Raw genomic sequence first — 230,686 nt, forward strand, 5'->3', positions numbered from 1 at the left:
TTCGGCATCGCCGAACTCGGCGCCCGCATCCGCGTCGCACTCCGCCATCGCCTGCAGCAGCAGGGCGAGAAGGCGATCTTCCAGACCGGCGGCCTGTCGATCGACATCGTCAAGCGGATCGTCAAGGTTGACGGCAGGGAGATCAAGCTGTCGCCGAAGGAATATGACATCCTGCGCGTGCTTGCGCAGCATGCGGGAAAGGTGCTCACCCACCAGTTTCTGCTGAAGCAGGTCTGGGGACCGGCAGCCGATGTGCAGTATCTCAGGGTCTATGTCCGGCAGCTGCGTCAAAAGGTCGAGCAGGTTCCCGATCAGCCGCACTATATAACCACGGAGACCGGGGTCGGTTACCGTCTTCGCGAGCCCGACTGAGCGGCCGCAGGCCTTCTTCGAAGACAAATGGAAATCACATGAATCTTGCAGACATCATCTTGCCGGAACACACCTTCATCGGCGTTTCGGTCTCGACGAAATGGCGCGCGCTCCAGAATATGGCGGAAAAGGCCGGAAAGGCTTTCGGCGTCGAGGAGCAGGCGATCATCAGGGCGCTCGAAACCCGCGAAAACCTGGGTTCGACAGGCATCGGCAACGGTATCGCCGTTCCGCACGCATCTATCCCCGGCATGACCAGCCCCCGTGGCCTTCTGGTCCGCTTCGCCCAACCGCTCGATTTCGAAGCGATCGACGATGTGCCCACCGATATCGCCTTCATGCTGCTTTTCGGCGAGAACAATCGCGGCGAATATCTGAACGTGCTGGCGGCGATCGCCCGGCGCCTGCAGTCCGAAGGGGTGCTGGCATCGATGCGGAAGGCGCGAAGCGCCGACGAGCTCTATTCCGATTTCATCGCCGACTCCCGGAGCTGACAGGCCTTGAACTACCATCCCTGCGATCTATTCTGCAATTGAATTGGCAGAGGTTCAAAGGCTTGTCCGGTAAGTCCGTTTCAGAAACCTCTTGCAAATGAAATGACATTCCAGAAAGCGACGTTCCAACCGGAAGAACTTTCGTTTCATTATACGACTAAGTTGATAGAGTTTACGGCAGAAACGAAGGAGGTTTTTCATGCAGTCAACTCGGATCACAAGGCTTCTCGCCGCCGCGGTCTTCGCCGGTAGCGTTGCCATCGGCGCCGTTGCTCCGGCTTTTGCCGATCAGCAGCTTCTCAACGTGTCCTACGACCCGACGCGCGAATTGTATAAGGACTTCAATGCCGCCTTCGCTGCCAAGTGGCAGAAGGATACCGGTGAAGCGGTCACGATCCAGGCCTCCCATGGCGGCTCCGGCGCACAGGCCCGCTCGGTTATCGACGGCCTCGAAGCCGACGTTGTGACGCTGGCGCTTGAAGGCGACATCGACGCGATCGCCAAGGCGACCGGCAAGATCCCGACCGACTGGAAAACCAAGTTCCCGAACAACTCCACCCCCTACACCTCGACGATCGTCTTCCTGGTCCGCAAGGGCAACCCGAAGGGCATCAAGGACTGGGCCGATCTCGTCAAGGACGACGTCCAGGTCATCACCCCGAACCCGAAGACCTCCGGCGGCGCCCGCTGGAACTTCCTGGCAGCCTGGGCATGGGCCAAGCAGGCAAATGGCGGCGACGAAGCCAAGGCACAGGACTATGTGACCAAGCTTCTGCAGCATGTACCGGTTCTCGATACCGGCGCACGCGGCGCGACCACCACCTTCGTCCAGCGCGGTCTCGGCGACGTTCTGCTCGCCTGGGAAAACGAAGCCTATCTCTCGCTAGAAGAGCTCGGTCCTGACCAGTTCGAAATCGTGACCCCGGCCTTCTCCATCCGTGCCGATCCGCCGGTTGCGATCGTCGACGGCAATGTCGACAAGAAGGGCACCCGCAAGGTTGCCGAAGCCTATCTGAACTACCTCTATTCGGACGAAGGCCAGAAGATCGCTGCCAAGCACTTCTACCGCCCGATCAAGCCTGAAGCTGCCGATCCGGCAGATATCGCCCGCTTCCCGAAGTTGACGCTTGCCACCATCGATGATTTCGGTGGATGGAAGGAAGCCCAGCCGAAATTCTTCGGCGACGGCGGGGTATTTGACCAGATCTACAAGCCGGCCCAATAATAGAGTTCATGAACGCACATAGCCCCTCACGGTGGCGGTTGAAGCGGCCGAGTGTCATTCCGGGTTTCGGATTGGCGCTCGGCTTAACCTTGACCTGGCTCACCCTTCTGATCCTGATCCCCTTGTCGGGGCTCGCATGGCGTTCGAGCGAACTCGGCTGGGAGAAGTTCCTGTCGATTGCGCTCGATCCGCGCACTGTGAATGCCCTGCGCATCAGCTTCGGCGGCGCCTTCATTGCCGCCTGCATTAATGCCGTCTTCGGTGTCATCCTCGCCTGGGTGCTGGTCCGCTACCGCTTCCCCGGCAAGCGCATCATCGACGCCATGGTCGATCTCCCCTTCGCACTGCCGACGGCCGTCGCCGGTATCGCGCTGACGACGCTCTACGCGCCGAACGGCTGGGTCGGCCAGTTTCTGGCGCCGCTCGGCATCAAGATCGCCTTCACCCCGGCCGGTATCGTCGTCGCCCTCATCTTCGTGGGCCTGCCTTTCGTGGTTCGCACGGTTCAGCCCGTGATGGAAGAGATCGACAAGGAAGTGGAGGAGGCCGCGGCGACGCTCGGCGCCAACCGCTTCCAGACGATCACCCGCGTGCTGCTGCCTGGCCTTGCGCCCGCCGTGCTGACGGGCTTTGCACTCGCCTTCGCCCGCGGGGTCGGCGAATACGGATCGGTCATCTTCATTGCCGGCAACCTGCCGTTCAAATCGGAGATCGCGCCGCTGCTGATCGTCATCAAGCTCGAAGAGTATAATTACGCCGCCGCCACCGGCATTGCGGCCCTCATGCTCATCATCTCGTTCATCATGCTGCTGGTCATCAATCTCATTCAGAGCTGGCGCAGACGGAGGTACGGACATGGCGCTTGATACTGTCTCCGCCTCTCCGAAGGTTGCTTCCGTCGTGACGGAAAGCAGGCTGGCGCGCTGGGCGCTGATCCTGTTGTCGCTGGTCTTCCTGCTGCTGATCCTGTTTCTGCCGCTGGCCGCCGTCTTCGTCGAAGCCTTCCGCAAGGGCGTTCCGCCGTTCTTCCAGGCGCTGCAGGATGCAGAAACCTTCTCAGCGATCCGGCTGACCCTGATCGTCGCAGGCATCAGCGTGCCGCTGAACGTTGTCTTCGGCGTCGCCGCGGCCTGGGCGATCGCCAAGTTCGAGTTCAAGGGCAAGGCGTTTCTGACGACGCTGATCGACCTGCCCTTCTCGGTGTCGCCCGTTATCTCGGGTCTCGTCTTCGTACTCCTGTTCGGCGCCAATACCTATCTCGGGAAATGGCTCGATGCGCATAGCATCAAGATCCTGTTCGCCGTGCCGGGGCTTATCCTGGCCACGATGTTCGTGACCTTCCCCTTCGTCGCCCGCGAACTGATCCCGCTGATGCAGGAACAGGGAACGGCCGATGAAGAAGCAGCACTGTCGCTCGGTGCCAGCGGCTGGCAGACCTTCTGGTACGTGACGTTGCCGAACATCAAGTGGGGCCTGCTCTACGGCGTGCTGCTCTGCAACGCTCGCGCCATGGGTGAGTTCGGCGCCGTCTCCGTTGTCTCCGGCCATATCCGCGGCCAGACCAACACGATGCCGCTGCAGGTGGAAATCCTCTACAACGAGTATAATTTTACCGGCGCCTTTGCCGTCGCGACACTGCTTGCCCTGCTTGCCCTCGTGACCCTTGTTTTGAAAACGCTGCTCGAAATGCGATACAGCGCGGAAATCGCCGCCAGCCGGCGGCACTGAAGGATTGAGAATGGAAGTACGCGTTCAAAACATACGCAAGGAATTCGACCGGTTTCCGGCCCTGCACGACGTTTCGCTCGATATCCGCTCGGGCGAGCTGATCGCGCTGCTCGGCCCTTCCGGTTCCGGCAAGACGACACTCCTTCGCCTGATCGCCGGCCTCGAAAGCCCGACCGAGGGCAAGGTTTTCTTCGGCGACGAGGATGCTTCGAAGAAGACGGTGCAGGAACGAAATATCGGTTTCGTGTTCCAGCACTATGCCTTGTTCCGCCACATGACGGTGCTCGACAACGTCGCCTTCGGCCTCAAGGTGCGTGACGGCGCCCGCCGTCCGCCGAAGGCCGAAATCCGCAAGCGGGCGCTCGAATTGCTGGATCTCGTCCAGCTCTCAGGCCTCGAAAAGCGCTATCCCGCTCAGCTTTCCGGTGGCCAGCGTCAGCGCGTGGCGCTCGCACGCGCCATGGCGGTCGAACCGAACGTGCTTTTGCTCGACGAGCCTTTCGGCGCGCTCGACGCCCAGGTGCGCAAGGACCTGCGCAAATGGCTGCGCGAAATCCACGACCGCACCGGCCACACCACGGTCTTCGTCACCCACGACCAGGACGAAGCAATGGAGCTGGCAGACCGCGTCGTCGTCATGAGCCAGGGTGCGATCGAACAGGTCGGCACGCCGGACGAAGTCTACGATCGTCCGAACTCACCCTTCGTCTTCGGTTTCGTCGGCCAGTCGAACTGTTTGAACGTCAAGATCGTCGGCGGCGACATCCTGTTCGAGGGCCGGACGCTCGGTCTGAAGGCCGATGGCGAGCCGGACGGCGAGGCGCAGCTCTATTTCCGCCCGCACGATATCGAATTGCTGGATGCAAACCGTGGCGGCATCCCCGGCACGCTCGCCTCCAGCCGCCGCGTTGCGGGAACAAGGCATATCGAAATCGATATCGGCAGGGGGCACCAGCATATCGAGCTGGAAGTTCCGCCATCACAGACCGAAGTCCTCGACAGCAAGCATATCGCCTTCCGGCCGACGCGCTGGAAGCTGTTCAGGAAGGGCTGACCGTCACTTCGTCAGGCTCGGGCTTGTCCCGAGCATCTGCAACCGCGACGTAGGGTATCGTTAGATCCTCGGCACAGCGCCGAGGATGACGGCTGCGGGCGGTGCGACCGCCCGCGCAGGCACATTCAGTAGATTTCCGGCACGTACATCTCAGGCGGAACCGGTATGCGCGAATAGTCGTCGTGGCGCACGCGCGGCGGCAGGACGATATTGTCCTTCGGCACATCCGCGTAGGGGATATGCTGCAGAAGATGGGCGATCATGTTGAGGCGCGCGCGCTTCTTGTCGACGGCCTGGACCACCCACCATGGTGCTTCCGGAATATGGGTCCGGTCGAGCATCTCTTCCTTGGCCTTGGTGTATTCTTCCCAGTGCACGCGGCTTTCAAGATCCATCGGCGACAGCTTCCACTGCTTCAGCGGATCCTGGATACGCATGCGGAAACGGAATTCCTGCTCCTCGTCGGTGATCGAGAACCAGTATTTGACGAGGATGATGCCGGAACGAACAAGCATGCGCTCAAATTCCGGTACCGAGCGGAAGAATTCTTCGAGCTCGTCCTTGGTGCAGAAACCCATCACGCGCTCGACGCCGGCGCGGTTGTACCAGCTGCGGTCGAACAGAACCATTTCGCCAGCTGAAGGAAGGTGCGGCGTGTAGCGCTGGAAATACCACTGATTCCGCTCGCGCTCGGTCGGCGCCGGAAGGGCGACGACGCGGCAGACGCGCGGATTGAGGCGCTGCGTGACGCGCTTGATCGCCCCGCCCTTGCCGGCGGAATCGCGGCCTTCGAACAGCACGACGACTTTCAGCTTCTTGTGTTGCACCCAGTCCTGCAGCTTCACCAGCTCATGCTGAAGGCGGAAAAGCTCGCGGAAATAGGTTTTCCGCTCCAGTACGTCCTCGATGCCGCCTGGAAGGTTCTCGGCGACGAGATCGTCGAGACGGTCCTCCTCCATCTGCATTTCCAGTTCCTCATCGAAACTGTCTGCGATCTCGTCCTTGATGCGGCGGAGCTGGTCGATTTCTTCCTGAGTCATGGTCCTGTCCCTTTGATCGGCGCCACATCAACAGGGTTTGACGACAGTAATGTGACAATTGCAGATGCGCGAGAACGCAGGGCCGCATTACCGAAAAGTTGTGTCACGCAAGGTTCATGGGCGGGACGTAGTTTTGGATGCTTTTCCATGAAAGGACAAGGACATGGCTGATATCGCCCCCGATCACCCAATGCCTCAGTCCGGTAGCCATCCGCTGCACTCGTCGAGTGCGGGCAAATGGTTCATACCGGTCTTTCTGCTCATTCTTCTCGTCGGCCTCGGATACGTGGCCTATGCGCTCGGCCGCGACCTGACGGAAGCCGCCGCCGCCGTTCCGTGGATACTCCTCGGACTGGCCCTGCTGATCGCGCTCGGCTTTGAGTTCGTCAACGGCTTTCACGATACGGCAAACGCCGTGGCGACCGTGATCTACACCCGCTCCATGCCCGCCGAACTGGCGGTCATCTGGTCCGGCTTCTTCAATTTCCTCGGCGTTCTGACATCGTCGGGCGCCGTCGCCTTCGGGATTCTGGCGCTGCTCCCAGTGGAACTGATACTGCAGGTCGGCTCCGGCTCCGGTCTGGCAATGGTCTTCGCCCTGCTCATCGCCGCCATCGTCTGGAACCTCGGCACCTGGTATCTCGGTCCGCCGTCGTCGAGTTCGCACACGCTGGTCGGCTCGATCATCGGCGTCGGCCTTGCCAACCAGTTCCTGGCCCCGGCAGGCAGCGCCACCAGCGGTGTCGACTGGTCGCAGGCGACCAATATCGGCCTCTCGCTGCTGATCTCGCCGCTGATCGGCTTCGGCCTCTCGGCGATCCTGCTCGTCATCATGAAATTTCTCGTTCGCAAGAAAGAGCTTTATGAGGAACCGAAGGGCAACCAGCCACCGCCGCTCTGGATCCGCGCCATCCTGATCTTCACCTGCACCGGCGTCAGCTTCGCGCACGGATCGAACGATGGCCAGAAGGGCATGGGTCTCATCATGCTGATCCTGATCGGCCTCGTGCCGACGGCCTTCGCGCTGAACCGCACGCCCGATGTCAACTACCTGGAAGCCTACAAGCAGGCCTCCGCACAGGTGGAACGGCACTCGGCAAATATGTGAAGCCCGGCGTCACCGTCACCGACTACAAGGCAGAAGTCAGCAATGCGGTGAAGACCAAGACCTGGACGGATACGACAACGCCTGCCCTGCAGCAATATATCCACCAGACGAGTGCCGAAGTCGCCGCCTTCCCGACGCTGGAAGCGGTGCCGACCAATCTCGTCGGCAACGTACGCAACGACATCTATCTGATCGGTGAAGCGCTGAAGCTGATCGACAAGCAGAAGCTGCTGCCGATGGATGACGCTGACCTGCAGGCAGTGACCGGCTATCACAAGGCGGTCGACAACGCGACGAAGTTCATCCCACTCTGGGTGAAGATCGCCGTTGCCATCGCGCTCGGGCTCGGCACCATGGTCGGCTGGAAGCGCATCGTCGTCACCGTCGGCGAGAAGATCGGCAAGACGCACCTGACCTATGGACAGGGTGCGGCCGCCGAAGTCGTGGCCATGGTGACGATCGGCGCCGCCGATCATTTCGGTCTGCCCGTCTCGACGACGCATGTGCTGTCGTCGGGCGTTGCCGGAACCATGGCGGCGAACGGCTCGGGCCTTCAGTGGTCGACCGTACGCAACATGCTGATGGCCTGGGTGCTCACCCTGCCCGCCTCGATCGCCATCGCCTTCGTGCTCTTCGTCATCCTCCGCCAGGTCTTCTGAGACCCCGACGGAAGGAAAATCGCGACAAATGCTGCGGCGCATGATAAGCGCGCCGCAACAACTTTTCAGGTACCCGCTCCTCCATGATCCGCATCGAAAATATCAGCAAGCAGAACAGCCACCGTATTCTCTACATCGAGGCGTCAGCCGCCCTGAACAAGGGCGAGAAGATCGGTCTCGTCGGCCCGAACGGCGCCGGCAAGACGACGCTGTTTCGTATGATCACCGGCGAGGAAATCCCCGACGAAGGGCAGATCTCTGTCGAAAAGGGCATGACCGTTGGTTATTTCAACCAGGATGTCGGCGAGATGTCAGGCCGCAGCGCCGTGGCCGAAGTCATGGAAGGTGCCGGCCCGGTCAGCGAAGTCGCCGCCGAGTTGCGCGATCTCGAGGCGGCGATGTCCGACCCCGACCGCATGGACGAGATGGACGCCATCATCGAGCGCTATGGCGAAGTGCAGGCCCGCTACGAGGAACTCGACGGCTACGCGCTGGAGGGCCGTGCCCGCGAAGTGCTCGATGGCCTGAGCTTCACCCAGGAAATGATGGACGGCGATGTCGGCGCGCTTTCGGGCGGCTGGAAGATGCGCGTGGCGCTCGGCCGCATCCTCCTGATGCGCCCCGACGTGATGCTGCTCGACGAACCATCGAACCATCTCGATCTCGAAAGCCTGATCTGGCTCGAGGCCTTTCTGAAGAATTACGACGGCGCGCTGCTGATGACCTCGCACGACCGCGAATTCCTCAACCGCATCGTCACCAAGATCATCGAGATCGATGCCGGTTCGCTGAACACCTATTCCGGCGACTACGGTTTCTATGAGAACCAGCGGGCGCAGAACGAAAAGCAGCAGTTGGCGCAGTTCGAACGCCAGCAGGCGATGCTTGCCAAGGAAATCAAGTTCATCGAGCGCTTCAAGGCCCGCGCTTCGCATGCCGCACAGGTGCAGAGCCGCGTGAAGAAGCTCGACAAGATCGAACGCGTCGAGCCGCCGCGCCGCCGCCAGACCGTCGCCTTCGAATTCCTGCCGGCGCCGCGTTCTGGCGAAGATGTCATCAACATCAAGAACGTGCATAAGAAATACGGCAGCCGCAGCATCTATGAAGGCTTGGACTTCATGGTCCGCCGCAAGGAGCGCTGGTGCATCATGGGCGTCAACGGCGCCGGAAAATCGACGCTACTGAAGCTGGTCACCGGCTCAACCGAACCGGACCAGGGCAGCGTGGCGCTCGGCGCCAGCGTCAAACTCGGCTATTTCGCGCAGCACGCCATGGACATTCTGGACGGCGAGCGCACGGTTCTCGAATGGCTGGAAGATTCCTTCCCGCTCGCAGGCCAGGCGCCGCTGCGCGCGCTCGCCGGCTGCTTCGGTTTCTCGGGCGACGATGTGGAGAAGAAGTGCCGCGTTCTGTCCGGCGGCGAAAAGGCGCGTCTGGTCATGGCCAAGATGCTGTTCGACCCGCCGAACCTCCTGGTTCTCGACGAGCCGACCAACCACCTCGACCTCGACACCAAGGAAATGCTGATCAAGGCGCTCGCCGATTACGAAGGCACCATGCTCTTCGTCTCGCACGACCGTCACTTCCTGGCAGCGCTCTCCAACCGCGTGCTGGAACTGACGCCGGATGGCATCCACCAGTATGGCGGCGGCTATACCGAATATGTCGAGCGCACCGGCCAGGAAGCGCCGGGTCTGCGGAGCTGATCCTCTCGCCGGGCGGCTTTAGCTCGCCCGGTTACCCGCCTCGTCAAAGATATGCAGATGCTCTGCCGGGAAGGTCACGTTGACCTTCGGTCCGGCTGTCAGCGATTCGCGGTTGAGCGTGAAGACCTTAAACGGCAGGCCGTGCAGCGACAGGTGCAGGATGATACCGAAGCCTGTCGGTTCGATGAGTTCGACATCGGCGCTCATGCCGGCGCCGCCTGAGGACATGACGACGTGTTCCGGGCGGATGCCGAGGGTGATCTTCGAGCCATTGGCAAGCGACAGGGGCGAAAGCAGCGGGACGACCGTGCCATCCTTCAGCTTTGCGCCACCGTTCTCATAGATCGCCTCAAGGAAATTCATGCCCGGCGAGCCGATGAAACCGGCGACGAAAAGATTGGCCGGACGGTCGTAGAGTTCGAGCGGGCTGCCGACCTGCTGCACCACGCCGCCATGCATGGCAACGATGCGGTCCGCAAGCGTCATCGCCTCGATCTGGTCGTGGGTGACGTAGATCGAGGTCGCCTTCAGATCGCCGTGCAGCTTCTTGATTTCGGCGCGCATCTGTTCGCGCAGGCGGGCATCGAGGTTCGACAACGGCTCGTCGAACAGGAAGGCCTTCGGCTGGCGGACGATGGCGCGGCCCATGGCAACGCGCTGGCGCTGGCCGCCCGAGAGAGCCTTCGGACGGCGTTCCAGCAATGGGTCGAGGCCGAGCTTGGAGGCGGCCGAACCCACGGCGCTAGCAATCTTTTCCTTCGCCGTCTTCCGGAGCTTCAGGCTGTAGCTCATGTTGCCCGCGACATTCATGTGCGGATAAAGCGCGTAGGACTGGAACACCATGGCGATGTCGCGGTCCTTCGGATGCAGTTCGTTGACGCGATTTCCGGCAATGCGGATCTCGCCGCCGGTAACCTCTTCCAGGCCGGCGATCATGCGCAGCAGCGTGGACTTGCCGCAGCCGGACGGGCCGACGAGGACGACGAATTCGCCGTCTTTGATCTCCAGGTCGACGTCGTGCAGCACCTGCACATGGCCATAAGCTTTTTTGACGTTCTTGATATCGATCGATGCCATGTGACTAACCCTTGACCGCGCCGGCCGTCAGGCCCTGCACGAGATAACGTTGGATGAGCAGGAAGAAGAGGCCGGCCGGAATGAGCGCCATGACGCCCGCCGCCATCATCTGCCCGAAATCCACGGAGAATTTCGAGACGAAGGTGAGAAGCCCGACCGGGAAGGTCGCCGCGTCGTTGCCGTTGATCAGCATCAGCGCGAAGAGCAACTCGCTCCAGGCCGCGGTGAAGACGAAGCCGAGCGTCGCCGCGATCCCCGGCAGCGTCAGCGGCAGGATGATCTGCCGGAATGCCGTGAACTGGGTAGCGCCATCGATCATCGCCGCCTCTTCGAGATCCTTCGGAATGCCGTCGAAGAAGGACTGCATCAGGAAGGTGGCGAAGGGCACGTTGAAGGCGGTGTAGACGATGACGAGGCCGGTCAGGCTGTTGGTCAGATGCAGCGGTGTCAGGATCTTGAAGATCGGCGCCACCAGCATGACGAGCGGGAACATCTGGGTCAAAAGCATCAGCGCCACGATCCAGTATTTGGCGCGGAAATTGAAGCGCGACAGGGCATAGCCCGACAACGACGCGCAGATTGTCACGGTAATCGCCGTCGAACCCGAGACGATCAGGCTGTTCTTGAAGAAGGTCGGGAAGGCACTGTGCTGCAGCACAAAGGAATAATGCTCCCATGTCGTGCGCGACGGCCACATGCGCACGCCTTCCGAATAGAGAAGATCGTTCGGCGTTACCGACACCTTCAGCAGCCAGTAGAGCGGGAACAGCGCGAAGGCGATGTAGCAGAGGATCGCCAGGCGATGCGCGATGGTGGGGATGATGGATCGCTTCATGGTCTCAATCCTTGTTCAGCAGCGTCTGCCGCAGCAGGATGATCAGCATGGAATAGGCAAGCAGCAAAGCCAGCAGCACCAGCGCGATCGCCGAGGCATAGCCGAAATCCAGCCGCTTGAAGGCCTGGGTGAAGATATAGCTGGCGACGATCTGCGTGCGGTCGGCCGGGCCGCCGCCGGTCATGACGACGATCAGATCGGCGAAATTGGAAATCCAGACGGTGCGCAGAAGCACGGTGATCGCGATGGTCGGTGCCAGGAACGGCAGGGTGATCGAACCAAAACGCTGGAACCAGCCGGCGCCGTCGATCGAGGCCGCCTCGTAGAGGTCGCGCGGGATCGCCTGCAGCGCGGCAAGCAGCGTGATCGCAAAGAACGGAATGCCCCACCAGACATTGGCGATAATCGGGCCCCACATCGCATATTGCGGATCGGACAGAATATTCCCCGGCTCGCTCATCAGACCCATCGCGTAGAGCCAATGCGGGATCGGGCCGATGACCGGATTGAAGAGCCAAGCCCAGTTGAGACCGGCGAGGAAGGACGGAACGGCCCAGGGCAGGAAGACCAGCGCCTGAACGATGCCCCTGCCCCAGAACGGCTTGTCGAGTAGCAGCGCCAGGATAAGGCCGAAGGCAAATTGCAGGATGACGGAAGCGCCGGTCCACCACAGGGTATTCTTCAGCGCGCCATAGAAGGCGGCATCCTTGGAGAGTTCGCGGAAATGCTCGATGCCGATGAAGCCGCCGGAGAACGGGTTCAGCAGCTGGATATCGCGAAACGCATAGGAGATGCCGATCACGAGCGGCACCATCATGACCCCGATGATGAGGATCAGCGAAGGCGCGCTGTAAAGATATGGCTCGGAGGCATCGGCGAGACGCTTCCGCAACGGCCTGCGGTCGCGGCGCCTGTGCGTATCGGCGGTCATGGTCATCGGTGGTCGGCTTTCCGTATTAAACTGTAGGGACCCAAAGCGGGTGCCGCCCCCTCATCCGCCTGCCGGCACCTTCTCCCCGCTGGGGAGAAGGTGGCCCGAAGGGCCGGATGAGGGGGCTGCTTGTTCAGTTCTGGCTTACTTTTTCGCCAGGAACTTCTGCTGAGCCTTGGTCAGGTAATCAGCCCACTGGTCGGCCAGATCCTTCGGCGTGATGTCGCCGAGGAGGGCCTGCTGAGAGGTCTTGATCGCCAGAGAATCCTTGAAGAAGGCGAATTCTTCGAGGTAGGTCGGCATCACGGTCGGGACCGTGTCCTTGTCCGCGAGTTCCTGGAACCAGCCCTTGAACTGGTCACCGGCGTAGAACGGGTCCTTCTCGGCTGCCGTATAGGCCGGCAGAGCGCCGATCTTCTTGTTCCACTCGATGTTGCCATCCGGGCTTTCGAGGGTTTCGATCAGCTTCCAGGAAAGGTCCTTGTTCTGGCTCGTCGTGAACATCGACCAGCCGGCATAGCCGATGGTCGGGAACGACTTGCCATCGGGGCCTTTCGGCAGCGGCATGACGCCGAAGTCTTCGGCCTTCATGCGCTCGGCAATGGCGATCAGAGCGTCCGGATCCTGGTCGAGGAAGGCGCAGGTGCCAGAGTAGAAGCCGGCGACGACTTCGTTGAAGCCCCAGTTGACGCTATCCTTAGGCGCATAGCCCTTCTTGTAGAAATCGACCATCCATTCCAGACCCTTTGCCCAGCCTTCGCTGTTCATGGTCGAGGTGCCGTCTTCGTTGAAATACTTGTTGGATCCGGCCATCGATGCGGCGAAGATCATCCAGCCGTTCAGACCGCCCGGGCCGCCGCGCATGCAGTAGCCGTACTTGCCCGAAATCTTGGAGACGGCTTCGGAAGCCTTGGTGAACTCCTCCATCGTCTTCGGCGGTTCTTTCACGCCGGCTTCGGCAAGCAGCTTCTTGTTATAGAACATGGCGCGCAGATAGAAGCCGTAGGGCAGCATGTACGCGGTCTTCTTGACGTCGCGGCCGAGTTCAAGCGCGCGCGGCGTCAGGTCCTTGGTGTGCTCCCACTTGGCAAGATAGGGCTCGAGGCTTTCGAGCATGCCATTATTGCCATAGAGCGACAGCCAGGTATCCGGCATTTCCATGACGTCAGGCGTATCGCCTGCCGATACCATGGTCGCGAATTTCTGGAACGCTTCATTCCAGGGCAGCGAGATGATCTCGACCTTGGTGCCCGGATTGGCGGCTTCGAACTTGCCGACGATCGACTTCAGCGTCTCGGTGCGTTCCGGGCTGGTGATGACCTCGACGAGTTTCAGCGTCGTGTCGGCGAAGGCCGTTCCTGCCATCATGGTGGCGAAGAGCGTTGCGGTTATCAGTCTTTTCATGCTCAGTTCCCCTTTTGTTGAAGGTGTTTCTCTCACTATTGTCGTCACGAAGCGGCGGCGAGCGCCTCCTCGATGTCTCTCCACAGCGCCTCGGTCCCTTCGAGGCCGACATGGAGACGTACGGACCGCGCATGAATGCCAAAGGTATGCGCGGAGTTCGGTTGCGCCTTCTGCTGAAGCACCACCTCGCCCGGTACGATCAGGCTTTCGTGTCCACCCCAGCTCACGCCCAGTTTGAAGAGCTTGAGGTGATCGGCGAAGGCGCGGATATCGACGCCTTCGCGGAAGATGAAGGAGAACAGGCCCGACGTGCCGTTGAGTCCAGCTGGCAGGCGGTTGGCGAGGCCCGGATGGCAGACCTGCTCGACCACGTCGAGCGCCTGCAGCCGCTGAGCAATGGTCATCGCCGCAGTCTCGTGCGCTTTCATGCGGATCGGCAGAGTGCGCAGACCGCGGATCAAGAGCCAGGCGTCGAAGGGTGAGAGCTTGCCGCCGAGATAGGGATAGGCTTCCGCCTTGATACGGGCGATCATGTCCTTGGAGCCCGCGACGACCCCGGCGACCACGTCGCTGTGACCGCCGAGATATTTTGAGGCCGAATGGATGACGAGATCGACGCCCAGCGTGATCGGCCGCTGGAAGATCGGGCTCGCCCAGCTGTTGTCGATCATGGTGACGACGCCATGCTTCTTCGCAAGCGCCGCCAGCGCGCCGACATCATGGGCTTCCATCACCCAGCTGGTCGGGCTTTCCATGTAGAAGACCTTGGCGCCCGGAAGCGCCTTGGCGACTTCTTCCTCGTCCCGGCCATCGACATAGGTCACCTCGACCTTCATGCGCTTCAAGATGGTGCCGAACAGGCGGAAGGCATCGGGATAGACATGCTTGACGGCGACGATGCGATCACCTGGCTCGACGAAGGAAAGCACGGCAGACGAGATCGCCGCCATGCCACTTGCAAAACCGAGCGCATCTTCCGCGCCCTCAAGCTTGGCCAGCATCTCCTCGAACATGCGCACCGTCGGGTTGAGGCCGCGCGTATAGATCGGCCGTACCTTCTCGCCGCGATAGGAGGCGATCATGTCGTCGTAATCGGAGAAGGTGAAAAGCGATGTCTGAAAAATCGGCGGCACCACCGCTTCGGCAAAATTGCCTTCATCATGGGCGGTGATCAGCGAAGCGAGTTCGATGGGATCGAGCGAGTTGCTCATTTGGACATTTCCTTGATGTCTTCCTCGACAACGTCGAGAATCTTCAGTGTTTCCTCACGCGCCGCCTGGGGATCCTTGGCGGCGATCGCGTTGAAAAGCGTACGGTGGAACGGGAAGGATCGGCGGGCAAAATCCTGGCGGTCGAACGGGTGGGTCCAGAAACGGACGAAGGTCTCGCGCATCTGCTCCAGAAGCTGGCCGAACATCGGATTATGCGTCGCGTCATAGACCGCCATATGGAACGCCAGATCCTCCGGACCCGACGTGCCCTTGGCGATGTGGACGCGCTCCATCTCGTTCAGTTTCTCTTCGATATTCACGAGGTCACTGGCCGTGCGCTTGCGGGCTGCCACCATCGCCGCCTCGCATTCGATGCCGCGGCGAACCTCAAGCGTCTGCAGCAGCGCATCGCGCAGATTGGCGCCTTCGAAGGAGAGCGGCACATGAATGGTCGCCTTCGAAACCGGTTTCAGCAGGTAGGTACCGCTGCCCTTGCGGGTTTCGATGACGCCGAGCGCCTGGAAGTGGCGGATGGCTTCGCGGATGGTGGAACGGCCAACGGCCAGGGCAGACATAAGCTCGCGCTCTGCCGGCAAGCGGTCGCCCGCCTTCAGCTTCGCATCCTCGACGTAATGCGCCAGCGCCTCAGTCACCTGACGCGCCCGGTCGATCGCCGGAAGCGGCCGGATCACCGGCCTGTCGCTCACATTTGCCTTCATGGTTCCCCATTTTTCTTGTCAGGCAGTCGACCTTAAATTGGTCTGACATCTTAGCATTTCCCAAGAAACTTTCGCCGTCAAGGGCAGAAGCTCGTCGCCGCGATGTCTGCTACGAAATTGGCTGCGGCGGGGAACCCGCTGAACCGCCGAAAGAAAATTATGCAAATGATTTTACTGGATTTTTCCAATGTGGTTTTTTCCACAAGGAGATCACCGGCTTGCGAGCAGCCAAGATCGGGGCGCAACTAGGCCGTTTAAAGACGCCTAGAAACCGGGGCTTCAGAGGTAAAAGCGGGCGGACCATTGGCCCGCCCGCATCATGCTTAGTACTGGGCGACACCGCCATCGACGTCGAGTTGGACGCCGGTGATGAACGCGCTGTCGTCGGATGCGAGGAACACGGCCGTCTTGCCCATATCGTCGGGCGTGCCCATGCGACCGAGCGGGATCGTCGCGGTGATTCCCTCGTAAGCCTCGGCCGGGATCAACCCAGAAAGACCAGGCGTCACGGTATGACCCGGGCTCAAGACGTTGATGCGGAAACCGCGCTCCTTCGTGTCGATGATCCAGCCGCGAACGAGACTGCGGATGGCCGCCTTGGTCGAAGAATAGACCGACATGTTCGGGATGCCCTTCGATGCCGCAATGGATCCCGTCAGGATTACGGACGCACCGTCGCGCAAGACCGGCAAGGCCTTCTGGAAAGCGAAAAGAAGCCCGCGCACGTTGGTATTGTAGGTCTTGTCGAAATGCTCTTCGGTGATGTCGCCGAACTTCATGAACTCGTAGAAGCCGGCATTGAGGACGAGAGTGTCGATATGGCCGCTATTCTTCTTCACGATCTCGTAGAGCTTATCGAGATCGCCGAGCTTCGACGCGTCGGCCTGCACCGCGATGGCGCCGTGGCCGATTACGGCGACGGCCTTGTCGAGTTCGCTTTGACGGCGGCCGGTAATGTAGACAAGTGCACCTTCTACGGCGAACTGCTTTGCGATGCCCAGCCCGATGCCGGCGCTGCCGCCGGTCACAACGGCAACCTTGCCATCCAACTTCTTGCTCATGGAATTATCCTTCGAATTGATCTGCTGGACCCGCGCTTGCCGACTGTTCAGTCTTTCACGCGGGATGGCACCCGGCGGGTGCCTGCCAATCAGATAAATTCAGCAAAAGCTGCGTTGTAGACGCCAAACCCGACTATAGATTATTCCATAATGGAATACGTCAGAACTCTCTCCCCTTTGCGGGACGATCTCTCAGTGCGCCAAAGGCGCGCGCCGTCGCCAGGCACGCGCCTTGTGTTTCTTTGATTGCAAGCCGTCAGTTGAGGACGATCCTGACTAGGAAAGACCGGCCCGATCTGCTTTCGAAGCGGTCATGTCGCAGGAACCAATGCCGTGACTTTCTCGATCGCGCGTTTGACCGCAGGACGCGCATCGATCTCGCCATACCAGCGCGCAATGTTTGGCGTCTTCTCGAAGTCTATGCCTGCAAATTCGCGACGCCACAGCCACCCGAAATGCACGATGTCGGCGATCGTGAACTGGTCTCCGGCAACAAATTTGCGCTCCTGAAGCACGCCTTCGAGCACGGCGAGGACGCGTTCAGCCTCGGCCTGGAATCTTGCGATCGCCAATGGGATCTGCTCGGCCGCCTGCCGCTTGAAGAAGCCGAGTTGCCCAAAGGCTGGGCCAATTCCGGTCAGGTGGAAGAACATCTGTTCGAAGACACGGGCGCGGCCTGTGCCGTCGCCCGGAATCAGCTTTCCGGTCTTTTCAGCGAGATAGACAAGGATCGCCCCGGATTCACTGATGGTAATGGGCTCCCCATCGGGGCCGTTGCTATCGATCAGCAGAGGAACCTTGCCATTGGGGTTGATGGCCAGGTAGTCCGGCAGTTTCTGCTCGCCCTTGCGGACGTTGATAGGCTTGAGCTCATAAGCAAGCCTGAGCTCTTCAAGGGCGATAGGCACGCGAACACTGTTGGGCGTCGCAAAGGCATAGACTTCGATCATCGTGGTTTCCACTCTGGAGAATTGATGGGGATGCTGCCGCATCGAGCACCGCGCATTATTTGCGCGCGTGGACTTGACGGGGGAAGCCGCGATGGAGACATATGCATCATTCCAAGGAGGAATACCCCATGAACCGGCTCGCTGCCATGGACGCCTTTGTGCGCGTCGTCGATACCGGATCATTCACCGGTGCCGCGCGACAGTTGCGTGTCGGACAACCTGCAATTTCCAAGATGATCGCCCAACTGGAAGAACGCGTCGGCACCAGGCTGCTGTTGCGGACGACGCAAGGCCTGATGCCCACGGAGGCGGGCGAGAATTTTTACGAGCACGCCAAGCGCGCTGTCGAAGAGGCCGACGAGGCCGAGGCCAAGGCGCGGGGCTCAGGTGCCGCTCTCAACGGCCGGCTGCGGATCAGCGGCGCGGTGACATTCATGCGGCTCCACGTGGTTCCCCACTTGCCAAAATTCCTGGCCATGCACCCCGATCTCGATATCGAAGTATTCATGGACGATCGCAACGTCGATCTTGTCGAAGCCGGTATCGACATCGCTTTGCGAATGGGAGATCTGCAGGATTCATCGCTGACCGCCCGCAAGGTCGGACAGAGCCCGCGCGTCGTGGTCGCCTCACCGGAGTATTTTGAAAGCCACGGTGAGCCCACCTCTCCTGCGGACCTGGGGGCACATCAAGCCGTCGTCTACGATCTGCGCAGCGGCGGCACTGTCTGGAACTTCAGCCAGGGGCTGGTTCAAAGCGCCGTGACCATCAAGGGGCGCATCCGGTTGACCGCAGCCGAGGGTGTTCGCGAAGCGGTCTTTGCCGGAATGGGACTGGCCGTCGCCTCTGAATGGATGTTCGCGCCCGAACTGGCCTCCGGCAAGGTCCGGCGCGTCCTCCAGGACTGGGATCTTCCGCCCATCGATCTCTGGGCGGTCTTCCCGAGCGGACGCACGGCGAGTAGCAAAGCGAGAACCTTCGCCGACTTTATCAGGCGCGAACTCGCTTCCGAATTCAGCACCGATGACGACGGCGGAGCGGATTGACGATGCCTGCGCCGAGCTCCATGCGATAGCATAGGCCAAGGCGCATCGCCGTTATTGAGGCAGGAGACTCAATGACTCCCGGTAGAGCCCTTACCACCACTCATTGACGATCCGCGCCGGTCTTAGCATATTGCAGCCATGGCGAAGCTGTCGAACCGCGAAAAAATTCTGAGGGAAGGCCTTAAGGTCGTCGACGAGGTCGGTTTCTCGTCCGCCTCGGTGCGCAGCATTGTCAGCGCAGCTGGCGTGCCCCTGGGCTCCTTCACCAATCATTTCGTTTCCAAGGAAGCGTTCGGGCTCGAGATCGTCGAACTCTATTTCGCCAACAGCCAGAATGTCGTGCTCGATACGCTGCGCAACGACGCGAAGCCGCCATTGATGCGGCTTCGGGAATATATTGCCGGCAGCCGTTCGAAGGGAAGCTGCGGCGGCCCTCTCGGAGGCCTGCTCGGCAACTTCATTGCCGAAACCGGCGTGGCTGGCGACGCCATACGTCAGCGCGTCAACGAGATCGTCGCTGGCCTCACCGATGCAGTCGCCTATTGCATAGAGGCGGCCGTCAAGGCCGGAGAAGTGGCCCCGGATATCGATTGCCGGCAGGTCGCCGGGTTCATCGTCTCCTCGCATCAGGGAGCGGTGCTGCTCAGCAAATCTCAGCGCAGCCCGGAGCCGATCGAACGGCTTGAAACGGTGCTCTTCTCGATCGTACTCCGCCCGCTCCACTGACCATCTCCGCACAGAAGCATAGTGTACGATCGTACATTTTTGTTGACACCTACAAATGTACGTACGTACATATTATTCACCTTGCGCGATTTCCGCCGAGGCTTGAAAGGGTTTTCCGATGTCTGCTCCTGTTGTTTTGATCACCGGTGCGCTTACCGGTATAGGCCGCGCGACGGCGATTGCTTTTGGCCGCGATGGCGCCCGCCTTGTGGTCTCCGGCCGCCGCGACGAACTTGGCCGCGAGCTTGTCGAGCAACTCCGCGCCATGGGCGCCGAGGCCGAATTTGTTCGTGCCGATGTCCGCCATGATCAGGAAGTCGAGTCGCTCATCGACCAAACCGTGGCCCGCTTCGGCCGTCTCGACGTCGCCGTCAACAACGCCGGCACCGAAGGTGCGTTCGGGCCGGTAACGGCGCAGACTGCCGAAACTTACGCGGCGACTTTCGACACCAATGTGCTAGGCACCCTGCTCAGCATGAAGCATGAATTGCGTGTGATGAAGGAGCAGGGAACCGGCAGCATCATCAATGTATCCTCTGTGCTGGGCAAGGTTGGAACACCGAACGGATCCGTCTATGTCGCCAGCAAGCACGCGGTGGAAGGCCTGACGAAATCGGCGGCCCTCGAGGTCGCAACCACGGCCATTCGCGTCAATGCCGTGGCCCCCGGCCCTATCCAGACCGGATTCCTTGACCGCCTGACGGGCGGATCGAATGACCGTCTCGATTACCTGAAGTCATATGTGCCGATGCGTCGTCTCGGCCATTCGGAAGAAGTGGCGGCGGCGATTGTCTTCCTGGCGTCGCCGCAGGCGTCTTTTCTGACCGGTCACTCGCTTGCCGTCGATGGCGGCAAGCTTGCGGGCTGATGCTCAGCGCGCTCTTCAGTAGCTGGAGAAGGGCGGCAGCATCCTCGCCGCTCTTCCCGTCACTTGCCGACCCCTTGGCTCAGGCCCCGAACGAATTGTCGTGAGAACACTACGTAGAGAACGACGAGAGGCAGAATCCCGAGTGTGAGCGCAGCAAGCAGTGCCGGATAGTCGCTGAGGAATTGCCCGACGAACTGCTGGACGCCAAGCGTCACGGTCTGGTTGCTGCGGCCGGGCGACAGAATCAGCGGGAACCAGAGGTCGTTCCAGACGGGCAGCATCGTCAGCGTGGCAACAGCTGCAAGGCCGGGCTTCACCACCGGCAGGACGATCAGGAATGTCCGGAATTCCCCTGCCCCGTCCATGCGTGCCGCCTCCTTTATCTCGGTCGGCACCGTGCGGAAATACGCCATCATCAGCGTCACCGCGATCGGCACGCTCATTGCGGTATAGACCAGGACCAGTGCCGTCAGCGTATCGACCAGCCGCCATGCGATCATGATCTCGAGGATCGGAACGGTGCCGAGGCGGATCGGCAGCATGATGCCGACCACGAAAAGTCCGGCGATCACGGGCGTGATCTTCAGGCGGTATTCCACCAGGCCGTAGGCAGCCAGCGCCGAGAAAACCACCGTCAGTACGATCGTCGAGACGGTGACGACAAGGCTGTTACGGTAGTTCAGGAAAAAATTGCCGCGGGTGAAGACCCGGATATAGCCATCGACGCTGAAAGTCTTGACGGTCGGCAGGTCGAACGGGCCGCCGAAGATCGCCGGTGTCGTCTTGAAGGAATTCAGGATGACGATGAAGATCGGCCCGAGGGCCAGCAGCACGAAGAAGATCAGCAATCCGTGGACGACGATGCGATCGAGCACCATGCGCTGGCGGCTGGAGCCGTAGAAGCTGGCACTGAGTTTGGCTGACGATGACATCTCTGCTGTTCCTCAGACTTGGTGCGCTTGCAGCCGTCGCTGGACCAGCCAGAAATAGGCGGCAGTGACGAGAAGAATGATGACGAAGATCACCGTTGCGACGGTCGCTCCGAGATCCAGATCGGCCACCTGGCCACTGGACCCGAAAAAGGTGCGGTAGAACAGCGTCCCGAGAATATCCGTGCTGTAGTTCGGGCCTGGTGCTGCGCCATTCAGCGCGAAGACCAGATCGAAGCCGTTGAAAGTCCAGATATAGGTGAGGATGACGATCAGACCGAATTGCGGCGCAATCAGCGGGAACTTGATCGCCCAGAAGATTCGCCAGTTTCCGGCACCATCGATCCGCGCCGCCTCGACGACATCCTCCGGAACAGCAAGCAGCGCGCTGTAGAGGAACAGCATCGGAATGCCGACATATTGCCAGACCGACATCAGAGAGATCGTCGGCAGTGCCGTCAGTTCGTTGCCGAGTAGCGGAAAGCCGACCAGTCCCCAAAGCGGATTGATGATCAGGCGCCAGATGAAGCCGACGATGACGACGGAGAGCGTCGCGGGGATAAAGAGCAGCGTGCGGTAGACGCCTTCGGAACGGTTCAGCAGACCGGAGGTGAGCAAACCCGCCATCAAAAGGCCGATCGGCACTTCGACCATCAGATGGATGATGAAATATTCGAAATTGTTCAGCAGCGCGTTCCAGAAACGCGCGCTCGTGACCGGATGGGTGAAGAGGTAATAATAGTTTTCCAGCCCGACGAAGACGCGCCCGGCCGGACCATCCGTATCGAAGAAGCTCATGACGATCGAGGCGATGAGCGGCAGGACGGCGAAAGCGAGATAGATTGCGAGCGCTGGCAGCACAAAAAGGAAAAGGCTCCAGCGAGCCGTCGCAGGACGTGTCACCCGGTATCTCCGTAGTCTGGTCGCCAGCTGATGCCGGCGGGCATCGGGAGCCTCGCGCACCGGTGTGGTGCGCGGGGCGCTCTTGTTACTTTTTCTGCGGTGCGTACCAGGATGCAAGACCGGCCTGGAGTTCTGCAGTCGCCTTTTCAGGGGTGACATCGTCTCCGATCATCATCGTCTGCAGCACGCGCCAGATTTCGTCGTCGAGCGGCGGATTGCCGGCGCTCAGCCGGTCCAGCGCCAGGCGCGGCGTCAGCTTGGCGTCCTTCTTCAGGTCGGCGAATTTCTGCGCCAGCGCGTTGTTATAGGTTACCGGCGTGCTGCTCATGGCGAAGAAGCCTGGGGCGGCATTGACGTAAAGTTCCTGGAATTCCGGGGATGCAAGCCAGGTGAGGAAGGTCTTTGCCGCATCCTTGTTCTTGCTTGCGGCATTGATGCCGATCGCCATGTCAGGCATTTCCTGCAGGTAGCGCTGACCGCCCTCCTTGGCAGCAGGCGGGCCGAAGACGCCGACGTTGAGACCCGTCGAGGTCACCTGATTGATATCCCAGGAGCCATCAGGAAGAATTGCCGCGCGGCCGATGGTGAAAAGCTGGGTCATGTCGGCATATTGCAGGCTTGCCTGCCCATTAGGCAGGAACGGCTTCCAGGCTGCGAAGGCTTTGAAGGCCTCGACGAATTCCGGATCCGTGAGCTTCTTGGTGCCGTCGATCAAGCCCTGGCGGCCCTCTTCGCCGTTCCAATAGGACGGACCGATATTGTAAAGGCCGTTATAGGCGAGCTGCCAGGATTCTGCCGACCCATAGGCAAGCGGCTCGTATTTGCCGCTATCCTTGATCTTCTGCAGCACCTTGACGAACTCGTCAGCAGTCTTCGGAACGTCGAGCCCGAGCTCCTTGAAGATATCGACATTGTAATAGAAGCCGGCAAGCACGGCGGCGATCGGCAAGCAATAGGGCGTGCCTTTGGCGTCGGTCCAGGCGGCCTTCGACGTATCGTCGAAATTCTTGATGGCGCCAAAGTCCGCCAGGGAGTCGAAATATTTGCGGCTGATCCACTCCCGATTGACGTCGAAGGGGCGGCAGGTCAGGAGATCGGGTCCCGCGCCGGCTTCAATTTGGGATTGCATTGCTGCATTATATTCATTGGTATTGACGGGGGAGAATTCCACCTTGATGCCGGGGTTCTTGGCTTCGAAGGCAGGGATGATCTTGTCCTGCCACACTGCGATATCTTCGGTCCGCCAGCTTCCGAGCTTGATGGTGACATCTTCGGCGAAAGCGCTGCCGGCAGCGACCATCGCAACCAGCGAGACAACGGCACCGTTCAGCAATGCGTGCTTTGAAAGCATTTCATAATCTCCCATTCTTGTGACTCAAAACTGCTCCCATGCCGGTTCTTTTAATCTCAGTCCGGCGATTGTTGAGGCGACGATACCTCTAAATACCAGTTGTGACAAGTTATATTTTTTGTTTCCCATTTTTGTCTTATGTGGTATTCGATTGAAAGGAATAAGGGCTGTTGCCACAGAGCTTGGAGGGGTGAAAATGATCGGCGTCGGGTTGCTGGGATCGGGTTTCATTGGCGAATGCTATGCCGATGCACTGCTTGACGTTCGCAATGCGGAGTTGCGCAGCTGCTATTCCCGCGACGGCAAACGGGCCGACGAATTTGCGGCCAAGTGGCGGCTCAAGGCCCATGCCACGATGGATGCCCTTTGCGCCGACCCTTCCGTTGATCTTGTCATCATCGCCCTCCCGAACGAGGTGCATCTCGAGGCGACGAGAATTGCCGCAAAACACAAGAAGGCCGTGGTCTGCACCAAGCCGCTTGCCCGCACCGAAGCCGAGGCCGCAGAGATGCTCAAGCTGGTGATCGAGGCGGGCGTCTGGCACGGATATGCCGAGAGCTCTGTCTTTTCGCCGAATACAGCCAAGGCCTACGAAATGCTGAAGGCTGGCGGTATCGGCAAGCTGCTGACGATGCGCGCTCGCGAGGCCCATTCGGGTCCGCATGCCCCGCACTTCTGGGATGCTGAGACCGCAGGCGGAGGTGCCTTGCTTGACATGGGCTGCCACACTGTAGAATCAGCACGGCATTTCTTCGGAAAGGACAATCCCGTGACCGAGGTGATGGCCTGGGGCTCGACGATGGTGCATGGCGACAAAACGACCGGCGAAGATGCCGCGATCGCACTTCTGAAATTTGCCGGTGGCGAGCTGGCGACCATCGAATCCTCCTGGATCGAAAAGGGCGGCATGCAGCTGCGTCATGAGCTCGTCGGCTCCGAGGGGCGCATCGTCACCGACAGTTCTGTCGGTCCCGTCTGGGGCTTCGTCGGCAAGCCTGTCGGCTATACTGTCGAGAAGGCGGATGCCGAGACCGGCTGGGTCTATCCCGTACCGGAAGAGACGCGCGCCTATGGCTTCTCGCAGCAAATGCGCCATTTCGTCGATTGCTTCGCAGCCGGCAAGGCTCCGTCCGAAACCTACGAGGACGGGGTTATCGTCAACAGGATCATCGATGCATGCTACCGGTCCATGAAAACCAGGCAGTGGGAAAAGGTAGCGGTGAACTGATGATCGGAAATGAAGGCCAGCCGGGACCTTTGCAGTCGGATTCTCCCGAGCCCCTGTGGCAGCAGGCCGCAAAGGCGATCCTGAAAGAGATTGCAGCCGGCAAGTTGGCGTCGGGAAACCGTCTGCCGCCGGAACGCGATCTGCTGACCCGGCTATCGATCAGCCGCGTAACGCTGCGCCGCGCGCTGCAGAGCCTGGTGACTGACGGCGTGCTGGTGTCTTCGCACGGCCGTGGCTGGTACGTGGCAACGGAAGCGCATCAGGAATTTCCCCAGACGCTTGAATCCTTCAGCGAAACCGCCGCCCGCCTCGGCCTCGCGCCATCCTCGGACGTGCTGCGTGCCGAAGGGGCGCCCGCAAGCCTCGATGAGGCAGAAGAGCTCGGCATTGCGCCCGGCGCGCCGGTCTTTCATCTCGACCGCATACGTCGGCTGGATGGCGTGCCGGTTGCCGTCGATACGTCGTTCTTCCCGATGATCCGCGGGCTCGATATGTCGGGTGTCGATTTCAAGACGGCTTCGCTTTTCAAGCTGCTGACCGGTGCCGGCTTTGACCTGGCGCGCGCCGAATCGACGATCGAGGCGCACGCCGCAGACAAGACGCTTGCCCGCCATCTCGGCATCGAGCAGGGCATGCCGATCCTCGCCATGCGCCAGCTTGTCGAAGACAGCAGCGGGCGGCCGGTCATGGCATCGACGATCCGCTACGCAGGCGACCGCTACCGCCTGCGGACATCTTTTTCACGCACTGCGAAGACCGGCGGGTGACGCCGTCCGTCCATCCGGCACGCGCTGGCCAAAGCCGCGGCCGCACATCATTTCAGGACCAAGGAGAAGACCGCAATGGTCAAAGGTTATATTTCGCTGGCTGACGCGCGCGCCTCCCAGGCCAATGCGCTGGAAACCGCGATTGCTGCAATCGGCAGCGAGGTTCGCAATGCTTCCAGCGCGTTGAAGGGTGCGGGGCCGATCTTCATGGGTATCGGCGCAAGCTTTGCAGCGAGTTCGGCTGCCGTCTGGGCTTTGCGGTCCCGCGGTGTGCATTCGTGGCGCCTCAATGGCGGCGAGTATCCGATCCCCTTCCCCGCATCCAGCCATCCGGTGATCGCCGTCTCGCAAAGCGGAAAGAGCACCGAGACGCTTGCCGTGCTGAACTCAATCGACCGCAGCCTGCGCATATCCGTGGTCAACGCCAAAAATTCCCCTGTTGCGGCCGCCTCGTCGGCCAATGTCTCGCTCGGCGCGATCCCCGACAGCTACGCATCGACGATTGGCTATACGGCAACGATCGCAGCTCTTGGCATGATCGCCGAGGCCTGGGATGGCGGCGCAATCGAGACGTCCTGGTCTGATCTCCCCACTGCCTTCCGCACCGTCGAGCAGCAGCTCAAGACGCAGACCGGCGAGATTCTCGCACGCATGACGGACGCGGTATATGTCGATTGCGCCGGGATTGCCCCTTCGGCCGGTTCAGCCGAAGTCGGCGCGCTGCTGCTGCGCGAGATCGCCCGCATCCCTTCGACCGGCATGTCGACCAGGCAATATCTGCATGGCGCGATGGAATCGGCCGGCAAGGGCGTGCATATTCTCTTTGGCGACGAGCGGGAGGCGGAATTGGCATCGACCCTGGCAAAAGCCGGTCATCACACGATCCTTGCCGGCCCAGTGCAAGCCGCTGCCAGCGATTGGCTGACCTATATACCGCTACCGCGCGTCAGCATCACCCAGCGGCCAATCCTCGAGGCCGTCATCATGCAGACCATTGCGGTTGAAACGGCGCTTGCCCGCGGGCTCGATCCCGATGCCTTCGTCTTCCACCACAACGACACCAAGGTAGCCTGACGATGGATAGCAGTGAATGTCTTGTGGCGCTTGATGTCGGCGGGACGAAGACGCATCTGGTCGTCGAAACGCTGGCCGGTGCGCGTATTCTCGACACGGTCATCTCCAGTCAGGATTGGGACGCGGAGCCCGCGTCTCACGGCGCCGATTGGCTGGCTTCGCGCCTGCGCGCCACCCTGCCCGCCAGTCTTTCGATCGCCTCCATCGCCTTCGGTGCGCAGGGAATCAACAATCCCTCGATCGGGCGGGATCTTGAAGCGGCGTTGCTCGATCGGGGATATCGCGTTCGAGCCGTCAATGATGCGGCGCTCATCGTGCCTGCTGCCGGGCTCCGTCAGGGTATCGGCGTCATAGCGGGTACCGGTGCCATCGCCGTTGGAACGGATGGATCGGGACAACCGATTTCGGCGGGCGGCTGGGGATGCGTTATCGGCGACGAAGGTGGTGCAGCGGCGTTGGTGCGCGAGGCAACCCGGGCCGCGCTGAGGGCAAATGACGAAGGCAAGCCGGATGACGGATTGCTGTCGGCGTTGATTGCCGATTTCGGAGTCGAGGATGCCGAGCGGCTGACGCGCAAGGTCAACGACGATCCGACGGCCGAGAACTGGGCGCCGCATTGCACTGCCATTTTCGATGCCGCAGACGGCGGGTCGCAACTGGCGGTGAACGTCATCTCGGAGGGCGCCGGCTATCTTGCGGCGCTTGTCGCCCAGCTCAAAAATCGGGGGGCGACAGGCGATGACGTCGTCGTTGCAGGCAGCGTGATCGTCAAACAGGCGCGGCTGCTCGACGCGTTCAAGCGCGCACTCGGCAAGCAGCATCCGCAGCTTGCTGTGCATGTGCTCGACGTCTCACCGGTCGAGGGTGCAGTCTTTCTGGCCCGCGCGGCGATTGGATAATCGGAGATTGGGAGCCGGTCCATGAGGCGGCAGGGGCGTCGCCTTGTAAAATCGGCACTCGCGGGAACCTTGCACGCGGCCCAGCATCAAATAAGCTTCCACAAGGAGAAGCCAGATGCAGGCGTTCGAGAATTCACCGCGACTACCCTTCGCCACCGACGAAGCAATACTTGTCCGCCGGGCGTCCACAGGCGACGCGCAGGCGATCCGCGAGATCATCCGGTTTCACAATCAGCGGCTCTACCGGCTTGTCCGGGCGGTTCTTCACAGCAATGCGGAAGCAGAGGAAGCGCTGCAGGACACCTATCTCCAGGCCTTTTCAAAGCTTGCCGATTTCAACGGCGCCGCGTCGCTCTCGACCTGGCTTTCGCGTATCGCACTGAACACTGCGTTCATGCGGTTGCGCGCCGAAAAGCGGCTCAAACGCTCGATCCCTCCGACTGGCCAGCCGCAAGCCGAGATCATCGCGCTGCACCCTTCATCGTCCACCATCGATCCGGAGCGCGGCATGGCGCAGCGACAGCTTCTTCACCTCGTCGAGCAGGCAACCGATGCCCTTCCGGAGGACTTTCGCATCGTATTCGTTGCCCGCGTCATCGAGGGGCTGGATATCGGGGAGACGGCCACGCTGCTCGATATTCCCGCGGCAACGGTCAAGACGCGGCTTCACCGCGCCCGCAAACTCATTCGCAAGCAGCTGGAAGAGCAGATCGGACCGATCCTTATGGACGCCTTCCCCTTCGCCGGCCGGCGCTGCGAGCGGCTGACCGAAGCCGTGATCGCCAAACTCGGGCTGAAGAACTGACGGGAACCTCTCCGGCGGCGCGGCATCCAATGCTGCGTACGTTGAAACAGGCGCCGGCAATCTCGCCGCGCCAAGGAGATCCCGATGAAAACCTTCATTTCCGCCATCGCTACGAGCTGCCTTCTCCTCGCCGCCGGCCAATCGCTTGCAGCCGACAAGCCGACCGATCCGCAGATCGCCCATATCGCCTATACGGCAGGCGCGATCGACGTGGACGCCGCCAAGCTCGCCCTTTCGAAAACCAAGAACAAGGATGTCGAGGCATTCGCGCAATCGATGAAAAAGGACCATGAAGCGGTCAACGAAAAGGCGCTTGCGCTCATCAAGAAGCTGAAGGTCACGCCTGAAGACAACCCGACGAGCCAGGCGCTTGCAAAGGCCGCCAAGGACAAGCAGACCGAACTCAGCAAGCTGGACGGCGCCGCCTTCGACAAGGCCTACATCGACAACGAGGTTGCCTATCACAAGCAGGTCAACGGCGCTCTGGAAACCGTCCTCATCCCATCGGCAGAGAACAAGGACCTCAGAAGCCTGCTCGAAACCGGGCTGAAGCTGTTCCAGGGGCATGAGCAGCATGCCGAGCATGTTGCCATGGAGCTGAAATGATCTCGGCGCCGATGAAGCGCAGAAGCTTCCTGCTGACGGGAGTAGTGGTTGCGGCCGGCGCATCGCTGGCGCGCGCCCATAACGGCAAGATACATGTGGTGGTCGAAAATCTCGCCTTCGCGCCTGCGGACATCGAGGCGAAAGTCGGCGAGACCGTCGAATGGACGAACAAGGATCCATTCGATCATACCGCCAGCGTCAACGGCGGCTGGGAGGTGACCATCCCCGCCGGCCAGAAAGCGACGCACCTCGTCACGGCCGGTGACACGGTAGAATATTACTGCCGCTTCCATCCCAACATGAAGGGGCATATCAAGGTCGTGTCCTAGAGAAAAGCACGCCGCCAGGGACGTCTCTGGCAGCGTGGCCTTCGGCGAGTGACCATCGCCGTAGCGCGCGCTTGACCGATAGCCGGCATTCGTGTTGATGCAAGGGTTCGAATATCAGAGCCGAGCGAACGGACCGGGCCGAAAAGAGCCGCGCCCCGTGGGGACACTTCTCGCATGTCGAAATCCAATCTGAGGCGGGACGCCGACCTTCTGCTGCATCGTGGTTCGCGGGTCGAAGGCGCCTACCCAGTCAGCCGCTCCCGCAGGCCGGTCGAGGTTCAGCGTCTCATCGGTGCGATCGGCAATCTGATGCTTTCGGGCGATACGCCGATGATGGAGAAATTCGTTGCCGGCAAGATCTTTCATCAGCTGCAGTATCCCGGCGCTGTTTCCAGCCGGCCCGCCTCGCATCTGCGGCTTGGGCCGCAGCTGCAGTTCGCCCTGCGCCAGCTGACGCAGAAAGGCCGGGCTTTCGCGGAAGTTGCCGCCGCGATCAACGATCTGGCCAAGAGCCTCGATTGGTCCTCGAGCTCGACCGGCCCCTTCGCCAGCATGAATATCGAAAAGGCACACGCCCATGCCGTCATCGCCGGAGCGGCGGGCCTCGAAGAGCGCGACGATGTCACGCTCGGGCTGACGATCATGGAGCCCTACAGCCGCTTCCCCGATCATGTCCAATACCGAGCCCGGGTTTTCCTGGCGCTGTCGGACTGCGAATTCCTCTGCGACGAAAAAGGCTGGCAGCAGGCTTCGCCGGGGTCGGCCTTCTACAACGAGGCCGGACACACCGTCGCGATGCGCTGCACCTCGCGGCCTCTGCTGGCCGCCTGGTGCCAGATGGAGCGGTAGAGCCCGGCCAGGATTGCCCGGCCGGGTCCGGCGCAGTTTATACAGCCGCCGGAGTCGGCTCGCCGAGCGACAGCATCAGACGGTTCGCCCAGTTGAAAAAGGCTGCGCCGTGAATGGCGTCGGCAATCTCCAGATCATCGAAGCCCTCTTCACGCAGGCGGGCAATCTCCGCCGGGCCAAAGCGCGAAGGCGTGGCCGTCAAGGCCGCCGAAACCTCGGCGACGGCGTTCCAGCGGCGGCTGCCGAGCTCGGCCTCGACGCCTTCGTCAAGCAGTCGCTGAACGTCGGCCGTGCGTTTCGAATGATGGGACGCGAACCGCGAATGCACCGAGGCGCAGAAGATGCAGCCGTTGCTGCGGGATGCGGCGGCGGCCGAAAGCTCCCGATCGGCCCGCGGCAAGCCGGCGCGCGTATTGTAGAAGATATCCTTATCGGTCTTCGTCCTCGCTTCGAGAATTTCCGGATCGCGGGCCAGCAGCATGAAATAGGGAGACTTGGAGCGCGAGGCATCGACGAGACCCGCCCAGTGCCGCTCGGTGAGTTCGCTTTCTTCCAGCGGCGTCAGCCACGGTGTCCAGCCAATCTCGGATTGGGTAAATGCGTTGGGGCGATTGTCGATCTCAGGATGATTGACGGTATCGGTCATGACGTTTCTCCTTATTCCGCTGCCGCACGCGTGACGCTGCCCTCGCCCGCCGCGCCGAGCGCGGAAAGGCCGGCAGCAACGCGAATCTGAAACGACAGGAACGCGACGATCTGCGACAGGGTGACGATACCGGTCGTGGTCCAGCCTGCATCAATCAGCTTCTGCAGCGCATCCGGGCTTGCTTCGCGCGGACGGAAGACCAGCAGATGCGTGTGTTCGAGAGCCGCCGACAGCTTGGCGCCGATCACGGCGCGGCTGAAATCCGAGACGGCATAGGTCAGGCCTGGAGCATCTTCCGCCAACAGCGGACCGGCCGGATAGCGGCCGTAAGGGCCATCTGCCGCGCCTTTTTCAATCTCCGTCTGGATCGCAGCTGCGAGCGACGCGCCGCCCTGCAGCTCGGACAAACCGCCGGCGTAGAAGGCCGACGCCGTCCCGGAGCGGTGCAGGCCGCTGACGAATGCGGCGATCGCGAGCCGCTCGGCACGCGTTACGTGATCGTCGGACACCGGCTCGAAGAGCGCGAGATAGCTTTTCTGCGCATTCAGCCGCGTCTCCGGACGTTCGGCACGGAGACGGTCGAGAAAAGACCCCGGCTTGATACCGGCTAGCAGATCAATGATATCGGGTGTGGAAGAACTCATGGATTCATACCTTTTCTGGCGGTGATTATGCTGTAGCGAGGCGCCGCTCGTGGGCGGCGGGTCCGCGTCGAACCCAGCCGAGCGCGGGAGCGACCTCGCTGACTATCAATTCCAGCGAGCGCAGGATGTAGGCGTGTGGCGGATCGACCGAATGGACCTGGAAGACGAGGTCAGTGACGCGTTCCAACGCGGTGTCAGCCTTCAACGACGCGATCACATCGTCGGGCGTACCGACATGCACGTCGAAGGCCCTGATGAGATCCTCTGTCCTGGTGCTTGCGATCTTATGACCGCTGGCAATGAAGCGCTCGACGCTGCGCTGCAGGCCGATTTCCGCCAGATGCAAAGCCTCCTTGCGATCGTCGGCAACGAACAGGCTGCGCGAACCGAGAATGCGCGGCTGCCGTTCCTTCGGCAGCGCCTTAAGATAGGCGTCGATGATCGGATTCTGCAGCTCCCAGAGCGTTGCATCCGGCGCCTCTGCCGGCCGGGGCTGGGTGCGCGACAGCATCAATCCGTCACCATCCTGGCCGGCCCGGATTCCGCCGCCAACCGAGAACGTTGCCTGCCACACGCGCTCGAGAAGATGCGGGGCTGCCGGATAAAGATGATTGCCGCCCGTCAGCTCCCGCCCGGCCCAAGCATCTCGCACCGTTGCGAGGCTTTTCGCATAGACGGCGGCGCGATCGCCCGTTTCCAGCCCGAAGGGGAGGAAGGCAGCTGGAGTTCCGCCAGTACCGAAGCCGACTTCGAGGCGGCCGTTCGAGAGTATATCAAGCACTGCCGTGTCCTCCGCGACGCGGACGGCACTTTCCATCGGCAATGTGATCACACCGGTTCCAAGCCGGATGCGCGAGGTTCGGGCGGAGAGTTCCGCCAGAAAGATCAATGGCGCAGGAAGACCGCCCTCATCTCCATTGAAATGATGCTGTGCCACCCATGCCGTATCGAACCCGAATTTCTCGGCATGAATGACCTGCTCGGCGGCCAGCCGGTAGCGGGTCGCAGCATCGGCCTGATCGAGGATACGGCTGAAGAAACCCAGGCGTTTCGGTGCGGTTGATGGCGTCATTGCTGTGTTCCTGTGCTGATCAGGGGAAATGGCTTTGCTGGCAGCCGGTGCTTCTTTCCGGGGATCGCCTCGATGAGTTCGCGGGTATAGGCGCTCGCCGGGTTGCCGAAGACATCGCCGACCGCGCCGCTGTCCACGAGCTTGCCGCCGCTCAAGACCGAGACGGTATCGGCGATCTGCCGCACGACAGCCAGATCATGCGATACGAAGAGATAGGTCAGGCCGAGCTCGCGCTGCAGTTTGCTGAGAAGCGCCAGAATCTGCGCCTGCACGGTGACATCGAGCGCCGACACGGCCTCATCGAGCACCAGGATCTGCGGGTTCAGAATGAGCGCGCGGGCAATGGCGACACGCTGTCTTTGCCCGCCCGACAGGGCATGCGGGCGGCGGCCGAGGACATCCGGCGGAAGGCCGACTTTCCCGATGATTGCAGCAACGCGCTCTGTCCGCTCGGCGCGCGGCACCGGCTCGAAATTCAGCAATGGCTCTTCGACGATCCCAGCGATCGTCTGGCGCGGATCGAGCGAACCGAACGGGTTCTGGTAGACGAGCTGGATCTTCTTGCGAAACAGCCGCAGCGTTTCCCCGCGCAAGGTAGAAAGGTCGAGCCCATCGACGATGACCCTGCCCGAGCTCGGCTTTTCAAAGGCCGAGACGATGCGGATGCTCGTCGTCTTGCCGGAACCGGATTCGCCGACCAGCGCATGCGTCGTTCCGCGCCGGACGCGGAAGGAAACATCGTCGACGGCGCAAAAGCGCGAATAGCCGCCAAGGCCGAAGTCCTTGACGAGGTTTTCGACGACGATGATGTCGTCGCTTTCCGTCGCGGGAGCTTCCTTTGCCACGGTGGCCGGACGCTGCCGGATATTCAGCGACGGCGCATCCGATAACAGCTGGCGCGTATAGGCATTCTGAGGATTGCCGATGACATCCTGGGTGCGGCCCTGTTCCTGGATGCGGCCATGCTTGAGGACGATCAGCCGGTCGGAACGATCGGTGGCGACACCGAGATCGTGGGTAACGAGAAGCACTGCCGTGCCATACTCGCGGCGAAGCTCGTCGATCAGATCAAGGATGTGCTTCTGTACCGTGACATCAAGCGCGCTTGTCGGCTCGTCGGCGATGATGAGCGACGGCTTCAACGCGATGGCAATGGCGATCAGCACCCGCTGCTTCATGCCACCGGAAAGTTCGTGTGGATATTGCTGCGCCCTCAGCTTCGGCTCGCTAAGCCCGACGCGTTCGAGAAGCGCAATCGCCTGCGTATAGGCAACAGGGCCGGAGGCTTCGCCGTGAATGGCGAGAATTTCTGCCACCTGCTTGCCGATGGTCTTGACCGGATTGAGCGAATTGCCAGGGTCCTGAGGGATCAGGCTGATCACCGAACCGCGAATACCGTCCAGCCGCCGCTGCGGCCAGCCTGCGATCTCCTGGTCGTTCAGGCGGATGCTGCCGCTCTCAAGTTTCCCGTTCTCCGGCAGCAGCCCGATGATGGCCTGAGCCGTCGAACTCTTGCCCGAACCGGATTCGCCCACCAGCGCGACGACTTCTCCTGGGTTGACGTGGAAATCGATGCCATGGACGGCGGTGCGCGCGCCGTTCCTGTCGCTGTAGCTGACAGTCAGGCCGGAGACGGCGAGGACGGGAGACGGCGGGACAGCGGCTTTCGGCAGGTCGACAGGCTGGATTGTCATCTCTCTATCCTTCCAAATGCCTGACTGATGCGATTGACGGAGAGCACCACCAGAACCACGGCGATGCCAGGGGCAGCCGTCAGCCACCAGGCGGTTGCGATATAATTGCGGCCCTCGGCGATCAGCAGCCCCCATTCCGGCGTCGGCGGCGGTGCGCCGTAACCGAGGAAGCCAAGGGTCGAGAGCTGCAGGATTGCCCAGCCGACCTGCAGTGCCGCGAAGGCGATGACCGAGGTCAGGGAGTTGGGAAGCACGTGGCGGATCAGCACGCTGAGGAAGGTACCGCCGCTGCCGAAGGCCGCTTCGACATATTCGCTGCGGCGAACAGTGATGACTTCGGAACGCACGATACGGGCAAAGCTCGCGACCGAAGTGATACCAACGGCGATCGCCGCGTTGATCGTCCCGAAACCCAAGAGAATAATGATGCTCAGGGAGAGCAGCAGCGCCGGTATCGACAGCAGAACGTCGGCAAGACGCATGATGGCCGTGTCCGTGCGCCCGCCGATCGAGCCTGCGAGAACACCGAGCGCTGTACCGGCGAAAAGCCCGATACCGACGGCTGCAAGCGCGCCCGACAAAGAGTGGACCGCGCCGTACACCAGGCGCGCATAAAGATCGCGGCCAAGTGAATCGGTTCCCAGCAGATGCGCGGCGCTCGGCGGTTTCAGCTGCTGCCCTGGCAGACCTTTGATCGGATCGTAGGCGGTGAACAGCTGGGGTGCGACCGCGACGAGAAGCACGATGACCAGCACCGCGCCCGCTAGCAGAAGGCTGATATCGATCCTCCGGCTGCTTCGGCGCGGCGTGGCATCTTCGACGGTTTGAGTCGGCACCCAATCGTTGGTCTCTGCCATCTCCAGGTCGAGATGGTGTTCTGCGACATCGAGGCTGGTCATCGAGCGGTCTCCGGCCTTGTTTTGAGCCGCGGATCGATGATCGGATAAAGAAGATCGATCGCGAGATTGATGGTGACGAACGCCGCCGCCGAGAGAACGACGATGGCCTGCAGGACGGCGACGTCCTGAAAATTGACCGCTTGTTCGGTGAGACTGCCGAGCCCGTTCAAGCCGAAGACCGTCTCGGTGATGACGGCGCCGGCCAGAAGCTCACCGAACAGAACACCGGCAACGGTCAGAACCGGCAGGAAGGCGTTCTTCGCCACATGCCGCCACAGGACCCATGCATACGAGGCACCCTTTGCGCGGGCGACGGCGACGAAGGGCCGTGTCTGGACATGATCGATATTGCGCAGCAGGATCTGCGCCAGCGGCGCCGAGATCGGAATGGCGACAGTCAGCACCGGCAGAATCAGACCCTCCCAGGGGCCGGGATTGATGACGGGCACCAGACGCAGCCGGAACGAGAATATCTGGATCAGCATGATGCCGAGCCAGAAGGTCGGCACCGACACGAAAAGCGAAGGCACGGATTGGACGACGCTCCGCAATCTGCCGAAGCCCTGGAGGTTGGACAGGATCGCCAGCAGCACCGCGATCAGCGCCGCGACGATGAAGCCGAAGCCGGCCAGCCGGATCGTCGGCGGCAGGCTGGCAGAGAGCTGCGCACTGACGGCAACGCCTGCCTGCAGCGAATAACCGAAGTCACCAATCAGGAATTTTCCGGCTGTGTGCAGATATTGGCTGACCACGCTCCCGTCGGCTGCATAGGCGGCGCGGATATCGGCGATCTGTTCGGGACTGAGGCCGTATTCCGGATTCTGGAATTTGATAAGAACGGCATCGCCGGGCATGGCCTGTAGCAGCACGAAGGAGATCGTGAAGGCCGCCCAGAGAACGAGCAGCGCCTGTCCTATGCGGGATACGATGTAGCGGGTCATGCCGATCCTTTCAGGTGACGGGTGGCCCGGCTTGCGCCGGGCCATGGCCTTCAGTGTTCAGCAAGCCAGGTGTTGTAGAAGCTCGGACGGCCGACAGCTTCGAAACCGACGCCCTGCACATAGGGGGCACCGGCAAAGGCCTGCGGCTCCTCGAAGATCGGGATCGCATAGGCCTGATCGATCACGTAGTTCTGGACCTCGCCGGCGATGGCAAGACGCTTTTCGCGATCGGGTTGCGAGGAAAGCTGCTCGAGAAGACCGTTCAGCTTGTCATCGACGAAGGATTTCACCTTGTCGCTCGGGCCGCCCTTCTGGCGCAGCACGTCGCGGTTCTTCGGGTAATACTGGCTCTTGATGACATCAGGATCGGCCCGGCCAACCATTGCCGGCGACACCGGCGTCTTGGCCGGATCGAGATCGTCGACGGTCTTGCTGCCGGCATCACCCGCCAGCACATTCAGCGTAACGCCGAGCTTTGCCCATTGCTGCGCGACAAGCTGCAGCGTTGCCTTGTTCTGCGGCTGCGGCGGCGATTCATAGGCGGTCAGCACCAGCTGCTTTCCATCCTTCTCGCGGACGCCATTGGCGCCGACCTTCCAGCCAGCTTGATCCAGCAGTTCGGTGGCCTTGGCTGCATCGTAGGTCAGCTTCGACGACAGATCGAGATAGCCCTGCGCCGTCGATGCGATGATCGACTTGGCCTGCGGATAGTTGGCCGAGAACAGCGTCGATATGATTTCCGCGCTGTTGGTACCGTGAAGCAGCGCCTGACGTACGCGGATATCGGACACCAGCGGATTGTCCGGACGGAAGACGACGCTGTTGTTCACGCCGCGCGTCGGTGCCGCATAGATCTTGTAGCCCTGGCTTTCGACCTGTTCTTCGTCATAGGCCTGCACCTGGCGAATGAAATCCGCCTGGCCCGAGAGCAGCGCACCGATGCGCACGCTGTCTTCACCGGTGATGATATATTTGATGCCGTCGAGATAGGCGCGGCCCTGATGCTCCTGCTTTGCCGGACCCCAATCGTAGTCGTCGCGGACCTTGAGGTTCAGCTCCTTGCGGAGGGTCTCGCTGTCAACGACGAACGGGCCGGAACCGACGATCTTCGTCGCGTCACCCAGCTGGTCGAAAGGCAGCGCCAGCGTCTTCAGCGATACCAGGCCGGAGCCGATCACCGACGTACCCTGCAGGAAGCCTGGGGACGGCTTTTTGAAATAGAACTTGACGGTCAGGGGATCAACGACCTCGGAACGGTCGTAATTGTTGATGACTTCCGAGACCGGCTGCTTCAGCTCCTTATTGCCGAGACCGAACGTATCGTAGTTCTTGGCGACTGCGGCCGCGTCGAGCGGCGTGCCGTCAGAGAAGGTAACACCCTTGCGAAGCTTGAACGTATATTCGGTGGCCTCGGCGTTGACGGTCCAGGATTCGGCAATCCACGGCTCGATCTCAAGCGTCTTCGGATTCTGATAGGTGAGCTTGTCGGTGATCTGATTGAGCACGCCACCGTTCGGATAGAAGCCGCCGGCCGGCGGATAGAGATTGGTATGCGGCTGCTGCTCAAGATAGATCAGCGTGCCGCCCTGAACCGGTTTGGCTGCCTCGTCTGCCGCAGCCGCCAGTGCCGTAAACGACACGGACAGGGTGCTCGCAAGAAGCAGGGTTTTAATCGTCGCCGTAAAGCTCATCTGTTGTCCCTCAATAGCTGATGGTGACAACGGTAGCGGCATATAAATTTAGTATATAGAATTAGTATTCTATTTTCGGGACGCACACCGGAAATTCTATGGCGCCCGCCGCGGGCAGCACTTAAAAATTGCTCTGGCAGCTTTGGATCGACCGCAAAGGCGCTGCCTACCCGGCATTACAGGACGCCAAGCTCTTCGCCCGTGGATTTGTTCGAGGCGTTGGCTTCAAAAACTGGCGAAAGCGGATCGGCTATTCGTTCTCACTTGCAAGCTTGCGGATCTCGGCCGCGGTTGCAGGATCGACCGGATTGTAGATCACCAGCCCCAGATCCGGCCTGCCATCGACGGCAAAGGCGGAATATTCGAGATCGATCGTTCCCAATTTCGGATGCTTTAGGCGCTTGACGCCATCGCCGTGCACACGCACGTCGTTTTCCTGCCAGAGCCGCTCGAAATCCGCGCTGACGGCACTCAGTTCCTCGACCAGCTTGCTGACTTCAGACCCGGCGCCGGCCCGCGCGACATCTGCCCGGAAGGCGGCAACCACGAAGCGGGCAAGCGTTTCCCAATCATGCTGCTTGGCGCGGATCGCCGGGTTGGAGAATATCAGTCTGAGGATATTGCGCTTCTCCGGCGCAATCGTGCCGTAGTCGGTCAGCACGACGGCCGCGGCGCGGTTCCACGCGACGACATCCCACATCGCCGTCTTGATCAGCGCCGGGCTCGCGTCGAGTGAATCCAGCAGGCGTTGCAGCCGCGGGGTCACGCCTTCCGCCGGCTTGTAGCGCACTTCCGGTGGCCGCCCCAGCCCGAGCATGAAGAGGTGCTCGCGCTCCGGCTCTGTCAACATCAGCCCGTTGGCGATCCGGTTGAGAACATCCGCAGACGGCGCCCCGCCACGGCCCTGCTCCAGCCAGGTGTACCAGGTCGGGCTGATATTGGCCCGCTGTGCCACTTCTTCACGGCGCAAGCCGGGCGTGCGCCGTCGGCCCGACAGGCCGAAAGCGGACGGATCGAGTTTCACACGGCGGTCTTTCAGGAAGGCTGCAAGCGTGCCCGGCGTGTTGATCGGCATGGAGATCCTGTTAGCTATTATAATAGGATAAGGTCACTACTTTAACAGGATGGACTCTAGCCGATATTCTCTTCGGAGTAAAACACGCAAGGAGACATTGCTGTGCGCATTTTCTTGACTGGAGCAACCGGCTTTATCGGCTCGGCGCTGGTGCCGGAACTCATTGGCGCGGGCCACGAGGTCATCGGCATGACGCGATCGGACGAAGGCGCGCGCGCGCTCGAAGCCGCAGGCGCTAAGGCCTATCGCGGAACGCTCGAGGATCCCGAAAGCCTTCGCAAGGGCGCCCTGGAAGCGGATGGCGTGATCCACACCGCATTCGATCACGATTTCTCGCGGTTCGCCGAAAATTGCCAGAAGGATGCCCGGGCGATCGCTGCGTTGGGTGCGGCACTTGCCGGGTCGGATAGGCCGTTGATCATCACCTCGGGTACCGGCATGGGTAATGCCGAGTTCGGCGAACTGGGAAGCGAGGACGTGTTCAACACCAGCCACCCCAACCCGCGTGTCGCGTCCGAGCTTGCAGGACAGACGCTGCTGGATGAGGGCATCAATGTTTCCGTCGTCCGGCTTCCGCAGGTGCACGACACGTTCAAGCAGGGGCTCATCACCCCGCTGATCGAAATCACCCGCCAGAAAGGCCTCGCAGCCTATGTCGGCGAAGGACGCAATCGCTGGCCGGCCGGGCATCTGTCGGACGTCGCCCGTCTCTACCGTCTGGCGATCGAGAGAGCCGAACGCGGTGCGCGCTACAACGCCGTCGCCGAAGAGGGCGTGGAGGCACGCGAGATCGCCGAGGCGATCGGCCGGGGCCTCAAGCTGCCGGTCAGATCGATCTCCCGCGAGGAAGCCGCAGCGCACTTCGGATGGCTGTCGATCTTCACCACGATCGACTTCCCGGCATCGAGCGCCAAGACGAAGGCCGTGCTGGGATGGCATCCGGCCGGGCCGTCGCTGATCTCCGATCTCAACGCGATGCAGTACTAAGGATACAAGCGGGCGGACGCCATGAATGGCGCCCGCCCGCAGTTTCGATCACAATGCCGCCGCGCGGATTACATGCCCGCGCCGCCAATCGTCCGCGGCTTGCAACGCCGACTGGATCCGCTCGTCGGTAAACGGCTTGCCGACCACAGCAAAGGCGCCATCGAAACCCTGCGAAACCGCCTGCGGAGAGCCGGTCACGAAGATCACGCTGATCCCGAAACGGTCGATCAGCCGCCGGGCGAGTTGCGTTCCGCTTGTCCCGTCCGACAGTCCGACATCGACAAGTGCGGCATCCGCCCGCGGCGCGAAAGCCAATGCCTGCTCGATCGTCGAGGCCGGGCCAAGCGCGCGATGACCAGCCTCGACGGCAATTCTTTCCAGTTCCAGGGCGATGAACCCTTCATCTTCGACAATCAAGACGTTCATGAATCTATCTCCTCGCGTCACGAAGAAATTGCTCTGCCAAAGACGTTTTCAAGCGGGATCACGATGTTTTTCGCCGATCGTGAATGCATCAGGATTTCGATGCAGAAGGCTGCAATCCGGGAGACGAAATCCCATATAAAGGGGATGACGGCTCAGGTTACCAAACGGGAAAAGGAAATTCTCACGCTGATGTGCGCGGGAAAGACGGCGCAGGAAATCGCCCTCATCCTCGGATGTTCGGTGCACACCGTCCGCACCCATATCGAGGCGCTGAAGACGAATTTCGCGGTCTACAAGGACACTGCGCTGGTGGCCGCCGCTTTGCGGCAGGGCGTCATCGACTGACGAGGCCTCGACGTCACTCACACAAATATCTGAAAAATGAGGACTATTCTCGGACGGGCCGCCATCGGCCCTTTTGCGATCAAAGCGCTGCCCCTATGATCTCGCGATCAAATGCTGCGGAGTGTGACATGAAAGCGAAAAGCATAGGCTTCGTCGGTACCGGCGCGATTACGGAGGCGATGGTCAGAGGTCTGCTCAGCGAACCCGCCTATCCCACCGAAGTCCATCTCTCGCCCCGGAACGCAGAGATTGCCGCAAGGCTGTTCAGCGAGTTCGCGGCCGTCAGCGTTGCGCCCGATAATCAGACCGTCGTCGATCGCAGCGACCTCGTGGTTCTCGCGATCCGCCCGCAGGTTGCCGAAGCCGTCATCGGCGAACTGACGTTCAAGCCGGGGCAGTCGGTGGTCAGCATCATCGCCGCCACCGAGCGCGAAGTCCTGCTGAAATGGATCGGCACCGATATCCATCTGGTGCAGGCCATTCCCCTGCCCTTCGTCGCCGAGCGCCAGGGCGTAACCGCCATCTATCCTCCCGACCCCGCCGTCGCTGCCATGTTCGACGCGCTTGGCAAGGCCGTCCAGTGCGAATCCCGCAAGGAATACGATCTGCTCGCTGCGGCAAGCGCGTTGATGTCGACCTATTTCGGCATCATGGAATTCGCCACCGGATGGCTGGCAACCAACGGACTGGAGCGGACGAAGGCCCGCGCCTACCTCGCGCCGCTGTTCGAGAGCTTAGCGCGGCGCGCCAACGGCCCGCATGCCGGCGATTTCAACGCCTTGAGCGAGGAATTTGCCACCAGAGGTGGATTGAATGAACAGGTTCTCCGCGACTTCGACGCCGATGGCGGCAAGACCCCTTTGACTGCAGCACTCGACCGGGTCTTTGCCCGTATCGAGGGCCGGTAACCGGACGTCTGCTCAGAAAGGCTTTTCGCAGCAGATGGCATAGCGATGCTGCAGCCCGCGTGCGGCCGCTTTCAGGATATTCCAGTTGGCGGCCTGCGCCTTGTGTACCTGCCGGAGATCGCGATCAATCTCGATATGCTGAAAGCCGGCGGCCGCGAGTAAGGCCGCGACCTCATCGGCTCTCGCACCGCCTGAGAAATAGACCTGCCGGAGAATCTCTTCGTGCTTTCCGGCGAGCTCCGGCGGCGCGTGCTTCGGGTCGGTCCGCAAGAGCCCCGCCTTCTCCAATATGCCTGCTAGCTTCTTGAGCAGCCGTTCGGCCCTGCCCGTGTTGACGAAATCTCCATCGACGATCAGCAGGCGGCCGCCGGGCTTCAGCACCCGCAGCCACTCGCGGAAACAGCTCTCCGGATCGATCAGCGTCCAGACGAGATGGCGCGTGATGACCACGTCATAGGCGGCATCCGGCTCCATCGTGTGCTCGGCATCGGCGATGCGAAAACGGATGTCGCGGCCGCGCTGCCTGGCCTTGGCGCGCGCCCGCTCCAGCATGGCTTCCGACCAGTCGAGACCCGTTACCTTGTAGCCAGCGTCGTCCATCAGATGCGAGATCACCGCGGTACCGCTGGCAAGGTCGAGCGCGCTGCGGCCGTCGCCGGGACCGAGATGCTTGGCGATCAGATCGCGCCAGGCGCGGCGCTCGTCCTCGGAAAAAATCTCATGCCCGGGAGAGGCATCGAAGGTGGCGGCCCGCGCCGACCAGTAAGCCTTGATCTCCTCTTTCAGGTGATAGTTGGTGCCGTTCACTGCGCTCATTCCGGTTCTGCCGCTCATCCGTTCTCAGTCTTGAATTGCTCTAAAAGATAAAACTTGACTATTGCAATCATAAAATAATAGAGCCCCCTAGATTTTCACGGGGGACCACTCAATGCACATTCAATTCAAAGCCGCAGGCCTCTCTGCAGCATTGCTGCTTGCCACCGTCTGGCCGGCACTTGCCGAAAAGATTTCGTTGAAGGACGTAACCGGCCGCGACGTCGAGGTCGAGGTTCCCGTCAAGCACGTCATTCTCGGCGAAGGACGGCAGATCTACTTCCTGGCGGCGCTCGACAAGACCAATCCATTCGAACACGTCGTCGGCTGGCGCGACGATCTGCCCAAGGCAGATCCGGAGACCTACAGGGCCTATCTTGCCAAGTACCCTGACATCGCCAAGCTGCCGACCTTCGGCGGCATGAAGGACGGCACCTTCGACATCGAACAGGCCGTCACCCTGAAGCCGGATGTCATCCTGATGAACGTCGACGCCAAGACGGCCACCGAGGAAGCGGGCTATATCGAAAAGCTCGCCAAGGTCGGCATTCCGCTCGTCTATGTCGACTTCCGCGAAAAGCCGATGGAAAACACCGAGCCGAGCATGCGCGTCATGGGCAAGCTGATGGGCAAGGAGCAGCTGGCAGAGGATTTCATCAAGTTCCGCGCTGACTCCATCAAGGTCGTGACCGACAAGCTGGAAGCGGCCAAGCCCGCCCGCCCCGTTGTCTTCGTCGAGCGTGCAGGCGGCTACTCCGACGATTGCTGCATGTCGTTCGGAAACGAGAATTTCGGCAAGATGGTCGAGATCGCCGGCGGCACCAACATGGCGAAGGATATCATTCCCGGAACCTTCGGCACGGTAAACCCGGAGCAGATCGTCGCTTCGAACCCAGATCAGATCATCGTCACCGGCGGCATGTGGGAAGCCTTCGTTCCCGGCGGCGCTTGGGTTGGCGTCGGCTACGGCGCCGATCTGACCGAAGCCAAGCGCAAGCTCGAGGCCCTGACCAAGCGCCCGGCCTTTACCGGCGTCAAGGCCGTCGAAGACGGCAATGTCCATGCGATCTGGCACCAGTTCTACAACAACCCCTACCAGTTCGTCGCCATCCAGGAGATCGCGAAGTGGCTGCATCCGGATCTCTTCAAGGACCTCGATCCCAAAGCGACCTTCAAGGAGCTGCATGCGCGCTTCCTGCCGCTCGACTACAAGCCCGGCTACTTCGTCTCTTTGAAGGGCGAATAACCGATGGCCGGTACGGCTCTTACCGCTGACATTGCAGGGCGGGAGCGCTATCGCGCTCTCGCCTTCCGCCGGATCGTCATCCTCGTTCTGCTGACCGCAGCACTCTGCGTCAGCGTTGCCGCCGACATGGCACTCGGCCCGGCAAATTATGAGATCGGTCAGGTTCTTCTGGCTTTGTTCAACCCGGAAGCCGCCGGCAACCAGCTGCGGGTTGTCATCTGGGATATCCGCATGCCGATCGCCTTGATGGCGGTCACCGTGGGTGCGGCCCTTTCCGTTGCCGGCGCGCAGATGCAGACCATCCTGTCAAACCCGCTGGCCAGCCCCTTCACGCTCGGGATTTCCGCGGCGGCAAGCTTCGGCGCAGCACTGGCGCTGGTAACAGGTGTCGCCGTCTTTCCGGCAGCCGTCCAGTATATGGTTCCGATCAACGCATTCCTGATGGCTATGCTGGCATCGCTCTTCATCTATTTCGCATCGACAATGCGCGGCGTCAGCGTCGAAACCATCGTGCTGCTCGGCATCGCGCTGGTATTCTCCTTCAACGCCGCCTTGTCACTGCTGGAATATCTCGCCTCCGAACAGGCGCTAGCAGCGGTGGTCTTCTGGACGATGGGCAGCTTGACGAAAGCGACATGGGCAAAGGTCTATGTCACGGCTGCCGTGCTCGTCGTGACCGTGCCGCTCTTCATGCGCGATGCCTGGGCGCTGACCGCATTGCGGCTCGGCGACGACAAGGCGGCCAGCATGGGCGTCAATGTCCGCCGCCTGCGCCTGCGGACGATGCTGACCGTCAGCCTGCTTGCCGCCATTCCGGTCTCCTTCGTCGGCACGATCGGCTTTATCGGTCTCGTCGGTCCACATATCGCCCGCATGGTCGTCGGCGAAGACCAGCGCTTCTTCCTGCCTGGCTCGGTCATCTGCGGCGCGTTGCTGCTGTCTGCGACATCGGTCGTCAGCAAGATGCTCATTCCGGGAGCGATACTGCCGATCGGCGTGATCACGGCGGTGGTCGGCGTTCCCTTCTTCTTCGCGCTCATCTTCAGCAACAGGAGACGGTCTTGGTAGAGCTGGCACTCAGAGACGTCGGCGCCAACTACGGCCGCGTCACCGTCCTGTCGAGGATCGGCATCGGCACGCTCGAAAGCGGCAGCCTGACGGCCGTCATCGGCCCGAACGCGGCCGGCAAGTCGACGCTGTTCAAGCGTATCGCCGGATTGATATCGGGACCCGGCGTGGTCGAGCTTTCTGGCACCGAACGCGGAGACCGGGCGGTCTGCTACATGCCGCAGGATACCGGCGCGAATGCCGTGCTGACCGTCTACGAGTCAGTGCTGCTGTCGGCGAGGCAAGGAGGCGGATGGCGCGTCCAGGACGGCGAACTCGATGAGATCGACGCGATCCTCAAGGCATTGAGGATCGATGACCTCGCTTTCCGGGGACTAGGCGAGCTTTCCGGCGGCCAGCGCCAGCTGGTATCGCTGGCGCAGGCGCTGGTCCGCAAACCCGAAGTTCTCTTGATGGACGAGCCGACCTCGGCACTCGATCTGCATCGCCAGATCGAGGTTTTGGCTTTCGTCGAAGGTCTGGCAAGCCGGACGGGGATGATCGTGCTGATCGCCCTGCACGATCTCAATCATGCACTGCGCTATTGCCACAACACGATCGTGATCGCCAATGGCGCGATGGCGACGAGCGGTCCGACCCGCGACGTCATAACCTCAGACATGCTGAAGGACGTCTACAAGGTCGAAGCGCGGATCGAGACATGCTCCCGCGGCCACCCCTTCATCCTCGTCGATGGAACGGTTGCCGCAGGCTGATGCTTTCGGCCGGATCCGTTAGTTCCGGATATCGGGCTCGACCAGCCGGGCGAGGTTCTTCAGCGATTCCTGCCAGCCGAGATAGCAGGCTTCAGCCGGGATGAGATCGGGAACGCCCGCCTGGGTGATATCGACCTCGGTACCCACAGAAACCTTTTTAAGGATGACGGTGACTTCCATTTCACCGGGCAGGTTGGGATCGTCGAAAACATCGGTGTAGCGAACACGTTCGCCGGGCACGAGCTCGCGATATTCGCCGCCGAAGGCATGGCTGTCGCCTGTCGTGAAGTTGCGGAATGACATTCTGAACGTACCGCCGACAGACGCTTCCAGATGATGGACCGTGCAGGCGAAGCCGTTCGGCGGCAGCCACTTGGCAAGCGCGTCGGCCTCGATGAAGGCGCGGTAGATCTTGTCGGGGCTGGTCGCCAGGACGCGGTGCAGACGGATGGTGCTCGGCATGGTGTTCTCCTCCTTGCTGATGGAATGGACATCCCAAGGACGAACATGCCTTCAACAATCCGACACGTCACCGGCATTTTTCCGAAAAATTCGGCGTAAGCGTGCTGCCCACGCGCCGGGACGTCAGGAATCCCGCAGTTTGCGCGACAGCGTCTGCAATTCCTTGAAACCGTCATAGCGTTTCAGATGCAGCCCGGCGATGTCGCCACCCGCCGGTGCGAATGTCTGCTCGACGGAGGAGAGGCTGGTCATTGCCTCCGCCACATCGGCAAACTGACCACCGGCCACGGCACCGAGAATGGCCGCGCCAAGCAGCACCGGTTCCTCGGCCTTCGTGGCAACGACCGGTTTGCCGCTCGCGTCGGCCAGTAGCTGGCGAACGAAATCGTGCTGGCCGGCGCCGCCGCTGACGACGATGTTGTCGATGGTGACGCCCGCATCGGCCTGTGTGTCAACGATCTGCCGCAGCCCGTAGCCGATGCCGCAGAGGCCTGCGACGTAGAGAGCAACGAGACTATCGATATCCCGCTCCATGCCGAGACCGGCAATGACGGCACGGGCATGCGGATCGGCGAAGGGCGCGCGATTTCCGAGAAATTCCGGAACGACATGCAGACCATTAGCAAGCGTGACGGCGCTGGAAGCACTGCCCGCCTTTTCGGCTGCCATATCGGCCAGCAGCACCGGCAGCGGAATGTCGGCGCGCTTGGCTAGATCCTTGGCCTCACCGGCAGCCGGATGAAAGGCGAGCAGCTGGTCGATTGCCGCGCCTGCAGCGCTCTGGCCGCCCTCGTTCAACCACAGCCCGGGGACCATCGCAGAATAGTAGGGACCCCAGACACCCGGCACGAAGGCAGGTTCCGATGTCGATGTCATCGTGCAAGAGGATGTGCCGAAGACATAGGCGAGATTGCTCTGCGGGCCGCCGCCGATGCCGACAGTGCCGATCCCGCCAGCATGCGCATCGATGAGACCGGCTGCAACCGGCGTCCCGGCGGGTAGCCCAAGCTCCTCTGCAGCCGCAGCCATCAAGCCTTGACCCAGCGCCGAACCCGGCTCGACGATCGTCTGGCCGATACGCGCAAAGCCTTCCGCGGCCAGCTCGCCAAGACCGATCTGCTCGAAATATCCGGCATCCCAGCGCTGCTCATGCGCCAGATAGGTCCATTTGCAGGTGACCGTGCAGGTCGAGCGCGCGATATCGCCTGTCGACCGCCAGGTCAGGAAATCGGCGAGGTCGAAGAACTGCCATGCCGCGTCGAAGATCTGCGGGCGGTTCTCCTTGAGCCAGAGTAGTTTCGGCGTTTCCATCTCGGGCGAAATGCGCCCGCCGACATAGCGGAGCACATCGTGGCCGAGCGCGTTGATGCGCTCCGCCTGAGGAACGGCGCGGTGATCCATCCAGACGATGATGTTGCGATCCGGATCTTCCGAGGGCCCGACTGGCAGCGGCCTTCCGCCTTCGCCGAGCACCACCAGCGAACAGGTCGCATCGAAGCCGAGACCGGCCACGGTCGCGGCATCGATACCTGCAATGGAAACGGCTTCGCGCACCGCCGCGCAGACTGCGGCCCAGATTTCCGCGCTCGACTGCTCGACGATCGAACCCGGCTCATGGAACAGCGTGATGTCCCGCTTGGCCGATGCCAGCATCCGGCCGGTGAGGTCGAAAATGCCGGCGCGGGCGCTGCCGGTGCCGACATCGACGCCGATGACATGTTTGCCACCCGCTTGCGGCGTGTGAGATGTGTCGCTCATGGTCTCTCGTTTCAGTCTGGCAGGAACAGGGGCAATCGGGACGGCGTCGTCAATCTCAGAGATCGACGCTGTTCGGCAAGATTACCAGATCGCGGATCGTTACGTTGCGCGGACGCGACAGCATGAAGAGCACGGCATCGGCCACTTCCTTCGGCTGCATCAGGCTGCCATTGGCAAGCGCATCGTCGAGCTTCGCCTTTGGCCAGTCGTCGAGCAGAGCGGTGACCACCGGGCCCGGCAGGACGGCGCCGACGCGAACGCCATGCGGCGCCACCTGGCGGCGGGTGGAGTGGACGAAGGCCTGAACGGCGAATTTCGAAGCGGTGTAGATCGGCTCCCAGACGACGGGCACGACACCGGCAATCGAGCTGGTGAACAGGATATCGCCGGATTTCTGGGCAATCATGTGCGGCAGCACGGCATGAACCGAGCGGAAGGCCGCGTTGATGTTGAGGTTCAGCATCCGGTCCCAGGCATCGGGATCACCTTCCGCCACCGGGCCGCCGATATAGGCGCCGGCATTGGCATGGAAGATATCGAGACCTCCGGCGATCTCCAGGATCCGTGGCAGCATGCCGGAGACCTGCTTGCCGTCGAGAAGATCGACGACGAGTGGCAGGGCGCGCGGACCGATCTCCTTGCACAGCGCCTCGAGCTTGTCCGCGGCGCGATCGACGAGCACGACGGTTGCGCCTTCGGCATGGAGCGTGCGGGCACATTCGAGCCCGATGCCCGACGCAGCGCCGGTGATGGCGGCAACCTTGCCCTTCATGAGTTCAGTCATGGAAATACTCCTTCATAAAATACGGATCAGGCGCGTCCATGGCTGACACGGGAGCGGCGGGCGAGCGAATCGACGATGACGGCGATCGCAAGAACGGCCCCTGTTATCATGTAGCGCAGCGACGAGCTGAGATTGAGAAGCGTCAATCCGTTGGAAATCGCCTGGATGACGATGATGCCGAGCAGTGCGGAATAGGCGCTGCCGCGTCCGCCGAAGAGGCTCGTACCGCCGATGACGGCTGCGGCGATGGCATTGAGGTTCACGTCGCCGGTACCGGCCTGCTGGCTGGAGGAAGCGAGCCGTGAGGCCGAAAGAATGCCGCCGATCGTCGCCAGCGTCGAGCAGAGCATGAACGCGCTGAGATAGATGCGGCGGACATTGATGCCGGCGCGGCGCGCCGCTTCGCGGTTGCCGCCGACGGCAAACATCGAGCGTCCCCACTGCGTCCGCGTCAGCGCGTAGTTCAGAACGACCGCAATTAGGACGAAGAGGCCGAACATCCACGGCACGCCGCGGCCGAGATTGAGATAGTAGGCGGCGAATTCGAGAGCCGCGGTCAGAACGGCGGCCTTGATCACCAGCGCACCCAGGGGCTGCTGGGAGAGATTGACCGACTGACGCTGCTGGCGTTTGCGCATACCGTTCACGATCAGCACCAGACCGGGCAGAAGCGCCAGCAGATGCGAGAGCCAGAAGGGCATGACGAGGATCTGGCCGAAGCGGACCAGCGGCGAGGCGAAGGGCAGATTGATACTGCCCGTCGGCCCAAGGATATAGAGCTGCATGCCGAGAAGCGCGAGCAACCCGGCGAGCGTCGCAACGAAGCTTGGCATGCCGAGCCTGTTGTAGAGAACGGCATAGAGAGAGCCGACGACCATGCCGGCGATAATGGCAACGACAATCGCTACGGGCAGCGGCCAGCCGGTATTGACCCAGAGCACGCCGAGGATCGCCGAGGAAAGGCCGCTCATCGATCCCACAGAGAGATCGATTTCGCCGAGCATCAGCACGCAGACGATGCCGAGCGAGATGACGCCGACCGTCGCACAGTCGAACAGCAGATTGACGAGATTGTTCGGCGCCAGGAAGATCGGGTTCAGGATCGAGAACACCGTCGAGATGACGATCAGGCCGACGGCGACAGGCAGCATGCCGAGATCGCCGGAGCGCACGCGGTCGAAGAACGCCTTGATCATCGCACCAATGCTGTCGTCGTGGCGCACGCGCTCGTCGCTGCGATCAAGGGCAGCCGGCGCAAGTGTATTGGATGGTTTCTGGCTCATGCCGGGCTCCCGCTGTTTTCCTGGGCTGTGCTGCTCTTCCGTTCGAGCCGCCGGGATACGGAATTTTCGGTCGCACCCGTGATCGAGGCGACGAGTTCCTGGTTGGAAGCGTCAGGTGTGAAGACGCCGTTGTTGCGCCCGAGGCGAAGCACGACGATCCGGTCGGCAACCGCGCGCACGTCTTCCATATTGTGGCTGATGATGATGACCCCGAGGCCACGTTCGCGGACGCGCTCGATCAGGTTGAGAACCTCGGCCGTCTGTGCGACGCCAAGCGCTGCAGTCGGCTCGTCGAGCATGATGATCTTCGGATCGAGCAGCAGCGAGCGGGCAATCGCCACCGTCTGGCGCTGGCCGCCGGAGAGTGAAGCAATTGGCTCGCGCACAGATGGGATGCGGGCTGCAAGTTCGCGCAGCAGCGTCCAGGCGCGGACTTCCATTGCCACCTCGTCGAGGCTCCACGGAGAAAGCTCGTGGCCGAGGAAGAGATTGGCGACGACATCGAGATTTTCACAGAGCGCCAGATCCTGGAAGACAGTGGCGATACCGAGCTCAAGGGCTCGACCCGGACTGTCCAGCGTCACGGTCTGGCCGCAGAATTCTATGGTTCCGGATGACGGCTGATGTACGCCGGCCAGAACCTTCACCAGCGTCGACTTGCCCGCGCCGTTATCGCCGACCAGCGCCACGACCTCACCGGCCTTGACCTCGAGTTCGATGTCGGTCAGCGCCGAGACCGCGCCGAAATTCTTGGAAACATTGCTCAACCGGAGGATCGTTTGTCCCTTCTCCGGCATGCCCTTATCGGTAACCATGGCTGAAGCCCTTCTTGCCCGGGAAACCTCCGGCCGCAATCAACGCGGCCGGAGAATATAGGCAGATTTAGTTGGTGATGCCGAGCTTCTTGCAGCCGTCGGCATATTCGCCGGTGCAGATCTGCTCAGCAGTCTGGATCTTCTTGTCGAAGATTTCAGCCTTGATGTTCTCGGCTGTGACGACAGCCGGAACAAACAATTCGGACGGCGTCTTGTAGAGCGTCGTCTTGGCTTCAGGCGTTTCACCCTTCAGCATCTGCACGGCAACCTTGGCAGCAGCCGCGGCAACCACTTCCGATGGCTTCGAGATCGTGTTGTACTGGTCACCCGAGATGACGAGCTGCAGCGCTGCGATCGTCGCATCGTTGCCCGTCACCGGCGGAACCGGCTTCACGCCGGCGGCCTTGAAGGCGGCAATCGCGCCGCCGCCGGTGCCATCATTGGCAGCAACGACGCCCTTGATGTCAGCGCCGAAGCGGGTGATCTGGCCTGCAGCCCATTCCTGAGCCTTCGGCGGCGCCCATTCCGGCGTGTCGTATTCTGCAAGCGTCTTGTAGGCAGATTCCTTCAGGCCGCGATGGATGCCGTCACGAATGAGACCGGCTGCAGCGTCGGTCGGCGAACCGTTGATCTGGAGAACGCCGGCGCCATCGGCCACGCCTTCCTTCTTCAGGTGTTCGACCAGCGACTTGGCGATCGCATAGCCGATACCCTCGTTGTCGAAGGAGACGTAGAAATCAGCCGGCTTGTCGGGGATCGGGCGGTCATAGGCGATAACCTTGACGCCCTGCGACTGCGCGATCTCGACGAGACCGGCAGCGGCGGCGGAATCGACCGGATCAAGCACGATCACCTTGGCGCCCTGGGCGATCACCGAATTGAACTGCTGCTGCTGCAGCGAGGCATCGGCATTGGCGTTCTGATAGACAACCGTGCACTTGGCGCAGAGCTTCTCCATCTCGGCCTTGAAGCCTGGGAAGTCGTGCTGCTCGTAGCGCGTGGACGCCTGGTCAGGCATCAGGAAGGCAACCGTCGAGGCTTCCTGGGCAAAGGCCGTACCGGCAAATCCCATCGCGGTGGTCGCCGACGCCATAAGCAAATTGCGATATTTCATTCTCTCCTCCTTGGTGTGTTCAAAGACAGGCCCAGGCATTGCCGCCGGTCACCGCAGCCGCCCTCTCCTCGCCACTGCCCATCGCTGCCATCAAGACGGCAAGCGACGTGCCCCGCAAAGACCGGGCTATCCGCAGATTCTTAGAAAATACCTCCCTGCGCCAGCACGAGGCCAGCTTGTAACATCGATTGCGCAAGCTTGCTCAATCGATGAAGCAAGAATTGCCACTTCTTCAGTTTGATGTCAAGTTAGCGAAAATGGAGAAACCAATTTTGAATCACGTAAAGCAGGCCAAGAGGACAACGATTTACGATCTGGCGGAGCTTGCCGGCACATCCGCCAGCGCCGTCAGCGCCGTCCTCAACGGCAATTGGAAGAAGCGCAGGATCAGCAGCCAGCTCGCCGAAAAGATCATGAAGATAGCCGAGGAACAGGGCTATGCGCTCAATATGCAGGCGAGCCTGCTGAGGCGCGAAAAGTCCCACATCATCGGCATGATCGTTCCGAAATATGACAACCGCTACTTCGGCTCCATCGTCGAGCTTTTCGAGGACATGGCCCGCGCGCGCGGGCTTTTTCCGATCATCACCTGTACCCGCCGCGACCCCGAACTTGAGATCGAGGCCGCCCGCACGATGCTTTCCTACCAGGTCGAATGCCTGATCGCGACGGGCGCCACCGACCCGGACAGGATTACCGAAATGTGCGCCGCAGCCGGCGTCCGCAGCCTCAACCTCGACCTGCCTGGGGCGCTCGCCCCCTCGATCATTTCTGACAATTTCGCTGGCGCCCGCGAACTGACCCGGCGCATTCTGGTGAATTGCGAACGGCGGCTCGGAAAGAAGGGCCCGCTGCTCTTCATCGGCGGCCGCGGCAGCGATCACAATACGGCAGAACGTATCCGGGGCTTTCGTGCTGCCCACTCCGATCTCGGCCTCGCCGTTGCCGAGGAACATATCCTTGCCTGCGGCTACGCACCGGAGAAAGCCGAGAAGGCACTGGACGATCTTGCGCTCAAGGGCGATGCCAATGTCGGCGGCATGTTCGTCAACTCGACCATTTCGCTCGAAGGCGTCATGCGCTGGGTGCGCCGCTCCGGACACCTTAACGACGACAGTCTCGTTCTCGGCTGTTTCGACTGGGATCCCTTCGTCTCACTGCTCGGAAACGAGATAGAGATGGTGCGGCAGGACGTGCCTGAGATGCTGAAAAAGGTGTTCGAAGTCATCGAATCGGGCGTCAGCAAGCCTGTCGTCATTCAGGTGCCGCCGCTCATTCCGCAAATGTAACGGTGCAATCCGTGCGGGGAGGCCGTCCCGCGCTTTGGGCCGCAGGAAAATTTGTCAGCGCCAGCACCCGCATCGGCGTGACTGGCGAGGAACGCGCCGCCCTCAAGGCAAGTCTCTGCTGCCTGCCTCTGCCCAGCGCGGACTAGTCTTCTCCCTTCCTCCGAAAACTTAGAAAATATAATCTATAAAATAAATATACATTGTGGAAATCTGATTTGGACGTCGCCGCTGTGGCCGACGATGAACATTGAGGGTGGCACATGCGCATCAAAACATTGCTTGGAACGATCGGTCTGGTCGCGTCCTTTATGACCGCCGCACATGCGGATGAAGCCAAGAAGGTTGTTATCGCCTATCAGACCGGCGCCGTGCCGTATCTGGTCGGCATCGCCAATGGCGAACTCGCCAAGCAGACCGGCTGGGATATCGAATTCCGCCGCTTCAACTCCGGCGCCGACATCTTCGCGGCCATCGCGTCCGGCGACGTCCAGCTCGGCGACGTCGGCTCGAGCCCCTATGCTGCCTCGGTCAGCAAGGATCTCGACGTCAAGGGCATCTACATCACCGCTGGCGCTGGCGACAGCGAAGCCCTGGTCGTGCGCAACGACATCAAGTCCTCCGCCGATCTGAAGGGCAAGAAGTTTTCCGCAGCCCCGGTTTCGACCGACCACTACCAGCTGCTCGCCTACCTGAAGCAGGAAGGCCTGACCGAGAAGGATGCCCAGGTCATCGCCATGCCGCAGCCGCAGATCGTTGCCGCCTGGAAGCGCGGCGACATTGATGGTGCCTTCGTCTGGGATCCGGCTCTGAGCGAACTGAAGAAGGACGGCAAGGTTCTGGTGACCTCGGGTGAAGTTTCCAAGCGCGGCGCGCCTGTGTTCAGCGCCCTCGTTGTCACCGGCGAGTTTGCCAAGAAGAACCCCGAGTTCCTGACGAAATATGTCGGCCAGCTCGACAAGTACTATGTCGACTTCGCAAAGAACCCGAAAAACTGGGGTCCGTCCTCCGAGAACATCAAGGCGATTGCCAAGCTTCAGGGCGGCACGCCTGAAGAAAATGCCGGCTGGCTGAACACGACCGTGGTCGTCCCCCTCCAGGAACAGGTCACGGCGGCCTGGCTCGGCGAAGGCGACAAGGGCAGCGTCGCCAAGACGCTGAAGGACACCGCGCAGTTCCTCAAGGAGCAGAAGAAGATCACGGCGGTGAAGGACAGCTACGCCGGCTTCGTCGATCCGCAGTTCGCGGCAGCGGCTCTCGCTTCGAACTGAGATCATTCTCAGACACAAATGGCGGCCCGATGGGCCGCCATATCTCCTTGTCAGGACTTTCCCCATGCTCGAAGTCAGAAACGCGACGGTGAAGTTCGACGCAGCCGACGGAACCTCCGTCCATGCGCTCGACAACGTCTCCTTCAATATCCCGCAGGACTCCATCGTTGTCGCGCTCGGCGCATCCGGCTGCGGAAAATCCACCCTGCTGAACGCCATTGCCGGCTTCCAGCCGCTGACGGAAGGCGAGATCCTGATCGATGGCGCGCCCGTGTCGCGCCCAGGCGGCGACCGCGGCGTGGTGTTCCAGAAGGACACCCTGCTTCCCTGGTCGAGCGTGCTCGACAATGTAGCGCTCGGACTGCGTTATCAGGGCGTTGGAAAGAGCGAGCGCCATCAGCGGGCGCGTGAACTTCTCAAGCTGGTCGGTCTCTCGGACTTCGAATCCAAGCCACCTTACGAGCTCTCCGGCGGCATGCGCCAGCGCGTCGGCATCGCCCGGGCACTGGCGACCGATCCGAAGGTGCTTCTGATGGACGAACCGTTTGGCGCGCTCGACAGCCTGACGCGCGAAACCATGCAGCAGTTGCTGGCTTCGGTGTGGTCGGAAACCAGGAAGCAGGTTTTCTTCATCACCCATTCGATCGAAGAGGCCCTGACGCTCGGAACCCATATCCTCGTCATGTCACCGCGCCCCGGCCGCGTCGTGGCACGCTATGAAGCGGGCTTCGTTCGCCAGTTTGCCAGCACCGGTGACATCGGCCCGATCCTCGCCGATCCCCGCTTCGTGGCGCTCCGCGAAGAGATCCGCTCGATCATTCACAAACCCTCGCATGACCGCCGCGCCGCCTGACGGCTGGCGCCATGACAGCGAAGACAGGCACCAAGGAATTACACCATGAGCGTATTGGCAGAGCACTCGACGGCAATAGAAGGTGAAGTCGCCGCACCGCGCAAACCGCGCAGCCGCACTCCCGCGACCGGCACATTCGCCATCAGCGCCGGGACCCTGCTGGCGCTCGTTCTCGGCTGGGTGATCGCCACCCGCTATCATCTCGCCTCGCCGCTCTTCCTGCCGTCTCCAAGCGAAGTCCTCGTGCAGTTTCAGGCAATCGCCTCTGACGGCTATGCGAACGGCACGCTGACGGAACACATTCTGGCGAGCCTTGGACGCATCAGCGTATCGCTCGCTTTCGGCATTGTCCTCGGCGTCCCGATCGGTCTGATCATGGGGCTCAACCGCTGGGCCAAGGGCGTGCTCAGCGTTCCGATCGACATCTACTGGGGCCTGCCGCCGCTTGCCTATCTGCCGCTGCTGATCATCTGGCTCGGTATCGGCGAGTCCTCGAAGATCCTGTTGCTGAGCCTCTCGGCCTTCGCCCCGATCTGTTACGCCGCACAGGCCGGTGTCCGCTCGGTCCCGCAGGAGCGCATCAATGCCGCGCAGTCGCTCGGCGCCAACACCTTCCAGCTGTTCACGACGATCGTGCTGCCCTCTGCCCTTCCGGAAATCCTGACCGGCCTGCGCATCGCGATCGGCGCCACGCTGTCGACGCTGGTTGCGGCCGAACTGATCGCTGCGCAGTCGGGCGTCGGTTACATGATCATGTCGGCTGCCAACTTCCTGGCGACGGATGTCGTCTTCGTGGGCCTGATCGTCATCGCCATCTTCGCCTTCGCCTTCACGGCCGCAATGCGCTTTCTCGAAAAGCAACTTGTGCCCTGGAAGGGCAAACTCTGACATCGGACCGATCGCTATGAGCAAGAATGCAAACCCGCCGCTGAAGATGTTTTGGTACCTGCCGACGCATGGCGACGGCCCCTATCTCGGAAGCGAGGAACGCCACCGTCCGCCGACATTTGGCTACATGCGCGATATCGCCCAGGCCGCAGACCGGCTCGGCTTCGAGGGCGTGCTGCTGCCGACCGGCACCTATTGCGAGGATGCCTGGATCACCGCCGCCGCGCTGGTACCGCTCACCGAGCGCCTGCGCTTTCTGGTCGCGCTTCGCCCGGGTAGCGGGACGCCTGCAATGTTTGCCCGCCATGCAGCTGCGCTCGACCGCATCTCGGGCGGCAGAGCGTTGTTTAACGTCGTGACCGGCGCCGACCCCGCCGATCTGGCGGGCGACGGCAACAAGCTCGGCCATGGCGAACGCTATGAACAGACCGACGAGTTCCTGACGATCTGGCGACGGATCCTGTCCGGTGAGGACGCCGATTTCGAAGGAAAATATCTGTCCTCCCATGGCCGCGGCCTGTCGTTCCCGCCGGTTCAAACGCCGCACCCGCCGATCTGGTTCGGCGGATCGTCAGACGCAGGTATCGCCGTCGCCGCCAAACATGCGGACGTCTATCTGAGCTGGGGAGAGCCCGCCGATCTGCTCGGCGAGAAGATCATCAGGGTCAAGGAGGTGGCACTGGCCGAAGGGCGCAAGATCCGCTTCGGTTTGCGTATCCATTTCATCGTTCGCGAGACCGAGGAGAAGGCCTGGGCGGCAGCCGACGATCTGATCAGCAGGGTGACCGACGAACAGGTCGCCGCCGCGCAGAATGAATTCCTCAACGTCTCGCAGTCCGTCGGCCAGAAGCGCATGTCCGCGCTGCATCAGGGGCGCCGCGACAAGCTTGTCGTTGGACCAAACCTCTGGGCCGGCCACGGGCTGGTGCGTGGCGGTGCGGGCACGGCTCTCGTCGGCAGTCCGGAAAATATTGCAGCACGGCTGCGCGAATATCAGGAGATCGGCATCGAGACGATCATCGGCTCCGGCTATCCGCACCTCGAGGAAGCCTTCAACGTTGCCGAACTGCTGTTTCCACTGATCGGCGTCAAGGGCGAACGGTCCTACGGCGTCGGCGAAGACAACCAGACGTTCGAAAGCGGCCTGCGCTCCAAACGCCCGGCATAGAAGCGGGCATCAAGACAAAGTCGGCGACACTTCCGATAGCAGCCAGTTCTGAAACTGGTCGGCGGCCGGGTGGCTTTGCTTGTTTTCCGGTCGCACGACGTAATAGGCGTTCTCCGTCGGCATGGTGATATCCAGCAACGTGACGAGCGCTCCCGACTTGAGTTCGTCCTCGATCAGGTAGGTCGGCAGAAGCGCGACGCCGAGGCCTGCCGCCACAGCCGTAACGATCATCGAGAACTGGTCGAGACGGAGGCCGAGATAGGCATTCTCAACCGATGCCTGCTGCATCTGGAACCAGTCCGCCCAGAGCTTCGGCCTGGTGGTCAGATGCAGCAATGGCGCTTGCGACAGGTCTTTCGCCGCACTGATCTTCAATTGTCCGGCAAGGCTTCGGCTCGCCACCGGCAACACCGTTTCATGGCACAGGAAGGTGGGAACGCCGCCTGCCCAGACCGGCTGGCCGAAGTGAATCGCGAGATCGAAACTGTCCTCGCTGAAACTAAAGGGCTTCGACCGGGATTCGATGGTCAGCGCCACATCCTGATGATCGGCGAGAAACCGCCCAAGGCGTGGCACCAGCCATCTGGCGCCGAAGGTCGGAAGCGTCGCGATCTTCAACGACGCGCGCATCCGCCCGGCCGCTGCCGCTTCGATCATCAGCCGCTCGGAGCGCAACAGCAGATCCCTCACCTCTGGAAGAAACCGCTGCCCGGCCTCGGAGAGGATGACCCTTTGGCGGACGCGCTCGAAAAGCTTCAATCCGGTCTGCTGCTCCAGATCGGCGATCTGCCGGCTGATGGCGCTTTGCGTCAGGCTGAGCTCTTCGGCCGCGCGCGAGAAATTCTCGTGCCGCGCGGCGCATTCGAAGGCCTGCAGCGTGACGATGTCAGGAACGAGGCTTCGGCGCATGGCTATTCCATTTCCGCATCAAGTTAAACGCATAAGTCACAACATTGACATCAATGGGAGGAGTATATCCCACTTTCAGCATCAAGTGACAAATCCATTTAGGGCCACGCACATGACAAAACACGTCACATCGAGCGACATCCGGTCAGCCTTTTCCGCCGCCATGTCGGCTATGTATCGCAACGAAGTGCCGGCCTATGGCACGTTGATGGACCTCGTTGCTCGCGTCAACGCAGAGGCGCTCGCAAACGAGCCCGATCTCAAGGCACGCCTGGAAGCAACCGACAATCTCGATCGCATTTCCGAAGAGCGCCACGGCGCCATCCGTCTCGGCACTGCCGGCGAACTGGCGATGATGCGGCGCGTCTTTGCCGTCATGGGCATGTATCCGGTCGGCTACTACGATTTGTCGACCGCGGGTGTTCCGGTTCACTCCACCGCCTTCCGCCCGGTCGGCGATGAAGCGCTGAAGCGCAATCCGTTCCGCGTTTTCACCTCGCTGCTGCGCCTCGATCTGATCGCCGATCAGGAACTGCGCAAAGACGCCGCCCGCATCCTCGAAACGCGCCGGATCTTCACGGCGGTCGCGGTCGAACTGACGGAAAAGGCCGAAAAAGACGGCGGCCTGTCGAAGGACGATGCCGATCGCTTCGTCGCCGAAGTGTTGGAAACCTTCCGCTGGCACGACAAGGCGATCGTCGATGGCGAGATGTATCACCGCCTGCACGACGCACACCGGCTCATTGCCGATGTCGTCTCCTTCAAGGGACCGCATATCAACCACCTGACGCCGCGCACGCTCGATATCGACCGTGTCCAGGCTCTGATGCCTGACTACGACATCGCGCCTAAGGCGATCGTCGAAGGTCCGCCGACCCGTAAATGCGCGATCCTGCTGCGCCAGACATCGTTCAAGGCATTGGAGGAACCGGTCGCCTTCGAAGACGGCAAGGGCGGCTGGCAGACCGGATCGCATACGGCGCGCTTCGGCGAGATCGAACAGCGCGGCATAGCGCTGACGCCGAAGGGCCGCGGCCTCTACGACACGCTTCTCGACGCTTCCCGCAAGGTGGTTCGCCCGGCCGCCGACGGATCCAACGCCAAGGCCTACGAGACAGCACTGATCGAAACCTTCCAGGCGTTCCCGGATGACTGGAAGACGATCCGCGCCGAAGGTCTCGGCTATTTCAGCTATTCGCTGACCGAAAAGGGAAGCAAGACGTCCATCCCTGCTGGTTCCGATGTCGATGCGCTCATTGCCGACGGACTGATCCAGTTCGATCCGATCGTGTATGAAGACTTCCTGCCCGTCAGCGCCGCCGGCATCTTCCAGTCGAACCTCGGCGATGGTGCACAGCAGGACTTCGTGGCGAGCCCGAACCAGCAGCGCTTTGAAACCGATCTCGGCGCCAAGGTGCTCAACGAATTCGACCATTACGCAGGCATCGAACAGTCGTCCCTCGACGCCTGCCTCAATGCACTGACCAGACGCCCGGCCGCCGAGTAAATTCCGGCCACCGATCCGAGACGTTTCCGAACTGGAGTTCCATCACATGAATATTGTCGTCAAATCCGTGTCCGTTGCCGAAGAAGCCGTGACCATCCTCGATCGCCTGGGTGTCGCGAACTCCGCCTACACAGGCGGCGACATGGACGCCTTCTCGCCCGTCACCGGCGAGCGCACCGGCCAGCTGAAGACTGTCTCACCAGCGAAGGCTGTAGAGGCCATCGACCGCGCCCATGTGGCATTCCAGAAGTGGCGCCTCGTTCCGGCGTCGAAGCGTGGGGAACTCGTTCGTCTGCTCGGTGAGGAGCTGCGTGCAGCCAAGGCCGATCTCGGCCGTCTGGTTTCGATCGAAGCCGGCAAGATCCCGTCCGAAGGTCTCGGCGAAGTGCAGGAAATGATCGACATCTGCGATTTCGCCGTCGGCCTTTCCCGCCAGCTCTACGGCCTGACCATCGCTACCGAGCGCCCCGGCCACCGGATGATGGAAACCTGGCATCCGCTCGGCGTCATCGGCATCATCTCCGCCTTCAATTTCCCGGTCGCCGTCTGGGCCTGGAATGCTGCGCTGGCTCTCGTCTGCGGCAACAGCATCGTCTGGAAGCCGTCCGAAAAGACGCCGCTGACGGCGCTGGCATCGCAGGCGATCCTGGAACGCGCCCTTAAGCGCTTCGGTGACGCGCCTGAAGGCCTGTCGCAGGTCCTGATCGGCGACCGCACGATCGGCGAAGCGCTGGTCGACCATTCGAAGGTCGCTCTCGTCTCCGCAACCGGCTCGACCCGCATGGGTCGCGAAGTCGGACCGCGCCTTGCCAAGCGCTTCGCGCGCTCCATCCTCGAACTCGGCGGCAACAATGGCGGCATCGTCTGCCCGTCGGCCGATCTCGACATGGCGCTGCGCGCCATCGCCTTCGGCGCCATGGGCACGGCCGGTCAGCGCTGCACCACACTGCGCCGCCTCTTCGTTCACGACAGCGTCTACGATCAGCTCGTGCCGCGCCTGAAGAAGGCTTATGCGAGCGTATCGGTCGGCAATCCGCTGGATGGCGCAGCCCTTGTCGGCCCGCTGGTGGATAAGGCAGCCTTCGACGGCATGCAGAAGGCGCTTGGCGAAGCTGCCAAGCATGGTGGCGCTGTTCATGGCGGTCACCGCGTCGATACCGGCAGCGAGAACGCCTACTACGTGAAGCCGGCGCTGGTCGAAATGCCGAAGCATGAGGGACCAGTCCTCGAGGAAACCTTCGCGCCGATCCTCTACGTAATGAAATACCGCGATCTCGACGCCGTCATCGCCGATCACAACGCTGTGGGCGCAGGTCTTTCCTCGTCGATCTTCACGCTTGACATGCGTGAGGCAGAGCGTTTCCTTTCGGTCGAAGGCTCCGATTGCGGCATCGCCAACGTCAACATCGGCACGTCGGGTGCGGAAATCGGCGGCGCGTTCGGCGGCGAGAAGGAAACCGGCGGCGGGCGCGAGTCCGGGTCGGATGCCTGGAGAGCTTATATGCGCCGCGCCACCAACACGGTGAACTACTCGAAGGCCCTGCCGCTGGCACAGGGCGTCTCCTTCGACATCGAATAGGGCTCTGAGACCATGACCGTCACCACAGAGATCAAGGAGGCTGGGTTCCGCCCAGCCTCGCGCATCGCCACCGTTGGCGTTTCGAAGATCCTGCAGATCGGCGCCAAGGCGGCGGCGATGAAACGCGACGGCCTGCCGGTCATCATTCTCGGCGCCGGCGAGCCGGATTTCGACACGCCAGATAACGTCAAGCAGGCGGCCAAGGCCGCGATCGATGCAGGCAATACGAAATACACCGCGCTTGACGGCACACCCGCCTTGAAAAAGGCCGTCGCCGAAAAATTCCGCCGCGAAAACGGCGTCGATTACGCCGTCGACGAAGTGACGGTGGCCACCGGCGCCAAGCAGATTCTCTTCAATGCCTTCATGGCGACACTCGATCCCGGTGACGAGGTCATCATCCCGACGCCCTACTGGACCTCGTATTCGGATATCGTCGAAGTCTGCGGCGGCGTGCCGGTTCTGGTTCCCTGCGATGCGGCGGCCGGATTCCGCCTTCAGGCGGCGCAGCTGGAAGCGGCGATCACGCCGAAGACCCGCTGGGTGCTGCTGAACTCCCCATCCAATCCCTCGGGCGCGGCCTATGCCGCAGCCGACTATCGGCCGCTGATCGACGTTCTGTTGCGCCATCCGCATGTCTGGCTGATGGTCGACGACATGTACGAACACATCGTCTATGACGGTTTCGACTTCGTCACGCCCGTCGCCCTTGAGCCGCGCCTCAAGGAACGCACGCTGACGATCAACGGCGTGTCGAAAGCCTATGCCATGACCGGTTGGCGCATCGGCTATGCCGGCGGCCCGAAGCCGCTGATCAAGGCCATGGCCGTGATCCAGAGCCAGGCGACCTCATGCCCGAGCTCGGTCAGCCAGGCAGCAGCCGCCGAGGCCCTGAACGGCCCGCAGACATTTCTGAAAGAACGCCAGGAAAGCTTCCAGCGCCGCCGCGATCTGGTCGTCGGCCGGCTGAACAAGATCGATGGCCTGGAATGCCGCACACCGGAAGGCGCCTTCTACACCTTCTCGGGATGTGCAGGCATCCTCGGCAGGACGACGCCGAAAGGCAAGCGGATCGAAGCCGATCACGACTTCACCGACTACCTGCTCGAGGATGCTAATGTCGCAGTCGTGCCGGGTTCCGCCTTCGGTCTGTCGCCGTTCTTCCGGATTTCCTATGCGACATCGGAGGCAGAGCTTGCCGAAGCGCTCGACCGCATCGAACGGGCATGCGCGGCTTTGAAGCCCTGATGGAAGCGGTCTAGCGACCTTGGACCGGCACGCATGATCCCGCGCCTCACATCGCACCTTGCTCCCGCATCTCCAGCCGGCTTCTTCGAGCGTCTCGTCGAGGCCGGTTTCAATGGTGATGCCGCGAGCCGTGCGGGCGCCCGCACCGTCTATGCGACCGACAATTCGATCTACCAGCTGGAACCGGCGGGCATCCTGTTTCCTGGAGGTGCCGATGATCTGAAGATCCTCGCGAAGGTGCTTAGCGAGCCGGCTTTCAGCGGCATGACCATCACCCCGCGCGGCGGCGGCACCGGCACCAATGGTCAGTCGCTTACCTCGGGCCTCGTGGTCGATTGCTCGCGGCACATGAACAAGATCCTGGAGATCGACCCGGTCAGGCGCATCGCACGTGTCCAGTCCGGTGTCGTCAAGGACCAGCTGAACCGCGCCCTGAAGCCTTACGGCCTGTTCTTCGCTCCGGAACTCTCAACCTCCAACCGGGCAACGATCGGCGGCATGGTCTCTACCGATGCCTGCGGACAGGGCTCCTGCCTTTATGGCAAGACCTCCAACCACGTTCTCGGCTTGCGCATCGTGCTGGCCGATGGTTCCGAATGGTGGTCGCGCGCGCTCAGCGAAGCGGCGCTTGCCGAGATTCTTCAACGCCAGGACAGGATCGGCGAGATCCACCGGACCGTCGATGGCATCGCGCGGGAAAAGTGCGAGCGGATCGAGGCGGTCTTTCCGAAGCTCAACCGCTACATGACCGGCTACGATCTGGCCCATATCCGCCAGCCGGATGGCCGCTTCGATCTGAATGCCATTCTTTGCGGGTCCGAAGGCACGCTGGCGATGATCGCAGAGGCGGAGCTCAATCTGCTGCCGCTCCCCGCCCACGCGGCACTGATCAATATCCGCTACAACGATTTCAACGCGGCGCTGGAAGATGCCCGGACGCTGACGGCGCTGAAGGTCGCGTCCATCGAAACCGTCGACGAAAAGGTGCTCGGGCTTGCCAAGACGGATATCGTCTGGAACGACATTGGCCAGTTCTTTCCCAATAACGCAGCGTCCTCTGCGAATGGTATCAACATCGTCGAGATCCTGGCGGATGACGAAGCCGAACTAGAGCGGAAGCTTGGCGAGGTGACCGCCGCGCTCGGCAACGGGAACCCGGATCGCCTCGGCCACACGATCGCACGCCAGCATCGCGACATCGAGGCAATCTGGACGATGCGCAAACGCGCCGTCGGCCTGCTCGGCAATGTCGACGGGCCGGTGCGCCCAGTCCCGTTCGTCGAAGACACCGCCGTTCCGCCGGAAAATCTGGCTGCCTATATCCGCGAATTTCGCGCACTGCTCGACGGCGCCGGGCTATCCTACGGGATGTTCGGCCATGTCGATGCGGGTGTTCTGCATGTACGCCCGGCGCTCGACCTCACACGCGATGATCACGTCCCGCTCGTCCGGGAGATCAGCGATGCCGTTGTCGCCCTGACGAAGAAATATGGCGGCGTTCTCTGGGGCGAGCACGGCAAGGGCGTGCGCTCGGAATATGTCCCCGAATTCTTCGGCGATCTCTATCCCTGCCTGCAGCAGATCAAGCGGGCCTTCGATCCTCAGAACAAGCTGAACCCCGGCAAGATCGCTGCGCCGTCAGTCGAGCCCCTCCTGAAGATCGACGGCGTGCCCCTGCGCGGAGGCGTCGATCGTGCCATTGGCAACGAGATCAGAGCCGCCTTCGACAATGCCGCCTATTGCAACGGGAACGGCGCCTGTTTCGATTTCGACGAAACGAGCCCGATGTGCCCCTCCTACAAGGCAACGCGTGACCGGCGTTTTTCGCCGAAAGGCCGGGCGGCGCTGATGCGCGAGTGGCTGAGGCTGCTGGCGGACAAGGGCATCGACCCGCGCGCCGAGGCAAAGCGTCTGCGCCGCGGCAATTCGCTCGCAGCCCTGCCGAAGCGGATCTTCAACTCGCTCGATCCGCGCAACCGCGACGACTTTTCACACGAAGTCCGCGAAGCCATGGATACCTGCCTCGCCTGCAAGGCCTGCACCGGGCAGTGTCCGGTCAAGGTCAGCGTGCCGGCCTTCCGCTCGAAATTCCTCGAGCTCTATTACAGCAGATATGCGCGCCCGCTGAAGGACCTGCTCGTGGCGGCGATCGAGACGTCACTGCCCTGGATGGCGCGAGCGCGGCCGCTCTACAATCTGATGGCAGGCACCGAAGCAGGCAGACGCGTGATGCGGCTTTCCGGTTTGACGGCGCTGCCGCTGCTGCCGCCCCGGCCGCTCAAAGCCGAAGCCCGAAGGCTCGGCGTAGCCGTTGCCACGAAAGAGCTGATCGAAGGCCTGCCGGAGCAGGAGAAGAAGCGCGTCGTGGTCTTCGTCGCCGACGCCTTCACGGCCCATTTCGATCCGGGCGTTGCGCTTTCGGCAATCAGTTTGGCGCGAAAAATGGGGCTGATCCCCTATGTCGCCGAAGCCAAGCAGAACGGCAAGGCGATGCATGTCCACGGATATCTCGGCCGCTTCGAGACGAGTGCAACAAAGACCGCCCGTTACCTTCAAGGCCTCGCTGGCGCCGGCGCCACACTGGTGGGCCTCGATCCGTCGATGACGCTCGTTTATCGCAGCGAATACAAGGGATTATGGGGCAACGGCGCGGAGGCAACGGTACTGCTGCCGCAGGAATGGCTCGCTGCCAATCTCGGCAGGCTCTCCGCCCAGCCCCAAAAATCGGCATCACCCGTCTACAGCCTGCTCCTCCACTGCACCGAGCGCAGCAACGCACCGTCGGCGACGGCTCAATGGAAGACTGTCTTCAAGGCGCTTGGCATCCCCCTTGAAATTGCCAGTACGGGCTGCTGCGGCATGGCCGGCACATTCGGCCACGAGGTCCGCAACCGCGCCACCTCCGAAGCGCTCTATGCGATGAGCTGGAGCAGCCACATCGCCGGCACGTCTTCCGAAACGGTGAAGATGGCGACCGGATATTCCTGCCGCTCCCAGGTCAAGGCCATCGACAGCAAGTCGATCCCCCATCCCCTGGCGATTATCAACGCTCTCACCGGCTGAACGGCAAAAGGCCGCAATCGCAGGATTGCGGCCTTCAGCATTTCATTCAGATCGACCAGAGAGCGCCACCATCGCAGGCAACCGCCTGGCCGGTGATGTAGCTTGCACGGTCGGAGGCGAGAAAGGTCGCGAGGGCGGCGAACTCTTCCGGGCGGCCGATGCGGCCCATCGGGATCATCTTGCTGACCTTTTCAAGGTCGAGCTTCGCCTCGGCCAGCCGCTCCGTCATCGTGTAGCCCGGCATCAGCGCATTAACGGTGATGCCGCTTGCGGCGAATTCACGGCTCAGCGTCTTCGTCAGACCATGCAACCCGGCGCGCAGCGCGTTCGAGATCGTGAAATTGTTGATCGGCTCCTTTGCAGCGATCGATGTCACCAGAAGGATGCGGCCCCATTGGCGCTCGCGCATGCCCGGCATCGCCGCGGCGATGGCGTCGGTCGCGCTGACGAACAAGCCCTCGAAGGCGTTGCGCCAATCGTCCGAACCGATGTTTTCGAAGGGCATGGTCGGCGGGCCGCCGGTGTTGACCACGAGAATATCGACCTTTCCGAGCTTGGCCGCAGCCTGCTCGACCACCTGCCGTCCGGCCGCGGGCTGCCGCAGATCGGCAGGCAGGGCAACGGCCCCGAGACGCTCTGCTGCGTCATCCAGCCGGGCTGCATCGCGGGCGCAGATGGCAAGCTTTGCACCTTCGGCAACGAGTTCCCTGGCAATCGCAAATCCGAGCCCTTTGGAAGCGCCCATGACGAGGGCAGACTTGCCGCTCAAACCAAAATCCATTTTACAGCCTTCCTATTACGTCATTCAAAATCGAAGCACGGTTGCCGGGGGGTCAGCTGCCGCTGACTTCGACGCTGCCGATACCGGAAATGTCGAACCGGTAGGTGAATGGTCCTGACGGGAAGCGCGTCGTGACGATGCTGCCGGTCATTACCAGATCACCCTTGCGCAAGATCCGGCCGCTGGCGGCAAGATGATTGGCGAGCCACGCCAGGGGCACATAGGGATGTCCGAGAACATCGGCACCCATGCCGCGGGCAATCTCTTCGCCGTTATGATAGGCGATGCCTTCTGCGCCATCGAGACCTTCAGGCGGCGGGGTGAATGCACCAACCACGATCCCGGCGTTCCAGGAATTGTCGGCAATCAGCGTTCCGCAATGCAGCACGCTATAATCGGCATGGCGGTCTTCCACCAGCTCGATCGCGGCCGCAACCGCATCGACCGCCGCACCGGCGCTCTCGGGCGTGAACGGCGTGGCGCCTGGCAACAAGTCCTGGCCGAGCCGGACGCAGATTTCGAACTCAAGGCCGAGATGATGATAGTCGGAAAGCTTCAGCTGCGCTCTCGTCGATCTGACGCGGCTGGAGAAGATGGTGCCCTGGATCGGCTGATCGATACCGCACATCGCCTGCATGCGCTTCGACGTCAGGCCGATCTTGTAGCCCGCAGTCTCTTCGCCACCACGGATCGCCGCGATATAGGCGTCTTGCACCCGATAGGCATCTTCGAGGTCGTTTATCCCGTCGATCCTGTGAAACTTCGTGCTGTTGCGATGTTCGGCAACAAGCTGGCCGGCAATATCGGCGATCGTCTCTGTCAATAGTCATCCTCCCGTTATGAACGGACTGGCAATCATAATTTCCAAGGCCGTCCGCGCGCCGTCCGCGGCACACCGAAAGGAGACCGGCCCAGCTGTCCGTTTCGCTGCGCCGATTCGCCATGGCCCGCAAGCTTAGCGTGCCGGCCCTGATGGTGCCGAGTGAATTCTGAAGCATTCCTGTGCATTCGCCTGGCTGCCGGAGGCCGATGGGCCAGACGATGCCGCCTCTATGCGATGAGCGGTTCAGCAGCCTCGTCCGCAGACAGGGCACTGGCCGAAGCCAGCATCACGGCAGGGGCCGCGCGGACAAACAGCGATGAGTGCGAATTGATAATCCGGCCGCTTTCAAGCTTCAGGAGCGGTCCGTCGATATCAACGACACTATCGGTGAAGCTGAGTTCGCCCCACCCATCAGACGTCCCCTCGATTAGGACGAAGGAATACTTTTCACCGATATTGAACATCTACTCTCCCCAAAGCCGATATCGCTATATTTCCATCCTACTCTAATTGAGCATCAACTCATAATATCGGATTCAGCCAGAACAATTCATCTGCACCCGGCTGCCCGTCTCGGAATGCTGCAGACGTTCCGGAGCAAGACTTCCGTTTCCGCAGCGATACTGAGAAGCAGACATAGCCTGTCTGAGATCCTTACAGTCGGTTCCCGGCGCAATCATGCGGCGCCTCGCGGCTTAACGCCTTGCTGGTCAGTCAAAGCGGCCCTGATCTTGCCCGGCGATCTTCCGGTCGCGTCATCCGCGAAATTGCCGCATCTTCGATACCGAGATTGTGCTCGCGCTGATTGAACCATTCCTCCACCGGATCGAAGGGAAACGACATGATAAACGCGATCAACAACGCCGTCGGCAGACCGCTTGCTTATAGCGGCACCTCCACCGCATGGTTTTCCGCCACCAAATCCGGCCCGGTGCAGACGGGGACTGCCGGAAACGACTCCATGTGGGGCGACAGCGCCGTCAACGTCACGATGAAAGGCGGAACCGGCGACGATGTCTATTATCTCTATTCGAACATCAATCGCGCCGCCGAGGGGGCGAATGCCGGCACCGACACCATCAACACCTGGATGGACTACACACTGCCGGATAATTTCGAGAACCTGACGGTCACCGGCAACGGCCGCTACGCCTTCGGCAACAATCAGGACAACATCATTTCAGGCGCGTCCGGCAGCCAGACGATCAACGGGGGTGCCGGCAACGACGTGCTGACCGGCGGCGGCGGCGCCGACACGTTCGTCATCGATCGCGGCAATGGCAGCGATCTGATCACCGACTTCGGTTCCGACGATGTCGTGCGGCTGGACAGTTTCTCGTCCTTTGCCCAGCTACTGTCGCATGCAAAGCAGGACGGCAGCAATGTCCGGCTCGACATCGGCGGCGGCGAGAGTCTGGTTTTCGCCAATACCCAGATGTCGGCACTGAAGGCGAATCAGTTCCAGCTGACCCTCGATCGATCGCAACTCGCCCTCACCTTCGAGGACAATTTCGACACCCTGTCGCTGCGCAATGGCGATAAGGGAACCTGGGATGCAAAATTCTGGTGGGCGGCTGATCGCGGCAGTCCGCTGACCGGCAATGGCGAGCAACAATGGTACGTCAACCCGTCCTACGGGCCGACAGCATCAGCCAATCCGTTTTCGGTCAAGAATGGGGTGCTGACGATAACGGCCAAGCCGGCGCCGGCAGCGCTTCAGCAGCAGATCGATGGCTACGACTATACGTCGGGCCTGCTCAACACGCATTCGTCCTTCTCCCAGACCTATGGCTACTTCGAGATCCGCGCCGACATGCCCTCGGAACAAGGGGCATGGCCGGCATTCTGGCTATTGCCCGAAGACGGCTCGTGGCCGCCCGAACTCGATGTCGTCGAGATGCGCGGACAGGATCCCAACACCGTCAATGTCACCGTCCACAGCGATCACGGCGGCTCCCATCTGATCGACACCACGCCGGTGAAGGTGGCCAGCACGGAAGGTTTCCACACCTACGGCATGAAATGGGACCAGGATCATATCACCTGGTATTTCGACGACGTTGCCGTTGCCCAGAAAGCAACGCCCGCCGATATGCACAGCCCGATGTACATGCTGACCAATCTTGCCATCGGCGGAGCGGCCGGTTCGCCCAAGGACGGCCTCAAGAACGGATCGCAGATGTCGATCGACTATATCAGAGCCTATCAGCTGGCCGATGCATCGGCTCAGTCAGACGACGACCAAGAGCGGACGATCGACTGGACGTTGTAGCTCTAGACGACCGTCTCGCCGCCATCGACGACGAGGATCTGGCCGGTCATGTAGGATGACCGGTCGGAGACCAGAAAGAGGATCGGTTCGGCGATTTCGGAGACATCCGCCCAGCGGCCGAGCGGCACCTTGTCGGCGATATAGCTTTCGATCGCGCCACGCCCGCCCATCTGGGCGATGAAGGGCTCGTTGAACGGCGTATCGACCCAGCCCGGGCAGAGCGCGTTGACGCGAACGCCCGATCTGGCGTAGTCGCCCGCCATCTGCCGGGTCATCGCGATGACAGCATGTTTCGTGGTTGTGTAGGCGATCATTTCGCGGTCGTAGAGCACGCCCGATGAGGATGAGGTGTTGAGAATCACGCCTTTGCCCGCCTGCTTCATCACGGGCATCACAAAACGCGCCGCCATGAAATGCGCCCGCACGTTGAGGCTCCAGGATTTGTCGAATCCTTCGACAGCAACATCCTCAAGATCGCCCGCCACCTGCGCGCCGGCATGATTGTGGAGAATGTCGATCCGCCCGTGACGGGCGGCGATCGCCGCGATGCCGGTTTCCAGCGCCCGGTCGTCGGTAACGTCGACAACCAGACTTTCGGCGCTTCCACCGGCGTCAGCGATCTGGGTGACGGTCTCTTCGGCGTTGATGAAATCGATGTCGGCGACGACGACATGGGCGCCCTCGCGCGCCATGATCAGCGCTCCCGCCCGGCCGATGCCGGAGCCCGCGCCGGTGACGATTGCAACGCGATCCTTGAGTATCATGGCATTTCCCCGGTCAGTTTGTTGTTGCCTTTTCGCGCATCAGAAAGCGCGCGATCAGGATGAGAATGAGCGAGGCGATCAACACCATCGTCGCGATCGCATTGATTTCAGGCGTCACGCCACGGCGGATCGAGGCGAAAACATAGATCGGCAGCGTCGTGTTCGAGCCGGCGACGAAGAAGGCGATGATGAAATCGTCGAAGGAGAAGGTGAAGGCGAGCAGGAAACCCGCCAGAACCGAGGGCATGATCTGCGGCAGCACGATCTGCCGGAAGGTCGTCAGCGGCGTTGCATAGAGATCGCTGGAGGCCTCGACGATGTCGCGGCCAAGGCTTGCGATACGTGCCTTCACGATCATCGTCACCAGCGCCATGGTGAAAAGCCCGTGCGCGGCGATGATCGAGCCGTAGCCGAGCGCCAGCTTCGGCGGCTGATCCCCCGGCCAGATTGCCGCGATCACCGGATTGATGAAGCCGAAAACCTCGACCAGTGCGACCAGCGTCGCAATGCCGATGACGACGCCGGGGACGACGATCGCCGCGGCGAACAGGCCATCGAAGACTGCGCGCGCCCGCGGCCCGAGCCGCTCCATGCCCATTGCCGCCATCGTCCCGAAAATCGCTGCCAGCGCCGCGCTGGTAAAGGCGATGATCAGGCTGTTCTGCAAAGCTTCCATCAGGAAGGTGTTGGAGAGCGTCCGGCCATACCACTCGGTCGAGAAGCCGACGAACTCGCTGGCATTGCGCCCGGAGTTGAAAGAGAACAGCACGACCAGCGCGATCGGCGTGTAGAGAAACAGATAAACGAAGGTGACGAGCGCGCGCATCAGACGAGATCCACCTGACGGGTGCCGGCGACACGCCAGGCGATGCGCATGGCAACCAGCAGAATGACGACGACGACGGCCACCAGCGTCACGGCGATTGCCGAGCCGAACGGCCAGTTGCGCGATTGCAGGAAGAGATCGACAAGCGCATTGCCGATGAAGAACACCTTGCCACCGCCAAGAAGCTGAGGGATCAGGTATTCGCCAAGCAGCAGGATCGTTACTAGCGCGACACCGGTCATCACACCCGGAAGAGACAGTGGCAGGGTAATGCCGAAGAAGGTCGAGACCGGCTTGGCGCCCAGATCGGCGGAGGCTTCGAGAAGCCGCCGGTCGAGCTTTTCGAGGCTGACATAGATCGGCATGATCATCAGCGGCAGATAGCCATAGACGATGCCGAGCAATACAGCGCCGGGGGTGTTGATCAGCCTGACATTCTCGATGCCGAAGATTTCGAGCAGATGCGGAATACCGCGGGCACCCAGCAGATACATCCAGGCATAGGTGCGCACCAACAGGCTCGTCCAGAAGGGAACGACGACGAGCGAGACCAGCAGCAGCCGGCGTTTCGGGCTGGCCTTGACGGCCAGATAATAGGCAACCGGATAGGCAACCAGCAAGCAGGCAGCGGCACCAATCGGCGCCAGGATCAGCGTGTTGACGAAGGCGGCCGAGCGCGAGCCGAGATTGGCGAACTGCGCGAAGGTGAACGCCGCCTGATAGCCGCCTTCGGGTGCCCGCTCGCCGAAGGCGAAGACGATGATGGCGATGAAGGGCAGCACCAGAAACACGAACAGCCAGATGCTGGCCGGCCCGACAAGGGCGGCAGTGACGAGGCGCCGTTTTGTGGCAAGGGTCAGGGGCATCGAAACGTTCTTTATCCGGCGGTTCTAAGCGCTAGACCGGTCCTGACTGCCGAGGCAGCCGGGACCGGAATTGCATGACGGCAGGTTAGGCAGACTTGAAGCGTGCCATCAGCTCGGCACGGCCCGGATCGGTCAGCGTCACGGCGGCGCCAAATTCGAGCGGCGTCAGTGCCGCTTCATCCGGATAGACGATCTTGTTCGAGGTGACTTCCTTCGGCAGCAGCGCGATAACGCGGCTGTCGGTGGTCGGCGCGCCGTTGGCGATGTGCTCCTTCACCGCATTCTGCGGATCCATCAGGTAGTTCAGCAGCGCGTAGCCGGCTGCCTTGTTCGGCGCATCCTTCGGGATCGCGTAATAGTCGGTCCAGATCTCGCCGCCATCGGTGCCGAGCACATAAGCGAGTTCCGGCATGTCGCGGTTGAGCTGCGCGCCGTCATTCGTCCAGCACATCGTCAGCCACGCATCGGTCGAGCGCATCGACGGCTGGTAGTCGGAATTGATGGCGAAGAGATGCGGCTTGACCTTGATCAGCAGTTCCTCGGCCTTGGCAAGTTCATCAGGCTTGATCGAATTGAAGCCGTAGCCGAGCGAAACGAGCGCGCTGCCGATCGTCGTCAGCTGGTAGTCGTGCACCATGGTGCGGCCGTCGCCTTCGGTCTGGGCGATCTCGAAGAAATCCTTCCAGCTCGAAAGCTTCGTCTTGATCTTCGAGGTGTTCACCGAGAAGCCGGTCGTGCCCCAGTTCTTCGGCACAGCATATGTCTTGCCGTCGATCTGGCCTTCCTTGGTGAAGCGCGGGCTTTCAGTCGCCTGGCTGAAATTCGGGATCTTCGAGAGATCCAGCTCGTCGATCAGGCCGAGCTTGTGATGGGTCGAGATCGTATAGTTGGTCGGCACGAACAGCGACCAGCCGGAAGCACCGGCCTGCAGCTTGGCGAGCATTTCCTCGTTCGAGCCGAAGACGTTGACTTCGACGGCGACGCCGGTCGCGGCCTTGAAGTTTTCGAAGGTCGCCGGATCATGATAATTCGGCCAGGTGGCGATCGACATCTGCGTGCCGAGATCTTCGGCGGCATAGGCAGGCGTCGACAGCGCGCCCGGGAAGCGCGACATCACCGCCGTTGCCAGACCGAGACCGGTAACGCCGAGGAAATGGCGGCGGCTGACGGAGCCTCGCTTCAGGCGCATGAACTCGTCCATGAAGCCTTCGGCGGAGATGGGGAGATTGTCCTTGTAATCCTTGCTCATGATGCTGTTCCCTTGTTTTGGTTTATGCATTCGATGCTGGAAAGACATGTATTGCAGACGGGTCGAAGCAGAGCAAAACCGCTTCGCCGGGCTCGACCAGATCGCTTTCGCTCATGCTGCGGCGGTCGGCGGTGATCAGGAAATCGCCGAGGCCCGGCACATTCACCGCATATTCCGCCGACGACCCCAGGAAGATGCGATGCGTGACCGTGCCCTTGAACGATGAGCCCGAAGCCGGCTGGCTGCGTGTCATGCGGATCGCTTCGGGGCGCAGGGCGGCAATCACCTCTCCCGGTGAAAGCTGCCTGCTGGACGCAACGGCGGAACCATCTGCCAGGCGAAGCGTCACCCCATCGGCTTCCATGGTCGCAGCAATCCGGTTCGTCTTGCCGACGAAATCGGCGACGAAGAGATCGGCCGGGCGGTCATAGACCTCCTGCGGCGTTCCGAGCTGGCGGATACGCCCGGCGCTCATGACGCAGACGGCATCGGCCATCGACAGCGCCTCTTCCTGGTCATGGGTGACGAGCACAAAGGTGATGCCGAGTTCGCGCTGCAGCGTTTGCAGCTCGATCTGCATGGCCGAGCGCAGCTTCTTGTCGAGCGCCGCCAGCGGCTCGTCCAGCAGCAGGACGGACGGGCGGTTGACGATGGCACGCGCCAGCGCCACGCGTTGCTGCTGGCCGCCCGACATTTCATGGATCCGCCGCTTGGCGAAACCATCCAGACGAACCATTTCCAGCGCCTCGGCGGCCCGCCGGTTGATTTCTGCAGCGCCGATTTTCGGACGCATCTGCCGCAGGCCATAGGCGACATTCTGCTCGACGTTGAAATGCGGAAACAGCGCGTAGTGCTGGAACACCATGTTGACGGGGCGGCGATAGGCGGGAACACCGTTCATCTCGCGCCCGTCGATCAGCACCGTGCCCTCGCTCGGCTGCTCGAAGCCGCCGATCATGCGCAGGCATGTGGTCTTGCCACAGCCCGAAGGGCCGAGCAGCGCCAGAAACGCGCCCTTGGGCACATTGAGATTGATGTCCGTCACGGCGGTCACCGCGCCATAATTCTTGGTGACCGAACGGAATTCGATATCGTTCGTCGAAGCGGATGCCACGTCTGTTCCCTGCGGTTGGTTTGGAATTGGCAGTCTATCGCCGCCTTATTGCCACCGTCGTTAAGGAAAGAGTAAGCCTGAGCTTCCCGCACGGTATATACCCCGAGAGAGGTATTTTAGCGCACGATGCTTCGTGGAAGGTGTATATAGGGACACGCGGAATGGCGTGGGGCGGAAGAGGGAGCCCGTCAGATGAGCACCGACCTGGAAGCGCTGTTTGGTGCATTCAACGCCACGATCGGCTGTCCGAAGATGACCGATGCCGAATTCGGCGAGACCTTCCGTCAGATGATGGCGGCGCTGGTGCGCTTCGACTACGTGGTCGTCTTCGCCTATCGCGGCAAGGAACGGCCGATCGACCTCTACAGCACCTTCGACCCGGAAGAGAACGTCGTCTTCGTCACTCTCTACCAGGCGGGGCCATACCTGCTCGACCCGTTCTATCATACCGCCCGCGAGCGCCGCGAAGGCGTGCTCCGAATGCGGGAACTGGCGCCCGACCGGTTCTTCTCCAGCGAATACTACCGCACCTACTACGTTCAGACCGGGCTCGCGGAAGAGGTGGGCTTTTTCATCAATACCGATGAGGAGATCACAGTCGTTCTGTCGCTGATGCGGCGGGAAAAGACCGGACCGTTTCCGGCGGCCGAATTCGCCACGCTGAAGAAGGTCGAGCCGCTGGTGGCCAGCATGGTCCGCCACTATTGGGCCGGGCTGGCGCCGCGTTTCGACGCGCAATTGACCGCCGGCAGCAAAAGCCGCCGGAAGCAGGGCCAGAGCGGCAATCTTCCCGCCGCCGACACTGTCTGGCGGGACCTCAACCTGACGGGCCGCGAAACCGCGATCGTCGATCTGGTGCTGCAGGGCCATTCGTCCGAGTCGATCGGGCTGAAGCTCAACATTTCGACTGGCACCGTGAAGGTCCACCGCCGCAACGTCTACCGCAAGCTCGGCATCTCCTCGCAGACGCAGCTTTTGTCGATCTATTTCAACAACCTGCTATCGTCAGGATAGCGGGCCGCCGTGGCTGATTAGAGACACCGGATGGGATTGAAGCGGCGCCAGGGCCATCCGGGTACAACGGTTCCTTGCCATCCCCCGCCGGGTCGTGCAACCAACCCAGCCGAACGCATGAGACAAGCAGCATAAGGTCGGGGGATCAAAGATGCGCATAGAGCCGCAACAGCGCATTTACATATGCTTCTTTCTATTTGCGGTATCGATGGGCGCGCTGCTGTCGCGGCTTCCCGATCTCCAGGTTTCGCTCGGGATCAACAAATCCGAGCTTGGGCTGACACTGATCGGCGCAGCCGTCGGCGCGCTGATCTCGCTGACCTTCTCGTCGCCGCTGATCATGAAGCTCGGCGCCCGGAATACGGCCTTCGCCACCGTTCTCGGAACCTCACTGATGATCGCGCTCGTTCCCTGGCTCGGCTACGCGCCGCTGGTGTTCTGCGTGCTGTTTTGCGAGGGGCTGCTCGCCGGTGCGCTTGAGATCAACCTGAATGTCGAGATCGACCGTATCGAGGCGCAGCTCGGCCGCGGCGTGATGAATCGCGCTCATGGCTTCTGGAGCCTCGGCTTTTTCGTCACGGCGCTGGCATCGTCATTCATCCGGCAGGCGGGCATCTCAATCCAACTGCATCTGGCCGTAACCTTCGCCATCGTCGTGGTAGCCGGAACGATCGCCATCAGGGGAATGCAGAATGCCTCCGCCCCCGCGCCCTCTCAGACGGAAGGCGCCCATATGGCGTTGCCGACATTGGGGATGCTGCCGCTTTGCGTCATCGGCGTCGGCGCCTTCCTCGTCGAAGGTGCCGGAATCGACTGGTCGGCGATCTATATGCGCGACGTCTTTGCGGTCGAGCCTTTCGTCGGCGGAATGGGTCTCACGCTCTTTGCATTCTTCATGGCGCTGGTCCGGCTTTTCGCCGACCGCTTCGTCGACCGTTATGGCTCGCGGATCGTGGCGCTGGTCTCGCTTGCTCTTGCGGCGATCGGCATCGCCTGCGTCTGGCTGGCGCCGGTCCCGGAGATCGCGCTTGCCGGTTTTGCCATGATGGGCGCAGGATGCAGCGCAGTCTATCCGCTGGCGGTTTCCGCCGCCGCGCAGCGTGATGACCGCAGTGCGCATGTCAACGTGGCCGCCCTCGCCCAGATGTCTTTCGTCGTCTTCTTCCTGGCACCGCCGCTGCTTGGCTTCGTCGCAGAACATGCGGGTATCCGCATGTCCTATCTCGTCTGCCTGCCGATCATCCTTGCGGCTCTCTTCTCCACCCGGGCGCTTGCCCCGAAACGCATCGCCGTGGACGTGGAAAAGCAAAGGGCGGCGGAATAGGACAGGCTTTTAGACGCCGCTTTATCCCCATATTAACCTGACGTCTCGACCACCGGCGGCAATCGCAAACAGGCTTTGCACGCGGCGCATTCATGCGCGCGAAAAAGCCCGTTTTTCCTTCATGGTTGCATAAGAGGTTGCAGATATTGTTCCCGCAAAATGAGCGAGAACACGGCAATGACAGAGCAAGCGGCCCCCTCTCCGGCAGAGATCGTCATCCCCTCCGATGATGCACGCGACCTTCAAAAAATGATCGATCTCCTGCGCGTCCAGCATGCCAATCTCGCCGAACGCTACGAGTGGCTGGAGGCGATGATCAATCATGTGCCCGATTTCATCTACGCGAAGGATCTGCAGGGCCGCTTTCTGTTCGCCAACCGGGCGGTAGTCGCCAACAACGGCTTCGCCAAGGTCGACGACCTGATCGGCCTGACGGATGGCGAAATCCATCTCGAAGCTGATGCGCATGGCATCGACGAAACGGAACAGCGGGTCATGGAAACCGGCCGGCCCGATCTCGGCGTCGAGGAGCCTCGTTTGAAAGGCGAAGGCTGGCTGATGATGTCGCGCGTCGCACTGCGCGACCGGACCGGAGCGGTGATTGGCGTCGTCGGCGCCTCGCGCGACATTACCGCGCGCAAGCGTGCAGAAGAGCTGATGGCAGCGCAGACGAAACTGCTCCACGATGTCGCCCGCGGCGTCGAACTCAACTCGCTTCTGAAGGATGCCGGGCAAATCCTCGAACGGCTTCTGCCGGGCCGCGCCACCGGCTTCGACCTGGACGGCACGGCGCAAAGCCATGTTGAAGCGCCGCGGAAGGACTTTCCGATCAACTGCCGCGACGGCAGCCGGCAAGGCGCGCTTGCCGTGTCGCTGCAGCCGGGCGAGATCGATGCCGGGCTTGCCGAGTTCCTGACGGGCGTGGCGCAGACCATCGGCATCGCGATCGACCGGAACCGCGACATCGCCCGGATTGCCTATCTGGCCGAACACGACGCCCTGACCGGCCTTCCCAACCGGACGCTGCTCGACCGCAAACTTAGTACGCTATTGGCTGGCAAGACCCGCGCGGTGGCGGTTGCCTTTCTCGACCTCGATCATTTCAAGCTCGTCAATGACAGCCTCGGCCATGCCGCCGGCGACGAGCTTCTCAAGGTCGTGGCTTCGCGCATCCTCAGTGAAATCGGCGAAAGCGGCATCGTCTCGCGGATCGGCGGCGATGAGTTCATCATCGTGCTTGAGGCCGGGATCGACGACGCGCTGAACCGTCTGCAGGCAATCTCGGCGCATATCGCCCGCCCCTGCAGTATCGACGGCGTCGACATGCAGGTGACCTGCAGCGTCGGCGTCGCCTCCTCGCAGGCCCATGGTTCGATCGCCGGAGAACTGATCGCCAATGCCGACATGGCGCTCTATCGCGTCAAGGCAGCCGGCCGCAACGGCATACAGATGTTTACCCCGTCGATGGCCGAGGAAGCCCGCCACAAGCTGCTGCGGATCGAGGAGCTGCGCCGGGCGCTGGCACAGGACGAATTCGTGCTGCATTTCCAACCGCAGAAGGACATCGCAACCGGAAGAATTTCGGGCGTCGAGGCTTTGGTCCGATGGCAGCATCCACAGGCGGGCCTGCTTGCCCCGGCGGAGTTCATCCCGCTTGCTGAAGAAACCGGGCTCATCGTCGAACTCGGCGAAGTGGTGCTCGGCAAAGCCTGCAGGCAGATGCGCGCCTGGCTCGACCAGGGCATTCCGGCCATTCGCGTTGCGGTGAATGTCTCGGCGCGGCAGTTCCGCGAGCCGTCGCTCTGCGACAAGGTTTCGGCCGCTCTCTCGACTGCGGGGCTCGACCCCGCGCTGCTCGAACTTGAGGTCACCGAGAGCCTGATCATGGAGGATGTCGAAGGTGCGATATCGCGCATGCTGGAGCTGAAGGCGCTCGGCGTCAGTCTTTCCATCGACGATTTCGGCACCGGCTATTCCAGCCTCAGCACGCTGAAGCTATTCCCGTTGTCCCGGCTGAAAATCGACCGGTCTTTCATCGCCGATATTCCCGGCCAATCGGGCGACATGGCGATCACTGCGGCGATCGTCGCGCTCGGGCAGACGCTCGATCTGGAAGTGATTGCCGAGGGCGTCGAGACCGAAGAGCAGGCGCGCTTCCTGGCGGAGACGGGCTGCGAGATGTTCCAGGGTTACCTTTTCGCCAAGCCGCTACCGGCAGCCGACATCGCCAGCATGCTGCAAGCCAACAGCCTCTCTGCATCAGCATAAGGGACGTGGCATCATTCACCGCTCTGCACGAGGCCCACGATCGGGCCAAACCCGCCGTGCCAGGAGAAGTCGTTCATCCCGAGAGCCGTTTGATAGATGCCGGTGCCATGACCGCCGTCGAGGAACAATGCGTTCGGGCACCCCAACTCGTCGCGGAACAGACGGGCGAAATCGTGGAAATTGACGTCGCCGTCACTGATGGCGAAGCGAACGATCCCGCTGCTGCAGACACCCACCCCGCTCCGGCGCGTCCGGTCCGTCGATCCAGGGATCAATGCGGGATGCAGCTTGTCTTCGATGACCAGCATCGGTCCGGATTGCGTCGCGAATGCGGCCTTGGGGCGACGTTTCAGGAATTCGCCGGTCGTCAGGATCTCTGCGCCTTTATCGCCAAGCAGGAAGACACCATTGGGTTTCTTGTAGAAATTCGGCACCTTGCCCGGAGGGCCCTTGATCTCGGTGGTGTCGGCCGGGTGGAGTTCCGCGCCGTTCTCGATGTAAAGGCCGATCGGCGTGAAATCGTCGCGGTACATGCCGGCATTCATGGCGAAGACAAGGACCTGCCCGTCCTTCTTCAGCGCATCCGCCAGATTCGAGAATGTGCGAAACGGCTGCCCGTCGGCGCCCTTCCAGAAAAGCCTGAGGTCATCTTTTCCCGGCGTGACAGAGCAGACGATATAGCCTGAATTTTCAAAGACCTTCCGCTCGCAAACTTGTGCAGGCGCAGGCTGCGCAGCGGCACTTCCCGCGGCAGAAACCAATGCGGCCCAGAGCAATGCGGCCAAACGATCGACTTTCAAAGCAGCTCCGTGACGTCAGAGAGGAGGGTTAGACCTCCATAGCACACCGTTCCACGATCACCGCATTCAGCAAGAGAATATACCTCGTCTGACCGCTCGATTGGGCTGAAAGCATTTTCAATAATTGCGCGATCGGGCGATTATGGTGTTGCCGATGAACATGAAGGCCAGTCCTCCCGGTCTTTCGTCGGCGGTTCCCCTCTGGAGGTTTTTTGAACTCTCCAAATTTGGGCCATCGGTTGATGGCCCATTTTTTTGGCCACGGCTTGGATGTTACTCCGCTGCAACCGCTGCAACAGCGATCCGCGCCAATTCCAGCGCCGCTTCGCGGGTTGCTGCAGCGGCGATGAAACGGCCTTTGTGGCAGAAGCTTGCGCCCGCCACACCGGAAGCGCGTTCCAGATCGGCGCCGCTCAGGCCCGCCCATTCCAGCGGCAGATCGGCCCGCAGTTCAAATCCTTCATCGCCTCGGCGAATGCCCGTAACGCACCAGTCGTTGTCGCGCGGATGGACGACGAACAGCAGATGCTCGGCCTTCGCCTTCACGATCGCCGGGCGGAACGGCATGCCCATCGGCAGCTCCAGCACCTTGTTATCACCGGCCGCAACGATCGCATCGAGAACCATGGTCTCTGCTCGCAGCTTGGCATCCTGCACGGCGATGCCAGCCTCGACGAAGCGACGGGCGATCGCCAGCGCCGAATGGAACGCCTGATCAGTGGCATCGGCCCCCTTCGCGTCGAACGGCGGCTTCAGCGTTTCCAGCAGTGCCGGAAGCGTCAGCCCGGCCAACTCTCCGGCAACGGACGGGTCGAGCGCGCCGTTATCGACCAGATCCACAGGCAGCACGAACTTCTTGTCGAAGGCCGCATGCACCCGCGCGACGTGCGCCTCCGGCACACCGGCCGCCGCCAGATAATCGGCGCCGTAGTGCTTCCAGATCAGTCCGAAGGAGCTGTAGGGCCGACCGTCTTCACGCACCGGCGCGCCGCGCTGGTGATGGTCGAAGATGGTGTTTTCGGGTTCGTAGAGTCCACCGACGTCATAGATGATGCGGCCCGCAGCCGGCGCTATCCATTCGGCATCCCGCGTCCGGATCACCTTGGCAGCGGGAAATAGCTGCGTTAGCACCACGCTGGACAGCAGCTCATCGGCATGGAAGCCGCCGGAATGGGTCACCAGAAATTCAATTTTCACTTCAAGGTCTTTCTAGACGGGGAGATCGCGATCGAGCGAATAGCCGCGATCGATGAATATCTCAAGACGCAAGCGCCGTTGCGTAGGGGACTATGGCTTTGTGGGCCGCGCTTTCCTACATATTCATCAGCAGCAGGGAGCGGAAACGTGGTCGACAAGATTTCCAGGGTTTCAGCGACGGCAGCGACCGCGGCAACACAGATCCAGCACAGTACTTCCGTCGCGGAGCCCGATGTCGCCTGGGCCGCCGATCGCCAGGCGGCAATCGACGAGGCGCTGCATCGCCGCCATGGATCCGGCGGCCACCGGCCCTCGCCCGCCGAAGAGACGGAAGAGGATGGCGGCAACGCCAGCCGCCACCTGGATCTTCACGCGACAGAGCAAAGCGCCACAGGTGATGAGTCCGATGAGGAACGTCTTTCCGGCGAGAGCGAGCGCATAGGCACCGGCAATCTGGATGAGGATGTGCCCTTCGGCGATCACGCGGGCTATATCTAGCACAGCGCTGGTCAGACCAGCGATTTGCGCCTGAGATAATTGCCCTGGCCCATTTTACCCGTTGTTGCAGCGCCATCGACGATGGTCTTTCCGCGCAGCAGAACGCGCACCGGCCAGCCGGTGACATCAAGCCCCTCATAGGGCGTGTAGTCGGCGCCGTGATGCAGGATGTCGTTGGTGATCGTCATCGTTTTCCGGGGATCCCAGAGCGCGATATCGGCGTCAGAACCAATGGCGATCGTCCCCTTTTGCGGATACAGCCCATATTGCTTGGCGTGATTGGTCGATGACAGCGCGACGAAGCGGTTGATGTCGATCCTGTTCTTGCTGACACCTTCGGAAAACAGGATCGGAAGCCGCGTCTCGACGCCGGGTATCCCGTTCGGGATCCAGCGGAAATTCCGCTTTCCCTTCTCGTTCAGCTTGCCGCTGTCGTCATCATAGCGGAATGGGCAGTGGTCGGAGGAGAACAGCTCGAACGTGCCGTTCTGCAGGCCCTCCCAGCAGGCGATCTGGCTCTCCTTGTCCCTTGGGGGTGGCGAGCAGACGAATTTAGCCCCCTCAAGTTCGGCGGCATCGAGATCGTCGGCTGTCAGCAGCAGGTATTGCGGGCAGGTTTCGCCCGCCACCTTGCTGCCGCGCTTGCGGGCGCGCTCGATCTCTTCCATCGCCTGACGGTTCGAAACGTGGACGATGACGACGGGCGTATCGGTTATTTCGGCAAGCGACAGCGCCCGATGCGTCGCCTCCCGCTCGGCCGCGACCGGCCTGCTCAGCGCATGGAATTTCGGCGCGAGCTCGCCGTTCTCCTCGTGCCTGCCGATCAGGTAGCGGATCGCGTCTTCGTTTTCGCAGTGGACCATGACGATCGCGCCCGAACGCCGGGCGCTGTCGAGCGTATCGAGAATCTGGTCGTCGCGCAGGCGAAGGTTCTCGTAGGTCATGAAGACCTTGATCGACGTGTAGCCGTCCTCGACCAGCGCCGGCAGCTCCTGGCCAAGCACATAGGAGGTCGGGTCGGTGACCACCAGATGGAAGGACACGTCGACATAGCACTCGCCGTCGGCCTTTGCATGGTAGTCCTTCAGGGATTCGCGCAGCGTCGTTCCCTTCTCCTGCATGCAGAAGGTCAGCACGGTCGTGTTGCCGCCAAAGGCTGCCGACAGCGTGCCGCTGGCGAAATCGTCGGCCATGACGATACCGTCGCCGGACGGCTGGGCGAGATGGACATGGCTGTCGATGCCGCCGGGCATGACATAGAGGCCAGTGGCATCGATGATCTCGCCGGCATCACCAAGATCGTCAGCCAGCGCCGCAATCTTGCCATTGCGGATGCCGACATCGCTTCGAAACGTATCGCTGGCTGTGACGACGGTGCCGTTCTTGATGATCGTGTCGAACTGCATCTAGGCGGCACCCCTGTTTTGAAGCGCACCGTTGCTGCCGAGTATCTCGTCGAGCGCGGCGGTCAGGCGATCGACTTCCTCGATCGTGTTGTAATGGACCATCGAGACACGAACGGCGCCGTTATATTGCGGCAGGCCGACATGATCGCCCAACCGGCGCGCATGGAAATCGCCGAAGCGGATGGCGATCTTGTAGGCGTCCATCGCCTTGCAGATATCCTCGGAATTCTGCCCCTCGAAGACGAAGCTGATCGTCGGAATACGGCGGCCGTTGCGGTTCGCCGTCTCGCCGATGATGCGGCAATCATTGCGGCTGCGCAGATAGGAAAGCAGCCGTTCGGTCAGGGCATTTTCCTGGACGGTGATCGCCTCGAACGCCGCAAGGATCAACTCGCGCGGCGAACCTGATCCGCCCGACCTGGTGCCGAGTTCGCAGAGGTAATCGACGATCCCGGTCACCGAATAGGCAAGTTCATAGTTCGGATTGCCGGGCTCGAGCTTTCCCGGAACCTTATCGCGGCCATAGAAGAAATGATAAAGCGGGTCGAGTTCCAGAAGATGATCGTATTTCCCGTACATCATCGCGTAATGCGGGCCGTAGGTCTTGTAGAAGCTGAAGACGTAGTAATCGACATCCATGGCCTGAACATCGACGGCACGGTGCGGCGCATAGGCGACGGCATCGACACAGATGCGTGCGCCATGCGCATGCACGACATCAGCGATCTCGGCGATCGGATTGATAGCGCCCAGAATATTCGACACATGGGTGACGCAGACGAGCTTGGTCTTCTCCGTCAGAAGCGGCTTCAGCTCGGCGATATCGAGTTCATAGGTCGTCTTGTCCAGCGGCCAGAACTTGATGACTATGCCCATGTCCCGCAGACCGTCCCAGGGGCCGATATTGGATTCGTGATCCGAGATCGTCACGATGATCTCGTCGCCAGCCGAAAGCTGGCTGCGCATGGCACGGGCGAGGTTCTGCAGCAGCACGGTCGTCGAGCTGCCGAAGATGATCTCTTCCGGCCGCGCGGCATTGACGAGATGCGTCGCCGCAATGCGGCTGTCCATCAGCGCCCTGGCCGCCTGTTGCGAGACATCATAGCTGCCGCCGATCTGCACGTTCTTATCATAAAGGAACGTGGTGATCCGATCGACCGCGCGCGTCAGGATCTGCGAGCCGCCGGCATTGTCGAAAAACACCCAGCCGTGATGCAGTCCCGGGAATTGGCTCCGGACGAAATCGATGTCGAGTTGGCGTTGCGTTTCCATGGGGTCCTCCGGAACCTTGTCTTTCTTGTCAGTGATTGAGAACGGCGCGCAGGAAGCTCCTGGTGCGTTCTTCCTGCGGGTTGTCGAAAATCTCGGCCGGCGTTCCGGCTTCGACGATGCGGCCGCTGTCCATGAAGATGACGCGGTCGGCGACCTGGCGGGCAAAGCCCATCTCATGGGTGACGACGATCATCGTCACGCCGGTGCCGGCGAGCTTGCGCATGACATCCAGAACTTCGCCGACCATCTCCGGATCGAGCGCCGATGTCGGCTCGTCGAAGAGCAGCACGCGCGGTTCCATGGCCAATGCCCGGGCGATCGCCACGCGCTGCTGCTGGCCGCCGGATAGCTGCTCGGGATATTTTTCTGCCTGCTCGGTAATCCCGACGCGGGCCAGCAATTCCTTCGCCTTGCGGGCAGCCTCGTTCTGCGGCGTGCCGCGCACCCGCATCGGCGCGATCATGATGTTCTTCAGCACGCTCAGATGCGGAAACAGATTGAACGACTGGAACACCATGCCGACTTCGGCCCGCACCTGCGCGAGGTTCCGTCCCCGCTCGACCTTGATGCCATCGACCTCGATACGGCTTTCGCCGGCAAAACTCTCGAGGTGATTGATGCAGCGGATCAGCGTGGATTTGCCGGAACCGGACGGGCCGATGACGCAAACCACTTCGCCCTCGGCGATCGCCAGATCGATGCCGTGCAGCACCTGGAAGTCGCCATAGGACTTGTTGAGATTCTGGATGCTGACGATGGTTTTCATCTGCGCCTCCCCGCACTGAAACGTTTTTCGAGACGGGCAACGATCACGACCATCGGCCACAGGAAGGCGACGTAGATGATGGCAGCGCCGATCAGCGGTGACGGGTTGGCGGTCAGCGCCTGGGCCTGCGTTGCCTGCTTGAGAAGATCGGGCATCGCCACGACGGAGGCGAGCGCCGTATCCTTCATGACGTTGATGCAATTGTTGGTGAGCGGCGGAATGACGATCTTGATCGCCTGCGGCAGGATGATCTCCGCCATCATGTGCCGGTAGGAGAGACCAAGCGCTTCCGAAGCCTCGAACTGCCCGCGCGGAATGGCCTCGATCCCGGCGCGAAAAATCTCGGCCGTATAGGCGGTCGAGACCAGCGTCAGTGCGCTGACAGCCGAAAGGAACGGCGAAAGCCGGATGCCGACGAACGGCAGGGCATAGTAGATGACGATCAAGAGAACGAGCAGCGGGATCGAGCGGAAGATGTCGATATAGATCTTGGCGATCGCCTGCACCACCGGATGGCCGTAGAGCCGCAGCAGCGCAAGGACGAGGCCGCCGATCAGGCCGCCAACGATGCTGACGACGCCGAGTTCAAGCGTGATCCAGAGGCCTGACAGCAGAAGCGGAAACGATCGCTCCAGCACCGCCAGATTAAAGAAGGTCGTGAATATATCCATTGAGGCACCGGTCAGTCGTTACGGGGCGGATGACGGGCGAACCCGCCATCCGTAACCTGGACCATCCGGTCTTATTTTGCGGCAGGCATGTCGGCGACCTTGACGGTCGAGGTCGTGTCCTCGGCCTTGGCGCCGAACCAGGTCTCATGCAGCTTGGCGATGAAGCCTTCGCCCTTCAGCGTGGTGATCACGTCGTTGACCTGCTTGGCAAGCGGATCGCCCTTGTTGAACATGATCGAGTATTTTTCGCCGGTCGGAATGCGCTCGACGACTTTGATTTCCGGCTTGTCCTTGACGTAATACTGCAGCGCCGGGATATCGCTGATATAGCCGTCGATGCGGCCGGCGGCCAGATCGAGCATGGCAGGCTGCAGGCCCTCGAAGCGGCGGATTTCGCCGAGACCGTATTTGGCCGTGTTGTTGGTGGCCCACATGTCGCCGGTCGAGCCGGTATCGACGCCGACGATCTTGCCGCTCATGCCCTTCAGGTCCTTGATGCCACTTGCGGCCATCACGGTCAGCGACTGGTCGCTGTCATAATAGGGCTGGGCGAAGCTCACGGATTCCAGGCGCTTTTCGGTGATGGTGATCGACGAGACGGCCATGTTGATACGGCCGGACTGCACGGCCGAAAACAGCCCGTTGAACGGGATATTGACGAATTCGACTGACTTGTTGAGGCGCTTTGCGACCTCGGTGACGAGATCGACCTCGAAACCGACGGTCTTGCCGGTCTCGTCCTGGAACTCCCACGGGACGTTGCCGATATTGGCGCCGACGGCGAGATCGGCTGCATGGGCCGCCATTCCGGCGAATGCCAGAACGCCGGAGAGCAAAGCTGTCTTCAGAATTGAAAAACGACGCATTTAGGTTCCCCTTGTTTTATGGTGCGCATTTTTGCTATTGGTCTAACCGGTCTGACCAGTCAGGCCAAATCAAGCATGGTCTCTTGTAATTTGCAAGCGACTGATGGATTTAAATGTTACGGGCAATGTAAGCGCCGAACAGGCGCGCCAAGAGAATGGAAGAATGCTGAACAGGACCTTGGTACCGCAATCCGCAGCGCGACTGATACAGGACATGATCCAGAGCGGCGAGCTTGCCGCCGGCCAGAAGATTCCGTCTCAACGCGACTTTTCAACGAAACTCGGCATCTCCAGGGCTTCGCTGCGTGAGGCCCTGCTGACCCTGGAGACGCTGGGCCTCATCAAGACCGAGGCCGGGCGTGGCACCTTCGTCGCCGAGCGCGGCAGCGCCGCAAATACCGGCATGGCGCCATGGCGCTACTCCGACAGCTACTCGGTGTTCGACGTCTTCCAGACGCGCATCATGCTCGAAGGCAATATTGCAGGTCTGGCCGCCGGCCGGCTGACGGGGAACCAGCTGCAGGCAATGGAAGCCGCGACCAAGCAGATGGAGGTTTGCTGGGCGAAGCAGGATCTTCTCGCCAATGTCGAGGCCGATCTCGAATTCCACGGAATCATCGCATCGGCCTGCAGCAACACGATGATGCGGGCGCTCTATCAGGTCGTGCGCGAACAGCTGACCGAGACCCAGCGCCAGCCGATCCCGATCACTGAACCCGCCCGCATGAAAGCCTCGATTTCAGAACACCGCCGCATCATCGCCGCCCTTCGCGACAGCGATGCGGCCCGCGCCCGGCAGGAGATGGAAAACCACGTGCTGAACACCGCGCGCTGCGCGGGGCTCAATCCCTGACATCATCCGTGACGCGATCGGATCGCGTCTTAGCGATTGAATTTGCTGCCCATACCGGCTTACGTTGCGCGCATCGAAGCGCAACCGGTGAGCATCAGATGACAGAGACGGCCGATATCATCATCAGCAACGGACGGGTTTTGACTTTGGACCCGGACGCTCCGCGGGCCGAGGCAGTGGCTCTCTCTGGTGGCAAGGTCATCGCCGCCGGATCGAACGCCGACATCGAGCGCCTGCGCGGCCCGCACACCCGCGTGATCGACGCGAAGAACGGCTCCGTGCTGCCGGGCTTTTCCGAAAATCACATGCATCTCTTTTCGGGGGCTGCGGAACTGGACCATCTGCAGCTGACCGGCGTGAAGGGCCTTGCCGCCCTGACCGAGGCGGTTCGCACCTATGCTGCCAGCCGCAAGGCGCAGAAAGTGCTGTTCGGACAGGGGACCGACTATGAGATCCTCGGCCATGGTGAGGGGCTGACGCGCCGGCATCTCGATGAGATTCTGCCCGATCAGCCACTCGTCGTCTTCGCCCCGGATCATCACACCGCATGGGCCAACACCAGCGCGCTCGAGCTGGTCGGCATCCTGCACGGTGCAAACCTCGGCCCCGGCAACGAGGTGGTGATGGGCGCAGACGGGCTGGCAACCGGCGAGCTCAGGGAAATGGAAGCCTTTAGCCCGTTGCAGGCTGCCGGGGGCTTCGATCGCTATCGTCTCGGCCTTTCGACCGGCGGCGAACCCGATCCCTATCCCGATACAGCGCAGTGGGCGCAGGACATCGCCGTCATGCGCCGCGGCCTCGCCTATTGCGCCAGCCACGGCATCACCACCGTCCAGAACATGGACGGAAACCTCTACCAGCTGCAATTGCTTCAAGCCATCGAACAGGAAGATGGCCACCTGCCCTGCCGCGTGCAGATCCCCTTCCATTTCAAGAACTTCATGCAGCTCGAGATGCTGGAAAAAGCCTCCAGCCTTGCCGCCACGTTCAATAGCGACTGGCTGTCGTCGGGCATCGTCAAGCTCTTCTATGACGGCGTGATCGAGAGCGGCACGGCTGTCATGGTCGAGCCCTATGCCGACAAGCCGGGCGATCGCGGCGAAGGCCTGTTCACGCCCGAGAGCTTTCGCGCAGTCGCCGTCGAGGCAGACCGGCGCGGGCTGCAGATCGCGGTGCATGCAATCGGCGACGGCGCCGTGCGCGCCGTGCTCGACGGATATGAAGCGGCGCAGCGGGAGAACGGCGCCCGCGACAGCCGCCACCGCATCGAGCATATCGAAGTGGTCCACCCTGACGATATCGCCCGCTTTGCCGAACTCGGCGTCATCGCGTCGATGCAGCCACCGCATCCGCCGGGTTGCGCCGGTCTACCGCTGGAGCCGACGATCTCGCGCATCGGCCGCGATCGCTGGCCGGTCAGCTATGCTTGGCGCACGCTGAAGAATGCCGGCGCACATATCTGCTTTGCTTCGGACTGGCCGGTCTCGTCAATCGATCCGCTCGTCGGCCTCAAGGCGGCGGTGACCCGCAAACGCTGGAGCGAAGACGATCCCGACCAGTCCTTCTCGCTGATCGAGTCGCTTTCGGCCTATTGCGTTGAGGGTGCGTTTGCCGAGTTCAAGGAAGACAGGAAAGGCATGCTGAAGCGCGGCTATGTCGCCGACGTCGTCATCCTCGACCGCGATATCGAAACCGTCGATCCCCAGCATCTGGACAGTGTCAGGCCAGTGACGACGATCTGCGGCGGACATATAAGTTTTTCCGTATGATAAATATTTTCCACTTCGGAAAGAGAAAGCGGTTGTCAACGCGCGGGCCGTGTGATCACCTTAACAAAAGCCTAAAAGGCGGGGAACAGCAGCTTTGCAACGGTGAGTGTGCCGCATATGGCGGAATTGAACGCGATTGAAATTCGCAGTGTTTCCAAGGTATTCGGGTTTGGCGAGTTCGCCTTTTCCGCAGTCGACAACGCATCGGTTTCCATCCGGCAGAACGAATTCTTCACGCTTCTCGGTCCCTCGGGTTGCGGAAAGACGACGCTGCTGCGGCTGATCGCCGGCTTCGAATTTCCAACCTCCGGCGAGATCATGCTGAACGGCGAAGACATCGCCGCGATGCCGCCCTTCAAGCGGCCGATCAACACGGTGTTCCAGAGCTACGCCCTCTTTCCGCACATGACTGTCGCCGAGAATATCGGCTTTGGCCTGACCATGCTCGGCAGACCCAAGCAGGAGATCAAGGACCGCGTGTCGGCGATGCTGAAACTGGTGCGCATGGAAGCCCTGGCCGGCCGGCGGACGAGCCAGATATCCGGCGGCCAGCAGCAGCGTGTGGCGCTGGCACGCGCATTGGCGCCACAGCCGAAGGTGCTCCTGCTCGACGAGCCGCTTTCTGCACTCGATTACAAGCTGCGCAAGGACATGCAGATCGAGCTCAAGCGCCTGCAATCGGAAACCGGCATCACCTTCATCTTCGTCACCCATGACCAGGAAGAGGCTCTGACCATGTCTGACCGCATCGCCGTGATGTCGGCGGGCAAGATCTTGCAGGTCGGCGGCCCGCGCGAGATCTACGACGCGCCTGCCGACCGTTTCGTCGCCGACTTTATCGGCGAGACCAATTTCCTGAAGGGGCGGATCCGCTCGGTCACCGCTGGAATAGCCGAGGTCGAGACGCCAGCGGCTGGACGCATCTCGGCAACGATGCCGAAGGATTTCGACGCCGACGGCGATGTGACGCTGGTGCTCAGACCCGAGCACGCCGTGCTCTGCGCCCCTGCCGAACGCCCGGACTGCCAGATGACGGGCACGCTGGAAAACGTCGTCTATTTCGGAACCGACACGCATTACCACGTGCGGCTCTCGGACCACGAGACCGTGTTCACCCTGCGCGAGCAGAACAAACCCTTGCAAGGCACCAGGTTTGCCGAGGGTGACAGGGTGGGCATTGCGATCGAGCCCAACGCAGCCAGGATCTTGAGGAACTGATATGGCAGACGCGGTTGGAACGATCGAAGCGGAAAAGAGCCGGGACATCCGGAAACGCTGGCTTCTCTCGCTCCCAGCCCTGCTGATCATCCTGATCGCCGCCACCGGCCCGCTTCTCATCGTCGTCGTCTATTCCTTCCTGACACCCGGCCCTTACGGCGATGTCGTCTGGACGCCGTCCATCGATGGCTGGATCAATGTGGCGCTGCAGAAGGATATCTTCGACGACACGCTGTCGCTTGCCGATGCGCATATCTCGATCTTTCTGCGCTCTACCGTGCTGTCGCTCGTCACCACCGTCCTGACGCTGCTCGTCGGCTTTCCGACGGCCTATTTCATTGCCACACGGCCGCAGTCGACACGTGAACTCTGGCTGCTGCTGATCACCATTCCCTTCTGGACCAATCTTCTGATCCGCACCTTCGCCATCCTCGAAATCATTCGAAACGACGGCCTGATCAACGGCTTGCTGCTGAAATTCGACCTGATCGCCAAGCCGATCCAGATGCTGTTCACGGATGGGGCCATCCTGACCGGCATGGTCTATGTCTACCTGCCGCTGATGGTTTTGCCGCTGTACGTCAGCATGGAAAAGCTGGACTTCCGGCTGGTCGAAGCCGGCTACGATCTCTATGCGACGCCTTTCAAGGTTCTTCGCCGCATCATCATTCCTCTCGTCAAGCCCGGCATCATCGCCGGCTCGATCCTCGTCTTCATTCCGGCGCTCGGCGCCTATGTGACGCCGAGCATCCTCGGCGGCGGCAAGAACCTTATGCTCGGCAATCTCATCGAACTGCAATTCGGGCAGGGCCGGAACTGGCCGCTCGGCTCCGCCCTGTCGATCTCGCTGATGCTGATCGTCATGATCGCCCTGCTGTTTTACGTCCGCAATGCAGGCTCGCAGGAGACCCGGCATGGCTAGCTTTTCCGTCCGCCGCCAGCGTGGCTTCACGACCATCGCGCTGCTTTGCTTCGCCGCGCTCTATCTGCCGATCGCGGTGCTGGTCTTCTATTCGTTCAACGCGGGTGAATCGCTTGCCTCCTTCGACGGCCTGTCGCTTCGCTGGTTTGCGAAAGCCTTCGAGAACCAGCAGGTCATCGATGCCTCGATACGCTCCCTGCAGATAGCCAGCGTTGCCGCAGTCGTCGCGACGATCGCCGCGACCATGGCGGCATTGGCAACGACCCGGACGGAACCCTATCGCGGCCTGACGATAAAATACGCCTTCATCAACCAGCCGCTGATGATTCCGGAAATCGTCACCGCCGTCGCACTCCTTATTTTCTTCGCGCGCATCAAGATCTGGACCGGCTATTCCGGGCTTGGCTACCTGATCGCCGCCCACACCGCCTTCTGCATTCCCTTCGCCTATCTGCCGATCCGCGCCAGGCTGGAGAACATGGATCTGACGCTGGAGAAAGCCGCGGCGGACCTCTACGCGACGCCCTGGAATGCCTTCAGATATGTGACGCTGCCGCTGCTCTGGCCGGCTATCCTCGCCGGTTTCATGCTGGCTTTCGTCATTTCTCTCGACGATGTCGTGATCACCGAATTCGTCAAATCGGCCGGCCAAGATACGCTGCCGACCTACATGCTCGGGCAGATCCGCCGTTCCATCACCCCCGAAATGAACGCGATTTCGACGCTGTTTCTCGGCCTGTCGATCTGCGTCGTCACCGTGTTCTTCATCGTCAATCGAAATCGTGCCTGAACAACAAGAGAGGGAACATAAGCATGAAACGGATGACTGCGACCATTGCCATGACGGCAGCACTTCTTGCGTCCACCGGCCTTGCCCGGGCGGAAGGGGTGCTGAACATCTACAACTGGGGCAACTATACCAGCCCCGAGATGATCAAGAAGTTCGAGGACAAGTACAAGGTCAAGGTGACCATCACCGATTACGATTCCAACGATACGGCGCTGGCCAAGGTTCGCCAGGGCGGCTCCGGTTTCGACATGGTCGTGCCGTCGCAGAACTACATCCCGATCTGGATCTCCGAAGGCCTCCTGCTGGAAACCGACCCTGGCAAGATGGAAAACTTCAAGAACGTCGCCAAGGAATGGGCCAATCCCGATTTCGACCCCGGCCGCAAATACACCGTGCCGTGGGCGATGGGAATCGTCGGTACGGTGGTCAATACCGATGTCTACAAGGGTGACATCAACACCTGGGGTATCATCTTCGACACGCCGGATGAGCTGAAGGGTAAGGTCAATGTCGTCCCTGAAATGACCGACGTCATCGATGCGGCCGTCCTCTATAACGGCGGCAAGAAATGCACCGGTGACCTGACGATCCTCAAGAAGGTGCGCGACACGCTGTTGAAGGCGAAGCCCAACTGGGTGGCGATGGAGTACGGCACGATCGAGAAGATGGGCTCCGGCGACTTCGCCGCTTCCAGCGACTGGAACGGCTCGGCATTCCGCCAGCGCCTGAAGAACCCGGCCATCAAGTTCGGCTATCCGAAGGAAGGCTTCGTCAACTGGAGCGATAATCTCTCGGTGCTGAAAGACGCCAAGAATGTCGAGAACGCAAAGCTATTCCAGAACTTCATGATGGACCCTGAAAACGCCGGCATGAACTCGGGCTTCCATCGCTATGCGAACGGCATCGCCGGTTCCGACAAATACATGCCTGCCGACATGAAGGGCGCGCCCGAAATCAACATTCCGGCCGAATTCGCCTCGGTCGGCGTGCCCTCGATGACCTGCCCGCCGGAGGTTCAGGCGCTCTACACCAAGATCTGGACCGAACTCCAGAAGTAGGCCCTCCCATCTCATCGCGCCCCGCCCGAAACGGCGGGGCGCTTTTGACCTTCCCGTTGATGGACGCTTTTCATGAAGACCGTTTTTTCGCCCCGCCATCGCGGGCATGCAGAGCAATTAGAACTTGTCGCAGGCGCGATCGTGCCCGGCTTCGAGCTGACCTCGCGCGCCGAATATGTGGCGGCGCGCATCAAGACCGTCGGACTGGGCGAGATCCTCGAGCCAACCGAACATGACCTCACGACGGCGGCCCGCATCCATCGCCAGGATTATCTGGATTTCCTGCCGACGATCTGGGACCGCTGGACCGCCGAAGGCCGCTCCGGCACGGCCTTGCCGTTCACCTGGCCTACCCGGGGGTTGCGCGGCGACGTCAGACCCGAATTCATCGACGGCCTGCTCGGCTATTATTCCTTCGATGCAGGCTGCGGCATCGTCGAGGGCTCGTGGGATGCGATCAAGTCTTCGCACGACACGGCGCTCTCCGCCGCCGCGATGGTGCAAGGCGGCGCGCGCTCCGCCTTCGCGCTCTGCCGTCCGCCCGGCCACCACGCGGGCGCGGGCTTCATGGGCGGCTATTGCTACATCAACAACGCTGCTGTTGCGGCACAGTCGCTGCGCGACGGCGGCGCAAAGCGAGTCTCGATCCTCGATGTCGACTATCACCATGGCAACGGCACGCAGGAGATCTTCTATTCCCGCGCCGACGTGCAGGTGATCAATCTGCATGCCGACCCGATGCAGGAATATCCCTATTTTCTCGGCCATGCCGACGAGCGGGGTACGGGTGATGGCGAGGGTTTCAACCTCAATTACCCCATGCGTTTCGGAACGGCCTGGGACCGCTGGAGCCAATCGCTCGATGACGCCTGCGCCAAGCTGCTCGCCTACGCGCCTGACGTTGTGGTCGTCTCGCTCGGCGTCGATACGTTCGAAAAAGACCCGATCAGCAAATTCAAGCTGAAAACCGAAGACTTTCCGAAGATCGGCGAGAGAATCGCCGCACTCGGCCTGCCAACGCTGTTCGTCATGGAGGGCGGCTATGCGGTCGCTGAAATCGGCGTCAATGCCGTCAGCGTTCTCACCGGTTTCGAAGGCGCCTGATCATGACAACGGCAGGATCGACCATCACGCTCGGCGTCGTCCAGTTCGCCTGCTCGGATGATATTGCGGAGAATATCGCAACGGCCTCGCGGCTGATCCGGGAGGCGGCCGCCGGCGGCGCAAATATCGTGCTGGTGCAGGAGCTGTTCGAGGGCCTGTATTTTTGCCAGACGCAGGATCCGGTTCACTTCGCCCGCGCCCATCCTGTCGAAGAACACCCGGTTATCGAGCCGATGCGCGCGCTTGCCCGCGACCTCGGCATCGTCCTGCCCGTCTCCTTCTTCGAGCGGAAGAACCAAGCCTTCTACAACAGCATGGCGATGATCGACGATAGCGGCGACATTCTCGGCGTCTATCGCAAGTCGCACATTCCGGATGGTCCGGGCTATAGCGAGAAATTCTACTTCCGCCCAGGCGACACCGGCTTCAAGGTCTGGCACACGCGTTTCGGAACCATCGGCGTCGGTATCTGCTGGGACCAATGGTTTCCCGAGGCCGCCCGCGCCATGGCATTGATGGGCGCCGAGCTCATCCTTTATCCGACAGCAATTGGCTCGGAACCAGCAAATCCCGCTCTCGACACCATGGAGCACTGGCGGATGGTGATGCGCGGGCACGCGGCGGCCAATATGGTTCCGGTTGCGGCAGCCAATCGCATCGGCTCGGAAACAATCGCCGGGCTATCTCAATCCTACTACGGTTCCTCTTTCATCTCGGGACCTGACGGCCAGCTCGCCGCCAGCGCGTCACGAGATGAGGAACAAGTGCTGATCGCCAGCTTCGACCGCTCGGCCCTTGCCGCCAACCGCGCCGCCTGGGGTCTGTTTCGCGATCGGCGCCCGGACCTTTACGGCACACTGGCAACAGCCGACGGAACTCAACGCCCATGACCGAATTTTCCCGCGCCGACGTTTCGCTCTCCAACTGGCGAGCCGCACCCTATAGCCGCTGGTCGTTTCAGAATGTTAGCGAGATCGTCCCATCTGCCGTCATTTCCGCCGGAGGTGGCAAGGCACCACAGGATCGCAAGCCCCTCGGCGCGCTCGCAACGCTCGACGTTGCCGCTTCCGACGGGACACGGATACCGCTCGAAAACTTTCTGACGGCGAGCCAGACCGACGAGCTGCTGGTGATGCGCGACGGGCAGATTGTCGCCGAATGGTCGGCACCGCATTCCGATCCGGCACGCCCGCATATCATATTCTCCGTCTCCAAATCGCTGACCGGGCTGCTCGCCGGGATACTGGCCGGTAAGGGTTTCCTTACGCTCGACAGGCCGATCATCGACTACGTTCCCGAGACCGCAGGGTCCGCTTATGCGGATGCAACGGTGCAGCAGCTGTTCGATATGGAGATCAGCGTTGCCTTCATCGAGGACTATCTCGACACGTCGGGTGGCTTCGAGCGCTACAGGCGCGCCACCGGCTGGAATCCAGACAGGCCCGAGGCCCCTGCTCCCGATCTCAGGAGCTTCATCTGCAGCATCGCGAAAGGCGGGCAGGAGCACGGCGAACATCACGCCTACCGCTCGCCGAACACCGATCTCGCCGGCATTGTTCTGGAGCGGGCGGCCGGCGCGCGTTTCGCATCCTTGATGAGTAACCACATCTGGAAACCGCTGAGCGCCGGTGCCGACGCGATGGTGACGGTTGACCGCATCGGTACGGCACGCGCCGCCGGCGGCATCTCGGCGACGGCGCGCGATCTTGCCCTCGTCGGCGAGGTGATCAGGACGCACGGCGCCGGCCTCGCCGCACCGGAATTCGTGGCGGACCTCTGGTCGCGAAAGCGCCGTGGCGCCTGGGAGAGCGGCGATCAGCGGCAGCTGTTTCCGCAAGGCAGTTACCGGAACTACTGGTACGAGACCGGGCACGGTGAACTCGCAGCGATCGGCATCCACGGCCAGTGGATATGGATCCATCCGGAAACGAAAACCGTCGTCGTCAAGCTGTCATCGCAAACCCTGCCTGTCGATCCGCCGCTCGATCAGGCGATCATCGGCGCGCTGCGCAACATCTGCCGGGCGTCCGCGTAGCCAGGATCAGGAAAACCGGTGCTCCTTGGATTGAACCGGAGAGGCGAACTGCGTCTGACCGATCGTCACCGGGCGGTCGCCGTCGGTTCTAACGACAAGCGTCTGCAGTTCCGGCACGTCGAGATGGACGACAGTGTCGGCGCCGAGCCGTTCGATATGGCGCACCTTGCCCTGCCACTTGCCCTCTGTCGGTGACAGCGTGATGTGTTCGGGGCGGATGCCGTAAGTTCGGCAACCCTCGCGGGCGGCAACCTCGCCGTCAAAGAGGTTCATCTTTGGTGAACCGATGAAGCCTGCAACGAAAGGTGTTGCTGGATTGTTGTAGAGCGTCATTGGCGATCCGACCTGCTCGATCTGGCCGCCGTTCAGCACCACGATCTTGTCTGCCATGGTCATCGCCTCGACCTGGTCATGGGTGACGTAGATCATCGTCGCGCCGAGCTTTGCGTGAAGCTCGGTCAGTTCGATGCGCATCTGCGAGCGCAGCGAGGCATCGAGGTTCGACAGCGGTTCATCAAACAGGAAAACCTTCGGGTTGCGGATGATGGCGCGGCCGATCGCGACGCGCTGGCGCTGTCCGCCGGAAAGCGCCTTCGGCTTGCGGCCAAGCAGATGTGACAGCTGGAGGATATCGGCGGTGTGCTTGACCCTTTCGGCAATCTCCGCCTTGGGCCGCCTGGCGAGCGACAGGCCGAAGCCGATATTTTCCTCGACAGTCAGGTGCGGATAGAGAGCGTAGGACTGAAAGACCATAGCTATGCCGCGCTCGGAAGGCTCGGCCTCGGTCACGTCCTTGCCGTCGATATGAACCTTGCCCGATGTCGATGTCTCCAAACCGGAGATAATTCGCAGCAGGGTCGATTTCCCGCAGCCGGACGGGCCGACGAAGACGCAGAACTCACCGGCCTCGACCGTGAGATCCACACCTTTCATCACCTCGAGACTGCCGAAGCTCTTGCGGATGCTTTCGAGGACGACACTTGTCATGACTTATCCCTTGACTGCACCGGCGGTCATGCCTGCGACGATCTGCCGGTTGAAGAAAACGAAGACGATCAGCGGCGGAATGGTCACCAGCAGAATGTTCATGAACAGCAGGTTGAACTGCGTCTGGAACTGCCCCTGAAAATTATAGAGCGTCAGCTGCACGGTGACGTTTTCGCGGCCCGGAAGGTAGTAGAGAGGATTGGTGAAATCGTTGAAGATGGCGATCGACTGCACGACGATAACGGTGACGGTCACCGGCTTCAGCAGCGGAAGGATGACGCGGAAGAAGATCTGAAGCGGTTTAGCCCCATCGATGATCGCGGCCTCGTCGAGATCGCGCGGGATGGTGGCGATGAAGCTTCGAAACAGCAGCACCGTGAAACCGAGCCCATAGGCCACCTGGATCAGGATCATCCCGGAGAGCGTCTTGAACAGGCCGAGCGACTGCAGCACCCAGATCGTTGGCACCACGGCAGGCGGGATCATCAGCCCGGCCAGCACACAGCCGTAGATCACCGTGTTCCAACGCGACGGACGGCGCTGCAACACATAGCCAACCATCGCGCCGCAGAGAACCAGGAGCGTCACGGCAGCCACAGTGATCACTGTCGAGTTGAAATAGGCAAGCAGGAGCATGTAGTTGCGGGCCTGCAGAACCTCGATGAAATTCTGCCACAGCCGCCATTCCACCGGCCAGCTGAAGGAGAGCGACGCCGCATCCTGTTTCGTCTTTGCGGCGGTGATGAAGATGAACAGAAACGGCAGCACGAAGATGATGCCGCAGGCGATGAGCGCCGCAATTCCGGCCTGGACCTGACGCCGGTTCATAGATCGACCTCCTTGCGGTTGAACCACACCGTCAACGGCATGACGATCAAGGCGATCAGCACGAAAAGGATGACATTTCCGGCGGTCGACAGGCCATAGAATCCGGCCTGGTATTGCTTATAGATGACGCTCGCCAGCACATCCGAGGAGAAGCCGGGGCCACCCTTGGTCATCGCCCATATCAGATCGAAGCTGCGCAGACCGCCGATCAGCGACAAGGTGACCACGGTGATGGTGGCGGGGCGCACGAGCGGCACAGTGACGCGGAAGAACATCTGACGGCGCGTCGCGCCGTCGATCTTGGCCGCCTCATAGTAGTCAGCGCTGATCGATGCGAGGCCGGCGATATAGATAACTGTCGCAAGTCCAACACCCTTCCAGAGATCGACGAAGACGATGGAATAGAGCGCCAGTGCCGGGTCGGTCAGCCAGCCCGGACCGTGGATGCCGATTGCGGCAAGCGCGACGTTGATCAGCCCCCGCGTCGGATGCATCAGCATCGAGAAGGTGATCCCGACGCCGATCGTCGAGACGAGAACCGGAAAGAAGATCACGGTTCGAAGCAGGCCCTGCCCCCAGAGACCTGACGTCAGCAGCACCGCCAGCAGCAGACCCAGCACGGTCTTGGTGCCCGAGGTCAGCACGGCATAGATGATCGTGTTGACGAGGCCCTGGATCAGAAAGGGTTCGCGAAAGATCTGCCGGTAGTTTTCAAGCCCGATGAACTCAGTCGTGAAGAGATCCCAGCGCGTCAGGCTGAACCAGAACGAGGCGATGGTCGGCGCCAGGAACAGCACCGTGAAAACCACCGCCGCCGGCAGCACGAACCAGTAGGGATAGGGGGATTTGCGTGTCGTCATCAGCACACCGTGAAGCGTCTCCCGCCCATGCCCTTGGCACGAGCGGGAAATCGGCTGAAAGTTACCAGTTCGGCAGGCCGAGCTGCTTGGCCTGCTTCTGGACGTCCTGGTCGTAAAGTGCCGCCGCGTCCTTGGCCGAGCGTATGCCGGTTCCGACTTCGACGGCAATCTGTTCGAGCGCCGGGCCCTTCACCGGAGACAGGAACTCCAGCGCCGGAGCATTGCGTCCTTCATCCTCGAAATAGGGGAGCATGTCGGCGACAACTGGCGGAATGTCCTTCGGAAGCTCACATCCCTTGATCAGATAGGGGCCCGATGGGACAGCCTTCGCCATCAGATCGCAGGCTTCTTTCGAGCCGACGAAGTCGAGGAACTTCTTCGCTTCTTCAATATTGGCCGACTTGGCCGAAGCGTAGAGCGCCGACGGCATCCAGACGGTAAGACCGTTCTTGGCCGGATCATTGCCGGGCTGAGCGAAGAAACCCAGATCCTTCAGGTTGTCTGGCAGGTTCTGCTGAACGTTGCCGATGCCGAAGGTGAGGTTCGGATAGTGCGCCGCCTCGCCTGTCGCGACCATGCGCATGCCGTCGTCGAACGTCGCCGCGCCGAAATCGGCATTGAAGAGCCCGGCTTTTGCCACTTCCTCGAGATGTTCGAAACCGCGCAGTGCCGCGGGCGTCTCGGCATACTTCACTTTGTTGGCAGTATAGTCGGCTGCGAAATTCGGGATCTCGGCCTGAACGTTGAAGAAATCGGCAAGCACGAAGAGCTGCGAGGTCCAGGTTGCGCCATAGGTCTGCGCAACGGCAACCTTGCCTGCCGCCTTGATCTTCTCGTTGTTGCTCATGAACTCCGCCCATGTCTTCGGCGGCGTTAGCCCCAGGTCGGCGTAGATTTTTCGATTGTAGAAGATGCCGCCGCCCATGGCCGGACCGAAGGGAATGCCGCGCACATGGCCGTCGCCTGCCGTCACCACTTTCTTGAAGCTCTCAAGAATACCGGCTTCCGCCGACAGGCCGGAGAGATCCGCGATCGTCTCCTGCGGCTTCAGAGCCTGGAAAAGCGACCCGCTGTTATACTGAAAGACATCTGCCATCTCGCCGGTGGCAAGCCGCGTCTTGATGATGTTGTCACCCTCGGAGCCGCCTGCGCGCTGCTCGACGTCGAATGTGACGTCGGGATGCTTTTCCATATAGGCTTTCGACACGGCGTCGAACGAGGCGATCGATTCCGGGTTGGTGTCAATCAGCACGCTGAGTGTCACATCGGCATGCGCCACGCTGGCTGTCAGAGCCATAATACTGGCTGCTAGGATGCTGCATTTCGTCATTCGCATAATTATCTCCTCCTCTTAAAGACTGGAATGCGTTGAACTGCTGGCCCGCGAACTGTCTCCAGCGGGCAATCGCATCAGATTGAAAATGTTATCGTATGTTCCCCCGCGCCGAGCTTTAGTTCCCGGCCTGCATCAACAGATACGCCATCGGCTTTGAGCGACTTCCTGCCGCCGCGTCCCGTCAGACGCGCCTGAACGCCCTCGGGCAGCACGAGGCGGCAGGTGACGGTTCCCTCCTCCAGGATCCAACCTGCCTCTATGCGGCCGAAGCGTGTGTCATGCCAGGCCGAGACCGGCGATAGCTCCGGGAGAATCGCTGGATCGAAGGCGATTTCCTCGAAGCCCGGCTTTTCTTCAAGCGGCTTGATGCCCGCTACGTCCTCGAACAGCCACTGGCACACCGCGCCATAGGCGTAGTGATTGTAACTGTTCATATCAGGATCGTAGATCGTCCCGTCCTCGGCCAGCGCATCCCAGCGTTCCCAGATCGAGGTCGCTCCCCGCTCGACCTGGTAGAGCCATCCCGGCACCTTGCGATTGAGGAACATCTTTTCCGCCAGATCGAGCATGCCGAGCTGGGTCAGCGCCGGAAGAAGTGCCGGTGTTCCGATGAAGCCGGTACCGATGACGCCATCGGTCTCTTCCGCCACCCTGCGGAAGTAACCGCGTGCCGCCTCCTCATACTCAGCGGGAACAAGACCATAGAGAAAGGCCAGCGCCCACGAGGTCTGGTCGTTATGCGCGATGCGGCCGGATGGTGAAAAGAATTCGTGCTTGAAGGCGGTCCTGATTTCCTCGACGCGTGCCTTGAGTCGCTCTGCCTGAACACTCTCCCCAAGGATACCGGCAATCTTTGCCGTCAGCTGCGTGGAGATGAAATGATAGAGCGTCGCGGCGCAATCGTCGGCAACTGTCGGACGCGGCTTCCTGTTGTCGCCGACTGGCTGGAGCCAATCGCCGAAGGTGAAACCGTGATCGCCCCAGACGGCCGGTGGCCGGACGATCGGTCCATCGGAAATGCCCCAGAGATAATCCAGCCAGCGCAGCATTGCCGGGAAGCATTCTTCCAGTGCAGCGGTATCGCCGTAATGCAGATAGAGCTGCCACGGAATGATGACGATCGCGTCGCCCCAGCCGGTCGATCCGGCCCAGTCACCGCGCTGATCGATTGGATGAAGACGTGTCGGGTCCGGGGAGAAATGCGGCACCGCGCCGTTGGCACGCTGATCGTGCATCACGTCGCGAAGGTATTTCTTCAGGAACGACTGGCTGTCGGCGAGCCAGCAGGCCGTGCCCGCAAAAACCTGCGCGTCACCTGTCCAGCCAAGCCGCTCGTCGCGCTGCGGGCAATCGGTCGGCACCTCGATGAAGTTGGAGCGCTGGGACCAGATGGTATTCTCGACCAGCCGGTTGACGGCCGCGACACCCGAGCTGAAGCCGGCCGCTGCAGTCGGAACCGAGGTCACGGGGACCATGGCGATCGACAGCAACTCAGCCTTGCCGGTCAGCGTGATGCGCGCATAGCGGAAGCCCATGAAGGTGAAGAGCGGTGCATAGACCTCCTCGCCCTCTCCAGACAGCGTGTAGATCAGTTCCGCGCGGGCGCTGCGATAGTTGCGATTGTCGAAGAAGCGTTCGGGGCCCAGCACCTCGGAATGCTCCACCCGGACCTGCGAACCGGCCTCGCCCTTCAAGCGCAGGCGGATATAGGCACCCGCATTCTGGCCGAAATCGAATACCGTGCGGCCGTCAGCTTCCGTCCAGCTGTCGACAGGCGGACGCTCCTGCAATTCCTTGACGGCCCCGGTCTCGTGCGGGACCAGCAAGGCCCGGTCGAAGACGAGGACGTCGACGCCGTGGCTCTCCTCCGGGCGAATGCGGGCGTCGTAATCCTCACCGAAATAAATGCCGTTGCGGACGACAGGCGTGAAGCCGCTCCTCCAGTTTTCGCTGGTTTTCAGCAGCACTTCACCGCCGGCGCTGAGTTCGGCGATCGTCCCCGTCCGGTCACCCCAGCAATTGAAGATCGGGTTGGAGGCCCACATCATCTGGCTGCGATACCATCCGTCGCCGAGCCAGATCTCGATGCGGTTGCTGCCCGGGCGCAGCAGGGCCGCGACGTCATAGGTCTGGTAGGCAATACGGTCGTCATAGCAGGTCCAGCCAGGCGTCAGGAGATCGCTGCCGACGCGCTCGCCATTGATGAAGGCGCGATAGAGGCCGAGAGCGGAGATCCTCAGCGTTGCCTCGCCGGGAACCGTAGCTACGGCAAATTCCTGCGACACGAAGGTGCCAGCCGTTCCTTGTCCTGCGTCACAGGACGGGCCGATCATTGCGGCGGTGAACTGGAAATGAGAACCAGCAATGCCATGCTCCCCGGCAGCGCCGTGGGCGGAAACCATCTTCATATGCAATCTCCCTAAGGCCGCCAATTCCTCCCGGCGGCCGTCGTGTATAACGTTCTATGTATATCATTCTACACTATCGATTGCCGCGCAAGAGTTTTTGTGCGTATAATTTCGAAGAACCGGGGATGAAACAGTTTAGAATGAAAAATCAGACCGTTAACGCAACGAGCGACCGGATCACCATCCGTCACGTGGCCCATGATGCCGGTGTCTCCGTCGCTGCGGTGTCGAAGGTTTTGCGCAATGCCTACGGCGTCAGCGACGTCCTGCGCGGCAAGGTCGAGGCGTCGATCGAGAAGCTCAACTACCGCCCATCGGTAGCAGCTAGGGCGATGCGCGGCCGCACGAGAACCGTCGGCGTGCTCGTTATCGAACTGTCGAACCCGTTTCTGGCCGGCGTTATCGAGGAGGCGAATGCCACCCTGTCGGAAAACAGCTTCAAGGCGCTGATCGGTATCGGCCGCTCCGCAAGTCCGATCGAGGCTTCGATGATCGAGTCGATGATCGACAACCGGATGGACGGTGTGGTGATCATTGCGCCGCGTATTTCCGGCAAGATCCTGGAACGCTATGCCCGCCAGATCCCGATTGTCGTCATCGCCCACCACGAACTGCATGCGGAGACCTATGACACCGTCAATTCCGACGACCGCAGAGGGGCGGCTCTGGCCGTCGAGGCTGCGTTGAAATCGGGTTACACGGATATCGCCATGCTTGGCTACGATCTGGCCGATTCACCGCAGACCATTGTCGCGCTGCAGCGCGAGAAGGGCTACTGGGACGGCATGAGGAATGCCGGGCTCGAAGGCCGTATCCTGCGTCTGCCGCCTGTTGCGACTGACCGCAAGGCGGCGATCGACGATTTTCTTGCCTTGAAGGACCGCCCCCGCGCCGTCTTCGTCTGGTCGGATCTCGATGCTGTGCCGCTGATCAACGCGGCACGGACGAGCGGTATCCGGGTTCCCGAAGACCTTGCGATCATTGGCTATGACAATTCCCCGATGGCAGCGATACCGCTTGTTGGCCTGACCAGCGTCGATCAGGATGCCCCAAGGCTGGGCCGGACGGCGGCGGAGATGCTGCTGAGCAGGATCGAGGGGCGCCAGGAAGCCCGGCATATCCTCGTCGAGCCGCATGTGGAGATGCGCGGAAGCACCTGACCGGTGGACGAGACATCACACCGCAGCCCGGATGTATATTCTCCGGCCACAAAACATGAGTGCTTTTAACAAGTTTTTTGACACCACGTTTCTTTTCGTCTAACCGGAAGCCGCAGCGCTCGACGGTTCTACAATTTCATCGGTAGTTTTGGATGACGACAGAAGCGGAAATCCGGCATGGCCTGTATATCGAGCACCGGACGGCTTTGATCGATTATGCCGCGCGGATTCTCGGTTCACGGGAGGCGGCCGAAGACATCTTGCAGGACGCTTATCTGCGTTTCACGCCCGGCCAGTCGCCGATCGGCTCACCCCGCCAGACCGTTGCCTATCTCTATCTCGTCGTTCGCAACCTGTCCTTCGACGTGCTCAAGCGCCGCAAGGTGGAGGCGAGACAGCAGGAGGGCGAGCCGCTGCACTGGACGATCCCGGTCGAGACCGAAAATCCGGAACAGGCGCTGATGCTCTGTGACCAGGTGCGCGTCGCCTCCGAGGCGCTGGCGAGCCTGCCCGACGATGCGCGGACGGCGGTGGAAATGTACCGGTTTGGCGGCCACACGCTGGAAGAGGTCGCCCGGCATCTCGACGTCTCGGTTGCCACCGTGCACCGCCACGTCAAAAGCGCGATGATGAAAATTGCGCTCGCCCTTGACGCACCCGTGTCATGACGCACAACTGGCGTGAAAAAATCGGCCCGCTCGATCGTCTATAGGATCGAAAGGGAAAAGCGGATAACGAGCCGGAGAGGCCGTATCCCACTGGGGCGACATTTGACACAGCATAGCAATCGATCCGAAGACATTCTCGAAGAGGCCATGGACTGGTTTCTGCGCCTTCGGGAAAGCAGCGCGGATCCGGCCACCGATGCCGCTTTCCAGCAATGGCTGCACTGTTCGCCGGAACATGCCAAGGCCTGGGATGCCGCCTGCCGCAGCTGGGCTCTGCTCGGGGAAGCGATGCCGCGTCAGCAGGCCGGTGCCACCACACCCGATATCATCGATTTCGCCACTGCGCGCTCGCGGAAGCGCCGTACATCCTTGCGGCTTTGGGCCACCGGCACGCTTCTCGCCGCCGCCTGCATCATCCTGGCGCTGTTCGCGCCCTCGCTGCTGATTCTGTTCACCGCCGACTACACGACCGGCACGGCGCAGACGATGACCCTCACGCTTGACGATGGCAGTATCGTCGAGATGGCGGCGCGCAGCGCCATCAAGACAGAGATGGAGGGCGCCACCCGCCATGTGACGCTTCTCGCGGGCCAGGCGTTCTTCGATGTCGCACATGACGCCAAACGCCCCTTCATCGTCGATGCCGGCGGCATGAAGGTCGGCGTCATCGGCACCGCCTTCGACGTGTCGATGACCAGCGAGCACGCCTCCGTGGCGCTCGCCCGCGGCATTGTCGACGTCTCCGCCACAAGCGGAAAAGCCGACACCGAGCTTTCGCCCGGCCAGATTGCCCGGGCAGACCGCGCCAGCGGCACGCTGACCGTCGATAGCATCGACATCGCCGAAATCGGCGCATGGCGGGACGGAAAGCTCTTCGTCAACGACGCCACCATCGCCTCCGTGGTCGCGACCCTGCAGCGCTATCACCCGGCCTGGATCCGGATACCGAGCGGCACGCTTGCGTCGCAGCGCGTCACCGGTCTCTATGATCTCAAGGATCCAGACCATGCGCTCGAAGCGCTGGTCGAGCCGTTCGGCGGCAAGGTCCACCGCCTCTCTACCTATCTCCGCGTCCTCTCGCTTCTCTAGCCAGATGCAAATGCGATTTATTTTCAAAAATCGTCATCGCTGCTGAAAAAACCCGGAAGGTCGATCGTCTTTGCTGCTGAAACGTAGGCCGGGGGGCTCTGCGTCAGAATGGAGACAGAGTCGAGATGAGCGTAGTGGCGTGCCGTACCGGGCGGGGGCTTAGACTGAATCGTGCAGCATGGCTGCGGGCAACGGTGGCTGTGGTCGCAATCGGCGCGCTGGCACCAGAAATGACCACGCCCGCATTTGCGCAGAACACCGCTGCGGCTGCCGTAAAAGAATTCAACATCCCGTCCCAGCCGCTCTCCGGCGCCCTCAATGTCTTCGGCAGACAAGCCGGCCTGCAGGTGACGCTGGCATCCGAAACGTCGCGCGGCGTCAGCTCAGCAAGCGTGACCGGCGAAATGACGCCGGAGCAGGCGCTCGCCCGCCTGCTGTCCGGCACCGGCATTTCCTACCGCATCCAGAACGGCACCGTCGTTGTAGGCACGTCAACCACGGCAGGAACCGCCGGCGGCGCGGCGGCCGCCGACGGTTCGACCGTGCTGCAACCGATCCAGGTCCAGGGTGTTGCAGGCGGACGCGGCGGCGCAGGTGAGATCATAATCGGCGAGCGGGAGATCGAGCGCAACAACCCGACGAGCCTTGCCGACGTCTTCCGCGGCGAACCCGGCATCCAGGTCGGCAGCTCGCTGCCGATGTCGCAGAAGGTCTATGTCCACGGCGTCGAGGAACCAATCTCGCGGTCACCATCGACGGCGGCCGCCAGGGCAACAAGGTGTTCCATCACAACGCAACGACACTGATCGACCCGGGCCTGCTGAAGCTCGTTGATGTCGACGCCGGTATCGCGCCTGCCGATGCTGGTCCTGGCGCACTTGCCGGCGCGATCGCCTACGAAACCAAGGATGCCCGCGACCTGCTTCAGGGCGATGGCGTCGGCGCCTTCGTCACCTCGTCCTATAATTTCAACAGCAACACCTTCGCCAACGGCGTGTCCGGCTACGGCATGAAGGACGGGCTGGAGTTCCTCGGCTACCTCAACTACGGCCGCGGCGACGAATTCACGGCCGGCAACGGCGACGAGGTGCTCGGCACGAGCACCAACATCATCAGCGGCATCGGCAAGGTCGCCTATGAGTTCGACAGCGGCGATCGCGTCGAGCTCAGCCATGAGCGCGTCAGGGATGATGCGCCCCGGCCGTTCCGCGCGAACATGGAGCTCATCACCAACGCGCGCCCTTGGGAGCCAAAGGTTCGCGACTACACGCTGACCCGCCAGAATACGGTATTCACCTACACGGACGAAACGCCCGAAGGCCTGTGGGATCCGACCTTTGTTCTGGCTTATGCCAAGAACGAGGTCGGCACGCTGGGCTACGCCTGCCCTGGTCGAGGCTGCACGATCCCGACGACCTTCCCGACGATCGGCGAGACCACCAGCTTCAATGGTAAATTCGAAAACCGCTTCGACGTCGGAATTGGCGACATCACTGCCGGTCTCGATTTTTACAATGACAAGGTCGATCTCGACGCCGCCAGCACGTTGCTTGGCTTCTCGGACTCCTCGCGCGAAAAGGCAACCAATGTGGGCCTTTACGCGCAGGCGCGGCTGGAGCCCTGGGATAATACCCGCCTGTCGTTCGGCGGCAGAGCCGACCAGCAATGGTTTACCGGCACCAGCGGCGACAAGTGGGACAATGCAGGCCTGAGCGGCAACGTGTCGCTCGAATACGACCTGACGGATTTCCTCACGGCCAAAACAGGTTTCTCACATGTCTGGGCGGGCATACCGCTGGCCGAGAGCTTCATCATGAATCCGATCTGGAACTATGGCGACGGTCCAGAGCCGGTCACGTCCAACAACTTCACGTTTGGCCTCGAAGTGCGTCACAACGGCTTTACACTCGAAGGCACCATCTTCGGGACCGACATCTACGACGCGCGTGTCGCCAGATACGCGACCGCAACGGGCGCACTGCTGGCGCACGACATGCAATCGCGTGGCTTTGAAATCGGCGCGGGTTACGAGTGGCTCGACGGCTTCATCAAGGTCAAATACGCCCATATCGATGTCGATGTGGACGGCAAGCCAGCCGATTCCGATACCGGCAATTATCTCGCAGCTCCTGTTGGCGATATCATCACGATCACCGCCGCCCACACGTTTAGCGAATGGGGCCTGACAATCGGCGGGGATGTTGAGATTGCGCCGGAATATGACCGGGTGGCGTCCGGAGCTCCTGCCTACAAGGCCTACGAAGTCGTCAATGTCTTCGCCGAGTACAAGCCGCCGAGCCACTCCAATCTGACCTTCCGCGCCGACGTCAAAAATCTCTTCGACGAGACCTATGCCGAAAGGGCGTCTTACGGACAGGAATTCGGCACCGTGAAGCCGCTCTACCAGGAAGGCCGCGCCTTCATGATCACCGCCAAGGCGACGTTCTGAGAACGCCGGCCGATGAACATGCGCAAAGCAGGGAGTTGATCCGATGATCGAGGCGACAGCCAGGTTCGAAACCGGAAACGGCCAGAAATATCTCGAGCAGATGTGCAAGCACTTTGCCCATAAGGTCGAGGTCATCGAGGCGGACGGGCATGCCGAATACCGCTTCTCCTGCGGCATCGGCAAACTGGAGGCGGGGCGGGACGCCCTGCTTCTCAGGGTCAGCGCCGGAAGCGAAGCGGAATTTGCCGAGACCCGGGCGGTGATGGAGGACCATCTCCTTCGCTTCGCCTTCAAGGAGAAACCAGAGCAACTGCTCTGGACGAAGCAGCACCAGGACGCGTGAGCACAGTATTGAGACACGGGAGCGCTGCGCGTTTTCGAGCGGCACTTCCCGCCGTCGATAAAGGTGAACCATGAGCCAGTCTTCCCGTCAGATTGCCGAACGGGCTACGTTCCAGAGCTTTACAAACTGCTATATGCGCGAAATCGATGCCGGTCTGCCTGCAAGACATGGCGGTGTTTCCGGGACCGATTGCATCGAGTGGGCGCTGCCCAGCCAGCATCTCTTCCTGCGCGCTGAAATAACTTCGCGGTCGCTCTGCGGTCCGCACCGCTTCGGCCGCGCCTGGTGCAAGGGCACATCCGAAATCGCCTGGCGGCCGGTCGCGCTCGTCACCGCGCTGCAGTTCCTCGTCCATGAAATGTACAGGCGCGGTCATGACCTGCCTGCCGATACCCTGCAAGGCCTGGAACTCGAGCTCCTTCTGCGCGTGCTGCAGAGCTACCGCCAGACGATGAGCTATCTGGATGCCGGGGGCGAGGCGCGGACGTCGAGCGACCGTTTCATCGATGCCGAGCAATCGCTGGTCTTCGGTCACTGGATGCACCCGACGCCGAAGAGCCTGCAGGGCATGTCCGCCTGGCAGCAGCCAAGCTATGCACCCGAATTCGCCGGCGAGTTCCAGCTGCATTTCTTCGCGGCCCGCACCGATTGTGTCAGGCATGCCTCGGCGCGTGCCGAAAGCGCCGTCGAGATCATCGAGGGCATGGCGAAGGAGGCTACGGGGCTCTTGCGCGACGGCGAGACGCTGATACCCATGCATCCGCTACAGGCCGAGGCTCTCAGGCTCGACGCCGATGTGCAGTCGATGCTGCGCAGCGGCCTGCTCCGCGATCTCGGCGCCTGCGATGCACCGTTCACCGCGACCTCCTCGGTGCGAACGGTCTATAGCCGCAGCCAGCCCTGGATGCTTAAATTCTCGCTGCCGGTGCAGATCACCAACTCGCTGCGCCGCAACAGGCGCCACGAGCTGGATGCCGGGATCGCCATTGCCAAGCTGTTCGACAGAGCAGGCATTTCGGAGCGTTATCCAAATTTCCGGATCATTCACGACCCGGCTTACATTACGCTCGATGTTCCGGGCCTCAGCGAAAGCGGATTCGAAGTCATCCTCCGGGAAAACCCGTTCGTCGAGGGGCACGACGAAGGCATGGTGACGGTCGCCGCACTCACCGCCGATCCGCTTCCCGGGCAGCCCTCCCGGCTCGACCGGATCATCACCGGCCTTGCCACACATAGCAGCAAGGCGCGTTCCTGCGTGGCTCTCACCTGGTTCGAGCGCTATCTCGATCACGCGCTCGTTCCGCTCGTCAAACTCTACGACGAGTTTGGCATCGCGCTCGAGGCGCATCAGCAAAACAGCATTCTCGATATCTCGGCAGGCTATCCCGGCGGCTTCTACTATCGCGACAATCAGGGCTTCTATCTCTCCAATCGCTACCGGCCGCTCTTGATGCGGCATGTGCCGGAGACAGCAGGGATCGCCTCGCTCTATTTCGACGACGCGGAAATCCGCAACCGCTTCGCCTATTATCTTGCGGTCAATCAGATCTTCTCGCTGATCAGCCGCATGGGCCACGACGGGCTGCAGGATGAAAGCGCTCTGCTCCTGGTGTTGCGAAGCCGCCTTGAGCAGCTCTCGGCCACTTTGAGCGGCGCAGGCCGCGACTTTGCGCGACATCTGCTCGACCGGCCTGTCATCGCCACGAAGACGAACCTGATGGCCCGGCTTCTCGACATCGACGAGCTGCAGTCGGAAGGTGGCGTCTCGCTCTATCGCGACCTGCCCAACCCGCTATTCGCGGTCGCGGCCTCGGGCTTCCGGGAGGGCAATCATGCCATTGCCTCTTGAGCTTCCCGGACGGCCCGAAGAGCGCGTTCTGCGCCAGCTAATTGCCGCGCTGCTCTTCGAAGGCATCGTCCCTCACCAGATCGCGGCCTCCGGCCAGACGCTGTGGAGCCTCGGAGCGGTTGAGTTCCGCTGCCGCGCAGCGCGAGGCGCATTTGGCCGGGTGAGGATCGTGCCCGGCTCGATCGAAATGCATTGCGACGGGCGGTGGTGCGAGGCGACGCTCGCCGCAGTGGTGCCGCATCTGCCCGGCAATGCGCGCAACCGCGCCAGACTGCTCAACGAGATGGAGCAGACGGTGAGGCTGTCGCGCTGGAACGCTGCCAACCTTGATCGGCGCTGCCGCCGTTCGTCGGCTTACGCATCGCTGGAAGCGCTGCTGGACGAGGGACATCCCTATCATCCCTGCTACAAGGCCCGCACCGGATTTTCCGAAGCCGATCACGCCAGCTATGGGCCTGAGGCAGGACGCTCCTTCCAGCTCATCTGGCTTGCCGTCTCCCGCTCGCTGATGGAACAGCGGCTGCCCTGCGGCGAAGACGAGTTCTGGCAGCATGAGCTCGGCATCGACGTTTACGACGAGCTGTCGGGGCGCCGGGATGCAGCCGGCTTTGGTGAGGATTTCGCGCTGCTGCCTGTTCATCCCTGGCAATGGCGCACCCTGAGCCAGGATCGCCTGAAAAGCTGGATCGTGGAAGGGCTCATACATTGCCTTGGCACCGCAGGCCCGTTCTATACGGCCAGCCAGTCCGTCCGGACGCTGCTCGACGCGGAAGAACCCTGCCGCGCCCATCTCAAACTGCCGCTGGCGATGGTCAACACCTCGGCCGAGCGGATATTGGAGCCGCATTCTGTCTGCACCGCCCCCATCATCTCGGCGTGGATTGATAGCGTCGTGCGCTCGGACAGCCTGTTTGCCACCCGCTATCCACTGACGATCCTGCGCGAATATGCGGGCATGATCGCCGGCCGGTCGACCGAGCTTTCGGGCCATCTCGGTGCCATCTGGCGGGAGAGCCCTGAAGCCAGCCTTGACTCCGGCGAAGCGGCGATCCCGTTCAACGCCCTGATGATGACCGAGGCGGACGGTGCGCCGTTCATCGATCCTTTCGTTCAGCGCTATGGCCTTGGCGCCTGGCTCGACCGGCTTCTCGACATCGCCGTGCTGCCCGTCTGGCATCTGCTTGTGGCTCATGGCATCGCCGTCGAGGCGCATGGGCAGAACATGGTTCTCGTCCACAAGGACGGCTGGCCGATCAGGATCATGCTGCGCGATTTCCACGAGAGTATCGAATTCTCCCCGGATTTCCTCGCCGACCGCCAAAACGCGCCCGATTTCGCGCAACTGGACGCCGTCTACCGGGATGCCCGGCCGGGCGATTTCTACTCGACGGACTCGCTGGATTCGCTGCGGGAATTGGTGATGGACACGCTGTTCATCTACAATCTCACCGAGGTTTCGCATCTTCTCGAAGAGCACTACGGCTATAGCGAACCCGCCTTCTGGCAGAAGACCGCAGCCTGCCTCGCGGCTTACGCGAAGCGGCATGATCTCGGAGAGAGGCAGGCCGCGCTCGGCCACAGCGCTCCGTCGATCCTCACCGAATCCCTGATGACCCGGAAGCTGCTCGCAGCCCAGCCCGAATACCATCACCTCGTCCCCAACATCTTTGCCGTCACCGGCTGAACAGAGGATAACCCGATGATCACCATAGACGATACCCTTTACGACCGCGCCCATTTCGACAGCGCCACAGAGCGATGCATAAAGGAAGCCGGGCTCGACCGGCGCCAGTCCGCCCGCTATGCGGTTTGCTTTGCCAACACCGTCGACTGGCTGGAGCTGTTCTTCGCCATTCGCTCGATCGGCGCCAGCGTCCTGCCGATTTTTCCGGGCACGCCCTATCCCGCTGCCCGCCGCCTCGCGGTCAGCGCCGGTTGCTGCAGGCTCTTCTACAACAGCTTGCAGGCGGAATTGCTCTCAGAACAGGAAGCCGCTGCCGGCGAAGGGCAGCTGCTGCAGATGAGCTCCGGCACGACGGGAGCGCCGAAATGCATCGCGCGGAACTGGAGCGAGATCGATCGCGAGATTGAAGGCTATGTCACGGCGTTTCGCGCCCCTGAGGCAATGACCCCTGTTGTCGCCTGCCCCACGACCCATTCCTACGGGCTAATCTGCGGCATTCTCGTTGCGCTTCGCCGCGGCCAGACGCCGGTGATCCTCAACACCGCCAATCCGAAATACCTGCTGCGAAAGCTTAAGGAGATCGACCGCCCGTTGCTCTATTCGTCGCCGGCGATTCTCCACACGCTGGCAAGGCTTCTGCCTTCAGGCGAAAAGATCCATGCTGTCATGACATCGGGAACCGTTCTGCCAGAGCCCTGGTTTGCCGATATCCGGACCAGGGCGGAGCACATGTTTCAGCAATATGGCTGCTCCGAGGCCGGATGCATCGCCATCAACCCGGATGTCCGCAGCGCCGCCGATATGGGCTATGTCCTGCCGCACCATCGTGCGGAAGCCGGGCAAGGCGCCACCGCTCCCGGCGAGATCGTCGTCAGCAATGCGGCTACGGCCGTTCGCACCCAGGATCTCGGCTATCTGCGCGAGGACGGCATGCTGGTCTTCGTCTCGCGCATGGACGACACGATCAACGTCTCGGGTCTCAACGTTTATCCGAAGGATGTCGAGGACGCTGTGATGCTGATGCCCGGCATTTCCGATGCGGTCGCGTTTCGCAAGCCGGACCGTTTTGCCGGCGAGCGCGTGACGCTGATTTTCAGCGCCGCAGAGGCGATCAACCCGCTCTCCGTCCGCGAATGGTGCAGCCGCAACCTGGCCAGCCATCAGCTGCCGATGGAGATCCTGCAGGTCGGCGCCGTGCCGCGGCAGGCAAATGGCAAGATCAGCCGGAGACAAGTGGCCGAAATGCACCAGGCCGGTGCCTTCGCAGCCCCGGCCATGGAGGCGGCACAATGAACCGCGGCGAGATCATCTCCGCCATCGGCTCGATCCTGCGCGATACGATGCAGCTTCCGCATGCCGCCGCCTTTGCCCCGACGGCGCGGCTCAACGAGGATCTCTACCTGGATTCCGTGCTGATCCTGCAGATCTTCCTCAACCTCGAACTGGAATACGGGCTTCCCGCCGTCGATGAGATCATCAACCGCCAGGATATCGTCACGGTCGAGGATTTCGCCGGTCTCTTTGCCGATGCGCCGGCAGAACCGCTATCTCCTGCCGCTGCGCCTGAAGGCGATGGCGTGCACGGCGAAGCCTATTACGACATCAAGGTTCACTGCTTCGTCAGCTGCGTCTGCGAGGGCCTGAAGAAGGCGGGGCTCGACCACCGGCCCTTCTATTTCGGCGTATGGGACGCCGATTTCGCTGTCAGCGAGCAGTTCGAACTGCTCTATCACACGCCTGCAATCAGCCAGGAATTCTTCCGCTCGTGGTTCGAAACGCTCTACGGCGCCGAAGTGCGGGAGCGGTACGACCACGGCAGGTCTAAGGAAGAAAACCTTTCGACGATGCTCGATCTGATCGAGCGCCGCGGCGAAACCGGTTATGTCATGGTGATGGTCGATCTTTTTCACCTGCCGGAACGGGAGAACAAGTTCAACCAGAACCCCTTCCCGCACTACCTGATGGTCGAGACGAGCGGCGATCCCGAGATCTGGAATGTTCTCGACCCCGACTACCGCTGGCAGGGCCAGATCGAGCGCGCCAAGATCATCAATGCGATGATGCAACCCAGCGTTGCAGGAGGCTACGTCTTCGACCGATCCGAAGCGCGCGCGCCTGTTGACGAAGACCTGCGCGACTATTTCCACGCCAGCTTCCATCCACGCGGCAATCCGCTCGTCGATGCGGTCCGCAGGATCGTTGCGGCGCATCTCGACGGCCTATCGGGCCGACAGCTCCCGGCGCTGGCTTCGGCGGTGCGCGAACTCCCGGTGATCTCGATCCGCAAATATGCCTATGAGCACGGCTTCGCGTTCTTCTGGCGCGCCCTCAAGCTGCCATCGGCGGAATTCGACATCTGGTGCGACGAGATCGAGGCTTTATTCCAGGAGCTCAAGTCGCTGCATTACGCCTGCATGAAACTCAGCCAGACGCGCGACCACAACTTCGCAGCCGACGTCTTCAAACGCCTCGACAACGCCGAACGCATTGAGGGCAGGATGAAGAACAAGTTGCAGGAGGTCTTCGGCCTCTGGTGCGAAAGCCGCGGCATTGCCGCTTCCGCTGCGCCGTTGGCGAGAGGAGTATCACGATGAAGGTCTCTCTCTGCACCATCACCTTCCGCCACCATCTTCTGTCGATCGAAGACATCGCCAACTGGGCGCGCTGCAACGGCTTTCAGGGGATCGAACTCTGGGGGGCGCATGCGCGCAATCTTGCCGTCAGGCCGGAGCTCGATGGCAGCTGGCTCGCGGGCTTCGGGCTCGGCGTGCCGATGATCAGTCACTATCTGCCGCTTGAAGCGGAAGCCGCCACACTTCGGCGGCTGGCGCTGGAGCTCTGCGGTCACGCGAACCGCTGGGGCGCGCGGAAGATCCGCATTTTTGCAGGCAGTCGTGCTAGTGCCGCGACCTCGATCGAAGACCGGCGCCGGATCATCGCGCGGCTGCGGGAGATCGCGGTGATTGCCGAAGCGCATGGCCTGCTGCTACTGGTAGAAACCCATCCGAATACCCTCGCCGACACCGGCCCTTCGACGCTCCGGCTGATCGACGAAGTTCGCCACCCGGCCTTCAAGATCAACTTCGATGTTCTGCATGTCTGGGAAGGCGGCGACGATCCCGTCGCCATGCACCGCGCTTTGCGCCCGCATATCCGACACTACCACCTGAAGAACGTCGCCTCACGCGATGATCTCGATATTTTCGAACCGGCGAATGTCTATTCAGCCGCCGGCCGGCGCGATGCGATGACGCCGCTTTTTGCCGGTGCCTTCGACTATGATCGCTTCCTGGCGGAGCTTTCCGGCGAGCTTAGCGCCGATGCATCGCTGGAATGGTTCGGCTCCGACTGCTTCGAGGTGTTGAAAAACGACCGCGGACGTCTTGCCGACACACTCGACAACACGGTCCCGCTTCAACGCTCGGCCAATTTCTAACTTCGGATATCGACCATGCATGTGTTCAAGACATTTCTCACCACCCTCTTTCTGCTGGTCCCGGGCGTTGCCGCGCAGGCGCTGGAGATCGAGACGGCGCAAGGCGTCGTGACCATCGATGCGGCGCCGAAAACTGTTGCGGTTTACGACATCGCGGCGGTCGATACGCTCGACAAGCTCGGCGTCAGGATCGACGGCCTGCCGTCGAAACTCTACGTCCCCGAACTCGATCGCCTGAACGGGACGGCCAAGCCGGTCGGCGATATTTTCGAGCCCGATCTTGAAGCGTTGAGTGCGCTTTCCCCCGATCTCATCATCGTCGGCGGCCGTTCCTCGCCAAAGCTCTCTTCCGTCTCGAAGGTCGCTCCGTCGATCGACATGACGATGGATGGCGACGATCTGCTGCTGCAGGCGAAGCAACAGCTCTCGGCTTACGGCGCATTGTTCGGCAAAGTGGCGGAGGCGCAGGCCGCGTCTGCGGAACTCGACCAGGCCGTGGAAAAGGCCCGCCAGGCGATCGCAGGCAAGGGCAAGGCGCTGATCGTCATGACCAATGGCCCGAAGATTTCGGCCTATGGCGCCGGTTCCCGCTTCGGCTGGGTGCATAACGCGCTGGCGCTTCCATCCGCTGTAAAGGACGTCACCGCCGCGACGCATGGCGAGGCTGTTTCCTTCGAATTCATCCGGGAGGCCAATCCCGACTGGCTGTTGGTGCTCGACCGGGCAGCGGCAATCGGCTCCAGCGAACAGAACGCCAAGGCGACGCTCGACAATGCCCTTGTCGCCGAGACGACCGCCTGGAAGAAGGGACAGGTGATCTACCTGCCCGCCGCCGACTTCTACATTGCCGCGGGCGGGGTTCAATCGACGCATCGCGTCCTGGACCAGATCACCACCGCTTTTGCCGCCGCGAAGTGATGAACTGTCGCCTGTCCTGCAAGTGGATTGCGCCGCCTTTGCTCGCGGCGCTTTTTGCCGTCAGCCTGTGTGTCGGCGCTGGCAGCACGGGGACCGGGCCGTTCGATCCGGCGGCACAGCAGCTGCTGTTCGTCAGCCGCTTGCCGCGCACGCTTGCCGCCGTTCTGGCTGGTGCGGGCCTCGCGATCGCCGGCCTGATCATGCAGACAATCGCCAGAAACCGCTTCGTCGAACCGGCGACAGCCGGGACGGCGCAGAGCGCAGCGCTCGGCATCCTCATCGCCACGATCTTCTATCCGGCAGCCTCGCTTGCGGTGAAAACGCTGGTCGCCACCGCGACGGCCCTTGCCGGAACCGCGGTCTTCCTGGCGACGGCCCATCGCCTGCCGCCGGAGCAGCCCTATCTGGTGCCGCTGTTCGGCCTCGTCTATGGCGGGGTGATCGGCGCGGCGGTGACCTTCGCCGCATGGCAGACCGATCTGCTGCAATATGTGGAAATATGGATGAACGGCGAGTTCTCCGGCATCCTGCGCGGGCGCTACGAACTGCTGTGGCTCGCCGTACCGCTGGTCGGCGCCGCCTGGTGGATTGCCGACCGGCTGACGATCATGACGCTCGGGCGCGATGCCTCGATCGGGCTTGGCATCAGCTATGGGCGGATGCTGCAGGCCGGGCTGGTGATCGTCTCGGTCATCACGGCGCTGACGGTCACCGTCGTCGGCATGATCCCCTTCGCCGGGCTTGTCGTGCCGAATGTCGCCTCCCGTCTACTCGGCGACAATATCCGCAGCTCGATCGGATGGGTGGCCGCAGGCGGCGCAATCCTGGTGCTCGGCTGCGATATTATCGGCCGCCTCATCCGTTACCCCTATGAAATACCGGTCGGAACCGTCATGGGGGTTGCAGGCGCACTGATTTTCCTTGTGCTGCTATTCGGGCGGCGAAGAGATGCATAAGACGCGCCTTCTCATCCTCGCCGCTCTCGCGGCCGCCAGCCTTGTCGCCTTCATGTCGATCGGCCTTCGCGGCAACATCGCCTTTGCCCTGGAGCTGCGCGCCGTAAGGCTCTCGGCCCTCATAGTCGTGTCAGCATCCATCGCTGTCTCGACGGTGCTGTTTCAGACCGTCACCGGCAATCGCATCCTGACGCCATCGATCATGGGTCTCGACGCCCTCTACGTCTTCGGCCAGATCGCGCTGGTCTTCGCCGTCGGCGGCGCCGGATTTTCGGCGCTGAATGCGGAAGCGAAGTTCGGCATGGAAGTGCTGCTTCTGATGCTGATGTCCTGTGCCCTGCTCTTTCCGATGCTGAAGACTCGGACGGATATCGGGCTGATGTTGCTGGCAGGCGTCGTTGCCGGCATTCTTTTTCGCAGCCTCTCCTCGCTCGTCGCCCGTCTCATCGACCCAAACGAGTTTGCCGTCGCGCAGACGGTAAGCTTCGCCAATTTCAGCGACGTTGAAACAGGCCTGCTTGGCATCGCGGCGGTCCTGACGCTTGCCGCCGTCATCGCCGCCTGGCGCCTGCGGCATGTGCTCGACATTCTGCTGCTCGGGCGCGAGAACGCGACCGGCCTCGGCATCGACTGGCTGAAGACGGTGGCCGCCATTCTTCTGCTGGTCTCGGCCCTGGTCTCGGTCTCGACCGCCCTTGTCGGCCCCGTTGCCTTTCTCGGCCTGCTTGTCACGGCCCTTGCGGAAAAGATCGGCGGGAGCAGCAGACACGGCGCGCTGATCCCCACCGCCATATTGGTCGCCATCATCCTTCTCGTCGGCGGCCAGACCCTCTTGCAGCATGCGTTGGGCAGCGCCTCCACGCTCGGCATCGTCATCGAATTCGCTGGCGGCCTTGTCTTCCTTCTGATGCTGATTGCCGGGAGCAGAAAATGATCCGTATCGAAAATGTCTCGCTGGCAATCGGCAAGGCCGAGATTCTCAAGTCCGTCGAGCTGACGATCCCCAAGGGCGGCATCACGGCGCTCGTCGGGCCGAATGGCGCCGGCAAGTCCACGCTTCTGTCGCTGATCGCGCGGCTCCAGCCGCTGCAGCATGGCTCGATCTCCGTTGACGGGCTTCCCGTCGGCACCACCAGCGGCCGGGAGCTTGCCAAGGTGCTGGCGATCCTGCGCCAGGACACGGCAACGGCAAGCCGGCTCAGGGTGCGCGAACTGGTCGGCTTCGGCCGCTTCCCCCACCACCGCGGCCGCCTGACGGCTGCGGACGAGAAGCTGATCGACGAGGCCTTGACGGGTTTCGATCTCAACGATCTCGCAAGCCGATTCATCGACACGCTTTCCGGTGGCCAAAGACAACGCGCCATGGTGGCGATGACGTTCTGTCAGGGCACCGATTACCTGCTGCTCGACGAGCCGCTGAACAATCTCGACATGTTCTATGCCCGCCAGCTTATGCAGACGCTGCGCCGGATCGCCGACGAGCACGGCCGCACCATCGTCATCGTCATCCACGACATCAACCAGGCGGCCGCCTATGCCGACCGGATCATTGCCATGAAAGACGGCCGGATCATCGCCGCCGGCGCGCCGGAAGACGTCCTGAAGACCGATGTGCTGGAAGCCGTCTTCGGCTATGCAATGCCGGTACACGAAGCCGAGGGCATGCGGGTCGCGCTGCATTTTTGCCGGTAGAACGCCCGGCAATGATAAAAAATACCACTTTCCTTCGGCGCAGATCGGATGCATGTCTTCGCCACACCCCGCGTTTTGACGGCGGGATCTATGATCAAAAGTGGATATGAGCATGACGCAGCAGGCATGGAGCCACCCGGTAGCCGCCATCACTGAAAACGAGCGGGCCGCCCGCCTAGACCGGCTTCGCCAGAGCATGCGGGAACGCGGCATTGCCGCCACGCTTCTCGGCCCGACGGAGAGCCTGCGCTACTTCACCGGCCTCGTCTGGCATCTGAGCGAGCGCCTGCTTGGCGCTGTCGTCACCGAAGACAGGCTCACCTATATCGTGCCGGGCTTCGAGCTTAGCCGCTTCGAGACGCTGCCGCATCTTCCGGGCGATCTGCTGGTCTGGCAGGAAGAGGAAAGCCCCTCGGCCATCGTCGCGCAGCTTGCAGGCGCTTCAGGCAAGCTGGCGCTCGACGATGCGCTGCCGCTCGCCTTCTACCATGCCTTCGCCGAAAAGATCGGTGCCGCAAGGCTCGTCGATGCCGGGCCAATGATCAATGCGTTGCGCCTCACCAAATCGCCAGCCGAGATCGCCATCATTCAATATGCGATGAAGCTGACGCTCGGCATTCACGGCAAGGTCCGCGAGATGATCAAGCCCGGCATCGCCGCATCGGAAGTGGTCCGGTTCATCGACCAGCAGCACCGCGCGGCAGGCGCCGATAACGGCTCGAGCTTCTGCATCGTCTCCTTCGGCGCCGCCACGGCGCTGCCGCATGGCGCCGATGGCGAGCAGATCCTGCAGGATGGCGACGTCATTCTCGTCGACACCGGCTGCCGGATCGACGGCTACCATTCCGATCTGACCCGGACCTACATGCTTGATCCCACCAGCGAATTCGAGCGCGCCTGGTCGATCGAGCGCGACGGACAGCTGGCGGTTTTCGGTGCGGCAACGCTTGGTGCGGCCTGCGAGACGCTGGATGCCGCCGCCCGCAAGACTTTTGCCAACCATGGGCTGGGCCCGGACTATCGGCTGCCCGGCCTGCCGCACCGCGCGGGCCACGGACTGGGGCTCGAAATCCACGAAGGGCCGTTCATCGTCCGCGGCAACAAGACGCCTCTGGCGGCTGGCATGTGTTTTTCCAACGAACCGATGATCGTCTTCCCGGGCCAGTTCGGGGTTCGCCTGGAAGACCATATCTACATGTCGGAGACCGGCGCCAACTGGTTTACCGAGCCGTCAACCGGCCCGTCGTCGGTCTGACGCGAAGCGCAAAATGCAAAACTCGACCATCCTCCGAGGGGAGAATGGCCGGGCCATATGGTCAAAAAAATCAATCAGCTTGCGGGACTGATCTCCCGCCGCGCAAGTTTGCCTTCCTCGGCCTTGTAGAAATACTGGCTGGCGACGAGCCAGCCTTTCAGCGGCCTCAGCGGCGGAATACAGGTCGCCAGCATGAACGGGCCTGTCACCAGGAACTGCACCCAGAGCGGCGCCGAGAAGGCGACCTCCAGCCACACGCCGAGCAGCACGCTGGGGACGCAGGCAAAGCAGATGACGAAGAAGGCCGGGCCGTCGGCCGGATCGGCGAAGGAGTAATCCAGTCCGCAAGCCTCGCACTCCGTCCGAAGCGTCAAGAAGCCCTTGAACATGTGCCCCTGCCCGCATCGCGGACAACGGCCGCGAATGCCGGTCTGCATGGGGGGAAGAGGAGGATATTCGGTATCCACGGTGATCTCGCTTTTCAGGTTGCGCGGCATCTATTGATTGGATCAATGCCCCTTAATGTATGCATACAATGTAATTACATTGAACGCGGATTGCGAGTCTATTAGGCACAATGCCGCAGCGATTTGATCATAAAGTTAAGAAGCCATCTCCAGCGCCGTGACGCGCCGCTGCCGCCAACGCGTTAAATCCAGGGCGGGATCAGAAAAACGACGCCGTCATCTCTGGCGAGCCTTCCAGCGCATGCGCCATGAAATCCAGCGCGCCCTGCAGACGCTCTCTGGTGATCGGCCCGCCGATGCAGACACGCACGGCCTCCGGCGCCGGGCCATCGACGGTGAAGGCGTCACTCGCGACGACGCCGATACCGGAGTTGCGCATATGGCTGCTGAAGGTCGACCTCGTCCAGCCATTCGTCAGCGGCAGCCAGATGTTGAAGCTGATCGGATCCGCCTTATAGCTGCCGACAGGCAGGATCCTTGCCACCATCTGCTGGCGGGCCGTCGACTCAGTGCGGATGAAGTGGAGGATGGAATCGGCGGTACCGTCTTCGATCCACTGGGTCGCCAGCGCCAGATTGAGCGGCGAGGCCATGACGTTGCCAGTGCGCATGGCGCTGATAAACGGCCAGATCGCCTTGGTATCGGGCGCCACGACGAAGGCCAACCGCAGGCCGGCGCCGATGCATTTCGCCAGACCGCCGATATGCCAGGTGAGCTCCGGCGCAATCGCCGCCAGCGGCGGCGGGCCATCGGCAGGGATGAAGCCATAGGCATCGTCTTCGACGATAGGCAGATGATATTTGCGTGCGACCGCCGCGATCGCCTCGCGGCGCTGCTGCGGAATGGTCAGCGTCAACGGGTTCTGCAGGGTCGGGTTGAGGTATAGCGCTTTCGGCTTCAGCCTCTCGCAGGCATCGGCCAGCCCATCCGGAAGAATGCCCTCTTCATCCATCGCCAGCCCCGAGAGATTGAGCCGCAGCTGGGCGGCGATCGAACGCATGCCGGGATAGGTGATGGTTTCGGAGAGAACGGTGTCGCCCGGCCGCGCCAGCATACCGAAAATAGCAAGCAGCGCCGGATGCGCGCCGGGCGTGACGAAGATGCGCTCCTGCGACGGCGCCAGACCGCGGCGGCCAAGCCAGACGCCGGCCGCCTCCTTGTCCATCGCCGAACCGCCAAATCCCTGATAGCGCAGCAGCGGGATCAGATTGGCGGCGACGGTTGCCATGCCATCGCGCATTCGCTCCAGAAGCTCGGCGTCATCGGGCTCGGGCGGAAGGTTCATCGAGAAATCTGCGACGGCGTCGCGCCGCGGATCGGCAACGGCTTCGGCAGCAAACCCGCGGCGCTCTTTTCCCTGACCGCCCGTGACAAAGGTGCCGCGGCCGACATGCGAACCGACAAGTCCGCGCTTGCGCGCTTCGACATAGCCGCGGGCAACCGTGGTGAAATCGATGTTGAGGCGTTTAGCGAGCTCGCGCTGCGGCGGTAAGCGGTCACCAGCCGCAAGGACACCGCTGCGCAGATCCATCTCGATCAGATCGGCAATCGCCATATAGCGCGGGCTGGAAGAGCGGTTGAGATCTGGGTGCCAGTCTTTCATCTGTGATCCGTCGATACAGGGGCCAATGCGGGACGTAGTTCCCGCATTGACTGTATATTGTTGCATCGAGTTTCTGTCACGCGGAAACATTGCCGCAATGACTTATAGCGAAATTGCTGTGGATGCCATCCTTGAGGGCGTTCTACCGCCAGCCGAGCGCTGGAGCCACATGCTTGAGGATGCTCTCGATCACATGCGCGTTGTAGTCGACACCCAGCTGGTTCGGCACGGTCAGCAAAAGCGTGTCGGCCTCGGCGATCGCCTCGTCCTGTTTCAGCTGGGCGATCAGCCGGTCGGGTTCTGCGGCGTAAGAGCGGCCGAAGATCGCCTGCGTCTGCGGATCGATATTTCCGATCTGGTCCTGGCTGTTGCCGCTGGCGCCGAAATAGGCGCGGTCCATGTCGTTCATCAGAGCGAAGATGCTGCGGCTGACGGAGACCCGCGGCTCGCGCGCATGCCCTGCTTCCTTCCAGGCTTCGCGATAGATGCGGATCTGTTCAGTCTGCTGGATATGGAACGGCTTGCCGCTCTCGTCGGTCTTCAGCGTCGAGCTCTGCAGGTTCATTCCGAGCTTGGCAGCCCAGATGGAGGTCGCATTGGAGCTCGATCCCCACCAGATACGCTCACGCAGGCCCTCGGAATGCGGTTCGAGGCGCAGCAGGCCCGGCGGGTTCGGAAACATCGGCCGCGGATTGGGCTCCGCAAAGCCCTCTCCGCGCAGCACGTCCAGAAACACCTCTGTGTGGCGGCGGCCCATATCGGCATCGCTCTCGCCCTCAGCTGGGGCGTAGCCGAAATAGCGGTAGCCATCGATCACCTGCTCCGGCGAACCACGGCTGATGCCGAGCTGCAGGCGGCCGCCGGAGATCAGGTCCGCCGCTCCGGCATCTTCGGCCATGTAGAGCGGGTTTTCGTAGCGCATGTCGATGACCGCGGTACCGATCTCGATCCGCTTGGTCTTCGCGCCGACTGCCGCCAGAAGCGGAAACGGCGATGCCAGCTGGCGGGCAAAGTGGTGCACGCGGAAATAAGCGCCGTCGGCGCCGAGCTCCTCGGCGGCCACCGCCAGGTCGATCGACTGCAGCAACGTGTCGCCCGCCGTGCGGGTTTGCGATTGCGGGGAGGGCGTCCAGTGCCCGAATGAGAGAAAACCGATCTTTTTCATGATGCTGTCATCCGCAAGGTTTCGTTGCCGCTGTCTTGCCACGCCGGCGCGCCGGAATATAGCCACGCGCCATTGAACAGAGTGTCGCTTCCGGCGCGCCTCGCATCATGCCTCTGCCATGAGCATTGGCGGCAATCGCAGACCTGCCATGCATGAGGCGGGACGCTGGAAAAACAGACAAACAAAAACGCCGGCTCGAATGAACCGGCGTTTCCGATAGAAACTCTGAAGACTTCGCGGGCCGATTAGCGGCCGGCGGCAGAGCGTGCGACCGAGCGGATATCACCGCGGTCGATGCCGAGGTCGTGCAGTTCGCGGTTCGTCATGCGACCCAGTTCTGCAACGGTCTGACGGTACTTGCGCCAGTTATTGAAAGAGCGTGCTACGTTCATCTCGGTCCCCTTCCGTGGGCTTTGCGAACCCTGCTGCCCCAATCGGCGCTCCGTTCGCTTCGATGAGAAATATATAATTTAAGCCGGTCGGGATTTGCAGCGCTAAGACAACTGGACAGCATTGCGTATGATGCATAGCATGCCCATCTGGCGGGCAATTAATGAACACTTGGTGTCCTGACCGCAAAGGCAAAATCTTCCGCCACGAGCTCGCTGATCGAAATCAGCACCTCTTCCGCCGTGAACCCCGAGGCGATCGCCGCGCGGATCAGATCCTGGAGATCGGGCTCGATCACATCGCGGCAATCCTCAAGTCTCTCGTCCGAAACATTCAAGCTGTAAAGTTCTTCCATCGCACAACCCTTTCATGTCCCGTCCGCCGGACCGCAGTCCGGCGGCGCGATCGTTACCGTGCCGATACTTTGCGTTTAGCAGCAGGCAGGAGACCTTCGCGCTGCAGCTGCTTGCGGGCAGCCTTGCGGTGGCGGGACACGGCCTGCGCGTGCTCGCGAACCCGGCGTTCCGAGGGCTTTTCGTAGGCGCGGCGTTCCTTCATCTCGCGAAAGACGCCTTCCTTCTGCAATTTCTTCTTCAGCACACGAAGCGCCTGCTCGACATTGTTGTCTCTAACCAGAACCTGCATGGTCTTCTCCTTCTTCGTTTGTGATGTCTCAGCCCAGCTGCCTGGCGATGATCGCCTTCAGTTCCCGCCGCGTCAGCAGGCAGGGATCGGGCTTCCAATTCTTGGTGGGCCGTTTCACGGCCTCTTCGCGCTTGCGCGGCGCTGCCGCGGCAGGCGCAATCGCGGTATTCGTCTTGTTCAAATGAAATCCTTTGCCGCCTCTTGGCGGCCGGCATAGTCCGGCAAAAACGCCGGGCGACCGGCTTTCGAGCCGGTCATGCCGCGGTTTGTTATGTGAGTGATGACGGAAAGATAGGGTGAGAGGCGCCGCATTGCAAGGCGGGCCAGCGACCGGGCAGAGCATCGGCACCCACCGCGGAAAGACCGCTGCGGCACAAAAGTGGCCGCAGCGGCGATGGTTTTTCAGCGATCAGCCTTTGATGAAGGCCAGCAGATCGGCATTCAGGATGTCGGCATGGGTTGTCAGCATGCCATGCGGAAAGCCCTTGTAGACCTTCAGCGTGCCGTTCTTCAGCAGCTTGATCGATTCATACGCGGATGCGCCGATCGGCACGATCTGGTCGTCGTCGCCATGCAGCACCAAAGTCGGCACCGAGATGCTTTTCAGGTCTTCGGTCTGGTCGGTTTCCGAGAAGGCCTTGATACCTTCGTAATGCGCCTTGGCGCTGCCCATCATGCCCTGACGCCACCAGTTGCGGATCACGCCATCCGAAACCGTCGCGCCCGGACGGTTGTAACCGTAGAAGGGGCCAGCCGGAACGTCGAGGAAGAACTGGGCACGATTGTCGGCAAGCGCCTTGCGCAAACCGTCAAACGCATCGATCGGCAGGCCGCCCGGATTGGCGTCCGTCTTGACCATCAACGGCGGCACGGCGCTGACAAGCACCGCCTTGGCAACACGGCCCTGCGGCTCGCCGAATTTGGCGACATAGCGTGCGACCTGCCCGCCTCCGGTGGAATGGCCGATATGAACGGAATTCTTCAGATCGAGATGTTCTACCACGGCGGACGCGTCGGCCGCGTAGTGATCCATGTCGTGACCTTCGCTCACCTGCGCGGAGCGTCCGTGGCCGCGCCGGTCATGGGCGATGACGCGATAGCCGTGATGAAGGAAGAACAGCATCTGGTTGTCCCAGTCATCGGCCGAAAGCGGCCAGCCGTGATGGAACACGATCGGCTGGGCATCCTTCGGACCCCAGTCCTTGTAGAAAATCTGCACGCCGTCTTTGGTCGTGACGAAATGATTGGTCATGATCGGTCGTCCTCTGTCGTTCGGGGTTGATTGTCGAAAGGGCAAGCGAAATGGAATTATGGCAGCTGAAAATGTCGCGCAAACGAATGTCCCTACCCGCGCGCGGCGCCATCATCCCGGATGACTGCGAAGACATCAAGGTTGGATTTTGCGAACGGCAGCGAGGCTGGCCGGGCGGCTCTCCGGGCGATCAATCGAGACGGGATGCGGCCCGGCGGTCAGTTCGCGCTTTTGAAATCGAGACCGATATCTAGGATCGGCGCGCTATGCGTTATCCAGCCAACGGAGATCAGATCGACGCCTGATGCAGCGATGTCAGGCGCGGTCGCCGGCGTGATGCGCCCCGAGGCTTCGGTGATCGCCCGGCCGGCGACGATATCGACGGCCTGGCGCAGCATGGCCGGCTGCATGTTGTCGAGAAGCACGGCATCCACGCCCTCGTCCATCACCTCCCGGAACTGATCGAGCGTATCCACCTCGATCTCGATCTTGACCATGTGCCCGGCAGCCGATTTGGCTCGGCGCAACGCCTCGCGGATGCTGCCTGCGATTGCGATATGGTTGTCCTTGATCAGCACGGCATCATAGAGCGCAAAGCGATGGTTCATGCCGCCGCCCGCCCTCACCGCATATTTTTCCAGCGCCCGAAGCCCCGGCGTCGTCTTGCGCGTGCAGGCAACCGAGGCCTTCGTTCCGGAGATCGCCTCGGCGATAGAAGCGGTTACCGAGGCGATCCCCGAGAGATGCGAGAGAAAATTCAGCGCCGTGCGCTCGCCGGTCAAAAGGCCCCGCGACGGACCTGATATCGTTGCAATCACGTCACCGGACCTGACCGCCATGCCGTCCTGCAGGTGTCGCTCCATGACGATCGCGGGATCGACGAGCTGAAAGGCGAGCTCGGCCGCATCCAGACCGGCAATGATACCCGGCTGCCGCGACGCCATGACGACCGTGGAGCGGTGGTCTGCGGGGATGACGGCAGCCGAGGTGATGTCACCGGCAAGACCGAGATCTTCGGCCAGGGCTGCCCGGACCAGCGGTTCGATGATCAGGCGCGGCAGGGGAACGAGGCTCATCTCAGGCACTCCTTGCAAAATCATGGGAGGCGGCGGCGCGGGCGATCTCCAGCACCTCGGCAAGCGTCATCATCCGCCTGCGCGCAACGGCCTGCCGCAACGGGAAATCGGTCCGCGCATGCGCCCCGCGTGATTCCTGGCGCAGACTCGCAAAGACGGCAATGGAAAGCGCCACGATCGCGGGATCGGAGGCCGGACCTTCGCTTTCCGCCAGAGGCAATAGTGATGCGATCGCGCCATGGATGGCGCCTGCATTGCGCAGAACCCCGAGATGGCGCGAGACGATCGGCCGGACCAGGCTTGTTTCGGGGTCCGGCGGCAAGGCGGGAACCGCCCCGAGGCTCGCCTTGATTGCCGATGAAGCCATATCGCGGGCGGCACGCATGCCCATCACCGCCGCTTCGAGCAGCGAGTTGCTTGCCAGCCGGTTGGCGCCGTGAAGGCCTGTCGATGCAGCCTCGCCTGCCACCCAAAGTCCGGTCACGCTGGTGCGGCCGCCGCGATCCGTGGCAATGCCGCCCATATGATAGTGAACTGCCGGACGAACCGGGATCGGCGCGCTGCCCGGATCGATACCGGCTTCGTGGCAAAGGGCGGCGATCGCGGGAAAGCGCGCGCCGAACCGCGTTCCGAGCGTTCGGCGAGCATCAAGGAACACGCGTCCGCCGCGGGCGATCTCGGCGCTGATGGCGCGGGCCACGACATCGCGCGGCGCCAGTTCGGCGCCCGGCACGCTGGCCATGAACCGCTCACCGCGCTCGTTGACAAGCTCGGCGCCTTCGCCCCGCACCGCTTCGCTGACGAGCGCCAGCGGACGGCGGCGGCTATCGAGCGCCGTCGGGTGGAACTGCACGAATTCCATATCGGCAAGAAATGCCCCGGCGCGCGCCGCAAGCGCAACGCCCTGGCCAAAGTTTCCGGCCGGGTTGGTGGTCGCCTCGTAAAGCCCGCCGATCCCGCCGGTCGCCAGCAGGACGCGCGAGGAAGGCAGGACAATGCCGCCAGCCGGTCCCGCACAAAGGAGGCCGCAGACGACGCCATCTTCTGTGAGGACCTGGCGCGCTTCGACGCCTTCAATCACCGTGATTGCCGGATCGGCGCGGACGGCAGCCGCGAGTGCGCGGATGATCGCCGCGCCCGATCCGTCGCCACCGGCATGGACGATGCGGCGGCGAGAATGGGCGGCCTCTAGGCCAAGGGAAAGCGCACCGTCGGCGTTCCTGTCGAAGACGACGCCGAGACGTTGCAAAACCCGGATGACCTCGGATGCTTCGCCGAGAATGTCCGCAGCAGCCTCGGCGTAACACAGACCGTCACCGGCAGCCAGCGTATCGGCGAGATGCAGGCTCGGGCTGTCATCGGCGCCGACACTGGCGGCAATGCCGCCCTGCGCCCAGGCGCTCGATGTTTCGGTGCCCAAGGTGCTGCGGGTGACGAGAACGGAGGGCTCCGGCGACAGCGTCAGTGCGGCAATCAGCCCGGCTAGACCGCTGCCGACGATCACGGGACGGCCGGAGAGATAGTCGAGGATCTCGGTCATATCGCCAGCATCCTCTCCACCGCCCGCCGCGCCGCGACGGCAACGCCGGCATCCACGATCACCTCATGGCGGTTTTCCTCCAGCGCGGTGCGGATATTGGAGAGCGTGATCCGCTTCATATGCGGGCAGAGATTGCAGGGGCGGATGAATTCGACATCGGGATGATGCACCGCGACGTTGTCGCTCATCGAGCATTCGGTCAGCAGAACCACGCGCGCCGGCTTCCTTGCGCTGACATAGTCGGACATCACCGCCGTCGATCCAGCAAAATCCGCTTCCGCCACCACATCGGGCGGGCATTCGGGATGCGCGAGGACGGTGACGCCTGGATGATTTTCGCGCAACTGCCTGACGTCATCGGCCGAAAACAGTTCGTGCACCTCGCAATGCCCGTGCCAGGCGATAATCTCGACATTGGTTTCCCGGGCGACGTTGCGCGCCAGGTATTCGTCGGGGATCATCAGCACCCGGGGGACGCCGAGCGACTCCACCACCTGCTTGGCGTTGCCCGACGTGCAGCAGATATCGGACGCCGCCTTCACCGCGGCTGAGGTGTTCACATAGGTGATAACGGGGACGCCGGGATGGGCCTGACGCAACAGGGCGATATCTTCGGGCGTGATCGAATCCGCCAGCGAACAGCCTGCCGCCATGTCGGGGATCAGCACGGTCTTTGCCGGATTGAGCAGCTTTGCCGTCTCCGCCATGAAATGCACCCCGGCAAGAACGATGACGTCGGCATCGACATCGATGGCCTTGCGCGCCAGCGCCAGACTGTCGCCGACGATATCGGCAACGCCGTGAAAGATCTCCGGCGTTTGGTAGTTATGCGCCAGGATGACGGCATTGCGCTTGCGCTTGAGTTCGAGGATGGCCTCGACATCGTCTTCGAACGACATCCATTCGGCTTTGGGAATGACGCGGCTGACGCGGTCATAGAGGGACGCGGCTGATAGGGGGCGATTCATGGCGATCTCCTTTATGCTCAATTTGAGCATTATCGGAGCAAATAGATATTCTCATACTGAGCATATGTCAATTGCGGGAGAGAGGCAGTTTCGTTCCGGAGAGAGCGCGTTCTTCGACGACGGTCGGACGGAAGCGGAAGAGCTTGGCCGGACGTCCGCCGGTTTCGCTGGTCATGCCGCCGGTTTCCTCGACCAGTTCCTGCTGTTCGATCAATCGGCGGAAATTCTGTTTGTGGAGCCCTAGCCCGGCCAGCGCCTCGACGGTGCGCTGCAGCTGCAGCAGCGTGAAGCTTTCCGGCATCAGCTCGAAGACGACAGGCCGGTACTTGATCTTGGCGCGCAGCCGGGCAACGCCGGTCGCCAGAATCCGCCGGTGATCGGCAAACATCGGGCGCCCGAAATTCACCCCCTCGACACCGGCCTCGGCTAGCAAGCCGGCTTCGTAGAGTAGCTCGTAGCGCTGCAGCGTCAGATCCTCGTTCCAGCCGCCGCCATCAAGCCCGAAGGTGAAGTCGGCGCGCTTGTGGCGCTGATCGCGCCGGATCGGATCGGCATCGGCCCACAGCCGCAGCTTCTGCATCACCTCGGCCAGCACCTCCGGCCGCCCCTGGCGATGGTCCTCCCAGGGAAGATATTCGTACCATCCATGCCAGGCCGGACGACCCGCACCTGGCGCATCCTGTTCGCGCACTAGGCCGAGATAGCTGATCGATATCGTCCGTCCGCCGAGGATTTCGTTGTTCCGGTCACGATCCGCAAATGTATAGAGCTGCTCAAGATAGCCGATCGGGTGGCCGGTCTGCTCCTGTATCCACTCGCGAAGGCCGCTTTGCAGCGTCCGGTGTCCGAGCTCGAAGGGGCCGGACGGCAGCGCCTCACCGGCACGCACGGTCATGACGCGCGGCTCGTCCTTTGTCACAGCCGTCACCACGGCCATGAGTTCGGCATGAGCGAGCCCGATCGTCACGTTGATTCCCCTGGATTATCAGCCACCGTCAGTCCTTGTGGCACAGCCGCGCCGCTTCGCCAACCGCAAGCTGCGCAACGCTGGAGACGGCAACGCATTTGCGCTATGAGGCGGACTGTCCAACGCACCAGATCCGGCAGCCAGCATGTTCGTCCTGAAAGACCAGATCGCCACCGAGCAGGTGATCAAGAAGAGCCGGTTTCGCGCTGTCGCCATTCCTGTCGATAGCGAAGCCGCCGTCAAGGCTGCACTCGCCGAACATTCCGATCCCTCGGCAAACCACAATTGCTACGCTTGGCGGATCGGCAACATCTATCGCTTCAGCGACGACGGCGAGCCCTCGGGCACCGCCGGAAAGCCGATCTTCCAGGTGATGGAAGGGCGCCAGCTCGACAGGACGCTTGTCATCGTCACCCGCTGGTTCGGCGGCGTACTGCTTGGCGCCGGCGGCCTGGTGCGCGCCTATGGCGGCACGGCGGCGGCCTGCCTCAGAGAGGCGGAGCTGGAAGAGACAATTCCTGCCGTCACCGGCACGGTGCACCTGAATTTCCAGGAATTGGAGATGGTTCGCTCGAAAATGACGTCGCAGGTCATGGCGCGGATTACCGGCGAGCAGTTCGATCACGAGGGATGCCTGCTGACGCTCGAAATCCCAGAAATACAAGCCGCCGAAGCCATCCTGCTGGTCACCAACCTGACCCGCGGCCGCGCAGTCCTGAAGCTCGACGACGGCGGCTAGGCTTAGCTTGCGCGGCAGCAGCCGTCACAGGTTTCTGGCGATCACCATCTTCTGCACGTCGCTGGTCCCCTCGTAGATCTGGCAGATGCGGACATCGCGATAGATCCGCTCGACTGGATAGTCGGACATATAGCCATAGCCGCCATGGATCTGCAGCGCCGCGGAGCAGACGCTCTCAGCCATCTCGGATGCGAAGAGCTTGGCCATCGATGCTTCGGAGAGACAGGGCTCGCCGGCTTCCTTGAGCGCTGCGGCATGCAGCACCAGCTGACGCGCCGCTTCGATCTTGGTCGCCATCTCCGCCAGCCGGAAGGCAATGGCCTGATGCTCGGCGATCGGCTTGCCGAAGGTGATGCGCTCACGGGCATAATCTCGCGCCGCTTCGAGCGCCGCGCGCGCCATGCCGACGGCCTGGGCGGCGATGCCGATGCGGCCGCCTTCGAGATTGGCAAGCGCGATCCGGTATCCCTCGCCTTCCCCACCCAGCCGCTGGTCCGCCGTTATTCGCATGCCGGTAAAGGCGATCTGGCAGGTATCGGAGGCATGCAGCCCGAGCTTGTCCTCGACGCGCACGACTTCGTATCCCGGCGTATCGGTCGGCACGATGAAGGCAGTGATGCCCTTCTTTCCCGCCGAAGGATCGGTGACCGCAAAGACGATGATCAGGTTGCCATTCTTGCCTGACGTAATGAACTGCTTGGTACCGTCGAGAACATAGAAGTCTCCATCGCGCACCGCCTTTGTTCTCAGGTTGGCGGCATCGGAGCCGGCCTGCGGTTCGGTCAGCGCGAAACCGCCGATCCATTCACCCGATGCCAACTTCGGCAGGAACGTACGCCTCTGGGCATCGCTGCCAAACCGCAGGATCGGGACGCAGCCGACCGAGCTGTGCACGCTTGTGATCGTCGAGCAGGCGCCATCGGCGGCAGCGATTTCCTCGATCGCCAGCGCATAGGCCACCGCCCCGGTATCCGAACCACCATAGTCCTCGGAAACCAGCATGCCCAGCAGACCGAGCTCGCCCATCTCGCGCAGTTCGTCACGCGGGAAAAGATGCTCCTTATCGCGGCGGGCAGCACCCGGCGCCAGCCGCTCCTGCGCGAAGGCACGCGCCATGTCGCGGATCTGGATCTGTGTCTCGTTGAGCAGCATGGGCGCCTCCCTCAGATCCGCTCGAAAGCCATGGCTGTCGCCTCGCCACCGCCGAGACAGAGAGAGGCCATGCCGCGCTTCAGATCGTGGCGCTGCATCGCCGCCAGCAGCGTGACGATGATGCGGGCGCCGGAGGCGCCGATCGGATGGCCGAGCGCGCAGGCGCCGCCATGGATGTTGATCTTTTCAGCCGGCAGGCCGAGATCGTGCATGGCCGCCATCGGCACGACAGCGAAGGCTTCGTTGATCTCGAAGAGATCAACGCTGGAGAGCGCCCAGCCGGTCCGCTCCGAAAGCTGCTGCAGCGCGCCGACAGGTGCGGTGGTAAACAGGCGCGGCGCCTGCGAATGCGTCGCGTGCCCGGCAATCACGGCAATCGGCGAAAGCCCGCGCCGTTCCGCTTCAGAGCGGCGCATCAGCAGCAATGCGGCGGCGCCATCCGAGATCGAGGCCGAGCTTGCTGCCGTCACCGTTCCGTCGTCACGAAAAGCGGGCTTCAGAGAGGGAATACGCGCCGGATCGGCCTTGCCCGGCTGTTCGTCGCGATGGACGTCGCGGCTCGCCTTTCCCGACTTCACCTCAATCGTCACCGTCTCGGCATCGAAGAGCCCGCCATCGACGGCCCGCTTCGCCTTGTCGAGAGAGGAAACGGCGTAGGCATCCTGCGCCGCGCGGGTGAATTGATAGGCCTCTGCACATTCCTCTGCAAAGGCACCCATCGACCGGCCCTTGTCGTAGGCGTCCTCAAGACCGTCGAGAAACATGTGGTCGAGGATCGTGCCGTGCCCCATGCGATAGCCGCTTCTGGCGCGCTTCAGCAGATAGGGAGCATTGGTCATGCTTTCCATGCCGCCCGCGATGACGACGCTCTGGCTCCCGGAGACAATCTCGTCGTGGCCGATCATCGCCGCCTTCATGCCCGAGCCGCAAACCTTGTTGACGGTCACCGCGCCGCAGGCATAGGGCAGACCGGCGCCAAGGGCGGCCTGGCGCGCCGGGGCCTGCCCCTGCCCGGCAGGCAGGACGCAGCCCATCTGCGCCTCGCCGATATCCTCTGCCTGTACGCCGCCGCGCGCGATCGCGGCACGGATGGCCGCCGAGCCAAGCTCGCTTGCACTGACATCCTTGAAGTCGCCCTGAAAGGCACCCATCGGCGTACGCGCCATGCTGACGACGACGACCGGATCATCGGATTTCATGAGAAGGGCTCCTCCCTGCCTGAACTCATGCATCACGCGCCGCCCGCCGGGTGGCGCTTCGTTCAACATATCGCTCTTCGAAACAAATGCCATTGCATCGTGCAGAGATGTCGCAAAAGAGCCAGCGGGTTCGCGTCTCGAATAGACAAGCCCCTTGGCGGATCGCTACATCTTATTGTCGTGGATCGACTGTAGTGCCGTTTCGGCCTGTACTAGATTCGGCGCACCAAGATTCAAGGGTTCAAGTGATGGCGGAATTTCCAAGCAAGGCTAAAGTCGTAATCATCGGTCTCGGCGGCATCGTCGGCGCCTCGATCGCTCATCACCTGATCGAGCGCGGCTGGGACGACATTGTCGGCATCGACAAATCGGGGATCCCGACCGATATCGGATCGACGGCGCACGCCTCCGACTTCTGTTACACCACCAGCCACGACTATCTCAGCGTCTGGACGACGCAGTATTCGATCGATTTCTACGAGAAGATGGGCCACTACGCCCGTATCGGCGGTCTGGAAGTTGCCCGCACTGGCGACGACACCTGGATGGAAGAGATTAAGCGCAAGCTGAGCTCCGCCAAGGCCTTCGGCACCAACGCCCGCTACGTCTCGCCCTCCGAGATCAAGGAAATGTTCCCGCTGATCGAGGAAGATCAGGTTCAGGGCGGCATGTTCGACCCCGATGCCGGCCTCGTCATCCCGCGCTCGCAGACGGTTGCCGGCAAGCTGGTCGATGCGGCCGAAAAGTCCGGCAAGCTGAAGATGTTCGGCAATACGCCGGCGAAGTCGCTGATCGTTGAAGGCGGCCGCATCAAGGGCGTTGTCACCCATCGCGGCACCATCATGGCCGATCACGTCATCGTCTGCGCCGGCCTCTGGGGCCGCCTGATCGCAGAAATGGTCGGCGAAGACCTGCCGGTGATGCCGGTCGATCACCCGCTGACCTTTTTCGGCCCCTATAACGAATTCGAAGGCACCGGCAAGGAAATCGGCTTCCCGCTGCTGCGCGACCAGGGCAACTCCGCCTATATGCGCGACACCGGCGACCCGGCGACCACCGAAGGCGGCCAGATCGAGTGGGGCTATTACGAGACCACCAATCCGCGCATGTGCCATCCGCGCGACCTGCTCGAAAAGCACGAAGCACGCCTCTCGCCCTCGCAGCGCGACCTGGAAATGGAACAGATCATCGAGCCGCTCGAGCGCGCCATGGAACTGACGCCGATCCTGGGCGAACTCGGCTACAACGAAGGCCACTCCTTCAACGGTCTGCTACAGGTTTCGGCCGGCGGCGGCGCCTCCTGCGGCGAGAGCCAGAAGGTTCGCGGTCTTTGGTATTGCGTCGCCATCTGGGTCAAGGACGGCCCGGGCTACGGCAAGCTGATCGCCGACTGGATGACCGACGGCCGCACCGAGATCGACCACAACTCGATCGATTACGCGCGCTTCTATCCGCATCAACTGACGGAAGAGTTCATCGAGGGACGCTGCTACGAAGCCGCGCAGAAGATCTACTTCCCGGCCGTTCATACCCGCGAACCCTATGCATCCGGCCGCAACGCCAAGCGCTCACCCTTCTACGAGCGCGAAAAGGAACTCGGCGGCTACTTCATGGAGCTCGGCGGCTGGGAGCGCGCCCATGGCTACGCCGCCAACGAACACCTCCTGGAAAAATACGCCGACCGCGTGCCGGTTCGCGAAAACGAATGGGACAACCGCCACTTCTGGCGCGTCTCGAATGCCGAGCATCTGGCGATGAGCGAGGATTGCGGCATCGTCAATCTCAGCCATTTTCACATGGTCGACATCGAAGGGCCTGATCATGTCGAGCTCCTCGAATGGCTCTGCGCCGCCAAGATCGGTGGCGACGCCAATATCGGCAAGGGCATCTACACCCACTTCCTCGACGACGAGGGCATGGTTCGCGCCGACTTCACCGTCATCCGCATGGCCGACCGCTGCCGTCTGATCAACGGCGCCGATGCCGGCCCGCGCGACTTCCACTACATGAAGCGCGTTGCGCAGGACCGCGGCCTCGATGTCACCATCACCGACGTCGCGGAGAAGTACATCACCGTCGGCATCTGGGGCCCGAATGCCCGCGAGACGCTGAAGAAGGTGGTTGCCGATCCCTCGGGCCTCGATGCCGAAAACTTCGCCTTCGCCGCCATCAAGCCGATCGAAATCGCCGGCAAGACGGTGACCGCATTCCGCATCTCCTATGTCGGCGAACAGGGCTGGGAACTGCACATGAAATACGAGGACGGCCTCGCCGTCTGGGATGCCCTGCGCTCGACGGGCGTCATGGCCTTCGGCGTCGAAACCTATGCAAACTCACGCCGCATGGAAAAGAGCCTGCGCCTGCAGAATGCCGACCTTCTGACCCAGTACAACCTGATCGAAAGCGATCTGGCGCGTCCGAAGGTCAAGGAAGCCGATTTCCGCGGCAAGGCCAAGCACCTGGAATACAAGGCCCGCGAACACCAGCCGGCGATGCTCTGCACCCTGGTGATGACCGAGAATACCGACAAGTCGGGCGTCAAGCGCTATCCGGTCGGTTCCATGCCGGTCATGGATCCGGAAACCGGTGCCGTGCTGATCGACGAACTCGGCCGCCGCTCCTACACGACCTCGGTCGCCTTCGGCCCGACGATCGGCAAGAACATTGCGCTCGCCTACCTGCCCTGGGAATATTGCCAGGTCGGGCGCAAGCTGAATGTCGAATATTTCGCCGAAACCTATCCGGTCGAAGTGGCTGGCGTCGGCTACAAGCCGCTCTACGACGCCGAAAACCTGAAGCCGCGCAGCTAACAACGGCGCATTTTCAGGCAGACATCCGAACCCGCCGTGTCTCATGACGCGGCGGGTTTTGCGTTTCGGCATCGGCCCGTTCAGCCGATTGCCGTATCCGTAGAGGCGCAGTAATGTATACAGGAATCCGCAACCAGCAGGCCCTCATGTCTTCAAATTCCGATCGCGTCGAAACCGCCACTCTTGCGCTGCGCCGTGCCATCGTCGAACAGGCGCTGAAAGCCGGTACCAAGCTGCCGGAAGATGAGATCGGCAGGCACTTTTCGATGAGCCGGACGCTGGTTCGTGCGGTGCTGGCGAAGCTGCAGACGCAGGGGCTTGTCGATACCTATCACAAGCGCACCGCGACCGTTGCCCAGCCCAGCCTTGAAGAGGCTCGCGATGTGTTTGCCGTGCGTCGGGCGCTCGAGCGCGAGGCGATGAAGGCGGTCATCAAGCGCTGGTCTCCGGCCATCGAGAAAGCGCTCAGAAGCCATGTGAGCGAGGAGGAAGAGGCGCATGCGAGGGGCGATTCCCGTCTTTCCACCCGGCTTGCCGGCGAGTTTCACCTGAAGCTCGCCACGCTTTCCGGCAACGCCCTTCTCGAACGCTACCTGTTCGAACTCGTCTCGCGCTGCTCGCTGATCCTGGCGATGTACAGCCGCCCGCATTCCAGCGAATGCGCCATCAGCGAACATTCCGCCCTGATCGCCGCCTTGAAGACCGGCGATGCGACGGCCGCGGAACGCCTGATGGACGAGCATCTGATCTCGGTCGAGACCCGGGCGCTGATTGCGAACGAAGGCGAGGACCACCCGGATCTCGGCAGCATTCTTGCGCGCTATAGCGGCGACACAAGTTCTTAAGCCGCTGCCACTTTTGTAATCATGTATACATAATTTTGCCTTTTCTGTAGACATGTTGTAGAGGCTACATCCAAACCTAATGCAGGCCATGCCCTGCGAAGCTGCGTCATTCGCGCGCGCACGGCATCTGGCACTCGGCTTGCTAGGAATGGTACGGCGCTCAAGATCAAGGAAGAACACGATGGCTGATATCGAAACCGTCTTTACCAACGCCCGGCTGCCGGACGGTTCGCTGAAGAACATTGGCGTCGCCGACGGCAGGATCGTTTCACTGGAGCCTGCCGGAGAGGCGACCGGACCGGTGGAGGCTGCCGATCTCGAATACGCCCTCGTCGTGCCCGGCTTTGTCGAAGGCCATATTCATCTCGATACCAGCTTCTATGGCGACGCCTGGATCCCGCACAAGCCCTGCACGAATGGCTTCGATGTCCACCAGCGTGTCGCTTTTCAGGCCGAAAACATGGCGCAGGCCGCGCCGATGGCGGAGCGGGCTCGCAACCAGCTCGATCTCTGCATCGCCAATGGCGCGACGGCGATGCGCAGCCATGTCATGGTCGACGGCTCGGTCGGCCTGAGGTCGCTGGAGACCATTCTGAAGGTTCGCGAGGAGTACCGCGATCTGATCGATATCCAGCTCGTCGCCTTCCCGCAGAGCGGCATTTTGAAAAGCCCCGGCACTCCGGAGCTGCTCGATGCCGCCATCGGCCTCGGCGCCGACCTGATCGGCGGTCTCGATCCGGCAAGTTTCGACCGCGACGTCACGGCCCACCTCGCCGTCGTCTTCGGCATTGCCGAAAAGCGCGGCGTCGATATCGATATCCATCTGCATGACGCCGGCACACTCGGACTTTTCACCATCGAGGAAATCTGCGCCCGCACGAGGGCGCTCGGCATGGGCGGTCACGTCACGGTCAGCCATGCTTACGGCCTTGGCGACCTCGCGCCGGACGCAGCACGCAAGGCTGCCGATCTGATTGCCGCGAGTGGCGTCTCGATCATGACCAACGCGCCGGGCAACCACAATTTTCCGCCGGTCGCGTTGCTGCGCAAGGCAGGCGTGACGGTTTTCAGCGGCAGCGACAACATTCGCGACAGCTGGTGGCCCTATGGCGATGGCGACATGCTGCGCCGGGCCGAGATCATCGGCTACCGCTCCGGCTTCTACACCGACGATGAACTCACCGCGGCCTTCGATGTCGTCACCGCCGCGGGTGCCAAGGCGCTCCGCCTTGAAGGCTACGGGCTTGAGATCGGCGCCAAAGCAGATTTCGTGACATTGGACGCGCCACACATACCGCAGGCCGTCGTTAGCGTGCCGAAGAACCGCAAGGTGTTCAAGGCTGGCCGGCTGGTGGCCCAGGGCGGGGCGGTGATCCGCTGATGTCGGCCGCCGGACGCCGCCAGAGCCAGAGCTTCAACGCGACCTCGCAGACGGCGATGGTGACGGCACCGCACTGGCTTGCGGCGGAGGCGGGAGAAAAGGCTCTGAAGCGCGGCGGCAACGCGATCGAGGCGATCATCGCTGCGGGCGCTGCGCTGTCCGTCGTCTATCCGCATTTCTGCGGCCTTGGCGGCGATGCGATCTGGATGATCGCCGACGCCTCGGGCAAGGCCACGACCTTTCTTGGCATCGGGCAGGCGGCCGAACATCTGCCGGCGCTGACCGATATGCCGCTCCGCGGTCCGTTGTCGGCGCTGACCAGCGCCTGTCTGGTCGACAGCTGGGAACACCTGCTCGATCATTCGGGTACGGCATGGGGCGGGAGTGAAACGCTTGCCGCCCTTCTGGACGATGCCATCGCGCTTGCCGAGAACGGCTTTCCTGTCAGCCCTTCGCAGCGCTTCTGGCACCAATTCCGCAAGGGCGAATTGGCGTCGTGGCCCGGATTTTCGGCGCTCTTTGCTGATGACGTCATCCAGCGCCAGCCGGCCCTGGCGGCAACGCTGCGCGCCATCGCAGAGAACGGTCCACGAGAGTTCTATGAAGGCGCCCTCGCCCGCCGTATCGCCTTGGGCCTCGCCGAAGCGGGGTCGCCGGTAACAGCCAGCGATCTCGCCAGGACCCGGACGATCGCCGGGGAGCCTCTGTCTCTCCCCTACCGCGGCATGACGCTGCTCGCCCCGCCGCCGCCGACGCAAGGCATTACGACGCTCGGCATTATGGGCGTGCTCGGCGAATTGGCGATGGCGAGTTTCGATCATCGAGAAGCCAGTTTCTATCATCATCTCGTCGAGGCGGTGAAGCAGGCCTTTCTCGACCGGCCGTCGATCGCCGATCCGCTCTTCGCCGCCATCGACCCACAGCGGTTGCTGGCGCCCGAGTGGCTGTCGGCGAAAGCGCAGGTGATCGACCCCGGCCATGCGATACCATGGCCGCACCCATACAAGCATGGCGACACGGCGTTCCTGGCTGCCGTCGATGCCGAAGGGCGCTGTGTCTCGATGCTGCAGAGCATCTATTTCGATTGGGGCAGCGGCGTCATCGCCGGTGACACCGGGATTCTCTGGCAGAACCGCGGTGCGGCTTTCAGCCTCGATCCGGCAAGCCCGAACCATCTGAGACCCGGCAAGCGGCCATTCTATACGCTGAACCCCGGCATGGCGTTGAAAAATGGGCGCCCGCATCTGCTTTATGGCACGCAGGGCGCCGACGGTCAGCCGCAGACGCTGGCGCTGCTGCTGTCGCTGCTCATCGACCATGGGCTCGACCCGCTGGCTGCCCTGTCGCAACCGCGCTTCCTGCTCGGACGAACCTTCTCGGACGCCAGGGACAGTCTGAAGATCGAAGCCAATGCCGGCGCTTCGGTGCTGGAAGGCTTGGGGGCGCTCGGCCACGAGGTCAGCAGCATCGATGCCCTCAGCCAGATCGGCGGCCAGGCCGGGATCATCTGCATCGGTGATGACAAGGCGATCACCGGCGCCCACGATCCGCGCAGCGATGGCGGGGCGATCGGTCTCTGATGATGAGCACGCCGGTTTTCGATCTGCTGATCCGCGATGCGCGCCTCGAGCCTTTCGATGGGCCTGTCGATATCGGCATCGCCGGAGAGCGCATCGCGGCGATCGGTGCGAACCTCGTCTGCGAGGCCATCGAGACGACGGATGCTCAGGGCGCCTTTGCCAGCCGTGGTTTTACCGACAGCCACGTTCATCTCGACAAGGCCTGCATCCTCGATCGTTGCAGCATATGCGAGGGAACGCTGGCCGAGGCTATCAGCGAGACGGCGAAAGCTAAGGCCGATTTCACCGAGAAGGACGTCTATGCCCGCGCGGCACGCGTCGTCGAAAAGGCGATCGTCAACGGCACAATGCGCATGCGCACCTTCGTCGAGATCGATCCGCGCGCCGGCATGCGCTCTTTCGAGGCGATCAAGCGGGTTCGCCGCGACTATGCCTTCGCGATCGATATCGAGATCTGCGCCTTCGCACAGGACGGACTGACAAACGAGCCGCAGACGCTTGAAATGCTCGACGCGGCGCTCGCGGATGGAGCCGACCTCGTCGGCGGAGCGCCCTATATCGATCCCCATCCGCGGGGCCAGATCCGGATGATCTTCGATCTGGCGGAAAAGCACGGCACGGCCGTCGATTTCCATCTCGATTTCGATCTTTCGCCGGACAGGACCAATTTGCCTGCGGTGATCGAGGAGACGGTGCGCCGCAGCTACCAGGGCCGCGTCTCGCTCGGCCACATGACCAGCCTCTCCGCGATGGCGCCCGAAGAGGTTTTTGTCATCGCACGGCAATTGAAAGCGGTGGGCATTGCCGTCACGACACTGCCCTCCACCGATCTCTTCCTGAATGGCCGCAGTCATGACCGGCTGGTGCCGCGCGGCGTGGCACCAGCCCATCTGCTGGCGTCCGAGGGGGTGCTGACCTCGATCGCCAGCAACAATATCCTCAATCCCTTCACGCCCTATGGTGATGCATCGCTGCTGAGAATGGCCAATCTCTATGCCAATGTCGCGCAGCTTTCGCGGCGCGGCGACATGCAGCTGGCCTTCGAGATGATCAGCACCTCGGCAGCGCGGATCATGGGCAAGGATGAGCAGCCGATCGAGATCGGCGCGCCTGCCGATATCATCCTGATCGATTGCATCGACCGGGAACAGGCGATCCGCGAAAACGCCCGCGTCATCTTTGGATGCAAACGCGGGCGCAGGACTTTCGAGGCACCAAGGTCGGTGATCGTGCGCCGCTAGGCGGCGCGGGCCGCCTTCGCCGGAATTTCAACGTCGATCTCCAGCACCGAGACATGCTCGCCGCGGTCGATCTTCACCTGCAGCCGGTCGCCGTCGATCTCTACATGCCTGGCGATCACGGCGAGGATTTCCTCGCGCAGGATCGAGACCAGGTCGGCCCCGGGCGTGATGCGCTCATGAGCGAGCAGAAGCTGCAGCCGCTCGCGGGCAACAGGAGCGGACTTTTTCTTCTGGAAGAAGTTGAACACGTTCATGCTGCCCTCCGTCCGAAGATCTTGCCGAACAGGCCGCGCTTCTCGCCAGGTACCGTAACCGGCACCACTTCGCCTGCCAGGCGGCGGGCGGCTTCGAAATAGGCCTTGGCCGGCGCCGTGTTCTGATCGGCAAGCGTCACCGGCGCACCGATATTGGAAGCGCGCAGGACGTCCATGCTCTCAGGAATGATGCCGAGCAGCGGAATCGAGAGGATTTCCAGCACGTCGTCGACCTTCAGCATGTCGCCACGCTCGGCACGGGTCACGTCGTAGCGGGTCAGCAGCAGGTGCTTTTCGATCCGCTCGCCGTTTTCGGCCTTCGCCGTCTTGGAATCGAGCAGGCCGATGATGCGGTCGGAGTCGCGAACCGAGGAGACCTCGGGGTTGGTGACGACGACGGCGATGTCGGCATGGCGCATGGCGAGCGTGGCGCCGCGTTCGATGCCGGCCGGGCTATCACAGATGATCCAGTCGAAATTGCGCTTCAGATCGTTGATGACCTGCTCGACGCCCTCGGCGGTCAGGCAATCCTTGTCGCGCGTCTGCGAGGCCGGCAGCAGGAACAGCGTTTCCAGCCGCTTGTCGCGGATCAGCGCCTGCGAGAGCTTGGCATCGCCCTGGATGACGTTGACCAGATCGTAGACGACCCGGCGTTCGGCGCCCATGACAAGATCGAGATTGCGCAGGCCGACGTCGAAATCGACGACCACGACCTTTTCGTTGCGCTGCGCCAGAGCGGCGCCAAGTGCGGCCGTAGAGGTCGTCTTGCCAACGCCACCCTTACCCGAGGTAACAACTATGACTTTACCCATATCCCCTCTCCTGTCCTAAACCATTCGTCCGTTAAATCAGCCGCGATGCGAGGATCGCGTCATTTTCGAGCCAGAGCTGCGCAGGCTGGCCGCGCAGTTCGGCGGGCAGATCGTCTGCCGTCTTGTAGATGCCGTCGATCGCCAGCAGTTCCGCTTCCAGCTTGCGGCAGAAAATCCGAGCCGATGAGTTGCCGACCGAACCTGCCAGCGCCCGGCCGCGAAGCGCGCCGTAGATATGGATGGAGCCGCCGGCGATGATCTCGGCGCCCGAAGCGACCGATCCGATGATCGTCACGTCGCCTTCCGGGAAGATGATCGACTGGCCCGAGCGCACCGGCTCGTGCAGAACCATCGATGACAATGTGGCGCGCGTTACCTGAACGGGCGCGGCGGCCTGCATCTGCGCCTCGGCTTTCGGCGCTGGCTCCTTCGCCTGCGGCACGTCGGCGACATCGACATCGGGTGCCGGGCGGCCGCCGCTCATGCCGGGCGGCATGGTGGCGTCGAGCTGCGATGGCCGCGCTCCTTCGATGCCCATGATCCGGACGCCGCGTTCGCCAAGCGAAGCGATCATCGACTTCAGCTGAGCCCGGTCCGCCTGGAGATCGGCGACATCGAGGACAACCGGCCTTCCCAGGAAAAAGCCTGCCGAACGCTTGGCCAGATCGTCGAGCCGGACCAGCCATTCATCGAAGGGCAGATCGGGCGTCAAAACGACCGCCAGGAACGAACGGCCTTTGATACGGATGGAGCGTGCGTCGGTTAACACGTTAGCAATCTTGGTTAATTTTTGATTGCTTCGGTGTAGCTGCTTCGTGGTTAACAAATAGTTAACGCGCGGCCCCGGCCGCAACGTTCAGTTAACGGCCGGGGACATTTGCACGGCGCCGTGGCAGGGCCGCCACAGGCCTATTTTACCTCGACGGCAAGGTCCTCGACATCGGGCGCGGTCTTAACCAAACCCATATCCTGCATGAAGGCCCCGAACCGCTGGTAGCGGCCGGTATCGAGCGCTGCGGGACGCTTGGCGAAGCGCGGCAGCGTATCGAAGAAGGCCGTGCGGTTCAGTTCGTCGTCGAGAGCAGGATAGGCCTTGACGAACAGCTTCCAGGCTTCCTCGGGGTGGTTGGTGATGAAGATCGAGGCCTGTTCGACGGCCGCGAGAAAGCGTGGCAGGCGCGGATCGGCGATCGAATCGCGATGGGTGACGAAGATCAGCTCGTCATAAGGCGGCACGCCATTTTCTTCCGGAAAGAATGCCCTGCCCTCATGCCCTTCGAGCTTCATCTGCGTCAGCTCGAAATTGCGGAAGCCGCCGACATTGGCATCGACCTTGCCGGCGATCAACGATGGCGACAGGGCGAAATTGACGTTGACCAGCTCGACGTCTTCTTTCGTGAGACCGGCGTTTTCCAGCATCCGCTTCAGCATCGCGTCTTCAAATCCGGTGACGGAAAAGCCGACCTTCTTGCCCTTCAGATCGGCAAGGCTCTTGATCGGCCCGTCGGCAAGCACGGTGACGGTGTTGAGCGGCGTCTCGACCAGCGTGCCAACGCGCACCAGCGGCAATCCGGCTTCGTGGTCGAGGTAGAGGTTGGGCTGGTAATGGATGCCGATATCAGCCTGCTTGGCGGAAATCAGCCGCGGCACCGCCGAGGGATCGGCCGGCGGGATGAGCTCCACATCCAGCCCTTGCGCGGCAAACAGGCCCTTCTGCCCGGCGATGACCAGCGGTGCGTGGTCGGGGTTGACGAACCATTCCAGCATCACCGTCAGCTTGTCGTTGGCAAGCGACGGCGAAGCGAGCGCCGCAAGGGCGAGGAGGGTGGCGGATATCAGACGCAGCATGTTTGCTCCATGATTGTGCAGTTTGAAAATCGTTCAGCGAGTGGTTGCCCACGGCGTCCAGCCGGAGGTGAGCCTGTCGACCACCACCCGGCAGATCAGCGTCATCGCCGCCAGCACCGCCATGGCGGCAAAGACCATGTCGGTCTGCATGCGCGCATTGGCCTGGACCATGACGAAGCCGAGGCCCGCCGAGGCGCCGACCCATTCGCCGATCACGGCGCCGAGCGGCGCCAGCGGGGCGGCGATCCTCAGACCTGAAACGAGTGCCGGAACGGCAAGCGGCATCCGGATGCGGACCAGCGTCTGCCAGTGGCTGGCATTTGTCAGCGATACGGCATCGAGGATATCGCGCTCGGTCCTGCGCAGCCCGTCGGCAAAAGCCGAAGCGACGGGAAAGAAGATGATGATTGTTGCCATGGCGACCTTGGAGGCCATGCCGAAGCCGAGCCAAATGACCAGGATCGGCGCCAGCACAAAGACCGGGAAGGCCTGCAGGATCAGCACCAGCGGCCAGACCAGCACCCCGGCGGCCGGAAAAGCCGACAGCACAAAGGCCGCCGCCGCGCCTGAGATCGCTCCGCAGAGGAATCCCAGCACAATTTCGAGCGCCGTCGTCAGGCTCTGCCCCAGCAGGAACAGCGGCTGCCGCACAAAGACCGAAGCGACCGCCAGCGGCGAAGGCAGGATGAAATGCGCCGGCGCAAACAGCCAGATGACCCCCTGCCAGATCGCAAGGAGCAACACCGCGCCATAGAGAGCATTGAGTGGGCGCATCGTCAGGCCTCAGTGGAAGCTGAGGGGCGTGAGCGCAGCAGAACAGACATGGCTAAGCGATCTCCAGACGGCAATGGAGATCCAGGCAAAGCGAAGACGAAGGGAGATACCGGCGGCATCTTGTTCCGTTCCTACGCCGGCATGACCCGGATCAGGTTCAAGGGTCCAGCTCAGCGCCATCTCAGCATCGTCAGATGCTCCCCTCGGAATGGGCGGGAAACTGTCGCGTTTTCAAAGGACTGTCAATGGTGGATCCGCCGCCTGCGCGGCGCGCAGGCATTTGTGATCGAAAGGGCTAGAGACTTTTGGCCCGGGGCTACCTATCTAACAGTCATGCAATTTAGGGAGACCGAATATGAAATTCGCTATTCTCACCGTTCTTGCTGCTTCGCTGGCGGGAATATCAGCCCAGGCCGCGGACCTGACACCACCGCCTGCGCCGGTCGAACCGGAGGCGATAACGCCGGTTTTCACCTGGTCTGGCCCGTATATCGGTGCCGAGGGTGGCTATAGCTGGACGACCTTCGATCCTGACGGTGCATCCAATGTCGACGCCAACGGCGGGATCCTGGGCGGCTTTGCCGGCTACAACTACCAGTTCGACAATAACTGGGTAATCGGCGTCGAAGGCGATGTCCTCCATAACTGGAACGAAGAGGACACGGCCTTTGGCTCCGTCGAGACGACATGGCAGGGTTCGGTCCGCGCCCGCGTCGGATATGCCTTCGACAACGCCCTGCTCTACGGAACGGCCGGCTGGGCGATCGCCCGGGCAGAAGGTCATCCGACCGGGGCTTCAGATGTTTCCGACACGCTGAACGGCTGGACGATCGGCGCCGGTATCGACTACGCCTTCACCCAGAATATCTTTGCCCGCGGCGAATATCGCTATACCGACTACGGCAGCGGCAACTTCGGCGGTGCGGCGGGCGGTGATTTCGATCTGAACCAGAACACGATCATGATCGGCGTCGGCGTCAAGTTCTGAGTGAACGGGATCAATGTGCGAGCGTGGGCGCGCACGCTTTAACCGGCGTGGCGCGTGGATAGATCATGGCTGAAAATCACGCTTGCCTGCCCCAACATCGCCGTGGAAAACCGGAACACCGTGTTGCACTAAATTAGGACTTCGACAAAAGTCATTCCTCATGATGAGGAATGCTCACAATGCTGTCGGGTCTCGGGACGATCACCATTACGGACGAGAATTACAGCGAGCACGTGGCCTTCGAACTCGGCGAGCGTGACGGCCTGCTGTTTGGCGGCGAAGAGATCCTGCGGCGGGCACAGCGCGCCAAGAAGGTGTTTCTCTTCCTGCTGACATCGCGGCGCGAGTTGCGCATCCGCATTGCCAATGTCGAGCATTCCTGCGCCAATTTCGTCGTCATCAGCGAACCGCTTCCTGCCACCTGAGAGCGTGTGAAAAGGCCACGAGCGGGTCAGCGCTGCGTGGCCTTCATGACGCGGCCCGTGAGGCGAGCCGCGCCTCAGTTCAGATGTTCGAAATCAGCCATGTTCTTCTCCGTCACCAGCTGGAACGGGATCCAGACCTCGCGGTCGATCTTTTCGCCCTTGATTGCCTTCAAAGCCGCATCGATCGAACCCTTGCCCTGACCCTTGGCATCCTGGAAGACCGTGACCTTCAGGTCGCCCGCCTTCATCGCCTGCAGGGCTTCCGGCGTGGCGTCGATACCGGCGACGATGATCTTGTCAGTGGATGCGCCGCCATTCTTCAATGCGGCGATGGCGCCAAGCGCCATCTCGTCGTTGTTGGCAAGAACGGCATCGAACTCGAGGCCCGATGTCAGCCAGTTGGAGACCAGATCGGCGCCGTTGACGCGGCTCCAGTTGCCGACCTGCTCCTGAGCGACCTTCAGGCCGCTGCATTCGGGCGTCGCGATGACGTCATGGACGTCCTGAGTGCGTTGACGCGCAGCCTGGCTCGTCAGGTCGCCGATCATGATGACGACATTGCCCTTGCCGCCCAGGATACGACAGACTTCCTTGGTCTGCAGCGTGCCGGATTCGGCCTCGTTGGAACCGACGAAGGCCTGCTGCTTGCCGAGTGTCGAAAGATCGGTCGGCTGAACGTTGACGTAGATCAGTGGGATGCCGGCATCCTCGGCGACCTTGCTGAGAGCCGGCGTGCCATCGGAATCGACGGGATCGACAATGATGGCCGAGACGCCGCCGGCCGCGAAATTCTTGACCTGGTCGAGCTGCTTGTTGACGTCCGTCGTCGCATCCTCGATCTGCAGCTCGACACCGACGGACTTGGCATAATCCTGCATGCCGTTGACGATCAGCGTCTGAAAATTGTTGGTGAGCGTCCCCATCGAAACACCGATACGATCGGCCGCGTGCGCCTGCGCAGCAAGCACCAGGGCAACCGCGCTGGTGGTCAGCAATTTCAGCATGTTCTCTCCTCCCAGAGATAAGGCGGCGCCAGCCGGCCGCACGAAAACGTTAGCCGGGGAAGATCGCGCAGTCCGTGGAAAAATTGATGAAAATCCCTCATTTGCAGGGATCCGGACAGCAAAAAGGCCCGGCGGAGAAGCCGGGCCTGCGGGTTGCTTGTTGCTTGTTGCTTGGGAAGATCAGCCAGCCTGCCGTTCGCGGCGCGCCTTCTTTTCGGCCCGGCGTCTGGCCTGCTCCATGAACCGCTTGTCCATGCGCTCCTGCGCTTCGGATGAACCGTCGTGGAAAGTGCCGAACCACTTGTCGAGCGGGATCACGCCATCGGCGTAGTTGCACTCGAAATACTTGTGGTGAAGGTAGTGGTCGTAGCTGTGCGTATCGATGGCGCTTTCCTCGCCGACGACGATCTTGTCGAAACCGGCATGGCCGGGCGCCGGTGCAAGGCCGGCATGCGCCAGATGGAAGATCGCATGAACCGGGTTCGACGGAACGATCCAATGGATCAGCACGCCGGAGAAATACAGCAGATGCTCGATCGGGTGCATGGCAAGACCTGACCAGGGGCCGGGATTGACGTTGTTATGATGCAGCTTGTGGACGGCATGATAGAGCGGCGGCCAGTGGATCAGCCGGTGGACCAGATAGAAATGCAGGTCACGGAAGGTCGGGATCAAGAGCATGACCACGGCGCAGTAAACCGGATGCTCGGCGAATGAGACATAGGGAATGATGCCATTGGCAAAGGCCCACAATGTCAGCACTTCGAAAGCCGTCCAGAGCGGCACGGCGCTGGCGAAGGTCCAGATGACATTATCGACCGTCTGATTGCCGAACAGAAAGGCATCATTGCCGACGGAGGGCCATTTGGCATTGAACTTGAAGCTCGTTCCCTGCTTCTTCTGCATGTAGAGGCGCAGGTGGAACGCGCCGAAGAAGACGAAGACGATTGCGGCGTTGCGCACCAGCAGATAGGCAATCCAGCCGATCGAGAAAGCCTTTGCGGTCTCGAGCGACGGCGTCGCGTAGAGCCAAAGCAGCGTGCCGATCGCCGCATAGAGCACGTTCCACGGCATCAGATAGCCCGGATAGCCGAACACCCATTTCAGGAAACGGAGCGGCTGGACCGGCCAGATGAAGACTGGCGGATATTGAATAAGCTTGGAAGGCGCCCAGTCGCCGCGTTTGTTGCGCTTCCCGTAAAGTGTGTCGTCCATCTGATATCCTCCAACTCGTGCCGGAAAATTACCGCAGCAATAGTGCCGTTTCCCATCGCTGTCTTGATGTGTTTTGATCAACTGAGCGATTTCGCCAGAGGCGCTGCAATGCTTGACTGTCGAGCGGAGTTTTGGGGAGGTTTTGATGAAAAAGACGACACTGCAGGATGTCGCCACAGAGGCCCGGCTTGGCATCGCCACCGTCGAGCGCGTCATCAACGGCCGCGGCGGCGTCACCGAGAAGACGGCAGAAAAGGTGATCCGTGCGGCCAAGAAACTCGGCTACGGCGAGCGCTCGACGGAAACGCATCGCGGCGCCATCCGCATCGAGGTCATTCTGGTGCGCCCTGAAACCAGCTTCTTCGCCCGCTTGAACCAGGCCTTCGAGCGCATTGCCGCATCGCTCGACCGCGCCGTCATCCTGCATCGCACCTTCATCAAGGAAAGCGATCCGATCGGCATGGCCCATCACATCGCCAATCCGAGCTTCCGCCGCTCCGGGCTGATCATCTGCGCGCAGGACCACCCGAAGGTCATCGAGAGCCTGCGGCGGGTGCGTGCCGCGGGCGTCGAGGTTGCCCAGGTCGTCACCCGCTGCGACGACCCCGAGGTCCCCTATCTTGGCATCGACAATTATGCCGCCGGGCGCAGCGCCGCCTATTACATGTCCGGCATGCTGGCGGCCCGGCGCGGAAACTTCGCCGCGATCTGTCATAGCGGCGCCTATTCGAACCACCGCCAGCGCATCCAGGGCTTTTCCGATTACGTCACCGAGAAGGGCGCCAATGGCCACGCGGTATCGCTGGTGATGATGGGACGCGACGATGATCTGCAATGCGCGGAACTGCTCGGCGAGGCGCTGCGCCGCGATCCTGAAATCATCGGCGTCTATTCGGCCGGCGGCGGCGACGAAGGTGTCGCCATCGTCCTGCAGCAATGGGCCAGGCAGCGTGATATCTTCTGGGTCGGTCATGAGCTCACCGAGAAGAAGAAGCGCTATCTGGAAACCGGCCTGCTGGATATCTGTCTCGACCAGGCGCCCGAAGTGCAGGCGCGGCGCTCCGTCGATCTCATCCTGCGCAAGCTCGACATCATCCGCACCGAGGTCATCACCGATCCTGTGCGCTTCATGACCGTCAGTGCCCAGAACCTCTAACCAACGACGAGGCCGCCAATGCAATCCCTCACCGTCTTCCAATCCCTCTGGGCCATGGAGCTTCGAAGCGCACTCACCCCGGAGCGCTCGCTCGAGGAGAATATCGGCCTGATATCCGAGGCCGGCTTCGACGGCGTCAGCGCTCACTGGTATGACCGCGCCTATGTCCGGCCACTTGCCGCTTTGCTGAAGGACCACGGCTTGAAGGCGGAGGGGCAATGCTTTCCGAAGACGATCGACGAGTTGAAACCGGCGCTGGAAAATGCCGCAGAATTTGGTGTCTCGCATCTTTGCCTGCAGCCCGACGTCCGGCTGCGCCGGATCGAGGATTGCCTGCCGCTGCTTGAGGGTTGGCATCGGCTTTCAGAAGAGGCCGGCATTCCGGTCTTTATCGAGACGCATCGCGACCGGATGACGACGGACCTGTTCTTCACTCTCGACCTGATGGACCGGCTTCCGGATCTGAAACTGCTCGGCGATCTCTCGCATTTTCTCGTTGGCCGCGAGTTCGCCTGGCCGGTCTCCGATGAGAACCACGAGCTGATGCAGCGGGTTCTCGACAGCTCATGGGCCTTTCATGGCCGCGTCGCCTCGCGCGAGCAGGTGCAGATCGAGATCTCCTTCCCGCATCACAGGCCGTGGGTCGATCTGTTCATGGGCTGGTGGGACTACGGTTTCCGCAGCTGGCGGCAGCGCGCAGGCGCCAACGACGCCCTCGCCTTCACCTGCGAGCTCGGCCCGAAACCCTATGCCATCACCGGCCACGACGGCGAAGACAGCACGGACCGCTGGCAGGAGGCGCTGTTTCTGAAGGACGAGATCCGGGCGCTCTGGGCCCGGACTGCCGCATGATCAGTAAAAATCGGGTTTTTCGTGTTGCGGGACCGCCACCCGCTCGCCCGACTTCCAGGCCTGAAGGCAGGCCTTCGTGACCTGCATCGCCATGAAGCCGTCCCAGGCGCTGGCGCCGGTCGGCTGCCCGGTGAGTATCCCGGACGTCCAGGCTTCCAGCTGTGCCCGGTAGGCCTGCCGGAACCGCGGCCGCCAATCAGGCGGGGTCCGGAAACCGTCATGGCCCTTTGCGCGAAGCATCGTATGCGGCGACGGATCCAGCGATACCGTTCCGTCCTCGCAGACAAGCTCGGCGCGGACGTCATATCCGTATTGGGCGTCGGTGAAGACCTCGATGTCGATGACGACGCCCGATGCGGTCTGCAGCAGGATGAATTGCGGCTGGCGGTTCGGCGCATTCCGCGTCGGCGGCGGGCTGTTGACGAAGGCCGAGGCGATCTCTTCGTCCAGCAGGAAGCGGGCAATATCGAATTCGTGGCCTGCCGAATTGGCAATCACCAGATCCGAGGTCAGATAATCGGGCGCCACCGCGTTGCGGTGGATGCAGTGGAGAAACAGCGCATGGCCGAGTTCCCCCGATTGCAGCGTATGCTTCATCTCGCGATAGCCGGGATCGAAGCGGCGCATGAAACCGACCTGCACCAGACGGCGCCCGGCATTGGTTTCGGCACTGATGATCGCCTCGGCATCCTCGATGCCGGCCGCAAGTGGCTTCTCCACCAGGACCGGCTTACCGGCGGCAATCGCCTTCAGCGCCAGCGCAGCATGTGTTTCATCGGGCGAACAGACCATGACGGCGTCGACATCCGGGTCGGCGATCAGCTCATCCGCACCGGCAAAGACGCGGGCACCGGAGGCCTCGCCAACGGCGATCGCGCGCTCGCGGCTGAAGTCCTGCACAGCGATGAGCCGCGCATTGGCGACACCTTCCGCAAGGATCGCCGCGTGGTCGCTCCCCATCACGCCGGTGCCGATGATACCTATCCTGACCTCTGCCATCGATGTTCCTTTCGGGATTCCGCTTTCGCTGATCCAAGCTAAGCGCGCGGCAACAGTGATTTCAAGTTCACCGACGGCTGCGAAAGGTCTGCGGCATCGGGTTTTGCCCGCTTGGCGATCAGCATTTCGGCGAGGCGGATATCCTTGGCGATGCGGTTGCCTGGTCCAAAGCCACTGGCGGCAAGCAGGCGCCCGTCTTCGGCGAGGTGGAAGAGAATGAATGTCCCGGGCTCGATTTCCCGGCGCACGCTCGTAACCGCGCCGTCGGCGAGACCGGCGATCTGCAGCGTGCAATCATATTGATCCGACCAGAACCACGGGACGGCCTCGTAGGGGCTGACGGTACCCAGCATGCCGGCTGCCGCATGCGCGCCCTGATCCTGAGCATTGCGCCAGGCCTCCAGCCGGATTCGCCAGGCCTCATAGGGAAAGGAACAGCAATCCCCGGCAGCAAAAATTGCCGGATCAGAGGTCTGCAGGCTGGTGTCGACGGCAATGCCGTTCTCGACAGCGAGACCGGCCTTCACAGCCAGTTCGACGCGAGGCTGAGCGCCGATGCCCACCACCAGCGTACCGGCTTTCAGGATTTCGCCGGTGCTGAGGGCCAGGACGACACCATCGCTGTCACCGGATAGCCGCTCGATACCGGCGCCGCACACGATCCGCACGCCGTTGCCTTGATGAAGCGCCTGGACCTTTGCGGCGATCTCCTCAGGCACGCCCCGCATCAGAATGCGCGGCAATGCCTCGATGACGGTGACCTCAAGGCCTCGCTGGCGGGCAGCTGCCGCCAGTTCGAGGCCGATAAAGCCCGCGCCGATGATCGCGAGATGGCCGCCCGCCGTCAGACGCGCGGCAAGGCCCGCCGCATCGTCATGGGTTCGCAGATAGAAGACATGGTCGAGCCCCTCGGCCGCGGGCAGGCGCCGCGGGGCCGCGCCGGTCGCGATCAGCAGCCTGTCGTAAGGAATTTGCCGCCCGCTTGCCAATTCGACGGTGCGGCGCTCGCGATCGATCGCGGTGGTGGCATCGCCAGCGATCACAACGACACCGCGTTCCTCATATTGCTGCTGCCCTGCGATAAACGGCGGCTCGGCGCCATCAGGCGCCAGCATATGCTGCTTGGAAAGCGGCGGCCGCTCGTAGGGCAGATGCCGCTCATCGCCAACAAGCGTGATCGACCCGCCGAAACCCTGATCACGAAGCGCGAAGGCCGCGCGCGCACCGCACTGGCCGCCGCCGATGATGACGAAATGCTGCATCGGCGTCACTCCAGTCCGAGAAAGACAGCGCCGTCTTCTACCTTGACCGGATAGGTACGGAGGTTAACGCAGACGGGCGCGCCCCTCGCCTCGCCGGTGCGATAGTCGAAGCGCCCGTTGTGTTTCGGACATTCGACGATGTGGTCCATGACCAGACCATCGGCGAGATGAACCTTCTCGTGGGTACACATGCCATCCGTCGCATAGAAGCTGTCATCGGGGCTGCGGTAGACGGCGAAGGTCTTTCCGCCGTGATCAAAACGGATCACGTCCTCGTTCTCGACATCATCGATCTCGCAGGCCTTCACCCAGTTGCTCATCTGATCCTCCCGAATTCATCGCGTTTGATCAGAACCTAGGCGATCGCCCGGAAAATCTCGGTCAGATTCTTGATCAGAACCCATCAATTCGAACGGCGGGGATAGCATCTCGACAGGACCAAAACAGCATGCGGGAGCTATTTATGAAAACCATTTGACTAAATAAAAACTCGGTGCCAAGCTGATGACATTCTGAGGGCTGTGGCATGACATTGCGTGGTACCAATCAGGAATCAGGGCGTCCGTATAACCGGCGTATCGTTCTCGAAGCGATCCGGTTGAACGGCCCGGTGACGCGCGCAGACATCGCCAAGCGCGTCAGCCTGACGGTGCAGACAGTCTCCACCATCGTCCGTGAACTCGAAGAGCAGGGCTACATCCTCTCGGTCCGTGAGGAGCCGAAAGGGCGCGGTATTCCGCCATCGGTTCTGACGATCAATCCGCAAGGCGGCTACGTTGCCGGCATCCATCTGACCCCTCTCGGCATCGACGCCGCACTGGTCGATCTCAACGGCAATATCGTCGAAAGCGCCTATCGCACCGCGCCGAACGTCGCGCCCGATCTTGCTTTCCAGCTGATCGGCGAGCTGGTCTCAGAACTTCGCGCCGGCGGCAGCAAGCGCATCCTGGGAGCCGGCATGGCGCTGCCGGGTCCCTTTGGCGTCGACTCCATGAGCTTCATCGGCGCAACGACCATGGCAGGCTGGAAAGACGTGCCGCTCAAGGAGCGCCTCGCGGAAGCCGCCAATCTTCCTGCTTTCATCGACACGGACATGGCTTGCGCGGCACTTGGCGAACAGCTCTACGGAATTGGCTCGCAGTTCTCCAATTACTACTATCTCTATTTCGGCGTCGGCCTTGGCGGCGCCATGGTTCATGACGGCGCGGTGATGCGCGGCGGCTGGGGCAATGCCGGCGAAATCGGCCATATCCCGGCGGTACCGGATGGCGAGCCCTGCCCTTGCGGCAACAGTGGTTGCCTCGAACGCTATCTTTCTCTCGATGCCTTCAACCGCCGCGGCGTCTCGCAACCGATGTGGGCCGAGGAAATCCGGCCGATCTTCCACAACGCCATCCGCACCATCGAAAACCTGCTCGACCCGCAGACGATCGTGCTCGGCGGACTGGCGCCACCCGACCTCATCGAAAAGCTGGTGGCCTCGGCCGGCCTGCCGAATTCCGTCGCCGCCCGCAAGGATCGAAAGCATCCGCGGCTGGTGATGGCGAGCGACTGCCAGAACTCGGTGCTGCGCGGCGCGGCAGCGCTTGCCGTCTCCAGCCTGCTGTCGCCGCGCTTCGGCCAGATGTTTTCCAACCCCGACGAGAAAGGGATCGCCGCATGAGCGAACCGCTGCTGGTGCTCGACAATATCCGCAAGAATTTCGGCGCCATCGAAGCGCTGAAGGGCGTCAGCTTCTCGATCGGCAAGGGCGAGGTCGTGGCACTGCTGGGCGATAACGGCGCCGGAAAATCGACGCTGGTAAAGATCATTTCCGGCGGGCTGGAGCCGAGCTCGGGACGCATGCTCTTCGAGGGTCGCGACTATGTGGCAAAGACCCCGGCCGAGGCAAAGGCCGCCGGTGTCGAGACGGTCTATCAGGACCTGTCTCTCGCCACCAATGTCGATGTCGTCGCCAATTTCTTCATGGGCCGCGAGATCACCCGCAAGGTCCTCGGCGTTCCCTTCCTCGACGAGCGGGCGATGGAAAAGGTCGTCGGCGATGCGCTTGCCAATGCCGGCACCCGCATCCCGTCGCTCCGGACCAAGGTCGAGCATCTCTCCGGCGGCCAGCGCCAGGCGATCGAGCTCAACCGCTTCGTCCACTGGGGCGGCAAGCTGGTGCTGCTCGATGAACCCTTTGCCGCACTCGGCGTCGAGCAGACGCGCCGCGGCCTGGAGATGATCCGCCATGTTGCCAACCAGGGCATCGGCGTCGTCATCATCACCCACATCATGCAGCAGGCCTTCCAGGTGGCCGACCGGATCGTGGTGATCCGCCAGGGCGTCGTCGCGGGCGACGTCGAGACATCCAAGACAAATGCAGACGCGGTGATCGAAATGATCACCGGACAAAGCCTCGCCGGTGCCGGACCGGTGAGACCATAAAAATTGAGGGTCCGGCGCAAAAGGAGAGAACGACATGAAGCGAATAGCCTTAGCCGCGCTGACCGTTCTGGCGCTCGGCATCTCATTGATGACGACCGCCTTCGCCCAATCGAAGGGAACGGTCTATTACCTCGTGCCGACACTGCTCGATGAATTCCAGACCGGCTCGGTCAGCGCGCTTGAGATGTTTCTCAAGCAGACCGGATACGAAATGAAGACGCTGAACGCCGACAACAAGACGGATGCGCAGCAGTCGCAGATGAACGACGTCATCGCCTTGAAGCCTGCGGCGATCATTCTCGCCGCCGTCGATTTCAACGCGCTGAAACCATCGATCGAGGCAGCACGTGCCGCCGGTATCCCAGTGGTCGAGTTCGACCGGCAGATCACCTCGACGCAGTCGGACTTCACGTCGGTCGCAGGAACGATCGAGATCGGCTATGTGGCCGCCGAACAGGCAGAAAAGCTGCTGAAGGCCAAGAATGGCGACGTGAAGGGTAAGGTTCTCCAGGTTCTCGGCGATCCCGGCGATCCCTACACGCTCGACATCCAGAAGGGCTTCGAAGAGAAGATGAAGGCCTTCCCGGGCGTGAAGATCATCTCGGTGCCGGCCATGCAGTGGGAAGCCAGCAACGCCGGAACGATCGTTTCCGACCAGATGCTTGCCAATCCCGATATCGACCTGATCTTCAGTCATGCCGCGCACCTCTCGGTCGCCGCCGTCGCTTCGCTCGAAGCCGCCGGCAAGAAGCCGGGTGATGTCATGCTGATGAGCTCGAACGGCGCTCCCGTCGGTCTCGACCTGATCCGCAAGGGCTGGCTGAATGTCGAAGTCGAGCAGCCGCTGTACGCACAGGCCGCTGCCGTCGCCATCTTCATGGACAAGATCGCCAAGAAGGAAGAGATCAAGCCCGGCGAATATGACGTGCTCGGCCTGAAGGGCGTCGTCACCAAGGAAGCATGGGGTCCGAACATCAAGATCCCCGGCGCTGCCATCACCAAGGAGAATGTCGACGATCCGGCCTTCTGGGGCAACCAGAAAGCACCAACCGCACAGGTCAAATCGGTCGAATGAGCGACATCCAAGCGCCCGGGCTTCACAGCCCGGGCTCCCTCCCCAGCAACCGGAACGGCCTGATGACACCTCGCACGCGTCAATTCTTTGAGCTCGTCCTCGATAATCTCGTCTGGTTCATGCTCATCTTCGTGCTCGCCGTCTTTTCGGCGTTCGTCCCGAACTATTTCCAGCTTGGCATCTTCGCCAATATCATCGAGGCCTCCAGCGTCCTCGGCGTCATGTCGATCGGCCTGTCGCTTGTCATCATCGCCGGACATATGGACCTCTCGGTGGAGTCAGTTGCGGCGCTTTCGGCCATGGCTGTCGGCATCCTGTTCTGCTCAGCCGGCATCGGCATCGGCTTCACGCTCAGCCCGGAATGGTTGATGGTGCCGGTCTCGCTGCTGATCGCCCTTGCCGTCGGCGGCCTGATCGGGCTGCTCAACGGCTTCCTGATCGTCAAGGTGAAGATGAATGCCTTCATCATCACGCTGGCCTCCTATATCTGGGTGCGCGGCATCGTGCTTGCCGTCTCGGGCGGCCGCTCCGCACAGGATTTGGCACCCGCCATCCGCTGGTTCGGCATTCAGCGGCTGGTCGGCCTCCCGCTGACGGCGTGGATCGCGATCTTCTGCTTCGTGCTGTTTTCGGTGATCATGGCCAAGACCCCGTTCGGCCGCCATCTGACGATGATCGGCGGCAATGAGACGGCAACGTTCCGCGCCGGCATTCCCGTCCAGCGCAACCTGATCATCGCCTTCGTCATGGCAGGCGCGATCGCCGGTCTCGCCGGCTGGCTGCTCGCCATCCGCACCTCGGGTGCGACAGCCAATCTTGGCGTCGGCCTGCTGTTCAACGCCTTCGCGGCCGTCGTCATCGGCGGCGTCAGCCTGAAGGGCGGCGTCGGCGCGCTCCCCGGCGTCTATGCCGGCGTGCTGCTGCTGTCGTCGATCAACACCGCCATCAATCTCATGGGCCTGCCCGCCAATTTCACCCAGGTTATCCACGGCTTCCTGGTGCTGGCGGCGGTCCTTCTCGATACATTCAAGCAAAAACTGCGTCAGAGGCTCGCATGACTGGAAGACTGGACGGAAAAATCGCGGTTGTCATCGGCGCCGCCCGCGGCATCGGCAAGGCGACGGCCAAGCGCTTTCAGGAAGAAGGCGCCACGATCATCCTCGCCGACTACGAAGAGGAAGGCGGCCGCGCCGCCGCCGAGGATCTCGGCGTCACCTTCTTCAAGACCGACATCTCGAAGATGGAGGATGCCAAGGCTGTCGTCGCTTTCGCGGTCGAGACCTATGGCAGGATCGACATCATCGTCCAGAATGCCGGCGTCTATCCCTGGCAGCTGATCGAGGATACCAGCCCCGAGGACTGGGACAACGTCATCGCCGTCAATCTGCGCGGCTCCTTCAACGCGGCGCGCGCAGCACTCGACCCGATGCGGAAGCAAGGCTATGGCCGCATCCTCTTCACCTCGTCTATCACGGGGCCGCGTGTCACCAGCCCGGGCCACGGCCATTATTCGGCGACCAAGGCCGGGATCAACGGCTTCATCCGCGCCGCAGCGCTCGAATTCTCCTCCTATGGCATCACCGTCAACGGCGTCGAGCCGGGCAACATCATGACCGAGGCGATGCAGCTTCACCGTGGCCCGGCCTTCATCAAAAACATGGAGGATGCCATTCCGCTCGGCAGGCTCGGCAGCCCGCGCGATGTCGCCAATGCCTTCCTGTTTCTCGCCTCCGACGATGCAAGCTACATCACCGGCACGACGATCGTCGTCGATGGCGGGCAGCTTCTGCCTGAGGGAAGCGATTTCAGGCTCTTGCCTCCGTGAGCTGGCGGCGGTCCTCACGGTCTCGTGAGCGAAGTCGGCCGCCCGTCTCTTGACCTTCGTGACTGCTTCCCTACTTCGCAACTCGGGCGAAGAAGTTGGGAATGACATGAAGGTATTGATCGTTGAGGACGAGGGCATCATTGCCTGGGACCTCGAAAGCATGGTGCTCGACAACGGGTTCGAGGTTGCGGGACTCGCAAGGACGGAAATTGAGGCGCTCTCGCTGGCACGGCGAGCCGATATCGCGCTCGTCGACGTACAGCTGGCGGACGGCCCGACCGGGCCGCAGATCGCCCGCACGCTGATCGATCTCTATGGCATCGAGGTCGTCTTCATGACTGGCAATCCCGAAATTGTCGCGGGCTTCGAGGGCGCCGTCGGCGTCGTCACCAAGCCGCATCACCTCGACAAGGTCAAGTCGGCGCTGATGGATGCGCTGGCTGCCAGAACCCGCAAACGGGATGCCAGGTCCAGCGGCGCGACGGCTGCGTGAAGTAGTTCGCTGCAGCGGAAGGCCGTCAGTTTTCCGTCCGCCAGAACCGTTCCCTGACGCCGGTTCCGGACGCGTCCCTCATGTAGCTCCTCAGTTCCCACTCGGCATCGAGGCCAGGGAAGATTTCGGCGATCTGCGATTCATATTTCAAGATTGCCGCGAACTTGCGCTCGAAATCGATGTCGATATCGACATGATTCCTGACCTTCCAATTGGTCCGCGCCAGTGCAGCCGGCACGCTATCCGGATAACCGGGCGGGAAGAAGCCGGCGGCATAGGGAATGTCCTCATAGAGATAAATATCGACGTTCCAGGCAGCACTGCATTTGCGGAACGTCTCGGTGGTCACGACATGATCCAGATGGCAGCCGACCGCCAGCGGGCAGAGGACGATCGTCGGGCGCACCGCGACGAACCATTCCGCCAGCAAATCCTCCAGCGGCCTCCAAGCCGGATCCTGATCCGATGGCGGCGAGAAGACCGCCTCCCGGGTCGCGTAAAGGGAGATGCCATCGCGGTCTCTGCGATAGATCGAATCCGTCATGCCGCCATGAATGTAATCGGCGCCGAGGAGCGCGATTGAGGCGATATCCTCCTCGCGCCTGACGGCATAGGGATTTGCGCCGAGCCCCCACCATTCATGCAGCTCGCGAACCAGCGGTGACGGCTCGCCCTGCAGATCGGCATCACCGGTAAAGATCGTCGCCGCGACGACATGGGCGCCATCCTTCACGGCCCTGTCCATCAGCCCACCGGCGCTGAGAACGGCGTCGTCGAGATGCGGTGAGAGGATAAGGACGCGGTCGTCCCGGGTGAGCTTGTCGAGCATTGCGGCATCCGTTCGTGTGGCGATCTGCCTTACAGACAAAAGACGCCGGATTATTCACCCCAGCCGACAACACCCTTGATTTCAAGGAAATCATGGATCGCCCAATCGGCGTACTCGCGGCCGTTGCCAGACTGCTTGTAGCCGCCGAAGGGTGCGAATGTGTCCCAGTCCGGATAGTTGAGATAGACCGAACCGGCGCGCATGCGCTTGGCCACGGCGCGGGCATGCTCGATATCGGTCGACTGGATATAGGCGGCGAGACCGTAGACCGTATCGTTGGCGATGCGAACGGCATCTTCGTCGTTCTCGTAGGAGATGATCGAGAGAACCGGCCCGAAGATCTCCTCGCGCGCAATCGTCATGCCGGGCGTGACATGACCGAAGACCGTCGGGCGGATATAATAGCCGCGGTTCAGCCCCTCCGGCCTGCCGGGACCGCCGGTGACCAGCGTCGCACCTTCGCTGATGCCGCTCTCGATCAGGCGCTGGATCTTGTCATACTGGATCTGGCTGACGACGGGGCCGAGATCGACGCCTTCGGCCCGCGGATCACCGGTCTTGAAGGCTTCGGCCGCCTTTTTGGCAATGGCAAGCACCTCGTCGTGGCGGCCTGCCGGTACCAGCATCCGTGTCGGCGCATCGCAGGACTGGCCCGAGTTGCCGAAGCAGCCCTCGACACCCTTGGCGACAGCCGTTTCGAAATCAGCGTCGTCGAGAATGATGTTTGCCGACTTGCCGCCGAGCTCCTGCGCCACGCGCTTGACCGTATCGGCGGCGGTCTTCGCAACGATGATCCCGGCCCGCGTCGAACCGGTGAACGAGACCATATCGACATCAGCATGTCCGGCCATGACCTGGCCGACATCGGGACCGGTGCCATTCACCAGATTGAACACGCCCTTCGGCGTTCCCGCGGCCGCCATCACCTCGGCGAAGATGATGCCGCTGATCGGCGCGATTTCCGATGGCTTGAGAACGACCGTGCAGCCTGCGGCGATCGCCGGAGCCACCTTGCAGACGATCTGGTTCAGCGGCCAGTTCCAGGGGGTGATCAGCGCGCAAACACCGATCGGCTCCTTGACGACGGTGGTCGTGCCGCGCTTTTCGCTGAATGTGTATTCCTCGAACGCGGCGATCGTCGCTTCCATGTGAGCGCGCCCCACCCCGGCCTGCGAATCGCGGGCGAATGGCAACGGCGCACCCATTTCCTGACTGACGGCCTGGGCGATATCTTCGAAGCGCTCATTATAGCATTCGAGGATCCGCTTCAGCAGCGCCAGACGCTCCTCCTTCGAGGTCAGCGAGAAAGTTTCGAACGCCTGCTTCGCAGCCGCAACAGCCTTGTCAACATCGGCTGCGGAGCCGCCGGAGATCGAGGTATAGGTTTCTTCGGTCGATGGATCGATCACCTCGATCGTCTTCGGCACCACAGGATCGACCCACGCGCCGTCGATGAAGAATTTCAGGTGGTTATTCATGTGTTCTCCAATGCCGTTGATAGCTCAGGCGCGGGCAGCGCGATGGCGCTCGACCGGTGTCATTGACGGACACTAGCCGAACTTTGCAAATGTGAAATAGCAATTGCGAGGCAATCTCTGCCGCCGCCACGCGGCGGTGTTTCTCACCGGGCAAACCGTGTCGAGAGAATGATCGAGGACAGCGTGCGGTCGACGCCATCGATCGCCCCGATCCTGTCGATCACCTGGTCGAGCTCCGATATCGACGGCGCGGCGATCAGCGCGATCAGGTCGAACGATCCGCTGACGGAATGCAGCGCGGTTACCGCCTGCATCTTGTCGAGGGCCGATGTCACCTGCGCCAGGGCCTTGGGCGCGATGGTGATCAGGATATGCGCCCGGATCAGCCCCGAGGCATAGGCATCCGACAGCCTGACGCCATATCCGGCAATCACGCCCTCGCGCTCGAGCCGTTCCAGCCTCGCCTGCACCGTCGTTCGCGACAGCGACAGTTTCTTGGCCAAGGTGGCAACCGGCAGGCGGGCATTTTCGCCGAGCAGTGCCAACAGCTCCCGGTCCTTCACGCTCAGATCCATCGCTCTACACTCCGCAAAGATTGATCAGCAAACTGATTTAATATGGCCGTCGTTTTGCGCATTCTGCCGCTATTTTATGTGAAGTCCACTGCTAGGCTTATAAAAATCCTATAAACGTCATCGAGGGCTGATATGAAAGAAGTTGTTGTTGCAGGCGCAGGCAAGATCGGTGGCGCCATCGCCTTGATGCTGGCCGATACGGGCGCGTACCAGGTGCTGGTCGTGGACCGTAGCGCCGAACAGACCGAGCGGGTCGAGCGGCATCCGGCGATCTCGACCGCCGTACTGGATATTTCCAGCCATGCGGATCTGGTGGCAACGCTCAAGGGCAAGTTCGCCGTCCTGTCGGCAGCGCCCTTCAATCTGACCGGCCTGATCGCCGAGGCCGCCCTTGCAGCAGGCGTGCACTATCTCGACCTGACGGAAGACGTCGCAACGACCAAGAAGGTCGAAGCACTGGCAGAAAATGCGGAAAGCGCCTTCATTCCTCAGTGCGGCCTGGCACCGGGCTTCATTTCCATCGTCGCCAACGATCTCGCCAAGCGCTCCGACAAGCTCGACAGCGTGCGCATGCGTGTCGGCGCGCTGCCGCAATATCCGTCCAACGCTCTGAACTATAACCTGACCTGGAGCACCGACGGGCTGATCAACGAATATATCGAGCCTTGCGAGGCGATCGTCGAAGGCAAGTTCATCACCGTTCCGGCGATGGAAGAGCGCGAAGAGTTCTCGCTCGACGGCGTGACCTATGAGGCGTTCAACACCTCTGGCGGACTGGGCACGCTTGCCAAGTCGCTGGAAGGCCGCGTGCGGACGATGAACTACCGCACGATCCGCTATCCCGGCCATCAGGCGATCATCAAGGCACTCCTGAACGATCTCAATCTGAAGAACCGCCGCGACGTGCTGAAAGACCTGTTCGAGCATGCGCTGCCGGCCACCATGCAAGATGTGGTCATCGTCTTCGTCACCGTCTGCGGCTGGAAGGACGATCGCTACCTGCAGGAAACCTACGCCAACAAGGTGTATTCCGGCGTCGTTGCCGGCCGCAAGATGAGCGCGATCCAGATCACCACCGCGGCAGGCATCACCGGTGTGCTCGATCTGCTTGCCAACGGCAAGCTTCCGACCAAGGGCTTCGTGCGCCAGGAAGAAATCGCTCTCGCCGACTTCCTCGACAACCGCTTCGGCCAGTTCTACAGCCCCGAAGCCGCGCGCCTCAAGGCAGCTGGCTGAACCAGCCCTCAGAAATCGAACTGCGGCCGATCAGGCCGCAGTTTCAAAGGCTGGGATTGAACTTGTCCCAGCCTTCCTTGACCGTTTCCATCGCCGGATTGGTTGATGTGCTTGCGACATGCGGCAGCGTCGAAATCTTTTCGCCGAGAACACGGCGGTATTTGGCGATGTCGCGGGTGCGAACCTTCAGCAGGTAATCGAAGCGCCCGGCGATCATGTGGCACTGTTCGACCTCCTTGATCTTCTTGACCGCATCGTTGAAGCTCTTCAGCGCGCCCTCGGTCGTGTTCGAGAGCTTGACCTCGACGAAGGCGATATGATCGAGTTCCATCTTCGCCGGATTGAGCACCGCCCGGAAACCCTCGATATAGCCTTCCGCAATCAGCCGCTTGAACCGGATCTGGCATGGCGTATTCGACAGACCGACGCGCGCTGCCAGGTCTGTGATGGAGATCCGCCCATCTTCCGACAGGGCTTCCAGTATCTTTCTGTCCAGCTGGTCGAGTTCACTAAACAAGGCGGTCTCTTTAGGCATATTAGCATCCAAATCGCGACATCTATGGATAAATGCCACTGAAATCGCCCTCAATCAAGTTGGATCGACCAGGCGCATTCATGCTAGATTGCCGCTGCCGGTGGTTTGGGGCATGGGCGCATGCGCCTTGCGTATCGAACAGACGCCGGCAGTTGCCGTTCAAACAAGTCCCGTTGCTAGGATCCCGCAATGCTCAACGCCGCTGATAACGCACCAGGTCCGGATTCCAATTCGCCATTTGCCGAGTTTGCGCCGCCGATCCGCGAGCAATCGGACCTGCGCAAGGCCATCACCGCCGCCTACCGGCGCCCGGAAACGGAATGCCTGCCGCCCCTCGTGGAAGCAGCCCGCGTGCCTGCGGACCTGAAGGCCGCCGCCCGTGATACCGCGCGCAAACTGATCGAGGCGCTGCGTGCCAAGCACAAGGGAACCGGCGTCGAGGGGTTGGTGCAGGAATATTCGCTGTCGAGCCAGGAAGGCGTTGCGCTCATGTGCCTCGCCGAAGCGCTGCTGCGTATTCCGGATACGGCCACGCGCGACGCGCTGATCCGCGACAAGATTTCCGAAGGCGACTGGAAGTCGCATGTCGGTGGCGGACGCTCGCTGTTCGTCAACGCGGCGACCTGGGGACTTGTGGTCACCGGCAAGCTGACATCGACCGTCAACGACCGCAGCCTTGCCGCCGCGCTGACCCGGCTGATTGCCCGCTGCGGCGAACCGGTGATCCGCCGCGGCGTCGATATGGCGATGCGCATGATGGGCGAGCAGTTCGTCACCGGCGAGACGATCGACGAGGCGCTGAAGCGCGCCCGCCCGCTCGAAGCACGCGGCTTCGGTTACTCCTACGACATGCTGGGCGAGGCAGCGACGACGGCAAAGGATGCCGACCGCTACTACCGCGACTACGAGAAGGCCATCCACGCGATCGGCAAGGCATCGGATGGCCGTGGCGTCTATGCCGGGCCGGGCATCTCGATCAAGCTGTCGGCTCTGCACCCCCGCTATGTCCGCGCACAGTCGAAGCGCGTGATGACCGAGCTTCTGCCGCGCGTTCGCGCACTGGCGCTGCTTGCCCGCACATATGACATCGGCCTCAATATCGACGCTGAAGAGGCCGATCGCCTCGAACTGTCGCTGGACCTCCTCGAAGAACTCAGCCTCGACGCCGGGCTGAAAGGCTGGAACGGTCTCGGCTTCGTCGTTCAGGCCTATGGCAAGCGCTGCCCCTTCGTTCTCGATTACATCATCGATCTCGCCCGCCGCTCCGGCCGCCGGATAATGGTGCGTCTCGTCAAGGGCGCCTATTGGGACGCCGAGATCAAGCGCGCCCAGCTCGACGGCCTGCCTGACTTCCCGGTCTACACCCGCAAGATCCACACCGACGTTGCCTATGTCGCCTGTGCCCGCAAGCTGCTGGCCGCCACCGACGCAGTCTTCCCGCAGTTTGCGACGCATAATGCCCAGACGCTGGCGACCATCTATCAGCTCGCCGGCCCGGACTTCCAGATCGGCAAGTATGAGTTCCAGTGCCTGCATGGTATGGGCGAGCCTCTTTATGACGAGGTCGTCGGCAAGCAGAATCTCGACCGGCCCTGCCGCATCTACGCGCCCGTCGGCACACATGAAACGCTGCTCGCCTATCTCGTCCGCCGCCTGCTGGAGAACGGCGCGAACTCCTCCTTCGTCAACCGTATCTCGGACCCCAAGGTTTCGGTGGATGACCTGACCACCGATCCGGTCGATCTCGTCGAAGCCGCCACGCCCGTCGGCAAGCCGCACGATCTCATCTCGCTGCCGCAGAACCTCTATGGCGCCGAACGCGACAACTCCTCCGGCATCGACCTTTCGAACGAGATGGAACTGGCCCGCCTTGCCGGCAACCTGCTTCAGACAACCACGAAATCCTGGCATGCCACGCCGCTTCTGGCCGACGGCTCGGTGGATGGCACGACCAGCCCGGTTCTCAATCCGGCCGATCATGGAGACGTTGTCGGTCAGGTAACCGAAGTGGAGATCGAAGCCGCCGCCAGGATCGCCAGGTTTGCGGCTGACGGCGCCAAGCAATGGGCGGCAGTCCCGCCGGCAGACAGGGCAGCCTGCCTCGATCGCGCCGCCGATATCATGCAGTCGCGGATCGAGCCGCTGATGGGCATCATCATCCGCGAGGCCGGCAAATCCGCCGCCAACGCCATTGGCGAGGTACGCGAGGCGATCGACTTCCTGCGCTACTATGCAGAACAGGCTCGCCGCACGCTCGGCCCGTCGCATGTGCCTCTCGGCCCGATCGTCTGCATCAGCCCCTGGAACTTCCCGCTGGCGATCTTCACAGGACAGGTCGCCGCAGCGCTGGTGGCGGGCAACCCAGTTATCGCCAAGCCTGCCGGCGTCACCCCGATCATCGCCTTCGAAAGCGTCAGGATCCTGCATGAGGCCGGCGTTCCGCGCGCAGCGCTTCAGTTCACCCCGGGCAGCGGCCGCCTTGGCGCCGCGCTGATCGACGCGGAAGAGACGGCCGGCGTGATGTTTACGGGCTCCACCGGTGTCGCCCGGATGATCCAGGCGCAGCTTGCCACCCGTCTCTCGGCGTCGGGCAAACCGATCCCGCTGATCGCCGAAACCGGCGGCCAGAACGGCATGATCGTCGATTCCTCCGCACTTGCCGAACAGGTCGTCGGCGATGTCATCGCTTCGGCTTTCGACAGCGCCGGTCAGCGCTGCTCGGCATTGCGCGTGCTCTGCCTGCAGCAGGACGTCGCCGACCGCACCCTGACGATGCTGAAGGGCGCCCTCCAGGAGCTGACGATCGGGCGTACCGATCGCCTCAGCATCGATGTCGGCCCGGTCATCACAGCGACCGCAAAAGGCGATATCGACGCCCATATCGAGAAGATGAAGACACTCGGCTGCAAGGTCGAGCAGCTGCCTCTGCCTGAGACAGCTGATCTCGGCACCTTCGTTCCGCCGACCATCATCGAACTCAAGAAGCTGTCGGATCTGGAGAAGGAAATCTTCGGGCCGGTTCTTCACGTCATCCGCTACCGCCGCGAAGATCTCGATCGCCTGATCGACGATATCAACGGCTCCGGCTACGGCCTGACATTCGGGCTTCACACGCGTCTCGACGAGACGATCGTTCATGTCACCAGTCGCATCCAGGCCGGCAATCTCTATGTCAACCGCAACATCATCGGCGCGGTCGTCGGCGTCCAGCCGTTCGGCGGCCGTGGCCTATCGGGCACCGGCCCGAAGGCGGGCGGTCCGCTCTATATCGGCCGCCTGGTCCAGAAGGCGCCGGTGCCGCCGCAGCACAGCTCCGTTCACACCGATCCCGCCCTTGCCGACTTCGCAGTCTGGCTATCGGGCAAGGGACGGGCTGACGACGCCGAGGCCGCACGCGAGCTCGGAAGCCTCTCCGCCGTTGGCCTTGAGAAGGAACTTGCCGGTCCTGTCGGCGAGCGCAACATCTATGCGCTTCATCCGCGCGGACGGGTTCTGCTTGCACCCGAGAGCGAACGTGGCCTTTATCGCCAGCTGGCGGCCGCGCTCGCCACCGGCAATCAGGCCGTCATCGACGAAGCCACCGGCCTTCGCGCCGCACTGAAGGACACTCCGGCAAGCGTCACGGCGCGCGTCTCCTGGACTTCGGACTGGAACAAGGACGGCCCCTTTGCCGCAGCCCTTCTGGAAGGCCGCGCAGAGCGCATCCGGACGCTCAACAAGGCGATCGCCGCACTCGATGGACCGCTTGTCCTGGTGCAATCGGCGACGGCCGCCGAAATCGAGAGCGATGTCGAGGCTTATTGCCTGAACTGGCTGATCGAAGAGGTCTCGACCTCGATCAACACGGCCGCCGCCGGCGGTAATGCCAGCCTGATGACCATCGGCTGAATGGGATAGAATACTTGTCCGGACATCTGCCCGGGCAAGTTGATCTATTCCCGCGGTTTCGCGCAGCGGATTGCCCCAGGCCGTCCGGCCTCGGCATGATCGTTTTCCACGGCCGTAACGCGGGAGGCAACGCTCCGACGGGTGGCAGACGCCCTAAAGCCAACAGCAATACGTTCAATATTTCCTAAAATTCTACAAATACAACCTTATTTACTTGAATAATAAATCTGGCGATTAATCCATATTAGCTACGACTATGGAAATAGTCAGAATGACTTAGATGGACATAGAATTATTTTACGAATACTAATTGCACAGATACTATGAACAGGACGCGTATCATGAGTCCGATCTCGGTAGTAGTTATTGACGACCACCCGTTAATGGTGGCCGGACTGACGGAAATTCTTGGAAAGAATCCGGAATTTACTATCGCAGCGACTGGCACATGCGCCGACGATGCATTGGATATAGGCCTGAGACTGGCGCCGGATGTGTTTGTCGTCGATCTGATGATGCCCGGCAACATCTTCGACGTGATCACGAAACTGGTCGAAAAAATCCGCACCAAAATACTGGTTTTTACAGCGAACACGGGCAGCGATTACGCGGTGCGTGCGCTCAATGCCGGCGCGAGCGGCTATGTTCTCAAAGGCAGCAGCATTCAGGAGCTCGTCCAGGCGATCAGCGCCGTGCATCGCGGCGATATGTTCATCACGCCGGCTTTTGCCTGCAAAGTCATCGAAGAACTCAAGATCGCTTCGCTGCGCAAGAAGGCCGGAGCGGATTTGAAGCTCAGCATTCGCGAGGGGCAGATCATCGGCATGCTTTTGCGGGGCTTTACCAACCGGCAGATCGCCATCGGCCTCAAGATCGGCGAGAAGACCGTCAAGAATTACATGACGATCCTGATGCAGAAGCTGAATGCCCGAAATCGGCTGGAAGTGCTGATCGCCGCACAAAAGCTGGAGGGTGCCGGCGATTCCATTCCGCGGCACTAGAGACTGTTGCCCTCCATCGGCACCGTCACCCGAAGCTCCGTGCCGGAGACCGGCCCAGGCCGGATATCGACATGCCCCCTGAACGCAGCGACGCGGTTGCGAATGCCCTGGAGGCCGAGCGGACGGTGCCGATCCATGCTGCTCTCTGGCGCAATCCCTGGACCTTCATCAGCAATGGTCACAACGATCTCGGACATATCGGATGACGCCGACACGCGCTGGCCGCGGCCGCCGCCGTGTCGGAATGCGTTGTTGAGCCCTTCCTGCACCACGCGATAAAGACAGATTTTCAGCGGATGCGCGACGCGCTCGGGAAGTTTCCCATAGGCCGATAAGACCTTTGATCCCGTCGCATACTCATGCTGCTCGACTGCCATCTGCAAGGCGGCCTCCAGCGGCATGTGCTCGATCTCGGGCACGACAAGATCGGTCGATAGCTCCCGCAATTCGGTCAGCACCAGACGCGCAATATGAACGGGTGCGAGCTCGCCCCCCTTGATCTCCGGCACACGTTCAAGCGCCACCTTTGGCAAATTGGCGCTTGCCGCAGATCCGCTCAGCTTGAGGATCAGCAGACTGAGCAGCTGAACCGGACCATCGTGCAGATCGGCGCCAATCCGGTTGAGAAGCTGCTCGTTCGATTGGGTGGCATCCATGCGCGACCGGTCCGCCGCCTTTCGGAGCTCCGTATTCTGCTCCGCCAGTGCCCGCGCCTGGGCGAGTTGCGTCTTCAACACCGCCCGCTGACCGGCAATCGTCCTGCTGGCCCGCCGGACGATCAGAAACAGGAGCGCCATGATCGCCAGCGAGGTGGCTCCGACAATCACCCATGTATGGCGCTGCACCCTGTTGCGCTGAACGACAAACTCGCCCGCCTCCTCATAAAGCTCTCCGACGGCGATGATATCCCGCGTGCCCGGCCGGTAGATCGGGGCATAGATTTCGATGAGCGGCCGGTGGGTTGCCGCGGGACCATCGTCCTCTCCATCGTCGTGACTATCCTCGAGCTGGGCCACGACCCGCCCCTTGAAAGCGTGCTCGATATCCTCCGAGGGAAAAGTCTTTCCAATCAGCGATTTGTTGGTGCTGTAGATCACGAGACCATCGTGGCGCCATATCCGGAAGCCTTCGACGCGCCGTGCGAGATCCGTGCCGATCAGCAGCTCATCCAATTCCTCCTGGCGGGCCGGAGACACCTGAGGATTATCGGCATTTCCCTCGATATGGCGAGCCAGAAAACCCTCCATGTAGAGGGCCCCGGATTCGGCCCGGCTTCTCAGCTGGTTGGCGGCGATCTGTCCGCTCAGCCATTCCCCCAGCAGCGCCATCGAACCACAGACGACGATGCCCGCAACAATGAGAAATTGCCGGGTGACATCAAGGCTTTGCCAGATGCCGGACATGCCCGGCCCTCCGCCTTCGGCATTTTTACTGCCAGGGACGTAAGTCACATTTATTTGCGGGTCAAAAGTCCCGCCCCCCTCAAAGACCAAAGTCTCTAGATGTCCCCGGACCTATGGAACTATTCCGTGGCCTCCCCCCGAGACATCATCCGATCATCGCAGATAATGCCGATCGGTTTCTACTGGATTCTTTCGGGGCGCAACTTTGCGCTCCGAGTAAAAAATCCCGCCGCCCGGCTCGATCCTGCGAATTCTTTGTGGGGAGCAAGCATTGCCGAAACGATAATCGTTTCCCGTGCAATCAGAGGGGAGAGTACCATGGTCACCTATATCCGTTCGGATCTCGATTTCATCCTGGCGCAGATCAAGATTGCAGAGGCGCATGCTGCTGGAACGCCGCTTTATGGACCAGGTGGCCTGATCCCCGCTTACAACGTGGCCTGGGGGTTGCGCACGGTCGATGGATCCTACAACCACCTCCTGCCCGGCCAGGAAATGTGGGGCGCCGCCGGCGCAGAGTTTCCCGAGCTGATGTCTCCAATCTACCGGCCCGCCGATGGCACGCTCTTCGATCCAGACGGTCCGGGCGGAGCGCCTGCAATGCCGACGGCTCCCAACTACAACCCGTCGAACAATCCCGGTTCCCTCGTTTTCGATTCAAGCCTGCGCACCATCTCGAACCTGCTCGTCGATCAGACGCTCGGCAATCCAGCCGCAATCCTGACCGCGCTTGAGCGGGCCGGCGCGGCAAGCCCGATGACCGATCTTCCCGCAGTCACGGCGATCTACCAGACATTCAAGCCCGCTTCGGACGCCGAATACCAGGCGCGCGTCGCCATGCAGAACGCCAAGACCGCAGCCGATGCGCTTGGCGACGGTGATCCCAACACGCCACCGACCACTGAAGAGCAGGCCGCTCTTGATACATTGGCAAGTGCCACGACAGCGCATGCCGCGACAGTGACCGCTCTGGAAGCTGCGCGCGAGGTGCGCGATGCGGCGCTTGAGCCCTTCGGCATCACCATGCAGGGCGACAACGTCTACCTTCCTGCCGTCGCACCGGATGAAGGCCTTTCGGCGCCGTTCAATTCCTGGTTCACGCTGTTCGGACAGTTCTTTGATCACGGCCTCGATCTGATCAACAAGGGTGGCAGCGGAACGGTGTTCATCCCCCTGGCGGAAGACGATCCGCTCTATGTCCCAGGCAGCCATACGAACTTCATGGTGCTGACCCGTGCGACGGTTTCGGCTGGCGCAGATGGTATCATGGGCACCACTGACGACGTCCGCCCTGTCAACACCACGACCTCCTATGTCGACCAGAATCAGACCTACGCCTCGCATGCGTCGCACCAGGTCTTCCTGCGCCAGTATCAGCTCAATGCGGCAGGCGACCCGGTTGCAACGGGCAAGCTGATCGAAGGCGGCAACGGCGGCATGGCGACCTGGGGCGAGGTCAAGGCTCAGGCGAAGACACTGCTCGGCATCAACCTGACGGATGCCGATGTTGGCGCCGTCCCGCTGCTGCGTACCGACCCCTACGGCAACTTCATACCCGGCGCGAACGGCTTCCCGCAGATCATCCTCGGGATCGGCGCGGACGGTATCCCCAACACGGCCGACGACATTGTGCGGGAAGGCGACCCGACCGCCAATGGGGGGCTGGGCGCCTCGACGACCGGCGCTATCCGCACCGCCAGCGCGTTCCTCGCCGACATCGCCCATGAGGCCGTGCCGATCGGCAAGATCGCCGACGGCGACATCACCATCGGCCTCGGCAACCCCGGCAATGGCGATACGGAATATGACAACGAACTGCTGGACGCGCACTTCATTGCCGGCGACGGCCGCGTCAACGAGAATATCGGCCTGACCGCCGTCCACCACGTCTTCCATGCCGAGCATAACCGGCTTGTGCAGCATACGAAGGACACGGTGCTCGCAAGCAACGACCTCACCTTCATCAACGAGTGGCTGGAAGTCGACATCGCAGCGGTACCGACAACGCCCGCGCAGGTCGCAGCCCTCGTCTGGGATGGCGAGCGCCTCTTCCAGGCGGCCAAATTCGGCACCGAGATGCAGTACCAGCACCTCGTCTTCGAAGAATTCGCCCGCAAGATCCAGCCGAATATCAACGTGTTCCTGGTGCCGGACGGCTTCGACACGACCATCGACCCGTCGATCGTCGCCGAATTCGCCCATGTGGTCTATCGCTTCGGCCACTCGATGCTGACCGAGTCGATCGACCGCTTCGACCCGTCATTCAACGAAGACCATATCGGCCTGATCGAGGGCTTCCTCAATCCGCTCGCCTTCGATGGCGGCGACACCGGCGTTGCCCATTCGATCGGCGACGATGTTGCGGCGGGCGCGATCATCCGCGGCATGACCCGGCAGGTCGGCAACGAAATCGACGAGTTCGTGACGACGGCGCTGCGCAACAACCTGCTCGGCCTGCCGCTCGACCTTGCAACGATCAACCTCGCCCGCGGCCGCGACACCGGCGTGCCCTCATTGAACGAGGCGCGGCGGACCTTCTACGAGGCCACCAACGAAGACGCGCTGCTCAAGCCCTACGAGAGCTGGGTCGATTTCGCCGGTCACCTCAAGCATGAAGCGTCGATCATCAACTTCATCGCGGCTTACGGCACACATGCTGCGATCACCACCGCGACCACACTTGTAGGCAAGCGCGACGCGGCCCTGGCCCTCATCATTGGCGACGGCAACGATGTGGATGGAGTGACCATTGGCGGCGTGAACTATACTGATCGTTTCGACTTCCTGAACGGCACCGGCACCTATGCAGCGTTGCTCGGTGGCCTCGAAAACGTCGATCTCTGGATCGGCGGCCTTGCCGAACAGATCATGCCCTTCGGCGGTATGCTGGGCTCGACCTTCAACTTCGTCTTCGAAGTGCAGATGGAAAAGCTGCAGAACGGCGACCGCTTCTACTACCTGCAACGCCTCGACGGCCTGCATCTCTTCGGCGAGATGGAGAACAACTCCTTCGCCGCGATGATCATGCGCAATACCGACGCCACGCATCTGCCGTCCGACGTCTTCTCGACGCCCGGCCTCATCCTGGAGATCGACCGCACCAAGCAATACAATCCCGGCCTCGGCGAAGATGCCGGCGCCGACGGCATCCTGGAGGACGATCCGAATACGGCGGCGGATGAGAGCGCCGACAACCGCGGTGTCGATCCTCTTGGCACCAGTCTGCTGACGCCTCTCGTCATCCGCGACAACCCGGCCACAGCGGGCCCTGATACCAACTATCTCCGCTACACCGGTGGCGACCACGTCGTCCTCGGCGGCACCGGGGGCAACGACACCCTGATCGCCGGCATCGGCGACGACACGCTCTTCGGCGACGGCGGCAACGACCGGCTGGAAGGCGGCTTCGGCAACGACATCATCAATGGCGGCGATGGCCACGACATCATCGTCGATAGCGGCGGCGACGACAACATCAAGGCCGGCAAGGGCCATGACGTTGTCCATGCCGGACCGGGCCTCGACCTCGTCATGGGCAATGACGGCCAGGACTTCATCTTCCTCGGCACCGACATGGGCTCGGAAGTCTTCGCCGGCACCGGCAACGACTTCATCTACGGCAACAAGAATGCCGAACGCATTCTCGGCAACGAGGGCGACGACTGGATCGAAACCGGCACCTTCGACGGCGCACCTGGCGACAACTTCGACGAAATCTTCGCCCATGACGGCATCGATGGAAACGACGTGTTCCTCGGCGACGGCGGCTTCGACGAGTTCATCGGCGAAGGCGGCGACGACATCATGGTCGGCAGCGCCGGCCGCGGCAAGATGGCGGGCATGTCCGGCTTCGACTGGGCGACCTACAAGGACAACACGCTCGGGGTAAACGCCGACCTGTCGCGCCCGATCGTCTTCGACGAAGCGCCGACACTGCCGCAGAACGCGGCGCTCGACGAGTATGAGTCGATGGAAGGCCTCTCCGGCACCCGCTTCGCTGACGTGCTTGGCGGCACCGAAGACGTGGCGGCCGACCGTGCAAGCCTCGCCAATGGCGGCGCCAGCGGCTATCTCGGCAGCACGCTCGATGCCCAGGGCATCGCCCTGATCGCCGGCCTGCAGGCTGTGCTCGGCACCGGTGTCACCTCCTTCGCCGGTGGTGACATCATCCTCGGCGGCGACGGCAGCGACCGCATTCAGGGTAACGGCGGCGACGACATCATCGATGGCGACAAGTGGCTGAACGTCCGCATCGGCATCATGAGCGGCCACGACGACAATGGTCCCACCGGCACGGAAATTGCCGGCAATCCGAACATCAAGAGCATGACGAGCCTCGTCACGCTTGTCGTCAACGGCGCGCCTGCCACCAAGACGCTCGCCGCGTGGATGTTCGAAGGCCGGATCAATCCCGGCCAGCTGCAGATCATTCGTGAAATCAGCTCGGCAGGCGACACGACCGTCGATAGCGACGTCGCCCTCTTCCGCGGCGCCCGGGGCGAATACGCCTTCTCGGCCACCACGGACGGCCAGGTCATCGTCACCCACGCGGTCGAAGACGCCATCGACGGCAGCGACCGGCTGCGCAATATCGAACAGGTAGAATTCGCCACGGGCAATGCGCTCAACATCATTGTCGGCACGGCCAACGCGGATGTTCTCAACGGCACGGCACAGGACGACCTCATCCTCGGACTTGCCGGGCCAGACATTCTCAATGGCGGGGCGGGTGACGATATCCTCGTAGGCGGAGCGAACACCAATCTGGCGCCGATCACCGTCAGCGACAATTTCAACAGTGCGAATGCGGCTTGGGTTGAAACGAATGACAGTGGCGGAGCAGGCACAGGCCAGATTCGTATCGATGAAGGCAACAGCAACGTTCTGCGCTTCCACGGTGGCACGGCTGCCGGTAACTTCAACGGTGCCGAATTGACGCGGGCCTTCAACCTATCCGCTACAAATACCGCCACGATCACCTACAGCGCCAATCCGGATAGCATGGAAGAAGGCATCCTGGTGCAGTTCGCTGCCGACGGAACCAACTTCATTACGCTAAACACGATCACCGGCAATGGGGCAAACCAGACTTACTCACATGTCGTAAGTGGCCCGTTCGCGACGAATGCTGCGATCCGCTTTGTGGCCCCAGCAATGAACGAAACCAATGACCAGGTGACAATCGACGACTTCTCAATCACTTATTCGGCCACCGAGACGCTCAACGGCGGTCTCGGCAATGACACCTATTCGTTCGGCCTGGGCGACGGAATCGACGTCATCAATGAGCTCGGCGGTGTAGGAGCAGGCACGGCAGATAAAATCTCTATCCTCGCCCCGAGCACGGGCGTCGATGCCGATGGGCTGCCGATCCTGACCATCAACGCCCTCAATGCCTTCGACAGCAACGCGGGTGACGGGAACGGTAACCTGGTGATCAACTACACGCTGCCAACAGGTGTGCAGCAGACCATCACCGTAAACGCTCACTACACAGGCAATGTCGCGGAAACCGGCGTCGAGCTCATCAACTTCAACGGCGCCTTCTTCAACGGCTATCAACTCGTCGGTGATTATGCCATCAGCCGGGCTGATCCGGCCGGTGGGGCGCGCACGGTCAACCTTTCGGCCTCGACCGTGAACAGCTTCATTGCCGGTGAGGACGGCGACAATGACGCGATCACCGGCGGCAGCGGCAACGACCTGATCTTCGGTGGCGGCCAGGGCGACGACCTTGTGGGCGGCCTCGGCGACGACCTTCTTGTCGGCGGCGCAGGCGACGACGATCTCGACAACCGGCTCAATGCGGCTCTCGACGACTTCGAAGGCGCGATCGGTGCCGACACCATGGTCGGCGGCGCAGGCAACGACACCTACGGCGTAGACGACCTGCTTGACGTCGTGGTGGAAGTTGCGGGCGAAGGCACGGATACGGTCGAGACCTTCCTCGCCGACCTGTCGATCGCGGCGATGACCAATGTCGAAAACCTCGCCTTCCTCGGCGCCGATGCCAGCCAGTTCGTCGGCACCGGCAATACGGGCAACAACGTCATCACCGGTGGCGACCTCAACGATACGCTGAGCGGCCTTGCCGGCAACGACACCCTCAATGGCGGCCTCGGCGCCGATACCATGATTGGTGGCGAAGGCAACGATACCTATGTCGTCGATGACGTGGGCGATGTGGTCAACGAGAGCACCGGCCTCGCTGCCGATGTCGATACCGTGCAGTCCTCGGTCAGTTTCACGCTGGCAGCCGGGGTCGAGAATCTGACGCTGACGGGCGCCGATGCCATCAATGGCACCGGCAATGCCGGGATCAACACGATCATCGGCAACGATGCCGCCAACCAACTCTTCGGCGGCGGCAACAACGACACCCTGACCGGCAATGACGGCAATGATTTGCTCGATGGCGGCACTGGCAACGACACGATTAGCGGCGGTGACGACAATGACACCATTATTGGCGGCGCCGGCGACGATACGATCGATGTGGGTGGCGGTTTCAATCGCATCGTCTACAATGCCGCTGGGTTCGGGGCTGACATCATCAACAGCTACGATGCAGATGGCGGCCAGGTCACCAACCAGGACAAGATTGACCTCAGTGCGCTCGGCGTCACAGCGGCCAATTTTGCTGCACGCGTCGTCGAAACAGCTGTGACCGGCCCTGCCGGAAGGTTGCTGACGGTCAACGATGGGGCAGGCAACACGCTCGGCACCATCCGCATCAACAACGTTACCGATGCGCAGATCGACATCAATGACTTCACGCTCGCCGCAGCGGCACCAGCAAACTTCGGCGCACCAACGGCGAATGCCGATACTATTACCGGCAATGCGGCGGCAAACACCATCAACGGCCTTGGCGGCAACGACACGCTCAGCGGTGCCGGCGGGGACGATGTGATCAATGGCAATGAAGGTGCCGATACGCTGAACGGCGGTGACGGCAACGATACGCTTTCGGGTGGCACCGGTGTCAATGGCGGCACCTTCAGCGACAATTTCGCTTCCGCTTCCTACACCAACAACAACGGCACGCTGGCCTTCGCTGGCGGCTGGACCGAAGGCGGCGGCGAAACGACGGGCGCAGGCAACGGCGATATCCAGATCAACCCCGCCAATGGCAGCCGCCTCCACTTCGAGCCGGGCATCGCAGGTGGCGAGTTCATCCAGCGCGCCTTCGATCTCACAGGTGCGACCGGAGCGACCGTCCAGTTCGCCTACGTGGGCGACACCGGCCTCATCGGTGGCGAGAACGTCACTGTTCAAGCCTGGAACCATACGACCAGCAGCTGGGAAACCCTTGCAGGCGGCGTTCTGAGCACGGCGACCGCTACGTTCAACGCCACTCTGTCGGCGGCACAGATCGGCCCGCAATCTGCCATCCGCTTCCTGGCAAATGGCGACTGGGACGCTGGCGATGACTTCTTCGTCGATAACTTCATCATCACTGCAACAGGCAATCTTGGTGTCGACACCATCAATGGCGATGCTGGCGACGACACCGTGATCTGGAACGCCAATGCTTCCGGGGCGACCGATGGCCGCGACATTGTCAATGGCGGAACGGAAGGAACTGCCGGCGACACCTTCGTCATCAACGGCAATGCCTCGGCGGAGACCTACACGATCTACACCAGGGCAGCCTGGCTGGCGATTGCGGGCAATGTCGCGGCGAACCTCAATGCCGCGACCGAAATCGTCGTCACCCGCAATGGCAGCAACAATGCGTCCGTCATCGCGGAACTCAACGAGATCGAAGAAATCCGCCTCAACGGTGTTGATCCTTCGGGAGCGGGAACGGCCGGGAATGACAACTTCAGCATCGTCGGCGACTTCTCGACCACCAGCCTGCGCCTCAACACGATCACCATTGATGGCGATGCCGGAAATGACACGATCGATATCTCGGCGCTCGGCTCTGCGCACCGCATCGTCTTCCGCTCCAATGGCGGCAACGACACGATCATCGGTACGCTGCGGCCGCAGGACGTCATCGAACTGGCCGAAGGCACCACAGCCGACGACTATGAGATCACGACCGGTGCCAACGGCGTGACGACGATGACCAACGGCGGGCACAGCATCCAGTTCACCAGCGAAGGCGGGCTGCCGCAGTTCAATGGCGATGGCACCACGGCCGAGGAAGAAGAAGACGACACGCCGGCACCAAACCCGCCTGCCCCGACGCCACCAGCCGCAACGGCTGGGGCGACGATAGCAGGCACTGCAGCCGCCGACGTGCTTCTCGGTACGGCGAGTGGTGAAACGATCGTCGGCTTTGCCGGCAATGACGTGGCAACCGGCGGAGCCGGGGCCGACATCATCCGCGGCGATGACGGCGACGACTTCCTCAATGGGGAAGGCGGAAACGACATGGTCTTCGGCGGTGCCGGAAATGACGACCTGCTGGGTGGCGACGGCAACGACATGCTCTATGGCGATGCCGGATCCGACCGCGTCTTCGGCGACGCCGGTGACGACATGATCCGCACCGGTGCCGGCAACGACACGGCCCATGGCGGCAGCGGCAACGACATGTTCGTCGCCGAAGCAAGTGATGGCGACGACACCTACTATGGGGATGACGGCAACGACACGCTGGATATGGCGGCGATCACTGCAAACCTGACCGTCGATCTCGGCAGCGGCTTCATGGGCCGAGGAAGTGCATCGAGCAGCCTCTCAGGCAACGATACGCTGTGGGGTATCGAGAATGTCGTCACCGGTTCCGGGGCTGACACGATCACCGCCAATGCTGCCGTCAACATCATCGACGGCGGAGCCGGAAACGACAAGTTCGTCTTCCTCTCCGAAAAGGATGCCGACGGCGACACGATCATCGGCTTCCAGCCGGGCGACAAGATCGACCTCAGCGGCACCGACGCCAATGGCGGCGTTGCCGGGAACCAGGCCTTCACGCTGGTCAACGGTTCGGCGCTGACAGGTGCCGCCCAGCTGATCGTCACGCATGAGGTCCGGGCCGATGGCGACTACACGGTCGTCCAGGGCAGCGTCGATGCCGACAGCACGGCCGAACTCCGGCTCAACATCAAGGGGAACCACAACCTCACCGCTTCCGACTTCAACCTGTAACCCGCGACATCAGGCGTGCCGGCTTTCCCGGCACGCCTGACAGCCCAACAACAGAACGAAGTGGTGAAAGATATGCGCCCCAAGACTCCATTGACCGGCAACAAGCGCAAGCAGGTCGAGAAACTGACCCATGGACTCCGCGGAATATTCGTCTTCCTGTTCTTCACATCAGGGGTCATCAACATTCTGGCGCTGACCGGCTCCTTCTACATGCTGCAGATCTACGACCGCGCCCTGACCAGCGGCAGCGTCCCGACGCTGCTCGGGCTTTCGGCCCTGGCGATCGGCCTCTACCTGTTCCAGGGTTTCTTCGACATTATCCGCTCGCAGATCCTGGTGCGGATGGGCGCCCGGCTCGACAGCCGGATCGCGCCAATGGCCCATCAGGTGGCGATCGACATGCCACGTTTCGGGTTCTCAACCGCAGAGGCGCTCGAGCGCGGGCGCGATGTCGATACCGTTCGCAGCTTTCTCGGCAGCCAGGGTCCCGTCGCCCTGTTCGACCTGCCCTGGGTGCCGCTCTACCTCGTCTTTGTCTACATGCTGCATCCCTATCTCGGCGCGCTGACTTTCGCCGGCGCCTTCGTGCTGTCGATGCTGACCATCGCGACTGAGCTGATGACGCGGCGGCTCGCCAGTGCCACGCACAAATCGGGCATCGAGCGCAATGCGATCGCCGATTCGAACGCCCGCAATGCCGATATCCTGAAGGCCATGGGCTTTGCCGGCCGCGCGGTGGACCGCTTCAACCGCGCCAACCAGGACCATCTGGAACTGCAGACTCGCACCAACGACATCAGCGGCACGTTCGGGGCGATCTCGCGGGTGCTGCGCATGATCCTGCAGTCGGCCGTCCTTGGTCTCGGCGCATGGCTGACGATCCAGGGAGAATTGTCGGCAGGTGCCATCATTGCCGCCTCGGTCGCCTCGGCCCGGGCGCTTGCGCCGGTCGATCTGGCGATCGGCAACTGGAAGGGCTTTGTCGCGGCCCGAACCGCCTTGATTCGGCTGAAGGAAACCGTCATCGCACTTGCAGGCGCCGTGCCGCCGATGGCGCTGCCGGCACCGGCTAGCACGCTGAAGGTCGAGAAGATAACGGTCGCCGCTCCGGGTTCCGGACGGGTGCTTCTCAGCGAAGTGAGCTTTGAGATCGCCGCCGGCCAGGCGCTCGGCATCATCGGCCCGAGCGGCGGCGGCAAGACCACGCTGGCGCGCGCCCTGACCGGGGTCTGGCCGACCCTTCGCGGCAGTGTTCGTCTCGACGACGCCGAGCTGACACAATGGTCGGACGACGACCTCGGCCAGCATGTCGGCTATCTGCCACAGGATGTGGCGCTGCTCGATGCGACGATCGAGGAGAACATCGCGCGGCTGGAGCCGCAGGTCGACGCCCGGGCGATCGTCGATGCAGCGCAGACGACAGGCATCCACGAAATGATCGTGCGGATGCCGGATGGCTACCGCACGGCACTCGGCCCGCAGGGCGTCTCGCTTTCGGCCGGACAGCGGCAGCGCATCGGCCTTGCACGGGCGCTTTACCGTAACCCGTTCATCGTCATCATGGATGAGCCGAATTCCAACCTCGATGGCGAGGGCGAAATGGCACTGACGCAAACGATCAAGGCGGTGCGCGCCCGCGGCGGCATCGCCGTCGTCATCGCGCACCGGCCAAGTGCGCTTGCAGCCGTCGATATGGTTGCCGTCATTCAGAACGGAAAGATGGTCGCCTTCGGACCCAAGGACGAGATCCTGAAGCCAACGGCAGCCGAACCGGTCAGCCGGCCGGCAGCAGCGGCACAGATCGGATCACGCATCACAGCGAGGATGTCAGAATGATCGAGGTCAAAGGAACCAAAACCGCAAAGACGGGAGAAGACCCGCACGATCGCTATGTCCTGAAGAACGAGGACAAGCAGTCGAAAGTGCCGATGTTCATGACGTTGTTTCTGACAGGTTTCGCTCTCTATCTGAAGACAGCGCTATCTCATCAGCAGCCAAACCCGCCCGCCGAAAAAGGGGACGCCCGGCCGGCGCTGGACGGCGAAGAACCGTTGCCAGCGGCCGACGCTGTCACGGCTCTTGCGGAGGCAGGGATGGAGGACGAAGCCGCGCTGGCCGGAAAGAAGGCCTCGGGCGTGACGCTCTCGAACCACAAGAACAGCGTGAGCTACGCGCTGACCGATTCTCCGGCGATCGAGTTCAACAGGCTTAATCTGCCGAGCCTGGCGCTGTTGAAAAGCTCAGGCGGGATTTCGGTTTCCTTCCACGCCTCGAACGACAATGCATGGAAGGCTTCGAAAGCGGGTGCCGCCGGGCCGCAACCGAGCAACAGCAACAGCAACAGCAACAGCAACGAGCGAGTATCTTCCCCTGCCCCTCAAACAGGAAACGAAAAGCCGCAAAACCGCGCCCCACTTATCACCAGCCCGGTCACCCTGGCTGACGTTTCCGGTTGCGCCATTGCCTTGATCGGCCTTGCCGACCTGTTGCGCGGCGCGCTCGACCCCGATGGCGATGTCTTGTCCGTGCGGGATCTGACGGTCTCATCGGGTAAGCTGGTGCAGACAGCAGGCGGGTGGAGCTACGACGCAGCGGGTCTCGGTCCGGTGACCATCACCTACCAGATTAGCGACGGTACGGCCTCCGTGTTGCAGACCGCACATTTCTCGGTGGTCAAGGCAGCACCCGTCATCGGTACGGCTGGAGATGATCTGCTTTCGGGCACGCAATGCGCCGACGAGATCGGCGGGCTGGCCGGAAACGACAATATCGACGCCAGAGACGGCAACGACACCGTGGATGGCGGCGATGGAGACGACAATATCGTTGGCGGCAGCGGCAACGATACGATCCGCGCAGGCAACGGCAATGACATCGTTCTCGGCGGTCTTGGCGACGATCACATATGGGGTGGCCGCGGCAATGACCGCCTCTATGGCGAGGAAGGCCGCGACACGATCTACGGCGAGGAGGGCGACGATCTCATCAGCGGCGGCGCGGATGCCGATATCCTTCGTGGCGGCGACGGTCACGACCGAATGACTGGCGATGCCGGCAACGACATCCTGGACGGTGAAGATGGCGATGACGACCTTGATGGAGGCGACGGCGACGATGTTCTCTTCGGACAGGCGGGCACCGACACGCTGAAGGGCGGCACCGGAAGCGATTTCCTGAGCGGCGGCAGCGGCCGGGACACGGCGAAGGGCGAAGATGGCGGCGATACGGTCGCAGGAGACGCCGACGGGGCCGACGACATCTACGATGGCGGCGCCGGGATCGATACCCTCGACTATTCGGCGCTGGCCGAGGCGGTCGAGATCGACCTCGCCGATGGCACCGCCACCGGAGTGGAGATCGGCAATGACGCCGTCTCGAATTTCGAGATCGTCCGCGCCGGGGCGAACGACGACGAGGTGACCGGCAGCCTTGCCGACGAAGCGATACACGGCAATGCCGGCGACGACTATCTGAGCGGCGGCGGCGGAACCGACCTGGTCGAAGGCGGTGACGGCGATGATGTCGTCGAAGGCGACATCGATGCTGTGGCCGACCGCTACGATGGCGGAAGCGGCATCGACACGCTCGACTATTCCGCAGCGGTCATGTCGATCGTCGTCGATCTCGCGGCCGCTGATGCGACGGGTGAAGAGATCGGCAACGACAGCATCAGCAATTTCGAGATCATCAAGACCGGGGACGGCGATGACACCCTGCATGATAATGAGGGCGCCGATCTTCTCTGCACCGGAGACGGCGACGATATCGTGGTCGCGGCAGCCGGTGCATCTGATGACGAGTATCGCGGTGAAGGCGGGTTCGACACGATCGATTATTCGCAGGCAGCGCACGGCGTGCTGATTGACCTGAACACCGGCACCGCTACCGGCTTTGATGTCGGCCACGACGTCATCGAAGGTTTCGAAAAGGTCATCGGCGGCGCGGGAGACGACACGGTCCGCGCCGGACCGCTGGCTGTCGTCATCGAGGGTGGTGCGGGCGAAGACACGTTCGAATTCACTGTGCCCGCTGGTGAAAGCAGTGCCGATGTCGTCCACCAGATCCTTGATTTCATGGTCGGGGACCGCATCGACATCTCCAAATACAAGATCTTCGAGGAGGTTCTGGACGGTATCGAGGATCGTTTCGAGGAGATCTATGGCGACAAGGCGGATGACGAGCCCCTTCCGATCCGCGTCCGCCACGAGGGGACCGACGAGATGAGCCGCACCTTCATCGAGGTCGATATGGACAAGGACGAGCACTACGAAATGACGATCAACCTGACGGGGCATCATCTGCTTGTCATCGTCGAAAATCCCGCGGCCTAGGAAGGTAAGACATGTCTAGAAACCAGCAAAGATCCCAGGCCGCACTTTCACCTGAGGACAACAATACATTTCCTGTGACTGCCCGCGTTCTCGCCGGCATGACGCTTGGCGTGCTGCTGTTTGCCGGGGCTGGCGGATGGGCGGCGACGACGCAGCTCAGAGGCGCGATCATCGCCCCGGGCGTCATCATGGTGGACCGGAACCTGAAGTCGATCCAGCATCGCGATGGCGGCATCGTCAGCGAAATTGCCATCAAGGAGGGCGATGTCGTTACCAAGGGACAGATCATGCTGCGCCTCGATGATGCCCAGACCCGCGCAGAACTCTCGATCGTCAAGGCGCAGCTGATCGAACTGACGGCGCGCCAAGCACGGCTGATCGGCGAGCGCGACAACGAGGAGGCCATTGTCTTCCCGCCGGATTTCGGCACCGAGTTCCCGGCCATTGCTGCGGGCGAGCGCCGCCTCTTCGACGGCAACCGCAAGAACCGGCAGAACCAGAAGCAGCAGCTTCAGTATGGCATTTCGCAACTCGAGGAGGAGTTGAAAGGCCTGGTCGCCCAGCATGACGCCAAGACCGGTGAACTCGAACTGGTGAAAACCGAACACACCAAGATCAAGGGCCTCGCCGACAAGAAGCTGATCGATACGTCCCGCAAGTATTTCATCGACCGTGAACTCGCGAAACTGACCGGCGAGAACGGAGAGATTCAGGCCAATATCGCTCGCTCGCGGGCACGCATGAGCGAGATACAGGTGCAGATCATCGCCATCGACGAGGCGGCCCGGACAGAGGCGCAGCGAGAATTGAGCGTCGTCGAGCCGAAACTGTCGGAATTGCGGGAGCGTCGGGTCGCCGTCGAGGACCGGCTGTCGCGGACCGATATCCGCGCACCGCTCTCGGGAACCGTCAACGAGCTTTTCGTCCACACGATCGGCGGCGTCATCACGCCGGCAGAAAAGCTTCTGACCCTGGTGCCCGCCGACGCGGCGCTTAAGATACAGGCGAGACTTGCGCCCACCGATATCGATCAGATTTCCGTCGGCCAGGATGCGAGAATGCGCTTCTCCGCCTTCAATCAGCGCGCAACGCCGGAACTCAAGGGGAATATTGCCTATGTCTCGGCGGCAACGAGCACCGACCCCGCCACCGGCCAGATCTTCTATCTCGCCGATGTTGCCGTGCCTCCGGCGGAACTGGCAAAGCTTGAGGGCAACAAGCTGCTGCCCGGCATGCCGGTCGAAGTCTTCGTCTCGACTGAAGAGCGCACGGCAATGTCTTTCCTCGCCAAGCCACTGACGGATCAGTTCAACCGGGCGTTCCGCGAGGAGTAGTTTGGAAAATTGCGGGGCGCGCCATTATAGCGCGCCTCGCCAACTCAGATCAGCCTTCCAGCCACTTCACCTGCTCTGGCGTCAACTTGATATCGAGCGCGGAGAGGCTGTCCTCCAGCTCGGCGATCGTCCGCGGCCCGATCAGCGGAATGACCGGGAATGGCTGGGCGATGACATAGGCGAGCGCGATGTGGATCGGGCTGCGGCCAAGCTTGTTTGCAAGCTCGATTGCCCGGTCGCGGCGCTCGAAATTGCGGTCCGAATACCAGCAACGGACGATTTCCTCGTCGTCATGCTTGTCGCGTCCCGCACGGTCGGTGAAGAAGCCGCGGCCCTGGCTCGACCAGGCGAAGTTCGGGATCTGCTTCTTGTTCAGCCACGCCTTCCACTCGTCGTCGGAAGACGTAACACAACCGGCCCAGATCGGATCCAGCATCTCGGCCAGCGAGAAGTTGTTGGAAAGGGCAGCCGGTGCCGTCTTGCGGTTCTTGTCGGCATAGGCGATCGCCTCTTCCATGCGGGCGCGCGTCCAGTTCGATCCGCCGAAAATGCCGCGGATGCGGCCACGCTTCACCTCGGCATCCATCGCATCGACGAACTCGCCGACCGGCACGGCGGTATTGTCGCGATGCATGAAATAGATGTCGACATAATCGGTCTTGAGACGATCGAGCGACTGGTCGAGCTGCTTGGCGATCATATCTGGATAGCAAAGCGGCGAGTGCGCGCCCTTGCCGATCAGCACGATCTCGTCGCGCGATACGTTGCGGCTGGTGTGCCAGTCGCCGAAAATGCTTTCGGTCTTGCCGCCGCCATAAACGTAAGCCGTATCGAACGCATTGCCGCCTGCCTCGTAGAAGGCGTCCAGCGTGAGCGATGCCGAAGCGAAGTTCGGGAAAAACTCGAAGCCGAGCGTCACCACCGAAGCGGGCTTCAGAATGCCCGGGATTTCGCGCTTCGGAATGCTGTTGCCGAGCTTGACGGGAGCGCCTGCGAGATTGAGCGTCCGCTTCGTTGCCTTCTCGACCCCGTATTCCAGGCCGACCGACGCGCGCCACTGATCGAGAACCCGGAGATTGCCGACGGAATCCGCCCAGCTCATGCCCGGCGAGGTGAACTCATGCTGTCCAGCGCGGATCGCATCGCCGGCGGCATCGACCTCGAACGAATAGAGCCAGCGGTCTTCCTTGACCTCGATCGTCTCCTGCTCGTTGCCCTTAAAGATCTCGATCTTGCCCATGCCGCCCTTGTGGCCTGAGGCGAACCAGAAATCCTTGACCTCGATGCGGCCGTCCGAGCCGATGATGCGCAGCGTGTTGTCCTGGTTCGCCATGATCGAGCAGGACACTTCGGCAATGATCGAATTCGGGAATTTCAGCACCGCCGAAGCCCATTCATCGACGCCGGACTGGCCGAGATGGGCGACGCCCGAGACCTTCTCCGGCTCGAGGAAAGGCTTGCCTTCGGCTGCACCGGCAATCAGGCGGGCCATCGACACCGGATAGCCACCGACATCGAGAATGCCGCCGCCTGCCGTGTCGTTGGAAAACAGCCGGTGCTCGGGCTTGAACGTACCCATGTTGAAACCGAAACTGGAGCGGATGATCCTGACCGTTCCGATGACGCCGCTCTTCACCAGCTCGACGATCTTCGCAGTCTGCGGGTGAACGCGATACATGAAGGCTTCGCCGGCAAAGACGCCGGCCTTCTTTGCCTCGTGATAGATCGCATCGGCATCGTAAGCGGAAAGCGCGATCGGCTTTTCGACCAGCACATGCTTTCCGGCCCGGACCGCCTTGATCGCCCATTCGGCATGGCCGGTATGGGGCGTAGCGATATAGATCGCGTCGATTTCAGGGTCGGTAAGCAGCGCGTCATAGCCCTTGACGATACGGGCACCGGGGAAGCCGTCGCCGAGGCCCGGCTTGTCGGGATTGCGCGTCGCGATCGCGGAGAGCTTGCCGGTCCGCGAATGCGCGATGCCATCCGCAAAGGTGCGGGCGATGGTGCCGGGGCCGATAATGCCCCAGCGGATCGGTTGTTCTGAGCTCATGTCTATTCCTCTTTCGTGTGGTCGTCCTGGGATTGCGGATGGGTCAGCGCAGGCGTTGGCCGGCGCTGTCGAACAGGAAGCTGCGTTTGGCGGATAGCGAGACCGTCAGGCTGTCGCGATTGCCGGTGGTGCGGGATTCCGGCCGCTCGATGATCAGCTGCTCGCCGCCGAGCGTTGCGTAGATATAGCTGGTATTGCCGAGATGCTCGGCGACATCGACACTGGCGGTCATATCGGCGTCGCCTTTGCCCGCATCACCGAAATGCTCGGGGCGGACGCCGAGCGTCACGTCGGTTCCCTCCGCAAGGGTCGCAGTCAGCGGCAAGGTCAGGCGGACATTCCGGTCTGCGGCAAGCGCAACCATCAGTCCCAAGGCGTCCCTGCCCGTCACGATGGCCTTCAAAAAGTTCATCTTCGGCGAGCCGACGAAACCGGCGACGAACTGGTTTGCCGGATCGTCGTAGAGATCGAGCGGCGCACCGACCTGCTCGATATTCCCGGCCCTGAGCACGACGATCTTGTCGGCCAGCGTCATCGCTTCGGTCTGATCGTGGGTGACGTAGATCATCGTCGTGCCGAGTTGCTTGTGCAGCCTCGAAATCTCGACGCGCATCTGCACGCGCAGCTCGGCATCAAGGTTGGACAGTGGCTCGTCGAACAGGAAGACCTTGGGCTCGCGCACGATCGCCCGGCCGATCGCCACGCGCTGGCGCTGGCCGCCCGAGAGCTGCTTGGGGCGGCGCTGCATCAGCTCGTTGATCTGCAGGATCCCGGCGGCGTGGCTGACGCGCTTTTCCGTGTCTTCCTTCGGATTGCCGTTCATCCGCAGGCCGAAGGAAAGGTTTTCCGCAACCGTCATATGCGGATAGAGCGCATAGGACTGGAAGACCATGGCGATGCCGCGATCTGCGGGCTCGACATCGTTGACGACCTTGCCGCCGATATCGATCTCGCCACCGGAGATGTCCTCCAGCCCGGCGATCATGCGCAGCAGTGTGGACTTGCCGCAGCCCGACGGCCCGACGAAGACGACGAACTCGCCGTCCTTGACCTCCAGATTGGCGCCATGAATGATCTCAAGCGCACCATAGCGTTTGACGACGTTTCTGAGTGAAAGCTCTGCCATGCGGCTCCCCGATTATTTGATTGCGCCGGCAGCAATGCCGGCGATGAAGTGGCGCTGCAGGAGCACGAAGATGACTAGGATCGGCGCGGTCAGCATCGTTGCCCCCGCCATGATCCCGCCCCAGGAGACCTTGGTCAGGCCGATCAGCGTGCCGAGCGCCACCGGTGCGGTCATCATCGCCGGCTTGGAGTTGATCAGCAGCGGCCAGAGATAGTTGTTCCAAGACACCAGGAAGAGGATGATCGACAGCGCCGCCATGGTCGGCCGCGCCAGCGGCAATGCGATGCGCAGGAAGATCTGCCATTCCTTGACGCCTTCGACGCGTGCCGCGTCGAAAAGCTCGTTCGGCATCATCGAGAAGGACTGGCGCATGAAGAGCACGCCGAGCGAATTGAAGAGCGGCGGAACGATCAGCGCCACCCAGGTATTCGCCAGCTTGAACTCGCGCGCCACCATGATGAACTGCGGAATGACCACGACCGCAAAGGGCAGCGTGATGGTGCCAAGAATAATGGCGACGACGACGGAGCGCCCCGCAAAGCGGTAGCGCGCCAGCGCCCAGCCTGCCATCGAGGTCAGGAGCACAGACAGAATGGTGTAGATGATAGCCACCGAGATCGACGTAAACATCGCCCGGGTAAAGCCGGTCTGGGCCTCAAGATCCTGGAAATTGGCGATGAAGTTCGTCGATGGAAGCAGCACGATCTCGGGGCTGAAGATGCCGTAGTCGGGCATGGTCGAGAAGATGAACATCATCCACAGCGGGAACAGCCAGATGATCGCCAGCGGCGTCAACACCGCATGCAGCGCGATGCGCCTCAACAGCAGTGATTGCGACTTGGATTTCATTTCGCTTCCCTCCCGACCCACAGGTTGAGCAGTGAGATCGCAACCGCCAGTGCCGCTATTGTGTAAGCCACGGCTGACGCATAACCAAAGTTCAGCGACAGGAATCCCTGGCGGTAGAGCAGCAGGCCGAGCGTCTCGGTGCCGCCACCCGGACCGCCGCGATTGGTGATCAGGAATGGTTCGGTGAAGAGCTGCATCGTGCCGATGACCGAGAGAACGACACAGAACAGAATGATCGGCTTCAGCAGTGGCAGTGTGATGTGGAAGAACTGCTGGGTCTTGCTGACCCGGTCGAGCGTCGCAGCCTCGTAGACATCCTCAGGGATCGATTGTAGCCCGGCGAGAATGATGATGGCGTTATAGCCTGCCCAACGCCAGGTCACCGCTATGATGACCAGCGCCATGGCGGCATTGGCATTGTCGAACCAGGAGATCGCCGGCAGGCCGACTGATGTGATCAGCTTGTTGACGATGCCGAAATCGATGCTGAACATCAGCCGGAAGACTGCAGCGTAAGCGACCTCTCCGACGACGACGGGCGCAAAGAAGGCAAAGCGGAAGAGCGGCCGCAGCTTCAGCAGCGGCGAATTCAGGAGCACCGCCATGACGGTGGCGATCGCGATCATCACCGGCACCTGGATGACCAGGATGATCAGCGTGTTGTAGAGCGCGTTGTAGAAAGCCGGGTCGCCGAACAGGCGCCCCCAATTGGCCGATAGGCTGAATTTCCACGGATTGACGCGCGTATTCTGAAACGAGATCAGAAACGAGCTGATGATTGGCCACACCCAGAAAGTGGCGAAGACGATGAGATAGGGCGCGAGGAACGCATAGGCGCTCCGGTTGCGGATCGGCATATTTCTCTCCTCACAGACGCAACGAGCCATCCCGGGGGATGGAGAACCGGGCGCCGCAAAGCGCCCGGCTTCGTCACTTATTCTGCGATCGGAAGACCGGTCGCGGTGGCGATCTGCTTGGCAGCGTCGTCAAGCGCTGCCTTGGCATCCGGGAAACCACCGGCGAAGTATTTGGTCTGCGCTGCCTTGTAGATGGCATCCGCATCCGTCTGGTACTGCGTGCCGCGGCTCGGCTTGATCTTCGGCAGGGTCGAGAGAATATCGGCCCAGACCTTCTGACCGCCCCAATAGGGCTGCGGCTCGTTGACGAATGGATCCTGCACGGCCGAGAGAAGCGACGGAACGAGGCCGAAGGACTTCAGCATCGTCACCTGGCCTTCATTGGTACCAAGCGAGTAGTTGATGTAGTTCCAGGCCGCTTCCTTGTTTTCGGAATTGGCGGCGATCGCCAGCGACGAACCGCCGAGGTTGGCGGCATGTGGGCCGTCGGCCGTCAGGCTCGGCATCATGTAAACGCCCCACTTGCCGGACAGATCGGGCGAGCCGGAGCGGATCGTGCCTTCGTACCAGCCGCCATACATCTGGCTGGCTACCTTTCCAGCGGTATTCGCCTGGATCTTTTCGTCCCAGATGGCAGCCGTCAGCGTGCCGGCATCCTTCATCTGCTTGACCTTGTCGAGGGTCGCGACGCAGGCAGGCTTGTTGATGGTGATCGACTGACCATCCTCGGAGAAGTAGCCGCAGCCCTGCTCGTTGGAGATCATGCGGAACCATTCGCTGTCGCCGTTAAAGTCGGCCTGCGCCATGACCACGCCAGGATTGGCTGCCGAAATCTTCTTGCCGGCGGCGATGAAATCGTCCCAGGTCTTGATCGTCGTCGGATCGACGCCAGCCTTTTCATAGAAGTCGCGGCGGTAGAACACCGCAACCGGGCCGGAGTCCCACGGCATGGCGTAGGCAACGTCACCCACTTCGAGCTCGGTGCGCTTGAAATCAGGGAATTTCGCCTGGATATCGGCGTTGTAGCCGAGATCCTTCAGATTGGTGAAGCAGTCGGGGAAGCGGTTCCAGAAAATTTCCGCTTCGAAATTCTCGACCGTGACGATGTCAGGCAGGCCGTCTCCTCCGGCGGCGCAGGCTGCCAGCATCTTGTCGAAGACCTGCTGGTTGCCGAGATCCTGCACATCGACTTTGACGTCAGGGTATTTCTTGTTGAAGCCTTCCACAGTGGATTTCAGCGCCGATGCGGCGACGTTCCAGCTCCAGATGGTGAGCGTGCCCTGCTCTGCATATGCGGAGCCGGAAGCAAGCAGCGCGACAGCAGCCGTCGCACCGATAAGATTGAAGCGCATTGAAAATCCTCCCTTTTCAATTGCCGTCCCTTAGCGAACGTGCCTACACTAACCGGAAGGCACCGGCTGTCTCCTAAAAAGGGAATATGGATTTGGCGGAAAGTAAGGTTGCGCAAAGAGCCATCTATCAACCGGGTGCGAGCAGCATCGAGGGGTTGCCCACCGCGCTTCAAATGTTCCACGCCCATCCGCCCGTCATGGCCATGCCGCACTGGCACGCGCAGGTCGAGGTCAATTTCGTGATGCATGGCAGCGTGCATTATCGCATGAACGACCACGAATTTTCGCTCAAAGCCGGCGAGATGTGCCTGTTCTGGGGCGGCCAGCCGCATCAGATGGACGAATCGTCCGATGATTCGATTTACGCCGGCGCCCACCTGCCGCTGGTCTATTTCTTCCGGATGCGCCTGCCGGTCGCCATTTCCAGCCAGCTGATGCGCGGCGCCACCATGCTGACCTCGGCGACCGATGCCGCCGACAGCGAGAATTTCGCCCGCTGGCATCGCTATGCGACATCCGGCGATGCAGCAAAGTCGCAGCATGCCGTGGACGAACTGCTGCTGCGCATCGAGCGCATCCTGCTGGAACCCTATTCGATGATCGGCCTCAGCACGCAGCTGGCCGAAAACGATCCGCCCTATGCCCAGTCGTCGCGCAACGTGGCACGCATGTGCGACTTCATCGCTGCCAATTTCATGGAAGACATCGACACGATCGATATCGCCCGCGCTGCCGATCTTCATCCGAAATATGCGATGAACCTCTTCAAGAAGTCGACCGGCATGACGCTGAGCAAATATGTGAACCTGCTGCGGCTCTCCCGCGCCCAGGCGATGCTGATGAGCGAGGAAGCCAACGTGCTACAGGTGGCCATGGATAGCGGCTTCGGCTCGATCAGCGCCTTCAACAAATCCTTCCGCCACATCGCCGGCATGTCCCCATCCGATTTCCGCCGTGACCTGCGCTCATCGGGAATTTCCACGGCAAACTGATCCCCAACCCATACTCACACCCCATCGAGGAGACGTCACCATGGCTGGCAGACTGGCAGGCAAGATTGCGATCATTTCCGGCGGGGCGACAGGCATGGGTGGAGCAGCCTCGAAACTCTTTGCCGCCGAGGGCGCCAAGGTGGCGATCATCGACCGGAACGAGGAAGCCGCCGCAGACACGGCAAAGGCGATCCGCGACGCCGGCGGCATCGCCGATTACTGGGTGGCTGACGTCTCCGACGAGACGGCCGTCAACGACGCCGTGAGAGGTGTGGAAGACAAGTTCGGCGCCGTCACCGTCCTCTTCAATCATGCCGGAACGATCGTCATCAAGCCGTTCCTCGAAACCACGCTCGAGGAATGGGAGTGGCTGCACGGCGTCAACGTGCGCTCGATGTTCCTGATGACCAAGGCGGTCCTGCCGAAAATGATCGCAGCCGGAGGAGGATCGATCGTCTGCACCTCGTCGATCTCCGCCGTCGCCGCAACGCCGATGGAAGTACTCTACGACACGACCAAGGGCGCCGTGCACATGTTTGCCCGGGCCATTGCCGTCGAATTCCGCGACCGCAACATCCGCTGCAATGCCGTCTGCCCGGGCTTCATCCGCACGCCGCATGGTTTGCGCGAGGTCAAGGAACTGCAGGCGCTCGGCATCGATGTGTCGGACGAGGCGATCGCCGCCCAGCAGGGGCGCATCGGCGAGCCCGAAGACGTGGCGCGTGCCGCGCTTTACCTTGCCAGCGACGATTCCAATTTCGTCAACGGCGTCCATCTCTTCGTCGACAATGGCTTCACCGCGACCTGAAGAGACAAGACGGGCAGGCCCACCGGGAGGACAGATGGCGCGCGAATTCGATTTCATCATCGCCGGCGGCGGATCGGCGGCATCGGTGGCGGCCATGCGGCTGGTGCGCGATTTCGGCTTTTCGGTCCTGATCGTCGAGCGTGGCCCAAGCCAGACGGCAAAGCTGATGTCCTTTCCGGCGGGCTACATGAAGTATCTCGCCCGCGACGATTTTCTCGAAATGCATCATACCGTTCCCCAGCAGCAGCTTGGCGGCCGCGGGCCGATCGTGCCCGTCGCCAAGGCGCTCGGTGGCGGCAGCGCGGTCAATGCGATGGTCTATATGCGGGGCCAGAAGGAAGACTATGACGGCTGGGCGCGCTATCTCGGCAATGGCAGCGAATGGTCCTACGAGGACATGCTGCCACACTTTACCGGCATCGAGGCCAATAGCCGCTTCAACAACGCGTTTCCGAGCCGAAGCATATTTCGGATACGACCGAGGATTTCATCCGGGCCGCCCAGGGGCTCGGCCATTCCTACAATCCGGATTTCAATGGCGAGCGCCAGAACGGCGTCGGCATCATGCAGCACACATTCGCCAAATGGGGCCGGCGTACCGAGCGCTCCGACGCCAAGAAGGCATTCCTCGACCCCCTGGCAAAGGACGAGCGGCTGCAGATTATTACCGGCGCGCGCGTCGACCGCATCCTCATCGAAAATGGCCGCGCCCGCGGCATCGTCTACACCAAGGGTGGCGAGACGCAGGCGGCGATCGCAGGCCGGGAGGTGCTGGTTGCGGCCGGTACCTATAACAGTGCCAAGCTGATGATGCTGTCGGGCCTCGGTCCGGCCGATCACCTTCGCCAGCACGGGATTGCCGTCGCAGCCGACATTCCAGGCGTCGGCGCCAATCTTCAGGATCATCACGAAGTCCCGGTGATCGCGACGACCAGGGGCAAATCCGGATATTTCGGCGAGGACAAGGGCTGGCCGATGATCCGCAACGGCCTGCAATATCTGTTCTTCGATTCCGGGCCGGTGACGACAACGGGGATCGAATCCTGCCTATTCTACGATCCGGATGGCGGCGAGCGGCCGACGGTGCAGCTCTATTGTGCTCCGATCGTCTATCTCGACCGCGATGTCTCCTCCGCCAAACCCACCTGGGGCGTGACCTTTACCTCATGCCTTCTGAGGCCGAAGGCGCGTGGCAGCGTCCGGTTGCGCTCCGCCAATCCCGCCGACCAGCCGCTGGTCGATTGCAATTTCTTCGGCGATCCCGATGATCTGAGGCTGACACTGGCATCGCTGAAGACAGCGCGGCGCTTGCTGGAAACCGAGCCTTTCCTGTCCAAGATCGACATGGAGATCCTCCCCGGCCGCGCCATCCAGGATGAAGAGGCCCTGACGAAATTTGCCGGGCAGACGGTCAAGACCAACTACCATCCCTCCGGTAGCCTGCGCATGGGGCCGGACAGCGACCCCATGGCGGTCGTCGGCAGCGACCTTCGTGTGCGGGGCATCGACGGCCTCCGGGTCATCGATTGCTCGATCATTCCCTTCATCCCTTCGGGCAACACCAACGCTCCGGCGATGGCAATCGGCTCGAAGGCTGCAGAGATGATCGCCGCCAGCCACGCCTGAGCTAAAGGCCGCCCAGCATGGCCAGATTGCCGCAGCCAATAAAATAGATAGCGAATAATTTGAATCCTATCGAATTTGGTGTTATATGCAGCGCATGGACACCTACAACAGCCTTCAGCGCGTCTTCACCGCCAACCTGCTTTCGACCGGCCGCCAGTGGCGCCGCGCCGTCGACCTTGCACTCAGCAGCCACGGAATCTCCGAGGCCTGCGCCGCCCCGCTTCTCTGGATCGGCCGCCTCGGCGGCGGTGTCCGCCAGGTGGTGCTGGCCGGCCATGTCGGCATCGAGGGGCCTTCACTGGTTCGTCTTCTCGATCAGCTCGAAACACTTGGCCTTGTCGTCCGCAAGGACGATCCTGCCGATCGTCGCGCCAAGGGTCTTTATCTGACCGATGAGGGCAGTGCCCTTGCGGCGCGTATGGAAGCCGTGCTCGACGAGCTTCGCGAGCGCATTCTCCAGGATGTCAGCAAGGCCGACCTTGAAGCTGCCGTGCGCGTACTGCAGGCTTTCGACAATATCGAGGTGACGCAGACCAGCGCCCTCGAAAAGGAAATCGAGGCAGCGTCGTGACATTGGGATGGCGTGACTGGCTTTTCTCGGGCAAGGCCTTCCTTGCATCGATGCTGGCGCTGTTCGTGGCGCTGTCGCTCGACCTGCCGCGGCCCTACTGGGCGATGGCCGCCGTTTATGTGGTGGCCAATCCGCTGGCGGGCGCGACCAGTTCCAAGGGACTTTATCGCGCGCTCGGCACACTGCTCGGCGCTTCGGCGGCGGTGTTCTTCGTTCCTCTGTTCGTCAACGCTCCGGAGCTCCTGTCTCTGGTCGTGGCGCTCTGGACCGGCACGCTGCTCTTCATCTCGATGCTCGACCGCAGTGCTCGAAGCTATGTCTTCATGCTCGCCGGCTATTCGCTGCCGATGATCGCCCTGCCTTCCGTCGGCTCGCCCGAGACGGTTTTCGATACGGCGCTTGCCCGCTCGGAAGAGATCATCATCGGCATCGTCTGCGCCAGCATCGTCAGCGCCGTCATCTTTCCGGCCAGCGTCAGCTCGCTGCTCGGTCAGCGCATCACCACCTGGCTCGATGATGCCGGAAGCTGGGCCGACGAGATCCTGCGCGGCGAAGGCGCCTCGCCCGCCACGCCGCTGAAGCGCCAGAAGCTCGCCTCCGATGTGACCGGTCTTGATCTCGTCATCAGCCAGCTCGGCCATGACGCGAATGGCCGCGATATCGTCCGTCATTCACGCGAATTGCGCGGCCGCCTGCTGATGCTGCTGCCGCTGTTTTCTTCGCTTGCCGACCGTCTTCACGCGCTGAAATCGTCCGGACAGGAGCTGACGCCGGCGCTCTCCGTCTTGCTCAACGATGCCGCCGCCTGGCTGCAGCAGGGCGGCAGGGGAAAGCCGGATGGTACAGGCGCGAACCTGCGCCGCCGCATCGATGACGTCCAGACCTCGGAAAGCGACGAAACCGGCTGGAACGCCCTGCTTTATCGCAGCGCGCTTGCCCGCCTCGGCGAGATCGTCGATCTCTGGCACGATTGCCTGACGCTGCGCGACGAGATCGCCAGCGGCCGCCATGCCGGCCCTTGGCATCCGGTTTTCCGCCACCGCCAGGTGGTCGGCCGCGTCAGGCATTATGACTATGCGCTGATTGCCTTCGCTGCCGGTTCCGTCGTTGCCGGGATCGCTGTCGCCTGCTTCTTCTGGATCTTCACCGGCTGGCAGAATGGTGCGGGCTTTGTGACCATGGCTGCTGTCGCCTGCTCCTTTTTTGCCGCGATGGATCGCCCTGCGCCCTTCATCCGGTCGATGTTCATCTGGTCGGCTCTGAGCCTCGTCATTTCGTTCATCTACATCTTCGCGATCCTGCCGGCGGTCAATTCCTATGAGCTGCTGGTGGTTGTCTTCGCACCGCCATTCCTGCTGCTCGGACTGCTGATCACCCGCCCGCAGTTCAACATGCTGGCGATGCTGCTATCGGTGAACAGCGCGAGCTTCATCGCCCTCCAGGATCGCTACACATCCGACTTCACCACCTTCACCAATGAGGCGGTCGCGGCCCTTGCCGGCATCGGCTTCGCATTGGTCTGGACGCTGATCGCCCGCCCCTTCGGCGCCGAGCTTGCCGCCTGGCGGCTGGTTCGCGCCGGATGGAGGGATCTGGCAGAGACCGCAGCCGGCGAACGCCGCACCGACCACGAGCGGCTCTCGGGCCGTATCCTCGATCGCCTCGGCCAGCTGGTGCCGCGCCTCGCCGCCGTCGAGGATCGCGAACTAAAAAAGGTCGATGGCTTTGCCGACGTCCGCCTCGGCTTCAACGTGCTGATGCTGCAGACCCGGCGCAAGGAGCTCAGTGGCGCAAGCGCCCTTTCCGTCGGCCGCGTGCTGTCGGGCATCTCCGATTTCTACCGTGCCCGGCTCGATGCCGGCCAGGCAATCGAGCCGCCCGACGAGTTGCGTGCCGCGATCGACGACAGCCTCGGAACCATCGCCCATGAACAGGCGGAAACCCGGGACAATATCGATGCCCTCGTCGGCCTGCGCCGGGCGCTCTTCCCTGAGGCGCCGCCGCCGGACTGGCCCACGCCCGAAACCATCTCAACCCCGCTTCAGATTGCAGCCGAGTAAGCCGTTATGCCTGCCGAATTCGATCTCTATGGCGTCTATGTGCCGCGCCTTCTCGTTCTCATGGTGCTTTCCCTTCTTCTCGTGATGATCGTCCGCCGCGGACTGAGCTGGGTGGGCGCCTATTCGCTCGTCTGGCACCGCGGTCTCTTCGATCTCTCCTTCTATGTGCTGCTTCTCGGAGCAGTCTCCTCCCTGACACGCTGGTACTTCGCATGAACACGCTGAAATCAATCTCCCGCCTGATCGTCACCCTCGCCTTCGTTGCCGCCGCCGCCTATGCCGGCCACGGCCTTTGGGTGCATTACATGGATGAACCCTGGACGCGCGACGCGCGCCTGCGCGCCGATGTCGTTGGCATCGCACCGGACGTTTCCGGCCTTGTCAGCGACGTCACCGTCAAGGACAACCAGTCGGTGAAGAAGGGTGATGTGCTCTTCCGCGTCGATGGCGAGCGCTTCAAGATTGCTCTGGCGCAGACCGAAGCGGCGCTCGAAGGTGCAAAGGCGATGCTGGAGCAAGCCCGCCGCGAAACCGATCGCCAGCAGCGCCTCGGCGATGCCGCTTCCGTGCAGCAAAAGGAACAGGCGCGCACCGCCGCCGACCAGGCCGAAGCCACCTATCTGCAGGCTGTTGCCAACCGCGATCTGGCGCAGCTCAATCTCGACCGCTCAGCCGTCAAGGCGACCGTCAACGGCACGGTTTCGAACCTCAGTCTGCGCCCAGGCGACTATGTCACCGCCGGCACGGCCAAGGTAGCGCTCGTCGACACCGACTCGCTGCGGGTCGAAGGCTATTTCGAAGAAACCAAGCTGCCGCGTATCCATGTCGGCGATAGCGTCACAATCCATCTGATGGGCCATCGCCAGACGCTGGAAGGCCATGTCGACAGTATCGCGACCGGCATCGAGGACCGCGAGCGCACGTCGGGAACCGGGCTGCTGGCCAATATCAACCCGACCTTCAGCTGGGTACGGCTGGCGCAGCGCGTTCCGGTTCGTATTAATCTCGACAAGGTACCTGACGGCGTGCAACTGATTGCCGGTTTGACCGCGACGGTCGAAGTCGGAGGCCAAAGCTCCGCCCTCGCCTCGCTCGACTGACGTTGCTTAAAAGTTCCAGTCCTCGTCCTCGGTCGCCACGGCCTTACCGATGACGTAAGACGAGCCGGAGCCAGAGAAGAAGTCGTGGTTCTCGTCGGCATTCGGCGAGAGCGCCGAGAGGATCGCCGGATTGACCTTGCAGGCCTCCGGCGGGAACAGAGCCTCGTAACCGAGGTTCATCAGCGCCTTGTTGGCGTTGTAGTGCAGGAACTTCTTGACGTCTTCGGTCAGCCCGACGCCGTCATAAAGCGCCTCGGTATATTTGGCTTCGTTGTCGTAGAGCTCCAGCAGCAGATCGAAGGCGAAATCCTTGATCTCCTGGCGGCGGGCCTCCGGCAGGCGGTCGACGGCGCGCTGGAACTTGTAGCCGATATAGTAGCCATGCACCGCCTCGTCGCGGATGATCAGGCGGATCATGTCGGCGGTGTTTGTCAGCTTTGCGCGGCTCGACCAGTACATCGGCAGATAGAAGCCGGAATAGAACAGGAAGCTTTCGAGGAAGACGCTGGCAACCTTCTTCTTCAGCGGATCGCCTGAAGCATATTGCTCCATGATCAGCGCCGATTTCTTCTGCAGAAACTCGTTCTCATCGGACCAGCGATAGGCGTCGTCGACGTCAGGCGTCGAGCACAGCGTCGAGAAGATCGACGAATAGGAGCGCGCGTGCACCGCCTCCATGAAGGAGATGTTGGAAAGCACCGCCTCCTCATGCTGGGTCGAAGCATCGGCCATCAGCGTCACCGAGCCGACGCCGTTCTGGATCGTGTCGAGCAGCGTCAGTCCGGTAAAGACCCGGATCGTCAGCTGCTGCTCTTCCGGCTTCAGCGTCGCCCAGGAGGGAATGTCGTTCGAGAGCGGCACCTTTTCCGGCAGCCAGAAATTGCCGGTCAGACGGTTCCAGACTTCGAGGTCCTTGTCGTCCTCGATGCGGTTCCAGTTGATGGCGCGGACGCGGGTTACGGGCTTGGCGTGCATGTTCATGGGTGTGTCCTTTGGACCGAATTCATCTGGTGGCCCCCTCATCCGCCTGCCGGCACCTTCTCCCCGAGGGGAGAAGGGAAACCGCGGCGGCGTCTCGCTCAACATCCCCTCTCCCCTCGAGGAGAGGGCTAGGGCGAGGGGGCCGCTTACTCAAACGTCAGCAGCTAAAACTCACAGCGTGCACGACACACATCCTTCCACCTGAGTCCCCTCCAGCGCCAACTGGCGCAGGCGGATGTAGTAAATGGTCTTGATGCCCTTCTTCCAGGCGTAGATCTGAGCCTTGTTGATATCGCGCGTCGTCGCGGTATCGCGGAAGAACAGCGTCAGCGACAGGCCTTGATCGACATGCTGGGTGGCAGCCGCATAGGTGTCGATGATCTTCTCCGGCCCGATCTCATAGGCGTCCTGGTAATAGTCGAGATTGTCGTTGGTCATGAAGGCGGCGGGATAGTAGACGCGGCCGATCTTGCCTTCCTTGCGGATCTCGATCTTGGAGACGATCGGATGGATCGAGGAGGTCGAGTGATTGATGTAGGAGATCGACCCTGTCGGCGGCACCGCCTGCAGGTTCTGGTTATAGAGCCCGCCTTTCATGACGGCCTTCTTCAGCGCTAGCCAGTCTTCCTGGGTGGGAATTTCGATACCAGCATTGCTGAACAGGTCGGCAACCGTCTGCGTAGCCGGTTTCCACTCCGTTTCGGTATATTTATCGAAATATTCGCCCGAGGCGTATTTGGAATTCTCGAAACCCTTGAAACTCTGGCCGCGCTCGACCGCGAGACGGTTCGAGGCGCGGATGGCGTGATAGGTCACCGTGTAGAAATACATGTTGGTGAAATCGACGCCCTCTTCGGAGCCGTAGTGTATCCGCTCGCGGGCGAGATAGCCGTGCAGGTTCATCTGACCCAGGCCGATCGCGTGGCTCTCGTCGTTGCCCTTCTCGATCGACGGGACCGAGGAAATGTGGCTCATGTCCGATACGGCCGTAAGTGCCCGGATCGATGTTTCGATCGTCTTGCCGAAATCGGATGAGTCCATGGCGGCGGCGATATTCAGCGAGCCGAGATTGCAGGAAATGTCCTTGCCCATCACCTTGTAGGACAGATCGTCGTTATACTCGCTGGCTTCGCTGACCTGCAGGATCTCGGAGCACAGATTGCTCATGGTGATGCGTCCGGCGATCGGGTTCGCCTTGTTCACCGTGTCCTCGAACATGATGTAGGGATAGCCGCTCTCAAACTGGATCTCGGCGACGATCTGGAAGAAATCGCGAGCCTTGATCTTCTTCTTCTTGATACGGCTGTCGGCCACCATCTCGCGGTATTTTTCCGTCACCGAGATCTCGGTGAACGGCACGCCGTAGACGCGTTCCACGTCATAGGGCGAGAACAGGTACATGTCCTCGTTGTTCTTGGCGAGCTCGAAGGTGATGTCTGGAATGACGACGCCGAGCGACAGCGTCTTGATGCGGATCTTCTCGTCCGCATTCTCGCGCTTGGTATCGAGGAAGCGCATGATGTCGGGGTGGTGGGCATTGAGATAAACGGCGCCGGCGCCCTGGCGTGCTCCGAGCTGGTTGGCATAGGAGAAGGCGTCCTCGAGCAGCTTCATCACCGGGATGATGCCGGAGGACTGGTTCTCGATATGCTTGATCGGCGCGCCCATTTCGCGAATGTTGGTCAGCGACAGCGCCACGCCACCGCCCCGCTTTGACAACTGCAGCGCCGAATTGATCGAGCGGCCGATCGATTCCATATTGTCTTCGACGCGCATCAGGAAGCAGGAGACCAGCTCGCCGCGCTGCTTCTTTCCGGCATTGAGGAAGGTCGGCGTTGCCGGCTGGAAGCGGCCGGAGATGATCTCATCGACCATGTCGCGGGCCAATGCCTCGTTGCCCTGTGCCAGCGCCAGCGCCACCATGCAGATGCGGTCTTCATAGCGCTCCAGATAGCGCTTTCCGTCAAAGGTCTTCAGCGTGTAGCTGGTGTAATATTTGAAGGCGCCGAGGAAGGTCGGGAAGCGGAATTTCTTGTCATAGGCGTGGTCGAAGAGATCGCGCACGAAGTTGAACGAATACTGGTCCAGCACCTCCTGCTCGTAATAGCCCTCGGTGATCAGGTAATCGAGCTTCTCCCGGAGATTATGGAAGAACACGGTGTTCTGGTTGACGTGCTGCAGGAAATACTGCTTCGCCGCCTGCCTGTCCTTGTCCAGCTGGATCTTGCCGTCCTCGTCATAGAGGTTCAGCATCGCGTTCAGCGCGTGGTAATCCAGCCCGGTTTCCGCGGCCTGCGCCTTTACAGGGCGTTCGAGAACTGCCGTGTCCAAAATCGTTCCAATCCGTGTTTGACGTTGGCAACATCATCAGCCGTACCCAGGAGTTCGAACCTGTAGAGGTACGGCACCTGGCATTTCTTCGCGATGATGTCGCCGGCGAGCCCGAAGGTCTCTCCGAAGTTGCTGTTGCCCGCGGCAATCACGCCGCGGAGGTTCGAACGGTTTGCCGCATCGTTCAGGAAACGGATCACCTGCTTGGGCACGGCTCCTTTGCCGCCCTCGCCGCTATAAGTCGGGAGGATCAACACGTAGGGCGAGACGGCTTCGAGCGTCTCGCCAGTGATGGGGATGCGCCGGGCGGGAAGGCCAAGCTTTTCGACGAAGCGATGGGTGTTTTCCGACCGGCTGGAAAAATAGACGATCTCGCCCATCGCAGCCGCCGCTCAGGCGAGCGCGCTGATCATGTCGGGGCGGAAGCCAGCCCAATGCTGCTCGCCGGCGATGACGACGGGAACCTGGCGGTAGCCGAGACCCTGCACCAGATCATAAGCGGCGCTATCGGTGGAAACGTCGATGATCGTGTAGTCGATGCCCTGGCGATCGAGCGCGCGGGTGGTTGCGGTGCACTGAACGCAGGCGGGCTTGCTGTAGACGGTGATGCTCATGGGAAAACCTCGTAACTAGAAGGCATGGGATATCGTTCGGACATCCGCCGATGTCCGCGCTTGCGATCGAAAAGGAAGACAGCCGTTGCCGGTTGCCGGGCGTCAGCAGCCCGTCATTCGCGCCGGTATGATCTGAAACTCAAAGACATAAGACTTCACCCCGAAGTGGCTCATGCGGGACACACCGGAGGAAGCGAAGAGGCGGCATCATGCCCACATCTCATCGCTCGCCAGCCGGACACCCCGCCCGTGGACGTTTTCGCTCAAGGCAGGTCTCCTGGCTTGCGGATCATCACATTCATCCCGGTCTTCCCAGATCTTCATGACCCAGTGACCCGAAATGGGACAGATGCTCGCCGCTCACAGTTGCGGGGGCAGCTCCGGCATTGCTCCGCCTTGCGGCAGATCTCACCGAATTCCCGTCTTAGCCCGCGATCCTTGCGAATCGAGGGAACCTCGAACACTAGATATAGTACGCGAGTCTATTTTTACGTCAATGGATGGTTCAGGTTTCGGGTGCCGCAAGCCGAAAAAATGAATGCGATGTGGATAACAGAAGATTAATGCAGATTGGCTGTGGAAAAGAGAAGCCGGCAAAAGCCGGCTCCTCGAATGCGATGACGATCAGGCCGTTGCCGTGGCAACGCGTTCGCGCAAAGACCGCGCCGCCGCCACCATATTGACTAGCGCTGGCTTCACTTCCTCCCATTTGCGGGTCTTCAAGCCGCAATCCGGATTGATCCAGAGCTGCGAATCGCCAAGCCGCTCGCGCGCCAAAAGAAGCAGACTCGTCATATCGGCAATATCGGGAACGCGCGGCGAGTGGATGTCGTAGACACCCGGGCCAATTTCGTTCGGATAGTCAAAACTGCGGAATGCCTCCAGCAGCTCCATCTTCGAGCGCGACGTCTCGATCGAGATCACATCCGCATCCATCGCGGCGATAGCATCGATGATGTCGTTGAACTCCGAGTAGCACATATGCGTGTGGATCTGCGTCGCGTTGCTGACACCGGTCGAGCACAGGCGGAAGCTTTCGACGGCCCAGTCGAGATAGGTCTTCCATTGCGAGCGCCGCAGCGGCAGGCCTTCCCGGAGTGCTGCCTCGTCGATCTGGATCATTCTGGCGCCGGCCTTTTCGAGATCACCGACCTCGTCGCGAATCGCCAGCGCGATCTGCCGGCATGCTTCGCTCCGGGCGATATCATCACGCACGAAGGACCAGTTGAGGATCGTCACCGGTCCAGTCAGCATGCCCTTCACCGGCCGGTCTGTCAGAGACTGGGCATATTGCCACCAGCTTGTCGTCGTCGGCTTCGGCCGCGCGATATCGCCGAAGATAATAGGCGGGCGGACATAGCGCGACCCATAGCTCTGTACCCAGGCATGCTGCGTGAAGGCAAAGCCTGACAGCTGCTCGCCAAAATACTGCACCATGTCATTGCGCTCGAACTCGCCATGGACGAGCACATCGAGGCCGATTTCCTCCTGCCAGCGGATGGCTGCTTCGGTTTCCTTGCGCAGGAAAGCCTCATAGTCTGCATTGCTGAGCGTCCCCTTCGTGTGTGCCGAACGGGCCTTGCGGACTTCAGGCGTCTGCGGAAAGGACCCGATCGTCGTCGTCGGGAACAGCGGCAAGCGGATATCCGTCTGCTGGATCGCCTTGCGCTCGGCGAAACCGGCCTTGCGGCGCTTCATGGTCTCGTCGATCGCCGCAATGCGCTGCCTGACCGCGGGATCATTGACCTTCGGCGAAGCCGCGCGGGCGGCCGCGGCCCTCGAAGATTTGCCGATCGCATCGGCCACGCAATCACGCCCCTGCGCAAGCGCCTGGCCGAGGACCGAGAGTTCATCCAGCTTCTGCGTGGCAAAAGCCAGCCATCCCCTGACCTCGGCATCGACAGCCGTTTCGAGCGCAAGATCGATCGGCACATGCAGAAGCGAGCAAGACGGCGCGATTTCGATCGGACGCGTCTTGGAAAGCGCCTCGACCCGATCGAGCAGTTTCTCGAGATCGGCGCGCCAGATGTTGCGGCCGTCGATGACGCCGAGAGACAATACCCGGCCACCCGGCACCGCTGATGCGACCGCATCGAGCTGCTCGGGCGCGCGCACCAGATCGACGTGCAGACCTGCGACCGGCAGCGCCGCTGCCGTCTTGAGATTGTCGTCCAATGCTCCGAAGTAGCTGGCGATCATGATCTTCAGGTTCGGCACCAGCTGGTGAAGCGCGCTGTACGCCGTGGTCAGCGCGTTCCGCTCAGCGTCTGTGAGATCGAGCACGAGGGCTGGCTCGTCGATCTGCACCCAATCGGCGCCCGCAGTGCTGAGCTCCGCGAGGATGGCCGCATAGACAGGCAGCAGCCGGTCGAGCAGTTCTATCGGATGAAAGCCTGCTTGCGTCGCCTTGCCGAGCTTCAGGAAGGTCACCGGGCCGAGAATGACCGGGCGCGTGTGGATGCCGAGCGCCTTCGCCTCGCGGAACATCTGCAGCGGCTTGTTTTCGGTCAGCGCGAAGCGCTGGTCGCGGGTGAATTCCGGCACCATGTAGTGGTAGTTGGTATCGAACCACTTGGTCATTTCGAGTGCCGGAACGCCCTCGTGATGATGCACATGGCCGCAATCGCTGTGCTCAACGCCCGCAGAACCGCGCGCCATGGCGAAATAGATGTCGAGATCGACGGGGCCGCCCTTCCAGCCATATTCGGCCGGTACGGCGCCGACCATCACCGCCGTGTCGAGCACATGGTCGTAGAGGGAAAAGTCGTTGGACGGGATGATATCGATTCCCTTGGCCTTCTGCAGGGTCCAATGTTCGGCCCGCAATGTCTTGGCGACGTCGAGAAGTGCTGTCCTATCGGCCTTTCCGGCCCAATAGCTTTCCAGCGCGAACTTCAGTTCGCGGTGCTTTCCGATACGCGGGAATCCGAGATTTGCAGTCTTGATGCTCATGTTTCCTTACCCCGAGGGTTATGGGCAAGGCTTGGGATGACGCATCGGCGCGCGGACACAGGCGTGCCGGTCGCAAAAGCGGCACACCGGACAACCCCGCCCGTGGACGTTATCGATCGCGGCAGGTCTCCTGGCTTGCGGGTCAACGCTGCCGTCCGTCTTCCCGGGGCGTCTTCCCCAGTGACATGAATGGACGGCCGCTCGCCGCTTACAGTTGCGGGGGCAGCTCCGGCATTTTCACCGGATTCCCTCTTAGCTCCGGACCAAAGGTCCGCAGAACCACGATGACACGAGCATGTCGCATCACGGATCGCACGTCAATAGACATAAAGATATGTTTATGTCTTTGTTTCTTCGGTTGGCTGTGCTCGCCGATTACGACAACAGCATCGAGGACGGCGCGCCGGTCTCCACGGGAGCCTGCAACTTCTGGGCAGCAAGCACCACTTCGACGCGATTGCGGGCATCGAGCTTCTGCATCAGGATCGTCATGTAGTGCTTGACGGTCTTCTCGCTGATATCGAGCATGCTGGCGATTTCGCGGTTGGTCTTGCCCTGCAGCAGGTAGTTGACGATCTGCTCCTCGCGGGCGCTCAGGCGCTTCTGCATCTGCGCCTTGCGGCGCACCTCGGCCGTCTTCATCGACAGGATCACCTTGGTGGCGAAACCCGGCGTGATGAAGGTGCTGCCGTCATGCACGGTCTTGATCGCCTCATACAGATCGCGCGCCGTGCTACCCTTCAGCACATAGCCACAGACGCCGAGATTGAGCACCTGGATCGCCGTGTCGATATTGGCGGTGGCGGTGAAGACCACGACTTTGGTGCCTTCGTAGTTCTTCTGGATCAGCTCGAGTGCCGCCAGTGTATCGCCCGGCATGCTGAGATCGGTGACAAGAACGTCGGGCCGGTGCTCCTCGACGATCTTCAGCGCGTCGATGGCGTTCTGCCCGCGGGCAGTCACCCGAAGATCTTCCTTCGCCGAGTAAAGATTAACGAGTCCATCCAACAATATTGGATGATCATCAACGAATGCGACCGAGATAGACATGATGACGAATAAACCCCCTCGTCTTCTTTCCGATAGCTCTAAAGTAAACAGAGCCAAACATAAAGACGGATTTTAATGCTTGGTTAACTTCATCGGATTTCTGTCTATTCGATCTCTATGCTTTCAGCCAGTTATCAATTCGGATAGTCCGTCGCCTTATAGGCCAGCTGCGTCGGCCTGCTGCAGCTCCAGCACCATCTCCAGGATCATGCCACCCCCGGGCCGCTTGGTGACAGCAAGCTTACCGCCGAAGCTCTCGATCCTCTGCCGGAGGCCATAGAGCCCCATTCCGCCCTCGCGCGCCGCAAACGGCACCGTCCCGGAGGGCAAACCGTCATCCTCGACCGAAATCGCGATGACCGGCATGTCGATCCGACATCGGACACGCTGGCCGTTGCCACCAGCGTGGCGGTAGGCGTTGTTAAGCCCTTCCTGAACGAAGCGGTAGATGCAGGTCTTCAGCGCCGGCGGCAGGTCGGCATTGGTGCCGCTGGACACAAAGGCGACCTTGGTCTTGGTCCGCGCCTCATGCTGCCTGATCGCCTCGGCCACCACGTCCTTAGCCCAGAGATGCAGGATCTCCGGCAAGAGCAGCGACTTGGTGACCGTCCGGGCCTCGATCAGTGCTTCACCCAGCGTCTTGCTGGTCTCGTCGAGGAGCCTTGCGCGCTCATCTTTCTTGGTCAGGTCGCGCAGCTCGTCGAGCTGTAGGATGGCCAGTGTCATCAGCTGTACCGGGCCGTCATGCAGGTCGGCGCCGATGCGGCGGATGAAGGTCTCGTTGAGGTTGGCGAATTCCATGGAGGCCCGGCGCGCCGTGTCCCTCAGCTCCATCAATTCCTTCGAGGCGGACTCTGCCTCCTCGGCGCGGTGGCTCAGCACCTGCCGCTGATGCTCGATTGTCCGGCTGCCGCGCCTGACGATCAGGAACAGGCCGAGCATGACGACGAAGGAGAACAACGCCACCGTCGTCCAGGTGACCACCCGCAGCCGCGCGAGCTCATCGACAAAACCGCTCGGATCCTCATGGATCTCGGCCACGCCGATGATCCGCCCCGAAGCCTGGTCATGCAGCGGGCTGTAGATTTCGAGATATTCGGTATTGATGTTGCGGAACGTGTGCTCGTCGGCATGAAGATCCGCATAGACGGCGACAATTTCGCCTTTCAAGGCGCGCTGCAGGCCCTCGGGGAAACTGAAGCGGTGGCCGATCATCTGCTTGGTCCGGGAATAGGCAACAGTTCCGTCGGGCGCCCATATCTCGATATGCGGGAAGCGCGCCTGGAGATCCGCATCGCCGAACAGCGCGTCGAGATGAGCGATGCTGGCGGCCTTAAGGCGCGTCGAGGCGCCCAGTTCCTGCACCTCAGCCTCAGTCAGGCTCTGAACCAGCAAGGCCGTCGTGCCGGCCTTTCCGCTGAGCGCCTTGTCGGCAACCAGCCGCGTCGTCAGATAGCCCGCAGAAACCGTGGCGATCAGAATAACCAAGCTGCTGGCGATCAGGAACTGCGTGGAAAGGGTCCGCTCGGCGCCCCATCGAAGGATACGCTTAAACAGTCGCGGCGCTTCCGCGCTTTCATCTACGCCAGCATTTCTGGCGCCTAAGTATTCGTCCGGCAAAACGTCCCCCCAAGGCCGATAGCGCTATCATCCTTGCAATATTACCCAAGGAAATAAAGCACCATTTTTGTACTATAGGCCCGTATGAATTCTATCAGACCAAAGGCCAATTCATCATAGGACCTTACTCCCGGAAGGATAAGGACCGAAGACCTGCTTTTGCCGTGGACGAACATCGAAAACATCGTCCGACCATGCGCCGTTCAAAACCCCGGTAACTTTCCGCAAGATCGCATCATCCCAAGCCAGCCCTGCAAGGCGGGCTTTGAAGACATCAGGGGCAATTCAAACCGCCGGGCTCGCAGCGCGATCCGGCGGACAGGACAAGTTTGCGAAAAACCAGGCGCCAGGACAGCGCGCCGACGGAGGGGAAAATGGTTACGCTTGTAAGACACGATCTCGAGTTCATCCTGAAGCAGATCGCCATCGCCGAACAGCATGCGGCCGGTGGTGACCTTGCCGCGCTCGTCGCCGAAGCCGGCGAAGCAGCCGGCGCGACCGGCACCGGTGCGCCGCAGGCGCATCTCCTGCCCTACGGCCTCCGAACCGTCGACGGCAGCTACAACAACCTGCTCGATGGCAAGGAAACGTGGGGCGCCGCCGACCAGCCGTTCACGCCGCTGGTGCAGCCGAACTACCTCAACGAAAATGACGACACACAGATGTTCGGGACACCGGCCAATCCGGTTTACCTGACCAACGGAAACTATACGCCGGGCACATCGAGCGGCAGCCCGATGCTTGCACCCGGCACCGTCGTCGACGCCGATCCGCGCATCATCTCCAACCTGATCGTCGATCAGACCAGCAACAACCCGGCGGCGATCATGGTCTATGATGCCATGCTCGCCGAGGGCAAGACGGCAACGCGCGTACCGATGCAGGACGCCAATGGCGCGCCCGTCGTCCATGCAGCCAATGTCGTCGGCCCCGATGGCACCGTTCTCGCCGCCGCGGGCAGTCCCGTCTATGTCTACACGTTCGAGAACGTCTCGCCCGATATTGGCGACTCCGCGCCTTACAACTCGATGTTCACGCTGTTCGGCCAGTTCTTCGACCATGGTCTTGACCTCGTGGCCAAGGGCGGCGCCGGTACCGTGTACATTCCGCTGTCACCGGATGATCCGCTCTACAATCCGGCAACGCCGCACACCAATTTCATGGTCCTGACCCGCGCCAGCCGCGACGCCGACGGCGAAGTGGCTGCCAACACCACGACTCCCTGGGTCGACCAGAACCAGACCTATACCTCGCATGCATCGCATCAGGTGTTCTTGCGCGAATATGTCATGCATGAGGGCAAGCCTGTCGCGACCGGCCATCTGCTTGACGGCGACCGTGGTCTGCCCACCTGGGCAGACATCAAGGCGCAGGCCCGCGACATGCTCGGCATCGACCTGACCGATGCCGATGTCACCAACATTCCACTGCTGCGCACCGATCCCTATGGCCGCTTCATCCCCGATGCCAACGGCTTCGCCCAGGTGATCATCGGCATCGGCGCAGACGGCATTCCGAACACCGCCGACGACATCGTTGTCTCGGGGACGCCGGGCGCTCCTGTCAGCACCGCTGGCGCCGTCCGCATCGGCCACGCCTTCCTCGATGATATCGCCCATGCCGCAGTACCGGTCATCGCCGGTGGCGTCCTGCAGGCCGACGGTGACGACGCCGTAGGCTATTCCGGCGGCTTCAACACCCGCGGTCAGCAGACTGCCTACGATGATGAGTTGCTCGACGCGCACTACATCACCGGCGACGGCCGCGGTAACGAGAATATCGGCCTGACGTCGATCCACCACATCTTCCACTCGGAGCACAACAGCGTCGTGGAGCAGACCAAGCAGGTCGTCCTCGACAGCGCCGACCTGGTCTTCATCAACCAGTGGCTGCTTGAGCCGATTACCACGCTGCCGACAACCGAGGCAGAACTTGAGGGACTCGTCTGGAACGGCGAGCGTCTGTTCCAGGCAGGCCGCTTCACCACCGAAATGCAGTATCAGCACCTCGTCTTCGAGGAATTCGGCCGCAAGATGCAGCCGGATATCGATGCCTTCGTCTTCGAGCCGTCGACCGACATCAATCCGGCGATCTTCGCCGAGTTCGCCCACGCGGTTTACCGCTTCGGCCACTCGATGCTGAACCAGGATATCGACCGCCTCGTCGAAAATGCGGATGGTACTTTCAGCTTCGATAACATCACGCTGTTCGACGGCTTCCTGAACCCGCTGGAACTCGGCACGGTCGATGCCAACGGTAATGTGCTCGTCAATCACGATCAGGCAGCCGGCGCCATCATCCGCGGCATGTCCCGACAGGGCGGCAACGAAATCGACGAATTCGTCACCGACGTTTTGCGCAACCAGCTTGTCGGCATCCCGCTCGATCTTGCAGCGCTCAATATCGCCCGTGGCCGCGACGTCGGCCTGCCGACGCTGAACGAGGCACGCGCCCAATTTTACCAGGCCGCCGGTCAGGACACGCAGCTGAAGCCCTATGTCAGCTGGACCGATTTCGCGCTGAACCTGCAGAACACCGCCTCGATCGTCAACTTCATCGCCGCCTACGGCACGCATTCGTCGATCACCAGCGCAACGACGCTCGACGCCAAGCGTGCCGCCGCCGCGTCGATCGTGCTCGGCACTGCCGGTGCACCTGCCGACCGTCTGGAATTCCTGAACTCGACCGGCGCCTGGGCGAACACCGAGACGGGTCTCAACGACATCGATCTGTGGATCGGCGGCTTGGCCGAGAAGAAGATGGATTTCGGCGGCATGCTCGGCTCCACCTTCTCCTTCGTCTTCGAACTGCAGATGGAAAACCTGCAGGAATCGGACCGCTTCTATTATCTCTCCCGCGTCCAGGGCCTGAACCTTCTCAACGAGCTGGAAAACAACTCGCTGAGCAAGATCATCATGCGCAATACCGATCTCGGCGAAGGTTCGACGGCGCTGCCGGGCGACATCTTCTCGACGCCTGATCACACGCTCGAAATGGATATCTCGAAGCAGGTCGGCGCCGATCCGATCTTCACTGATGCAATCCTGCAAGCGCTGACGCCGCTGGTCGTGCGCCGCGACACCGATGGTGACGGCGATCTCGACTACATGGCCTATCACGGCGGCGACCACGTCGTCATGGGCGGCACCGAGGAAGACGATACAATCATCGCCGGCGAAGGTGACGACACGATCTGGGGCTATGGCGGCAACGACACACTCGAAGCCGGCTACGGCGTCGACCACGTCCACGGTGGCGAGGGTGACGACATCATCACCAATGCCGGCACGGATATCGGCGCCGCCGACTTCCTGCATGGCGAAGGCGGCAACGACGTCATCCACGGCGGTAGCGGCCTGGCGCTGATCTTCGGCAATGACGGCAAGGACTTCATCATCGCCGGCCCCGACGGAAAGCACGTTCTCGGCGGCCTCGGCGACGACTTCATCCGCGGTGGTGACGGCGGCGACTTCCTGATGGGCAACGAGGGCAACGACTGGATCGAAGGCGGCGGCCGTTTCGACACGCTGTCGGGCGAAAACTCCGAACTGTTCTTCAACTCCTCGATCATCGGCCATGACGTTCTGAACGGCGATGGCAGCGACACCGACTACGACGCCGAATCCGGCGACGACATCATGTTCCAGGGTGACGGCATCCAGCGCAGCAACGGCATGGCCGGCTTCGACTGGGCGATCCACAAGGGCGACAATACGGCGGCCAATTCCGATCTCGGCATCCCGCTCTTCGCCACCCAGGAAGCCTTCATCCTGCGCGACCGCTTCGACCTCGTCGAAGGTCTCTCTGGCTGGGTCCATGACGATATTCTGACCGGACGCGTCGCGCCGACCAATGCCCGGGCCGAACTGCAGAATACCGCAGCCATTCCCGGTACCGGCAGCCCGCTCGAAAGCTATTCGAACGCGCTGCTCGAAAAGAACCTCAGCCTCATCGCCGGTCTCTCGCAGCTCGTCGCCCACCGTGCCCGTACCTCGGTGACCGTCAACGGCGTCACCGAAACAATCGTCATGGATACCGCTGACGCTTCCGACATCCTGCTCGGCGGCGGCGGTGACGACATCATCACCGGCCTCGCCGGCGACGACATCATCGACGGCGACCGCTGGCTGAACGTCCGGATCCGCATCAACGACCTCAACGGCAATGAGATCGGCTCGTCCGACGGCCTGTCGAAGGGCGTCTTTGCGCCCAGCGGCGCCGCGATGTTCAACGGCCGCACACTCAGCGACCTGATGTTCGACCGCACGCTGAACCCGAGCCAGCTCGAAATCGTCCGCGAGATCGTCGACGGCGAGGTGGAGGGCGATATCGATACGGCCGTCTATACCGACGTCCGCGCCAATTATACGATCACGCAGAATGCGGATGGCAGCATCACCGTCGCTCACACCGGCTTCGACGAAGACGGGGGGCCCGACGGAGATGAGGAGACGGTTGCCAATCCGGTTTCCGACGGCACCGACCGCCTGTTCAACATCGAGCGGCTGCGTTTTGCGGACGGCGAATATGCGCTGAGCCCACCGCAACTCCAGCTCTACACGCTCGATCGTGGCCAATACCGCGACGACTTCAGCCCGTCCAACTACACGGGTACCGACGGCACCACGCCCTGGACAACACCTTGGACGGAGTCTAGCGACAACAACAGCGCCACCAGCGGCGATGTTCTCGTCACCGGCGGCACGTTGCGCTTCGACGATAACGGCAATGGCGCCAGCGTGCAGCGGGCCGCCAACCTCGCCGGTGCGACGACGGCACGTCTCACCTACGATGTGAACGAAAGCGGACTCGACCAGGGCGATACCGTGACCGTCTGGTTTGCGGCCAATGGCGTCAATTTCATCCAGATCGACACCATCAACTCTGCAACAAACGTTGCCGAACGGAGCAGCGATCTGACCGGCCCGTTTACCGCCGGGGCCATTGTTCGCTTCACATCCACCGCACTCGGCAATAATGACATCGTCGATATCGACAATGTCAAGATCGACTTCACCCGCCCTGCGGCGGCGCCATCGATCAACTATGCAACGAGCTTCATCGAGAATGGTGAGCCGGTTGCGATCGCCTCCGGTCCTGCGATCACAGATGAGGATGGCCAGATTGTCTCCGCACGGATCGTTCTGACCAATGCCCAGAACGGTGACCAGCTGAATGCAGGCGCTCTTCCTGCAGGCATCACCGCCCAGACCGACACTTCGGTTGCCGGCCAGATCGCCATCACGCTGACGGGGACCGCCACGCTTGCCGCCTACCAGGCCTCAATCCAGGCGATCACCTTCGGCAACAGCTCGGACCAGCCGGGAACGGTGGCACGCGTCATCACCGTCACCGTCAACGACGGCCTGATGAACAGCAATCCGTCGACCGCAACGATAGCGGTCACGGCTGTCAACGATGCGCCCGTCGCCGGTGACGATACCGTCATCACCAATGTAGAGACCGGCAGCTTCGTCATTCCGGAATGGGCACTGCTCGCCAATGACACGGATGTCGACAGCCTTCTCAACATCACCGGCGCCACCGAGAACCAGACGAACTTCGCGGTCGCGGTGAACCCCGCAGGCGACGTCACGGTCACGCACTCGACCACACAGCAGCGCAACTTCACCTATACGGTGAGCGACGGTGCTGCGACCGATACGGCGACCGTTACCGTCACCCGCGACACCAACGACGTCAGCGGCACGGCCGGCAACAACATCCTGATCGGCGACAACTCCGGTGACACGTTCGACGGCGGCACCGGCAACGACATCGTGCTCGCCGGTGGCGGCAACGACACCATCGTCTGGAACGCCAACAATGCGGGCGCAACGGATGGACGCGACATCGTTGATGGCGGCGCGGGTACCGATACGTTCGACCTCAACGGCCGCAATGGCCAGGGCGGCAACGAGACCTTCCGCATCTATACGCGGCAGGCCGCCGAGCTTGCCGGCATCACCGGTCTGATGGCGACCACCGAAATCGTCATCACCCGCAACGGCACCGACAATGGCTCGGTGATCGCTGAACTCGACAATATCGAGGAGATCACCGTCGGCAACATCACGCTGGATGACGGCACGCCGACTGGCGGGACAACGGGTGGCGACACCATCATCGTCGTCGGCGACTTCTCGCAGACCAGCCTGGCGCTGAACACAATCACCATCGACGGCACCGATGGCGACGACGTGATCGACATCTCGGCGCTGCAATCGGCACATCGTATCGTCTTCCGCTCGAATGGCGGCAACGACACGATCGTCGGCACGCTGCGCCCGCAGGACGTCATCGAATTGCCTGAAGGCCTGACCGCTGAAGACTTCGAGACGACTGTCGATGACGAGGGCCGCACGGTGATGACCCGCGAAGGCAGCTCGATCACCTTCGTCGCGCCTGATGGCTCGGAGCCGCCGGTTGGTCCCGGTGATGACGACCACGAGGAGGAGGAAGAAGAGCAGGAAGGTGGCGATGACGACGACGGCGAACAGCCGTCCGGCGGCGAAGGCCCGGCTCCGGCCACGCCCCGCACGCTTGTTGGCACCGGTGCCGGCGAGGCCCTTTTGGGTGCAGCCGCAGCCGACATCATCCTGGCAGGCGATGGCAACGACATCCTCGTCGGTGAAGCCGGCAGCGATATCCTGCGCGGTGAAGGCGGCCATGACCTCATTACCGGCGGCGCAGGCGCCGATGTGATGTCGGGCGGTGATGGCGACGACGAGGTCCATGGCGGCGCTGATGCCGACCATATCTTCGGCGACGCAGGGGCCGACCGGCTCTACGGCGACGATGGCAACGACGTCATCGAAGGTGGTGCGGGCGACGACCAGGTCTGGGCGGGTGCAGGCAACGACCTCATCCTCGCCAAGCTCAACGACGGATCCGACACCTATTGGGGCGGCGATGGCAACGACACGCTGGACTATGCAGCGGCCACCACCAACCTCACCGTCGATCTCGGCAACGGTTTCATGGGCAGAGGCAGTGTCGCCGGGTCGAGCACAGGCACGGATATCGTCTACGGCTTCGAAAACTTCCTCGGTGGGTCCGGCCACGACACGATCACCGCGTCGCTCGCCATCAACATCATCGATGGCGGGGCTGGAGAGGATGTCTTCCGCTTCACCTCGGCGGCAGCGGCCAACGGCGACAAGATCTATGGCTTCCAGCCGGGAGACAAGATCGACTTCTCGGCCATCGACGCCAACACGTCGGTCGCCAGTGTCCAGGGCTTCGCGCTGAAGGCGGGCTCGATTACCGCCGCGGGCCAGATCGCCGTCAGCCATGAAACAATCGATGGCGAGGCCTTCACGGTGCTGCGTGGCAACGTCAACGCCGATCCGGAAGAAGACTTCGAACTGATGATCGCGGGTACCCATAACCTGAAGGCATCGGACTTCAACGGGGTCTCGTGATCGATGGCTCTGCCCCATGGCCGCTGACGGCCATGGGGCATGCCGAATGAATTGCCGGAGGGGAAAATCATGGCAACGAAGAAGAAAGAGCCGCAATACAAGATCGACAAGGCGCGCGGCATCCTGACCTATCTGTTCGGCCTGTCCGGGCTCATCAACATCCTGGCGCTCACCGGCGCCTTCTACATGCTGCAGATTTACGACCGGGCGCTTGCCAGCGGCAGCATCTCGACGCTGATCGCGCTCTCAGTCCTGGCAATCGGTCTCTACCTCTTCCAAGGCGCCTTCGACATCCTGCGCTCGCAGATCCTCGTGCGCCTCGGCGCCAAGATGGATACGACGCTGGCGCCGCTAACGCATCAGGTCGTCGTCGAAATGCCACGCTACGGCTACTCGACGGCAGAGGCGGCCGAGCGTGGCCGCGACGTCGATACGCTGCGCAGCTTCCTCGGTGGCCAGGGCCCGATCGCGCTTTTCGACCTGCCCTGGATCCCGATCTATCTCGTCTTCGTCTGGCTGCTGCATCCGGTGCTTGGCATGCTGACGCTGGGCGGCGCAGCAGTGCTCGCCTGTCTGACGATCCTCGCCGAAGTGCTGACGCGGCGTCACGCCCATACGATGATCAAGGCCGCCGTCACCCGCAACGCCGTGCTCGATTCCAACACCCGCAACAGCGAAGTCCTGCATGCCATGGGCATGACTCAGCGCGCCGTCGATCGCTTCGAGCGGGCCAATCGCTATCACCTCGAGCACCAGACCAAAACCTCCGATATCGGCGGCACGCTGTCGGGTCTCTCCAAAGTGCTGCGCATGATGCTGCAGTCGGCGATCCTCGGCCTCGGCGCCTATCTGGCGATCGGCGGCGAGCTTTCGGCCGGCGCCATCGTCGCCGCCTCGATCGTCACCAGCCGCGCGCTCGCCCCCGTCGATCTGGCGATCGCGCAGTGGAAGAGCGTCGTCTCGGCACGCCGCAGTTACAACCGCATCCAGGAAACGCTGGCTGTCCTTAACGGCAAGGAAGAGTTCATCCCGCTTCCCGAACCCAAGGAAAGCCTGAGGATCGAGGGGCTGACGACCGTTGCGCCCAGCACCGGCGCTGTGCTGCTCAGCGAGGTCGGTTTCGAACTGAAGGCAGGCCAGGCGCTCGGCCTCATCGGCCCCAGCGGCGGCGGCAAGACGACGCTGGTCAAGAGCCTGCTCGGCATCTGGCCGGCGCTGCGCGGTTCGGTCCGCATCGATGGCGCCGATCTCGGCCAGTGGAATGCCGATTTCTTCCGCGATCACGTCGGCTACCTGCCGCAGGACGTTGCACTGATGGACGGCACGATCTCCGATAACATCTGCCGCTTTGCCGAGGAGCCGGATCCGCGCAAGATCATTCTGGCCGCCAAGGCCGCCGGCATCCACGACATGATCGTCCACCTGCGCGAAGGCTACCAGACCGAACTCGGCCCGAACGGGACTGCACTTTCGGCCGGTCAGCGGCAGCGTGTGGCGCTGGCCCGCGCGCTCTATGGCGACCCCTTCCTGGTGGTACTCGACGAGCCGAATTCCAATCTCGACGCCGAGGGTGAAGAAGCCCTGACGACGGCCATTCTCTCGGTCCGGCGCCGCGGCGGCATCGTCGTCATCATCGCCCACCGCCCCAGCGCTCTGCAGGCCGTCGACATGGTCGGGCTGATGCAGGGCGGAAAGCTCACCTCCTTCGGCCCCAAGGAAACGCTGCTGCAGACCAAGGCCAAGCCGCTCGCCGTCGAGAAGTCGTTCGGCGACAGCCGATCGCCGCGCTCGACGGCCGCGGAATAAGGGAGCGCGCTGTCATGGAGGAGAAGCTCACCCTTGGCCTGCCGGATGCGCAGGCAGCGATCGCGCCGATCAACAAGTACCGCGAGAAGGAAGAGAGCAAGAGCGGACCGCGCAAGTTCTTCATGCCGTTGACGGCCTTTTCGGCGCTGGCGATGATGTTTGCAAAGACCGAGCCCGGCGCACGCAACCAGCAGCCGGAGGCCAAGGAGCAGGAGCCGGAACAACCCTCCAACGACGATTACGGGATCATCGAGGACGTCACCGCCTTTCTCCAGACGCTCGCGAGCGAGGCCGCCGCTCCGGAAGCAGGTGAACAGCAGCCTGCCGTCCGGCTGAGTTTCCGCACCAGCACGTTCTACGTCACGGACATGCCGCCGCGTCTTGAGCGCACTATCCTGAGCGGTACGGCCAACGACAATCTGCGCAGCATCATCGACACCGGCGAAGGCTTCGAGTTTCCGGCGCTGCGCCCGCCCGTTCATCTGGACCTGTCGTCCCGCGCAACGCGCGGCACTTCCGCCAGCGGCGCGCCCTCCGGTGGCAATCGCAATCCCGATGACCAGGACGACCCGGACCCGAACCGGGCACCGGTCAGCCTCGGACGCTACACATTCTCCAGCGGCTTCGTGAACCTCTCGGCGCTGGTCATGCTCGACGACCTGCTCGCCCATATGTACGATCCGGATGGCGACAAGCTCAGCATCAACGACATCTCGGTATCGAGTGGCCAGATCCGCGCCTACGGGCAGGATATGTGGCTCTATACCCCGCAGCGCGGCTATATCGGCGACGTCACCTTCACCTATGACGTGTCCGATGGTCAGGCCGAAATCCGCACCGGCGCGCTGTTCAACCTGCGCAAGGCGCCGCCCCATGAAATCCAGGGAACGGAAGGCGCCGAAACGCTGACCGGGACGCCCGGCGAAGACCTGATATCCGGCCTCGGCGGCAGCGACGTGATCTATGGGCGCGAAGGCGACGACATTATCTCCGGCGACGGCGGCGACGACCTGATCCTCGGCGGCGACGGCGCCGATACGCTCTATGGCGGCGCAGGCAACGACACGCTCTTCGGTGGTGCCGGCAACGACGTCCTCTTCGGCGGCGACGGCGATGACCGTTTGTTCGGCGAGGCAGGCAACGACACGCTGATCGCCGGACACGGCAACGACGCGCTGAGCGGCGGCACCGGCGCGGACCGGCTTTTCGGCGAAGACGGCGATGACAGCCTGCTCGGAGAAGCCGGCGACGACTATCTCGACGGCGGCGATGGCGACGACGCCATGACCGGCGGCAGCGGCAACGACGTCGTTATCGCCGGCAAGGGTAACGACACGATCAGGGCCGGGCTCGCGGGCGAGGAAGCGCGCATGGCAGTGGCCACGGCGCATGACGGGAATGACAGCTATTCCGGTGGCGAGGGCATCGACACCTATGACATGAGCAGCGCCCGCAAGGCCGTCGCCGCCGACCTTTCTCTTGGGACCGCCAGCGGCGAAGAGATCGGCAGCGACAGGCTCGTCGATATCGAAAATCTCACCGGCGGCGCGGGCGACGATACGCTCACCGGCAGCGACACCGCCAATATCCTGGCCGGCGCCGACGGCGACGACGCCCTTTGCGGCAAGGATGGCGACGACACGATTTCCGGCGGAAACGGCGACGACACCTTCGTCGTGCTTGCCCGGAGCGGCGATCGCGATGATGACGACGACGGGGATGATCACTATTTCGGAGACGATGGCTTCGATACGCTCGATCTCGCTGCGCTGGTCCAGGAGGTCATCGCCGATCTCGAAGCGCAGCTCGCAGAAGGTCAGGAGATCGGCCGCGATACGATCGAAGGCTTCGAGGCCGTGATCGGCGGCGCCGGCGACGATCGCCTTTCCGGCAATTCGGCGGCCAATATTCTCGTCGGCGGCAACGGCAACGACCGCCTCTCCGGCCGCGCCGGCGATGATGTCCTGACAGGCGGGGATGGCGACGACATCGTCTCCGGCGATAGCGGCGACGATATCGTTCTCGTTGCCGTCCACGCCGCCGATGACGGCCGCAACGGACGGAGCGACGGCGACGACAGCTATCAGGGCGGTGACGGCTTCGACACCTACAGTGCCGCCGGGGCCGTGCACGCCGTCATCATCGACCTCGACCATGGCACCGCCACCGGCGTCGATATCGGCGACGACACATTGGCAGGCTTCGAGGCCGCGATCGGTGGTAGCGGCGCGGACTTGATCATCGCCGGAGATGGCCTCAACTTCATGGCCGGTGGCGCCGGAGACGACGTCTTCGTCTTCCGTTCGCTGGCATCGATCGCCAACGATGGCGACGGCCGCGACCAGATCCGCGATTTCGCCGTCGGCGACCGGATCGACTTCTCCGGGATTGCCGCCAGCATCGGCGGACTGGTGTTCGGAGCGCCCGATACAGACGGCCCGCAGCAGCCGGTGAACCGGATCATGCTCTATCACGAGAGCTTCGAGGACGGCGGACGGACCATCGTCAAGGCGATCATCGACTTCGAGCGCGACGAGGATTTCGAGATCCTCCTCTATGGCCGCCACGAACTGACCGAACAGGACTTCATCCTGGCGGCACGCGACACCGGCGCGGACGGCACCGCTCCGCATCAAGCCTGATCACAATCAAAGAAAAGCTAGGGGAAAGCACATGCAGCCGGCAAAGAAAGAAACACAAAAGCAGTTCGGCATTTCGGGCCGCATCTATCTCTCGGCGTTTCTCGCCGGGGCGCTGGTCTTCGGCATTGGCGGCTGGGCCGCACAGGCGAAGCTCTCGGGTGCCGTCATCGCGCAGGGGCAGGTTGCCGTTTCGCAACAGGTCAAGGTGATCCAGCACCGCGATGGCGGCATCGTTTCGGAAATCTTGGTGCGCAACGGCGACGCCGTCCGCAAGGGTTCCGTACTTTTCCGCCTTGACGAAACCCAAACCCGTGTCGAACTGACGATCGTTCGCAGCCAGCTGCAGCAACTGCAGGCGATGATGGCGCGGCTGTCCGCCGAACGCGACGGGGCCGAGACCGTCAGCTTCGCAGGGCTCGACGTCCCTGCCCCGCTCGCCAGGAGCGAGACCAAGCTGTTTACCGAAAACCTCGGCATGCTCGCCAATCAGAAGGAACAGCTTCGCCTGCAGGCTGCGCAGCTGCAGCAGCAGGTGGAGGGCTATCGCGCCCAGCAGCACTCCAACGATGAGGAAAAGGCAATCATCGATCTGGAACTGCAAAAGACCAACCAGCTGCTGGCAAGAGGCCTGATTCAGATCACCCAGCAGCGCGACGCCGCCCGGCAGAAGGCGCGGATCGAAGGCGCCCGCGGCGAGCTGATCGCCCGCATGGCCGAAACTGAAAACGAGATCAGCGAAGTCAGGATGAAGCTCCTGTCGCTCGATCAGAACCGCCGCAAGGAGGCGCAGACGGAGATCGTCGGGCTCGAGGCCAAGATTGCCGAACTCACGGAACGGGAAGTTGCCGCCGGTGACCGCCTGTCACGGATGGAAGTGCGCGCGCCGGTCGATGGGCTGATCTACGACATGCAGATCCACACGATCGGCGGCATCGTCGGTGCCGGTGCGACGGTGATGTCCGTCGTTCCCGATAGCGAAGAGATGACCGTCGAAATCCAGGTGCCGCCTGCCGATATCGACCGCATCTCGCCCGGCCAGCCGACACGCATGCGCTTTACGGCCTTCAATCAGCGCACGACGCCCGAGTTCCACGGCGCCGTCGATGTCGTGGCCGCCGCCACGGCAACCGACCGCACCACCGGCCGGCCCTACTATCTCGCCACCATCAAGCCTTCCGACCTGCTGCAGCTCGGCAGCCGCAAGCTCGTTCCCGGCATGCCTGTGGAAGTCTATGTTCAGACCGACGAGCGCAGCGCGCTGTCCTATCTGGCAAAGCCATTCACCGACCAGATGATGCGGGCATTCCGCGAGGAATAAGGTTCGGAAATACGCCAGGAGCCGATGGGACGCGACGTGTTCGCGCACCCGTCGGCTCCGGCGCGTTAACCAATCGTTAACCATATTGGACCAGCCTTGGCGGCAGTCGCGCCCTCTTCTTGAGGCGGCATTTGCAAACAGATCGAGGTGGTAAGATGCGGCTCGTCACTCTTCCCGGCAAGATTCTCGCCAAGGCAAATCATACGCTGATCATCATGGGCGACGGCGCGGCGCGCCAGGCCGTCTGCGTGCTCGATGAAGCGCTGAAGGCGGCAAATCCGCAGCGTATTGACGCCGTACGTCAGCATCTCGGGCTGATCGAGCGGATCGCCAGCGGCAAAACCGACAGAGGCGAAGTCGCCTTCGACGGCCGTGTCTGGATCACGTCGGCCGATCTCACGGTCAATAGCGGCGGACGCCTGCATTGATCCTCAGCGATCGAAGAAATCCTGCCATTGCTTTTCGCCGGCCATGCAATCGCTCTTCGGCGGTGCAGCGGCCTTCTGGATGTCCGGAACCGGGCTGAGGCCGCTGACCTCAAGCACCAGCTTGCGGCGGACAGCGATGCCGAAATCCTCGATCTTGTAGACCGGCAGCACGAAAGCGCCCGGGCCGCCGATGACGCAGTCGGCATAATAGTTGTCGAGGCCGCCCGGCGCCCCTGATGGCCGTAGCATCAGCGCCAACCCGTTGATGATGAGCCCCGCCTCCACCGCTTTGTCGCGGGTTGGCGCAACAGGGTTGCCGGCATTGTTTGTGCCATCCCCCGAAACATCGATCACCTGCCGCATCGCTGTATATGGGCTCGAAACGATCATCGACGTCCCCTGGGTAATCGCTGTCGATATCGATGTGCGCCTCTGGGTGTTCAGCGGCCGCTGTTCCAGTTTATCGGCAAATGCGATCGCATCGCTTTCGTTCTCGATCAGATGCCAGTCGAGCACTGAGCCCGGCACCACGAAGCCCGCCCATTCGAAATAGCTGATGGCGATGCGCCCTGTCAGACCACCTTTGACGGCGTCGATGAATTCCTTGTGCTTGAGCGCCTCGACATAGCCCTCTCGCTGAATGCGCACCTCTTCGAAGTCCATCGACCGGGACGTATCGACGGCCAGTACGAGCTTGACGTCGACCTCGCCGGCGCCTGCCTGTACCGGCACGGCCGCACTTCCGGAGAGCGTCATGAGTATCGCGAGCGTCTCGAACATCGGCAATCCAATCACCGGCTATGGACCCTGTCGAAGGATATAGTCCGAACCGTGCATCCGCCAATGCGGCTTCGAAAGATTGTCGTGTCTCAAAGACGGTCGCTTCTTTGAACACGTTTTGCTTGCGTTAATCACCCGGATAGATCGCACGGCACAATCCTGGATATAAGCCGTTACAACCGGATGTCTGGCTTTCTGCAAAACATGCGGCAGCTGCGCACCAGCCGCAATGGCAACTTCGCGATGATGACCGCGATCGTCCTGCCTGTGCTCATCGGCGCCGCGGGGCTGGCGATCGATCTCGGCAACATCATGCTCTCTCAACGCCAGTTGCAGGAAGCGACCGATTCCGCCGCGCTCGCGGTCTCGACAGCACTTGCCGATGGCAAGGCCGATGAGACTTCCGGAAAGGCTCTGGCGAAAGATTTCGTCGGCGGGCAGATGGCCAATTATGTCAGTTCCACCTCAGCAACCGCCATCAAGAACGCCACCAATGCGACGATCACGACGACAACGAGCGCGACCGGAAAGTCCTTCACCGTTGCAGTGAATTCTTCCGCGACGGTGACGTTGACGCCGCTGATCGCGTTCCTTGCCGGTAGCAGCAAGACGATCGCGGCAGCGAGCAACACCACCAGCGGATCCGGCAGCACCAAAAGCGGTCTGTCGATGGAAGTGCTCGTCGATGAATCCACCTCGATGTCGCAGAACACCACGACGTTGAAAAGCGCGACATGCATCATCCCGATCTTCAATGGCTGCCTGCTTTACGGCCCGCCGGTCTATGTCACCAAGATCGAGGCCCTCAAGCAGGCGGCAACCGCGCTCTTCGATGCCTTCGACAAATCCGATCCTTCTGCAAAATACGTTCGTACAGGCGTGATCTCCTATACTGCAGGCATCAAGGGGAAATCGGCGATGGCCTGGGGAACAACGGATTCGCGGCGCTACGTTTCGAATATCGTGGTCGCTCCGCTCAGCGGAACCGACGCGACCGCGGCCGTGAATACAGCGACCACAACCATCAAGAAGAACATTTATGGCACGGACACTGAAAGTGTCGAACAGAAGAAGAAGGACAATGCCAACTCCGACAGGGTGATCGTTCTGATGACCGACGGTGAAATGACCGGCATGACTGACCAGTGGAGCAAGGCGCTCGACCAGTCGGTGCGCGATGAATGCGCTGCCGCCAAGAGCGCCGGCATCACGATCTACACCGTCGCCTTCATGGCCCCTGCCAACGGCAAAAACCTTCTCAAATATTGCGCATCAACGACGGCGAATTACTATGAGCCGGAAACCATGGATGGACTGGTCGCCGCCTTTTCGTCTATTGCCCAGACCGCCACCAAATCCGTAAGCCGCCTGACCAATTAGCGGTGCAGCTAAAGCCGTCAGACCGCCCGGCGCCTGTCGGATGCGGCGCGCTCCACCCAGTCGGCGATCGTCCTGTTTCGCCCTTTCGATTTGGCGTTGAGCAGGGCCGCATCGGCACGCAGCAGCAAGTCCGCGGATGGCGCATCGCGCGCAGTCGATGCAGCGCCGACCGAGATCGTGACGGCGCCAAGCAGGCGGCCATGATAGGTCACCGGCGTTGCCGCAATCAGCGTCCGCAGTTTTTCCGCCAGATCGAGTGCGCTGTCTTCGGAAGCCCCCGTCAGCAGGATTGCGAACTCCTCGCCGCCGAAGCGATAGACGATACCGGCATCACCGACCGCTTCCGAGAGGATGGCGGAAACCCGGCGCATGACTTCGTCTCCGGCGTCATGGCCGAATTCGTCGTTGAAGCGCTTGAAATGATCGATATCCGCCATGATGGCGATCGCATCACCTGCCCCGTCCCGGGCGATCCGGTTCAGCGCCTCGTCCAGCGAGCGGCGATTCAGAAGCCCGGTCAGGCCATCCCTTATCGCCAGCCCCATCAGCCGGTCGCGCAGCTGGAGATTGGCAACGCCGAGACCGATATTCTCGGCGATCAGTTCGAAATAGAGACGCGCCGCCGCGATTGCCTGGCCGTCGGATGCGCCCTCGAAATAAAGCAGGCCGACGGTATCGCCCTGAGCCGAGAGCGGAACGCAGATCCCCATGTCTTCGGCATGGGAAAGATGCTGGCATGGGATATCGCCGGCAGCGGCATCGCTGACATGCGGCCGGCCGCGGCGCAGCGCCCAGCATTCCGCCGAGGTCAGCGCCGGCCCGGCCCGGCGCGGCTCCCGCCAGCTGCCGATCGAGCTCAAGGCGGTGCGGCTATCGTTCATGACATAGAGGTGCCCGGCGAAATTCGGGAAGATCTGCGGCGCAAATAGCGATACGACCTCTGCGAGCTCCTCCTGGCGCTGGCAGGCCTGCAGCCGGTGCATCATCTGCAGGATGAGATCCTTGGTGCGTTGGTCCTCGCGCCGCTCGGCGTCCAGCCGCTCGCGCTCGAGGCCGTTGTCGCGGAAGATCTGGATTGCGTCGTTCATCTCGCCGATCTCGTCCCGCCTGCTATCTGGCAGCACCTCGACGGCATAATCCTGCTTTGCGAGGCGGTTGACGATGCCAGTCATCCGCATCAGTGGCATCGCGACGCGGCGCCTGAGGACGAAATAGAGCACACCGAGGAAAACCGCCGCGGTCAGCCCGAGCAGGCTCTTGGCCACGGCGCCCCAGAAGTCGCTCCATTCCTTGGCATCCGCGAGCGCATCGCTGGTGCGGGTCGCGACGAGATCGGTGAACTGGCGGACACTGGTGAGAAGATCGCCCTGGACCCGCTCGTGCTCCGGCCCGAACAAAGTCTGCCGCGCGCCTTCCTGATCGCCGCCAGCATAGGTGGCAACGGCGCGCTCCTCGAGCGCGTCCAGAGCCTCGCCATCCTGTTCCACTTCCTGGATCAAGGCTGCTTCCCGCGAAGACAGCGCCGCCGACTTGAGAGACTTTATCGCCTGCTCGCGATCCCGCTCTCCCTCTTCATCGCCCCTGAAGGCCTGAAGATGGCGGTCTTCGCCCCGCATGACGAAGAGGCGTGCATCCTCGCTCGTCTGCTCGGCTGCCATCGCCAGTTGCTCGGACAACTCGTCGAAAACCTGGCTTTCGACTACGGCCCGGCGCTCGAAATCTGCGCTGCGTGCGGACAGGATGAAGGCGCCGCCGGATAGCAGCGTCAGGCCGACGGTGACGCCATAGGCCCAATTCGTGATGGTGCTAATCCGCATGTCGAAATCTCGTCTGCACGATGGAAGTCAGCGTTCTGGATCGTACGTTGATGTGCCGATCTTAACGATCGAGCATTAAATGAGTATTTAATAATAAGCGTGAAAGTTGAGCGGCTAGACCGGAACACGGCAGGGCGATACCACAACTCCTTCAGGCGCAACAATACCATAATAATCCGGCTGGAGAGACAGAACCGCCTAGCCCCGGGCGGTGCTTGCAAATTTTGGATTGCGGATCGCCCAACTGACGAGATCGACCTCGATGTCATCATACCAGGCTTCGAGAACCTGCCAGCGGTAGCTCATTTCTTCGATCAGCGGCCGCTGCAGCTCATGATGCGCGGCGGTCAACTCGGCAATCGCGGCGGTATCGATCGGTTCTTCCCTGGATTTCTCCTGAAGGATCGCGAGATATTCGGCCTGGTTCCGGTCATGCGCGCGCTTGACCTGCATGTAGGTGCGCAGCGTGACGAGAACTTGATCTTTGTTGGCCATGAATCGAATCCCGTTTGGAATCCGAATAACCCGAACCGAATATTCGCGCCAACGAAAAAGCGGATTCGCTAATATTTGTGATCATATGAAAAGGGGCAGCCTGCCGGCCGCCCCTCCTCTCAAACATCGATCGCCGCTGCGATCAGGCAGCGTTGCGCTTCGGCAGCTTCCAGCCCGGACGAACGAAATGGCAGGTATAGCCATTCGGAATCCGCTCCAGATAGTCCTGGTGCTCGGGCTCTGCTTCCCAGAAATCGCTGTCGGCTGTCACTTCGGTGACGACCTTGTCCGGCCACAGACCTGAGGCATCGACATCGGCGATCGTATCCTCGGCGACGCGCTTCTGCTCGTCGCTCGTGTAGAAGATCGCCGAGCGGTAGCTGGCGCCCCGGTCATTGCCCTGGCGGTTCAGGGTCGATGGATCATGGATCTGGAAGAAGAATTCCAGAAGCTCGCGATAGCTGATCTTGGCGGGATCGAAGATGATCTCGATCGCCTCGGCGTGGTTGCCGTGATTGCGATAGGTGGCATTCGGCACTTCGCCGCCGGTATAGCCGACACGAGTCGAGATCACGCCGTTGTAGCGGCGGATCAGATCCTGCATGCCCCAGAAGCAGCCACCTGCGAGAACTGCGCGTTCGGTCGTCATTGAACTTCCTCCACCTGGTCGAGATAGGCGCCATATCCTTCCGCTTCCATCCGGTCGCGGTGGACGAAACGGAGCGACGCCGAGTTGATGCAATAGCGCAAGCCACCGCGGTCACGCGGGCCGTCGGGGAAGACATGCCCGAGATGACTGTCGCCATGGCTGGAGCGCACCTCGGTGCGCACCATGCCATGCGAGATATCGGTCAGCTCGCTGACATTGGCGGGCTCGATCGGCTTGGTAAAGCTCGGCCAGCCGCAGCCGGATTCGAACTTGTCGGCAGAAGCAAAAAGCGGTTCGCCCGAAACGATATCGACGTAGACGCCAGGCTGCTTGTTATCGAGATATTCGCCGGTGCCGGGACGCTCGGTTCCCGATTGCTGCGTCACGCGGTATTGCTCCGGCGTGAGCTTGGCAATGGCTTCGGCACTCTTCTTATAGTGCTGCATGATTTTCTCCTAGCAATGACCTGCCGCCTCAATTGCCTCCGGCTGACGCGACGAGAACGGGCTTGTCGCGATAGTCCGAAGGGAACATCTGCTTGAGGCTTGCGATCTTCGGCAGATCGTTGATCACTATATAGGGATAGGTCGGGTTGTTTGTCAGGAAGTCCTGGTGATAATTCTCGGCCGGATAGAAATTCTTGCCCGGCTCGATGGTGGTGACGATCGCCGCATCGAAGACCCGGGCGTGGTTGAGCTGGCTGATATAGGCCTTGGCGACCTTGGCCTGCTCGTTGCCGGCGGGAAAGATTGCCGAGCGGTACTGCGTGCCCGTATCCGGCCCCTGGCGGTTCAGCTGCGTCGGATCATGGGCGACGGAGAAATAGATCTGCAGCAGATGCCCATAACTGACCTTCTTCGGATCGAAGACGACCTGCACGGACTCTGCGTGGCCGGTATCGCCGCCGCTCACCGTTTCATACTGCGCCGTGCTCTTGCTGCCGCCGGCATAGCCCGACGTGGCGCTGACCACGCCGTTTACATGCTGGAACACGCCCTGCACGCCCCAGAAGCAGCCGCCGGCAAACGTCGCCGTTTCCGTGCCTGACGCCGCTTGCTCATCGACGGCAGGCGCCGGGATGACGCGGGCCTCTTCAGCCGATGACGGCGTGAAGTAGAAGGCAGCGCCGGTCATCAGCAGGGCGGCGGCGCCGAGCGCGATGGTGCGGATGGCACGGGTGGATCTGTTGTTTTCCTGTTGGCTGGTCATGGTTTGCTCCTTTCAGCCGAAGGTGAATGCGAATGCCTGGACGCCGGGATCGAGGAAGCGGATTTCGAACGTATGATCACCGACCGCGCCGGTCTCGCGAACCAGCTGGTAGAGACGCTGGCCGGTGACCGTGCCGTTGCCATCGGCGTCAGTATCGACGCCATGCCCATCGCCGGGCGGCTTGCCGTCGACCGTCACCTGGAAGCGCACCGGTTTACCGTCTTCTCCCGGCCCAAGCACGAGATGCAGGTCACGGGCATGGAACCGGTAATAGATGCTGCCGTCCTTGTCGTTGAGCTTCGCCTGTTCGGCGCCAACAGTCCAGTTGCCTGTCAGGCCCCATTCGTTCAGACGCGGCGTGGCGGCAACATAAGTATGTGCGGCATCGTTGACCGTACCCTTGTCATCGACGAAATTCTGCGAACGCTGCCAGCCGACATAGGTCTCCGGCGACTGAACGTCCGCCTGGTTCGATGCGGCTTCTGCGCCCGTTGCCTTCACGTCGACGATATCGGACGAGACGTTCGCCTTGCCTGCTTCGGCGAGCAGCTGCTGGATGACCCGCTCCGAGCCGTCGTAGTCGCCCTCGCCGAAATGATGGTGACGCACCCGGCCCTCCGCGTCGATGAAATAATGCGCTGGCCAGTACTGATTGTCGAAGGCCCGCCAGATCGCATAGTCGTTGTCGATAGCGACGGGATAGGTGATGCCAAGATCGCCGATCGCCTTTTTGACGTTGTCGACATTCTTCTCGAAGGCGAATTCAGGCGCGTGGACGCCGATGACGACGAGACCCTGATCCTTGTACTTTTCGGCCCAGGCTTTGACATAGGGAATGGCGCGGATGCAGTTGATGCAGGAATAGGTCCAGAAATCGACGAGCACCACCTTGCCCTTCAGCGCCTGCATGGAAAGCGGCGGCGAGTTCAGCCACTGCACGGCGCCGTCGAGCGACGGCATGGTGGCTTCGACCGGAAGCGCCTCGGCACCGCCCGCTTTCGGCGCGCCTTTCATCATCATGGCGTTCGAGCCGCTCATGGCCGGATTGCCGCTCATCATCATCTGGTTGTTGCCGCTCATCATCGCGTCACCACCCTGCATGAGGACCGAGGAACCGGAGTTGTCAGCCTGCTGTTGCTGGGGGTGCAGCTTGTCGATCAGACCCTGCTCCAGAGTGCCGGTGCTGGCAAGCGATGCCTGCGTCAGGAAGCCGGTATCGGCGCCGAGCCCAATCGCCACCACCGCGACGAGAACGGCAACGCCAACGCCGCGGCGAACCCACTCGCCGGCGCCGAGCGACCGCTTCATCACCTGGTAAACGCGGCCACCGACGAGGAGCGCCAGCGCCAGCGACGTCGCAGCGCCGAGCGCATAGGCGAGCAGCAGCAAGGTCGTGCCGACACTTGCGCCCTGCAAGGCAGCCCCGGTCAGGATCAGACCCAGGACCGGACCAGCGCAGGGCGCCCAGAGCAATCCGGTGGCAACGCCGAGAAGCAGAGAAGCGACAACCGTCGAGCCGCCGCTGCGGCTCTCCTTGTCGGCAGACTGCGACAGGCGGGCGCCGAGCGAAACAAGCGGCCGTGTCAGGCGATCCGAGAGCGCCGGAAACAGCAGAACGATACCGAAAACGGCAAGCAGGACGAGCGCGGCGTAACGGCCATACTCGTTCGCCTGCACCGCCCAGCCGCCGCCGATCGCGGCGAGACTGGCGACGGCTGCGAAGGTTGCGGCCATGCCCGCCAGCATCGGCAGCGTCGAGCGCATGAAAGGCTGGCCCGCCCGCGCGAAGACGAAAGGCAGGACCGGCAGGATACAGGGGCTGACGATCGTCAGCACGCCGCCCAGATAGGCGAGGACAAAGAGGATCATGATATTTTCCGTTTATCAGGCCGAGGCCGGATGAAATTTCAATGCGATGCCGTTCAGGCAGTAGCGCAGGCCTGTCGGCTTCGGGCCGTCGTCGAAGACATGCCCGAGGTGACCGCCGCAGTGCCCGCAATGGACAGCCTCGCGGACCATGCCGAAGGACGAGTCGCGCGTCGTGCCGACGACCTTGTTGTCGATCGGCGCCCAGAAGCTCGGCCAGCCGGTCCCGCTGTCGAACTTCGTCGTCGATGCAAAGGACTCCAGATCACAGCCGGCGCAGGCGAAATTGCCCTTGCGGTGTTCGTTGAGAAGCGGGCTGGTGAACGGCCGTTCAGTCGCCTCTTTGCGGAGAACCGCATATTGGTCGGATGACAGCAGCGACTGCCATTCGGCATCCGTGTGCGTGACGGCAAATGTCTCGTCGGCATTTGCGTTTGTCGCCGATAGCGCCAGCTTCAAGCCGATGGCGGCCAGCCCCGTATTCAGGAGCAGCATGCGTCTATTCAACATCTTCAGACCTCCTTGTCCGAAATTGGTCCTGTCTGCAGATAAGTACGGGCGCGGCGCGCATTTTGTTACACGGCGAGACAGGAAAAGTGCTGGACACTCTGGGCAATTGATTTCGCGGATATCACTGGGACGTTATATCTTTTGAAATATGACGCTATTCCGCCCTTTCGTGGACGGCAAGCAGACCGCCGGTCATATTATCGCGAGCGGCCGTGAAGCCCTTCGTTCAATTCCTGAAGACGAGGCAGGTGCCGTTGCTTTTCCGGATTTGGGCGCAGAGCTGATTGGCCTCGTCCCGGGTCTGACGGGCGATGCGCGTCACATAACGCGGCCGGAAGCCGAAGCTGCGGTCACGCTGGCGCATGACCAGCGGCTGCTCGGCATTGAGGGGTGCCGGCAGCCTGCCGACGGCGGCAAAGAACAGGCGGCGGGCAGCGTCCGGATTGGCATGGGCGGCGATCTGCACGCCCCAGGGCATCCATGTGCCCTCGGTCTGCCAGGCGGGCTCGCGCAGCTTGCGGCGTTCGGCAAGGGCAACACAGCTGTCGAGGAAGGTCTTGGTCTTGTCGAGCGCGGGTGCCGCGATTTCGGGCGCGCTGCTCTTCCAGTCGTCGACGCTGTAGGAGGTGATGCCGATCACATAGGCGCGCGTCTCGGACGGCAGGCTTCCGCCGGAGAGATAGTTCGACAGCCCGTTCTCACCGGCATTGTAGGCGGCGGCGGCGAAGCCGAGATTGCCGAACCGGTCGCGCAGCTCGCCGAGATATTCCGCCGATTTGTGCAGGGCCTCCAGAACGTCGTAACTGTTACTGAGACCCCGCAGCTTTGCCGTTCCCGGCATGAACTGGGCTATGCCCTCGGCACCCTTGTAACTCAGGGCGTCGGCCCGGAAGCGGCTTTCGCGCCAGATCAGCCGCGCGAAGAAATCCGGCGGCAATTGGAAGTCCGCCGCCGATCGCTCGATGGCGCTGCAGAGATCGCGATTGAAGCTGTCCTTGCGGATGCAGAGCGTCTCGCCCACGCCCTCAGTTGAGCGCGTATAGAGGCAGCCGGCGGGCGCCGGTCCCTGCACTTCTTCCACCGCCATTGCGGGATGTGCGAATGGCGTGGCGAGCAGGATACCCGCCGCCCATGCTGTCAAAGTCCTTCGCACCGAATGCTTTGCGGCCGTCATGTGGTTCCGGTGCGGAAGAGCCCGCGCCGCCATAGGTGGCTAATGTAGCCATACCAAATGCTTTGACGGCCGCAGTCAAGCGATAACCGGCGCCAGCGTCTCCGCCGGCGCCGATAACGGCATCACTCTTAAGCAGCGCGGACCTTGCGGCTGCCGCGAGCCCATTCCGGCAGCCATTCGCCGTGGGCGACCAGGAGATCGTCGACCAGCGACCAGATCTGGTCAAGATCGAGTTCGGCGGCCGTATGCGGGTCCATCATCGCGGCATGATAGATATGCTCGCGATTTTCCGTCATCAGGGCCTGAACGGTCAGTTCCTGGACGTTGATGTTGGTGCGCATCAGCGCCGTCAATTGCGGCGGCAGGGCACCGATATAGGTCGGCTGGATGCCGGAGGCATCGACGAGGCAGGGAACTTCGGCGGCGCAATTTTCCGGCAGCGAGGTGATGCAGCCGTTGTTGCGGACGTTGCCGTAAATGACCGAGGGCTCGCCGGTCCAGACCGA

Annotated in this window: 198 protein-coding genes, 2 pseudogenes and 3 riboswitches (2 of these 203 running past the window's edge); of the genes and pseudogenes, 100 read left to right on the plus strand and 100 right to left on the minus strand. The window is 61.9% G+C overall.

All coding sequences use genetic code 11. The features are described from left to right. The 6 genes from AC1DV9_RS01035 to AC1DV9_RS01060 all read left to right on the plus strand — a co-directional run. Positions 1–372, plus strand: the 3' portion of a protein-coding gene (locus AC1DV9_RS01035) for a response regulator transcription factor (RefSeq protein WP_112388490.1). It extends 321 nt beyond the left edge of the window; only the last 372 of its 693 coding nucleotides appear in the window; its start codon lies off the left edge, out of view; the stop codon is at positions 370–372. Between the two features lie 38 nt (positions 373–410). Further along, positions 411–866 carry a PTS sugar transporter subunit IIA gene (locus AC1DV9_RS01040; RefSeq protein ID WP_112388491.1) on the plus strand — a complete coding sequence of 152 codons (456 nt, stop codon included), beginning with the start codon at positions 411–413 and terminating at the stop codon, positions 864–866. A 199-nt stretch (positions 867–1,065) separates the two neighbouring features. Then, entirely contained in the window at positions 1,066–2,091 is a 1,026-nt protein-coding gene (locus AC1DV9_RS01045; protein ID WP_112388492.1) for a sulfate ABC transporter substrate-binding protein, read from the plus strand. 8 nt (positions 2,092–2,099) lie between these two features. After that, positions 2,100–2,957: a sulfate ABC transporter permease subunit CysT gene (gene cysT / locus AC1DV9_RS01050; protein WP_112514721.1), complete on the plus strand. Its 858-nt coding sequence runs from the start codon at positions 2,100–2,102 to the stop codon at positions 2,955–2,957. Continuing rightward, positions 2,947–3,819: a sulfate ABC transporter permease subunit CysW gene (cysW, locus tag AC1DV9_RS01055; protein WP_112388494.1), complete on the plus strand. Its 873-nt coding sequence runs from the start codon at positions 2,947–2,949 to the stop codon at positions 3,817–3,819. Before cysT ends, cysW begins: the two co-directional genes overlap by 11 nt. Before the next feature lie 10 nt (positions 3,820–3,829). Further along, positions 3,830–4,873: a sulfate/molybdate ABC transporter ATP-binding protein gene (locus AC1DV9_RS01060; RefSeq protein WP_477945657.1), complete on the plus strand. Its 1,044-nt coding sequence runs from the start codon at positions 3,830–3,832 to the stop codon at positions 4,871–4,873. Between the two features lie 125 nt (positions 4,874–4,998). Here AC1DV9_RS01060 and ppk2 read toward each other — a convergent pair whose 3' ends face one another. Further along, the gene (gene ppk2 / locus AC1DV9_RS01065) at positions 4,999–5,913 is read right to left on the minus strand and encodes a polyphosphate kinase 2 (protein WP_112388496.1); all 915 of its coding nucleotides are present in this window, start codon (positions 5,911–5,913) and stop codon (positions 4,999–5,001) included. A 163-nt stretch (positions 5,914–6,076) separates the two neighbouring features. Here ppk2 and AC1DV9_RS01070 point away from each other — a divergent pair. Continuing rightward, positions 6,077–7,680: pseudogene (locus AC1DV9_RS01070) on the plus strand (inorganic phosphate transporter). Positions 7,681–7,763: 83 nt separating this feature from the next. Continuing rightward, positions 7,764–9,386 (plus strand): ABC-F family ATP-binding cassette domain-containing protein, encoded by a 1,623-nt coding sequence (locus AC1DV9_RS01075; RefSeq protein WP_477945659.1) that lies wholly within the window; start codon positions 7,764–7,766, stop codon positions 9,384–9,386. An 18-nt stretch (positions 9,387–9,404) separates the two neighbouring features. Here AC1DV9_RS01075 and AC1DV9_RS01080 read toward each other — a convergent pair whose 3' ends face one another. The 8 genes from AC1DV9_RS01080 to AC1DV9_RS01115 all read right to left on the minus strand — a co-directional run bounded on the left by AC1DV9_RS01080 (position 9,405) and on the right by AC1DV9_RS01115 (position 17,574). Beyond that, positions 9,405–10,463 (minus strand): sn-glycerol-3-phosphate ABC transporter ATP-binding protein UgpC, encoded by a 1,059-nt coding sequence (locus AC1DV9_RS01080; protein WP_112514713.1) that lies wholly within the window; start codon positions 10,461–10,463, stop codon positions 9,405–9,407. 4 nt (positions 10,464–10,467) lie between these two features. Continuing rightward, on the minus strand, positions 10,468–11,298 hold the full coding sequence (locus AC1DV9_RS01085) for a carbohydrate ABC transporter permease (RefSeq protein WP_112596882.1): 831 nt from the start codon (positions 11,296–11,298) through the stop codon (positions 10,468–10,470). Between the two features lie 4 nt (positions 11,299–11,302). Further along, on the minus strand, positions 11,303–12,235 hold the full coding sequence (locus tag AC1DV9_RS01090; RefSeq protein WP_477945662.1) for a carbohydrate ABC transporter permease: 933 nt from the start codon (positions 12,233–12,235) through the stop codon (positions 11,303–11,305). A gap of 138 nt (positions 12,236–12,373) precedes the next feature. After that, the gene (locus AC1DV9_RS01095; protein ID WP_477945664.1) at positions 12,374–13,633 is read right to left on the minus strand and encodes an ABC transporter substrate-binding protein; all 1,260 of its coding nucleotides are present in this window, start codon (positions 13,631–13,633) and stop codon (positions 12,374–12,376) included. A gap of 44 nt (positions 13,634–13,677) precedes the next feature. Then, positions 13,678–14,844: a PLP-dependent transferase gene (locus tag AC1DV9_RS01100; RefSeq protein ID WP_112596887.1), complete on the minus strand. Its 1,167-nt coding sequence runs from the start codon at positions 14,842–14,844 to the stop codon at positions 13,678–13,680. Then, entirely contained in the window at positions 14,841–15,563 is a 723-nt protein-coding gene (locus AC1DV9_RS01105; protein WP_112514707.1) for a FadR/GntR family transcriptional regulator, read from the minus strand. The genes AC1DV9_RS01100 and AC1DV9_RS01105 overlap by 4 nt, the downstream gene beginning before the upstream one ends. Before the next feature lie 323 nt (positions 15,564–15,886). Beyond that, a complete protein-coding gene (locus tag AC1DV9_RS01110) occupies positions 15,887–16,624 on the minus strand; it encodes an SDR family NAD(P)-dependent oxidoreductase (protein ID WP_477945666.1) in 738 nt (245 codons plus the stop codon). A gap of 311 nt (positions 16,625–16,935) precedes the next feature. Then, positions 16,936–17,574, minus strand: a complete 639-nt coding sequence (locus AC1DV9_RS01115) for a glutathione S-transferase family protein (protein ID WP_477945668.1) — start codon at positions 17,572–17,574, stop codon at positions 16,936–16,938. A 101-nt stretch (positions 17,575–17,675) separates the two neighbouring features. On the opposite strand from AC1DV9_RS01115, the gene AC1DV9_RS01120 reads away from it, so the two are divergent. The 3 genes from AC1DV9_RS01120 to AC1DV9_RS01130 all read left to right on the plus strand — a co-directional run bounded on the left by AC1DV9_RS01120 (position 17,676) and on the right by AC1DV9_RS01130 (position 20,214). Continuing rightward, positions 17,676–18,620 carry a LysR family transcriptional regulator gene (locus tag AC1DV9_RS01120; protein ID WP_477945670.1) on the plus strand — a complete coding sequence of 315 codons (945 nt, stop codon included), beginning with the start codon at positions 17,676–17,678 and terminating at the stop codon, positions 18,618–18,620. 138 nt (positions 18,621–18,758) lie between these two features. Next, positions 18,759–19,346 (plus strand): TetR family transcriptional regulator C-terminal domain-containing protein, encoded by a 588-nt coding sequence (locus AC1DV9_RS01125; RefSeq protein ID WP_112389007.1) that lies wholly within the window; start codon positions 18,759–18,761, stop codon positions 19,344–19,346. Between the two features lie 118 nt (positions 19,347–19,464). Then, entirely contained in the window at positions 19,465–20,214 is a 750-nt protein-coding gene (locus AC1DV9_RS01130) for an SDR family NAD(P)-dependent oxidoreductase (RefSeq protein ID WP_477945672.1), read from the plus strand. Positions 20,215–20,273: 59 nt separating this feature from the next. Here the strand turns inward: AC1DV9_RS01130 and AC1DV9_RS01135 are convergent, their stop codons facing one another. The 3 genes from AC1DV9_RS01135 to AC1DV9_RS01145 all read right to left on the minus strand — a co-directional run bounded on the left by AC1DV9_RS01135 (position 20,274) and on the right by AC1DV9_RS01145 (position 23,397). Further along, the gene (locus tag AC1DV9_RS01135; RefSeq protein ID WP_310290981.1) at positions 20,274–21,146 is read right to left on the minus strand and encodes a carbohydrate ABC transporter permease; all 873 of its coding nucleotides are present in this window, start codon (positions 21,144–21,146) and stop codon (positions 20,274–20,276) included. A 12-nt stretch (positions 21,147–21,158) separates the two neighbouring features. Beyond that, the gene (locus AC1DV9_RS01140; RefSeq protein ID WP_477945673.1) at positions 21,159–22,046 is read right to left on the minus strand and encodes a carbohydrate ABC transporter permease; all 888 of its coding nucleotides are present in this window, start codon (positions 22,044–22,046) and stop codon (positions 21,159–21,161) included. An 85-nt stretch (positions 22,047–22,131) separates the two neighbouring features. Beyond that, entirely contained in the window at positions 22,132–23,397 is a 1,266-nt protein-coding gene (locus AC1DV9_RS01145; protein ID WP_477945675.1) for an ABC transporter substrate-binding protein, read from the minus strand. Between the two features lie 196 nt (positions 23,398–23,593). On the opposite strand from AC1DV9_RS01145, the gene AC1DV9_RS01150 reads away from it, so the two are divergent. The 8 genes from AC1DV9_RS01150 to AC1DV9_RS01185 all read left to right on the plus strand — a co-directional run bounded on the left by AC1DV9_RS01150 (position 23,594) and on the right by AC1DV9_RS01185 (position 29,954). After that, the gene (locus tag AC1DV9_RS01150; RefSeq protein WP_477945676.1) at positions 23,594–24,625 is read left to right on the plus strand and encodes a Gfo/Idh/MocA family protein; all 1,032 of its coding nucleotides are present in this window, start codon (positions 23,594–23,596) and stop codon (positions 24,623–24,625) included. Next, positions 24,625–25,392, plus strand: coding sequence for a GntR family transcriptional regulator (locus tag AC1DV9_RS01155; protein ID WP_477945677.1), 768 nt, complete (start codon positions 24,625–24,627; stop codon positions 25,390–25,392). The genes AC1DV9_RS01150 and AC1DV9_RS01155 overlap by 1 nt, the downstream gene beginning before the upstream one ends. A gap of 75 nt (positions 25,393–25,467) precedes the next feature. Continuing rightward, positions 25,468–26,466: an SIS domain-containing protein gene (locus AC1DV9_RS01160; protein ID WP_477945678.1), complete on the plus strand. Its 999-nt coding sequence runs from the start codon at positions 25,468–25,470 to the stop codon at positions 26,464–26,466. 2 nt (positions 26,467–26,468) lie between these two features. Beyond that, a complete protein-coding gene (locus tag AC1DV9_RS01165; RefSeq protein ID WP_477945680.1) occupies positions 26,469–27,365 on the plus strand; it encodes an N-acetylglucosamine kinase in 897 nt (298 codons plus the stop codon). Between the two features lie 115 nt (positions 27,366–27,480). After that, on the plus strand, positions 27,481–28,170 hold the full coding sequence (locus tag AC1DV9_RS01170) for an RNA polymerase sigma factor (protein ID WP_477945682.1): 690 nt from the start codon (positions 27,481–27,483) through the stop codon (positions 28,168–28,170). Positions 28,171–28,254: 84 nt separating this feature from the next. Continuing rightward, positions 28,255–28,776 carry a DUF4142 domain-containing protein gene (locus AC1DV9_RS01175; protein ID WP_477945684.1) on the plus strand — a complete coding sequence of 174 codons (522 nt, stop codon included), beginning with the start codon at positions 28,255–28,257 and terminating at the stop codon, positions 28,774–28,776. Beyond that, positions 28,773–29,105 carry a cupredoxin domain-containing protein gene (locus AC1DV9_RS01180; protein ID WP_477945685.1) on the plus strand — a complete coding sequence of 111 codons (333 nt, stop codon included), beginning with the start codon at positions 28,773–28,775 and terminating at the stop codon, positions 29,103–29,105. The genes AC1DV9_RS01175 and AC1DV9_RS01180 overlap by 4 nt, the downstream gene beginning before the upstream one ends. 174 nt (positions 29,106–29,279) lie before the next feature. Continuing rightward, positions 29,280–29,954, plus strand: coding sequence for a dimethylsulfonioproprionate lyase family protein (locus AC1DV9_RS01185; protein WP_112388517.1), 675 nt, complete (start codon positions 29,280–29,282; stop codon positions 29,952–29,954). 37 nt (positions 29,955–29,991) lie between these two features. Here AC1DV9_RS01185 and AC1DV9_RS01190 read toward each other — a convergent pair whose 3' ends face one another. The 8 genes from AC1DV9_RS01190 to AC1DV9_RS01225 all read right to left on the minus strand — a co-directional run bounded on the left by AC1DV9_RS01190 (position 29,992) and on the right by AC1DV9_RS01225 (position 38,616). Next, positions 29,992–30,600 (minus strand): alkylhydroperoxidase domain protein, encoded by a 609-nt coding sequence (locus AC1DV9_RS01190; RefSeq protein ID WP_477945686.1) that lies wholly within the window; start codon positions 30,598–30,600, stop codon positions 29,992–29,994. An 11-nt stretch (positions 30,601–30,611) separates the two neighbouring features. Next, positions 30,612–31,244: a CMD domain protein gene (locus tag AC1DV9_RS01195; protein ID WP_477945687.1), complete on the minus strand. Its 633-nt coding sequence runs from the start codon at positions 31,242–31,244 to the stop codon at positions 30,612–30,614. A gap of 25 nt (positions 31,245–31,269) precedes the next feature. Then, positions 31,270–32,316: a putative FMN-dependent luciferase-like monooxygenase gene (locus tag AC1DV9_RS01200; protein WP_477945689.1), complete on the minus strand. Its 1,047-nt coding sequence runs from the start codon at positions 32,314–32,316 to the stop codon at positions 31,270–31,272. Then, complete coding sequence (locus tag AC1DV9_RS01205; RefSeq protein WP_477945690.1) at positions 32,313–34,010, minus strand: dipeptide ABC transporter ATP-binding protein; 1,698 nt, start codon at positions 34,008–34,010, stop codon at positions 32,313–32,315. The genes AC1DV9_RS01200 and AC1DV9_RS01205 overlap by 4 nt, the downstream gene beginning before the upstream one ends. Continuing rightward, positions 34,007–34,909, minus strand: a complete 903-nt coding sequence (locus AC1DV9_RS01210) for an ABC transporter permease (RefSeq protein ID WP_477945691.1) — start codon at positions 34,907–34,909, stop codon at positions 34,007–34,009. The genes AC1DV9_RS01205 and AC1DV9_RS01210 overlap by 4 nt, the downstream gene beginning before the upstream one ends. Next, positions 34,906–35,850, minus strand: a complete 945-nt coding sequence (locus tag AC1DV9_RS01215; RefSeq protein ID WP_477945693.1) for an ABC transporter permease — start codon at positions 35,848–35,850, stop codon at positions 34,906–34,908. Before AC1DV9_RS01215 ends, AC1DV9_RS01210 begins: the two co-directional genes overlap by 4 nt. Before the next feature lie 50 nt (positions 35,851–35,900). Next, positions 35,901–37,541, minus strand: coding sequence for a TIGR04028 family ABC transporter substrate-binding protein (locus tag AC1DV9_RS01220; protein ID WP_477945694.1), 1,641 nt, complete (start codon positions 37,539–37,541; stop codon positions 35,901–35,903). Between the two features lie 250 nt (positions 37,542–37,791). Next, on the minus strand, positions 37,792–38,616 hold the full coding sequence (locus tag AC1DV9_RS01225; RefSeq protein WP_477945696.1) for a helix-turn-helix transcriptional regulator: 825 nt from the start codon (positions 38,614–38,616) through the stop codon (positions 37,792–37,794). 102 nt (positions 38,617–38,718) lie between these two features. Here AC1DV9_RS01225 and AC1DV9_RS01230 point away from each other — a divergent pair, with 102 nt between their 5' ends. Further along, positions 38,719–39,603, plus strand: a complete 885-nt coding sequence (locus AC1DV9_RS01230) for an SDR family oxidoreductase (RefSeq protein ID WP_477945698.1) — start codon at positions 38,719–38,721, stop codon at positions 39,601–39,603. A gap of 48 nt (positions 39,604–39,651) precedes the next feature. On the opposite strand, the gene AC1DV9_RS01235 is transcribed toward AC1DV9_RS01230, so the two are convergent. Next, positions 39,652–40,029: a response regulator gene (locus tag AC1DV9_RS01235; protein ID WP_112388527.1), complete on the minus strand. Its 378-nt coding sequence runs from the start codon at positions 40,027–40,029 to the stop codon at positions 39,652–39,654. Between the two features lie 99 nt (positions 40,030–40,128). Between AC1DV9_RS01235 and AC1DV9_RS01240 the strand changes: the two genes are divergently transcribed. Both AC1DV9_RS01240 and AC1DV9_RS01245 read left to right on the plus strand, forming a co-directional pair. After that, the gene (locus AC1DV9_RS01240) at positions 40,129–40,374 is read left to right on the plus strand and encodes a response regulator transcription factor (protein ID WP_477945700.1); all 246 of its coding nucleotides are present in this window, start codon (positions 40,129–40,131) and stop codon (positions 40,372–40,374) included. A gap of 128 nt (positions 40,375–40,502) precedes the next feature. Continuing rightward, the gene (locus AC1DV9_RS01245; RefSeq protein WP_477945701.1) at positions 40,503–41,282 is read left to right on the plus strand and encodes a pyrroline-5-carboxylate reductase; all 780 of its coding nucleotides are present in this window, start codon (positions 40,503–40,505) and stop codon (positions 41,280–41,282) included. Between the two features lie 12 nt (positions 41,283–41,294). Here AC1DV9_RS01245 and AC1DV9_RS01250 read toward each other — a convergent pair whose 3' ends face one another. Then, positions 41,295–42,098: a class I SAM-dependent methyltransferase gene (locus tag AC1DV9_RS01250; RefSeq protein WP_477945702.1), complete on the minus strand. Its 804-nt coding sequence runs from the start codon at positions 42,096–42,098 to the stop codon at positions 41,295–41,297. Between the two features lie 112 nt (positions 42,099–42,210). Here AC1DV9_RS01250 and AC1DV9_RS01255 point away from each other — a divergent pair, with 112 nt between their 5' ends. The 3 genes from AC1DV9_RS01255 to AC1DV9_RS01265 are packed head-to-tail and all read left to right on the plus strand — an operon-like array spanning position 42,211 to position 45,164. Continuing rightward, on the plus strand, positions 42,211–43,341 hold the full coding sequence (locus AC1DV9_RS01255) for an ABC transporter substrate-binding protein (RefSeq protein WP_477945704.1): 1,131 nt from the start codon (positions 42,211–42,213) through the stop codon (positions 43,339–43,341). A gap of 3 nt (positions 43,342–43,344) precedes the next feature. Beyond that, complete coding sequence (locus AC1DV9_RS01260) at positions 43,345–44,409, plus strand: FecCD family ABC transporter permease (protein ID WP_477945705.1); 1,065 nt, start codon at positions 43,345–43,347, stop codon at positions 44,407–44,409. Further along, the gene (locus tag AC1DV9_RS01265; RefSeq protein ID WP_477945707.1) at positions 44,403–45,164 is read left to right on the plus strand and encodes an ABC transporter ATP-binding protein; all 762 of its coding nucleotides are present in this window, start codon (positions 44,403–44,405) and stop codon (positions 45,162–45,164) included. The genes AC1DV9_RS01260 and AC1DV9_RS01265 overlap by 7 nt, the downstream gene beginning before the upstream one ends. Before the next feature lie 18 nt (positions 45,165–45,182). Here AC1DV9_RS01265 and AC1DV9_RS01270 read toward each other — a convergent pair whose 3' ends face one another. The 6 genes from AC1DV9_RS01270 to AC1DV9_RS01295 form a co-directional block, all read right to left on the minus strand. Beyond that, positions 45,183–45,626 carry an SRPBCC family protein gene (locus tag AC1DV9_RS01270; RefSeq protein WP_442208649.1) on the minus strand — a complete coding sequence of 148 codons (444 nt, stop codon included), beginning with the start codon at positions 45,624–45,626 and terminating at the stop codon, positions 45,183–45,185. A 123-nt stretch (positions 45,627–45,749) separates the two neighbouring features. Beyond that, positions 45,750–47,384 carry an FGGY-family carbohydrate kinase gene (locus tag AC1DV9_RS01275; RefSeq protein ID WP_477945708.1) on the minus strand — a complete coding sequence of 545 codons (1,635 nt, stop codon included), beginning with the start codon at positions 47,382–47,384 and terminating at the stop codon, positions 45,750–45,752. Positions 47,385–47,439: 55 nt separating this feature from the next. Next, complete coding sequence (locus AC1DV9_RS01280) at positions 47,440–48,168, minus strand: SDR family oxidoreductase (RefSeq protein WP_477945710.1); 729 nt, start codon at positions 48,166–48,168, stop codon at positions 47,440–47,442. 26 nt (positions 48,169–48,194) lie between these two features. Continuing rightward, the gene (locus AC1DV9_RS01285; protein WP_477945711.1) at positions 48,195–49,451 is read right to left on the minus strand and encodes a sugar ABC transporter permease; all 1,257 of its coding nucleotides are present in this window, start codon (positions 49,449–49,451) and stop codon (positions 48,195–48,197) included. Further along, positions 49,448–50,266: an ATP-binding cassette domain-containing protein gene (locus AC1DV9_RS01290; protein ID WP_310290944.1), complete on the minus strand. Its 819-nt coding sequence runs from the start codon at positions 50,264–50,266 to the stop codon at positions 49,448–49,450. The genes AC1DV9_RS01285 and AC1DV9_RS01290 overlap by 4 nt, the downstream gene beginning before the upstream one ends. 67 nt (positions 50,267–50,333) lie before the next feature. Further along, positions 50,334–51,380 carry an ABC transporter substrate-binding protein gene (locus AC1DV9_RS01295; RefSeq protein ID WP_477945713.1) on the minus strand — a complete coding sequence of 349 codons (1,047 nt, stop codon included), beginning with the start codon at positions 51,378–51,380 and terminating at the stop codon, positions 50,334–50,336. 272 nt (positions 51,381–51,652) lie between these two features. On the opposite strand from AC1DV9_RS01295, the gene AC1DV9_RS01300 reads away from it, so the two are divergent. The 5 genes from AC1DV9_RS01300 to ssuD all read left to right on the plus strand — a co-directional run bounded on the left by AC1DV9_RS01300 (position 51,653) and on the right by ssuD (position 56,846). Next, positions 51,653–52,669, plus strand: a complete 1,017-nt coding sequence (locus AC1DV9_RS01300; RefSeq protein WP_112388537.1) for a LacI family DNA-binding transcriptional regulator — start codon at positions 51,653–51,655, stop codon at positions 52,667–52,669. A 260-nt stretch (positions 52,670–52,929) separates the two neighbouring features. Further along, on the plus strand, positions 52,930–53,937 hold the full coding sequence (gene tauA / locus AC1DV9_RS01305) for a taurine ABC transporter substrate-binding protein (protein WP_112514663.1): 1,008 nt from the start codon (positions 52,930–52,932) through the stop codon (positions 53,935–53,937). Positions 53,938–54,001: 64 nt separating this feature from the next. After that, on the plus strand, positions 54,002–54,790 hold the full coding sequence (locus AC1DV9_RS01310; RefSeq protein ID WP_477945715.1) for a taurine ABC transporter ATP-binding protein: 789 nt from the start codon (positions 54,002–54,004) through the stop codon (positions 54,788–54,790). Positions 54,791–54,835: 45 nt separating this feature from the next. Then, positions 54,836–55,678: an ABC transporter permease subunit gene (locus AC1DV9_RS01315; protein WP_112596965.1), complete on the plus strand. Its 843-nt coding sequence runs from the start codon at positions 54,836–54,838 to the stop codon at positions 55,676–55,678. Between the two features lie 16 nt (positions 55,679–55,694). Next, positions 55,695–56,846: an FMNH2-dependent alkanesulfonate monooxygenase gene (ssuD, locus tag AC1DV9_RS01320; RefSeq protein WP_477945717.1), complete on the plus strand. Its 1,152-nt coding sequence runs from the start codon at positions 55,695–55,697 to the stop codon at positions 56,844–56,846. A 9-nt stretch (positions 56,847–56,855) separates the two neighbouring features. Here the strand turns inward: ssuD and AC1DV9_RS01325 are convergent, their stop codons facing one another. Next, complete coding sequence (locus AC1DV9_RS01325) at positions 56,856–57,755, minus strand: LysR family transcriptional regulator (protein WP_442208643.1); 900 nt, start codon at positions 57,753–57,755, stop codon at positions 56,856–56,858. Between the two features lie 112 nt (positions 57,756–57,867). Here AC1DV9_RS01325 and hglS point away from each other — a divergent pair, with 112 nt between their 5' ends. Genes hglS through ydiJ form a run of 4 tightly spaced genes read left to right on the plus strand, consistent with a single transcriptional unit; the run spans position 57,868 to position 65,152 of the window. Next, positions 57,868–59,262 (plus strand): 2-oxoadipate dioxygenase/decarboxylase HglS, encoded by a 1,395-nt coding sequence (hglS, locus tag AC1DV9_RS01330; RefSeq protein ID WP_477945719.1) that lies wholly within the window; start codon positions 57,868–57,870, stop codon positions 59,260–59,262. 46 nt (positions 59,263–59,308) lie between these two features. After that, the gene (amaB, locus tag AC1DV9_RS01335; protein WP_477945721.1) at positions 59,309–60,841 is read left to right on the plus strand and encodes an L-piperidine-6-carboxylate dehydrogenase; all 1,533 of its coding nucleotides are present in this window, start codon (positions 59,309–59,311) and stop codon (positions 60,839–60,841) included. Positions 60,842–60,853: 12 nt separating this feature from the next. Continuing rightward, positions 60,854–62,089, plus strand: a complete 1,236-nt coding sequence (locus AC1DV9_RS01340) for a pyridoxal phosphate-dependent aminotransferase (RefSeq protein ID WP_477945723.1) — start codon at positions 60,854–60,856, stop codon at positions 62,087–62,089. Positions 62,090–62,122: 33 nt separating this feature from the next. Continuing rightward, on the plus strand, positions 62,123–65,152 hold the full coding sequence (gene ydiJ / locus AC1DV9_RS01345) for a D-2-hydroxyglutarate dehydrogenase YdiJ (protein WP_477945725.1): 3,030 nt from the start codon (positions 62,123–62,125) through the stop codon (positions 65,150–65,152). A gap of 46 nt (positions 65,153–65,198) precedes the next feature. Here the strand turns inward: ydiJ and AC1DV9_RS01350 are convergent, their stop codons facing one another. From AC1DV9_RS01350 to AC1DV9_RS01360, 3 genes are all read right to left on the minus strand, one after another. Next, positions 65,199–65,933, minus strand: coding sequence for an SDR family oxidoreductase (locus AC1DV9_RS01350; protein WP_112514650.1), 735 nt, complete (start codon positions 65,931–65,933; stop codon positions 65,199–65,201). A gap of 52 nt (positions 65,934–65,985) precedes the next feature. After that, on the minus strand, positions 65,986–66,756 hold the full coding sequence (locus AC1DV9_RS01355; RefSeq protein ID WP_477945727.1) for a 2-keto-4-pentenoate hydratase: 771 nt from the start codon (positions 66,754–66,756) through the stop codon (positions 65,986–65,988). A 227-nt stretch (positions 66,757–66,983) separates the two neighbouring features. Continuing rightward, on the minus strand, positions 66,984–67,220 hold the full coding sequence (locus tag AC1DV9_RS01360) for a hypothetical protein (protein WP_112514647.1): 237 nt from the start codon (positions 67,218–67,220) through the stop codon (positions 66,984–66,986). 377 nt (positions 67,221–67,597) lie between these two features. Here AC1DV9_RS01360 and eglC point away from each other — a divergent pair, with 377 nt between their 5' ends. Continuing rightward, on the plus strand, positions 67,598–69,028 hold the full coding sequence (gene eglC, locus AC1DV9_RS01365) for an endo-1,3-1,4-beta-glycanase EglC (protein ID WP_477945729.1): 1,431 nt from the start codon (positions 67,598–67,600) through the stop codon (positions 69,026–69,028). Positions 69,029–69,030: 2 nt separating this feature from the next. Here eglC and AC1DV9_RS01370 read toward each other — a convergent pair whose 3' ends face one another. The 5 genes from AC1DV9_RS01370 to AC1DV9_RS01390 form a co-directional block, all read right to left on the minus strand. Then, entirely contained in the window at positions 69,031–69,792 is a 762-nt protein-coding gene (locus AC1DV9_RS01370; protein WP_477945731.1) for an SDR family NAD(P)-dependent oxidoreductase, read from the minus strand. Positions 69,793–69,805: 13 nt separating this feature from the next. After that, positions 69,806–70,618 carry an ABC transporter permease gene (locus AC1DV9_RS01375; RefSeq protein WP_477945732.1) on the minus strand — a complete coding sequence of 271 codons (813 nt, stop codon included), beginning with the start codon at positions 70,616–70,618 and terminating at the stop codon, positions 69,806–69,808. Continuing rightward, entirely contained in the window at positions 70,618–71,484 is an 867-nt protein-coding gene (locus AC1DV9_RS01380; RefSeq protein ID WP_112388552.1) for an ABC transporter permease, read from the minus strand. The genes AC1DV9_RS01375 and AC1DV9_RS01380 overlap by 1 nt, the downstream gene beginning before the upstream one ends. 85 nt (positions 71,485–71,569) lie before the next feature. After that, on the minus strand, positions 71,570–72,733 hold the full coding sequence (locus tag AC1DV9_RS01385) for a polyamine ABC transporter substrate-binding protein (protein ID WP_477945734.1): 1,164 nt from the start codon (positions 72,731–72,733) through the stop codon (positions 71,570–71,572). 22 nt (positions 72,734–72,755) lie between these two features. Continuing rightward, positions 72,756–73,847 carry an ABC transporter ATP-binding protein gene (locus AC1DV9_RS01390; protein WP_477945736.1) on the minus strand — a complete coding sequence of 364 codons (1,092 nt, stop codon included), beginning with the start codon at positions 73,845–73,847 and terminating at the stop codon, positions 72,756–72,758. Positions 73,848–74,039: 192 nt separating this feature from the next. Here AC1DV9_RS01390 and AC1DV9_RS01395 point away from each other — a divergent pair, with 192 nt between their 5' ends. From AC1DV9_RS01395 to AC1DV9_RS01405, 3 genes are all read left to right on the plus strand, one after another. Further along, positions 74,040–74,861 (plus strand): helix-turn-helix domain-containing protein, encoded by an 822-nt coding sequence (locus tag AC1DV9_RS01395; protein WP_112388555.1) that lies wholly within the window; start codon positions 74,040–74,042, stop codon positions 74,859–74,861. Between the two features lie 151 nt (positions 74,862–75,012). Continuing rightward, entirely contained in the window at positions 75,013–76,185 is a 1,173-nt protein-coding gene (locus AC1DV9_RS01400) for an MFS transporter (protein WP_477945738.1), read from the plus strand. 177 nt (positions 76,186–76,362) lie between these two features. Beyond that, on the plus strand, positions 76,363–78,453 hold the full coding sequence (locus AC1DV9_RS01405) for a putative bifunctional diguanylate cyclase/phosphodiesterase (RefSeq protein ID WP_477945740.1): 2,091 nt from the start codon (positions 76,363–76,365) through the stop codon (positions 78,451–78,453). 11 nt (positions 78,454–78,464) lie between these two features. Here the strand turns inward: AC1DV9_RS01405 and AC1DV9_RS01410 are convergent, their stop codons facing one another. Together AC1DV9_RS01410 and AC1DV9_RS01415 are read right to left on the minus strand one after the other, a co-directional pair. Then, entirely contained in the window at positions 78,465–79,253 is a 789-nt protein-coding gene (locus tag AC1DV9_RS01410) for a phosphodiester glycosidase family protein (protein WP_477945742.1), read from the minus strand. A gap of 273 nt (positions 79,254–79,526) precedes the next feature. Beyond that, complete coding sequence (locus AC1DV9_RS01415) at positions 79,527–80,450, minus strand: MYG1 family protein (protein ID WP_477945744.1); 924 nt, start codon at positions 80,448–80,450, stop codon at positions 79,527–79,529. Between the two features lie 147 nt (positions 80,451–80,597). On the opposite strand from AC1DV9_RS01415, the gene AC1DV9_RS01420 reads away from it, so the two are divergent. Continuing rightward, on the plus strand, positions 80,598–80,948 hold the full coding sequence (locus tag AC1DV9_RS01420) for a hypothetical protein (RefSeq protein ID WP_112388558.1): 351 nt from the start codon (positions 80,598–80,600) through the stop codon (positions 80,946–80,948). 11 nt (positions 80,949–80,959) lie between these two features. Here AC1DV9_RS01420 and hydA read toward each other — a convergent pair whose 3' ends face one another. The 5 genes from hydA to AC1DV9_RS01445 form a co-directional block, all read right to left on the minus strand. Next, a complete protein-coding gene (hydA, locus tag AC1DV9_RS01425) occupies positions 80,960–82,354 on the minus strand; it encodes a dihydropyrimidinase (protein ID WP_477945745.1) in 1,395 nt (464 codons plus the stop codon). Continuing rightward, positions 82,355–83,626, minus strand: a complete 1,272-nt coding sequence (locus tag AC1DV9_RS01430) for a cysteine desulfurase-like protein (protein WP_477945747.1) — start codon at positions 83,624–83,626, stop codon at positions 82,355–82,357. It lies immediately after the preceding gene. A gap of 28 nt (positions 83,627–83,654) precedes the next feature. Further along, entirely contained in the window at positions 83,655–84,392 is a 738-nt protein-coding gene (locus tag AC1DV9_RS01435; RefSeq protein ID WP_477945749.1) for an amino acid ABC transporter ATP-binding protein, read from the minus strand. After that, positions 84,389–85,063: an amino acid ABC transporter permease gene (locus AC1DV9_RS01440; protein ID WP_112388562.1), complete on the minus strand. Its 675-nt coding sequence runs from the start codon at positions 85,061–85,063 to the stop codon at positions 84,389–84,391. Before AC1DV9_RS01440 ends, AC1DV9_RS01435 begins: the two co-directional genes overlap by 4 nt. 71 nt (positions 85,064–85,134) lie before the next feature. Further along, positions 85,135–85,929, minus strand: coding sequence for a transporter substrate-binding domain-containing protein (locus AC1DV9_RS01445; RefSeq protein ID WP_477945751.1), 795 nt, complete (start codon positions 85,927–85,929; stop codon positions 85,135–85,137). Between the two features lie 163 nt (positions 85,930–86,092). Here AC1DV9_RS01445 and AC1DV9_RS01450 point away from each other — a divergent pair, with 163 nt between their 5' ends. The 9 genes from AC1DV9_RS01450 (at position 86,093) to AC1DV9_RS01490 (ending at position 95,678) form a co-directional block, all read left to right on the plus strand. Further along, entirely contained in the window at positions 86,093–86,782 is a 690-nt protein-coding gene (locus AC1DV9_RS01450; protein ID WP_477945753.1) for a FadR/GntR family transcriptional regulator, read from the plus strand. 98 nt (positions 86,783–86,880) lie between these two features. Then, positions 86,881–88,551 carry an amidohydrolase gene (locus tag AC1DV9_RS01455; protein ID WP_477945755.1) on the plus strand — a complete coding sequence of 557 codons (1,671 nt, stop codon included), beginning with the start codon at positions 86,881–86,883 and terminating at the stop codon, positions 88,549–88,551. 108 nt (positions 88,552–88,659) lie between these two features. Then, positions 88,660–89,769 (plus strand): ABC transporter ATP-binding protein, encoded by a 1,110-nt coding sequence (locus AC1DV9_RS01460; protein ID WP_477946348.1) that lies wholly within the window; start codon positions 88,660–88,662, stop codon positions 89,767–89,769. 1 nt (position 89,770) lies between these two features. Continuing rightward, complete coding sequence (locus AC1DV9_RS01465) at positions 89,771–90,691, plus strand: ABC transporter permease (protein ID WP_477945757.1); 921 nt, start codon at positions 89,771–89,773, stop codon at positions 90,689–90,691. Next, complete coding sequence (locus tag AC1DV9_RS01470) at positions 90,684–91,481, plus strand: ABC transporter permease (RefSeq protein WP_477945758.1); 798 nt, start codon at positions 90,684–90,686, stop codon at positions 91,479–91,481. The genes AC1DV9_RS01465 and AC1DV9_RS01470 overlap by 8 nt, the downstream gene beginning before the upstream one ends. Positions 91,482–91,504: 23 nt before the next feature. Then, positions 91,505–92,539 (plus strand): ABC transporter substrate-binding protein, encoded by a 1,035-nt coding sequence (locus tag AC1DV9_RS01475; RefSeq protein WP_112388569.1) that lies wholly within the window; start codon positions 91,505–91,507, stop codon positions 92,537–92,539. Between the two features lie 72 nt (positions 92,540–92,611). Further along, positions 92,612–93,643 (plus strand): histone deacetylase family protein, encoded by a 1,032-nt coding sequence (locus AC1DV9_RS01480; RefSeq protein WP_477945760.1) that lies wholly within the window; start codon positions 92,612–92,614, stop codon positions 93,641–93,643. 2 nt (positions 93,644–93,645) lie between these two features. Beyond that, a complete protein-coding gene (gene aguB, locus AC1DV9_RS01485; RefSeq protein WP_477945762.1) occupies positions 93,646–94,533 on the plus strand; it encodes an N-carbamoylputrescine amidase in 888 nt (295 codons plus the stop codon). Continuing rightward, the gene (locus tag AC1DV9_RS01490; protein ID WP_477945764.1) at positions 94,530–95,678 is read left to right on the plus strand and encodes a serine hydrolase domain-containing protein; all 1,149 of its coding nucleotides are present in this window, start codon (positions 94,530–94,532) and stop codon (positions 95,676–95,678) included. Before aguB ends, AC1DV9_RS01490 begins: the two co-directional genes overlap by 4 nt. 6 nt (positions 95,679–95,684) lie before the next feature. On the opposite strand, the gene AC1DV9_RS01495 is transcribed toward AC1DV9_RS01490, so the two are convergent. The 5 genes from AC1DV9_RS01495 to AC1DV9_RS01515 all read right to left on the minus strand — a co-directional run bounded on the left by AC1DV9_RS01495 (position 95,685) and on the right by AC1DV9_RS01515 (position 102,022). Continuing rightward, entirely contained in the window at positions 95,685–96,665 is a 981-nt protein-coding gene (locus AC1DV9_RS01495) for an ABC transporter ATP-binding protein (RefSeq protein WP_477945765.1), read from the minus strand. A 3-nt stretch (positions 96,666–96,668) separates the two neighbouring features. Beyond that, on the minus strand, positions 96,669–97,493 hold the full coding sequence (locus tag AC1DV9_RS01500; RefSeq protein WP_477945767.1) for a carbohydrate ABC transporter permease: 825 nt from the start codon (positions 97,491–97,493) through the stop codon (positions 96,669–96,671). Then, positions 97,490–98,353, minus strand: coding sequence for a carbohydrate ABC transporter permease (locus AC1DV9_RS01505; protein ID WP_477945769.1), 864 nt, complete (start codon positions 98,351–98,353; stop codon positions 97,490–97,492). The genes AC1DV9_RS01500 and AC1DV9_RS01505 overlap by 4 nt, the downstream gene beginning before the upstream one ends. Positions 98,354–98,414: 61 nt before the next feature. Then, positions 98,415–99,689, minus strand: coding sequence for an ABC transporter substrate-binding protein (locus tag AC1DV9_RS01510; RefSeq protein WP_477945771.1), 1,275 nt, complete (start codon positions 99,687–99,689; stop codon positions 98,415–98,417). A gap of 74 nt (positions 99,690–99,763) precedes the next feature. Then, positions 99,764–102,022 (minus strand): family 78 glycoside hydrolase catalytic domain, encoded by a 2,259-nt coding sequence (locus AC1DV9_RS01515; protein WP_477946350.1) that lies wholly within the window; start codon positions 102,020–102,022, stop codon positions 99,764–99,766. A 215-nt stretch (positions 102,023–102,237) separates the two neighbouring features. Between AC1DV9_RS01515 and AC1DV9_RS01520 the strand changes: the two genes are divergently transcribed. From AC1DV9_RS01520 to AC1DV9_RS01595, 16 genes are all read left to right on the plus strand, one after another. Then, positions 102,238–103,257 (plus strand): LacI family DNA-binding transcriptional regulator, encoded by a 1,020-nt coding sequence (locus tag AC1DV9_RS01520; RefSeq protein ID WP_477945772.1) that lies wholly within the window; start codon positions 102,238–102,240, stop codon positions 103,255–103,257. Positions 103,258–103,409: 152 nt separating this feature from the next. After that, positions 103,410–103,925: a sigma-70 family RNA polymerase sigma factor gene (locus tag AC1DV9_RS01525; RefSeq protein ID WP_477945774.1), complete on the plus strand. Its 516-nt coding sequence runs from the start codon at positions 103,410–103,412 to the stop codon at positions 103,923–103,925. Between the two features lie 102 nt (positions 103,926–104,027). Further along, positions 104,028–105,014, plus strand: a complete 987-nt coding sequence (locus tag AC1DV9_RS01530; protein WP_477945775.1) for a FecR family protein — start codon at positions 104,028–104,030, stop codon at positions 105,012–105,014. 230 nt (positions 105,015–105,244) lie between these two features. Next, the gene (locus AC1DV9_RS01535) at positions 105,245–105,820 is read left to right on the plus strand and encodes an STN domain-containing protein (RefSeq protein WP_477945777.1); all 576 of its coding nucleotides are present in this window, start codon (positions 105,245–105,247) and stop codon (positions 105,818–105,820) included. Then, positions 105,793–107,463, plus strand: coding sequence for a TonB-dependent receptor domain-containing protein (locus AC1DV9_RS01540; protein WP_477945779.1), 1,671 nt, complete (start codon positions 105,793–105,795; stop codon positions 107,461–107,463). Before AC1DV9_RS01535 ends, AC1DV9_RS01540 begins: the two co-directional genes overlap by 28 nt. Before the next feature lie 43 nt (positions 107,464–107,506). After that, entirely contained in the window at positions 107,507–107,806 is a 300-nt protein-coding gene (locus AC1DV9_RS01545; RefSeq protein ID WP_477945780.1) for a DUF2218 domain-containing protein, read from the plus strand. A 70-nt stretch (positions 107,807–107,876) separates the two neighbouring features. Further along, positions 107,877–109,655 carry an IucA/IucC family protein gene (locus AC1DV9_RS01550; protein ID WP_477945781.1) on the plus strand — a complete coding sequence of 593 codons (1,779 nt, stop codon included), beginning with the start codon at positions 107,877–107,879 and terminating at the stop codon, positions 109,653–109,655. After that, positions 109,639–111,339, plus strand: a complete 1,701-nt coding sequence (locus AC1DV9_RS01555) for an IucA/IucC family protein (RefSeq protein WP_477945783.1) — start codon at positions 109,639–109,641, stop codon at positions 111,337–111,339. Before AC1DV9_RS01550 ends, AC1DV9_RS01555 begins: the two co-directional genes overlap by 17 nt. Before the next feature lie 15 nt (positions 111,340–111,354). After that, positions 111,355–112,632, plus strand: coding sequence for an AMP-binding protein (locus tag AC1DV9_RS01560; RefSeq protein ID WP_477945785.1), 1,278 nt, complete (start codon positions 111,355–111,357; stop codon positions 112,630–112,632). Further along, the gene (locus AC1DV9_RS01565; protein ID WP_477945787.1) at positions 112,629–113,933 is read left to right on the plus strand and encodes a DUF6005 family protein; all 1,305 of its coding nucleotides are present in this window, start codon (positions 112,629–112,631) and stop codon (positions 113,931–113,933) included. The genes AC1DV9_RS01560 and AC1DV9_RS01565 overlap by 4 nt, the downstream gene beginning before the upstream one ends. Continuing rightward, a complete protein-coding gene (locus AC1DV9_RS01570) occupies positions 113,930–114,775 on the plus strand; it encodes a sugar phosphate isomerase/epimerase family protein (protein WP_477945789.1) in 846 nt (281 codons plus the stop codon). Before AC1DV9_RS01565 ends, AC1DV9_RS01570 begins: the two co-directional genes overlap by 4 nt. A 15-nt stretch (positions 114,776–114,790) precedes the next feature. Further along, entirely contained in the window at positions 114,791–115,693 is a 903-nt protein-coding gene (locus tag AC1DV9_RS01575; protein WP_477945791.1) for a siderophore ABC transporter substrate-binding protein, read from the plus strand. Next, positions 115,693–116,649 carry an ABC transporter permease gene (locus AC1DV9_RS01580; protein ID WP_477945793.1) on the plus strand — a complete coding sequence of 319 codons (957 nt, stop codon included), beginning with the start codon at positions 115,693–115,695 and terminating at the stop codon, positions 116,647–116,649. Before AC1DV9_RS01575 ends, AC1DV9_RS01580 begins: the two co-directional genes overlap by 1 nt. Then, entirely contained in the window at positions 116,642–117,583 is a 942-nt protein-coding gene (locus AC1DV9_RS01585; RefSeq protein WP_477945795.1) for an iron chelate uptake ABC transporter family permease subunit, read from the plus strand. Before AC1DV9_RS01580 ends, AC1DV9_RS01585 begins: the two co-directional genes overlap by 8 nt. Beyond that, positions 117,580–118,341 (plus strand): iron ABC transporter ATP-binding protein, encoded by a 762-nt coding sequence (locus AC1DV9_RS01590; protein ID WP_477945797.1) that lies wholly within the window; start codon positions 117,580–117,582, stop codon positions 118,339–118,341. The genes AC1DV9_RS01585 and AC1DV9_RS01590 overlap by 4 nt, the downstream gene beginning before the upstream one ends. Positions 118,342–118,453: 112 nt before the next feature. After that, complete coding sequence (locus AC1DV9_RS01595) at positions 118,454–119,596, plus strand: M24 family metallopeptidase (protein ID WP_477945799.1); 1,143 nt, start codon at positions 118,454–118,456, stop codon at positions 119,594–119,596. A 74-nt stretch (positions 119,597–119,670) separates the two neighbouring features. Here the strand turns inward: AC1DV9_RS01595 and AC1DV9_RS01600 are convergent, their stop codons facing one another. The 12 genes from AC1DV9_RS01600 to AC1DV9_RS01655 all read right to left on the minus strand — a co-directional run bounded on the left by AC1DV9_RS01600 (position 119,671) and on the right by AC1DV9_RS01655 (position 129,669). Beyond that, the gene (locus AC1DV9_RS01600; RefSeq protein ID WP_112389017.1) at positions 119,671–120,063 is read right to left on the minus strand and encodes a DUF983 domain-containing protein; all 393 of its coding nucleotides are present in this window, start codon (positions 120,061–120,063) and stop codon (positions 119,671–119,673) included. A gap of 199 nt (positions 120,064–120,262) precedes the next feature. Next, positions 120,263–121,666 carry an aminotransferase-like domain-containing protein gene (locus AC1DV9_RS01605; protein ID WP_477945801.1) on the minus strand — a complete coding sequence of 468 codons (1,404 nt, stop codon included), beginning with the start codon at positions 121,664–121,666 and terminating at the stop codon, positions 120,263–120,265. A gap of 142 nt (positions 121,667–121,808) precedes the next feature. Further along, positions 121,809–122,831 carry an LLM class flavin-dependent oxidoreductase gene (locus tag AC1DV9_RS01610; RefSeq protein WP_477945803.1) on the minus strand — a complete coding sequence of 341 codons (1,023 nt, stop codon included), beginning with the start codon at positions 122,829–122,831 and terminating at the stop codon, positions 121,809–121,811. A gap of 245 nt (positions 122,832–123,076) precedes the next feature. Then, complete coding sequence (locus AC1DV9_RS01615) at positions 123,077–123,223, minus strand: DUF1127 domain-containing protein (protein WP_112514601.1); 147 nt, start codon at positions 123,221–123,223, stop codon at positions 123,077–123,079. 158 nt (positions 123,224–123,381) lie between these two features. Further along, the gene (locus AC1DV9_RS01620) at positions 123,382–123,576 is read right to left on the minus strand and encodes a hypothetical protein (protein WP_112388587.1); all 195 of its coding nucleotides are present in this window, start codon (positions 123,574–123,576) and stop codon (positions 123,382–123,384) included. 53 nt (positions 123,577–123,629) lie between these two features. Beyond that, complete coding sequence (gene rpsU, locus AC1DV9_RS01625; RefSeq protein WP_112444127.1) at positions 123,630–123,866, minus strand: 30S ribosomal protein S21; 237 nt, start codon at positions 123,864–123,866, stop codon at positions 123,630–123,632. A 28-nt stretch (positions 123,867–123,894) separates the two neighbouring features. Beyond that, a complete protein-coding gene (locus AC1DV9_RS01630; RefSeq protein ID WP_310290866.1) occupies positions 123,895–124,047 on the minus strand; it encodes a hypothetical protein in 153 nt (50 codons plus the stop codon). A gap of 228 nt (positions 124,048–124,275) precedes the next feature. After that, positions 124,276–125,118, minus strand: coding sequence for an alpha/beta fold hydrolase (locus AC1DV9_RS01635; RefSeq protein ID WP_477945805.1), 843 nt, complete (start codon positions 125,116–125,118; stop codon positions 124,276–124,278). 218 nt (positions 125,119–125,336) lie between these two features. Next, positions 125,337–126,218 (minus strand): carboxylating nicotinate-nucleotide diphosphorylase, encoded by an 882-nt coding sequence (nadC, locus tag AC1DV9_RS01640; protein ID WP_477945807.1) that lies wholly within the window; start codon positions 126,216–126,218, stop codon positions 125,337–125,339. After that, entirely contained in the window at positions 126,196–127,734 is a 1,539-nt protein-coding gene (locus tag AC1DV9_RS01645) for an L-aspartate oxidase (protein ID WP_477945808.1), read from the minus strand. The genes nadC and AC1DV9_RS01645 overlap by 23 nt, the downstream gene beginning before the upstream one ends. After that, entirely contained in the window at positions 127,731–128,702 is a 972-nt protein-coding gene (gene nadA / locus AC1DV9_RS01650; RefSeq protein WP_477945810.1) for a quinolinate synthase NadA, read from the minus strand. The genes AC1DV9_RS01645 and nadA overlap by 4 nt, the downstream gene beginning before the upstream one ends. A 67-nt stretch (positions 128,703–128,769) precedes the next feature. After that, complete coding sequence (locus AC1DV9_RS01655) at positions 128,770–129,669, minus strand: NUDIX hydrolase (protein WP_477945812.1); 900 nt, start codon at positions 129,667–129,669, stop codon at positions 128,770–128,772. Positions 129,670–129,814: 145 nt separating this feature from the next. Between AC1DV9_RS01655 and AC1DV9_RS01660 the strand changes: the two genes are divergently transcribed. Beyond that, a complete protein-coding gene (locus tag AC1DV9_RS01660) occupies positions 129,815–130,408 on the plus strand; it encodes an IMPACT family protein (RefSeq protein WP_477945814.1) in 594 nt (197 codons plus the stop codon). Positions 130,409–130,432: 24 nt separating this feature from the next. Here the strand turns inward: AC1DV9_RS01660 and AC1DV9_RS01665 are convergent, their stop codons facing one another. Then, positions 130,433–131,560 carry an acyl-CoA dehydrogenase family protein gene (locus AC1DV9_RS01665; protein WP_442208602.1) on the minus strand — a complete coding sequence of 376 codons (1,128 nt, stop codon included), beginning with the start codon at positions 131,558–131,560 and terminating at the stop codon, positions 130,433–130,435. A gap of 11 nt (positions 131,561–131,571) precedes the next feature. Next, positions 131,572–132,759 (minus strand): acetyl-CoA C-acyltransferase, encoded by a 1,188-nt coding sequence (locus AC1DV9_RS01670; protein WP_442208601.1) that lies wholly within the window; start codon positions 132,757–132,759, stop codon positions 131,572–131,574. Between the two features lie 248 nt (positions 132,760–133,007). On the opposite strand from AC1DV9_RS01670, the gene AC1DV9_RS01675 reads away from it, so the two are divergent. The 5 genes from AC1DV9_RS01675 to AC1DV9_RS01695 all read left to right on the plus strand — a co-directional run bounded on the left by AC1DV9_RS01675 (position 133,008) and on the right by AC1DV9_RS01695 (position 140,616). Next, the gene (locus tag AC1DV9_RS01675; RefSeq protein ID WP_112388595.1) at positions 133,008–135,569 is read left to right on the plus strand and encodes a GcvT family protein; all 2,562 of its coding nucleotides are present in this window, start codon (positions 133,008–133,010) and stop codon (positions 135,567–135,569) included. A 146-nt stretch (positions 135,570–135,715) separates the two neighbouring features. Further along, positions 135,716–136,414, plus strand: a complete 699-nt coding sequence (locus tag AC1DV9_RS01680) for a GntR family transcriptional regulator (RefSeq protein WP_477945816.1) — start codon at positions 135,716–135,718, stop codon at positions 136,412–136,414. Between the two features lie 181 nt (positions 136,415–136,595). Next, entirely contained in the window at positions 136,596–137,795 is a 1,200-nt protein-coding gene (locus AC1DV9_RS01685) for an amidohydrolase family protein (RefSeq protein WP_477945818.1), read from the plus strand. Next, a complete protein-coding gene (locus AC1DV9_RS01690; RefSeq protein WP_477945819.1) occupies positions 137,795–139,375 on the plus strand; it encodes a gamma-glutamyltransferase family protein in 1,581 nt (526 codons plus the stop codon). The genes AC1DV9_RS01685 and AC1DV9_RS01690 overlap by 1 nt, the downstream gene beginning before the upstream one ends. Continuing rightward, positions 139,375–140,616, plus strand: a complete 1,242-nt coding sequence (locus AC1DV9_RS01695; RefSeq protein ID WP_477945821.1) for an amidohydrolase family protein — start codon at positions 139,375–139,377, stop codon at positions 140,614–140,616. Before AC1DV9_RS01690 ends, AC1DV9_RS01695 begins: the two co-directional genes overlap by 1 nt. On the opposite strand, the gene minE is transcribed toward AC1DV9_RS01695, so the two are convergent. From minE to AC1DV9_RS01720, 5 genes are all read right to left on the minus strand, one after another. Further along, the gene (gene minE / locus AC1DV9_RS01700; RefSeq protein ID WP_112597048.1) at positions 140,613–140,870 is read right to left on the minus strand and encodes a cell division topological specificity factor MinE; all 258 of its coding nucleotides are present in this window, start codon (positions 140,868–140,870) and stop codon (positions 140,613–140,615) included. The two genes, AC1DV9_RS01695 and minE, sit on opposite strands and share 4 nt — an antisense overlap. After that, the gene (minD, locus tag AC1DV9_RS01705; RefSeq protein WP_112388598.1) at positions 140,867–141,682 is read right to left on the minus strand and encodes a septum site-determining protein MinD; all 816 of its coding nucleotides are present in this window, start codon (positions 141,680–141,682) and stop codon (positions 140,867–140,869) included. Before minD ends, minE begins: the two co-directional genes overlap by 4 nt. A gap of 31 nt (positions 141,683–141,713) precedes the next feature. After that, positions 141,714–142,460, minus strand: a complete 747-nt coding sequence (gene minC / locus AC1DV9_RS01710; protein WP_477946351.1) for a septum site-determining protein MinC — start codon at positions 142,458–142,460, stop codon at positions 141,714–141,716. Between the two features lie 131 nt (positions 142,461–142,591). Then, complete coding sequence (locus AC1DV9_RS01715; protein ID WP_477945823.1) at positions 142,592–143,530, minus strand: ABC transporter substrate-binding protein; 939 nt, start codon at positions 143,528–143,530, stop codon at positions 142,592–142,594. Between the two features lie 33 nt (positions 143,531–143,563). Then, positions 143,564–144,304: an ABC transporter permease gene (locus AC1DV9_RS01720; protein ID WP_477945825.1), complete on the minus strand. Its 741-nt coding sequence runs from the start codon at positions 144,302–144,304 to the stop codon at positions 143,564–143,566. A gap of 111 nt (positions 144,305–144,415) precedes the next feature. Beyond that, a riboswitch (TPP riboswitch) is annotated at positions 144,416–144,518 on the minus strand. Between the two features lie 141 nt (positions 144,519–144,659). On the opposite strand from AC1DV9_RS01720, the gene AC1DV9_RS01725 reads away from it, so the two are divergent. Both AC1DV9_RS01725 and AC1DV9_RS01730 read left to right on the plus strand, forming a co-directional pair. Next, the gene (locus AC1DV9_RS01725) at positions 144,660–145,292 is read left to right on the plus strand and encodes an outer membrane protein (RefSeq protein WP_112388601.1); all 633 of its coding nucleotides are present in this window, start codon (positions 144,660–144,662) and stop codon (positions 145,290–145,292) included. A gap of 179 nt (positions 145,293–145,471) precedes the next feature. Continuing rightward, positions 145,472–145,717 carry a hypothetical protein gene (locus AC1DV9_RS01730; RefSeq protein WP_112388602.1) on the plus strand — a complete coding sequence of 82 codons (246 nt, stop codon included), beginning with the start codon at positions 145,472–145,474 and terminating at the stop codon, positions 145,715–145,717. Between the two features lie 74 nt (positions 145,718–145,791). On the opposite strand, the gene AC1DV9_RS01735 is transcribed toward AC1DV9_RS01730, so the two are convergent. Together AC1DV9_RS01735 and AC1DV9_RS01740 are read right to left on the minus strand one after the other, a co-directional pair. After that, positions 145,792–146,721: a sugar ABC transporter substrate-binding protein gene (locus AC1DV9_RS01735; RefSeq protein ID WP_442208593.1), complete on the minus strand. Its 930-nt coding sequence runs from the start codon at positions 146,719–146,721 to the stop codon at positions 145,792–145,794. A 180-nt stretch (positions 146,722–146,901) separates the two neighbouring features. Further along, positions 146,902–147,936, minus strand: a complete 1,035-nt coding sequence (locus AC1DV9_RS01740; protein ID WP_477945826.1) for a sterol desaturase family protein — start codon at positions 147,934–147,936, stop codon at positions 146,902–146,904. 145 nt (positions 147,937–148,081) lie between these two features. Between AC1DV9_RS01740 and AC1DV9_RS01745 the strand changes: the two genes are divergently transcribed. Further along, complete coding sequence (locus tag AC1DV9_RS01745; RefSeq protein ID WP_477941664.1) at positions 148,082–149,092, plus strand: LacI family DNA-binding transcriptional regulator; 1,011 nt, start codon at positions 148,082–148,084, stop codon at positions 149,090–149,092. Between the two features lie 18 nt (positions 149,093–149,110). Further along, positions 149,111–149,944 carry a sugar phosphate isomerase/epimerase family protein gene (locus AC1DV9_RS01750; RefSeq protein ID WP_477945827.1) on the plus strand — a complete coding sequence of 278 codons (834 nt, stop codon included), beginning with the start codon at positions 149,111–149,113 and terminating at the stop codon, positions 149,942–149,944. Here AC1DV9_RS01750 and AC1DV9_RS01755 read toward each other — a convergent pair whose 3' ends face one another. The 3 genes from AC1DV9_RS01755 to AC1DV9_RS01765 are packed head-to-tail and all read right to left on the minus strand — an operon-like array spanning position 149,945 to position 152,525. After that, positions 149,945–150,943, minus strand: coding sequence for a Gfo/Idh/MocA family oxidoreductase (locus tag AC1DV9_RS01755; protein ID WP_477945828.1), 999 nt, complete (start codon positions 150,941–150,943; stop codon positions 149,945–149,947). Between the two features lie 38 nt (positions 150,944–150,981). Further along, positions 150,982–152,205 carry an NAD(P)/FAD-dependent oxidoreductase gene (locus tag AC1DV9_RS01760; RefSeq protein ID WP_477945829.1) on the minus strand — a complete coding sequence of 408 codons (1,224 nt, stop codon included), beginning with the start codon at positions 152,203–152,205 and terminating at the stop codon, positions 150,982–150,984. A gap of 5 nt (positions 152,206–152,210) precedes the next feature. Beyond that, a complete protein-coding gene (locus AC1DV9_RS01765; protein WP_477941659.1) occupies positions 152,211–152,525 on the minus strand; it encodes a MocE family 2Fe-2S type ferredoxin in 315 nt (104 codons plus the stop codon). A 206-nt stretch (positions 152,526–152,731) separates the two neighbouring features. Between AC1DV9_RS01765 and AC1DV9_RS01770 the strand changes: the two genes are divergently transcribed. From AC1DV9_RS01770 to AC1DV9_RS01795, 6 genes are all read left to right on the plus strand, one after another. Next, positions 152,732–153,868 (plus strand): ROK family transcriptional regulator, encoded by a 1,137-nt coding sequence (locus tag AC1DV9_RS01770; protein ID WP_477945830.1) that lies wholly within the window; start codon positions 152,732–152,734, stop codon positions 153,866–153,868. Next, on the plus strand, positions 153,865–154,632 hold the full coding sequence (locus tag AC1DV9_RS01775; RefSeq protein ID WP_477945831.1) for an ATP-binding cassette domain-containing protein: 768 nt from the start codon (positions 153,865–153,867) through the stop codon (positions 154,630–154,632). Before AC1DV9_RS01770 ends, AC1DV9_RS01775 begins: the two co-directional genes overlap by 4 nt. A gap of 34 nt (positions 154,633–154,666) precedes the next feature. After that, positions 154,667–155,707, plus strand: a complete 1,041-nt coding sequence (locus tag AC1DV9_RS01780; protein ID WP_477945832.1) for a sugar ABC transporter substrate-binding protein — start codon at positions 154,667–154,669, stop codon at positions 155,705–155,707. 62 nt (positions 155,708–155,769) lie between these two features. Further along, positions 155,770–156,765 (plus strand): ABC transporter permease, encoded by a 996-nt coding sequence (locus AC1DV9_RS01785; protein ID WP_477945834.1) that lies wholly within the window; start codon positions 155,770–155,772, stop codon positions 156,763–156,765. Continuing rightward, complete coding sequence (locus tag AC1DV9_RS01790) at positions 156,762–157,532, plus strand: SDR family NAD(P)-dependent oxidoreductase (protein WP_477945836.1); 771 nt, start codon at positions 156,762–156,764, stop codon at positions 157,530–157,532. The genes AC1DV9_RS01785 and AC1DV9_RS01790 overlap by 4 nt, the downstream gene beginning before the upstream one ends. Positions 157,533–157,590: 58 nt before the next feature. Further along, positions 157,591–158,025, plus strand: a complete 435-nt coding sequence (locus AC1DV9_RS01795; RefSeq protein WP_310291280.1) for a response regulator — start codon at positions 157,591–157,593, stop codon at positions 158,023–158,025. A 25-nt stretch (positions 158,026–158,050) separates the two neighbouring features. On the opposite strand, the gene AC1DV9_RS01800 is transcribed toward AC1DV9_RS01795, so the two are convergent. The 3 genes from AC1DV9_RS01800 to AC1DV9_RS01810 all read right to left on the minus strand — a co-directional run bounded on the left by AC1DV9_RS01800 (position 158,051) and on the right by AC1DV9_RS01810 (position 160,907). Further along, positions 158,051–158,854: a PIG-L deacetylase family protein gene (locus tag AC1DV9_RS01800; protein ID WP_477945838.1), complete on the minus strand. Its 804-nt coding sequence runs from the start codon at positions 158,852–158,854 to the stop codon at positions 158,051–158,053. Between the two features lie 50 nt (positions 158,855–158,904). Continuing rightward, positions 158,905–160,332: an aldehyde dehydrogenase family protein gene (locus AC1DV9_RS01805; protein ID WP_477945840.1), complete on the minus strand. Its 1,428-nt coding sequence runs from the start codon at positions 160,330–160,332 to the stop codon at positions 158,905–158,907. A gap of 143 nt (positions 160,333–160,475) precedes the next feature. Further along, entirely contained in the window at positions 160,476–160,907 is a 432-nt protein-coding gene (locus tag AC1DV9_RS01810; RefSeq protein ID WP_442208580.1) for an Lrp/AsnC family transcriptional regulator, read from the minus strand. A gap of 132 nt (positions 160,908–161,039) precedes the next feature. Here AC1DV9_RS01810 and AC1DV9_RS01815 point away from each other — a divergent pair, with 132 nt between their 5' ends. Continuing rightward, positions 161,040–162,143 carry a saccharopine dehydrogenase family protein gene (locus AC1DV9_RS01815; protein ID WP_477945842.1) on the plus strand — a complete coding sequence of 368 codons (1,104 nt, stop codon included), beginning with the start codon at positions 161,040–161,042 and terminating at the stop codon, positions 162,141–162,143. A gap of 43 nt (positions 162,144–162,186) precedes the next feature. Here AC1DV9_RS01815 and AC1DV9_RS01820 read toward each other — a convergent pair whose 3' ends face one another. Further along, positions 162,187–162,678, minus strand: a complete 492-nt coding sequence (locus AC1DV9_RS01820) for an Lrp/AsnC ligand binding domain-containing protein (protein ID WP_112514565.1) — start codon at positions 162,676–162,678, stop codon at positions 162,187–162,189. Positions 162,679–162,867: 189 nt separating this feature from the next. On the opposite strand from AC1DV9_RS01820, the gene putA reads away from it, so the two are divergent. Next, positions 162,868–166,566: a trifunctional transcriptional regulator/proline dehydrogenase/L-glutamate gamma-semialdehyde dehydrogenase gene (gene putA / locus AC1DV9_RS01825; protein ID WP_477945843.1), complete on the plus strand. Its 3,699-nt coding sequence runs from the start codon at positions 162,868–162,870 to the stop codon at positions 166,564–166,566. Between the two features lie 341 nt (positions 166,567–166,907). Further along, positions 166,908–167,567: a response regulator gene (locus tag AC1DV9_RS01830; RefSeq protein ID WP_112388619.1), complete on the plus strand. Its 660-nt coding sequence runs from the start codon at positions 166,908–166,910 to the stop codon at positions 167,565–167,567. On the opposite strand, the gene AC1DV9_RS01835 is transcribed toward AC1DV9_RS01830, so the two are convergent. Continuing rightward, positions 167,564–168,970: a sensor histidine kinase gene (locus AC1DV9_RS01835; RefSeq protein ID WP_477945844.1), complete on the minus strand. Its 1,407-nt coding sequence runs from the start codon at positions 168,968–168,970 to the stop codon at positions 167,564–167,566. The two genes, AC1DV9_RS01830 and AC1DV9_RS01835, sit on opposite strands and share 4 nt — an antisense overlap. Before the next feature lie 318 nt (positions 168,971–169,288). Here AC1DV9_RS01835 and AC1DV9_RS01840 point away from each other — a divergent pair, with 318 nt between their 5' ends. The 4 genes from AC1DV9_RS01840 to AC1DV9_RS01855 all read left to right on the plus strand — a co-directional run bounded on the left by AC1DV9_RS01840 (position 169,289) and on the right by AC1DV9_RS01855 (position 183,740). Next, on the plus strand, positions 169,289–178,075 hold the full coding sequence (locus tag AC1DV9_RS01840; protein WP_477945846.1) for a peroxidase family protein: 8,787 nt from the start codon (positions 169,289–169,291) through the stop codon (positions 178,073–178,075). A gap of 72 nt (positions 178,076–178,147) precedes the next feature. Next, positions 178,148–179,911 (plus strand): type I secretion system permease/ATPase, encoded by a 1,764-nt coding sequence (locus tag AC1DV9_RS01845; protein WP_477945847.1) that lies wholly within the window; start codon positions 178,148–178,150, stop codon positions 179,909–179,911. Further along, the gene (locus tag AC1DV9_RS01850; protein WP_477945848.1) at positions 179,908–182,406 is read left to right on the plus strand and encodes a calcium-binding protein; all 2,499 of its coding nucleotides are present in this window, start codon (positions 179,908–179,910) and stop codon (positions 182,404–182,406) included. The genes AC1DV9_RS01845 and AC1DV9_RS01850 overlap by 4 nt, the downstream gene beginning before the upstream one ends. 11 nt (positions 182,407–182,417) lie before the next feature. Continuing rightward, entirely contained in the window at positions 182,418–183,740 is a 1,323-nt protein-coding gene (locus AC1DV9_RS01855) for an HlyD family type I secretion periplasmic adaptor subunit (protein WP_477945850.1), read from the plus strand. Between the two features lie 49 nt (positions 183,741–183,789). Here the strand turns inward: AC1DV9_RS01855 and AC1DV9_RS01860 are convergent, their stop codons facing one another. From AC1DV9_RS01860 to AC1DV9_RS01880, 5 genes are all read right to left on the minus strand, one after another. Then, complete coding sequence (locus AC1DV9_RS01860) at positions 183,790–185,793, minus strand: aldo/keto reductase (RefSeq protein ID WP_477945851.1); 2,004 nt, start codon at positions 185,791–185,793, stop codon at positions 183,790–183,792. 43 nt (positions 185,794–185,836) lie between these two features. Then, on the minus strand, positions 185,837–186,919 hold the full coding sequence (locus AC1DV9_RS01865; protein WP_477945853.1) for an ABC transporter ATP-binding protein: 1,083 nt from the start codon (positions 186,917–186,919) through the stop codon (positions 185,837–185,839). A gap of 12 nt (positions 186,920–186,931) precedes the next feature. Then, positions 186,932–187,768, minus strand: coding sequence for a carbohydrate ABC transporter permease (locus AC1DV9_RS01870; protein WP_112514553.1), 837 nt, complete (start codon positions 187,766–187,768; stop codon positions 186,932–186,934). Beyond that, complete coding sequence (locus AC1DV9_RS01875) at positions 187,765–188,625, minus strand: carbohydrate ABC transporter permease (RefSeq protein ID WP_112597109.1); 861 nt, start codon at positions 188,623–188,625, stop codon at positions 187,765–187,767. Before AC1DV9_RS01875 ends, AC1DV9_RS01870 begins: the two co-directional genes overlap by 4 nt. A gap of 77 nt (positions 188,626–188,702) precedes the next feature. Continuing rightward, positions 188,703–189,977: an ABC transporter substrate-binding protein gene (locus AC1DV9_RS01880; RefSeq protein WP_477941633.1), complete on the minus strand. Its 1,275-nt coding sequence runs from the start codon at positions 189,975–189,977 to the stop codon at positions 188,703–188,705. Between the two features lie 86 nt (positions 189,978–190,063). Between AC1DV9_RS01880 and AC1DV9_RS01885 the strand changes: the two genes are divergently transcribed. The 7 genes and pseudogenes from AC1DV9_RS01885 to AC1DV9_RS01915 all read left to right on the plus strand — a co-directional run bounded on the left by AC1DV9_RS01885 (position 190,064) and on the right by AC1DV9_RS01915 (position 197,134). Further along, positions 190,064–190,969, plus strand: coding sequence for a helix-turn-helix domain-containing protein (locus AC1DV9_RS01885; RefSeq protein ID WP_477945855.1), 906 nt, complete (start codon positions 190,064–190,066; stop codon positions 190,967–190,969). Positions 190,970–191,009: 40 nt separating this feature from the next. Beyond that, the gene (locus tag AC1DV9_RS01890; protein WP_477945856.1) at positions 191,010–191,777 is read left to right on the plus strand and encodes an SDR family NAD(P)-dependent oxidoreductase; all 768 of its coding nucleotides are present in this window, start codon (positions 191,010–191,012) and stop codon (positions 191,775–191,777) included. A 34-nt stretch (positions 191,778–191,811) separates the two neighbouring features. After that, a pseudogene (locus tag AC1DV9_RS01895) lies at positions 191,812–193,403 on the plus strand (GMC family oxidoreductase). A 94-nt stretch (positions 193,404–193,497) separates the two neighbouring features. Continuing rightward, positions 193,498–193,974: a MarR family winged helix-turn-helix transcriptional regulator gene (locus AC1DV9_RS01900; RefSeq protein WP_477945857.1), complete on the plus strand. Its 477-nt coding sequence runs from the start codon at positions 193,498–193,500 to the stop codon at positions 193,972–193,974. Between the two features lie 50 nt (positions 193,975–194,024). Continuing rightward, a complete protein-coding gene (locus AC1DV9_RS01905; protein WP_477946353.1) occupies positions 194,025–196,034 on the plus strand; it encodes an FUSC family protein in 2,010 nt (669 codons plus the stop codon). Between the two features lie 6 nt (positions 196,035–196,040). Further along, entirely contained in the window at positions 196,041–196,250 is a 210-nt protein-coding gene (locus AC1DV9_RS01910) for a DUF1656 domain-containing protein (protein WP_477945859.1), read from the plus strand. After that, the gene (locus tag AC1DV9_RS01915; protein ID WP_112514544.1) at positions 196,247–197,134 is read left to right on the plus strand and encodes an HlyD family secretion protein; all 888 of its coding nucleotides are present in this window, start codon (positions 196,247–196,249) and stop codon (positions 197,132–197,134) included. Before AC1DV9_RS01910 ends, AC1DV9_RS01915 begins: the two co-directional genes overlap by 4 nt. 6 nt (positions 197,135–197,140) lie before the next feature. Here AC1DV9_RS01915 and nrdF read toward each other — a convergent pair whose 3' ends face one another. The 7 genes from nrdF to AC1DV9_RS01950 all read right to left on the minus strand — a co-directional run bounded on the left by nrdF (position 197,141) and on the right by AC1DV9_RS01950 (position 206,550). Further along, positions 197,141–198,115: a class 1b ribonucleoside-diphosphate reductase subunit beta gene (gene nrdF / locus AC1DV9_RS01920; RefSeq protein WP_112514543.1), complete on the minus strand. Its 975-nt coding sequence runs from the start codon at positions 198,113–198,115 to the stop codon at positions 197,141–197,143. 171 nt (positions 198,116–198,286) lie between these two features. After that, the gene (gene nrdE / locus AC1DV9_RS01925) at positions 198,287–200,446 is read right to left on the minus strand and encodes a class 1b ribonucleoside-diphosphate reductase subunit alpha (RefSeq protein ID WP_477945862.1); all 2,160 of its coding nucleotides are present in this window, start codon (positions 200,444–200,446) and stop codon (positions 198,287–198,289) included. Beyond that, positions 200,416–200,826 (minus strand): class Ib ribonucleoside-diphosphate reductase assembly flavoprotein NrdI, encoded by a 411-nt coding sequence (gene nrdI / locus AC1DV9_RS01930; RefSeq protein WP_477945863.1) that lies wholly within the window; start codon positions 200,824–200,826, stop codon positions 200,416–200,418. Before nrdI ends, nrdE begins: the two co-directional genes overlap by 31 nt. 12 nt (positions 200,827–200,838) lie before the next feature. Next, positions 200,839–201,060: a glutaredoxin-like protein NrdH gene (gene nrdH, locus AC1DV9_RS01935; protein WP_112388640.1), complete on the minus strand. Its 222-nt coding sequence runs from the start codon at positions 201,058–201,060 to the stop codon at positions 200,839–200,841. Between the two features lie 250 nt (positions 201,061–201,310). After that, positions 201,311–201,534, minus strand: a riboswitch (cobalamin riboswitch). A gap of 150 nt (positions 201,535–201,684) precedes the next feature. Continuing rightward, on the minus strand, positions 201,685–204,012 hold the full coding sequence (gene metE / locus AC1DV9_RS01940) for a 5-methyltetrahydropteroyltriglutamate--homocysteine S-methyltransferase (protein WP_477945865.1): 2,328 nt from the start codon (positions 204,010–204,012) through the stop codon (positions 201,685–201,687). Positions 204,013–204,115: 103 nt separating this feature from the next. Then, a riboswitch (cobalamin riboswitch) is annotated at positions 204,116–204,311 on the minus strand. 76 nt (positions 204,312–204,387) lie between these two features. After that, a complete protein-coding gene (locus AC1DV9_RS01945; RefSeq protein ID WP_112514539.1) occupies positions 204,388–205,062 on the minus strand; it encodes a response regulator transcription factor in 675 nt (224 codons plus the stop codon). A 156-nt stretch (positions 205,063–205,218) separates the two neighbouring features. Then, on the minus strand, positions 205,219–206,550 hold the full coding sequence (locus tag AC1DV9_RS01950; protein ID WP_477945867.1) for a sensor histidine kinase: 1,332 nt from the start codon (positions 206,548–206,550) through the stop codon (positions 205,219–205,221). Between the two features lie 506 nt (positions 206,551–207,056). On the opposite strand from AC1DV9_RS01950, the gene AC1DV9_RS01955 reads away from it, so the two are divergent. The 5 genes from AC1DV9_RS01955 (at position 207,057) to AC1DV9_RS01975 (ending at position 220,300) form a co-directional block, all read left to right on the plus strand. After that, positions 207,057–214,106 (plus strand): peroxidase family protein, encoded by a 7,050-nt coding sequence (locus AC1DV9_RS01955; RefSeq protein ID WP_477945869.1) that lies wholly within the window; start codon positions 207,057–207,059, stop codon positions 214,104–214,106. 69 nt (positions 214,107–214,175) lie between these two features. Then, entirely contained in the window at positions 214,176–215,912 is a 1,737-nt protein-coding gene (locus AC1DV9_RS01960; protein WP_477945870.1) for a type I secretion system permease/ATPase, read from the plus strand. Positions 215,913–215,926: 14 nt separating this feature from the next. After that, on the plus strand, positions 215,927–218,554 hold the full coding sequence (locus AC1DV9_RS01965; RefSeq protein ID WP_477945872.1) for a cadherin-like domain-containing protein: 2,628 nt from the start codon (positions 215,927–215,929) through the stop codon (positions 218,552–218,554). 31 nt (positions 218,555–218,585) lie between these two features. Beyond that, positions 218,586–219,872, plus strand: coding sequence for an HlyD family type I secretion periplasmic adaptor subunit (locus tag AC1DV9_RS01970; RefSeq protein WP_477941605.1), 1,287 nt, complete (start codon positions 218,586–218,588; stop codon positions 219,870–219,872). Between the two features lie 155 nt (positions 219,873–220,027). After that, positions 220,028–220,300 carry a hypothetical protein gene (locus tag AC1DV9_RS01975; RefSeq protein ID WP_112388648.1) on the plus strand — a complete coding sequence of 91 codons (273 nt, stop codon included), beginning with the start codon at positions 220,028–220,030 and terminating at the stop codon, positions 220,298–220,300. 3 nt (positions 220,301–220,303) lie between these two features. Here AC1DV9_RS01975 and AC1DV9_RS01980 read toward each other — a convergent pair whose 3' ends face one another. Continuing rightward, complete coding sequence (locus tag AC1DV9_RS01980) at positions 220,304–221,080, minus strand: DUF1194 domain-containing protein (RefSeq protein ID WP_477945873.1); 777 nt, start codon at positions 221,078–221,080, stop codon at positions 220,304–220,306. Between the two features lie 183 nt (positions 221,081–221,263). Here AC1DV9_RS01980 and AC1DV9_RS01985 point away from each other — a divergent pair, with 183 nt between their 5' ends. Then, positions 221,264–222,460: a TadE/TadG family type IV pilus assembly protein gene (locus tag AC1DV9_RS01985; RefSeq protein WP_112388650.1), complete on the plus strand. Its 1,197-nt coding sequence runs from the start codon at positions 221,264–221,266 to the stop codon at positions 222,458–222,460. A 17-nt stretch (positions 222,461–222,477) separates the two neighbouring features. Here AC1DV9_RS01985 and AC1DV9_RS01990 read toward each other — a convergent pair whose 3' ends face one another. The 9 genes from AC1DV9_RS01990 to melA form a co-directional block, all read right to left on the minus strand. Continuing rightward, complete coding sequence (locus tag AC1DV9_RS01990) at positions 222,478–224,277, minus strand: diguanylate cyclase (RefSeq protein ID WP_477945875.1); 1,800 nt, start codon at positions 224,275–224,277, stop codon at positions 222,478–222,480. A gap of 198 nt (positions 224,278–224,475) precedes the next feature. Further along, positions 224,476–224,772, minus strand: a complete 297-nt coding sequence (locus AC1DV9_RS01995) for a hypothetical protein (RefSeq protein WP_112388652.1) — start codon at positions 224,770–224,772, stop codon at positions 224,476–224,478. A 142-nt stretch (positions 224,773–224,914) separates the two neighbouring features. Further along, positions 224,915–225,421, minus strand: coding sequence for a peptide-methionine (S)-S-oxide reductase MsrA (gene msrA, locus AC1DV9_RS02000; protein ID WP_477945877.1), 507 nt, complete (start codon positions 225,419–225,421; stop codon positions 224,915–224,917). Continuing rightward, the gene (gene msrB, locus AC1DV9_RS02005) at positions 225,418–225,867 is read right to left on the minus strand and encodes a peptide-methionine (R)-S-oxide reductase MsrB (protein ID WP_112388654.1); all 450 of its coding nucleotides are present in this window, start codon (positions 225,865–225,867) and stop codon (positions 225,418–225,420) included. Before msrB (AC1DV9_RS02005) ends, msrA (AC1DV9_RS02000) begins: the two co-directional genes overlap by 4 nt. A gap of 28 nt (positions 225,868–225,895) precedes the next feature. Further along, positions 225,896–226,630 carry a peptide-methionine (S)-S-oxide reductase MsrA gene (msrA, locus tag AC1DV9_RS02010; protein ID WP_477945878.1) on the minus strand — a complete coding sequence of 245 codons (735 nt, stop codon included), beginning with the start codon at positions 226,628–226,630 and terminating at the stop codon, positions 225,896–225,898. A gap of 12 nt (positions 226,631–226,642) precedes the next feature. Continuing rightward, positions 226,643–228,499: a cytochrome c biogenesis protein DipZ gene (locus AC1DV9_RS02015; RefSeq protein WP_477945880.1), complete on the minus strand. Its 1,857-nt coding sequence runs from the start codon at positions 228,497–228,499 to the stop codon at positions 226,643–226,645. Positions 228,500–228,514: 15 nt separating this feature from the next. Further along, entirely contained in the window at positions 228,515–229,006 is a 492-nt protein-coding gene (gene msrB, locus AC1DV9_RS02020; protein ID WP_477945881.1) for a peptide-methionine (R)-S-oxide reductase MsrB, read from the minus strand. 226 nt (positions 229,007–229,232) lie between these two features. Next, positions 229,233–230,093: a lytic transglycosylase domain-containing protein gene (locus AC1DV9_RS02025; protein ID WP_477946355.1), complete on the minus strand. Its 861-nt coding sequence runs from the start codon at positions 230,091–230,093 to the stop codon at positions 229,233–229,235. A gap of 215 nt (positions 230,094–230,308) precedes the next feature. Next, positions 230,309–230,686, minus strand: the final stretch of a protein-coding gene (gene melA / locus AC1DV9_RS02030) for an alpha-galactosidase (RefSeq protein ID WP_477945883.1). 990 nt of this gene lie beyond the right edge of the window; 378 of the gene's 1,368 nt are visible here — the last part of the coding sequence; its start codon lies beyond the right edge, outside the window; the stop codon is at positions 230,309–230,311.

The sequence above is a fragment of the Rhizobium sp. 01L410 genome, assembly GCF_056400165.1.

What these genes read in the sequence shown, in the direction of transcription:
- AC1DV9_RS01040 (WP_112388491.1), top strand. Translation starts at nt 411, where the DNA reads ATGAATCTTGCAGACATCATCTTGCCGGAACACACCTTCATCGGCGTT.
- AC1DV9_RS01045 (WP_112388492.1), top strand. Translation starts at nt 1,066, where the DNA reads ATGCAGTCAACTCGGATCACAAGGCTTCTCGCCGCCGCGGTCTTCGCC.
- cysT (WP_112514721.1), top strand. Translation starts at nt 2,100, where the DNA reads ATGAACGCACATAGCCCCTCACGGTGGCGGTTGAAGCGGCCGAGTGTC.
- cysW (WP_112388494.1), top strand. Translation starts at nt 2,947, where the DNA reads ATGGCGCTTGATACTGTCTCCGCCTCTCCGAAGGTTGCTTCCGTCGTG.
- AC1DV9_RS01060 (WP_477945657.1), top strand. Translation starts at nt 3,830, where the DNA reads ATGGAAGTACGCGTTCAAAACATACGCAAGGAATTCGACCGGTTTCCG.
- ppk2 (WP_112388496.1), bottom strand. Translation starts at nt 5,913, where the DNA reads ATGACTCAGGAAGAAATCGACCAGCTCCGCCGCATCAAGGACGAGATC.
- AC1DV9_RS01075 (WP_477945659.1), top strand. Translation starts at nt 7,764, where the DNA reads ATGATCCGCATCGAAAATATCAGCAAGCAGAACAGCCACCGTATTCTC.
- AC1DV9_RS01080 (WP_112514713.1), bottom strand. Translation starts at nt 10,463, where the DNA reads ATGGCATCGATCGATATCAAGAACGTCAAAAAAGCTTATGGCCATGTG.
- AC1DV9_RS01085 (WP_112596882.1), bottom strand. Translation starts at nt 11,298, where the DNA reads ATGAAGCGATCCATCATCCCCACCATCGCGCATCGCCTGGCGATCCTC.
- AC1DV9_RS01090 (WP_477945662.1), bottom strand. Translation starts at nt 12,235, where the DNA reads ATGACCATGACCGCCGATACGCACAGGCGCCGCGACCGCAGGCCGTTG.
- AC1DV9_RS01095 (WP_477945664.1), bottom strand. Translation starts at nt 13,633, where the DNA reads ATGAAAAGACTGATAACCGCAACGCTCTTCGCCACCATGATGGCAGGA.
- AC1DV9_RS01100 (WP_112596887.1), bottom strand. Translation starts at nt 14,844, where the DNA reads ATGAGCAACTCGCTCGATCCCATCGAACTCGCTTCGCTGATCACCGCC.
- AC1DV9_RS01105 (WP_112514707.1), bottom strand. Translation starts at nt 15,563, where the DNA reads ATGAAGGCAAATGTGAGCGACAGGCCGGTGATCCGGCCGCTTCCGGCG.
- AC1DV9_RS01110 (WP_477945666.1), bottom strand. Translation starts at nt 16,624, where the DNA reads ATGAGCAAGAAGTTGGATGGCAAGGTTGCCGTTGTGACCGGCGGCAGC.
- AC1DV9_RS01115 (WP_477945668.1), bottom strand. Translation starts at nt 17,574, where the DNA reads ATGATCGAAGTCTATGCCTTTGCGACGCCCAACAGTGTTCGCGTGCCT.
- AC1DV9_RS01120 (WP_477945670.1), top strand. Translation starts at nt 17,676, where the DNA reads ATGCATCATTCCAAGGAGGAATACCCCATGAACCGGCTCGCTGCCATG.
- AC1DV9_RS01125 (WP_112389007.1), top strand. Translation starts at nt 18,759, where the DNA reads ATGGCGAAGCTGTCGAACCGCGAAAAAATTCTGAGGGAAGGCCTTAAG.
- AC1DV9_RS01130 (WP_477945672.1), top strand. Translation starts at nt 19,465, where the DNA reads ATGTCTGCTCCTGTTGTTTTGATCACCGGTGCGCTTACCGGTATAGGC.
- AC1DV9_RS01135 (WP_310290981.1), bottom strand. Translation starts at nt 21,146, where the DNA reads ATGTCATCGTCAGCCAAACTCAGTGCCAGCTTCTACGGCTCCAGCCGC.
- AC1DV9_RS01145 (WP_477945675.1), bottom strand. Translation starts at nt 23,397, where the DNA reads ATGCTTTCAAAGCACGCATTGCTGAACGGTGCCGTTGTCTCGCTGGTT.
- AC1DV9_RS01150 (WP_477945676.1), top strand. Translation starts at nt 23,594, where the DNA reads ATGATCGGCGTCGGGTTGCTGGGATCGGGTTTCATTGGCGAATGCTAT.
- AC1DV9_RS01155 (WP_477945677.1), top strand. Translation starts at nt 24,625, where the DNA reads ATGATCGGAAATGAAGGCCAGCCGGGACCTTTGCAGTCGGATTCTCCC.
- AC1DV9_RS01160 (WP_477945678.1), top strand. Translation starts at nt 25,468, where the DNA reads ATGGTCAAAGGTTATATTTCGCTGGCTGACGCGCGCGCCTCCCAGGCC.
- AC1DV9_RS01165 (WP_477945680.1), top strand. Translation starts at nt 26,469, where the DNA reads ATGGATAGCAGTGAATGTCTTGTGGCGCTTGATGTCGGCGGGACGAAG.
- AC1DV9_RS01170 (WP_477945682.1), top strand. Translation starts at nt 27,481, where the DNA reads ATGCAGGCGTTCGAGAATTCACCGCGACTACCCTTCGCCACCGACGAA.
- AC1DV9_RS01175 (WP_477945684.1), top strand. Translation starts at nt 28,255, where the DNA reads ATGAAAACCTTCATTTCCGCCATCGCTACGAGCTGCCTTCTCCTCGCC.
- AC1DV9_RS01180 (WP_477945685.1), top strand. Translation starts at nt 28,773, where the DNA reads ATGATCTCGGCGCCGATGAAGCGCAGAAGCTTCCTGCTGACGGGAGTA.
- AC1DV9_RS01185 (WP_112388517.1), top strand. Translation starts at nt 29,280, where the DNA reads ATGTCGAAATCCAATCTGAGGCGGGACGCCGACCTTCTGCTGCATCGT.
- AC1DV9_RS01190 (WP_477945686.1), bottom strand. Translation starts at nt 30,600, where the DNA reads ATGACCGATACCGTCAATCATCCTGAGATCGACAATCGCCCCAACGCA.
- AC1DV9_RS01195 (WP_477945687.1), bottom strand. Translation starts at nt 31,244, where the DNA reads ATGAGTTCTTCCACACCCGATATCATTGATCTGCTAGCCGGTATCAAG.
- AC1DV9_RS01200 (WP_477945689.1), bottom strand. Translation starts at nt 32,316, where the DNA reads ATGACGCCATCAACCGCACCGAAACGCCTGGGTTTCTTCAGCCGTATC.
- AC1DV9_RS01205 (WP_477945690.1), bottom strand. Translation starts at nt 34,010, where the DNA reads ATGACAATCCAGCCTGTCGACCTGCCGAAAGCCGCTGTCCCGCCGTCT.
- AC1DV9_RS01210 (WP_477945691.1), bottom strand. Translation starts at nt 34,909, where the DNA reads ATGACCAGCCTCGATGTCGCAGAACACCATCTCGACCTGGAGATGGCA.
- AC1DV9_RS01215 (WP_477945693.1), bottom strand. Translation starts at nt 35,850, where the DNA reads ATGACCCGCTACATCGTATCCCGCATAGGACAGGCGCTGCTCGTTCTC.
- AC1DV9_RS01220 (WP_477945694.1), bottom strand. Translation starts at nt 37,541, where the DNA reads ATGAGCTTTACGGCGACGATTAAAACCCTGCTTCTTGCGAGCACCCTG.
- AC1DV9_RS01225 (WP_477945696.1), bottom strand. Translation starts at nt 38,616, where the DNA reads ATGCCGATCAACACGCCGGGCACGCTTGCAGCCTTCCTGAAAGACCGC.
- AC1DV9_RS01235 (WP_112388527.1), bottom strand. Translation starts at nt 40,029, where the DNA reads ATGAACGTCTTGATTGTCGAAGATGAAGGGTTCATCGCCCTGGAACTG.
- AC1DV9_RS01240 (WP_477945700.1), top strand. Translation starts at nt 40,129, where the DNA reads ATGCAGAAGGCTGCAATCCGGGAGACGAAATCCCATATAAAGGGGATG.
- AC1DV9_RS01245 (WP_477945701.1), top strand. Translation starts at nt 40,503, where the DNA reads ATGAAAGCGAAAAGCATAGGCTTCGTCGGTACCGGCGCGATTACGGAG.
- AC1DV9_RS01250 (WP_477945702.1), bottom strand. Translation starts at nt 42,098, where the DNA reads ATGAGCGCAGTGAACGGCACCAACTATCACCTGAAAGAGGAGATCAAG.
- AC1DV9_RS01255 (WP_477945704.1), top strand. Translation starts at nt 42,211, where the DNA reads ATGCACATTCAATTCAAAGCCGCAGGCCTCTCTGCAGCATTGCTGCTT.
- AC1DV9_RS01260 (WP_477945705.1), top strand. Translation starts at nt 43,345, where the DNA reads ATGGCCGGTACGGCTCTTACCGCTGACATTGCAGGGCGGGAGCGCTAT.
- AC1DV9_RS01270 (WP_442208649.1), bottom strand. Translation starts at nt 45,626, where the DNA reads ATGCCGAGCACCATCCGTCTGCACCGCGTCCTGGCGACCAGCCCCGAC.
- AC1DV9_RS01275 (WP_477945708.1), bottom strand. Translation starts at nt 47,384, where the DNA reads ATGAGCGACACATCTCACACGCCGCAAGCGGGTGGCAAACATGTCATC.
- AC1DV9_RS01280 (WP_477945710.1), bottom strand. Translation starts at nt 48,168, where the DNA reads ATGACTGAACTCATGAAGGGCAAGGTTGCCGCCATCACCGGCGCTGCG.
- AC1DV9_RS01285 (WP_477945711.1), bottom strand. Translation starts at nt 49,451, where the DNA reads ATGAGCCAGAAACCATCCAATACACTTGCGCCGGCTGCCCTTGATCGC.
- AC1DV9_RS01290 (WP_310290944.1), bottom strand. Translation starts at nt 50,266, where the DNA reads ATGGTTACCGATAAGGGCATGCCGGAGAAGGGACAAACGATCCTCCGG.
- AC1DV9_RS01295 (WP_477945713.1), bottom strand. Translation starts at nt 51,380, where the DNA reads ATGAAATATCGCAATTTGCTTATGGCGTCGGCGACCACCGCGATGGGA.
- tauA (WP_112514663.1), top strand. Translation starts at nt 52,930, where the DNA reads ATGCGCATCAAAACATTGCTTGGAACGATCGGTCTGGTCGCGTCCTTT.
- AC1DV9_RS01310 (WP_477945715.1), top strand. Translation starts at nt 54,002, where the DNA reads ATGCTCGAAGTCAGAAACGCGACGGTGAAGTTCGACGCAGCCGACGGA.
- AC1DV9_RS01315 (WP_112596965.1), top strand. Translation starts at nt 54,836, where the DNA reads ATGAGCGTATTGGCAGAGCACTCGACGGCAATAGAAGGTGAAGTCGCC.
- ssuD (WP_477945717.1), top strand. Translation starts at nt 55,695, where the DNA reads ATGAGCAAGAATGCAAACCCGCCGCTGAAGATGTTTTGGTACCTGCCG.
- AC1DV9_RS01325 (WP_442208643.1), bottom strand. Translation starts at nt 57,755, where the DNA reads ATGCGCCGAAGCCTCGTTCCTGACATCGTCACGCTGCAGGCCTTCGAA.
- hglS (WP_477945719.1), top strand. Translation starts at nt 57,868, where the DNA reads ATGACAAAACACGTCACATCGAGCGACATCCGGTCAGCCTTTTCCGCC.
- amaB (WP_477945721.1), top strand. Translation starts at nt 59,309, where the DNA reads ATGAATATTGTCGTCAAATCCGTGTCCGTTGCCGAAGAAGCCGTGACC.
- AC1DV9_RS01340 (WP_477945723.1), top strand. Translation starts at nt 60,854, where the DNA reads ATGACCGTCACCACAGAGATCAAGGAGGCTGGGTTCCGCCCAGCCTCG.
- ydiJ (WP_477945725.1), top strand. Translation starts at nt 62,123, where the DNA reads ATGATCCCGCGCCTCACATCGCACCTTGCTCCCGCATCTCCAGCCGGC.
- AC1DV9_RS01350 (WP_112514650.1), bottom strand. Translation starts at nt 65,933, where the DNA reads ATGGATTTTGGTTTGAGCGGCAAGTCTGCCCTCGTCATGGGCGCTTCC.
- AC1DV9_RS01360 (WP_112514647.1), bottom strand. Translation starts at nt 67,220, where the DNA reads ATGTTCAATATCGGTGAAAAGTATTCCTTCGTCCTAATCGAGGGGACG.
- eglC (WP_477945729.1), top strand. Translation starts at nt 67,598, where the DNA reads ATGATAAACGCGATCAACAACGCCGTCGGCAGACCGCTTGCTTATAGC.
- AC1DV9_RS01370 (WP_477945731.1), bottom strand. Translation starts at nt 69,792, where the DNA reads ATGATACTCAAGGATCGCGTTGCAATCGTCACCGGCGCGGGCTCCGGC.
- AC1DV9_RS01375 (WP_477945732.1), bottom strand. Translation starts at nt 70,618, where the DNA reads ATGCGCGCGCTCGTCACCTTCGTTTATCTGTTTCTCTACACGCCGATC.
- AC1DV9_RS01380 (WP_112388552.1), bottom strand. Translation starts at nt 71,484, where the DNA reads ATGCCCCTGACCCTTGCCACAAAACGGCGCCTCGTCACTGCCGCCCTT.
- AC1DV9_RS01385 (WP_477945734.1), bottom strand. Translation starts at nt 72,733, where the DNA reads ATGAGCAAGGATTACAAGGACAATCTCCCCATCTCCGCCGAAGGCTTC.
- AC1DV9_RS01395 (WP_112388555.1), top strand. Translation starts at nt 74,040, where the DNA reads ATGAGCACCGACCTGGAAGCGCTGTTTGGTGCATTCAACGCCACGATC.
- AC1DV9_RS01400 (WP_477945738.1), top strand. Translation starts at nt 75,013, where the DNA reads ATGCGCATAGAGCCGCAACAGCGCATTTACATATGCTTCTTTCTATTT.
- AC1DV9_RS01405 (WP_477945740.1), top strand. Translation starts at nt 76,363, where the DNA reads ATGACAGAGCAAGCGGCCCCCTCTCCGGCAGAGATCGTCATCCCCTCC.
- hydA (WP_477945745.1), bottom strand. Translation starts at nt 82,354, where the DNA reads ATGCAGTTCGACACGATCATCAAGAACGGCACCGTCGTCACAGCCAGC.
- AC1DV9_RS01430 (WP_477945747.1), bottom strand. Translation starts at nt 83,626, where the DNA reads ATGGAAACGCAACGCCAACTCGACATCGATTTCGTCCGGAGCCAATTC.
- AC1DV9_RS01435 (WP_477945749.1), bottom strand. Translation starts at nt 84,392, where the DNA reads ATGAAAACCATCGTCAGCATCCAGAATCTCAACAAGTCCTATGGCGAC.
- AC1DV9_RS01440 (WP_112388562.1), bottom strand. Translation starts at nt 85,063, where the DNA reads ATGGATATATTCACGACCTTCTTTAATCTGGCGGTGCTGGAGCGATCG.
- AC1DV9_RS01445 (WP_477945751.1), bottom strand. Translation starts at nt 85,929, where the DNA reads ATGCGTCGTTTTTCAATTCTGAAGACAGCTTTGCTCTCCGGCGTTCTG.
- AC1DV9_RS01450 (WP_477945753.1), top strand. Translation starts at nt 86,093, where the DNA reads ATGCTGAACAGGACCTTGGTACCGCAATCCGCAGCGCGACTGATACAG.
- AC1DV9_RS01455 (WP_477945755.1), top strand. Translation starts at nt 86,881, where the DNA reads ATGACAGAGACGGCCGATATCATCATCAGCAACGGACGGGTTTTGACT.
- AC1DV9_RS01465 (WP_477945757.1), top strand. Translation starts at nt 89,771, where the DNA reads ATGGCAGACGCGGTTGGAACGATCGAAGCGGAAAAGAGCCGGGACATC.
- AC1DV9_RS01470 (WP_477945758.1), top strand. Translation starts at nt 90,684, where the DNA reads ATGGCTAGCTTTTCCGTCCGCCGCCAGCGTGGCTTCACGACCATCGCG.
- AC1DV9_RS01475 (WP_112388569.1), top strand. Translation starts at nt 91,505, where the DNA reads ATGAAACGGATGACTGCGACCATTGCCATGACGGCAGCACTTCTTGCG.
- AC1DV9_RS01480 (WP_477945760.1), top strand. Translation starts at nt 92,612, where the DNA reads ATGAAGACCGTTTTTTCGCCCCGCCATCGCGGGCATGCAGAGCAATTA.
- aguB (WP_477945762.1), top strand. Translation starts at nt 93,646, where the DNA reads ATGACAACGGCAGGATCGACCATCACGCTCGGCGTCGTCCAGTTCGCC.
- AC1DV9_RS01490 (WP_477945764.1), top strand. Translation starts at nt 94,530, where the DNA reads ATGACCGAATTTTCCCGCGCCGACGTTTCGCTCTCCAACTGGCGAGCC.
- AC1DV9_RS01495 (WP_477945765.1), bottom strand. Translation starts at nt 96,665, where the DNA reads ATGACAAGTGTCGTCCTCGAAAGCATCCGCAAGAGCTTCGGCAGTCTC.
- AC1DV9_RS01500 (WP_477945767.1), bottom strand. Translation starts at nt 97,493, where the DNA reads ATGAACCGGCGTCAGGTCCAGGCCGGAATTGCGGCGCTCATCGCCTGC.
- AC1DV9_RS01505 (WP_477945769.1), bottom strand. Translation starts at nt 98,353, where the DNA reads ATGACGACACGCAAATCCCCCTATCCCTACTGGTTCGTGCTGCCGGCG.
- AC1DV9_RS01510 (WP_477945771.1), bottom strand. Translation starts at nt 99,689, where the DNA reads ATGCGAATGACGAAATGCAGCATCCTAGCAGCCAGTATTATGGCTCTG.
- AC1DV9_RS01515 (WP_477946350.1), bottom strand. Translation starts at nt 102,022, where the DNA reads ATGATCGGCCCGTCCTGTGACGCAGGACAAGGAACGGCTGGCACCTTC.
- AC1DV9_RS01520 (WP_477945772.1), top strand. Translation starts at nt 102,238, where the DNA reads ATGAAAAATCAGACCGTTAACGCAACGAGCGACCGGATCACCATCCGT.
- AC1DV9_RS01525 (WP_477945774.1), top strand. Translation starts at nt 103,410, where the DNA reads ATGACGACAGAAGCGGAAATCCGGCATGGCCTGTATATCGAGCACCGG.
- AC1DV9_RS01535 (WP_477945777.1), top strand. Translation starts at nt 105,245, where the DNA reads ATGACCACGCCCGCATTTGCGCAGAACACCGCTGCGGCTGCCGTAAAA.
- AC1DV9_RS01545 (WP_477945780.1), top strand. Translation starts at nt 107,507, where the DNA reads ATGATCGAGGCGACAGCCAGGTTCGAAACCGGAAACGGCCAGAAATAT.
- AC1DV9_RS01550 (WP_477945781.1), top strand. Translation starts at nt 107,877, where the DNA reads ATGAGCCAGTCTTCCCGTCAGATTGCCGAACGGGCTACGTTCCAGAGC.
- AC1DV9_RS01555 (WP_477945783.1), top strand. Translation starts at nt 109,639, where the DNA reads ATGCCATTGCCTCTTGAGCTTCCCGGACGGCCCGAAGAGCGCGTTCTG.
- AC1DV9_RS01560 (WP_477945785.1), top strand. Translation starts at nt 111,355, where the DNA reads ATGATCACCATAGACGATACCCTTTACGACCGCGCCCATTTCGACAGC.
- AC1DV9_RS01565 (WP_477945787.1), top strand. Translation starts at nt 112,629, where the DNA reads ATGAACCGCGGCGAGATCATCTCCGCCATCGGCTCGATCCTGCGCGAT.
- AC1DV9_RS01570 (WP_477945789.1), top strand. Translation starts at nt 113,930, where the DNA reads ATGAAGGTCTCTCTCTGCACCATCACCTTCCGCCACCATCTTCTGTCG.
- AC1DV9_RS01575 (WP_477945791.1), top strand. Translation starts at nt 114,791, where the DNA reads ATGCATGTGTTCAAGACATTTCTCACCACCCTCTTTCTGCTGGTCCCG.
- AC1DV9_RS01580 (WP_477945793.1), top strand. Translation starts at nt 115,693, where the DNA reads ATGAACTGTCGCCTGTCCTGCAAGTGGATTGCGCCGCCTTTGCTCGCG.
- AC1DV9_RS01585 (WP_477945795.1), top strand. Translation starts at nt 116,642, where the DNA reads ATGCATAAGACGCGCCTTCTCATCCTCGCCGCTCTCGCGGCCGCCAGC.
- AC1DV9_RS01590 (WP_477945797.1), top strand. Translation starts at nt 117,580, where the DNA reads ATGATCCGTATCGAAAATGTCTCGCTGGCAATCGGCAAGGCCGAGATT.
- AC1DV9_RS01595 (WP_477945799.1), top strand. Translation starts at nt 118,454, where the DNA reads ATGACGCAGCAGGCATGGAGCCACCCGGTAGCCGCCATCACTGAAAAC.
- AC1DV9_RS01605 (WP_477945801.1), bottom strand. Translation starts at nt 121,666, where the DNA reads ATGAAAGACTGGCACCCAGATCTCAACCGCTCTTCCAGCCCGCGCTAT.
- AC1DV9_RS01610 (WP_477945803.1), bottom strand. Translation starts at nt 122,831, where the DNA reads ATGAAAAAGATCGGTTTTCTCTCATTCGGGCACTGGACGCCCTCCCCG.
- AC1DV9_RS01615 (WP_112514601.1), bottom strand. Translation starts at nt 123,223, where the DNA reads ATGAACGTAGCACGCTCTTTCAATAACTGGCGCAAGTACCGTCAGACC.
- AC1DV9_RS01620 (WP_112388587.1), bottom strand. Translation starts at nt 123,576, where the DNA reads ATGGAAGAACTTTACAGCTTGAATGTTTCGGACGAGAGACTTGAGGAT.
- rpsU (WP_112444127.1), bottom strand. Translation starts at nt 123,866, where the DNA reads ATGCAGGTTCTGGTTAGAGACAACAATGTCGAGCAGGCGCTTCGTGTG.
- AC1DV9_RS01635 (WP_477945805.1), bottom strand. Translation starts at nt 125,118, where the DNA reads ATGACCAATCATTTCGTCACGACCAAAGACGGCGTGCAGATTTTCTAC.
- nadC (WP_477945807.1), bottom strand. Translation starts at nt 126,218, where the DNA reads ATGATTTTGCAAGGAGTGCCTGAGATGAGCCTCGTTCCCCTGCCGCGC.
- AC1DV9_RS01645 (WP_477945808.1), bottom strand. Translation starts at nt 127,734, where the DNA reads ATGACCGAGATCCTCGACTATCTCTCCGGCCGTCCCGTGATCGTCGGC.
- nadA (WP_477945810.1), bottom strand. Translation starts at nt 128,702, where the DNA reads ATGAATCGCCCCCTATCAGCCGCGTCCCTCTATGACCGCGTCAGCCGC.
- AC1DV9_RS01660 (WP_477945814.1), top strand. Translation starts at nt 129,815, where the DNA reads ATGTTCGTCCTGAAAGACCAGATCGCCACCGAGCAGGTGATCAAGAAG.
- AC1DV9_RS01665 (WP_442208602.1), bottom strand. Translation starts at nt 131,560, where the DNA reads ATGCTGCTCAACGAGACACAGATCCAGATCCGCGACATGGCGCGTGCC.
- AC1DV9_RS01670 (WP_442208601.1), bottom strand. Translation starts at nt 132,759, where the DNA reads ATGAAATCCGATGATCCGGTCGTCGTCGTCAGCATGGCGCGTACGCCG.
- AC1DV9_RS01675 (WP_112388595.1), top strand. Translation starts at nt 133,008, where the DNA reads ATGGCGGAATTTCCAAGCAAGGCTAAAGTCGTAATCATCGGTCTCGGC.
- AC1DV9_RS01680 (WP_477945816.1), top strand. Translation starts at nt 135,716, where the DNA reads ATGTCTTCAAATTCCGATCGCGTCGAAACCGCCACTCTTGCGCTGCGC.
- AC1DV9_RS01685 (WP_477945818.1), top strand. Translation starts at nt 136,596, where the DNA reads ATGGCTGATATCGAAACCGTCTTTACCAACGCCCGGCTGCCGGACGGT.
- AC1DV9_RS01690 (WP_477945819.1), top strand. Translation starts at nt 137,795, where the DNA reads ATGTCGGCCGCCGGACGCCGCCAGAGCCAGAGCTTCAACGCGACCTCG.
- AC1DV9_RS01695 (WP_477945821.1), top strand. Translation starts at nt 139,375, where the DNA reads ATGATGAGCACGCCGGTTTTCGATCTGCTGATCCGCGATGCGCGCCTC.
- minE (WP_112597048.1), bottom strand. Translation starts at nt 140,870, where the DNA reads ATGAACGTGTTCAACTTCTTCCAGAAGAAAAAGTCCGCTCCTGTTGCC.
- minD (WP_112388598.1), bottom strand. Translation starts at nt 141,682, where the DNA reads ATGGGTAAAGTCATAGTTGTTACCTCGGGTAAGGGTGGCGTTGGCAAG.
- AC1DV9_RS01715 (WP_477945823.1), bottom strand. Translation starts at nt 143,530, where the DNA reads ATGCTGCGTCTGATATCCGCCACCCTCCTCGCCCTTGCGGCGCTCGCT.
- AC1DV9_RS01720 (WP_477945825.1), bottom strand. Translation starts at nt 144,304, where the DNA reads ATGCGCCCACTCAATGCTCTCTATGGCGCGGTGTTGCTCCTTGCGATC.
- AC1DV9_RS01725 (WP_112388601.1), top strand. Translation starts at nt 144,660, where the DNA reads ATGAAATTCGCTATTCTCACCGTTCTTGCTGCTTCGCTGGCGGGAATA.
- AC1DV9_RS01730 (WP_112388602.1), top strand. Translation starts at nt 145,472, where the DNA reads ATGCTGTCGGGTCTCGGGACGATCACCATTACGGACGAGAATTACAGC.
- AC1DV9_RS01735 (WP_442208593.1), bottom strand. Translation starts at nt 146,721, where the DNA reads ATGCTGAAATTGCTGACCACCAGCGCGGTTGCCCTGGTGCTTGCTGCG.
- AC1DV9_RS01740 (WP_477945826.1), bottom strand. Translation starts at nt 147,936, where the DNA reads ATGGACGACACACTTTACGGGAAGCGCAACAAACGCGGCGACTGGGCG.
- AC1DV9_RS01745 (WP_477941664.1), top strand. Translation starts at nt 148,082, where the DNA reads ATGAAAAAGACGACACTGCAGGATGTCGCCACAGAGGCCCGGCTTGGC.
- AC1DV9_RS01750 (WP_477945827.1), top strand. Translation starts at nt 149,111, where the DNA reads ATGCAATCCCTCACCGTCTTCCAATCCCTCTGGGCCATGGAGCTTCGA.
- AC1DV9_RS01755 (WP_477945828.1), bottom strand. Translation starts at nt 150,943, where the DNA reads ATGGCAGAGGTCAGGATAGGTATCATCGGCACCGGCGTGATGGGGAGC.
- AC1DV9_RS01760 (WP_477945829.1), bottom strand. Translation starts at nt 152,205, where the DNA reads ATGCAGCATTTCGTCATCATCGGCGGCGGCCAGTGCGGTGCGCGCGCG.
- AC1DV9_RS01765 (WP_477941659.1), bottom strand. Translation starts at nt 152,525, where the DNA reads ATGAGCAACTGGGTGAAGGCCTGCGAGATCGATGATGTCGAGAACGAG.
- AC1DV9_RS01770 (WP_477945830.1), top strand. Translation starts at nt 152,732, where the DNA reads ATGACATTGCGTGGTACCAATCAGGAATCAGGGCGTCCGTATAACCGG.
- AC1DV9_RS01775 (WP_477945831.1), top strand. Translation starts at nt 153,865, where the DNA reads ATGAGCGAACCGCTGCTGGTGCTCGACAATATCCGCAAGAATTTCGGC.
- AC1DV9_RS01780 (WP_477945832.1), top strand. Translation starts at nt 154,667, where the DNA reads ATGAAGCGAATAGCCTTAGCCGCGCTGACCGTTCTGGCGCTCGGCATC.
- AC1DV9_RS01785 (WP_477945834.1), top strand. Translation starts at nt 155,770, where the DNA reads ATGACACCTCGCACGCGTCAATTCTTTGAGCTCGTCCTCGATAATCTC.
- AC1DV9_RS01790 (WP_477945836.1), top strand. Translation starts at nt 156,762, where the DNA reads ATGACTGGAAGACTGGACGGAAAAATCGCGGTTGTCATCGGCGCCGCC.
- AC1DV9_RS01800 (WP_477945838.1), bottom strand. Translation starts at nt 158,854, where the DNA reads ATGCTCGACAAGCTCACCCGGGACGACCGCGTCCTTATCCTCTCACCG.
- AC1DV9_RS01805 (WP_477945840.1), bottom strand. Translation starts at nt 160,332, where the DNA reads ATGAATAACCACCTGAAATTCTTCATCGACGGCGCGTGGGTCGATCCT.
- AC1DV9_RS01810 (WP_442208580.1), bottom strand. Translation starts at nt 160,907, where the DNA reads ATGGATCTGAGCGTGAAGGACCGGGAGCTGTTGGCACTGCTCGGCGAA.
- AC1DV9_RS01815 (WP_477945842.1), top strand. Translation starts at nt 161,040, where the DNA reads ATGAAAGAAGTTGTTGTTGCAGGCGCAGGCAAGATCGGTGGCGCCATC.
- AC1DV9_RS01820 (WP_112514565.1), bottom strand. Translation starts at nt 162,678, where the DNA reads ATGCCTAAAGAGACCGCCTTGTTTAGTGAACTCGACCAGCTGGACAGA.
- putA (WP_477945843.1), top strand. Translation starts at nt 162,868, where the DNA reads ATGCTCAACGCCGCTGATAACGCACCAGGTCCGGATTCCAATTCGCCA.
- AC1DV9_RS01830 (WP_112388619.1), top strand. Translation starts at nt 166,908, where the DNA reads ATGAGTCCGATCTCGGTAGTAGTTATTGACGACCACCCGTTAATGGTG.
- AC1DV9_RS01835 (WP_477945844.1), bottom strand. Translation starts at nt 168,970, where the DNA reads ATGTCCGGCATCTGGCAAAGCCTTGATGTCACCCGGCAATTTCTCATT.
- AC1DV9_RS01840 (WP_477945846.1), top strand. Translation starts at nt 169,289, where the DNA reads ATGGTCACCTATATCCGTTCGGATCTCGATTTCATCCTGGCGCAGATC.
- AC1DV9_RS01845 (WP_477945847.1), top strand. Translation starts at nt 178,148, where the DNA reads ATGCGCCCCAAGACTCCATTGACCGGCAACAAGCGCAAGCAGGTCGAG.
- AC1DV9_RS01850 (WP_477945848.1), top strand. Translation starts at nt 179,908, where the DNA reads ATGATCGAGGTCAAAGGAACCAAAACCGCAAAGACGGGAGAAGACCCG.
- AC1DV9_RS01855 (WP_477945850.1), top strand. Translation starts at nt 182,418, where the DNA reads ATGTCTAGAAACCAGCAAAGATCCCAGGCCGCACTTTCACCTGAGGAC.
- AC1DV9_RS01860 (WP_477945851.1), bottom strand. Translation starts at nt 185,793, where the DNA reads ATGAGCTCAGAACAACCGATCCGCTGGGGCATTATCGGCCCCGGCACC.
- AC1DV9_RS01865 (WP_477945853.1), bottom strand. Translation starts at nt 186,919, where the DNA reads ATGGCAGAGCTTTCACTCAGAAACGTCGTCAAACGCTATGGTGCGCTT.
- AC1DV9_RS01870 (WP_112514553.1), bottom strand. Translation starts at nt 187,768, where the DNA reads ATGAAATCCAAGTCGCAATCACTGCTGTTGAGGCGCATCGCGCTGCAT.
- AC1DV9_RS01875 (WP_112597109.1), bottom strand. Translation starts at nt 188,625, where the DNA reads ATGCCGATCCGCAACCGGAGCGCCTATGCGTTCCTCGCGCCCTATCTC.
- AC1DV9_RS01880 (WP_477941633.1), bottom strand. Translation starts at nt 189,977, where the DNA reads ATGCGCTTCAATCTTATCGGTGCGACGGCTGCTGTCGCGCTGCTTGCT.
- AC1DV9_RS01885 (WP_477945855.1), top strand. Translation starts at nt 190,064, where the DNA reads ATGGATTTGGCGGAAAGTAAGGTTGCGCAAAGAGCCATCTATCAACCG.
- AC1DV9_RS01890 (WP_477945856.1), top strand. Translation starts at nt 191,010, where the DNA reads ATGGCTGGCAGACTGGCAGGCAAGATTGCGATCATTTCCGGCGGGGCG.
- AC1DV9_RS01900 (WP_477945857.1), top strand. Translation starts at nt 193,498, where the DNA reads ATGGACACCTACAACAGCCTTCAGCGCGTCTTCACCGCCAACCTGCTT.
- AC1DV9_RS01905 (WP_477946353.1), top strand. Translation starts at nt 194,025, where the DNA reads ATGCTGGCGCTGTTCGTGGCGCTGTCGCTCGACCTGCCGCGGCCCTAC.
- AC1DV9_RS01910 (WP_477945859.1), top strand. Translation starts at nt 196,041, where the DNA reads ATGCCTGCCGAATTCGATCTCTATGGCGTCTATGTGCCGCGCCTTCTC.
- AC1DV9_RS01915 (WP_112514544.1), top strand. Translation starts at nt 196,247, where the DNA reads ATGAACACGCTGAAATCAATCTCCCGCCTGATCGTCACCCTCGCCTTC.
- nrdF (WP_112514543.1), bottom strand. Translation starts at nt 198,115, where the DNA reads ATGAACATGCACGCCAAGCCCGTAACCCGCGTCCGCGCCATCAACTGG.
- nrdI (WP_477945863.1), bottom strand. Translation starts at nt 200,826, where the DNA reads ATGGGCGAGATCGTCTATTTTTCCAGCCGGTCGGAAAACACCCATCGC.
- nrdH (WP_112388640.1), bottom strand. Translation starts at nt 201,060, where the DNA reads ATGAGCATCACCGTCTACAGCAAGCCCGCCTGCGTTCAGTGCACCGCA.
- metE (WP_477945865.1), bottom strand. Translation starts at nt 204,012, where the DNA reads ATGAGCATCAAGACTGCAAATCTCGGATTCCCGCGTATCGGAAAGCAC.
- AC1DV9_RS01945 (WP_112514539.1), bottom strand. Translation starts at nt 205,062, where the DNA reads ATGTCTATCTCGGTCGCATTCGTTGATGATCATCCAATATTGTTGGAT.
- AC1DV9_RS01955 (WP_477945869.1), top strand. Translation starts at nt 207,057, where the DNA reads ATGGTTACGCTTGTAAGACACGATCTCGAGTTCATCCTGAAGCAGATC.
- AC1DV9_RS01960 (WP_477945870.1), top strand. Translation starts at nt 214,176, where the DNA reads ATGGCAACGAAGAAGAAAGAGCCGCAATACAAGATCGACAAGGCGCGC.
- AC1DV9_RS01965 (WP_477945872.1), top strand. Translation starts at nt 215,927, where the DNA reads ATGGAGGAGAAGCTCACCCTTGGCCTGCCGGATGCGCAGGCAGCGATC.
- AC1DV9_RS01970 (WP_477941605.1), top strand. Translation starts at nt 218,586, where the DNA reads ATGCAGCCGGCAAAGAAAGAAACACAAAAGCAGTTCGGCATTTCGGGC.
- AC1DV9_RS01975 (WP_112388648.1), top strand. Translation starts at nt 220,028, where the DNA reads ATGCGGCTCGTCACTCTTCCCGGCAAGATTCTCGCCAAGGCAAATCAT.
- AC1DV9_RS01980 (WP_477945873.1), bottom strand. Translation starts at nt 221,080, where the DNA reads ATGTTCGAGACGCTCGCGATACTCATGACGCTCTCCGGAAGTGCGGCC.
- AC1DV9_RS01985 (WP_112388650.1), top strand. Translation starts at nt 221,264, where the DNA reads ATGTCTGGCTTTCTGCAAAACATGCGGCAGCTGCGCACCAGCCGCAAT.
- AC1DV9_RS01990 (WP_477945875.1), bottom strand. Translation starts at nt 224,277, where the DNA reads ATGCGGATTAGCACCATCACGAATTGGGCCTATGGCGTCACCGTCGGC.
- AC1DV9_RS01995 (WP_112388652.1), bottom strand. Translation starts at nt 224,772, where the DNA reads ATGGCCAACAAAGATCAAGTTCTCGTCACGCTGCGCACCTACATGCAG.
- msrA (WP_477945877.1), bottom strand. Translation starts at nt 225,421, where the DNA reads ATGACGACCGAACGCGCAGTTCTCGCAGGTGGCTGCTTCTGGGGCATG.
- msrB (WP_112388654.1), bottom strand. Translation starts at nt 225,867, where the DNA reads ATGCAGCACTATAAGAAGAGTGCCGAAGCCATTGCCAAGCTCACGCCG.
- msrA (WP_477945878.1), bottom strand. Translation starts at nt 226,630, where the DNA reads ATGACCAGCCAACAGGAAAACAACAGATCCACCCGTGCCATCCGCACC.
- AC1DV9_RS02015 (WP_477945880.1), bottom strand. Translation starts at nt 228,499, where the DNA reads ATGATCCTCTTTGTCCTCGCCTATCTGGGCGGCGTGCTGACGATCGTC.
- msrB (WP_477945881.1), bottom strand. Translation starts at nt 229,006, where the DNA reads ATGTTGAATAGACGCATGCTGCTCCTGAATACGGGGCTGGCCGCCATC.
- AC1DV9_RS02025 (WP_477946355.1), bottom strand. Translation starts at nt 230,093, where the DNA reads ATGGCGGTGGAAGAAGTGCAGGGACCGGCGCCCGCCGGCTGCCTCTAT.